The sequence below is a fragment of the Parabacteroides vesiculifaciens genome (assembly GCF_049860805.1).
GTDB lineage: Bacteria > Bacteroidota > Bacteroidia > Bacteroidales > Tannerellaceae > Parabacteroides.
In genome coordinates, this window is record NZ_CP187555.1 from 115,343 (window position 1) to 346,028 (window position 230,686).

Annotated in this window: 182 protein-coding genes, 3 tRNA genes and 1 pseudogene (2 of these 186 cut by a window edge); 111 read left to right on the forward strand and 75 right to left on the reverse strand. The window is 45.8% G+C overall.

Going from position 1 to position 230,686, the window contains the following annotated elements; all coding sequences use genetic code 11:
* From ACPYIV_RS00500 to ACPYIV_RS00510, 3 genes are all read right to left on the reverse strand, one after another.
* Positions 1–339, reverse strand: the start of a protein-coding gene (locus tag ACPYIV_RS00500; protein ID WP_425884992.1) for a DUF6371 domain-containing protein. 741 nt of this gene lie to the left of the window's left edge; only the first 339 of its 1,080 coding nucleotides appear in the window; the start codon lies at positions 337–339; the stop codon falls past the left edge of the window.
* A 78-nt stretch (positions 340–417) separates the two neighbouring features.
* Complete coding sequence (locus ACPYIV_RS00505; protein ID WP_425884994.1) at positions 418–1,794, reverse strand: DUF3987 domain-containing protein; 1,377 nt, start codon at positions 1,792–1,794, stop codon at positions 418–420.
* Between the two features lie 8 nt (positions 1,795–1,802).
* Complete coding sequence (locus ACPYIV_RS00510; protein ID WP_288086077.1) at positions 1,803–2,171, reverse strand: helix-turn-helix domain-containing protein; 369 nt, start codon at positions 2,169–2,171, stop codon at positions 1,803–1,805.
* A 184-nt stretch (positions 2,172–2,355) separates the two neighbouring features.
* Here ACPYIV_RS00510 and ACPYIV_RS00515 point away from each other — a divergent pair, with 184 nt between their 5' ends.
* Positions 2,356–3,285, forward strand: a complete 930-nt coding sequence (locus ACPYIV_RS00515; protein WP_425884997.1) for a restriction endonuclease — start codon at positions 2,356–2,358, stop codon at positions 3,283–3,285.
* An 11-nt stretch (positions 3,286–3,296) separates the two neighbouring features.
* Here ACPYIV_RS00515 and ACPYIV_RS00520 read toward each other — a convergent pair whose 3' ends face one another.
* The 6 genes from ACPYIV_RS00520 to ACPYIV_RS00545 all read right to left on the reverse strand — a co-directional run bounded on the left by ACPYIV_RS00520 (position 3,297) and on the right by ACPYIV_RS00545 (position 9,658).
* Complete coding sequence (locus tag ACPYIV_RS00520) at positions 3,297–4,145, reverse strand: mobilization protein (RefSeq protein ID WP_425884999.1); 849 nt, start codon at positions 4,143–4,145, stop codon at positions 3,297–3,299.
* Positions 4,146–4,327: 182 nt separating this feature from the next.
* The gene (locus ACPYIV_RS00525) at positions 4,328–4,690 is read right to left on the reverse strand and encodes a lipofamily protein (RefSeq protein ID WP_425885001.1); all 363 of its coding nucleotides are present in this window, start codon (positions 4,688–4,690) and stop codon (positions 4,328–4,330) included.
* Between the two features lie 8 nt (positions 4,691–4,698).
* Positions 4,699–5,805, reverse strand: a complete 1,107-nt coding sequence (locus ACPYIV_RS00530) for a tyrosine-type recombinase/integrase (protein WP_425885003.1) — start codon at positions 5,803–5,805, stop codon at positions 4,699–4,701.
* Positions 5,806–5,889: 84 nt separating this feature from the next.
* Positions 5,890–6,801, reverse strand: a complete 912-nt coding sequence (locus ACPYIV_RS00535) for a helix-turn-helix domain-containing protein (protein ID WP_425885005.1) — start codon at positions 6,799–6,801, stop codon at positions 5,890–5,892.
* 266 nt (positions 6,802–7,067) lie between these two features.
* Positions 7,068–8,489, reverse strand: coding sequence for a tRNA uridine-5-carboxymethylaminomethyl(34) synthesis GTPase MnmE (mnmE, locus tag ACPYIV_RS00540; RefSeq protein ID WP_425885007.1), 1,422 nt, complete (start codon positions 8,487–8,489; stop codon positions 7,068–7,070).
* A 47-nt stretch (positions 8,490–8,536) separates the two neighbouring features.
* The gene (locus ACPYIV_RS00545; protein ID WP_293732279.1) at positions 8,537–9,658 is read right to left on the reverse strand and encodes a DUF362 domain-containing protein; all 1,122 of its coding nucleotides are present in this window, start codon (positions 9,656–9,658) and stop codon (positions 8,537–8,539) included.
* 110 nt (positions 9,659–9,768) lie between these two features.
* On the opposite strand from ACPYIV_RS00545, the gene ACPYIV_RS00550 reads away from it, so the two are divergent.
* Together ACPYIV_RS00550 and ACPYIV_RS00555 are read left to right on the forward strand one after the other, a co-directional pair.
* Positions 9,769–10,959, forward strand: coding sequence for an ATP-binding protein (locus tag ACPYIV_RS00550; protein WP_425885009.1), 1,191 nt, complete (start codon positions 9,769–9,771; stop codon positions 10,957–10,959).
* A 31-nt stretch (positions 10,960–10,990) separates the two neighbouring features.
* Positions 10,991–11,737, forward strand: a complete 747-nt coding sequence (locus ACPYIV_RS00555) for a nitroreductase family protein (RefSeq protein ID WP_425885011.1) — start codon at positions 10,991–10,993, stop codon at positions 11,735–11,737.
* On the opposite strand, the gene rpiA is transcribed toward ACPYIV_RS00555, so the two are convergent.
* From rpiA to ACPYIV_RS00580, 5 genes are read right to left on the reverse strand one after another with little or no spacing between them, the layout of a single operon-like run.
* Positions 11,727–12,422, reverse strand: a complete 696-nt coding sequence (rpiA, locus tag ACPYIV_RS00560) for a ribose 5-phosphate isomerase A (protein ID WP_293739730.1) — start codon at positions 12,420–12,422, stop codon at positions 11,727–11,729. The two genes, ACPYIV_RS00555 and rpiA, sit on opposite strands and share 11 nt — an antisense overlap.
* A gap of 55 nt (positions 12,423–12,477) precedes the next feature.
* A complete protein-coding gene (locus ACPYIV_RS00565) occupies positions 12,478–13,341 on the reverse strand; it encodes a nucleoside phosphorylase (protein WP_293732283.1) in 864 nt (287 codons plus the stop codon).
* Positions 13,342–13,345: 4 nt separating this feature from the next.
* Positions 13,346–14,338, reverse strand: a complete 993-nt coding sequence (floA, locus tag ACPYIV_RS00570) for a flotillin-like protein FloA (RefSeq protein ID WP_293732284.1) — start codon at positions 14,336–14,338, stop codon at positions 13,346–13,348.
* A 36-nt stretch (positions 14,339–14,374) separates the two neighbouring features.
* Complete coding sequence (locus tag ACPYIV_RS00575; RefSeq protein WP_425885014.1) at positions 14,375–14,845, reverse strand: NfeD family protein; 471 nt, start codon at positions 14,843–14,845, stop codon at positions 14,375–14,377.
* A gap of 11 nt (positions 14,846–14,856) precedes the next feature.
* The gene (locus ACPYIV_RS00580) at positions 14,857–16,296 is read right to left on the reverse strand and encodes a tetratricopeptide repeat protein (RefSeq protein WP_301704439.1); all 1,440 of its coding nucleotides are present in this window, start codon (positions 16,294–16,296) and stop codon (positions 14,857–14,859) included.
* 171 nt (positions 16,297–16,467) lie between these two features.
* On the opposite strand from ACPYIV_RS00580, the gene ACPYIV_RS00585 reads away from it, so the two are divergent.
* On the forward strand, positions 16,468–17,214 hold the full coding sequence (locus ACPYIV_RS00585) for a tRNA 2-thiocytidine biosynthesis TtcA family protein (protein WP_301704438.1): 747 nt from the start codon (positions 16,468–16,470) through the stop codon (positions 17,212–17,214).
* Positions 17,215–17,217: 3 nt separating this feature from the next.
* Positions 17,218–17,589, forward strand: coding sequence for a DMT family protein (locus ACPYIV_RS00590; RefSeq protein ID WP_186930865.1), 372 nt, complete (start codon positions 17,218–17,220; stop codon positions 17,587–17,589).
* On the opposite strand, the gene miaA is transcribed toward ACPYIV_RS00590, so the two are convergent.
* From miaA to ACPYIV_RS00635, 9 genes are all read right to left on the reverse strand, one after another.
* Positions 17,579–18,487: a tRNA (adenosine(37)-N6)-dimethylallyltransferase MiaA gene (gene miaA, locus ACPYIV_RS00595; protein WP_425885017.1), complete on the reverse strand. Its 909-nt coding sequence runs from the start codon at positions 18,485–18,487 to the stop codon at positions 17,579–17,581. The genes ACPYIV_RS00590 and miaA overlap by 11 nt on opposite strands.
* A gap of 3 nt (positions 18,488–18,490) precedes the next feature.
* Positions 18,491–19,051 carry an IS1096 element passenger TnpR family protein gene (locus tag ACPYIV_RS00600; RefSeq protein WP_293732289.1) on the reverse strand — a complete coding sequence of 187 codons (561 nt, stop codon included), beginning with the start codon at positions 19,049–19,051 and terminating at the stop codon, positions 18,491–18,493.
* A 132-nt stretch (positions 19,052–19,183) separates the two neighbouring features.
* Positions 19,184–19,969: an acyl-ACP--UDP-N-acetylglucosamine O-acyltransferase gene (gene lpxA / locus ACPYIV_RS00605; protein WP_293732290.1), complete on the reverse strand. Its 786-nt coding sequence runs from the start codon at positions 19,967–19,969 to the stop codon at positions 19,184–19,186.
* A gap of 11 nt (positions 19,970–19,980) precedes the next feature.
* A complete protein-coding gene (locus ACPYIV_RS00610) occupies positions 19,981–21,366 on the reverse strand; it encodes a bifunctional UDP-3-O-[3-hydroxymyristoyl] N-acetylglucosamine deacetylase/3-hydroxyacyl-ACP dehydratase (RefSeq protein ID WP_293732291.1) in 1,386 nt (461 codons plus the stop codon).
* Between the two features lie 28 nt (positions 21,367–21,394).
* Positions 21,395–22,459, reverse strand: a complete 1,065-nt coding sequence (gene lpxD / locus ACPYIV_RS00615; RefSeq protein ID WP_293732292.1) for a UDP-3-O-(3-hydroxymyristoyl)glucosamine N-acyltransferase — start codon at positions 22,457–22,459, stop codon at positions 21,395–21,397.
* 89 nt (positions 22,460–22,548) lie between these two features.
* On the reverse strand, positions 22,549–23,391 hold the full coding sequence (pyrF, locus tag ACPYIV_RS00620) for an orotidine-5'-phosphate decarboxylase (RefSeq protein WP_293732293.1): 843 nt from the start codon (positions 23,389–23,391) through the stop codon (positions 22,549–22,551).
* A gap of 35 nt (positions 23,392–23,426) precedes the next feature.
* Positions 23,427–24,536 carry a peptide chain release factor 1 gene (prfA, locus tag ACPYIV_RS00625; protein WP_293739753.1) on the reverse strand — a complete coding sequence of 370 codons (1,110 nt, stop codon included), beginning with the start codon at positions 24,534–24,536 and terminating at the stop codon, positions 23,427–23,429.
* Positions 24,529–25,701 (reverse strand): AIR synthase-related protein, encoded by a 1,173-nt coding sequence (locus ACPYIV_RS00630; RefSeq protein ID WP_293732295.1) that lies wholly within the window; start codon positions 25,699–25,701, stop codon positions 24,529–24,531. The genes prfA and ACPYIV_RS00630 overlap by 8 nt, the downstream gene beginning before the upstream one ends.
* 44 nt (positions 25,702–25,745) lie before the next feature.
* The gene (locus ACPYIV_RS00635; RefSeq protein ID WP_293732296.1) at positions 25,746–26,648 is read right to left on the reverse strand and encodes a glucosaminidase domain-containing protein; all 903 of its coding nucleotides are present in this window, start codon (positions 26,646–26,648) and stop codon (positions 25,746–25,748) included.
* Between the two features lie 389 nt (positions 26,649–27,037).
* Between ACPYIV_RS00635 and ACPYIV_RS00640 the strand changes: the two genes are divergently transcribed.
* From ACPYIV_RS00640 to cdd, 6 genes are read left to right on the forward strand one after another with little or no spacing between them, the layout of a single operon-like run.
* Positions 27,038–28,087, forward strand: a complete 1,050-nt coding sequence (locus ACPYIV_RS00640; RefSeq protein WP_425885022.1) for an efflux RND transporter periplasmic adaptor subunit — start codon at positions 27,038–27,040, stop codon at positions 28,085–28,087.
* Positions 28,084–31,122: an efflux RND transporter permease subunit gene (locus ACPYIV_RS00645; RefSeq protein WP_293732298.1), complete on the forward strand. Its 3,039-nt coding sequence runs from the start codon at positions 28,084–28,086 to the stop codon at positions 31,120–31,122. The genes ACPYIV_RS00640 and ACPYIV_RS00645 overlap by 4 nt, the downstream gene beginning before the upstream one ends.
* A complete protein-coding gene (locus ACPYIV_RS00650; protein ID WP_425885024.1) occupies positions 31,119–32,408 on the forward strand; it encodes a TolC family protein in 1,290 nt (429 codons plus the stop codon). The genes ACPYIV_RS00645 and ACPYIV_RS00650 overlap by 4 nt, the downstream gene beginning before the upstream one ends.
* Before the next feature lie 6 nt (positions 32,409–32,414).
* Positions 32,415–33,437 (forward strand): sensor histidine kinase, encoded by a 1,023-nt coding sequence (locus ACPYIV_RS00655; RefSeq protein WP_293732300.1) that lies wholly within the window; start codon positions 32,415–32,417, stop codon positions 33,435–33,437.
* Complete coding sequence (locus ACPYIV_RS00660; RefSeq protein ID WP_293732301.1) at positions 33,434–34,207, forward strand: LytR/AlgR family response regulator transcription factor; 774 nt, start codon at positions 33,434–33,436, stop codon at positions 34,205–34,207. The genes ACPYIV_RS00655 and ACPYIV_RS00660 overlap by 4 nt, the downstream gene beginning before the upstream one ends.
* Before the next feature lie 33 nt (positions 34,208–34,240).
* Positions 34,241–34,726, forward strand: coding sequence for a cytidine deaminase (gene cdd / locus ACPYIV_RS00665; protein WP_293739720.1), 486 nt, complete (start codon positions 34,241–34,243; stop codon positions 34,724–34,726).
* A gap of 360 nt (positions 34,727–35,086) precedes the next feature.
* Here the strand turns inward: cdd and ACPYIV_RS00670 are convergent, their stop codons facing one another.
* The 5 genes from ACPYIV_RS00670 to ACPYIV_RS00690 form a co-directional block, all read right to left on the reverse strand.
* Positions 35,087–36,835: a phospho-sugar mutase gene (locus ACPYIV_RS00670; protein WP_301704433.1), complete on the reverse strand. Its 1,749-nt coding sequence runs from the start codon at positions 36,833–36,835 to the stop codon at positions 35,087–35,089.
* A gap of 95 nt (positions 36,836–36,930) precedes the next feature.
* Positions 36,931–38,601, reverse strand: a complete 1,671-nt coding sequence (locus tag ACPYIV_RS00675) for a peptidoglycan DD-metalloendopeptidase family protein (protein WP_425885028.1) — start codon at positions 38,599–38,601, stop codon at positions 36,931–36,933.
* A gap of 35 nt (positions 38,602–38,636) precedes the next feature.
* Complete coding sequence (locus tag ACPYIV_RS00680; protein ID WP_425885030.1) at positions 38,637–39,710, reverse strand: endonuclease/exonuclease/phosphatase family protein; 1,074 nt, start codon at positions 39,708–39,710, stop codon at positions 38,637–38,639.
* Positions 39,711–39,716: 6 nt separating this feature from the next.
* Positions 39,717–41,180: a hypothetical protein gene (locus tag ACPYIV_RS00685; RefSeq protein WP_425885032.1), complete on the reverse strand. Its 1,464-nt coding sequence runs from the start codon at positions 41,178–41,180 to the stop codon at positions 39,717–39,719.
* A 159-nt stretch (positions 41,181–41,339) separates the two neighbouring features.
* On the reverse strand, positions 41,340–42,797 hold the full coding sequence (locus tag ACPYIV_RS00690; protein ID WP_293732307.1) for an aminoacyl-histidine dipeptidase: 1,458 nt from the start codon (positions 42,795–42,797) through the stop codon (positions 41,340–41,342).
* A gap of 147 nt (positions 42,798–42,944) precedes the next feature.
* Here ACPYIV_RS00690 and ACPYIV_RS00695 point away from each other — a divergent pair, with 147 nt between their 5' ends.
* The 12 genes from ACPYIV_RS00695 (at position 42,945) to ACPYIV_RS00750 (ending at position 56,523) form a co-directional block, all read left to right on the forward strand.
* Positions 42,945–43,163: a hypothetical protein gene (locus tag ACPYIV_RS00695; protein ID WP_293732308.1), complete on the forward strand. Its 219-nt coding sequence runs from the start codon at positions 42,945–42,947 to the stop codon at positions 43,161–43,163.
* Between the two features lie 28 nt (positions 43,164–43,191).
* A complete protein-coding gene (locus tag ACPYIV_RS00700; protein WP_293732309.1) occupies positions 43,192–43,794 on the forward strand; it encodes an OmpH family outer membrane protein in 603 nt (200 codons plus the stop codon).
* A 278-nt stretch (positions 43,795–44,072) separates the two neighbouring features.
* On the forward strand, positions 44,073–44,828 hold the full coding sequence (locus ACPYIV_RS00705) for a hypothetical protein (protein ID WP_293732310.1): 756 nt from the start codon (positions 44,073–44,075) through the stop codon (positions 44,826–44,828).
* Between the two features lie 31 nt (positions 44,829–44,859).
* A complete protein-coding gene (locus ACPYIV_RS00710) occupies positions 44,860–45,426 on the forward strand; it encodes a YIP1 family protein (RefSeq protein WP_293732311.1) in 567 nt (188 codons plus the stop codon).
* Positions 45,427–45,438: 12 nt separating this feature from the next.
* Positions 45,439–45,900, forward strand: coding sequence for an SsrA-binding protein (smpB, locus tag ACPYIV_RS00715; protein ID WP_293732312.1), 462 nt, complete (start codon positions 45,439–45,441; stop codon positions 45,898–45,900).
* A gap of 9 nt (positions 45,901–45,909) precedes the next feature.
* Positions 45,910–49,602 carry a methionine synthase gene (gene metH / locus ACPYIV_RS00720; protein ID WP_293732313.1) on the forward strand — a complete coding sequence of 1,231 codons (3,693 nt, stop codon included), beginning with the start codon at positions 45,910–45,912 and terminating at the stop codon, positions 49,600–49,602.
* Between the two features lie 39 nt (positions 49,603–49,641).
* The gene (locus tag ACPYIV_RS00725) at positions 49,642–50,694 is read left to right on the forward strand and encodes a DUF3810 domain-containing protein (protein ID WP_425885037.1); all 1,053 of its coding nucleotides are present in this window, start codon (positions 49,642–49,644) and stop codon (positions 50,692–50,694) included.
* An 86-nt stretch (positions 50,695–50,780) separates the two neighbouring features.
* Positions 50,781–54,206, forward strand: a complete 3,426-nt coding sequence (gene ileS, locus ACPYIV_RS00730; RefSeq protein ID WP_425885039.1) for an isoleucine--tRNA ligase — start codon at positions 50,781–50,783, stop codon at positions 54,204–54,206.
* Positions 54,207–54,337: 131 nt separating this feature from the next.
* Positions 54,338–54,718 carry a TraR/DksA family transcriptional regulator gene (locus ACPYIV_RS00735; RefSeq protein ID WP_005641525.1) on the forward strand — a complete coding sequence of 127 codons (381 nt, stop codon included), beginning with the start codon at positions 54,338–54,340 and terminating at the stop codon, positions 54,716–54,718.
* The gene (locus ACPYIV_RS00740) at positions 54,719–55,333 is read left to right on the forward strand and encodes a lipoprotein signal peptidase (RefSeq protein ID WP_293732316.1); all 615 of its coding nucleotides are present in this window, start codon (positions 54,719–54,721) and stop codon (positions 55,331–55,333) included. It begins immediately after the preceding gene.
* Between the two features lie 8 nt (positions 55,334–55,341).
* Positions 55,342–56,145, forward strand: coding sequence for a DUF4296 domain-containing protein (locus ACPYIV_RS00745; RefSeq protein WP_293732317.1), 804 nt, complete (start codon positions 55,342–55,344; stop codon positions 56,143–56,145).
* Positions 56,146–56,154: 9 nt separating this feature from the next.
* The gene (locus tag ACPYIV_RS00750; RefSeq protein ID WP_293732318.1) at positions 56,155–56,523 is read left to right on the forward strand and encodes a hypothetical protein; all 369 of its coding nucleotides are present in this window, start codon (positions 56,155–56,157) and stop codon (positions 56,521–56,523) included.
* Here ACPYIV_RS00750 and ACPYIV_RS00755 read toward each other — a convergent pair.
* Positions 56,443–57,213: an RNA methyltransferase gene (locus ACPYIV_RS00755; RefSeq protein ID WP_293739710.1), complete on the reverse strand. Its 771-nt coding sequence runs from the start codon at positions 57,211–57,213 to the stop codon at positions 56,443–56,445. The two genes, ACPYIV_RS00750 and ACPYIV_RS00755, sit on opposite strands and share 81 nt — an antisense overlap.
* Positions 57,214–57,287: 74 nt before the next feature.
* Between ACPYIV_RS00755 and ACPYIV_RS00760 the strand changes: the two genes are divergently transcribed.
* From ACPYIV_RS00760 to ACPYIV_RS00785, 6 genes are all read left to right on the forward strand, one after another.
* Positions 57,288–59,636: a BamA/TamA family outer membrane protein gene (locus ACPYIV_RS00760; protein WP_293732320.1), complete on the forward strand. Its 2,349-nt coding sequence runs from the start codon at positions 57,288–57,290 to the stop codon at positions 59,634–59,636.
* 301 nt (positions 59,637–59,937) lie between these two features.
* On the forward strand, positions 59,938–60,555 hold the full coding sequence (locus tag ACPYIV_RS00765; RefSeq protein ID WP_425885044.1) for an HU family DNA-binding protein: 618 nt from the start codon (positions 59,938–59,940) through the stop codon (positions 60,553–60,555).
* Complete coding sequence (locus tag ACPYIV_RS00770; protein ID WP_293732322.1) at positions 60,552–60,695, forward strand: hypothetical protein; 144 nt, start codon at positions 60,552–60,554, stop codon at positions 60,693–60,695. Before ACPYIV_RS00765 ends, ACPYIV_RS00770 begins: the two co-directional genes overlap by 4 nt.
* Positions 60,696–61,091: 396 nt before the next feature.
* A tRNA-Arg gene (locus ACPYIV_RS00775) sits at positions 61,092–61,165 on the forward strand.
* 453 nt (positions 61,166–61,618) lie between these two features.
* Positions 61,619–63,511, forward strand: a complete 1,893-nt coding sequence (gene speA / locus ACPYIV_RS00780) for a biosynthetic arginine decarboxylase (RefSeq protein WP_293732323.1) — start codon at positions 61,619–61,621, stop codon at positions 63,509–63,511.
* 129 nt (positions 63,512–63,640) lie between these two features.
* Positions 63,641–64,999: an MATE family efflux transporter gene (locus ACPYIV_RS00785; RefSeq protein ID WP_293732324.1), complete on the forward strand. Its 1,359-nt coding sequence runs from the start codon at positions 63,641–63,643 to the stop codon at positions 64,997–64,999.
* 26 nt (positions 65,000–65,025) lie between these two features.
* Here the strand turns inward: ACPYIV_RS00785 and dinB are convergent, their stop codons facing one another.
* The 3 genes from dinB to ACPYIV_RS00800 are packed head-to-tail and all read right to left on the reverse strand — an operon-like array spanning position 65,026 to position 68,974.
* The gene (gene dinB / locus ACPYIV_RS00790; protein ID WP_301704965.1) at positions 65,026–66,120 is read right to left on the reverse strand and encodes a DNA polymerase IV; all 1,095 of its coding nucleotides are present in this window, start codon (positions 66,118–66,120) and stop codon (positions 65,026–65,028) included.
* Positions 66,120–67,703, reverse strand: coding sequence for a YfcC family protein (locus tag ACPYIV_RS00795; protein WP_425885048.1), 1,584 nt, complete (start codon positions 67,701–67,703; stop codon positions 66,120–66,122). The genes dinB and ACPYIV_RS00795 overlap by 1 nt, the downstream gene beginning before the upstream one ends.
* A complete protein-coding gene (locus tag ACPYIV_RS00800; RefSeq protein WP_293732327.1) occupies positions 67,700–68,974 on the reverse strand; it encodes a DNA recombination protein RmuC in 1,275 nt (424 codons plus the stop codon). Before ACPYIV_RS00800 ends, ACPYIV_RS00795 begins: the two co-directional genes overlap by 4 nt.
* Positions 68,975–69,134: 160 nt before the next feature.
* On the opposite strand from ACPYIV_RS00800, the gene tpx reads away from it, so the two are divergent.
* Positions 69,135–69,638: a thiol peroxidase gene (gene tpx / locus ACPYIV_RS00805; protein ID WP_425885051.1), complete on the forward strand. Its 504-nt coding sequence runs from the start codon at positions 69,135–69,137 to the stop codon at positions 69,636–69,638.
* Positions 69,639–69,772: 134 nt separating this feature from the next.
* Positions 69,773–70,990 carry an MFS transporter gene (locus ACPYIV_RS00810; protein ID WP_293732328.1) on the forward strand — a complete coding sequence of 406 codons (1,218 nt, stop codon included), beginning with the start codon at positions 69,773–69,775 and terminating at the stop codon, positions 70,988–70,990.
* Positions 70,991–71,015: 25 nt separating this feature from the next.
* Here the strand turns inward: ACPYIV_RS00810 and ACPYIV_RS00815 are convergent, their stop codons facing one another.
* Together ACPYIV_RS00815 and ACPYIV_RS00820 are read right to left on the reverse strand one after the other, a co-directional pair.
* Positions 71,016–71,708 carry a response regulator transcription factor gene (locus tag ACPYIV_RS00815; protein WP_425885054.1) on the reverse strand — a complete coding sequence of 231 codons (693 nt, stop codon included), beginning with the start codon at positions 71,706–71,708 and terminating at the stop codon, positions 71,016–71,018.
* Positions 71,698–72,801 (reverse strand): sensor histidine kinase, encoded by a 1,104-nt coding sequence (locus ACPYIV_RS00820; protein WP_293739708.1) that lies wholly within the window; start codon positions 72,799–72,801, stop codon positions 71,698–71,700. The genes ACPYIV_RS00815 and ACPYIV_RS00820 overlap by 11 nt, the downstream gene beginning before the upstream one ends.
* On the opposite strand from ACPYIV_RS00820, the gene ACPYIV_RS00825 reads away from it, so the two are divergent.
* Both ACPYIV_RS00825 and ACPYIV_RS00830 read left to right on the forward strand, forming a co-directional pair.
* On the forward strand, positions 72,787–74,799 hold the full coding sequence (locus ACPYIV_RS00825) for an outer membrane beta-barrel family protein (RefSeq protein WP_425885056.1): 2,013 nt from the start codon (positions 72,787–72,789) through the stop codon (positions 74,797–74,799). The two genes, ACPYIV_RS00820 and ACPYIV_RS00825, sit on opposite strands and share 15 nt — an antisense overlap.
* Positions 74,800–74,864: 65 nt before the next feature.
* Positions 74,865–76,172, forward strand: coding sequence for an MATE family efflux transporter (locus ACPYIV_RS00830; protein WP_293732332.1), 1,308 nt, complete (start codon positions 74,865–74,867; stop codon positions 76,170–76,172).
* Positions 76,173–76,192: 20 nt separating this feature from the next.
* On the opposite strand, the gene ACPYIV_RS00835 is transcribed toward ACPYIV_RS00830, so the two are convergent.
* The 4 genes from ACPYIV_RS00835 to ACPYIV_RS00850 all read right to left on the reverse strand — a co-directional run bounded on the left by ACPYIV_RS00835 (position 76,193) and on the right by ACPYIV_RS00850 (position 80,464).
* A complete protein-coding gene (locus ACPYIV_RS00835; protein WP_425885059.1) occupies positions 76,193–76,717 on the reverse strand; it encodes a transposase in 525 nt (174 codons plus the stop codon).
* A 106-nt stretch (positions 76,718–76,823) separates the two neighbouring features.
* Positions 76,824–78,530 (reverse strand): acyl-CoA dehydrogenase family protein, encoded by a 1,707-nt coding sequence (locus ACPYIV_RS00840; RefSeq protein ID WP_293739706.1) that lies wholly within the window; start codon positions 78,528–78,530, stop codon positions 76,824–76,826.
* A 4-nt stretch (positions 78,531–78,534) separates the two neighbouring features.
* Positions 78,535–79,554 (reverse strand): electron transfer flavoprotein subunit alpha/FixB family protein, encoded by a 1,020-nt coding sequence (locus ACPYIV_RS00845; protein ID WP_293732335.1) that lies wholly within the window; start codon positions 79,552–79,554, stop codon positions 78,535–78,537.
* A 4-nt stretch (positions 79,555–79,558) separates the two neighbouring features.
* Positions 79,559–80,464, reverse strand: coding sequence for an electron transfer flavoprotein subunit beta/FixA family protein (locus tag ACPYIV_RS00850; RefSeq protein WP_293732336.1), 906 nt, complete (start codon positions 80,462–80,464; stop codon positions 79,559–79,561).
* A 250-nt stretch (positions 80,465–80,714) separates the two neighbouring features.
* On the opposite strand from ACPYIV_RS00850, the gene ACPYIV_RS00855 reads away from it, so the two are divergent.
* From ACPYIV_RS00855 to ACPYIV_RS00885, 7 genes are all read left to right on the forward strand, one after another.
* Positions 80,715–81,908: a DUF4861 domain-containing protein gene (locus ACPYIV_RS00855; protein ID WP_293732337.1), complete on the forward strand. Its 1,194-nt coding sequence runs from the start codon at positions 80,715–80,717 to the stop codon at positions 81,906–81,908.
* A 526-nt stretch (positions 81,909–82,434) separates the two neighbouring features.
* Entirely contained in the window at positions 82,435–82,866 is a 432-nt protein-coding gene (locus ACPYIV_RS00860; protein WP_425884137.1) for a hypothetical protein, read from the forward strand.
* Complete coding sequence (gene tnpB, locus ACPYIV_RS00865) at positions 82,854–83,207, forward strand: IS66 family insertion sequence element accessory protein TnpB (protein ID WP_301425755.1); 354 nt, start codon at positions 82,854–82,856, stop codon at positions 83,205–83,207. Before ACPYIV_RS00860 ends, tnpB (ACPYIV_RS00865) begins: the two co-directional genes overlap by 13 nt.
* 101 nt (positions 83,208–83,308) lie before the next feature.
* Positions 83,309–84,889 (forward strand): IS66 family transposase, encoded by a 1,581-nt coding sequence (gene tnpC / locus ACPYIV_RS00870; RefSeq protein WP_425884139.1) that lies wholly within the window; start codon positions 83,309–83,311, stop codon positions 84,887–84,889.
* Between the two features lie 531 nt (positions 84,890–85,420).
* Positions 85,421–88,396, forward strand: coding sequence for a SusC/RagA family TonB-linked outer membrane protein (locus ACPYIV_RS00875; protein WP_308526283.1), 2,976 nt, complete (start codon positions 85,421–85,423; stop codon positions 88,394–88,396).
* 20 nt (positions 88,397–88,416) lie between these two features.
* A complete protein-coding gene (locus ACPYIV_RS00880; protein WP_293734079.1) occupies positions 88,417–89,844 on the forward strand; it encodes a RagB/SusD family nutrient uptake outer membrane protein in 1,428 nt (475 codons plus the stop codon).
* Between the two features lie 67 nt (positions 89,845–89,911).
* Positions 89,912–90,607 carry a hypothetical protein gene (locus ACPYIV_RS00885; protein ID WP_293734080.1) on the forward strand — a complete coding sequence of 232 codons (696 nt, stop codon included), beginning with the start codon at positions 89,912–89,914 and terminating at the stop codon, positions 90,605–90,607.
* Between the two features lie 226 nt (positions 90,608–90,833).
* Here ACPYIV_RS00885 and ACPYIV_RS00890 read toward each other — a convergent pair.
* The 5 genes and pseudogenes from ACPYIV_RS00890 to ACPYIV_RS00910 form a co-directional block, all read right to left on the reverse strand.
* Positions 90,834–91,409 (reverse strand): annotated as a pseudogene (locus ACPYIV_RS00890) (MFS transporter); the annotation flags it as partial.
* Between the two features lie 103 nt (positions 91,410–91,512).
* The gene (gcvP, locus tag ACPYIV_RS00895; RefSeq protein WP_425885064.1) at positions 91,513–94,365 is read right to left on the reverse strand and encodes an aminomethyl-transferring glycine dehydrogenase; all 2,853 of its coding nucleotides are present in this window, start codon (positions 94,363–94,365) and stop codon (positions 91,513–91,515) included.
* 13 nt (positions 94,366–94,378) lie between these two features.
* Positions 94,379–95,017, reverse strand: a complete 639-nt coding sequence (locus ACPYIV_RS00900) for an MBL fold metallo-hydrolase (protein WP_293734082.1) — start codon at positions 95,015–95,017, stop codon at positions 94,379–94,381.
* Positions 95,014–95,682 (reverse strand): 16S rRNA (guanine(527)-N(7))-methyltransferase RsmG, encoded by a 669-nt coding sequence (rsmG, locus tag ACPYIV_RS00905; RefSeq protein WP_293734083.1) that lies wholly within the window; start codon positions 95,680–95,682, stop codon positions 95,014–95,016. The genes ACPYIV_RS00900 and rsmG overlap by 4 nt, the downstream gene beginning before the upstream one ends.
* Positions 95,683–95,716: 34 nt before the next feature.
* On the reverse strand, positions 95,717–96,577 hold the full coding sequence (locus ACPYIV_RS00910) for a DUF3298 and DUF4163 domain-containing protein (protein ID WP_370648505.1): 861 nt from the start codon (positions 96,575–96,577) through the stop codon (positions 95,717–95,719).
* Between the two features lie 593 nt (positions 96,578–97,170).
* On the opposite strand from ACPYIV_RS00910, the gene ACPYIV_RS00915 reads away from it, so the two are divergent.
* From ACPYIV_RS00915 to ACPYIV_RS00940, 6 genes are all read left to right on the forward strand, one after another.
* Positions 97,171–98,169, forward strand: a complete 999-nt coding sequence (locus tag ACPYIV_RS00915; protein ID WP_290092606.1) for an IS110 family transposase — start codon at positions 97,171–97,173, stop codon at positions 98,167–98,169.
* 333 nt (positions 98,170–98,502) lie between these two features.
* Positions 98,503–99,309 (forward strand): FAD:protein FMN transferase, encoded by an 807-nt coding sequence (locus tag ACPYIV_RS00920; RefSeq protein WP_293740998.1) that lies wholly within the window; start codon positions 98,503–98,505, stop codon positions 99,307–99,309.
* On the forward strand, positions 99,306–100,628 hold the full coding sequence (locus ACPYIV_RS00925; protein ID WP_293734086.1) for a Gfo/Idh/MocA family protein: 1,323 nt from the start codon (positions 99,306–99,308) through the stop codon (positions 100,626–100,628). The genes ACPYIV_RS00920 and ACPYIV_RS00925 overlap by 4 nt, the downstream gene beginning before the upstream one ends.
* Positions 100,629–100,630: 2 nt before the next feature.
* Entirely contained in the window at positions 100,631–100,861 is a 231-nt protein-coding gene (locus ACPYIV_RS00930) for a hypothetical protein (RefSeq protein WP_293734087.1), read from the forward strand.
* Between the two features lie 157 nt (positions 100,862–101,018).
* Entirely contained in the window at positions 101,019–103,040 is a 2,022-nt protein-coding gene (locus ACPYIV_RS00935) for a beta-L-arabinofuranosidase domain-containing protein (protein ID WP_425885068.1), read from the forward strand.
* A gap of 72 nt (positions 103,041–103,112) precedes the next feature.
* Positions 103,113–103,331: a hypothetical protein gene (locus ACPYIV_RS00940; RefSeq protein WP_425885070.1), complete on the forward strand. Its 219-nt coding sequence runs from the start codon at positions 103,113–103,115 to the stop codon at positions 103,329–103,331.
* A 183-nt stretch (positions 103,332–103,514) separates the two neighbouring features.
* On the opposite strand, the gene ACPYIV_RS00945 is transcribed toward ACPYIV_RS00940, so the two are convergent.
* The 9 genes from ACPYIV_RS00945 to ACPYIV_RS00985 all read right to left on the reverse strand — a co-directional run bounded on the left by ACPYIV_RS00945 (position 103,515) and on the right by ACPYIV_RS00985 (position 121,467).
* Positions 103,515–107,474, reverse strand: a complete 3,960-nt coding sequence (locus tag ACPYIV_RS00945) for a two-component regulator propeller domain-containing protein (protein WP_425885072.1) — start codon at positions 107,472–107,474, stop codon at positions 103,515–103,517.
* Between the two features lie 112 nt (positions 107,475–107,586).
* On the reverse strand, positions 107,587–109,626 hold the full coding sequence (locus ACPYIV_RS00950) for a beta-L-arabinofuranosidase domain-containing protein (protein ID WP_425885074.1): 2,040 nt from the start codon (positions 109,624–109,626) through the stop codon (positions 107,587–107,589).
* A 20-nt stretch (positions 109,627–109,646) separates the two neighbouring features.
* Complete coding sequence (locus tag ACPYIV_RS00955) at positions 109,647–111,500, reverse strand: glycoside hydrolase family 127 protein (RefSeq protein ID WP_425885076.1); 1,854 nt, start codon at positions 111,498–111,500, stop codon at positions 109,647–109,649.
* A gap of 16 nt (positions 111,501–111,516) precedes the next feature.
* Entirely contained in the window at positions 111,517–113,073 is a 1,557-nt protein-coding gene (locus ACPYIV_RS00960; RefSeq protein WP_425885078.1) for an MGH1-like glycoside hydrolase domain-containing protein, read from the reverse strand.
* A gap of 76 nt (positions 113,074–113,149) precedes the next feature.
* Positions 113,150–114,763 (reverse strand): RagB/SusD family nutrient uptake outer membrane protein, encoded by a 1,614-nt coding sequence (locus ACPYIV_RS00965; RefSeq protein WP_425885080.1) that lies wholly within the window; start codon positions 114,761–114,763, stop codon positions 113,150–113,152.
* 16 nt (positions 114,764–114,779) lie between these two features.
* On the reverse strand, positions 114,780–118,007 hold the full coding sequence (locus ACPYIV_RS00970) for a SusC/RagA family TonB-linked outer membrane protein (protein WP_293733963.1): 3,228 nt from the start codon (positions 118,005–118,007) through the stop codon (positions 114,780–114,782).
* A gap of 142 nt (positions 118,008–118,149) precedes the next feature.
* Positions 118,150–119,121 (reverse strand): FecR family protein, encoded by a 972-nt coding sequence (locus ACPYIV_RS00975; RefSeq protein WP_293733964.1) that lies wholly within the window; start codon positions 119,119–119,121, stop codon positions 118,150–118,152.
* Between the two features lie 175 nt (positions 119,122–119,296).
* The gene (locus tag ACPYIV_RS00980; protein WP_290092606.1) at positions 119,297–120,295 is read right to left on the reverse strand and encodes an IS110 family transposase; all 999 of its coding nucleotides are present in this window, start codon (positions 120,293–120,295) and stop codon (positions 119,297–119,299) included.
* Between the two features lie 608 nt (positions 120,296–120,903).
* On the reverse strand, positions 120,904–121,467 hold the full coding sequence (locus tag ACPYIV_RS00985; protein WP_293733965.1) for an RNA polymerase sigma-70 factor: 564 nt from the start codon (positions 121,465–121,467) through the stop codon (positions 120,904–120,906).
* A 323-nt stretch (positions 121,468–121,790) separates the two neighbouring features.
* Here ACPYIV_RS00985 and ACPYIV_RS00990 point away from each other — a divergent pair, with 323 nt between their 5' ends.
* The 10 genes from ACPYIV_RS00990 to ACPYIV_RS01035 all read left to right on the forward strand — a co-directional run bounded on the left by ACPYIV_RS00990 (position 121,791) and on the right by ACPYIV_RS01035 (position 138,744).
* Positions 121,791–122,342: an RNA polymerase sigma-70 factor gene (locus ACPYIV_RS00990; protein ID WP_293733966.1), complete on the forward strand. Its 552-nt coding sequence runs from the start codon at positions 121,791–121,793 to the stop codon at positions 122,340–122,342.
* Positions 122,343–122,450: 108 nt separating this feature from the next.
* Entirely contained in the window at positions 122,451–124,193 is a 1,743-nt protein-coding gene (locus ACPYIV_RS00995; RefSeq protein WP_293733967.1) for a DUF6057 family protein, read from the forward strand.
* A gap of 10 nt (positions 124,194–124,203) precedes the next feature.
* Positions 124,204–125,658: a TolB family protein gene (locus tag ACPYIV_RS01000; RefSeq protein WP_425886484.1), complete on the forward strand. Its 1,455-nt coding sequence runs from the start codon at positions 124,204–124,206 to the stop codon at positions 125,656–125,658.
* Between the two features lie 126 nt (positions 125,659–125,784).
* Complete coding sequence (locus ACPYIV_RS01005; protein WP_293733969.1) at positions 125,785–126,780, forward strand: FecR family protein; 996 nt, start codon at positions 125,785–125,787, stop codon at positions 126,778–126,780.
* A 103-nt stretch (positions 126,781–126,883) separates the two neighbouring features.
* The gene (locus ACPYIV_RS01010; protein ID WP_425885084.1) at positions 126,884–130,312 is read left to right on the forward strand and encodes a TonB-dependent receptor; all 3,429 of its coding nucleotides are present in this window, start codon (positions 126,884–126,886) and stop codon (positions 130,310–130,312) included.
* Between the two features lie 6 nt (positions 130,313–130,318).
* Complete coding sequence (locus tag ACPYIV_RS01015) at positions 130,319–132,151, forward strand: RagB/SusD family nutrient uptake outer membrane protein (protein ID WP_425885086.1); 1,833 nt, start codon at positions 130,319–130,321, stop codon at positions 132,149–132,151.
* Positions 132,152–132,167: 16 nt separating this feature from the next.
* Entirely contained in the window at positions 132,168–132,842 is a 675-nt protein-coding gene (locus ACPYIV_RS01020) for a DUF3823 domain-containing protein (protein ID WP_425885088.1), read from the forward strand.
* A gap of 198 nt (positions 132,843–133,040) precedes the next feature.
* Positions 133,041–135,044 carry a glutaminase domain-containing protein gene (locus ACPYIV_RS01025; RefSeq protein ID WP_425885090.1) on the forward strand — a complete coding sequence of 668 codons (2,004 nt, stop codon included), beginning with the start codon at positions 133,041–133,043 and terminating at the stop codon, positions 135,042–135,044.
* Between the two features lie 30 nt (positions 135,045–135,074).
* Positions 135,075–136,886, forward strand: a complete 1,812-nt coding sequence (locus tag ACPYIV_RS01030; RefSeq protein ID WP_425885092.1) for a glycoside hydrolase family 2 protein — start codon at positions 135,075–135,077, stop codon at positions 136,884–136,886.
* Positions 136,887–136,890: 4 nt separating this feature from the next.
* Complete coding sequence (locus ACPYIV_RS01035) at positions 136,891–138,744, forward strand: glycoside hydrolase family 2 protein (RefSeq protein ID WP_425885094.1); 1,854 nt, start codon at positions 136,891–136,893, stop codon at positions 138,742–138,744.
* Positions 138,745–139,018: 274 nt separating this feature from the next.
* Here ACPYIV_RS01035 and ACPYIV_RS01040 read toward each other — a convergent pair whose 3' ends face one another.
* On the reverse strand, positions 139,019–139,330 hold the full coding sequence (locus ACPYIV_RS01040) for a hypothetical protein (protein WP_293733976.1): 312 nt from the start codon (positions 139,328–139,330) through the stop codon (positions 139,019–139,021).
* 1,094 nt (positions 139,331–140,424) lie between these two features.
* Here ACPYIV_RS01040 and ACPYIV_RS01045 point away from each other — a divergent pair.
* Complete coding sequence (locus ACPYIV_RS01045) at positions 140,425–140,664, forward strand: hypothetical protein (protein WP_299360679.1); 240 nt, start codon at positions 140,425–140,427, stop codon at positions 140,662–140,664.
* An 18-nt stretch (positions 140,665–140,682) separates the two neighbouring features.
* On the opposite strand, the gene ACPYIV_RS01050 is transcribed toward ACPYIV_RS01045, so the two are convergent.
* On the reverse strand, positions 140,683–141,723 hold the full coding sequence (locus tag ACPYIV_RS01050; RefSeq protein WP_425885097.1) for an acyltransferase family protein: 1,041 nt from the start codon (positions 141,721–141,723) through the stop codon (positions 140,683–140,685).
* Positions 141,724–142,045: 322 nt separating this feature from the next.
* Here ACPYIV_RS01050 and ACPYIV_RS01055 point away from each other — a divergent pair, with 322 nt between their 5' ends.
* The 9 genes from ACPYIV_RS01055 to tnpC (ACPYIV_RS01095) all read left to right on the forward strand — a co-directional run bounded on the left by ACPYIV_RS01055 (position 142,046) and on the right by tnpC (ACPYIV_RS01095) (position 150,663).
* The gene (locus ACPYIV_RS01055) at positions 142,046–142,648 is read left to right on the forward strand and encodes a DUF4290 domain-containing protein (protein ID WP_293733420.1); all 603 of its coding nucleotides are present in this window, start codon (positions 142,046–142,048) and stop codon (positions 142,646–142,648) included.
* Positions 142,645–143,949: a UDP-N-acetylglucosamine 1-carboxyvinyltransferase gene (murA, locus tag ACPYIV_RS01060; RefSeq protein ID WP_425885099.1), complete on the forward strand. Its 1,305-nt coding sequence runs from the start codon at positions 142,645–142,647 to the stop codon at positions 143,947–143,949. The genes ACPYIV_RS01055 and murA overlap by 4 nt, the downstream gene beginning before the upstream one ends.
* Positions 143,950–143,960: 11 nt before the next feature.
* Positions 143,961–144,482, forward strand: coding sequence for a ribosome maturation factor RimM (gene rimM / locus ACPYIV_RS01065; protein ID WP_293740816.1), 522 nt, complete (start codon positions 143,961–143,963; stop codon positions 144,480–144,482).
* Positions 144,483–144,497: 15 nt separating this feature from the next.
* On the forward strand, positions 144,498–145,370 hold the full coding sequence (locus tag ACPYIV_RS01070; protein ID WP_293733423.1) for a M23 family metallopeptidase: 873 nt from the start codon (positions 144,498–144,500) through the stop codon (positions 145,368–145,370).
* A 5-nt stretch (positions 145,371–145,375) separates the two neighbouring features.
* The gene (locus ACPYIV_RS01075) at positions 145,376–146,542 is read left to right on the forward strand and encodes a 1-deoxy-D-xylulose-5-phosphate reductoisomerase (RefSeq protein ID WP_293740817.1); all 1,167 of its coding nucleotides are present in this window, start codon (positions 145,376–145,378) and stop codon (positions 146,540–146,542) included.
* 157 nt (positions 146,543–146,699) lie between these two features.
* Entirely contained in the window at positions 146,700–148,034 is a 1,335-nt protein-coding gene (rseP, locus tag ACPYIV_RS01080) for an RIP metalloprotease RseP (RefSeq protein ID WP_293733425.1), read from the forward strand.
* A 174-nt stretch (positions 148,035–148,208) separates the two neighbouring features.
* On the forward strand, positions 148,209–148,640 hold the full coding sequence (locus ACPYIV_RS01085) for a hypothetical protein (RefSeq protein ID WP_425884137.1): 432 nt from the start codon (positions 148,209–148,211) through the stop codon (positions 148,638–148,640).
* The gene (gene tnpB / locus ACPYIV_RS01090; protein WP_301425755.1) at positions 148,628–148,981 is read left to right on the forward strand and encodes an IS66 family insertion sequence element accessory protein TnpB; all 354 of its coding nucleotides are present in this window, start codon (positions 148,628–148,630) and stop codon (positions 148,979–148,981) included. Before ACPYIV_RS01085 ends, tnpB (ACPYIV_RS01090) begins: the two co-directional genes overlap by 13 nt.
* A 101-nt stretch (positions 148,982–149,082) precedes the next feature.
* The gene (gene tnpC / locus ACPYIV_RS01095; protein ID WP_425884139.1) at positions 149,083–150,663 is read left to right on the forward strand and encodes an IS66 family transposase; all 1,581 of its coding nucleotides are present in this window, start codon (positions 149,083–149,085) and stop codon (positions 150,661–150,663) included.
* A 580-nt stretch (positions 150,664–151,243) separates the two neighbouring features.
* Here the strand turns inward: tnpC (ACPYIV_RS01095) and ACPYIV_RS01100 are convergent.
* The 6 genes from ACPYIV_RS01100 to ACPYIV_RS01125 form a co-directional block, all read right to left on the reverse strand.
* Positions 151,244–151,978, reverse strand: a complete 735-nt coding sequence (locus ACPYIV_RS01100) for a hypothetical protein (RefSeq protein WP_293733426.1) — start codon at positions 151,976–151,978, stop codon at positions 151,244–151,246.
* 762 nt (positions 151,979–152,740) lie between these two features.
* A complete protein-coding gene (gene ald / locus ACPYIV_RS01105) occupies positions 152,741–153,844 on the reverse strand; it encodes an alanine dehydrogenase (protein ID WP_301703739.1) in 1,104 nt (367 codons plus the stop codon).
* 140 nt (positions 153,845–153,984) lie between these two features.
* Positions 153,985–157,344 carry a preprotein translocase subunit SecA gene (gene secA / locus ACPYIV_RS01110; protein WP_299360671.1) on the reverse strand — a complete coding sequence of 1,120 codons (3,360 nt, stop codon included), beginning with the start codon at positions 157,342–157,344 and terminating at the stop codon, positions 153,985–153,987.
* A 142-nt stretch (positions 157,345–157,486) separates the two neighbouring features.
* Positions 157,487–159,088 carry an alkaline phosphatase family protein gene (locus ACPYIV_RS01115; protein WP_293740173.1) on the reverse strand — a complete coding sequence of 534 codons (1,602 nt, stop codon included), beginning with the start codon at positions 159,086–159,088 and terminating at the stop codon, positions 157,487–157,489.
* Positions 159,061–160,308 carry a DUF4105 domain-containing protein gene (locus tag ACPYIV_RS01120; RefSeq protein ID WP_425885104.1) on the reverse strand — a complete coding sequence of 416 codons (1,248 nt, stop codon included), beginning with the start codon at positions 160,306–160,308 and terminating at the stop codon, positions 159,061–159,063. Before ACPYIV_RS01120 ends, ACPYIV_RS01115 begins: the two co-directional genes overlap by 28 nt.
* A gap of 13 nt (positions 160,309–160,321) precedes the next feature.
* Positions 160,322–160,903: an HU family DNA-binding protein gene (locus tag ACPYIV_RS01125; RefSeq protein WP_293733706.1), complete on the reverse strand. Its 582-nt coding sequence runs from the start codon at positions 160,901–160,903 to the stop codon at positions 160,322–160,324.
* 660 nt (positions 160,904–161,563) lie between these two features.
* On the opposite strand from ACPYIV_RS01125, the gene ACPYIV_RS01130 reads away from it, so the two are divergent.
* The 29 genes from ACPYIV_RS01130 to ACPYIV_RS01270 all read left to right on the forward strand — a co-directional run bounded on the left by ACPYIV_RS01130 (position 161,564) and on the right by ACPYIV_RS01270 (position 199,385).
* Positions 161,564–162,793 carry a hypothetical protein gene (locus ACPYIV_RS01130; RefSeq protein WP_425885106.1) on the forward strand — a complete coding sequence of 410 codons (1,230 nt, stop codon included), beginning with the start codon at positions 161,564–161,566 and terminating at the stop codon, positions 162,791–162,793.
* Positions 162,794–162,859: 66 nt separating this feature from the next.
* Positions 162,860–163,843 carry a FimB/Mfa2 family fimbrial subunit gene (locus tag ACPYIV_RS01135; protein ID WP_425885108.1) on the forward strand — a complete coding sequence of 328 codons (984 nt, stop codon included), beginning with the start codon at positions 162,860–162,862 and terminating at the stop codon, positions 163,841–163,843.
* A gap of 8 nt (positions 163,844–163,851) precedes the next feature.
* Positions 163,852–166,353 (forward strand): DUF4906 domain-containing protein, encoded by a 2,502-nt coding sequence (locus ACPYIV_RS01140; protein ID WP_301703732.1) that lies wholly within the window; start codon positions 163,852–163,854, stop codon positions 166,351–166,353.
* 217 nt (positions 166,354–166,570) lie between these two features.
* Positions 166,571–167,125: an RNA polymerase sigma factor gene (locus ACPYIV_RS01145; protein ID WP_301703731.1), complete on the forward strand. Its 555-nt coding sequence runs from the start codon at positions 166,571–166,573 to the stop codon at positions 167,123–167,125.
* Positions 167,126–167,169: 44 nt separating this feature from the next.
* Positions 167,170–168,255: a FecR family protein gene (locus ACPYIV_RS01150; protein ID WP_425885110.1), complete on the forward strand. Its 1,086-nt coding sequence runs from the start codon at positions 167,170–167,172 to the stop codon at positions 168,253–168,255.
* A 118-nt stretch (positions 168,256–168,373) separates the two neighbouring features.
* Positions 168,374–171,829 carry a TonB-dependent receptor gene (locus ACPYIV_RS01155; protein ID WP_425885112.1) on the forward strand — a complete coding sequence of 1,152 codons (3,456 nt, stop codon included), beginning with the start codon at positions 168,374–168,376 and terminating at the stop codon, positions 171,827–171,829.
* A gap of 20 nt (positions 171,830–171,849) precedes the next feature.
* Positions 171,850–173,643 carry a RagB/SusD family nutrient uptake outer membrane protein gene (locus tag ACPYIV_RS01160; protein ID WP_301703727.1) on the forward strand — a complete coding sequence of 598 codons (1,794 nt, stop codon included), beginning with the start codon at positions 171,850–171,852 and terminating at the stop codon, positions 173,641–173,643.
* Positions 173,644–173,867: 224 nt separating this feature from the next.
* Positions 173,868–174,551, forward strand: a complete 684-nt coding sequence (locus ACPYIV_RS01165) for a porin family protein (RefSeq protein ID WP_425885115.1) — start codon at positions 173,868–173,870, stop codon at positions 174,549–174,551.
* Between the two features lie 33 nt (positions 174,552–174,584).
* Entirely contained in the window at positions 174,585–176,171 is a 1,587-nt protein-coding gene (locus ACPYIV_RS01170) for a PQQ-binding-like beta-propeller repeat protein (protein ID WP_425885117.1), read from the forward strand.
* A 116-nt stretch (positions 176,172–176,287) separates the two neighbouring features.
* A complete protein-coding gene (locus ACPYIV_RS01175; protein ID WP_425885119.1) occupies positions 176,288–180,310 on the forward strand; it encodes a glycoside hydrolase family 2 TIM barrel-domain containing protein in 4,023 nt (1,340 codons plus the stop codon).
* Between the two features lie 36 nt (positions 180,311–180,346).
* A complete protein-coding gene (locus ACPYIV_RS01180; protein WP_374042302.1) occupies positions 180,347–181,165 on the forward strand; it encodes a type III pantothenate kinase in 819 nt (272 codons plus the stop codon).
* Positions 181,152–182,441, forward strand: coding sequence for a hypothetical protein (locus ACPYIV_RS01185; protein WP_300428241.1), 1,290 nt, complete (start codon positions 181,152–181,154; stop codon positions 182,439–182,441). The genes ACPYIV_RS01180 and ACPYIV_RS01185 overlap by 14 nt, the downstream gene beginning before the upstream one ends.
* 29 nt (positions 182,442–182,470) lie before the next feature.
* Positions 182,471–183,835, forward strand: a complete 1,365-nt coding sequence (locus ACPYIV_RS01190; RefSeq protein ID WP_293733700.1) for a tetratricopeptide repeat protein — start codon at positions 182,471–182,473, stop codon at positions 183,833–183,835.
* 2 nt (positions 183,836–183,837) lie between these two features.
* Positions 183,838–184,572, forward strand: a complete 735-nt coding sequence (gene lptC, locus ACPYIV_RS01195; RefSeq protein ID WP_293733699.1) for an LPS export ABC transporter periplasmic protein LptC — start codon at positions 183,838–183,840, stop codon at positions 184,570–184,572.
* Positions 184,572–185,828: a hemolysin family protein gene (locus tag ACPYIV_RS01200; protein ID WP_293740178.1), complete on the forward strand. Its 1,257-nt coding sequence runs from the start codon at positions 184,572–184,574 to the stop codon at positions 185,826–185,828. The genes lptC and ACPYIV_RS01200 overlap by 1 nt, the downstream gene beginning before the upstream one ends.
* Positions 185,829–185,925: 97 nt before the next feature.
* Entirely contained in the window at positions 185,926–188,064 is a 2,139-nt protein-coding gene (locus ACPYIV_RS01205) for a peptidylprolyl isomerase (RefSeq protein ID WP_293733697.1), read from the forward strand.
* A gap of 111 nt (positions 188,065–188,175) precedes the next feature.
* Positions 188,176–189,207, forward strand: a complete 1,032-nt coding sequence (gene rlmN, locus ACPYIV_RS01210) for a 23S rRNA (adenine(2503)-C(2))-methyltransferase RlmN (protein WP_293733696.1) — start codon at positions 188,176–188,178, stop codon at positions 189,205–189,207.
* A gap of 59 nt (positions 189,208–189,266) precedes the next feature.
* Positions 189,267–190,298 carry a DUF4837 family protein gene (locus ACPYIV_RS01215; RefSeq protein WP_425885123.1) on the forward strand — a complete coding sequence of 344 codons (1,032 nt, stop codon included), beginning with the start codon at positions 189,267–189,269 and terminating at the stop codon, positions 190,296–190,298.
* Positions 190,299–190,396: 98 nt separating this feature from the next.
* Positions 190,397–191,497, forward strand: a complete 1,101-nt coding sequence (gene pdxA, locus ACPYIV_RS01220) for a 4-hydroxythreonine-4-phosphate dehydrogenase PdxA (protein ID WP_293733694.1) — start codon at positions 190,397–190,399, stop codon at positions 191,495–191,497.
* A 163-nt stretch (positions 191,498–191,660) separates the two neighbouring features.
* Positions 191,661–192,821, forward strand: coding sequence for a 6-bladed beta-propeller (locus tag ACPYIV_RS01225; RefSeq protein WP_425885125.1), 1,161 nt, complete (start codon positions 191,661–191,663; stop codon positions 192,819–192,821).
* A gap of 201 nt (positions 192,822–193,022) precedes the next feature.
* Positions 193,023–193,493, forward strand: a complete 471-nt coding sequence (locus tag ACPYIV_RS01230) for an adenylyltransferase/cytidyltransferase family protein (RefSeq protein WP_293733692.1) — start codon at positions 193,023–193,025, stop codon at positions 193,491–193,493.
* 8 nt (positions 193,494–193,501) lie between these two features.
* The gene (locus tag ACPYIV_RS01235) at positions 193,502–194,230 is read left to right on the forward strand and encodes an SDR family NAD(P)-dependent oxidoreductase (RefSeq protein WP_293733710.1); all 729 of its coding nucleotides are present in this window, start codon (positions 193,502–193,504) and stop codon (positions 194,228–194,230) included.
* Between the two features lie 7 nt (positions 194,231–194,237).
* Positions 194,238–195,125 carry a CDP-alcohol phosphatidyltransferase family protein gene (locus tag ACPYIV_RS01240; RefSeq protein WP_293733691.1) on the forward strand — a complete coding sequence of 296 codons (888 nt, stop codon included), beginning with the start codon at positions 194,238–194,240 and terminating at the stop codon, positions 195,123–195,125.
* A gap of 6 nt (positions 195,126–195,131) precedes the next feature.
* Complete coding sequence (locus tag ACPYIV_RS01245; protein WP_293740180.1) at positions 195,132–195,959, forward strand: lysophospholipid acyltransferase family protein; 828 nt, start codon at positions 195,132–195,134, stop codon at positions 195,957–195,959.
* A gap of 99 nt (positions 195,960–196,058) precedes the next feature.
* Positions 196,059–197,246 (forward strand): sigma-54 interaction domain-containing protein, encoded by a 1,188-nt coding sequence (locus tag ACPYIV_RS01250; RefSeq protein ID WP_293733689.1) that lies wholly within the window; start codon positions 196,059–196,061, stop codon positions 197,244–197,246.
* A 3-nt stretch (positions 197,247–197,249) separates the two neighbouring features.
* Entirely contained in the window at positions 197,250–197,762 is a 513-nt protein-coding gene (gene lptE, locus ACPYIV_RS01255) for an LptE family protein (RefSeq protein ID WP_293733688.1), read from the forward strand.
* A gap of 2 nt (positions 197,763–197,764) precedes the next feature.
* Positions 197,765–198,526 (forward strand): hypothetical protein, encoded by a 762-nt coding sequence (locus tag ACPYIV_RS01260; protein WP_293733687.1) that lies wholly within the window; start codon positions 197,765–197,767, stop codon positions 198,524–198,526.
* Positions 198,527–198,533: 7 nt separating this feature from the next.
* Positions 198,534–198,902 (forward strand): preprotein translocase subunit SecG, encoded by a 369-nt coding sequence (gene secG / locus ACPYIV_RS01265; protein ID WP_293733686.1) that lies wholly within the window; start codon positions 198,534–198,536, stop codon positions 198,900–198,902.
* A 171-nt stretch (positions 198,903–199,073) separates the two neighbouring features.
* Positions 199,074–199,385 carry a DUF4491 family protein gene (locus ACPYIV_RS01270; protein ID WP_008148836.1) on the forward strand — a complete coding sequence of 104 codons (312 nt, stop codon included), beginning with the start codon at positions 199,074–199,076 and terminating at the stop codon, positions 199,383–199,385.
* Between the two features lie 19 nt (positions 199,386–199,404).
* Here the strand turns inward: ACPYIV_RS01270 and ACPYIV_RS01275 are convergent, their stop codons facing one another.
* Positions 199,405–200,718 (reverse strand): 6-bladed beta-propeller, encoded by a 1,314-nt coding sequence (locus tag ACPYIV_RS01275; protein ID WP_425885130.1) that lies wholly within the window; start codon positions 200,716–200,718, stop codon positions 199,405–199,407.
* Between the two features lie 885 nt (positions 200,719–201,603).
* Between ACPYIV_RS01275 and ACPYIV_RS01280 the strand changes: the two genes are divergently transcribed.
* Complete coding sequence (locus ACPYIV_RS01280) at positions 201,604–201,825, forward strand: hypothetical protein (RefSeq protein WP_293733074.1); 222 nt, start codon at positions 201,604–201,606, stop codon at positions 201,823–201,825.
* Here ACPYIV_RS01280 and ACPYIV_RS01285 read toward each other — a convergent pair.
* From ACPYIV_RS01285 to ACPYIV_RS01310, 6 genes are all read right to left on the reverse strand, one after another.
* A complete protein-coding gene (locus ACPYIV_RS01285) occupies positions 201,800–202,645 on the reverse strand; it encodes an alpha/beta hydrolase (RefSeq protein WP_425885132.1) in 846 nt (281 codons plus the stop codon). The genes ACPYIV_RS01280 and ACPYIV_RS01285 overlap by 26 nt on opposite strands.
* Positions 202,646–202,693: 48 nt before the next feature.
* Positions 202,694–203,029 carry a hypothetical protein gene (locus tag ACPYIV_RS01290; RefSeq protein ID WP_293733076.1) on the reverse strand — a complete coding sequence of 112 codons (336 nt, stop codon included), beginning with the start codon at positions 203,027–203,029 and terminating at the stop codon, positions 202,694–202,696.
* Positions 203,030–203,143: 114 nt separating this feature from the next.
* Positions 203,144–203,216: transfer RNA gene (locus ACPYIV_RS01295), tRNA-Gly, on the reverse strand.
* Positions 203,217–203,231: 15 nt separating this feature from the next.
* Positions 203,232–203,314: transfer RNA gene (locus ACPYIV_RS01300), tRNA-Tyr, on the reverse strand.
* A gap of 55 nt (positions 203,315–203,369) precedes the next feature.
* Positions 203,370–203,852, reverse strand: coding sequence for a 6,7-dimethyl-8-ribityllumazine synthase (gene ribH / locus ACPYIV_RS01305; protein WP_293733077.1), 483 nt, complete (start codon positions 203,850–203,852; stop codon positions 203,370–203,372).
* Positions 203,853–203,927: 75 nt separating this feature from the next.
* A complete protein-coding gene (locus tag ACPYIV_RS01310) occupies positions 203,928–204,614 on the reverse strand; it encodes a tetratricopeptide repeat protein (protein WP_293733078.1) in 687 nt (228 codons plus the stop codon).
* A 135-nt stretch (positions 204,615–204,749) separates the two neighbouring features.
* On the opposite strand from ACPYIV_RS01310, the gene recF reads away from it, so the two are divergent.
* The 3 genes from recF to ACPYIV_RS01325 are packed head-to-tail and all read left to right on the forward strand — an operon-like array spanning position 204,750 to position 206,554.
* Positions 204,750–205,853 (forward strand): DNA replication/repair protein RecF, encoded by a 1,104-nt coding sequence (gene recF, locus ACPYIV_RS01315; RefSeq protein ID WP_425885136.1) that lies wholly within the window; start codon positions 204,750–204,752, stop codon positions 205,851–205,853.
* The gene (locus ACPYIV_RS01320; protein ID WP_293740183.1) at positions 205,850–206,143 is read left to right on the forward strand and encodes a DUF721 domain-containing protein; all 294 of its coding nucleotides are present in this window, start codon (positions 205,850–205,852) and stop codon (positions 206,141–206,143) included. The genes recF and ACPYIV_RS01320 overlap by 4 nt, the downstream gene beginning before the upstream one ends.
* 15 nt (positions 206,144–206,158) lie before the next feature.
* Positions 206,159–206,554 (forward strand): YkvA family protein, encoded by a 396-nt coding sequence (locus ACPYIV_RS01325; RefSeq protein WP_300760732.1) that lies wholly within the window; start codon positions 206,159–206,161, stop codon positions 206,552–206,554.
* Between the two features lies 1 nt (position 206,555).
* Here the strand turns inward: ACPYIV_RS01325 and ACPYIV_RS01330 are convergent, their stop codons facing one another.
* From ACPYIV_RS01330 to ACPYIV_RS01345, 4 genes are all read right to left on the reverse strand, one after another.
* Positions 206,556–207,071, reverse strand: coding sequence for a 5-formyltetrahydrofolate cyclo-ligase (locus ACPYIV_RS01330; RefSeq protein ID WP_425885139.1), 516 nt, complete (start codon positions 207,069–207,071; stop codon positions 206,556–206,558).
* A complete protein-coding gene (locus ACPYIV_RS01335) occupies positions 207,016–208,749 on the reverse strand; it encodes a S41 family peptidase (protein ID WP_293733082.1) in 1,734 nt (577 codons plus the stop codon). The genes ACPYIV_RS01330 and ACPYIV_RS01335 overlap by 56 nt, the downstream gene beginning before the upstream one ends.
* 11 nt (positions 208,750–208,760) lie before the next feature.
* Positions 208,761–209,195 carry a dCMP deaminase family protein gene (locus ACPYIV_RS01340; RefSeq protein WP_425885141.1) on the reverse strand — a complete coding sequence of 145 codons (435 nt, stop codon included), beginning with the start codon at positions 209,193–209,195 and terminating at the stop codon, positions 208,761–208,763.
* A 233-nt stretch (positions 209,196–209,428) separates the two neighbouring features.
* Positions 209,429–211,519, reverse strand: coding sequence for a M3 family metallopeptidase (locus ACPYIV_RS01345; RefSeq protein WP_293733084.1), 2,091 nt, complete (start codon positions 211,517–211,519; stop codon positions 209,429–209,431).
* A gap of 322 nt (positions 211,520–211,841) precedes the next feature.
* Here ACPYIV_RS01345 and ACPYIV_RS01350 point away from each other — a divergent pair, with 322 nt between their 5' ends.
* The 3 genes from ACPYIV_RS01350 to ACPYIV_RS01360 are packed head-to-tail and all read left to right on the forward strand — an operon-like array spanning position 211,842 to position 216,390.
* Entirely contained in the window at positions 211,842–213,782 is a 1,941-nt protein-coding gene (locus ACPYIV_RS01350) for a glycogen debranching enzyme N-terminal domain-containing protein (protein ID WP_293740759.1), read from the forward strand.
* A 14-nt stretch (positions 213,783–213,796) separates the two neighbouring features.
* Positions 213,797–215,065, forward strand: coding sequence for a glycosyltransferase (locus tag ACPYIV_RS01355; RefSeq protein WP_008148801.1), 1,269 nt, complete (start codon positions 213,797–213,799; stop codon positions 215,063–215,065).
* A 17-nt stretch (positions 215,066–215,082) separates the two neighbouring features.
* On the forward strand, positions 215,083–216,390 hold the full coding sequence (locus tag ACPYIV_RS01360) for a glycoside hydrolase family 57 protein (RefSeq protein WP_425885144.1): 1,308 nt from the start codon (positions 215,083–215,085) through the stop codon (positions 216,388–216,390).
* An 80-nt stretch (positions 216,391–216,470) separates the two neighbouring features.
* Here the strand turns inward: ACPYIV_RS01360 and ACPYIV_RS01365 are convergent, their stop codons facing one another.
* Entirely contained in the window at positions 216,471–217,847 is a 1,377-nt protein-coding gene (locus tag ACPYIV_RS01365) for a DUF4270 domain-containing protein (protein WP_293733087.1), read from the reverse strand.
* Positions 217,848–217,858: 11 nt separating this feature from the next.
* A complete protein-coding gene (locus tag ACPYIV_RS01370; RefSeq protein WP_293733088.1) occupies positions 217,859–218,677 on the reverse strand; it encodes a glycogen/starch synthase in 819 nt (272 codons plus the stop codon).
* 99 nt (positions 218,678–218,776) lie between these two features.
* On the opposite strand from ACPYIV_RS01370, the gene panC reads away from it, so the two are divergent.
* The 9 genes from panC to ACPYIV_RS01415 all read left to right on the forward strand — a co-directional run bounded on the left by panC (position 218,777) and on the right by ACPYIV_RS01415 (position 229,310).
* Entirely contained in the window at positions 218,777–219,616 is an 840-nt protein-coding gene (gene panC / locus ACPYIV_RS01375; RefSeq protein ID WP_293733089.1) for a pantoate--beta-alanine ligase, read from the forward strand.
* Between the two features lie 180 nt (positions 219,617–219,796).
* Positions 219,797–220,147: an aspartate 1-decarboxylase gene (gene panD / locus ACPYIV_RS01380; protein ID WP_293733090.1), complete on the forward strand. Its 351-nt coding sequence runs from the start codon at positions 219,797–219,799 to the stop codon at positions 220,145–220,147.
* Between the two features lie 104 nt (positions 220,148–220,251).
* Positions 220,252–221,574, forward strand: coding sequence for an MATE family efflux transporter (locus tag ACPYIV_RS01385; RefSeq protein WP_425885147.1), 1,323 nt, complete (start codon positions 220,252–220,254; stop codon positions 221,572–221,574).
* A 135-nt stretch (positions 221,575–221,709) separates the two neighbouring features.
* Positions 221,710–222,435: an FHA domain-containing protein gene (locus tag ACPYIV_RS01390; RefSeq protein WP_425885149.1), complete on the forward strand. Its 726-nt coding sequence runs from the start codon at positions 221,710–221,712 to the stop codon at positions 222,433–222,435.
* Positions 222,436–222,451: 16 nt separating this feature from the next.
* Positions 222,452–223,744 (forward strand): FHA domain-containing serine/threonine-protein kinase, encoded by a 1,293-nt coding sequence (locus tag ACPYIV_RS01395; RefSeq protein WP_293733093.1) that lies wholly within the window; start codon positions 222,452–222,454, stop codon positions 223,742–223,744.
* 35 nt (positions 223,745–223,779) lie between these two features.
* On the forward strand, positions 223,780–225,435 hold the full coding sequence (locus ACPYIV_RS01400; protein WP_293740762.1) for an FHA domain-containing protein: 1,656 nt from the start codon (positions 223,780–223,782) through the stop codon (positions 225,433–225,435).
* Between the two features lie 18 nt (positions 225,436–225,453).
* The gene (locus ACPYIV_RS01405) at positions 225,454–226,491 is read left to right on the forward strand and encodes a PP2C family protein-serine/threonine phosphatase (RefSeq protein WP_293733095.1); all 1,038 of its coding nucleotides are present in this window, start codon (positions 225,454–225,456) and stop codon (positions 226,489–226,491) included.
* Positions 226,492–226,494: 3 nt separating this feature from the next.
* Positions 226,495–228,156 carry a serine/threonine protein kinase gene (locus ACPYIV_RS01410; protein ID WP_301704830.1) on the forward strand — a complete coding sequence of 554 codons (1,662 nt, stop codon included), beginning with the start codon at positions 226,495–226,497 and terminating at the stop codon, positions 228,154–228,156.
* A gap of 5 nt (positions 228,157–228,161) precedes the next feature.
* Complete coding sequence (locus tag ACPYIV_RS01415; protein ID WP_425885153.1) at positions 228,162–229,310, forward strand: BACON domain-containing protein; 1,149 nt, start codon at positions 228,162–228,164, stop codon at positions 229,308–229,310.
* Between the two features lie 5 nt (positions 229,311–229,315).
* Here ACPYIV_RS01415 and ACPYIV_RS01420 read toward each other — a convergent pair whose 3' ends face one another.
* Together ACPYIV_RS01420 and ACPYIV_RS01425 are read right to left on the reverse strand one after the other, a co-directional pair.
* Complete coding sequence (locus ACPYIV_RS01420; protein ID WP_301704831.1) at positions 229,316–230,089, reverse strand: LytR/AlgR family response regulator transcription factor; 774 nt, start codon at positions 230,087–230,089, stop codon at positions 229,316–229,318.
* A 123-nt stretch (positions 230,090–230,212) separates the two neighbouring features.
* Positions 230,213–230,686, reverse strand: the 3' portion of a protein-coding gene (locus ACPYIV_RS01425; RefSeq protein WP_425885156.1) for a tetratricopeptide repeat-containing sensor histidine kinase. Its footprint extends 1,587 nt past the window's final position; only the last 474 of its 2,061 coding nucleotides appear in the window; its start codon lies beyond the right edge, outside the window; its stop codon occupies positions 230,213–230,215.

The window sequence follows — 230,686 nt, forward strand, 5'->3', positions numbered from 1 at the left end:
TAACTTGTTCGCAGGATAGCCACGCAATGATTGGTTGACTATATCCAAATCAATGTAGGATGTGGCTATTGGTTGTATCTCTTTTATTGGTGCATAGTTTCTAAAACTATTCTCTGTGAACTTATCTTTTTCTGACGGATTCTGTTCAAAGTAATCACGGGGCGTGAAGTGATAACCGCATTTCTGTTCATGGTCACAACGCCCCACGTACTCAGGGAACTGGATTTGCTTCTCCGTATCAATATACTTGGAAAAGCATCTTTGGCGGTGGCAGTTCGGGCAAGTGTGCCGAGTGCTGACACCTTTGTAGGGCTCTAATATGAATCTATGTGTACTCATTGTATGTTTCTTTTTTGGTGTGTCACTTTTGTCGTTATTGTCGTTTTCGCTTGGAAAGTGTCAAAACTGACAAAAATGTCACGGGTTAATCTTTGAATATTCTCCATGCTTCTCTTTGCGGAACAATGTTCCGATGTTATCATTGAGAAAGCGTTGAAATGTGCGTTCCTTCATTCCATTTTGCTCGGCTATCTGTATAGCTTGGGCAGTTGTAAAGGATGGAGGAAGTAGATTGACTATCGCCTGTTGTTGGCTGTTGAGCATGTTCTCATTGAGTATATTTTGAACGCTCAATGCGGATTCCTTGAAATACTCCGTCAGTTTAATGGCTCGTTCTACCGTCAACAGGTCGATATATGTTTTACCACACTCTCCGCAAGTCCATCGTGCTAATTGGATAATCAGGCAGAAACGGATGATGTATATCTCCAGCTTGCAATAGATACTCACAATGGTGTCATTTGTCTCTTGGTCGCACAACTCTGAGAAGTGGTGCTGCCATTCGTAAAGCCGTCTCTTGGCATCCTCCGTGAAAAGAAGAATCTGCGGTTCTATCTCTCCAAACTCATTGAGGGCATACTCTTGTTGTATCAGCTTGTCAATAATGGCATTCCACTCTTGTTCGATGTTCTCCGGCAGTTCCTTGTCATTCCAACGTGCTTTCTGTTGCAGATTGGGCATCACGAACAGAATGCGGTCAATGAATCCGTTACTGGAGCGTTCGCCTTTAGCCAACTCGCTAAGAATCTTCTTTTGGATAGTACCGATAACTGAGATATACGGTCGCTTGATGAAGATGGAACTCTTGGCATTCTTGCGGTCGGATATAGTGGTCTTGGCACTGAATACCGACAACCAGAACTGTTCTTCCGAACCGTTGTTATAGCGGTTGAAGTTCTTGAACCAAGCGGATAATTCGTCAGCCCACAAGCATAAACCACGTTTGTTCTGCGCATGAATGAGGCTCAATCCTTCAGGTGTTACATCCGAAATCAAGAAGCGTTTACGGACTGGTTCCTGTGGAAATTGCTCTTCACCATTGTCCGCACGTTCTTTACGGCTCATACTCATTAACTCATCATACTTGGCAAGAGCCTTTTCAAAGACTTGATTCTTCTGATAGTCGTAATCAAGAAACGGTTTCATCGCAAAGCTGAGCGGATGACTTTTGTTTGCTCCCGGTCTTCCTATCAGTGCCATATACAGGATAGGGCTTTCTATCCAGCCTTGCTTGATTTGGGCAAGATGCGTGTTACCGATGCCAACTGCAATCGCTGCAAAAATTGCAGAGGCAATGTAGTCGGTAGGGTAGTTATGGCATTCGTGTACCTCACTGATGATGCGTTGGATTTTTGTAGGGAATATGCTGACAGGAAAATCAGTGCCTGTTAGTCGCATACTTAAATCAACCGCTTCATCAATGATGGATGCTGGATTAATAGAATATGTATCCATAGCTACACTCATTTAAGTTTCACGGATGATTTGGGCTTATGACGGACACTGCCTTGCATATTTGCCAGCATCTCCTCATATGTTTGTTCGGAAGTCTTTTTCCGTCCGTTCTCAATCCAAGAAAGAAGTTCGTCCTCGTAGAAATAGAGCTTCTTACCTTTCTTATAGGCAGGAAGCAGTCCCTTGCGTACCAAGGTATAAATGGTTGGCTTGGCTTTTCTGATGATACGGCAAGCATCCTCAATTTCAACCAACACGTGTTTGTCTGATGTAGGAGGTTGAAGTTCCGACACCATTCTTTTCAACTCGATGACCTGTTCGGTCAGATAACCTACCGCTTCGGGCAGCTTATCAAATGTTACTGTTTCTTTTTGCATACGTCGCTCGTTTTTAATTGTTCGACGGCAAAGGAAACAGGTGTTTCAATGGTGGAATTATTCACCAAAACATAACTGATGAATAACTTTTTGATGGTGATTAGTCGTGATTACAAGGAATTTAAGTACCTTTGTAGTACGAAATACCAATGGTTATTGAAGCTATAATATTAATTTGTTGTTTATGATACCGCAATTTGAAGAAATAAGGATACAGGCATTGAAAGAATTAAGCTCAGGGGGTGTTATGAGAGCGAAAGAATTACGTATCCCTCTGGCTAAGCATTTTGGACTGACAGAGGAGGAAATGAATGCTTGGTATCCTTCTGGTAATGGCGAAATATTCTTAGATCGTATTTCGTGGGCATTATCGTATCTTTTTATTGCAGGTCTTGTAGAGAAGCCTCAAAGGGGAGATTATAAAATTAGCGAAAAAGGCTTGTCTATGCTTTCTTCATGTACGGAAGAACAAATCAATGAGTTTGTCAAAGTGACTGTAAATGCAAAAACTCCAAAGAAAGGTTCTAAAAACAAGGAGACTTGCAATATTGCTTCCCATGTGGAAAATGATGAACGTACACCAGAAGAAGAATTGGCTGATTCCTATGACAGAATAAAGCAGAATGTGCAGTCTCAAATTCTGACAACTATATTAAGCAAGCAGCCGAGAGAATTTGAAAGGTTAGTCGTGAAACTACTTCAAGCAATGGGGTATGGTGGCGAGATCAAAAACTCTGGTATAGTAACGAAACTTTCTAATGATGGTGGTATAGACGGTATTATCAAAGAAGATATTTTAGGCTTCAATCATATTTCTATACAGGCAAAGCGATATGCTTTAGATAATAATGTTCAGCGTCACGAAGTTCAAAGTTTTGTAGGAGCTGTTGCTGGAACACCATCCAAGAAAGGAGTGTTCATTACCACTTCTGATTACACCAAAGGAGCAATGGAGTATGTGGAAAGCCTTAACGGTTCACCAACCATTATTTTGATAAATGGGCAGCAATTAACAGAATACATATATGACTATGGCTTGGGATTGCAAACAGAGAAAGTCCTTAAAGTCATGAAAATGGATATGGACTATTGGGATGCAATGGATAATGCCTAATGGCATTGCAACTATGCAATTTTTCTATCCAGTTTAATCTTGCACTCTGATTCTGTGTGCGACATTTTGCGTTCAATGGTGGATATTTCCGAATCACGGAGGGTATGAGCAAATACTTTCTTGATAAATGTGGCAGTCTGTAGGCGTGGCTTGCCGAATGCCTTGCCGATATTCCAACCAAAGTGCATGATGTCAATGGTTTTTAATTGAGCATCAATCTTTATCTGTTCAACTTTGGGTAGAGAATCAGAGAAGTAGTATTCTGTGATATATCTACATAGACGATTAAGGTCAGTTTCACTAAGATAGAGAACCAAGTTTTGTTTCGTATATGAGAGAACCTTACCTAATTTTTCTTGCGATGCCCGTTCCTTTTCAGCCATAGCGTTGGCACGAAATATCTCGTATTCTGTTGGCTGATTGGATTCTTCGATGGGAAGTTCTGCCATGTCTTCGTTGAGTTCGGAACACGATGGATTAGAAACCTCTTCTGTTATGTCAGATGTAGTTTCGATTTCAATTTCGAGTTCAGGTTCAGAAATGATGGATTCTGAATTTATGGTACTTTCGGCAAGCATGGAGTGTACTATAGGAGTTTCAATTACCACAGCCTTATTGCTGTAGCACTCAAATTTCATAAAGCACTTCTCTATTGTAGGTGAAAGAAATTGGCTGAATACCATTTGCAGATTGAGATAGATTGCACCCATGACAATGGAGCATACCACCAAAATAAGGTAGCTGCTGAACTCATCCCAACCATAGTGCAATGCGGTCTGACGGGCTAAAACACCAATGATGACGATTGTTCCGAAAACAATCAAATTCAAAGTTATATGTTCTATCTTTTTCTGCTCCATAATGATATATGTTAATCGTTTGTGTGCAAATATATATCATTTGCAAGATGTGTAGATACATTTCCCGGGAAGTGGCAGCTTTTGGCACAGGTAGGTAGCATTTTTCTATGCCACCTGTGCCACAATAGCAAAGGAAAGTCCGACATGGGACTAGCCTACATCGGACTTTTAAGTTGTGGGTATTAGCAATTGTAAGTGTTAGCTGACCTTATTGGGATAAATAGTGATATGTCCTTCTGCTTGGAGGCAACTTTATTGATAAGCCATTTCCTGAATGCAGTGGAATGTCCCGTGTTTATTTGACAGGATAGGGCTATAATCATATTGAGATTATACACATCGGCATAATTCCCATTCTCTAACCTTATACATCGGCAGACTTCATACTTCTTTAAGATATTGGCTTTCAATATCGCTTTTATGCGGGAGTTGATTGCTCCAACTGTTGTATAGAACAAGTCGGCAATCTCCCAAGCGGTCATCCAGACTTCGCCATCAGAGATATGGATGCCTTGTTCGTTGTTTGTTATGATTCCTCGTTTCATAGCTGTGTCTATTTTAGTGAAATCTTATTGGCAGTCTCTCGTTTCTTCACATTTACCAAATCTGCGTAGATTTGAGTTGTGGAAACGTTCTTGTGGGTTAGCATCTTTGAAACCGTGTAAATATCTGTACCTAAAGAGATTTGTATGACTGCGTAGGAGTGTCTGAATCCGTGAAAGGTTATCGGTTTCGTTATCCCTGCCTTTTTGAGCCAGTTATTCAGCGGATAGTTAATCATGCTTCGTTTTAATCCTTTGAATACCTTACCAGTGCCGGGAGTGCCACATAGTTCGTAGGCTTCGTAACTGATGGGGAGTGTTGCTTCCGTTTGGGTTTTCTGTGTTCTGATACGCAAGCAATAGCCTTGGTCGGGAGCAATGGCAAAATCTTCCCATTGAAGATTGAGAATATCGCTGATGCGTAGTCCTGTCAGACAAGCAAATAAAGAGGCTGCTTTCAGAACAGGAATGTCGCAAGGAGTGGCGGCAAGTTGCTTCACCTCGTCCAGTGTCAGATACTCTTTCTTTACATCTTGTGGCTCAATCTTATCAAGGTAGTCATTGATATTCTCTCGAAGCCATTTGTCCCGATAGGCAATCTTCAACAATCCTCTGAAAGTGGAGTAGTAGCCAGATGCCGAATTGAGGGATATGGGGCGGTTGCCGTGTTTGAGTTGCTTGGCATTCAACAGGTACTCACGAAATTTCTTGCACAAATCCACATTCACCTCACCAAAGGTGCATTGTCCTTTGACGAAGTTGTAGAAATGTTGATAGACAAACGTCCATTTCTGGTCTTTGCTTCGGCACATCTTTTGGAAGTAGGCGAGGAAGTCGGCTTTCTGCTTACTCTTATCCAAGAAGCCGAACTCTTCATTAATGAGCGATTGCACTCTGATGCAGCGGATAGCCTCTGCTTTGTTCAACATATCATTGTTGAACTCCCTTTCCATTTCGTTTTTCGGGTGGGCATAGATGTAGATGCCGAGGTATTCTCGACGGCTCATCTGCATTGTCTCAGGGTTACGGACTGCCGGATAATAATCCAGATACAAGGAGATACGATTATTCCGAATCGCTCTCTGACGAACCGTTACTTTTGTACATGTGTGTGTCATACTGATTAATATTTAGAGTTTTACATTTGTTTGATGCAAAGGAATATGGTGATTCAATGGTGGCAACATTCACCGATAAATAACTTATTCAATCTTTGGGGCTTCAAGCAATTTATCCAATTCGGGTTTGGATATAAGCGTGTATTTGCCCTTCTTGACCTTTGGGATATTATGATACTTCGCATAATGATAGAGTTGATCACGGGTGAGATTGAACTTCTCTATTGCTTCGGTTACCGTATAATATTGCGGTTCTTCGGGTGCTGCCACACCTTTGGCTATATCCACGTGTTTCTTGGAATAGTACACCATGATACCTTCTTTCTTCTTCGGAATGGCATTCTTGGAAACAAAAGTGTAGATAGCGGATAAGGTCATGCCGAATTTCTCCTGCATTTCCAGTGTGCTGTACCATTCGGAAATGTCGGGATTCGGGGCTTTCTTGGCAAAGTAAGTGTCCATGTGCTTCTTGCTCCAGTAGGTCTTGCCACGATTGAAAGTCCGAGGTATGTTATTCTTCTTAGCCACCACAAATATCCATGATTCATTTACATGGTATTTCTCTTTGATTTCGGCTGTAGTGTAGAAATCGGTGATGGGAATTGTGTCCTTCGGCTGTTGTTGATCATAAGGGCGAGCTTCCAGCATTCGGTCAATATCCCCCTTGCGAATGAAGGACAATCTACTACTGATGCGGAATGCTTGTAGTTTCCCTGCATATACCATTTTATATATGGTTTGTTTACTCAGCCCTAATAAAGTTGCAACCTCTTTGAATGATAGATATTCTTTATCCTTGAAATCGGATATAGATTGTTCACTGATTACCGTTTGAACTTTGGTTTCTACTTCTTGTATTCTCTTCTGCCGAACTGCTTCTTTATATGCAAGATTATTACACCGATGAGAACAGAAGCGTGTTGTTAGCTTTTGGGCATAGAATGTTGTGCCACACCATTCACAAACCTTTTTGATTTTCATTTTACTTGTTGCCATATTCGTTACTTTTAGAGGTTTATTTCTCTTGTGATTTCTCCTATTTGTTCAACTATCGTAAATCATAGTCAACCATAGTCAACTTTCTCCACGACCTTTCCGACCTAAAATCGGAGAGTAACAAGCGAGCAACAAATACGGTACAAAAATGAGCTGAAAAAGCCCTATAAACGATAACCATCGCTTATAAGGCTAAAAAGAAAGACGCTCAAAATGAACGCCTTAATAATCGTTGATGATATATGCTAATCGTTGGTAATCACCACTTACTTTCCGACGCAAAACCTCTCAAATATATTCCCCAGCACCTGGTCCGTCGTGACCTCTCCGACAATGTCCGAGAGGTGGTAGATGCATTCTCGCAGGTCTTGGGAGACGAAGTCTCCGGAAAGGTTGGCGGATAAGCCTTCTTGGACACGGTGGATGGATTCGAGGGCGTGGGTCAGGGCTTCGTAGTGGCGGATGTTGGTGACGATGATGTCGTTTTGGGATAAAGAGGGGATGTGGGCGGCTTGGATCAGGAGATCCTGCAACTCGTCGATATGCTCTCTTTTCTTGGCCGAGATGAAGATGGATTGCACGTTTTCGGGAAGGCCGGCAGGGATGATACCGGATGTATCGGTGAGCAGGTCGGCTTTGTTGAAAACGAGGATTAGCTGCTTTCCTACCGAGCGCGGGAGTATCTTTTCGGATAATTGGGCGATTTGCAAAGATGCGTCGGAGGCGTCTATCATCCAGAGGACTATGTTTGCCTGGTCGAGCTTTTGGAAGGTACGTTCGATACCGATACTTTCGATCGCATCATGCGTTTCGCGGATGCCGGCGGTGTCGATGAAACGGAACGTGATCCCTCCGATGTTGATCGTGTCTTCGATGACGTCACGAGTCGTGCCGTGGATATCGCTGACAATCGCTTTTTCCTCATTCAACAAGGCATTGAGCAGAGTCGATTTCCCGGCATTCGTCTCACCTATGATTGCAACCGGAATACCGTTTTTGATCACGTTTCCGACACTGAAAGAATTGGCCAGACGCGATATGACCGTTTCGATATGGGCCGCTAAAGCACTCAGTTCGCTACGGTCGGCAAACTCCAGTTCCTCGTGGTCGCTGAAATCCAGCTCCAGTTCCATCAAAGAAGTGATATGCAAAAGTTGTTCGCGCAAGTTCCTTAATTCATGGCTGAAGCCGCCACGCATTTGGTTTAATGCCAGGTGGTGTTGACCTTCTGAGGTCGAGGCGATCAAGTCGGCAACCGCCTCGGCCTGGCTCAGGTCCATCTTGCCGTTCATGAAGGCACGTTGCGTATATTCACCGGGGAGGGCGGAGCGGCAACCGTTTTCAATCAAAAGTTGCATGATCTGTTGCTGGATGTAGACGGAACCGTGGCAGGTAATCTCTACCGTGTCTTCGCCGGTGAAAGAGTGAGGTGCGCGGAAAAGGGCGACCAGCACCTCGTCTATAAGGGCGGTTTGTAGAGACGCACGGCCATGCGTCTCTACACCACGCCAGATACTACCGTAACGTAGCGTATAGGCTTTCTGTGACAACAGGTCTTTCCCTGCCGTACGCGGTACGAATATCGTGTTGCAGATTACGATTGCTTTCGGTCCGGAAACGCGGATGACGGCAATGCCCCCGGCTCCGGGGGCAGTTGATACGGCGCAGATAGTATCTTGATTGAGCATTATGAATTATGGATTATGAATTATTTTTCAATTTTCAATTTTTAATTTTAAACGGTTATTAATTCATACTCCTGTGTCCCGAGGCCGATCTTTTCAGCATGTTCCAGCCCCGCCTGCCAGTTAGTCTCGGGGTGCATGAGATTGAATTTGTCGCAACCTTCCAGATGGTCGTGGTGAGGAGAGTCGGAAAGCCGGTTGCCTGTCTCTAAGATCGGAGCCTTGGTCACCATATCGGCACAAGCCTTGTCTAATGCGACCGGATCAAAAGAGGCAGCCATACCCAAATCAGGAATGATTGCCGCATCATTATGGTTCCAGCAATCGCATTCCGGCGAAACATTCATGATAAAACTGATGTGGAAATTCGGTTTGCCCAACAAGACTGCTTTGGAATACTCGGCAATCTTATAGTTCAAACGTTCAGATGTGTCGCCTTCACCCATGACGGCTCCGTCGTATTGGCAAAGGGCTACGCACTGGCCGCAACCGACACATTTGCCGTAGTCGATTTCCGCTTTATGCGAAGCGTCCAAATGGATGGCATCATGGCGGCAATGTTTAACGCATATATTACATCCTTTGCAATTTTCAATGTCGATTCTGGGTTGTGATGCCGAGTGAAGTTCAAGCTTTCCACCGACACTGGCGCATCCCATGCCGAGGTTCTTCAAAGCACCGCCGAATCCGGTCTGCTCGTGACCTTTGAAGTGGTTCATGGTGATGACGATGTCTGCATCAGCAATGGCAGAGCCTATTTTGGGAGCTTTGCAATATTCACCGTCAATTTCAATTTCGCGGTATTCAGTTCCCTTTAAGCCGTCGGCAATAATCACATCGCATTTGGCGGAAATAGGGTTGAAACCGTTTTCCATTGCACTCTCCAGATGATCTACGGCATTGGCGCGGCGGCCTGAATACAACGTGTTGCAATCCGTCAGGAAAGGCTTTGCCCCTAAGCTACGAAGCAAAGTCGCCATGCGGGCCGCATAGTTCGGACGGATAAAGGCTAAGTTACCCGGTTCGCCGAAATGGATCTTAATAGCTACAAACTGATTCTGGAAATCAATGTTGGCTATGCCCGCACGTCTGACAAGACGTTCCATCTTGTCCAGCAGATTGCTGGATGGGGTTGTGCGGAGATTGGTAAAGTAAACTTTAGACGTTTCCATTTTTTTATTGGTTTATGCGGACAAAGGTACGAAAAAACTATTCTTCCTGTGAGTTGTTGGTTTTGTAGATTGGCTTTTATATAGTATTTTTGTGTCAAATCAGTTAAATTATGGACATGTATCGGTTAAACCATGAGCAATTACTTAAAGGCGTAAATCTGAGTTTCCGACGTTACTTATCCCGGCAGGTCAAGTGGGACAGGGGGATAATCGGTATTTTTGGTGCAAAAGGTGTGGGGAAAACCACGCTTTTGTTGCAACATATCAAATCGACTTATGGTGATTCTAATGAAGCCCTGTATTTGCCACTCGATAATATATGGTTCCAGGAACGGCGTATGTTGTCCCGGGTGGTCAAGCAATTTTATGAAGAGGGGGGCAGGCATCTTTTCCTGGATAATGTCCATCGATATGGAAACTGGGCACAGGCGATAGAACGTTTGCATGAGAATTATCCCGATATGCAGATCGTGTTTGCCGCACCTTTGCTGGTCGAAGGTGAAAAAGAGGAACTGTCTTTTGGCGAAAAAAGTGATTGGTATACGTTGCATACCATGTCATTCCGTGAATATTTGTCCTATGAGGGGGCGCTGGATCTCAAACCGGTTCCGTTGGACGAGCTTCTGCTTAACCATGCCGAAGTTACCCAACAAGTGATGGACGAGATAAATATAGTCCCCATTTTCCGGAATTACCTGGAACACGGTTGCTATCCTTTTTATTGGGAAGATCCGGATGCTTTTAATTTCCGTTTACAGGATTTGGTGCGTGACTCGGTCGATGTGGACCTGCCTTCTATTCGTCCGATGAACAATGCCATGTCCCGAAAACTGAAACAACTACTCATCCAGCTTGCGAAGGAGGCGCCTGAATTTCCCCGTATGCAAGCCTTGACATCCAAGTATGAGATGGATAACACACAGACGCACAAGTTGCTTGATTATGTAAAAGAAATGGGAGCGCTCCGCTTTTTACAGGTCAGGAAAGAAGACGGCGGGCTGGCCCGTTCGTATCGCTCTTTTCTGGCGAACACCAATCTGATGGCAAGCCTCTTCCGGGAGATGGAGCGCATTTACTTGGGCGAAACATTCTTTGTCGATCAGATGTCGAATTGCGGAACGGTAGAACTTTTGCATAATGGAGACTATTGTGTGAATGGAAAATATATGTTCGTTATCGGCGACCCGTTGATGGACTACGAACGGATCAGGAATGTGGAAAATGCGTTTGCCGCTATACACGGACAACCTAAGAGCGTGGGAAACAAGATACCGATCTGGGCGCTTGGCCTTTGCTATTGATCGATTTTGTCATAAATTAAATAGATAAGTTATGCTGGAAAATATGAAAAACAGACGGACGATCCGTAAATATACGACTCAGGACATCCCGGATGCTTTGTTGAATGAATTGCTGGAAGTAGCCGCCCGTGCATCCAATACGGGAAATATGCAATTGTATAGCGTGGTCATTACCCGCGATAAGGCGAATAAGGAAAAGCTGGCCCCGGCCCATTTCAACCAACCGATGATCACGACGGCTCCGGTCGTGCTCACTTTTTGCGCCGATGCCAACCGTTTTGTGAAATGGGCGGAACAACGGAAGGCCGTGGCCGGTTTCGACAACTTCCAGACTTTTATCGCCTCGACTATCGATGCGATGCTGTTTGCCCAGAGTTTCTGTACGGCGGCAGAAGAAAAAGGGTTGGGAATCTGCTATTTGGGGACAACGGCCTATAATGCGGATAAGATTATCGACGCCTTGTCGCTTCCCCGCTTAGTTGTACCTGTCGTGACGGTTACGGTCGGTTATCCCGACGGAGCGCCAGTCTCCCAGGTGGAACGCCTGCCGCTCGGGGCGGTTATCCATCAGGAGGCATATACGGATTATACGCCTGCCTCTATCGATGCATTATATCTCGATAAAGAAGAACTGGAAGTAAACAAACAATTCGTACGGGAGAATAATAAGGAAACATTGGCCCAAGTATTTACGGATGTACGCTATACAAAGGCCAATAACGAATATTTTTCCGATGTATTATTGAAAGTCTTGAAAGATCAGGGTTTCATGAAATGATCTGCACGTTATAGTGGATAAACAGCCCGCTTTCGATAACCCCGGTGATCGATTTGATCGATTCTTCCAGGTTATTGGGGATATTATCGAACCGGGCATCGAGAATCAGGTTCCCGTTTTCCGTGATCACGGGACCGTCTTTCCCCTCGGCCATTCTTAGTTTGATTTCTTTAGGATTATAAGCCCGGAGCACTTCTTCAACATAGGTAAGTGCTTCGGGAAATATCTCTATGGGTATCGGGAAGCGTGAACCCAATTTGGTAACAATCTTGGATGGATCGGCGATAATGTAGGTGCGGGGACTGGAACTGATCAACAATTTTTCTTTGAACATCGCTCCTCCGCGCCCTTTAATCATATTGTGGTCCGTGTCTATTTCGTCGGCACCGTCGAATGTCCAATCCGGTTTGTGTTCCCAGAGACTGGTGACAGGAATGCCCAAACGGGCGCACGCCATACGGATTTCCTGTGAAGTCGGGATTGCGCGGATATGCAATTGTTCATTTTTTACCCGCCCGGCAATTTTCAACAAGGCCAGATAAGCGGTCGAGCCTGAACCCACCCCGATAATTTCCCCCTCTTTTACCATTGAGGAAATGATATCCGCCACTCTCTCTTTCTCTTCTCTGTTAGAGATGGTTTTTCCCCACTCTAAAGATGATAATATAGTCTTTCCCCATTCCATGATTCGTATACGTTATATATATATGTAAGGAACAACCGGGGAGTGTATTCGGTTCTCAGATCCGGTCTAATACCGTTTCGATCAGACCGGTTATGGAACCCTTATATTCGGTATTCATATCCTTGGTCACCCGCCCGGCAATGATGCAACATACGGTCATGGCACGGTGTCCCATCAAGGCGGATAGCCCGGCGAGGGACGAACTTTCCATTTCGAAGTTGGTAATCCGGCTACCGTTAAAGTCGAAGGCCTCTATCTTCCGGTTCAGCTCTGGGTCGGCAAGCGGCAGACGTAGTTGGCGGCCTTGCGGACCGTAGAAACCGTTGGCCGCAATCGTTACCCCCCGGATGATATCGCCCTGTGTGATCTGTTCGATCAGAGAAGGATCGGCAGAGACAACATAAGGCTGAATACCGCTTAGTTTCCATTCTAATTGTTTGAGCAGTTCCGATTCGAAAATCCCGTCGCGAACCTGCTCGGAGCCGGCATAGAAATATAGGACTCCGTCAAACCCGATCGATTTTTCGGCGGCCACATAGGTGCCGACAGGAACAAATGGTTGCAATCCTCCTGAAGTTCCGACACGTACCATTGTCAGTTGCCGGAATTCCGGTTTGATGGTGCGGGTGGCAAAGTCGATGTTTGCCAGTGCGTCCAGTTCATTCAGAACAATGTCGATATTATCGGTTCCGATACCGTGGGAAAGCGTCGTGATGCGCTTCCCTTTATAGGTCCCGGTGATGGTGTGGAACTCGCGGCTCGACACTTCGTATTCTTTCGTATCGAAGTAGGAAGCGACGATGTTCACACGATCGGGATCGCCGACCATGATAATCTTGCCGGCAAGCTGCTCCGGTTTCAGATGCAGGTGGAAACAACTACCATCGGGATTGATAATAAGTTCAGAAGGAGCAATCATTGTCTTAGTCTTTTAATGGTTTCGTAGGCGCACTTGCCGGCTTGGCGATGGCTTCGCGCATACCGGTGTCTGCCTCGATATTCTTCATTTTATAATAATCCATGATGCCTAAGTTTCCGCTCCGGAAGGCTTCGGCCATTGCTTTCGGCACTTCGGCTTCGGCTTCGATCACCTTCGCACGGGCTTCCTGTGCTTTGGCTTTCATCTCCTGTTCAACGGCAACGGCCATCGCACGGCGTTCTTCGGCTTTTGCCTGGGCGATGTTTTTGTCGGCCTGAGCCTGGTCCATCTGAAGGAATGCACCGATGTTCTTACCTATGTCGATATCGGCGATGTCGATAGACAAGATTTCAAACGCAGTACCGGCATCCAGCCCTTTGCGGAGCACCAACTTGGAGATTGAATCCGGATTCTCGAGTACGGTCTTATGGTTTTCGGACGAACCGATGGATGAAACGATCCCTTCACCGACACGGGCCAGAATTGTTTCTTCGCCGGCTCCCCCGACCAATTGCTTGATATTGGCACGAACCGTCACACGCGCTTTGGCGATCAGCTGGATGCCGTCTTTGGCAACGGCTGTAACGGGAGGCGTGTCGATTACCTTCGGGTTTACCGACATCTGGACGGCTTCGAACACGTCACGTCCTGCCAGGTCGATAGCAGTTGCCATCTGGAAAGGAAGGTCGATGTTTGCTTTCGATGCCGAAACTAAGGCATGGACAACCTTTTCAACATGTCCGCCTGCCAGATAGTGCGCTTCCAGTTCGTCACGGGTCAACGTTTTCAGACCGGCTTTATGGGCTTCGATCATGGCGCGGGTGATGATATAAGGCGGCACATTACGGATACGCATCAAGAAAAGCTGTATCAGCGAGATGTTGACACCCGAAACTTTTGCCGAGATCCACAGGAGGAACGGCACATAATAAAAGAAAATTACCAGCAGCAATATCGCTGCTCCCAAAAGGGCAATAGGCACGAAGGTCATTTCCATGAGTAGAATTATGAATTATGAATTATGAATTATTTTTCAATTTTTAATTTTCACGATTACATTGTAGCCGTCGACGCGCAACACCTCGACCGGCGTATTCTCGTCAATCAGCTCGTCCATCGACTTGGCCTCTACGGTAATCCCGTTTATGCGGGCTTTCCCGATAGGAGCGAGACGTGAGAGCGTCAGTCCTTCATCGCCCGGCACGATCCCCAGGTCACGGCTGGACACTAATTTGGAATCGATGTCGGTTTTCAAGGCTACCCGGCTGAATGATTTGGAACGCAATAGCCAGACGAAAGAGGCCGCGAACACAAGTAATGATACCGCCAACGTCACGTTTCCTATCGATGGGCTGACCGAGTAAGCATAGATCAAGCCGCCGGCCGCAAATAGGAATCCTCCGACACCGGCCACCGTAATTCCCGGCAACATGAATATCTCCAACAGGACGAGCACGATGGCTACGACCATGAGGAAAGCGATGATGAGCGTTTCGAATACCATAAACACTTGTTTTATCGTTTATTTTTCAAATAATTGATTTCCGCATTACGCGCTTTCTTTTCCAGTTCGCCGGGTTGTTCCAACAAGGCGTTCAGTTGTTCTTCCGCTTGCAGGATGGCCGGCTTCAACTGCTCTTTGCGGGCCTTATTGCCTTCGGCATAAGAGGTACGCAGGCCGTCGAGCTTTTCATTCATCTCTTTGATCTGCTTGTTCAGGGCAACCACCTTTTCGTAGTAGCTTTTTGCCTCCGGGCTATTGATCTCATCTAACTTGTAGTAGACAATATTGTTGCCGATGATGAATTCAAAATCTTTTTCGATCTTTTCCTCCCCGTAAGGTATTTCCGTATGGGACAGGCGGATCAGGTCGGCATAGTCGGAACCTTCCTTCCAGGAATCCCGGATGGAAGTGATTGCGGCACGTGCCCGTTTCACTTCGGTATCTTCGCTTTCCACCCGCTTGTGTTCCGGGTTCGGGATAAAGAGGTAGACGCAGACTTTGCCTTCCGGCTGGAAACGGTCGGAGACGAACCATCCCAATCCTTTCACTTCGTCGAAGACCATCATATAGTCGTTGTAAGGCGAGTTGAACGGCATACCTAATTGTTCCGGCGCCAGATACGTATCGGAATTGATGTTGTATCGGGTGACGAACAGGTCATAACCGCCAATCGAGCCGTTCCCTTTGGAGGAATAATAGATCGTGGCGCCATCGGAAAGCACGAACGGATAGTTATCGTCGTCGTTGCTATTGATATTCATCGGCAATTGTTTTTCATCCCCCCATTCATCCATAAGCATGGATTGGGTGAAAAGGCAATAACGGTCGCCGTCCGTCGAATGGGCGTAATAAATCTTATCGCCTTTCTGGTTCTTGTAAACGGTCGAAGCCACAGGTTCGTTCGTCTGGAAGAAGTCTTTGAAAGAATCGAGCGTGCCGCTTTCTTCACTCAAGGTATAGGCGGAAAGAAAGTCATCTTTGTCCACGACCAAGCTATCGATGATCTGCACGTCTTCCACCTTTTCCATCATGCGTTGTGCATTGTTTGCCAGGTCGAGCTTCGCTTCGAAAGGCCCGGGGTCCTGTTTCTTCTTTGCCAGCAAATCGATGTATTCTTCGAGCATTTCGCCGGCTTCGTCGAAACGATACGTCTTGTAGTAGACTTCGGACATATAGCGGTATGCTTCCTGCACTTTACGTTTGACGGCCACTTTCAGATGTTTTTCCGCACCGGCCAGATCACCGGTTTCGTAGCAACAAACGCCATACCAATGATTGTAGGAAGAGTTGCCCGGCGCTTGTTTGACTAACTTTTCGAAGGCGGGCTTTGCCTCCGCATACTTTCCTTCATTGTATAATTTCTTTGCTTCGGCCAGACTTTGTGCATTCAGTCCGCCGCAGAGTAATGTAATTCCTATTGTATAAAACAGTTTATTAGATAACCAATTCATCGATTTATGATTTATGAATTATGATCTATGACTCGGATTTATGGCTTATAATTCATAAATCTAAAATCATAAATCATTACTTTTGTGTCCGATTACAAAAATAGGAATTTAAATCAAGAATCAAAGCCCTTATTTTTTAATTCTTACTTTTTAATTTTTAATTAGTAGAGTATGGCGAAGTTGACAGAAGAAGAACTCCTGTTTCGTAAAATGGAAGAGAAAGTTAAGAAGGCGATATTCGAATACGGCTTGATCGTGGATGGCGACCGCATATTGGTCGGATTGTCGGGTGGGAAAGATTCGCTGGCGCTGGTGGACCTGCTCGGCCGGCGTTCCAAGATATTCCGGCCCAGGTTCGAAGTGGTCGTGACGCATATCGTGATGTCGAATATTCCCTATCGTTCGGATCTCGACTATCTGAAAAGCTGTGCCGACGAGCACGGTCTTCCTTTTTTCGTACACGAGACGAGCTTCGATGCTTCGACCGATACCCGCAAATCCCCTTGTTTCCTTTGCTCCTGGACCCGGCGGAAAGCCTTGTTCGATATTGCAAAGAAGCACGGTTGCAACAAGATTGCCCTCGGACATCATCAGGACGATATTCTCGAAACCCTTCTGATGAATATGATCCACCAGGGAGCGATCGGGACGATGCCGCCGCGCCTGAAGATGGATAAGTTCGATATGGAGATCATCCGGCCCATGTGCTTAGTGGAGGAGAAAGATCTGGTCCGGATTGCAGCGTGGAGAGGGTACCGGAAACAGATCAAGAATTGCCCGTACGAATCCGGTTCCAGCCGTTCGGACATGAAGGAGGTGTTGTCGCGTCTGGAGGCGATCAATCCTGAGGCGCGCTATAGCCTCTGGAACAGTATGTCGAATATTCAGGAGGATTACCTTCCTCATAAACTCAAATAAATTATGCAAGGTTTTTATACTATTCTGTTATTGGTCGTGTCCAATATCTTTATGACGTGTGCCTGGTACGGGCATCTGAAGATGAAGCAGCAGTTCAGCTGGTTCGAGCATCTGCCGTTGATCGGCGTTGTCCTGTTTAGTTGGTTTTTAGCCTTTTTCGAGTATTGTTTCCAGGTTCCGGCAAATCGGATGGGGTTCCGTGATAACGGCGGCCCGTTTAACCTGATCCAGTTGAAGGTGATCCAGGAGGTGATTACGCTGGTTGTCTTTGTCGGTTTCAGTTCGATTGCTTTTAAAGGTGAATCGTTCAAGTGGAATCATGCACTGGCTTTCCTGTTTCTGGTGGCGGCGGTTTATCTGGTGTTTAAGAAATAGTCCGAATTTGTTGATCCAGAAAAGCCAATATCGCTTCCTCTTCATCAGGATGGAACCAACGGATGTCGGTGTCCCGTTTGAACCAGGTCATTTGTTTGCGGGCGTATACGCGGGAGTTGCGTTTTATCTTTTCTATGGCGAAGTCTAACGTCCATTCGCCATCTAGATATTTGAACAGTTCTTTATAGCCTACCGTGTTGAGGGAGTTCAATTCGCGGAAGGGATAAACGCGGCGAGCTTCTTCCAACATACCGTCGGCCATCATCTGGTCTACGCGGCGGTTAATGCGGTCGTACAGTTCTTCACGATCGCGGGTTAACCCTATCCGGATGATCCGGAAAGGCCGTTCTTTGCGGGTGTTAGTACGGAAAGAAGAATAAGGTTTGCCAGTCATGCGGCAGATTTCTACGGCATGGATCACACGTTTGTAATTGTTGCGGTCCATCTCTTCGTAATGCAAAGGATCGGCTTCTTTCAACTCGGCAAGGATGGGGGCGAGGCCCTCTTCTTCATATTGTTTATAGATAGCCGTCCGGATTTCGGGGGTGACGGTGGGGATGTCGTCGATCCCTTTCGTAACGGCATCGATATACATCATACTGCCGCCTGTCATAACGACGGTCGGATGCGTCCGGTGAAGTTCCCTGAGCAGGGACATCACATCTTCTTCGAAATTACTTGCGCTGTAATAGTCGGTGAGTGACAAGGTGCCGACCATATAATGGCGTACACGTGCCATCTGTTCGGCAGTAGGAGCGGCCGTGCCTATCGGGAGCTCTTTATAAAGCTGACGGGAGTCGGAAGAAATGATCGGAGAACCGAAATGCTCCGCTATGCGGAGGCTCAGTTCCGTCTTGCCGACTCCTGTCGGCCCCAATAGTATGACAAGAGAGTTCATTAATCAAAAGCGCTCGTCGTCGTATGGATTGTCCATCGGTCCGTCGCCAAGCCCGTCGAAACCTTCTTTATCGAGTTCGTCGATATCGTATTCGGAATCGCCGTAGAAATCTTCACCTATTTCGGTGTTACCTGCTTTTGTATCTATTTCGTCGAACGACATGATCTGCACAGGTGCTTCGCCGATTGATTTGCTGCATACGGGTTTGTCCAGATCTTTGCCCGGGATGATTTCGCGGAGTTCCATGAAGAAAGCACGTTCGGTCATATAATCGAAGACGAAAAGCAACTTCTGGTGCTCGTCTTCCAAAAGTTCTTCCAGAGACGTATCTTCCATTATATAATTGTCTACTTCAGAAGTGGTATCCATTTCAACCAGTGTGATTTCCGTATTCTTGCTCCAGTCGTCATCGCAGATGAAGAAAGAACACATCTGATCTTTTGAATACCCAACAGAATCCATAATGGCATTGTACAAATCCAGGAATGTCGCTTCCGAGTCGATCTTAATCTCGCGTTTGAAGTCGTCAACTTCATCTGATAGAATTAGAAATCTAAATACCATAATCGTTATTAGTTTTTTGTTGGTTCAAAAGTAGTAAAAAAGAATAATGTGACAATAAAATAATGTGCCAATATGCCAATTAAATTCATTCTCCGATTGGCATATTGGCGCATTTTCAAATTGGCACATTATTTACTCATCGATCGAACCTCTTACGATACCGCGTTGGGATGATTTGATGAAGTTCAGGATCAGGTCCCGTTCTTCACTGGGCTCGTATTCGGTTTCGATGGCTTTCAGGGCTTCCGTGTTGTTGAGGCCGCGCGTATAAAGCGTGCGGTAGATGTCTTGGATCAAGAATACCTGGCTGTTGGTAAATCCGCGACGGCGCAACCCTACGATATTGATACCGCAGTACACGATCGGATCGCGTCCGATCAGTGTATAAGGAGGAATATCCTTGCCGATGCGGGAACCGCCTTGTACCATGACATGCTTGGAGATACGGGAGAACTGGTGAACTAAGCTGCCGCCGCTGACAATCGCAAAGTCGTCGATCTCGACTTCACCGGCAATCTGTGAAGCGTTGCCGATAATGATGTTGTCTTTCAGCAGGCAGTCATGAGCGATATGGGAATAAGCCATAATCAGGCAATTGTTTCCGACAACGGTTTTGCCTTTGGAGGCTGTTCCGCGGTTGACAGTCACGCATTCGCGCAGAATGGTGTTGTCTCCGATTTCAGCAGTTGTAATTTCTCCTTTAAACTTCAGGTCTTGGGGAATACCGGCTATAACGGCTCCGGGAAATACCTGGCAATTATTGCCGATCCGCGCACCGTCTAAGATAGTCGTATGCGAATGGATCCGGCAGTTGTCACCGATTACGACATCTTTTTCGATTACGGCAAAAGGATCGATCGTTGTATTCTGACCGATCTTGGCCTCGGGATGAACGACTGCTAAAGGGGATATGTTCATTATCTTAATTATTATTTGTTTTTTACAATCTGTGCCATAAATTCAGCTTCGCTAACCAGCTTGTCGCCTACGAATACATAGCCTTTCATGGTCGAGATACCGCGGCGTATGGGAGCCAGCAATTCCAGGCGCAGGATCAGCGTGTCGCCCGGAACGACTTTCTGGCGGAATTTAACACCGTCGATCTTCATGAAGTAAGTGGAATAGCGTTCCGGTTCGTCTACCGAGTTCAGAACGAGCAGGCCGCCGGTCTGTGCCATCGCTTCCACTTGCAGTACGCCCGGCATAACCGGTTCCTGGGGGAAGTGGCCCGTAAAGAACGGTTCGTTGCTCGTGATGTTCTTCACGCCCACGATATAGTTGCCGCCGATCTCGATGATCTTGTCAACCAGCAGGAACGGGTAGCGGTGCGGGAGCAATTCGCGGATACGGTTGATGTCCATGACCGGGACGCAGTTCGGATCGTAGACGGGAGCCTGAACTTCGTTCAGCTTGATGTCCTTGCGGATCATGCGTGCCAACTGGTTGTTGATCTTATGTCCCGGGCGGGTAGCGATTACGCGGCCGCGGATCGGTTTGCCGATCAGTGCCAGGTCGCCGATCACATCGATCAGCTTGTGGCGCGCCGGTTCGTTGTCGAATACCAACGGTTTATTGTTGATGTAGCCCAGCTCCTGCACATCCTTATGCGGGATAGACAGTTTGTCGGCCAGGTTGTCAAGCACTTCCTGTGATACTTTCTGATCGTAGATAACGATTGCATTGTCGAGGTCTCCGCCTTTGATCAGGTTGTTCTGCAACAACATTTCCACTTCGCGGACAAATACGAATGTTCGGGAAGCGGCCAGTTCTGTCGGGAATTCACTCAGGTCGTTCAGCGTGGCGAACTGGTTGGAAAGCACGGGCGAATTGAAAGAAATCAATGCATTGACGCTGAACTTGTCGTCCGGCAGGATGATGAGGGAAGAACCTGTTTCTTCATCCTTGACTTCGATTTTGTGCTTTACGATATAGTAATCTTTCGGTGCGCTCTGTTCTACGATACCGACTTTTTGAATCTCTTCACTGAAAAAACGGGAACTGCCGTCGAGAATCGGAAATTCGGGTGCATTCACTTCTATCAGGCAGTTATCTATTTCGTAGGCATATAAAGCTGCCATCGCATGTTCAATAGTACTTACCTGAATGCCGTTCTTTGAAAGCACAGTTCCTCTTTGGGTTCCGGCTACGTTTTCGGCAACGGCATCGATTACAGGTTCTCCTTCCAGGTCAACACGTTTGATTTTGTATCCATGATTTTCGGGTGCAGGATGGAATGTGATCTGAATATCCAGCCCTGTATGCAACCCTTTTCCTTGCATAGAGAAACTCGTGGCAAGCGTCTTCTGTTTCTGCATACGATCTATATGATTTATGATTTATAATTTATGATTTATTCATTGTCAATTGTGCATTGTCAATTGCCAATTTAAGTCGTTCTATCTCACGCTGCATTTGCCCCATCTGTCGGTACATATCCGGCAGACGGTTGAAGATTGCGCTGGAACGCATAAATGCTTTTGCGTTGATAGCCGGTGCACCTAACAAGGTTGTCGGTTCTTTTACATCGCTGATTACACCGCATTGTGCTCCGAATACTACATGGTCTGCCACATGGATATGGCCGGACAATCCGGCCTGTCCGCCGAACATACAATGGCTGCCGATCTTCACGGAGCCGGCAATACCGACCTGGGCGGCCATAACCGTATTTTCACCGACTTCCACGTTGTGCGCAATCTGTACCAGATTGTCCAGTTTGACGCCCCGGCGGATGATGGTCGAATCCATCACGGCACGGTCTATCGTGGTGTTGGCTCCGATTTCGACATCGTCTTCCAATATGACATTTCCCAGCTGCGGGATCTTTTTGTAGTTATCGCCTTCAGGAGCAAAACCGAAACCATCCGATCCGATCACGCTTCCGGCATGCAGAATACAGTTGTTGCCAATCACACAGCCGTTATAAATGGTTGCGTGCGGATAGACCGTACAGTTGTCTCCAACGGTCACATGGTCGCCGATATAAGCGTGCGGATAAATGCGGCTGTTCTTGCCGATCTTTACGTCTTCACCGATATAGGCAAAGTTGCCGACATAGCATCCTTCGCCGACCGTTGCCGAACCGGCGATAAATGCCGTGGCGTCTATGCCCGCTTTCTTGGTATTCGCCTGTTCCACCATGTTCAACAGTATGGCAAGCGAAGCATAAGCATTGGCCACTTTGACCAATGTGGCTTTTACCGGTTCGGCGGGAGTGAAATCATTGTTTACCAAAACAATGCTTGCTTCAGTATTGTAGATAAAATGTTCGTATTTAGGGTTTGCCAGGAAGGTCAATGTTCCCGGTTTTCCTTCTTCTATCTTTGAGAAGTTGTTGACTTTCACTTCAGGGTTGCCTTCGACGGTTCCACCTAAAACGCTCGCTATTTGTTGGGCTGAAAACTCCATTATTTAATCTTATTATATGTATTTCAAATGCAACTGCCCCGACTTGATTCAAGGCAGTTTGCAAAAATGGTGAAAATTATTGGGATAGCCTATGCTTTGCAGGGAATAATTCCTTTATCGTGCAGATATCCTGCCATTTCGCGCTGTACGGCCTGGGCTGCATCACGCGCAACGTCGGCAAAGTTCTCCGTTTTGTCTGCATAAATGATCGCACGGGAAGAGTTTACCAGCAACCCGCATTGGTCGTTCATGCCGTACAGGGCCACTTCGGCGAGGCTTCCGCCCTGTGCGCCTACGCCCGGAACCAGCAGGAAGTGGTTGGGAGCATACTTGCGGATGTCTAAGAACATCTTTCCCTGGGTAGCGCCTACCACATACATCATCTGTTCGTCGGTAGCCCAGTCCTGCGACTTTTTCAATACCTTTTCGAACAACCGTTCGCCGCTTGCATCTTCTGTCAACTGGAAATCGTGCGAACCTTTGTTGGAGGTCAACGCCAACAGGATCACCCAGGCTTCCGGATAGATTAGGAACGGCTTCACGCTGTCTTCGCCCATATATGGAGCCACCGTTACGGCATCCACCTTAATATGGTCGAAGAAAGAACGTGCATACATCTCGGAAGTGTTTCCGATGTCCCCGCGCTTAGCATCGGCAATGATAAACTGGTCGGGATAGTTTTCACGCAGGTAAGCGACTGTCTTTTCGAATGACAGCATGCCTTTTACGCCCAAACTTTCATAGAAGGCCAGGTTCGGTTTGTAAGCTACGCAGTAGTCGGCTGTCGCGTCGATAATCGCTTTGTTGAATGCGAAGATCGGATCTTCTTCAGACAGCAGGTGCTGCGGGATCTTCTTTATATCTGTATCGAGCCCCACGCAAAGGAAGGACTGCTTTTTCTTGATGTTTTCGAATAATTGCTGCTTGTTCATGTTGTTACGTGTAAAAAATTAGTCTAAAAATGATGTTATAGTTCAGACTCTTTCAGTCGTTCAGCGTTCTCGGCTACGATCAGTTGATCGAGGCATCCTTGTATATCCCCATCCATAAAGGCTGAAAGATTGTAAATCGTGTAATTGATACGATGGTCGGTGATACGTCCCTGCGGGTAATTGTAGGTACGGATCTTCGCCGAGCGGTCGCCGGTAGAAACCATCGTCTTACGTTTGTTAGCAATGTCATCCAGATATTTCTGGTGTTCCTTGTCATATATAAACGAACGCAGGCGCGTAAGAGCGCGCTCCTTGTTCTTCGGCTGGTCGCGTGTTTCGGTACATTCGATCAGGATTTCTTCGCTTTCGCCCGTGTTCGGGTTCTTCCAGACGTAGCGCAGGCGGACACCCGATTCGACCTTGTTTACGTTCTGTCCTCCGGCTCCACCCGAACGGAACGTGTCCCATTTGATCTCGCCTTCGTTGATTTCCACATCAAACTCGTCTGCTTCGGGGAGGACGGCAACGGTGGCTGCCGATGTGTGTACGCGCCCCTGTGTTTCGGTAGCCGGCACACGTTGTACGCGATGCACGCCCGATTCATATTTAAGAGTTCCGTACACCTTTTCTCCGCTTACGGTAAAGATGATTTCTTTGAAACCGCCGGCAGCTCCTTCGCTACAACTGGACAGGGCCACTTTCCAGCCTTTCATCTCGCAATACTTAACGTACATGCGATACAGGTCTCCGGCAAAGAGTGCCGCTTCATCGCCACCCGTTCCGCCACGTATTTCGACAATGGCGTTTTTGTCGTCCTGCGGGTCGGCCGGCACGAGGAGCAGCTTGATCTCCTCTTCCAGCTCCGGAATACGTGCTTCACAAGCAGCCGCTTCTTCACGCGCTATCTCTTTCATCTCCGGATCGGTTTCGGCCATCATCAAACGCGCCTCTTCCAAACCATTGAGGCATTGCATATATTCCTTGCGGGCTTTTATGATTTCGTTCAGTTCCTTATATTCTTTCGTGAGCTTGACGTATCTTTTCTGGTCAGCGATGACGTTAGGGTCTGTGATGAGCGTCGATACCTCTTCGAAGCGCGACACCAATCCATCCAGTTTCTCTAATAGCGTATTATTCTCAGCCATATATAAACTCACCGAACTCGCTTTTAATAATCAGTTCCTTTTTGTCGCTTTCTTCTATGCGGCCGACGATCTGTGCGTCGATATCGAATGATTTGCTGATGGCAATCACCTCTTCCGCATGTTCCGGGGAAAGATAGACTTCCAGACGGTGTCCCATGTTGAACACTTTGTACATCTCGTCCCAGGCCGTACCGCTCTGTTCCTTGATCGTCTTGAACAGCGGGGGAACAGGGAACATATTGTCCTTGATCACGCGGCAATTGTTTCCGATGAAATGCATGACTTTGGTCTGTGCCCCGCCTGAGCAGTGTACCATACCGTGGATATCCGGACGCAAAGCATCCAGTAGCTTTTTGACTACCGGAGCATAGGTTCGTGTGGGAGAAAGCACCAGTTTGCCTGCGTTCAGCGGCGATCCTTCTACGGGATCGGTCAGCTTTAAGCCTCCGCTGTAAACCAGTTCGTCGGGAACAGCCTTGTCAAAACTTTCCGGGTATTTTTCCGCCAGGTATTTGGCAAATACGTCATGGCGTGCACTGGTCAGCCCGTTGCTTCCCATACCGCCGTTATACTCTTTCTCGTAAGTGGCCTGTCCGAAAGAAGCCAGTCCGACGATCACGTCGCCCGGACGGATGTTCGCATTGTCGATCACGTCGGCACGTTTCATGCGGCAGGTAACCGTACTGTCGACAATGATGGTACGGACCAGATCGCCGACATCGGCCGTCTCACCGCCTGTCGCATAGCAACCGACTCCCATTTCGCGGAGTTCGGCCAGCAATTCGTCTGTCCCGTTGATGATGGCGGAGATCACTTCACCTGGAATCAACAACTTGTTGCGTCCGATGGTGGAGGATACTAATATGTTGTCTACGGCGCCCACGCACAGCAGGTCGTCGATATTCATTATCAAAGCGTCTTGCGCAATACCTTTCCAAACGGACAGGTCTCCGGTTTCTTTCCAGTACATATAAGCCAGAGATGACTTGGTTCCGGCTCCGTCGGCATGCATGATGTTGCAATATTCAGGATCGCCTCCCAGAATGTCGGGAATGATCTTACAGAATGCTTGGGGAAAGATTCCCTTGTCGATGTTCTTTATTGCGTTATGAACATCTTCTTTCGAAGCGGATACACCGCGTAGATTATAACGTTGGTCACTCATTGTTTTTGTGAATTTGTCTGCAAAGATACTATTTTTTGTCTTACTTATCTAAGTTTTAGCACATCTCCTTCTTCGGGGATATAATCTTTCTGCTTTTTATTCATCTTATATAAGCTCTTGATCTGTATTCCGTATTTCTGTGCGATACTGTGCATGGACTCGCCCACCTGTACGACGTGGTCATAATTCGGCTTGTCGGCTTTCTTCTTTTTCTTTTCCAGGTAAACGATATCATCTTTCTGCAACGGGAAGTCTTCCGGCACTTCGTTGTATTTCTTCAGATCTTTCGCCCGGAAGCCGAGGCTGGCGGCTATATCGTCGAAACTGTCTTTGCCGTTTGAATAGACATACAGCAGGCCGTTTGTCCGGTAGACCGTATACCGGGAGATGCGTGCCGGCTGTTTCCCTGATTTTTTACCGCTTTTGGCCGTATCGTACCTGTATAGGTCGTAATCTTCGATAATCTTGATCAGGCGGTTGGCATACGCACGGTCGGTTGCATACCCGCATTTCTGCAATCCTCTTGCCCAACCTTTATAGTCGGTTATTTTCAGCTTGAACAGGGAAGCATAGCGGGGACGGTCGACTAAGAAACGGGCATGGTCCTCGTAGGACTGTTCCGGATTCTTATATTTGCGGAAACATTCTCCGCGCAGATCGTCGTCGTGATAGACACGGCCACCCCGCCAGTCGGAATGACATTTGATGCCGAAATGGTTGTTCGATTTGCGTGCCAGTTCGCTTTGTCCGGCTCCCGATTCCAATACGCCTTGTGCAAGCGTGATACTTGCCGGGATGCGGAACTTCTTTTGATGCTGGATCGCTAAGCTGCTATATTGTTTGATATATTTTTCGTAAGCCGGCACTTTCCGTTGGCTGGCTCCAAGTGCCGGTCCGATGACGGATAACATCAGCAGCAGGGAAAAGATTCGTAATGTTAATCGCATGACTGGTTCATTATGTGTAATTATATTCAACGGCAAAGATAATTAATTTGTTTTTACATCTATGGTTAGCGGCATATATATAGGGAAACCGCATCAAAAATTTCATTTCGCCCAAAGGGGTTCCCTCTTATCAAAATGTCACTACCACCCCATGTAAATCGGATTAGTATAGCATGTATTTGAAATTACACTAGCGGGTAATATTTTTTAACGTTTCTATTTGCTACACAACAGACCTTTCCCCTGTCTAAATGACATCTGTCCCATTGGCATATATAGAATACTAACCGGATACCGTTTTCAGGAACGTTTTTTCCGGCTTCGGAAAATTATTCGCGGCAACAACGGGGCAGGTCTTTTACTTTTGGACGGAATTTAAAAGATGTGTTATGAAGATAAGATTAAATCCTGTTCTATTTGCTTGCGTAGCCTTGCTGTTGGCATCCTGTAAAGGGAAAGAGGCGGAACGAAAACCTGGTATCGAGGTGAATACTGCCCGGGTATCGTCCGTCTCCGCCGAAGGTGATACGGAGTTTGCCTTTATTGCCCAACCGTTCCGAACATCCGAACTATCTTTTCGCGTGAGCGGTCCGATCGACCAGTTTGATGTGTATGCCGGTAGCCGGTATGCACGTGGGAACATTATTGCCGGGATCGACCCGCGTGATTTCCGGATTCGCCGTAACCGTGCGGAAGCGGTCTATCTCCAGGCAAAAGCTGAATATGAGCGTATACGGATCCTGTTTGAGAAAGAGAATGTGGCGGCCAGTGTTTATGAGAAAGCCAAAGCGGATTATGTATCGGCGAAATCGGCTTTCGAAGCAGCCGTGAACGAGCTGGAAGATACGAAACTGCTGGCTCCCTTCGACGGGTATGTCGGGGAAGTTTATCTGGAAAAGTTCCAGGATGTAAAGGCTTCGCAACCTGTGATATCCTTTATCGATATCGACCGGCTTAAAATAGAAGTATATGTGACGCAGGAGATTGCCTGTTCCGTACAGCCCCGCGACACGATCCGCCTGCGTTTCGACACCCAACCCGAACGGCTCTATACCGCAAGCGTGGTCGAAATATCCAAAGGGACGACTCGCAATAACCTGTCATATCTGTTGACAGCCATATTGCCGAATAAAGACAACCGGTTGCTGTCCGGTATGTCCGGGAAGGCTTTGCTGAAATCCGCTCCAGCCGTTTCCGGAAATATAACCATCCCGCAGGCTGCTCTTTGCCATCGTCCTTCGGTGGGGGATTATGTCTGGGTGGTGAACTCCAAGACTAATCGTGTCGGCCGGCAATCCGTGGTGGCCGGCGAACTGTTGCCGGACGGAACTGTCCGGATAGAGGAAGGCTTGCAAGTGGGTGAAGTGGTGGCGACAAGCGGCCTTCGTTTCTTGTCGGATGGAATGGAAGTCTCAATTTCAGAAAAGGGAAAACGATGAAACTGATTAAGTATTTTCTGCAAAAGAAAGCCGTCACGGTATTGCTGTTAGTGTTGGTACTGGCAGGAGGTCTTTTCTCGTATGCCAAGATGGGGAAGTTAGAGGACGCGCCTTTCACGATCAAGCAGGCTTTGGTACTCACGCCTTATCCCGGCGCTTCTCCGATGGAAGTGCAGTCTCAGGTGACGGATGTGTTGGAAGAGGCGATCCAATCGCTTGGCGAACTCTATTACCTGAAGACGGAGAACCGGGCGGGGCTGTCCAAGATCACGGTCTATGTGAAGAAGGAAATTCGTGCCGACGCGATGCAACAGTTGTGGGACAAGTTGCGGCGGAAAGTGAACGATGTACAAGGTAAATTGCCGGCCGGCGCCGGTACATCCATCGTCAATGACGACTTCGGTGATGTCCTGGGCGTCTTTTATGGCTTGACGGGCGACTGCTATACATATCGTGAACTGGAAGACCGTGCCAAGTTGATCAAGAACGAGTTGCTGAAGGTCAAGGATGTCGCCAAAGTCGAAATATACGGTGTGCGGACACCGACTGTTGATGTCTCCGTAAGCCCTTCCGTGATGGCGCGTAGCGGCATTACGACAGCCGACATTGCCCGTGCTTTCGATGCCCAGAACCGGGTGGTGGATGCCGGTGGTATCGATGCCGGGCAGAACCGTATCCGGATCGAATCGACCGGTAACTTCTACTCGCTGGACGATATCCGGAACCTGACGATTGTCTCGCGTACCGGAGAACATTTCCGCCTGGCTGATGTTGCGACAGTTGAAGAAAGCTACCAGCAACCGGCATCCAACCTGATGCGGATAGACGGCAAACCGGCTGTCGGTATCGCCATCTCTACCGTCCCGACGGGAAATGTGGTCGACATGGCGGAAGCCGTGAAAGCTTGTATCGGCAAACTGACCGCAACTATGCCGGAAGGGTTCGAATTACAATCCATATACGATCAGGGCTATGAGTCGGATGTCGCCAATCAGGGATTTATCCTCAACCTGATCATATCGGTTATAACCGTTGTGGCGATCCTGCTGTTCTTTATCGGGTTTAAGAATGGAATCCTGGTCGGGAGCGGATTGGTCTTTTCCATCTTTGCAACCCTGATTGTTATGTTCGGATCAGGGATCGCGTTGCAGCGTATGTCCTTGGCGGCCATTATTATCGCGATGGGAATGCTGGTCGACAATGCGATTGTGGTGTCGGATTCGGCACTGGTCAATATGCAGCGCGGCATGCGTAAGCGGGTGGCAGTTATGCGGGCCTGTTCGGCTACAGCGCTTCCCCTGTTGGCGGCTACCGTGATTGCGGTCCTGACGTTTTTACCTATTTATTATTCGCCTCATATCACGGGCGAATTGTTGTCTTCGCTGGTGGTCGTTATCGGTGTTTCCCTGATGTTCAGTTGGATATTCGCTTTGACGCAGACTCCCTTTTTTATCCAAGAGTTCGTACGGCGTCCCCGTCCAGAGGAATTGCAGGATTCATTGTTTTCCGGTAAGTATTATGAGAAATTCCGTTCTTCCCTGCATTGGGTGATACGGCACCGGACGGTTGCGATCGGCAGCCTGGTCGTGATGCTGGTCTTTTCGGCCTGGAGCTTCAAATTTATCCCGAAAGTATTTGTCCCGGCATTGGACAAGCAGTATTTTACTTTGGATATGTGGCTGCCGGAAGGCGTGAAGATAGAGGAGACGGACCGCCTGGCAACGGAGATGGCCGGTTATATCCGGGAGCATGAACAGACGGAGATGGTTTCTACCTATGTGGGGCGCACTCCGCCGCGTTACTACCTGTCTAATGTCTCGTTCGGCCCGCAGTCCAATTATGCACAGGTCTTGGTCAAATGCAAGTCGTCCAAAGAGTCGCGCGAACTGCATGCTTTGTTGCAAGACTCGATCCGTACCCGTTTCCCTGGCCCGCTGATCAAAGTCAATAAGTTTGAATTGAGTCCGCTAACGGAGGCGGTGATCGAAGCCCGTTTCCTCGGACCTGATCCGCTTGTACTGGATTCGTTGGCGGGAGAGGCCATCGAGATCATGCGCCGTAACCCGAAGGTGGCCGATGCCCGCAATGAGTGGGGAAATATGTCTATGGTGATCCGTCCGGTCTATGACCCGGTCAAGGCCGGCGCGCTGGGTATAACCAAGGCTTCGATGATGGAATCCGTCAAGTCTGTTAACGACGGGACGGTGGTCGGTGTCTATCGCGATAACGAGAAAAAGGTGCCCGTCTTGTTGAAGTCGGATGGAGCGGAGGTGACGGATGCCCGTTCGTTAGGAAACTTTTCCGTATGGAATGGCGAGCGTTCGGCTCCCTTGTCACAGGTGACGGAGCGGATCGAGACAACCTGGGAGTTCCCGCAGGTGCGCACTTACAACCGGCAATTGTCCATGGCGGCTATGTGCGGCGTGAAGCCGGGGCATACGATGTCGGAAGTGCACGACGAGATCCGTCATGAGATCGAGCAGATGGAATTGCCCGAAGGATATACCTTTTTCTGGGATTCCCAATATAAAGATCAACGGGAAGGTTTGCAAGCCCTTGCCAAGTTTTTCCCACTGGCTTTCCTGATGCTGGTTGTGATCCTGGTGGCCCTGTTCGGTAATTTCCGGCAACCGGTTATCATTCTCTGCGTCTTGCCTTTGTCGCTGATCGGAGTGGCGGTCGGTATGTTGCTGACCGGTTTTGATTTCGGCTTTTTCCCCATTGCCGGTTGGTTAGGGTTGTTGGGGATGATTATAAAAAATGTGATTGTCCTGCTGGATGAAATCAACGTGCAGCGCAAGAACGGTGTCACCCCCTATACGGCGGTTGTCGAAGCAACCGTGTCCAGGACGCGTCCGGTATTGATGGCCGCAACCACCACTATCCTCGGGATGGTACCACTCCTTTTTGACGTGGCATTCGGCGGAATGGCGGCAACCATTATTTTCGGATTGACGTTTGCAACGCTGCTGACGTTGTTTGTAACCCCGGCATTGTACACGTTATTTTATAAGATTAAAAAAGAACAGATATGAGAAAAAAGCATCTATTGATAAGTGTGTTCCTGCTCTGTACCGGAGTTTCCTATTCGCAGCAGAGCCCGTTGCTCGAGAAATACCGGTCTATGGCTTTGGAGTACAGTCATGATCTTAAATCGGCGGATAAGAATATATCTGCCAGCATCGAACTCGAAAAGGCGGCGAAGGCGGATTGGAAACCCAAGCTGTCCGGGAATGCCAATTTCCAATATACCGGACAGCCGTTGCAATTGACATTGGACCTCCCTTCCTTAGAACAGCCGATGACGTTCGAAGGGCGTGACCTGAAATACGGAGCCTCCCTTTCCTTGCTCCAACCTATTTATACCGGAGGGCGGATTTTAGAATCGATCCGTATGGCTGGACACCGCCATTCGTTCGCCTCCAACCAGGAAGAACTGTTCCGCTCGGCCGTCTGTTACCAGACGGATATGCAATACTGGAATACGGTGGCGCGCAGGGAGATTGTCGATGTGGCCCTCGATTACCGCAATTCGATGTCTACCCTGGCACAGACAATTCGCGAGCGGGTAGAAGCGGGCCTGGTCGACCCCCAGGAACTGCTGATGGTCGAGGTCAAGCAGAACGAGGCGGAATACCAGCTTTTGCAGGCAAAAAGTAATTTCGAGACCGGACGTATGGCTCTCAACTCATTGATCGGAGTGAATTTGCAGGATACGACCGAAATAGACCGGAGCATTCCGGAAGTCAGTTACACAAACGATATCTGGATATCGGACTGGACCGGCCGGCCGGAGATACGCATGGCATACGACCAGCTGAAAATGGCGGAAAGCTCGCTGAAGCTGACGGATTCCCGGTACAAACCCCAGCTATACATCGGCCTGGACGGGAGCTACTCCTCTCCCGGTCATGATTTCCGAGCGGATTTGGACCCTAACTATGTGGTATATGCCAAATTGTCCGTACCTTTGTTCGAGTGGGGGAAACGCCGGAACGAGAAGCGGGCTTCGACAATGAAAATCGGTATGGCAAACGACCAGGTCAACAAAATCGAAGATCAGGTGAACCTCGAAGTGCAAACGGCCCGCACCTCCTTGTCACAGGCGCTCGAACGGGTGGACCTAGCCGGAAACTCGTTGGAGAAAGCGCGTGAGAACGAGCGGATGGCCTTGGAACGTTATGCGGAAGGTAAAATATCGGTAGTAGAAGTGATAGAGGCACAAGCGTACCGGCAAACTTCGCAGTTGAATTACGTACAGGCCAAAGCACTTGCTCAGGGCTATTATTCCGGTTTGATAAAAGCGTTAAATAAATATTGATTGTGTGTGAAGTGGTCTATTCTGTTATATGGTTTGTTGTTTTCCGGGTTAGGGGCTTTTTCCTATCTCTTACTCGTGAATTATACGGAACTTCCCGCCCATGTGGCGGATGTTCTGTATTCGAAGGGGGCGTTTGTGTTCTTTGTTGCCGCCTTTAATGTCTTGGGCTATTCAACGTTGCGGATCAGTTCGTGGATGAATAACCAGTACGCGCTGAATATCCGGAGAAGGTGGAAGATTGTCGTGATCTATACCGTCGTCATGTTGTTGTTCCTTTTGTTGAACTACAGTTTGCTGGTAGTAGCCAAGATGCTGGTCGGGATGAACGACCCGCTTATCTTCCCGAATGGGGGATGGCGCATTCTGCTGATTGTCTGGTTGGTCGAGTTGGTTATTTTGGGTTTATTGCTGGCGAACCGGTCTATCCAGAGCACCTTGAAGTTGCAACAGGAGGCCGCAGCATTGCAGAAAGAAAATAACACGGCGCGCTATACGGCTTTACAGAGCCAGTTGAATCCCCACTTTTTATTTAATAGTTTGAATACGTTGATTGCCGAGATCGAGTATAACCCCGATAATGCAGTCCGCTTCACCAAAAACTTATCCAGCGTGTACCGCTATGTCCTGCAAAGCCAGGATAAAACACTGGTTTCCCTTGCCGAAGAACTGGAATTCCTAGATTCCTATCTGTTCCTGCATAAGGTGAGATTGGGCGACTGCATCAGCTGTGTGTGTGATATCCCTGCAGACCTGGCCGAAGCCATGCTTCCCCCGCTCACCTTGCAGTTGTTGGTGGAAAATGTGATCAAGCATAATACGATCACGTCAGCCCGGCCAATGAAGATCGATATCTTCGTATTGGAAGCCCATCTTGTCGTCAGCAACCCTGTTCAGCCCCGCAAAAGCCATGAATCCACCGGTGTGGGGTTGAAGAACTTGTCGAACCGGTGCAAGCTGATGCTGGGGGAGGAGATCCGGATCATGAATGAAAAAGAAGTGTTTACAGTAAAAGTCCCGTTGTTGGTATGAATAAATTGAATGTAGTCATAATAGAAGATGAGGTGCCGGCGGCCCGTTTGTTGAATTCGATGGTGACACGCCTGCGTCCGGAGTGGAACGTGGCCGTCTTGCCGGGTAGTGTGGACGAAGCCGTTTCGTGGTTTCGCGAGCATCCGCACCCGGATATTATTTTTCTCGATATACAGCTGGCGGATGGCAACTCATTCGATTTCCTTTCGGCAGCAAACCCTTCTTCCGTCATTATTTTTACGACTGCCTACGACCAGTATGCCATCCGTGCCTTTTCGGTCAATAGCATCGACTATATCCTGAAACCGGTAGACGAAAAGCGGCTTTCGGATGCCATTCAGAAATACGAGACGATGATCGGGAACGGCTATGTCAAATCGCAGGATTATCTGGATATGCTTCTCGATACGTTGCAAAATAAGGAAAAGCGCTACCGTACCCGTTTCCTGATTTCGGGTGTCGACCGTTTCTGGACGTTGCGGGTGGAAGATATCGCTTATTTTTATTCGGAAAATAAGGTGACGTTTGCCGTTACCAAAAGCGGGCAGGAGCACGTTATCGATTTATCTCTTAATAAATTGACGGATCAGCTGGACCCCAGCCGTTTTTTCCGTGCCAACCGGCAGGTCATTGTTTGCATAGACGCCATCGACCATGCGGAACCCTATTTTAACGGAAAAATCGTGGTATCGGTCCGTCCCCCTTATAAAACCAAAGTAACAATCAGCGAAGAAAAACTCTCGGCATTCAAATTGTGGCTTAATTTTTAGTATTTTTGCCTGTATCACTTTAAAAGCTGCCTTATGAAAGAGATTAAGTTGGAAACAAGAATCCGGATATATCCTCTTGCCGAGTTGCCGGATGGAGAATTGCCGTTGATGGAAGCTGCCATAAAGGCGACGGAACAATCGTATGCCCCTTATTCGAAGTTTCATGTCGGCGCGGCGGCCCTGTTGGAGGACGGCACGATCGTGACCGGCAGCAACCAGGAGAATGCCGCTTATCCTTCCGGACTGTGTGCGGAACGGGTAGCTTTGTTTCATGCCGGCCATCAATACCCGGATATACCCGTTATCGCCCTTGCTATTGCAGCCTCCACAAACAGCCGCCAGGTCGAAAGTATCTCCCCCTGCGGAGCATGCCGCCAGGTTTTGCTGGAGACGGAACAGCGCTATGGCAAGCCGATGAAAATTTTATTGTGCGGCACGAAAGAAGTCGTTGTCGCTGAAAGCGCCGGATCGCTGTTGCCACTTTGCTTTGGGGCGAAAGATTTGAAATTTTGTCTTTGAGTTTATGTTCACGGTGTTACAAGTGCTTGGTAAGGAGTTGTTTGTTGTGAACCCCTTCGCCGTGTTACACCGATTGGCTGTTATTCATCGAATAAATCGTGCATTCACAGAAATTTACAGTCTGTTAGCTGATTATGTGAGGGTGAATGCAAATAAAAAACGGGACAGGAACTCTATTTTCCCGCTCCTGTCCCATATAATATAGCCTATGAAGTAAAATTTGCAGCCTATAGGCTGTTGACGGATAACCTATAGGATTTCTCCGAATAGGTGCTAACCTTTTCCGAAGAAGATGCCGGCCTTTTGGGTAATCGGCAAGCATCCCTTCTTAAAACCTATGGGGCCGTTGGCAAAATCAAATCAGATTCCCAACGATGCCTTGATCGCTTCGATCTTTTCTTCTCCTGCTTTCTCGGCAGCCGGCAGTTCGTCGAGGCTCTTCACTTTGGAATGTACTTCGCAATAGAACTTGATTTTCGGCTCCGTACCGGAAGGACGGATGGAGACTTTCGTTCCGTCTTCGGTGAAGTATTGCAGGACGTTGGATGTGGTCGGCATATCCAAAGACAAAATTTCGTTTTCTGCATAATCTTTGCCTTTCAGGGAAGCATAGTCGTAGAATAGAGTGACTTTGGAGCCGGCGATTTCCTGCAACGGATTTTCACGGAAGTGCTTCATCATCGCTTCGATCTCTTCGGCGCCGCTCTTTCCTTTCTTTACAACGGAAATGCCTTTTTCTTTCGAGAAACCGTACTGCACGTAGATGTTTTGCAATAACTGGTACATCGTGATGCCCTGGTCTTTTGCCCAGGCTGCGATCTCGGCCAGGATGGCACAAGCCGAAACGGCATCTTTGTCGCGGACGAAATCTTCGCAGAGGAAGCCGTAGCTCTCTTCACCGCCACCGATATAATTCTTCTTGCCTTCGTTCTTCTTCATGACGTCGGCGATCCATTTGAAACCGGTGTAAACGTCATACACTTCGACACCGTTCTTTTCGGCGATCGTGCGGATCAGTTCGGTTGTAACGATCGTCTTGACGATATATTCCTTGCCGTTGATCTTGCCTAATTCTTTCCAGCGGGTGATGAGGTAGTAGACGAACATCAAGGCAGTCTGGTTGCCGTTCAGCAATACCCATTCGCCTTCGTTGTTTTTGACGGCTGCGCCTACGCGGTCTGCGTCCGGGTCGGAAGCCAGCACCAGTTCGGCATCCGTTTCCTTAGCCTTCTCGACTGCCAGGGCCAATGCTGCCGGTTCTTCGGGGTTCGGAGAAACGACGGTGGGGAAGTCGCCGCTCACTACGTCCTGTTCGGGAACGTGGATGATGTTGGTGAAGCCGAATGCTTTCAATGTCGGCGGGATAACCGTCACACCCGTTCCGTGGATCGGCGTGTAGACGATCTTCATATCGTGGTGGCGTGCGATCGCTTCCGGTGACAGGGAGATCTTTGTCAGGTCGTTGATATATTGTTCGTCGATTTCTTTACCGATGATTTCGATCAGTTCCTTGTTGCCTTTGAATTTGATTTCGCTGGCATTGCGGATCTTGTTTACTTCGGCAATCGTATTCTTGTCATGCGGAGCGATCATCTGGGCACCATCGTCCCAATAAGCCTTGTATCCGTTGTATTCTTTCGGATTGTGCGAAGCGGTCAGGATAATGCCGCTCTGGCATCCCAACTTGCGGATGGTGTACGACATTTCGGGGGTCGGGCGGAGGTCTTCAAACAGATAGACCTTGATACCGTTTGCAGAGAAAATGTCAGCAGAGATTTCCGAGAACTTGCGGCTGTTGTTACGGCTGTCATGCCCGATGACAACTTTGATCTGGTCCAGATCGGCAAATTCCTTTTTCAGATAGTTGGATAAGCCTTGTGTGGCTGCTCCTACCGTGTAGATGTTCATGCGGTTTGAACCTACTCCCATGATGCCTCTTAAGCCACCTGTACCGAATTCCAGGTCTTTGTAGAATGATTCGATCAGTTCCGTCGGATCTTCGTTGTCTAACAGAGCCTGCACCTGTGCACGTGTTTCAGCGTCATAACTTTTAGTAAGCCAGCTTTGTGCCTTGCTTCTTACCATTTCTAACAGTTCCTTGTTTTCCATGACCTATATGTCTTGCTTTTAATTAAAGAAATCCTGATTTTGAAGTTAACAAAGGTACAAATAAATTGATAATCTCCAAGATTTAGGCTTTTTATTTACCAGATAAAAGGATGCTTGTATTCCGACTGGTTTCCGGCGGCATCCGTGACGGTCAGTTTGAGGGTGTGTTTCCCGCGTTCGAGCCGTCCTTTATCGAACTTGTAGGTGATGACCGATTTGTTGTTCATCTCGAACAGGACGTATTGGCCGTCTATCTCTCCGCGGTAGGTTTGCACGCCGCTTAGATTGTCGGACAGGCGGAAAACGAATGCCTGTTTGCTGATCCAGGTGTTGGGGGTGACCGGGGTGATCGTCGGCGCTTTGATATCTTGCCCGATCGTGTAGTGGCCCAGTTCCTTGACCGTGCCATCGATCCAGCCGTTCCGGTAGGAGCCGCCGATCCAGGATTGACGTCCTTTCAAAATGCGGACGATACCGTATTGACGCTTGTTTTCCAATGTGTCGGTCCGCAGGTGCAGGGACAACCGGGCCGAGTTGTGAAGTGCCACCGGGCGGTTATGCAGGATGTGCGTGTCTGCCAGTGCCGTGCTGTCTTCTTTTACCGAATAGCGGAAATAGAGATCGTCATAGAGGTTGCCTCTCGGAATGGTCATGCGGATGCCTTTCGCACCGAACCGGTTGTCTGCTGCCCAGTGAAACAGCTCTGTACCTTCGGTTTCAACCTTCGGGATCTCCTGCTCTTTCCCTTCTATCCAAACGGACAGTTTAGTGGTGTTGCCGAATGCATCGGCGAGCGTATATGTGAGGTGATATGTTTTCTCTTCCTCTATACGGATGATTCCCCGGTTGGCGCTTTCACTGAAACGTAGGCGGTTACCCGGTTCGACGAAGCTGCGCATATAGAAGGAACGGCGCTCTTTCCATTCTTCATAATCGACGTAGCTGTTCAGGTAGCGGGTTTCGTCGAAGGCAAAACGGTCCAGGTTGCTATGGTAGATGGTCTGGCTGTCGAGGCGGAGGGTAATGTCTTTCACGCCGTAGATGTTGGTCGTGTTATCCATATAATCGTAGGCTTTGACCGCCAGGCCGATCTCTCCCCAGGCTTCGATCTTGCCAGTGAGGGTTTGTTTGCCGTTTTTAGCCGTGACCGGTTTAAGCTCCAGCTTACGGCTGCTGCCGTTGACGACTCCTTTGCCTTGTTGCGGACAGATCAGTATTCCCTGTATTTTCGGTGCGCGGGTATCGGTTATCTTCTCTTTGAAATATTCGATCGGGTCGAGTACCTCTTCGCTTTCCGTATCGCGCACTTCAAAATGGAGATGCGGACCTCCCGAACTTCCGGTGTTTCCGCTGTAGGCGACAATTTCTCCTTTTTTGACCGGGAGTTGGTCCGGGGTGGGGAACAGGTTCACGTTGAAGCTTTCCTGTTCGTATTGCTGTGCCTTGAGGTACCGGGCGATGGACGGGGCGAATCGTTGCAAATGGCCGTAGACGGTCGTTGTCCCGTCAGGATGTGTCAGGTAGAGGCCGTTTCCGTACCCCCACGGGCTGACGGATATGCGCGACACATATCCGTCCTGCACGGCATGAACGGGCTTTCCTTCGGTTCCTTGTGTCTTAAAGTCTATCCCGGAATGAAAATGATTGTTGCGCAATTCCCCGAAGTTACCGCTCAACAAAATCGGGAAATCGAATGGCTGGCGGAGTTGTTGGGCGCTTATTGTCTGTATGCAAAAAAGCAGTAGGGTGATGTATAGTTTGTACATATTATATGTGTATTTAGAGAAACAAAAGTAATCATTTATTTTAATAGTAGAAAGTCGACGATCAAAGGGAGATGGTCGCTGTAACCGCCTTCGTATTTGAAACCGTAGTAGGTGCGGAAAGGGCGTTCACCACGCCAGGTTTTATCTTTTGTAAGCAGAAATGACGGAGAAAAGATACGGGCGCTTCCTGGGATGACCTGCATCCGTGAGGTGGTGTCGGTGAGGGAGGAAGAGAGGATAATTTGATCTAACTGGCTCCATTCTCCTTGATACTTATGGCTTCCAGGAAGAGTTGACCGGTTCTTGGCAAACAGATTGTATAGATGGAGAGACGGATAGGCATCCGTCCGAGGTTTCATAGGCATGGAGCCTGAAACGGACAGGCATGGAATTGGAAACGGATGGGCATTCAATATTTCCCGGATGCTCGCGTCGTTCGGCGTATCATTGAAATCTCCCATAATCAGGATGTGTGAGGCAGGGCGGAGGGTGTAGATCGAGTCGCATAATGTACGCAGGGTGTGTGCCGCGTCCAAGCGATCCGGTTCGCTTTCTTTTTCCCCTCCGTAACGGGAAGGAAAGTGGCAGACAAAAACATCGAGCCGGTCTCCGGTAATTACATCTCCCCATACATGCAGAATGTTGCGGGTATGTTTATGCCGGTTGTGGGTAAAGCGGACCGGGTGCTCTGTGTGGCCTTGGTAACGGAACTTGTCCCGTTGGAAGAGTAGTGCCACATTGATGCCGCGCGTGTCTTGTCCGTGCGTCATGCAATAACAGTAATGCTGCCGGCGGAGCGGGGTGAAGTTCAGGAGCTGGATAAGAGCGGAGTCGTTTTCGACTTCGCAAAGCCCGATCAAGGCCGGAGTGCTCCATTCTCCCGCTGCCGTAATGACTTTTGCCAGTTGCTGTAATTTATGGTAAAATCGGCCGTGCGTCCAGTGGTGGTTGCCGGAAGGGAGGAAATCGTTGTCCGCAGTAAGTGGATCGTCTTCCGTGTCGAACAGGTTCTCGACGTTGTAACTCATAACCCGGAAGTCTGTTTGTCCTTGTGAAGGCAAAGAAAACAATGTCAGTATAAAAAACGTCATAGTTAAGATTCTGGTCATATCGTTTTATTTTGTTTCATCTTCTTTCGGTACGAATTCGTAGGCTCCTATATCGGGACCGTCGTTCGTAAGGCGGTTCACGCCGTAGCGGTCTACCGGATATTGTTGCGTAATGAAGATATCGGCTTTTCCCACTCCTAAAGTCGTAGCCGAATCCGGACGGAAATCGAAGCGGTATTTATTCTTCTCACCTCCCTTTAACCTATAGGACGGGCTGGCGTTTGTGAACAATACTTCTTTGAAGTGGTCGTTGTTGCTGCCATTCGTTTTAATCACACAATGGTTGAACTGGTATTCGAATGATGCCGTACCGTCGATGGATAAATTCAGTTCTCCTTTATACTCTTCCTTACCGGCATCGAAACTACCGTCGATAATACAGTTGTCGAATGTCACTTCGAGCGGGTAGGCCTCTTTGTTCGCGTTGTTTGCCATCGTGAGGCAAGACGTATTCCGTTTTTCCAATGTCATGAAGTTTGCAAGTGTGCAATGGATGAAACGGTATTCGCCGCCAATCAGTACGACGACGCCTCCTCCGGCATTCGTCAGCTCCGTGTTGGTCACTTCTATATTGCAGTTGAGCGCGAAGAAGAGGTTTTCTCCCATATTCGTGATCTGGGAATTGCTTAACTTCAGTTTGGATTCGTCCGGAGACGACTTTTCGAATGTCAGCCCCGTTTTCCCATTCCGTACGATTATATTGTCCATTATATTATTGTAGCTTTCCGGACGGAAGAAAATACCTCCCCACTGCGAAGGTGTCCGGTCGTAGGGGAGGACGTCGTTCAGGATGAAATCCAGGCGGTCTCCGCGGAAGACGATCGGTTTTTCGCGCGTTCCTTTAGCCAGCAATGTCCCATATGTGATAATCTTAGCGGTGTCGTGCATATAGAATGTTACGCCCGGGTCGATGTTGAGCGTGATATTTGGAGAGATAACCAGGCTGTCATATATAAGGTAGGGACGCTCGGCTGTAAAATGCGTGTCCTGTGTCAGGATCAGCCCGTTTTTATACAGGTTTACATTCTGCCCGTATGCTTCGAGGCGGACGGACTGCTTGATACCGTTTGTCGTAAAGATCACGGAGTCGTCTACCAGTAACGGTTGGTTGGCTGCATTCGGATTGACCGTAACTTCCACAAATACATATAGACTGTCGTTTGCTTGTATTCTTACATCCTGGAAATGGTCGCCTTTACGTCCGTCCACGTTGATGCGGAAACCAGTCTCTTCACCGCTTGCCAGCATGATCTCGCTGATCAGCAGAGGCTGGTCGTTGCGGTTGTAGATCATGAACTCTTTGGTTGCGGAGCCTATTGTGGTGAATACCGTATCGAAAGAAAGGGTGTCGACCGAGAAGCTCAGCCGATGGTTGGGGTTACTCGAATAGTTCTCGTCCAGCCCGTCGCACGACAACAGGTTGAGCACTATAAAGAATAATATGAGTAACGGAGCGGCTAATTTTTTCATTTCATTAATTATTAATAGTCCAGGTAAATTGTTATTTACCATATAATGTCAATAAGAAAACAAATTTATTATAAATAAGTTTTCGGGCATTAACATAAAAAAAGAGGAAAAACATCCGTTGAATGTTAATCCTCTTTTTATAACGAGAAATGTATCGTTTTATTTTGCAGGGATGCTCTTTAATAGTTCGAGTAAGTGAGACCACCACAATCCAACGGTATCAATCTGTATGCGTTCGTTGGGAGAATGGACGTCCCGAAGCGTCGGTCCGAATGAAATCATATCCAGATTCGGATATTTCTCAAGGAACAAGCCGCATTCCAGTCCTGCATGGATCGCCATTATTTTGGCATCTTTGTTAAACAAACGTTTATAGGTTTCTTGTGCCACTTTCAGGATCTTTGAATCCGGGTTAGGCGCCCAACCGGGATAGCCGTCGCCGTGGGTTACCTGTGCACCGGCTAACTTGAAAACAGATGCGACCTGGTTGGCAATCATGTTCTTGCAGGACTCGATGGAGCTGCGCTGGCTTGTGCCGACAATGATTGTGTTGTCATCTCCCATCTTGACAGAAGCCAGGTTGGTAGAGGTTTCCACCAGTCCTTCGATGTCATGGCTCATGCCGATCACACCATGTGGGCAGGCATGTAAAGCCAAAATCAGTTTTTCTGCATCATAGTCGCTGATATATTTGTCCGGACGGTCGGTCGAAGCCATTGTGATCTGTACGTTCGGGTCTACATGTTTCAGTTCGTTTTCGATATCTGCCGTGAAATGGTTCAGCAGAATGCGGGCTGCTTCCTTTTCTTCCGGGTACAGGCCGATGGTCGCTTGCGCTTCACGGGCGATAGCGTTGCGGAGGTTGCCGCCGTGGATGAAGCAAAGGTTGAAATCTGCTTGGTTTTTCAGTAGGTACAGGTAGCGCACCAGGATTTTGTTGGCATTGCCCAGCCCTTTGTGTATTTCGCCACCGGAATGTCCGCCGTTCAAGCCTTTCACTTCGATTTTGAAGTATTGCATGTTCGGATTGGTATCACGTGATTCGTAATGGAACACCGCTTGCGTATCTTTACCACCTGCGCATCCCATAAAGATTTCACCTTCGTCTTCGCTATCGAGGTTTAGCAGGATATCGCCTGTCATGAATCCTTTTTCGAGTGCTTTGGCTCCGGTCAGTCCGGTTTCTTCGTCTACGGTGAAAAGGCATTCGATCGGTCCGTGCTCTATATCGTCGGAAGCGAGGATTGCCAGTTCGGCGGCAACACCGATGCCATTGTCGGCCCCCAGAGTCGTACCGTTGGCATGAAGCCAGTTGCCGTCGACGATTGTTTCGATCGGATCGTTGTCGAAATCATGTGCGGTTCCGTTATTCTTTTCGCACACCATATCCATGTGGGATTGCAGAATCACTGTCGGCAGGTTTTCTTTGCCGGGAGTAGCCGGTTTAGACATCAGAATGTTGCCTACGGCATCTTTTTTGATAGCTATTTTATACTGTTTAGCGAATGATTCAAGGAACTCGATCATTTTTCCTTCCTTCTTTGAAGGGCGGGGCACTTGTGTTACCTGGTGGAAGAACTTCCAAACGATTTCAGGTTTTAAATCAGTAATCTTCATAATGTTACAATATATTATAGATGTTACTCTATAGTTAATAATACCATTGCAAACAGGGGGTTGTATGAAAAAAAGTACAATTAAATATCAAAAACATACTTTCTAATCACTTAAACTCTTATATTTGCGTCCACAAATATAGAGAAAATGCTTACAACGTTATTGATTACCGTCATAATTCTTTTTATTTGTGTTGTGTTGCTCAGTGTAAAAGTTCTTTTTAAAAAGGGAGGGAAGTTTCCTAATACACACATTGAAGGCAATGCGGCACTAAGGGATAAAGGTATATGCTGTGCTAAAACTCAGGATAAGCGGGATGGCAAGCAGAAGAATCTGTATGATAAAATAAAGGAAATAGAAGAATAAAATAAAATAAAGATTTAATTTACACTTTATGAAGAACATTAACTACGTTATTAATGGTGTGCTCGCGGTGGCTGTCATAATCTTGTTTGTTATGCAGTTTTCCAGTAAAAAAGAATCCACGGTGGCTCCGGCTTTCACAACAGAAGGAGATTCTACTAATTTGCTTCCTGTAGCTTATGTGAATGTGGACTCTCTTTTATCGAATTACAATTATTCGAAAGATTTGAATGAACGTATCCTCAAGATGCAGGAAGATTATCGTTTAGATATGACCCAACGGTCAAATGCCTTACGGACAGAATTGAATGATTTCCAACGTAAATATGAAGCCAATGCTTTTCTTACCGCCGAAAGAGCGCAGCAGGAAGGAAACCGTTTGCAGAAAAAGCAGGAGGAACTTCAGAACTATGCCGCTAAGAAAGAACAAGAACTGGCTGCCAAGCAGATGGAACTGAACGGACAGCTTCGCGATACGATCGTTGCCCAGTTGACGACTTTTAACCAGGCAAAAGGTTATCAGATCATTTTCAGTAATACGATGGGCGACAATATCCTATTGTCAAATCCGGCATACGATATCACTGCCGAGTTTCTCGAAGTGTTGAATAAGAACTACTCTTCCAGCAAATAAAGAATTAAAATACAAAATGAAAAATAGGGGCTGCCCGGCTAAAGGTCGAGGGCAGCCTTTTTTTGTTTTTGAATGTTTTTGCTGACATGTCTGACATTGTGACAAATTGGAAAAATCGGATTAAAGGCCGGGATTGGCATATAAGAAATTTACAAAAGCATGAGGTTTTTAGCGCGCTTAACCTGGCAGAATTGTTTGAGTGAGAAAATAATACTACCTTTGTGCGTTTCTTTCATCTGTAGAGTGAGATAAATACGATTCCAAATTTGTATATGAAAATGAAAAAGACAGTATTATATGGCGTTTTGGCCTTTTGCTTGGTTGTGTTGAACTCTTGTTTGGGGGACCCTGCCACCCAGTTGACGATGGCAAACCAAGCGGGAGTTGTGGTGACCGGATACGGACCGGGTAAGGCTATTTATACTAAAGGTGACGTTGTGGTTTCTTCGGAAGAATTTCAAAATGCCAATGTGGAAGATGGGGAATGTATTTTATTTGATTATTCCATCGATTATGGGACTGCAAACAATATGGGAGCGGGAACGGATACCAGTTATATCGAAGCCATTATTTATGAAAATACGATATCGGAGGTCAATCGTTGGAAATTATTCAATACATTGACAGATACTTCCATCGTAGCAAAGGACGAATTGCTACTTTCTTCCCTCCAGGCACGTTCCGCTTATATCAGAGGCAATTTGTTCCTGTTCACGGAGATGAGCAATCACCCGACAAACCAAATAGATAGTTTCTCTTTATCTTATAATCCGGATAGATTATTGGGAGACGATAAGGTTTATAGCCTTTATCTCCGCACGATCAGGATAGAGTCGGATACGACGAAAGGTCAGTCGATGATTATTCCCTGTGCGTTCAACATAGAAGACTTGGTGAAAGATGCTGAAAAGAACAATTCTGATGAACTGAAGTTCCGGATCAATTATGCCTCTTCATTCGGGAAGGACTCTGCATCGATAAACTGGAAAAGTTCGGATGTGTTTACAATAGACTTGTCGGGAAAAGGGAAATAAACGATAAAATAGCAAACGAGCGTATTGAAAAATGTATAAAGAGATATTTAAATTGGTAGTAGCCATCATCTCCCAGCCGGGAAAGGCGTGGGATATTCTTACAAAAAAAGAAGAAAAAGACGATGAGTTTTTATCCCGGTTTGTGTATCCCCTGATCGGATTCGTAACGGTGGCTGCTTTTTTAGGTGTGCTGTTCACCAGGAAGGAGTTTGATGTCGAACTGGCGCTGAAATCGTCTATCCGGACACTGGTCGCTTCGTTTGGCGGTTTTTACTTGGCTTCTTATTTGTTGAACGAACTTTGGCAAGGATTGTTTAAACGGGAGAAGGATATGAAGTTGTGCCAACGCTTTGTCGGGTATTCGTCTTCGCTGATGTTTGCATTGAATATTGTGTTGATGCTGCTCCCCGAATTTTTCTTTTTGCGTATATTTGTTTTATATACGTTTTATATTGTATGGGAAGGGGCAGGCCCTTATATGCAGGTGGAAGAGAAGATCCGTTTGAAGTTTGTCGGTATCGCTACCGGATTGATTTTGTTGACGCCCTGGTTGATCGAGGTTATCCTTTCCATGCTGATGCCCGGTTTACGTTTTTGATAGAAGAATAAGATGAAAGAGAAGATTAGTAATAACATACAGATAAAGAATAAGCGGGCAACTTTCGATTATGAGTTGCTCGACACGTTTACGGCTGGTATTGTGCTGACCGGTACGGAGATCAAATCGATCCGTCTGGGAAAAGCGAGCTTGGTCGATACGTTCTGCATTGTGGAGAAAGGCGAATTGTGGGTGAAAAATATGTATGTGGCTGAATATTTCTATGGAACTTACAATAACCATACGGCCCGCCGTGACCGCAAGCTGCTGTTGACTAAAAAGGAATTACGGAAGATTGAAAGTGCTGCCCGCAATAATGGTTTTACAATTATTCCGACACGCCTTTTTATTAATGACAAGGGACTGGCTAAAATTGTTGTCGCTATCGCCAAAGGTAAAAAGGAATATGATAAACGTGACTCTATCAAGGAGCGGGATGACCGCCGGGAGATGGATCGTGCATTTAAACGGTAACGAACCTTTATGAATAAAGAGATATTTTTGAATGCCCTGAAAGAACGTATTTTGATTCTGGATGGAGGAATGGGTACGATGGTCCAGGGATTTAAACTGACCGAGAAGGACTATCGCGGGGAACAGTTTGTGGATTGGGCGGGCGACCTGAAAGGTAATAACGATCTGTTGTGTATCACCCGACCGGATGTGATTAAATCGATTCACCGCCAGTATCTGGATGCCGGTGCCGATATCTTTGCTACCAACACCTTCAATGCAAACGCCATCTCGATGGAAGATTATGGCATGCAGGGACAGGTGCGGAATATAAACCTGGCTGCCGGAAAGCTTGCACGCGAGGTTGCTGATGGCTTTATGGCGGAACATCCGGATCGTACGATCTTTGTTGCCGGTTCCATCGGCCCAACTAATAAGACGGCTTCCATGAGTCCCGACGTGAGTGATCCGGCTTACCGGGCTGTAACCTATATGGATTTGTATAACGCCTATAAAGAACAGGTGGACGCTTTGGTAGACGGAGGCGTGGATATCGTCTTATTTGAAACGACTTTCGACACGCTGAATGTGAAAGCCGGGTTGGAAGCTGCCGAGACTGTGTTGAAAGAAAAAGGCAAGGATTTGCCGATTATGCTTTCTCTGACGTTGTCAGCCCAGGGCGGACGTACGTTTTCGGGACAGACATTGCTTGCATTTTTGGCTTCCGTGCAACATACCAATATTGTCAGTGTCGGTTTGAACTGTTCTTTCGGTGCTGCCGATATGAAACCTTACTTGGCTGAATTGGCAAAACATGCTCCTTATTATATAAGTGCTTACCCGAATGCCGGTTTGCCGAACAGCTTCGGTTCGTATGATGAGACGCCGGAAAAGATGGCTGTCCATGTAAAACCCTTTATCGATGAAGGCTTGGTTAATATCCTCGGGGGATGTTGCGGTACGACGCCGGCCCATATTGCTAAATATCCCGAACTGGTAAAAGGAGCCAAGCTGCATGTTCCGGCTCAGAAGCCCGACTGCCTTTGGTTGTCCGGTTTGGAACTGCTCGAAGTAAAGCCGGAGAATAATTTTGTAAATGTCGGCGAACGATGTAATGTGGCTGGTTCACGCAAGTTTCTGCGCCTGATCAAGGAGGAGAATTATGAAGAGGCTTTGACGATTGCCCGCAAGCAGGTGGAAGACGGTGCACAGGTGATCGATATCAATATGGACGACGGAATGTTGGATGCCGTGAAGGAGATGACGACTTTTCTGAACCTGATTGCTTCCGAGCCTGATATTTGCCGTGTTCCCGTGATGATCGACTCTTCCAAATGGGAGGTGATCGAAAAAGGATTGATGTGCGTGCAGGGTAAAAGCATCGTGAATTCGATCTCTTTGAAAGAAGGTGAAGAAGTATTCCTGCAACACGCCGCCCGTATCAAACAGTTGGGGGCTGCCGCGGTCGTAATGGCTTTTGATGAAAAAGGACAGGCCGACACGTTCGAACGGAAGATCGAGGTTTGCGGACGCGCTTACCGTCTTCTGAGGGAGAAAGTGGATTTTGATCCGAACGGGATTATTTTCGATCCGAATGTGCTGGCTATCGCAACCGGCATGGAAGAGCATAACGGTTACGGCCTTGATTTTATCCGTGCCGTGGAATGGATCAAGAAGAACCTGCCGGGCGCGAAGGTGAGCGGCGGTGTCAGTAACCTTTCCTTCTCTTTTCGTGGAAATAATTATGTGCGGGAGGCTATGCATTCTGTATTCCTGTATCATGCGATTAATAAAGGTATGGATATGGGGATCGTGAACCCGTCGTCGTCTGTACTCTATGAAGATATTGAACCTGCTTTCCGTACGTTACTGGAAGACGTCATTCTGGCCCGTCGTCAGGAAGCTGCGGAAGAACTGATCACATACGCCCAGAACCTACATGTAAAAGCGCAGGAGGGGGGAGATGAAAAGCTGGAAGTCTGGCGTGAATATCCGTTGAAGGAACGCTTGGAATATGCTTTGATAAAAGGGGTTGGTGATCATCTGGAAGAAGATTTGAAGGAAGCCTTGAAGGAATATCCGCGTGCGGTGGATATTATCGACGGACCGCTGATGGGCGGAATGAATAAAGTCGGTGAATTGTTCGGCGCCGGAAAAATGTTTCTGCCGCAGGTTGTCAAGACTGCTCGTACGATGAAAAAGGCTGTTGCCATCCTGCAACCCGCAATCGAAGCAGAAAAAGCGACTTCCTGTTCGGCAAAGGCTGGAAAAGTCGTTTTTGCAACAGTAAAAGGCGATGTGCACGACATCGGAAAGAATATTGTTTCGATCGTTCTGGCTTGCAACAACTATGAGGTGATCGATTTAGGGGTGATGGTCCCGGCAGATGTGATCGTGAAAAAGGCGATTGAAGAAAAGCCCGATCTGGTTTGTCTTTCCGGTCTGATCACGCCTTCGCTCGAAGAGATGGTGCATGTGACGGACGAAATGCAGAAAGCCGGCTTGGATATACCTATAATGGTGGGCGGCGCTACGACTTCGAAGTTACATACGGCCATTAAGATTGCTCCTCGTTATGACTATCCGGTTATTCATGTGCTGGATGCCTCGCAGAACCCGTTGATTGCAGCTAAATTGTTGAACCCAGATACGCGGGATGCTTATATTGCCCAGTTGAACAGCGAATATGAAGCGTTACGTGCCTCCATGAACAAGAAAAAAGAGATATTGGTTTCATTGGCAGAAGCCCGGATGAATCATCCGAAGATCGATTGGACTTCTTATAGTCCGGTCATTCCGGCTCAGAGCGGGATACAGGTGATTCCTTATATCCCTTTGGAAGAAATAATCCCATATATACACTGGACTTTCTTTTTCAGCGCTTGGAAACTGAACGGGCGTTTTTCGGAAATTGCGCAAATCCACGGTTGTGACGCCTGTCGTGCCGCTTGGCTAGCCAAGTTCTCGGAAGCGGACCGGGCAAAGGCGTCGGAGGCTATGCAGTTATATAAAGATGCTGTTAAGTTGTTGGATTGTCTGGTTGAGATGAAAGCCGAATACTGCAAGGCGGTTTACGGCTTCTTCCCGGCAAACAGCGACGGAGATAATATCCGTATAGGTGAAATCCAGCTTCCTGTTTTGCGCCAACAGGCAAAGAAAGAGGAAAATGTCTACAAATCGCTGGCCGATTATGTGATGCCAGTATCGGAAGGACGTACGGATTATGCCGGCGCTTTCGTGGTGACGGCTGGTGTCGGTGCTGAAGCTCTGAAAGAACGGTTTGAGCAGGATGGCGATACCTATAATTCCATGTTGTTGCAAACCTTGACCGACCGTTTGGCTGAAGCTACAGCCGAATATCTCCATGAAAAAGTCCGAAAGGAATATTGGGGATATGTACCGGATGAATCGCTCTCCATTCCTGACCTGTACAAAGTGAAATATCAGGGTATACGTCCGGCTGTCGGCTATCCTTCATTGCCGGACCAGCTTTTAAATTATACGCTGGATAAGTTGTTGGATATGTCACAGATCGGTGTCCGGTTGACGGAAAATGGAGCGATGTACCCGACGGCGACGGTTAGCGGTATTTATATTGCACATCCGGATTCCCAATACTTCATGATCGGCAATATCGACGAGGAACAGATGACGGATTATGCTTGCCGCCGGAATCTGTCGGAAGCGGAAACGAAGAAATTATTGAATAAAAACATATTGTAAATATACCGTAGGGGCGAGGTCTGCTCGCCCCTCATTGCAATGTCGCATTTTAAATTGAAATACATACGCTGGATAGTCTTATCTCTCCTTCTGGCCGCTATCTGGCTCACGATGCGTTCGCCGGGAGCAGGAGAGGTGTATGCTCGGAATATCTATCCGTATGTATCGGCCGTTCTGTCCCGTTTCTCTTCCCTTTTTCCTTTTTCGGTGGGTGATTGCCTGATATATGGCAGCATTGTCGGTTTGCTTATCTACGTGGTTTATGCTATTGCCGGAAGACGTTCGTGGAAGACGGCAGTGGGGCGGATTGTCGAATACCTGTTGTGGGGATATGTCTGGTTTTATATGGCGTGGGGGCTGAATTATTTCCGGCAGGATTTCTTTAACCGGACACAGATTCCGTATGCTGCCTATTCGGCTGATGCATTTCGTTCTTTTCTGTCTGCCTATACGGATTCTTTGAATGCTTCTTTTGTTCCTATAGAGACAGTCGATAAAGTTGTTGTTGCGGAGGAATCCAAAAAAGGATACAGGGAAATAGCCGGAAGATTCGGGTTGGTTCTCCCTGCCGGATATCTGCATCCGAAGCCGATGTTGCTCCCTTCCCTGATGAGCAGTGTGGGCGTTTTAGGTTATATGGGGCCTTTTTTTACCGAGTATAACCTGAATCCGAAGCTGTTGCCTGTCCAGTATCCGTTTACTTATGCACACGAAATGGCGCATGTGTTAGGAATATCGAGCGAGGCGGAAGCGAATCTATACGGTTTCCTGGTTTGTTCACGCTCGGAAGTGCCGGAGATTCGTTTCTCCGCTTACTTTGCTTTGTTGCCTTATGTGCTGAGCAATGCATATCAACTCCTGCCCGAAGAAGAATTTAACCAATGGAAAGAAACGATCTTGCCGGAGATCAAAGAGGTCTATAACCGGAAAGCAGCCTATTGGCTGGATTTGTATAGCCCGCTTATCGGGAAAATCCAAAGTACCGCTTACAACTGGTTTCTGAAAGGAAACAACATTCCTTCCGGCCGGAAGAATTATTCGGAAGTGGTGGCATTATTGATGGCGCTGGATAATGCGCCGGAACAGATTTGACACCTTGCTCTTTCCGTATTGCCTAATTCGAATTAAATCACTACCTTTGCGGCAATTTTTGAGAAGATAGATAAATATAACGCAATATGAGTAAGAAATTTGCCGAATACTCCAAATTTGACTTGTCGAACGTCAATAAAGAGGTGCTGAAGAAATGGCAGGATGGCGACATCTTCCATAAGAGTCTTAAAATCCGCGAAGGACATCCCTCGTTTGTATTTTATGAAGGTCCTCCTTCTGCAAACGGTATGCCCGGTATTCACCATGTGATTGCCCGTTCGATTAAGGATATTTTCTGCCGTTATAAGACCATGAAAGGATATCTTGTCAACCGTAAGGCCGGATGGGATACGCACGGACTGCCGGTAGAGCTGGGAGTTGAGAAGACATTGGGTATAACCAAAGAAGATATCGGCAAAAAGATTTCTGTGGCCGAGTATAATGCTGCCTGCCGCCGTGACGTGATGAAATTCACGAAGGAGTGGACAGACCTGACACAGAAGATGGGATATTGGGTGGATCTTGAAAACCCCTATATCACTTACGATAACCGTTATATCGAAACATTGTGGTATCTGCTGAAGGAACTCTATAAGAAGGGCTTGCTGTATAAAGGCTACACGATCCAGCCGTATTCGCCGGCTGCCGGAACAGGGCTTAGCTCGCATGAGCTGAACCAGCCGGGATGTTATCGCGACGTGAAAGATACGACTTGTACGGCTCAGTTCCGTATTCTCGATCCGAAGCCTGAGATGGCGGAATTCGGCGAATCGTTTTTCCTGGCATGGACCACTACTCCGTGGACATTGCCTTCCAATACGGCTCTTTGCGTGGGCCCGAACTTTACTTATGTAGCTGTTCAGACTTATAATCCGTATACGGGCATGCCGATGACGGCAGTTTTGGCTAAGGACTTGTTGAATGTATATTTCAATCCGAAAGCTGCGGATCTGGCTTTGACCGACTATAAACCCGGTGACAAACTGGTGCCGTTCAAAGTGGTCGGCGAATGGAAAGGACCGGAACTGGCCGGTATGCATTACGAGCAGCTGATCCCGTGGGTAAATCCGGAAGAAGGCGCTTTCCGGGTAATCACCGGCGACTATGTGACGGTTGAAGATGGTACGGGTATCGTACATATCGCTCCGACTTTCGGTGCGGATGACGACCGTGTGGCAAAAGCAAGCGGCGTGCCTCCTTTGATGATGATCGACAAAGACGGGAATCGCCGTCCGATGGTCGATATGACAGGTAAGTTTTATCTCTTGGAAGACCTTGATCCCGAATACGTACAGGCGCACATGAATGCAGCCGATTATGATCCGTGGCAGGGTAAGTTCGTTAAGAATGCTTACGATGCATCAAAAGGCGAAAAAGACGAAACGCTGGATATCGAAATCTGCATGATGCTGAAAGCGCAGAACCGTGTATTCCGCATCGAAAAGCATGTGCACAACTATCCGCATTGTTGGCGTACTGACAAACCTGTGTTGTATTATCCGCTGGATAGCTGGTTTATCCGCACGACCGCTTGCCGCGAACGGATGATCGAACTCAACAATACGATCAATTGGAAACCGCAAAGCACCGGCACGGGACGTTTTGGCAAATGGCTGGAAAACCTCCAGGATTGGAACCTGAGCCGTAGCCGCTATTGGGGCACACCGTTGCCTATCTGGCGTACCGAAGACGGGGCGGAAGAAATCTGTATCGGTTCGGTTGAAGAACTGTACAATGAAATAGAGAAATCCGTAAAAGCCGGACTGATGGAATCCAATCCATACAAGGACTTGAAATTCCAGCCGGGCGAATATACAAAGGAAAACTACGAGAAGATCGACCTGCACCGTCCGTATGTGGACGATGTGATCCTGGTTTCCAAGAGCGGCAAGCCGATGAAACGCGAGACCGACCTGATCGACGTGTGGTTCGATTCGGGTGCGATGCCTTATGCACAGATTCATTATCCGTTTGAGAACAAGGAGATTTTCGACGACCGCAAGGTTTATCCGGCCGACTTTATCGCTGAAGGCGTAGACCAGACACGCGGATGGTTCTTCACTTTGCATGCGATCGCTGCGATGGTGTTCGACAGCGTGTCGTATAAAGCTGTCGTCTCCAATGGACTGGTACTGGATAAGAATGGCAACAAGATGTCCAAACGCTTGGGGAACGCTGTCGACCCGTTCGCAACGATCGAGCAGTACGGTTCCGATCCTTTGCGCTGGTACATGATCACGAATGCTTCTCCGTGGGATAACATCAAGTTTGATATAGACGGTATCGAAGAAGTTCGCCGCAAGTTCTTCGGTACATTATATAATACATATTCGTTCTTCGCTTTGTATGCGAACGTGGACGGTTTCGATTATTCTGAACCGGATGTAGACTGGAAAGAACGTCCCGAAATCGACCGTTGGATTCTGTCGTTGCTGAATTCGCTGGTGAAAAATGTGGATGGCTTCTTAGACACATATGAACCGACCCGTGCCGGACGTGCAATCTCCGATTTCGTAAACGACAATCTGAGTAACTGGTACGTGCGCTTGAACCGCCGGCGTTTCTGGGGTGGAGGTATGACGACCGATAAGTTGTCCGCTTACCAGACACTTTATACCTGTCTGGAAACGATCGCCAAATTGATGGCTCCGATCGCACCGTTCTATGCAGACCAGTTGTTTGGCGACCTGATTGCCGCTACCGGACGTGAGGAGGTTGAATCTGTTCACCTGTCTGAATTCCCGGTTTGCAACGAGGCATTGATCGACAAGAATCTGGAAGAACGTATGCAAATGGCGCAGGATGTGTCCTCTATAGTGTTGGCTTTGCGCCGTAAGGTGAATATCAAGGTGCGGCAACCGCTGCAGACCATCATGGTTCCGGTTATGGATGCCCATCAGCAGGAAAGCATTGAAGCTGTGAAAGCATTGATCCTGAACGAGGTCAATGTGAAAGAACTGAAATTTGTCGATAACGCTGCCGGTATTCTGGTGAAGAAGATCAAGCCGGACTTCAAAAAGTTAGGCCCGCGTTATGGCAAGATCATGAAAGCATTGGCTGCCGCTATCCAAACGATGAGCCAGGACGAAATCAATGCATTCGAAAAAGCCGGAACGTACACGCTGACCGTTGAAGGGCAGGAAGCGGTAATCGAACGTGCAGATGTTGAAATCATCTCCGAAGATATACCGGGTTGGCTGGTTGCTAACGATGGCCGCCTGACAGTAGCATTGGATATCACCGTGACAGAAAACCTCCGTAAGGAAGGACTGGCGCGTGAGTTGGTAAACCGTATCCAGAACCTGCGTAAGAGCAACGGTTTCGATATTACGGACAAGATCACGGTGACTGTTCTTTCGAGCGATGTGATGGATGAAGCGATCAAAGACTTTAATTCATATATCGCAAACCAGGTATTAGCTGTATCAGTGGAAATTACGGATGTGATCAGTGATGCGACCGAGTTGGATTTCGAAGACTTCAGGCTTTCGGTACGGATCGAAAAAGCGTAAATATTCAATGAATAATGTATAATGAATAATGAATAATGCAGGAATTGCTTATATTTGTGGGCAAGAGAAAGAGAAATCTTTCGCAGTATTCATTTTCATCCTTAATTGTTAATTATTAATTAAAATGAACCATGGCAGAAAAAACAAGATATTCGGATGCTGAACTCGAGGAGTTCCGCGCCATAATATTGGAAAAGCTGGAAAAAGCAAAGAAAGATTATGACCTGTTGAGATCCGGAGTCACTAATTCTGACGGTAATGATGTCGCCGATACATCTCCTACATTTAAAGTATTGGAGGAAGGTGCTGCGACTTTATCAAAAGAAGAAGCCGGCCGTTTGGCACAGCGTCAGATGAAGTTTATCCAGAACTTGCAGGCTGCATTGATCCGGATTGAGAATAAGACGTACGGTATTTGCCGCGAGACCGGTAAATTGATCCCGAAAGAAAGATTACGTGCAGTGCCTCATGCTACTTTGAGTATCGAAGCTAAACAGGGAGGTGCCAAGTAAATGAGATATTCCAAAGGTTGGGGAGCAGTGTTAATTGTGATGCTGCTCCTTATTCTTGACCAGGCTCTTAAAATATGGATTAAAACTCACATGCAGCTGCATGAGAGCATTGAAGTTACTCCGTGGTTTTATCTCTACTTTACCGAGAACCCGGGGATGGCTTTTGGGATAGAAGTGATCGGTAAACTGTTTTTGTCGGTATTCCGCATTGTGGCTGTCGGCTTTATCGGGTATTACCTGTATAAGCTGGTGAAACAAAATTATACCTTTGGCTTTATCGCTTGCATCTCGTTGATATTTGCGGGGGCTATCGGGAACATTATCGACTCTATATTTTATGGGGTGGTATTCGATCATAGCTTTGGACAGGTTGCTACGTTTATGCCGGAAGGAGGAGGTTATGCCAGCTGGTTGCACGGAAAGGTGGTCGATATGTTCTATTTTCCTTTGATACAGACGGTGTTGCCCGGCTGGGTGCCGGTGTGGGGAGGAGAAGAATTTGTCTTTTTCCGTCCGATCTTTAACCTGGCCGACTCGGCAATCTGCGTAGGCGTCTTTTTGTTGTTGCTGTTTTACCGTCACACCTTGTCGACAAGTCTCTCTAAAGAAAAATAAAAAAATTAATGCGGAACAGACTGCATAGATATAGTGTCGTTTTGCTGTTGGTCGCTTTACTGGTTGCCTGCAGTAAGGTACCGGATGGCATTCTTTCGGAAAAGAAAATGCAAGCTGTACAGGTGGATATGCAATTGGCCGAAGCCATGATCAATCTGGACAGCAAAGAGTTTCCCGATAATGCCCATAAGGAGGCTTTATATCAGTCTGTCTTCCGCAAATATGGTATTACGCAGGCCGAATACGACAGTTCGCTCGTTTGGTATGGCCGGCATCTGGATATTTATATGAAGGTGTACGACCGTGTGTTGGCCGATTTGAATAAGCGGCAGAAGGCGTTGGGCGACGTGCAGGCTTCAGCTGCTCCCGTTTCCAAGCAAGACTCGGTGGATATCTGGCCTCGCCGTACTTCTTTAAGGTTGGAACCCGGTGCTTTGTTTAACGGTGTGACGTTCGATATCAAGCCTGAAACGAATTACTCGTCTGGCAGCTCGTTCGTATTGGGTATGGATGTTTGGGGCATCAACAAGGGTATGGCTTATAAACCGGAAATACGTATCAGCGCTGACCAAGGCGATACGATTGTCACTATCAATGATCAGATTCTTCGCGATGGCTACCACGAAACCATATTGAAGACGGTTCCGACCAAGCAGATCAAACGCGTATATGGGTATATCTTTATGAATAATGCCGATTCTTCTTACTACAAGGTTTATCTGGATAGCTTGAATCTGATGAAATATAATTACGGCCGCCTGACCGATATGGTAAAAGATACGTCTGCCGTAAAAGTATCTGACGGGAAATAAACAGGTGTCGTGCGGCGGATCGCTTCTCATTATATCTATTGGAAACAGTTTTACCGGATGCACTATGTTGAATTGGACGACAGTGGCATCCTGATTGGCATTTTCCCTTTGGAAGGGGAGATTGCGGGTACGGAGTTTTATGACGGTATCCTGATTCCTGTTCTCGTTCCCGCGCTTGACGCGGAATCGCAGAAACAGATTGCCTTTGACATGTTGCCGGGAGAAATATTAGTTGATGCGCTTGAACGACAGGGTTTTACTGGTATTTCCGAAATGGGTTCACCTGTCTGTTTGCTGTTATTGAACGGGATTCCCCTGGCGACGGCGAAATTCGGCGCAGATGACAGCCGTAGCAATGGCTACATTCAGAGACTCTGATGTCTCTCTCTCGGGAGGAAAGCTCGGTATGTAAAGTTTTTGGTCGATCAACTCTTCTATTTGCGGGCGTATTCCGTTCCCCTCGTTCCCCATTACGATGATTCCGCTTGCCGACAGTTCTTTCGTGTACATATTTTCTCCGTCGAGGAATGTGCCGAACAGCGGGATCTGTTTTGCCACCTGGGCTTTCAGATAGTCTTCTAACTCCGTGTAATGGACTTTTACATGCGCCAATGCGCCCATTGTGGCCTGCACGGTTTTCGGGCTGAATACATCTGCGGTATCGAGGCTGCAAACGATATGCTCGATGCCGAACCAGTCGGCAAGCCGTATGATGGTTCCGAGATTTCCCGGATCCTGTATGCCGTCTAACGCCAAGACAAGTGAGGAGGAGGGATCGGCTTCGCTAAGCCGCCAGTCCGGACGTTTGAATACGGCCAATACATCCTGCGGATTTTTCAAGAAGCTGGCTTTGCGGATATCCTCGTCATCCGCTTCCAATAATTCTTTTGCCGGAATGTTCCCCTGCGTAGCCATCCAAGATGGTTTGGCAAGGATCAGTTCACATTCAAAGGCAAACATCATATCTGCAACCAGTTTATTTCCTTCGGCAACGAATGCATTCAGTTCGTTCCGATATTTCTTCATTTCTAACGAATGGATGTATTTAACTTTTCCCTTACTTAGCATCTTTACTCTTTTTATGCGGCAAATGTACGGGAATTTCTTTAAATTCAGTTACATTTGCGTCCGTAAAAGCTTGAATGATGAAGGGAATCCAAACACTATATTTCATTTGCTTCCTATTGCTCTTAGTCTCCTGTAGCTCGACAAAATATGTTGGCGAGGGAGAATACCTGTTGGACAAAGTGGAGATAGTGTCGGATAGCAAGACTTACAAAAACAGCGATCTGAAGCCTTATTTGCGCCAGCAACCTAACTTAAAAGCGTTCGGATTGATGAAATGGCAGTTGTTCGTGTACGACTGGTCGGGCCGTAACGAGAAGAAATGGATCAACAAACAGCTACGCCGAATGGGAGAGGCGCCGGTTATCCTCGATACGACACTGGTTACCCAGTCGGTCAGCGAGTTGGAGCGTTTCTTTATCAATAAAGGATATACGAACGCAGAAGTTTCTGCTTCTATCGACACATCAAAACGTAAAAAAGCGGTTGTGACGTATAAGATAGTCCCTAACACTCCCTATCGTATTCATGATTATTCGATGGAACTGAGCGATCCGAAGATCGACAGCATCGCCCGGCTCAAACCGCCCCACCGCTCCGTGCTAGCTTCGGCTTTCCGTACATATTCCGACGATTATACTTCTCTGATAAAAGACAGTGCCCTGTTTGACCGCGATGTCCTTGACAAAGAGCGGCAACGCCTCACGACTTTGTTGCGCCGGCGCGGTTATTATGCCTTCAACCGGGATTATCTCTCTTATATTGCCGATAGTTCTTTGAATCGGAATATCGTGGATCTGGATATGCTGCTTAAGCCGTATCGCTTGCAGAAGCCGGACGGGACGGTAGTCGATACGTTGCATCGCCAGTATTACATCAAAGATGTTTCGATCGTGACCGACTATGATCCGTTGACGCTGGAGGAAAACAATACAATCTTGTACGATACGGTTCGGATTCGCGGCATCAACATCTTGTATGGCAAGAATGGCAGAAGCATCCGTCCGGGAGTCTTGCGTAAAAGTAATTATATAATGCCGGGACGCTTGTATAACGAGCGGACGGTGGAGCAGACCTATTCTTCGTTTGCCACCTTGCGCGCATTGCGTAATGTGAATATCCGCTTTTCGGAGATTGAAGAGAACGATACGATGAAGCTCAACTGTACGATTCTGACCTCTCCCGCCAAACTGCAAGGTTTCGGAGTGGATGTGGAAGGGACGAACTCGGCCGGTGATTTTGGTTTTGCTTCGAGTTTGAACTACCAGCACCGGAATTTATTTAGAGGATCGGAGGTCTTTTCGACTAAAGTCCGCGGCGCTTATGAGGCGTTGTCCGGCAGCCAGTCGGAAGGAAATAACTTTTGGGAGTTTGGTGTTGAAACATCTGTCTTGTTCCCCCGTTTCCTCTTTCCTTTCCTGCATGAGAGTTTCCGGCGTAAGATTCGTGCAACGACAGAATTGAAGGTAAGCTACAGCATGCAGACGCGTCCGCAGTTTAAAAGGGCTATTGTCTCTGCCGGGTGGAATTACATCTGGCAGGACCGGAGCAATATGCAAGCGCGCCATGTGTTCAAGTTGTTGGATATCGACTATGTGCATTTGCCGAAGATCAGCCAGTCGTTTAAGGACTCGTTGCCCGAATCAACTTTGCTCTACAATTTCACCGACCAGTTTATTGTCGGTTCCGGTTATACCTATTCATTTAATAATTATGATCCGCAGAACCGCTTGAGGAATACGCATTCCGTTCGCTTCTCCTTCGAAATGGCGGGCAATTTGCTATACGGGCTTTCGAAACTGACCCGTGCGGATAAGGATGACGAAGGACGCTATAAATTGTTCGGGATCAATTATGCCCAGTTTGTGAAGGGGGATATTGATTTTAGTAAAAGCGTTGTGCTGGACAGCCGTAACAAGTTGGCTTTCCATGTCGGTGTCGGAGTCGGCTATCCGTATGGCAATTCAAAAATGCTGCCATTCGAGCGGAGCTATTTCTCCGGAGGTGCAAACAGTGTCCGCGGCTGGTCTGTCCGTTCGCTCGGCCCCGGTAGCATGCCGCTCGATTCGGTTAAGTCCTTTGCCCAACAGATCGGTGATATCCGCCTGGATCTGAATCTCGAATACCGCACTAAGCTGTTCTGGAAATTCGAGATGGCCGCCTTTATCGATGCTGGTAATATCTGGACTTTTCATAAGGATGAGAGCCGTCCGAACGGAAACTTTGACTTCTCACGTTTCTACAAAGAGATTGCAGCCTCTTACGGATTAGGCCTCCGCCTCGATTTCGATTTCTTCCTGGTCCGCTTCGATACCGGAATGAAAGCCTATAACCCGCAGGAAAGCGGCAAACGGAAATGGGCTATCCTGAATCCTAACTTTGGTAGCAACTTTGCTTGGCATTTTGCGGTGGGATATCCATTCTAACCGGGAAGATCGTATTTTATTCTCCACGTCGGCTTTTCTTTTAAATGCTGAATTACCTGTTACTTTTCTCTTGAAAATCTGAGGTTTTATCCAGTATATTTTATATCTTTACACACGTATGAATCGTCTTAGCCCCAATGTCACAAAGGATAGCGATATATGTCGCCATCCTTTTTCACCTATATCGAAAAGCTTTTCCATATAGGTAGAAAAGTGAATGGAACGTGAAGTTGATCTTAAATCAATATGAATGAACTTTTAATATCTTATGATAGAGAGAGTAAACTAATAACAACAAAGAATGACTGCAAAGTATCAGTTTTTTAAAAATCCCCCTTCTTCCTTGGTTGAAACAGATGCAAAACAGGTCTTGCACGTACGGATCGTGAACCGGGATATCCTGTCTTTCAAAGATTTGTGTGAGCGGATTGCCGGACGAAGCACCTTTAACGCCGGTGAAGTGGAAGGTATTATGTCCCTGTTCAAGGAAGAGATGGTCAGCGCGCTTTCCGACGGAGATCGTGTCGAACTGGAAGATATCGGGATATTCGAGGCTACGGCCTCTTGTCCCCCGGTGTCCGATCCGAAGAAAATACGGGCGGAAAGTATTCATTTCTCGCGGGTAGTATTCAGGGCAGCCAAGTCGTTGAGGCGTAAAATGAACCTGATGAGGTTCGAACGGGCTGCCGGTTTCCGGAAACAGGAGACATTTCCGGAGGAAGAACGGCGCGCGCGCATCTTACGGTATCTTCAACGGAATGGAGAAATCAGAAGCTCTACCTGCATGGGGCTGAATGCCTGTTCGCGTTATCAGGCACAGGCGGATTTGAGCGGTTTGAATGCCAGTGGAAATATTCTGCGGTTAGGTGGCCCGAAAATGGCGGTTTATGTATTGGCGAATAAGGAGGAGGCGAAATGAAAATTACGTGGATAGAAGGAAATGGTGGCGGCCACAAAATGATCGAGCCTCAGTCGGCTATGGAAATGCTGAAAGATGAGAAAAAGAAAAACAACGTGTTGTCTTTGCGGCAGTCGAGTTGCTTGATTATATATCCATAGCCTCGGGGCGCAAATTCTGCAACCGACCCTTATTGGCTTTTGCCCGCACCCTGAACGCTTCCGGCCTGCGTTGCGTGCATATCAGGAGCGGGTATTGCTACCGGCCGATCAAAATATAATGGTTCGATAAGGCGGATAATAGAAGATGTAATCGGGACAGGGTGTGAAGGTTGTGGATGATGTGAAGGAGGGAGTGTCTGAAAATCATAATTGTAACCTCTTGTTATTCATTTGGCTATGCCTTTGTGAATATTGTGAATGATAATTATGTTCAAACTTATGTGGAAGAAGTGCTTCTGATAGGAATAATCGCTTTATATCCTCCGAAGTGAAAAAATGGCATGAAGCCTTTGTATATTTAAATAATAATACTACCTTTGCACCGCAAATAAGGATGGTTCCGTAGCTCAGCTGGATAGAGCAACGCCCTTCTAAGGCGTGGGTCGAGCGTTCGAATCGCTCCGGAATCACATATTTAGATACTAATCCCCGGTAGATGAAATATTTACCGGGGATTAGTTTTGAATGATGTCATGGATGTAGAGTTGGATAATTACAAGGTATTACGTTAGGAAGCATTGGATGTTGAACTGGAAGTAGACAGTATTATACATTCCGAAACATATCCTTTGATTTTTAGTAAGTACATCAAGCTATTAGGATATAAGCCTCGCAAGGTGTGAGGCTTTTTTATGTTATGGGTATTCAATATTCCTGCCTTTTTCGAACGATAGTATTGGTATGCCTTTTTCACTATCCGGATATTTTCTTGATTAAATCTGCCATAATTATATATCTATTGCTTATATTTACAACCATTTTGATAGATAAGCTCGTCGATAACCATATTGACTTGTAATGTCTGAACAATATCTGTTTGTTTATTCCAAATACAAAAATGTTTTTTTTGCACTGAAGAAGAAATGAGAAAATGGCGTATTGAAGACTCAGAAGAACTCTACAACATCACAGGTTGGGGTACTTCGTACTTTGGTATCAATGACAAAGGTCATGTAGTGGTAACTCCTCGTAAAGACGGCGTCGGTGTAGACCTGAGAGAGCTGGTCGACGAACTGCAATTACGGGATGTGGAGGCTCCTGTACTGATCCGTTTTCCGGATATCTTGGATAACCGTATTGAAAAGATTGCGAATTGTTTTAAGCAGGCTTCCGATGAATATGGTTATAAAGCGCAGAATTTCATCATTTATCCTATTAAGGTAAATCAGATGCGTCCGGTTGTCGAAGAAATCATTGGCCACGGCAAAAAGTTTAATTTGGGGCTGGAGGCCGGTTCCAAACCGGAGCTTCATGCGGTGATTGCAGTCAATACGGATTCTGATTCTTTGATTATCTGCAACGGTTATAAGGATGAGAGCTATATCGAACTGGCCTTGTTGGCACAGAAAATGGGTAAACGCATCTTTTTGGTTGTAGAGAAGATTAACGAATTGGCTCTGATTGCCAAGATGGCCAAACAACTGAATGTCCGTCCGAATATCGGTATCCGAATCAAGTTGGCTTCTTCCGGTAGCGGCAAATGGGAAGAGAGCGGGGGAGATGCCAGTAAGTTTGGCCTGACGTCCAGCGAGTTGCTGGAAGCGCTTGATTTCCTCGAAAAGAAAGATATGGCAGATTGCCTGAAGCTGATCCATTTCCATATCGGCAGCCAGGTGACCAAGATACGCCGTATAAAAACGGCTTTGCGCGAAGCGTCCCAGTTCTATGTGCAGTTGCATGCGATGGGTTTCAATATCGAGTTTGTGGATATTGGCGGCGGACTGGGAGTCGATTACGACGGTACCCGTTCTTCCAATAGTGAGAGTAGCGTCAATTATTCCATTCAGGAATATGTGAACGACTCTATTTCGACTATGGTCGATGTCAGTGATAAAAACGGCATTCCGCATCCGAATATCATAACGGAGAGCGGACGTTCGTTGACTGCTCATCATTCCGTGTTGATATTTGAAGTGTTGGAAACAGCTACGCTTCCCGAGATGGATGAAGAGTTCGAAGTGAGCGACTCGGACCATGAGCTTGTACATGAACTTTATGAGATTTGGGATAAGCTGAACCAGAGCCGTATGCTGGAAGCCTGGCATGATGCGCAACAGATACGCGAAGAGGCGTTGGATTTGTTCAGTCATGGTATTGTCGATTTGAAAACCCGCGCTCAGATTGAACGGTTGTATTGGTCGGTGACGCGCGAAATCAGCCAGATCGCTTCCGGGCTGAAGCATGCGCCGGATGAGTTTCGTAAGCTGGACAAGCTGTTGGCCGATAAGTATTTCTGTAACTTCTCGCTTTTCCAGTCATTACCGGACTCTTGGGCGATCGATCAGATATTCCCTATTATGCCTATCCAGCGGTTGGATGAGCGGCCTGACCGGACGGCAACCTTGCAGGATATAACCTGCGACTCGGATGGTAAGATCGCTAATTTTATTTCAACGCGTAATGTTTCCCATGATTTACCCGTTCATTCGCTGAAAGCGAAAGATGCTTATTATATCGGTGTCTTTCTGGTAGGTGCCTATCAGGAGATTCTGGGAGATATGCACAATCTCTTCGGTGATACGAATGCTGTGCATGTAACCGTGGATGGAAAAGGGTATAACATCGAGCAGGTGATCGATGGGGAAACCGTCGCCGAAGTGCTGGATTATGTCCAGTATAATCCTAAAAAACTGGTGAGGACTTTGGAAACTTGGGTGACTAAGTCTGTTAAAGAAGGACGAATCTCTGTTAACGAAGGAAAAGAATTCTTGTCAAATTATCGTTCCGGTTTGTATGGGTACACCTATCTGGAGTGATTCTTTATAAGATCACATATTTTGTGATGGACTAAAAGTTGGTATTTGTCGGACGCTGGTAACCTGAATGCTGTTGTGTATTCAGTGTTATCCGCGTCCGGTTTATTATATTTCCTGTTAGAATTAGTGATGAAGAATAAGTATGAAGAACGATTGGGTACGGAACGTATGTTACCACTCGTTTTCAAAATGGCACTTCCTGCCGTAGCCGCCCAGTTTGTCAATTTGCTTTATAATATTGTAGACCGCGTTTATATCGGGCATATCCCGGGGATTGGAACGGATGCGCTGGCCGGGGTAGGTGTGACGACTTCTATCGTGATTCTGATTTCAGCTTTTTCTGCTATTGTGGGAGCTGGTGGTTCGCCGTTAGCTGCTATTGCTCTGGGACAGAATAACCGGGAGCGTGCCGGAAAGATTTTGGGGAATGGGTTTATCTTGTTGATCCTGTTCACGTTGTTAACATCTTCCGTTGCTTATACTTTTATGAAGCCTATCTTGCTTTTTACAGGGGCTTCGGAAAATACGCTGGGTTATGCTGTCGATTATCTTTCGATTTACCTGTTAGGTACGATCTTCGTTGAAATATCAACCGGATTGAATGCTTTTATCAATACGCAAGGTCGTCCGGCTGTTGCTATGTGTTCGGTCTTGATCGGGGCGTTCATAAACATTGTACTCGATCCGATTTTTATTTTCTGGTTTGACATGGGGGTGAAGGGGGCCGCTCTTGCAACTGTCATATCCCAGGCTTGCAGTGCTATTTGGGTATTGGGGTTCTTGTTCTCGAGACAGGCTTCGTTACCTTTGGAAAAGCGATATATGAAGTTGGACCGGCAGATTGTGTTTTCGATGTTGGCATTGGGGGTCTCTCCGTTTATCATGGCAAGTACGGAAAGTTTGGTGGGGTTTGTCTTGAATAGCAGTTTGAAAGGTTTTGGGGATATTTATGTCAGTGCATTGACAATCCTACAGAGTGCGATGCAGTTTGCCAGCGTGCCGCTGACCGGGTTTGCGCAAGGTTTTGTGCCGATCGTCAGTTATAATTACGGGCATGGAAACAAGCAGAGGGTAAAGGATAGTTTTTATATTGTGCTGGCAATCATGTTTTCGTTTAACCTGGTGCTTATGCTATTTATGATTTTCTTCCCTTCGACGGTGGCATCTGCCTTTACAAGCGATGAAAATCTGATCGATACGGTACGTTGGGTAATGCCAGTCTTTTTGGGCGGTATGACGATCTTTGGTTTACAGCGTACTTGCCAGAATATGTTTGTTGCGCTGGGACAGGCTAAGATCTCTATTTTTATCGCATTATTACGGAAGGTTATCTTATTGGTCCCGTTGGCATTGGTACTTCCGCATTTTGTAGGGGTAATCGGCGTTTATGCCGCCGAAGCGATATCTGATGCAACGGCGGCAATTGTCTGTACGTTGTTGTTTGCCTGGCAGTTTCCCAAAATTTTGGGAAGAATGAAGGAAATTTAAATCTGATCTTAAGTCTTGCCTGCTTGCTACTCCTGGTTATCCCAGTCGCTGAATTCAAAACAGAGTTGTTCCCAACGGGCTTTCTCTTCGTTTTTCTCGTACGGATTGGAGACGGAGAGGCCGATCAGACGAATCGGGTGGGTAGTATATTCGATATCCTTCAACAACTCTTTGGCTAAGGGTAATATTTCGGATAAAGTTGTCAGTTCATGGCTTTGGGTGATACTTCTTGTTTTCTGGTTGAAATCATGGAATTTAATCTTTAAAGTAAGAGTGTTCCCTTTGAAACCGGTTCGTTGCAACCGTTCAATCAGTTCGGTAGCTACGTGATATAATTCGATGATAACGGATGATTGACGGGAAATATCTTTTTCAAGCGTATGTTCGCAACCTACGGATTTACGGATGCGGACAGCTTCGACGGGGCGCAGGTCTATCCCTCTTGAAAACTCATAATATAAAACTCCAGCTTTTCCGAATTGGCGGGTGAGCATTTCTTGTGAGCAAGCTCTCAGCTGTTCTCCGTTATGAATGCCTAATAAGTGCATCTTCTGGGCGGTGACAGGTCCGATTCCCCAGAAGGATTCGATCGGAAGACGTTTGATGAACTCTTCCGCTTGGGACGGATGGATAGTACAGAGGCCATCCGGCTTGCGATAGTCCGAGGCGATTTTGGCTAAAAACTTATTATACGAAACTCCTGCTGATGCAATCAGGTGCAGTTCTTCCCGTATCTTTTGTTTGATCGCTTTGGCTATATCGATGGCAAGCGGAATATTCTGCTTATTTTCGGTTACGTCCAGGAATGCCTCGTCCAGTGAAAGCGGTTCGATAATGTCCGTATACTCATGAAAGATTTCGTGTATCTGGCGCGACACCGCTTTATAGACATCCATTCGTCCGGGAACAAAGGTGAGTTGCGGACATAATCGTTTTGCTTTCTGTGACGACATGGCGGAGCGTACGCCGAATTTCCGGGCTTCATAGCTTGCTGTCGCTACAACGCCACGTTCCTCCGCATGACCGACAGCAAGCGGAATTCCGCGAAGTTCCGGATTATCCCGCTGTTCTACAGAAGCGTAGAATGCGTCCATGTCGATATGTATGATCTTCCGTTCCATTAAAATCCGTTCATCGGAATCAACACTGTAGGTATTAATAACAGGAATCCTACGATTATCAAAAGTAATATGAATTTCCATGCCCAGCGGAACCATTTATCGTAAGGAATGCGACTTACACCCAGAACGGCGATCAGCACTCCGGAGGTCGGGGTAATCATATTGGTGAATCCGTCGCCGAACTGGAAAGCCATTACGGTTGCCTGTTTGGATAATCCGATCAGATCGGAGAAGGGAGCCATGATCGGCATGGTCAGGGCTGCTTTGGCACTTCCGGAGGGAATGATAAGATTGATCAAGGTCTGTATCACATACATCATGCCGACAGTTGCCACTTGCCCGAGTCCTTCCATCCCTTTTGCCAGGTGGTAGAGAATGGTATCGATGACAAGCCCGTCTTTTAATATTACGATAATACCGCCAGCAAGGCCGACTACCAGGGCTGCACTCATAATATCTTTGCAGCCGTCCAGAAATAGTTTGACCAGTTCGTTGGGTGTCCGGTCGTTGGCGATGCCTGCAGCCAGTCCCAGGGCAAAGAACAAGGTCGCAATTTCCATGATATACCAGCCATATCCCATCACACCCGTTATCAGATAAAAAATCGTGAAGAAGAGGAGGTTCAGGATATAAAAATGGACTGTTTTGCGCAGGACGAACAGGGAAGTCAAGATAAAAGCAGCCGTTAGAACGGGAAGGAGAGGCAATCCTTTGATTATGCTGTTCCCGATTTGTAAAGTTGTTGCAGGGTAATAAGCTGCGAAAATGATTTGTATGACTGCCAATATACCAAAACTGATCCAGGCGGCACGTGGCGTATGATAGCTTACATCTAATGAGTTATTATTGTGCAGGTCCCGCCAATACTGGTCCTCTTCGTAGACTAACGATGTTTTCGGATTTTTCTTTACTTTAGCGGCATAACGCAGTATCCAGGCGAAACCGATTATGTTGATGACGATCCAGCAAAATATCCGGTATTCGATTCCTGAAAAGAGCGGAATACCGGCCAGACCTTGTGCAATACCGATTGTAAACGGGTTCAGTATCGCTCCGGCAAATCCTAATCCGGCGGCGACAAAGACCATGCAGACACCTGTAATGGAGTCATACCCCATCGAGATCGCCATCGGGACAAGCACCAGGCAAAATGCAATGGTCTCTTCACTCATCCCGAAGATAGCCCCGAATATGCTGAATAGTAGCATGATGGATGTCAGCAGGAAATTCTCTACTCCGATCTTGCGCAAGAAGCGGTTGCTTTCCATTTTACGGGCGAGGTGCAGGAAACTGACGGTTCCGATGTCAAAAGCCTTACTGTCATTGACGATCCAAAACGCTCCTCCGATGATCAGGATGAAAACAATAATATCTGCCTTGTCGACAAATCCTTTGTAAAAAGCCGAGAACACCTGCCAGGTCTGTGGAACATGTTCTACCGCTTCGTAGACAACCGTTTTTTCTCCGGCTGCATTGATGCTTTCCTTGTATTGTCCACCTGGAATGATCCAGGTGAGGGCGGCACAGAAAAGGATTATATAAAATATGATGGCGTATGTGTGTGGAATCTGTCTCTTTTTCATAATCCGTTTTCTTCTTCTTCGTCCGTTAATGAACCTATTTCGGGGAGAATGGCGCGTGCTTCGCTGTCGCTGAGTGTGTCTACATCTTTCAGCTTGCGTTGTATTGCACGGGTGCGCGTCCCTAACACCTCTTCGATCTGTCCGCTGGCTGTCTGCAAGTTCTTTTGTGCTTTTTCCAGCATACCGCCTACCTTCTCGAATTCTTTCTTTACTGCTCCCAGGATGGTCCATACCTCACCGGAGTGTTTCTGGATAGCGAGCGTGCGGAATCCCATTTGCAGGCTGTTCAGAATGGCGGCAAGTGTTGTCGGGCCGGTGACGACAACTTTATAGTTACGCTGTAGTTCTTCCAATAGGGAAGAACGACGCACAACCTCTGCATAGATTCCTTCAAAAGGTAGGAACATAATACCGAAGTCTGTGGTTGCAGGGGGAGCGAGATACTTATCGGAAATATCTTTTGCCATTTTTTTGATGGTTGTTTCCAACAGCTTTCCGGCTACCTCTATTGCCTGGGCATTGGCACGATCGTATGCATCGAGTAGCTGTTCGTAGACATCTTTGGGGAATTTTGCGTCTATCGGCAGATATACGAATTCACGGACATCGTCACGCCCCGGAAGTTTGACGGCAAACTCCACGACGGCATCCGAGCCTTTGCGGGTATGCACGTTCGCTTCGTATTGTTCCGGTGCTAAGATTTGTTCGAGAAGCATACTTAACTGGATTTCCCCGATATTCCCCCGTGTCTTTACGTTGCTGAGGACACGTTTCAAACCGCCGACATCCTGAGCCAACGTCTGCATTTCTCCAAGTCCTTTCTGTACGCTTTCCAGTTGTTCCGTCACAAGCCGGAAGGATTGTCCGAGCCGGTCGTTAAGTGTCTTTTGTAATTTCTCATCTACGGTTAAGCGGATTTCTTCCAATCGTTTTTCCGTGTTGGCGACGAGCAGTCGTTGTTGTTCGTCCAGGTTGGCAAACTTTTCCCGCTGCAGGTTGTTGAATGAAGCAATACCCCGTTCGAAAGCGTCCCTGAATTCGTTCATGGAACGAGTCAACTCTTCCCGGTTATCCCGGGCAACGATACGGCTTTCTTCCCGGTTCAGGCGAAAGTCTTCCCGAAAGTTTTTCTCGATACGTTCAAAAGAACGTTGCATTTCGTCGAGTAACCGTTTCAACTCGCTTGCGATGTCCGAATGGTCTTTCCGGGGACGGAAAAAGACCTGTAAAGCAATGATAACGACAAGTAAACAAATAATCAACCAATCCATTTCTTCCTATTTTGGGTCAAAGATAGAAAAAGAGTTATCGTCAGTAGTAATTAAAAAGAGTTAAAATGAGAAACATTATTCAGATTCCTTTGTTTAAGTTATACAAAGCAGCTTATATTTGTAAGCCGCTTTTGATAAAGTACATAAAATACTACAAAAGATGGCAAAGATAACATTTAAAGGTAATGAAGTCAATACGAACGGTTCATTGCCCGCAGTTGGAGCAGAGGCTCCTGATTTTAAAGGTGTAAAGAGTGATTTATCCGAATTGCATCTGAAAGATCTAAAAGGTAAGAAAGTCGTGATTAATGTATTTCCGAGTTTGGACACAGCAGTATGTGCCGCATCGGTAAGACGTTTTAATAAAGAAGTAGCTTCTCTTCCTAACACTGTGGTGCTTGCCGTATCAAAAGACCTGCCTTTTGCACAAGGACGTTTCTGTACCACGGAAGGTATTGATAAGGTGATTCCACTTTCTGCATTCCGTTGTTCTTGTTTTGAAAATGGGTACGGGATGCTGATGGTCGATGGTCCGCTGAAGGGTTTGTTAGCCCGTGGCGTGATAGTTGTCGACGAAGCTGGTAAAGTTGTTTATGAGGAACTGGTTTCTGAAATAACAAACGAACCGAATTACGAAGCCGCAATCGCTTCGCTAAAAAACTAATTAAGTAGATTATTGTTTTTCATTGGTTAAAGTTAAGGGTTAGTGTAGGAGGCCGTCGGATGTGAATCCCGCGGCCTTCGTTTTTTTATTTCAAATTTGTTAATTCGGATTTTATTCGTATACTTGCATTGTTTATGAATAACTGGAAAAAAGTATTCGTTATTATATGGACCGGGCAGTTTTTCTCTATCCTGACCAGCTCGATCGTTAATTTTGCAATTGTCTTATGGCTTAGTTTTGAAACTAAATCGGCGGAGGTATTAGCTTTAGCGACTATCATGGGCATGCTTCCCCAATCCGTATTGGGTTTGTTTACCGGTATTTTTGTGGATCGGTGGAAAAGAAAGCGAGTGATGATCCTGGCCGACAGTTTTATTGCTTTCTGTACGCTGATCCTGGCGGTCTTGTTTTATCTGGATATAGCGAAGATAGGGCACATCTATCTTTTGCTGGCCCTGCGTTCGGTCGGTTCGGCTTTTCATATGCCGGCTATGCAGGCATCAGTACCTTTGCTGGCCCCTAAATCGGAATTGATCCGGATTGCCGGGATTAACCAGATTATACAGTCGATTTGTAATATTGCCGGGCCGGCGTTAGCGGCTCTTTTCATCTCTTTTATGAAGATGACAAATATTCTTATGCTGGATGTGATCGGAGCAGCATTGGCATGTACGTCATTATTGTTTGTGACGATCCCTGATCCGGATAATACGGAAAGAACTCAAAAGGTCCGGCTGTTGAAAGAGGCGAAGGAGGCTTTTACGGAAGTGCGGCGCCAAAACGGATTGTCATTCTTATTTTTGCTATCTATCCTGGGAACATTCTTTATCATGCCGGTGAGTGTACTTTATCCGCTAATGACACTCAATCATTATTCGGGAAACGCTTTTCAGATCAGTCTGGTAGAGGTCGCTTGGGGGATTGGGGCACTGCTGGGGGGAACTTTTCTCGGCATGAAGAAATTCCGGTTGAATGAAATATCGCTGATTAACTGGATGTATATCCTTTTGGGGTTTACATTCGTGCTTTCCGGAATCTTACCGGTTTCAGGATATCCTTTGTTTGTCCTGTTGACGGCTGTCGGCGGAATTTCCGGTTCCCTTTATATGGCGTCTTTCACGACTGTTGTCCAGACCCGTATCGATCCGGTGGTAATGGGACGGGTGTTCTCTTTCTATATGAGTGTCAATATGCTCCCTTCCATGATCGGGCTGTTGAGTACGGGTTTTCTGGCAGATACGATCGGGATCGGAAACACTTTTATGATCGGCGGCGTATTGGTCGGGCTGATTGGAGTTGTCTCGTTCTTTATTCCCTCAATCGAAGATTTAAGAAACAGCTTCCGGAAATAGAATATGCGGGCCTGGTTCAAAGAAATTAAGGCAGTTCGCAGATTAATTTGTAACCGATTCCTCTTACGTTCAAAATCTTGATACGAGGATCTTTATCTAATTTATGGCGCAGCTTGGTGATGAAAACATGCAAGCTACGTGCATTATAGAAGCTGTCATCTCCCCATAGATTCAGCAGAATGTCTTTGCTGTAGATCGGTCGGTTCTCATTTTCACATAGGCGTTTCAGTATTTCGGATTCTTTATAGGAAAGTTTGTCGCTTTTGCCTGCTATCAGTAAGGTCTGAGTTTTAGGATAGAAAGTGTAGAGTCCGATCTCGTAAAACTCTGTTCTTTCCTTTTCCTGCTTATTTTTGATAAGCAGAGCTTTGGCACGAACGACCAGTTCGCGCAGGCTGAAAGGTTTGCGGACATAGTCATTTGCACCTAATTCAAAACCGGAAACAATATCGTCTGTCGAGGAACGGGCGCTTAGAAAGAGTACCGGCACTTCTTTGTTTTCCTTCCGTATCCGTCGGATCATTTCGAATCCGTCTATTTCCGGCATCATGACATCTGCGATAATCAGGTCGGGATCATACTTGTAGAAACGATCGATCCCATGCAAGCCGTTTTCGGCTGTTATAACCTGGAATCCTTCTTCTTCCAGTGTATCTTTGATGATCATGGAAAGGCTCTCCTCGTCTTCAACTAATAATATCGATTTCTTATCTTTCATTTGTTTGCGGTAATGTGATTATGAAACAACTACCCTTGCCGGGTTGGCTTTCTACCCGGATCGTGCCATTGTGCTTTTGTATCATTGTCTTGACATAAAATAGCCCGATGCCGTACCCTTTGACGGGAGGCTGTTTGCTGTTGGAGATCCGGTAGAATTTATCGAAGATATGTGTCAGATGTTCTTCCTCTATTCCGATGCCGTTATCGGTAATACGGATGATGACCGAGCAGTCTCTTTCTTCTGCCTCTATCCGGATTTGCGGATTATCACCGGAATATTTGATGGCGTTGTCTAAGATGTTACTCAAAATGTTGTAAAGATGCGTTCTGTCGGCCTCCAATATAATCCCGTCCGGCATAAACTCCTGTCGGACATGAAAGGGTTTGGGTGATTTGATGGTCTGTTGCTCGATGATCTTATCAAGCAGTTCGTTCAGGTTTACTTTTTCGTATTTGAGTTTGAAATCCTTTTTGTGTTCCAGGCTGAGCGAGAGGATTTGCTCGACCATATTACCGAGGCGTTGCAATTCCTCATGGCAGATATACAGGTATTTGTTTGTCTTTTCCTTGTTGCCGGTTATGTTGTAATGGATCATAGCCTCGACTGCTGCATAGGTGATCGCTATCGGCGTTTTCAATTCATGTGTGACATTGTGTGTGAAATCATCTTTCAGTTGTTCAACTGTTTTTTGGTGGATCAGGAACCAGAACATATAAGCGAAAGAAAGGATCAGGATCAAAAGGATCAGGAAAGAAGAGAACAGGATGCCCGACATCATCCGGATTGTAGCCCACCGGGTAGGCTCGGTGTAAACGAAATAAGCCCTTTTATGATAGGTCGTATAATCCCATTTATGTAAGTTGCATTTTGTCCGGTTCAGATTTGCCGGGACGGATGAAGTGATAACAGTGCTGTCTTCCAGGTCCCATATTTCGGTATAATGGCGAATATCCAATCCTCCTTTTTGCAGATGGGAAGACAGAATGCTGTCAAACTTCGCAAGGTCGATCGGTTTGACCGAGTCGATCACTTTCTGGTAAACGACAGCATAACGGTCGATCTGCCGGAAGTATTTGTGAAGGCGGAACATCCGTTGGTAAAAGTGTCGGAAGGAAAATTGCAGTATGATATTCCCAACCTGGTCAAAGATAAGCCGGTCGCTACGGCTTTCGATGTGATGGGCGAGTTACCTGGTGTACAGAAGGAAGAGGATAAGATATCGATTATCGGAACCACGTCCACGGCTATTTTGATTAACGGACGCAAAAGTTCTATGACGGTGGAACAATTGATCGAATTGCTCAAATCGACCTCTTCGTCCAAAGTCAGGCAGATAGATGTGATGTACAGTACCCCTCCCCGGTTCGGCGTGAAAGGGGCTTCCATCAATATCGTAATCGAGAATGACAAATCCTTGAAAGATGTGTTGAAAGGGGAAATCTCTCTGACGGGTGAACAAAGGTACTTCTTTTCCCCTTCTGGGCAGGCGAGCTTGTCATATATCGGGAAGAATTATTCGGCGGATATTTCCTATTCCGCTTCCTGCAATCGCGGTCGCCAAGAGGAAGATATGTTTGCCCAGCCGACGGTAAACGGACAGTTATATGATATCAAACAGGATGACTGGTATAATTTTGTAAGCCTGTCGCATAATATAAGAGGTGCATTTGACTTTGACTTGAAAAATAAAGACCGTTTGTCTGTCTCTTATACCGGTCGCTTTTATGATCCTGACAAGATATCGCGTAGAGGGGCTTCTACCGATTTTGCCGGTATAAAACGGGTAGAAACAGAACTGAAATTGTCCGGTGCATCCGATATGCATAATGCCCGGATCGATTATGTCAGTCATAAAGGGTTTAATACCGGGATGGATTATACTTTTTATAAGAATAACGATATACAGCATTTGGTGAATGATTTTGAGAAGGAGGATGAACAGGAGATTTCCACCTTGTCTTTCCAGCGGGTGCAACGTGGAAACCTGTATATAAACGATAGTCGTAAGTTGGAGAGAGAATGGGTATTGAATTATGGAATGGAAGCCTCTTTATCCGATACGCATAACGAATCCAGTCAGTCGATCGATATGGAAGTGGCGGCTGAAGGAACGTTCCGGCTGAAACAAAAGGATTATTCGGTAGGAGGTTTTATCGGTTTTACCAAGCAGTTCGGAAAGAAGATTTCGTTGGATGCCTCTGTTTCCCTGCAATATTATAAGGCTTCTGTCGATTCTGCCGGTAAGAAGAAAACATTATGGAACCGGGTGAACTTCTTTCCCCAATTGAATTTTACTTACAAGGTGAATCCGTTCGGTATGCTGATGCTTTCGTTTTCCAGCGATAAATCGTACCCGTCTTATTGGATGACGACTCCTAATACTTATTATATGAATGTGTACAGCTCCATGATCGGCAATCCCGACCTGAAGCCGCAACTTTCCTATTCCATGCAATTGAATTATATCCTTAAAAGCAAATATGTATTCGGCCTGTTTACCAATATCCAGCCCGATAAAATACAACAGATGACGTACCAGCGTCACGATGAGTTGAGGTCCGTTTTCCAGACGGTGAATATGGATATCTACAATATGTACGGAGCGGTTGCCGTCATCCCTTTCAGGCCTTTTGATTTTATGAGTTCCAGGCTGACGTTGATGGGGTGTGCCATTCATAACAAAGGGGCGCTTTATGATATCTCTTTCGACCGTAAAAAACTGTTTGGCCGGGCCGAACTGAACAATACGTTCTACTTGACCAAAGACCGGAACTTATCGTTGGAGTTGTGGGGCTATTGTATCTCTCCGGTAATACAGGGACTGTATGATATCGATCTGATATATAATGTGTCGGCTGGCCTGGCCTGGACATTCGCGAAAAAGAAGATGCGCCTGACGGTTCGGGGTAATGATTTGTTCGAGGGAGCCAATCCCGTCACCCATGTGGATGAACAGGGACAGAAAAGCCGGATGAAACTGTGGCAGGATAGCAGGAATGTGACGTTAACGCTGCGGTATAGTTTCGGTGGCTACAAAGAGAAAAAGGCAAAAGAGGTGGACACTTCACGTTTGGGAACGGGAATCTGAAATCCTGACCGGTGATATAGGTTTTATGACTATCTTTGGACTCCGATTCAGAGAAATAGTCGATTATGAACAAAAAGATACTTCAGTTAGCGCTCCCTTCTATTGTTTCCAATATAACCGTTCCTTTGTTAGGGTTGGTCGATGTGGCGATTGTCGGGCATTTGGGTGCAGCTTCCTATATCGGAGCGATTGCGGTAGGGGGGATGCTGTTCAATATTATTTACTGGCTGTTTGGGTTTTTGCGGATGGGAACGAGCGGGATGACTTCGCAGGCTTTGGGAAGACGGGATCTTCAGGAGGTGACACGGGTTTTGTTCCGCTCGGTCGGTGTCGGGATTCTGATCTCTCTGGTTTTGCTCCTGCTTCAGTATCCGATACGCGAGATCGCTTTCTCCTTGTTAGATACGACGGATGAGGTGGAACGGTTGGCTACCTTATACTTTAATATCTGTATTTGGGGTGCACCGGCTGTGTTGGGTTTGTATGGCTTCTCCGGCTGGTTTATCGGAATGCAGAATTCCCGTTTCCCGATGTTTATTGCGATCACCCAAAATATCGTGAATATCGTGGCAAGTCTGATTTTCGTCTTTGTGTTCGGTATGAAGGTACAAGGAGTTGCGACGGGAACGCTGATTGCCCAATATGGAGGTTTCCTGATGGCTGTGTTCCTGTGGTTCGTATTCTATCGGAAACGGCTGAAAGCTCGTGTCTGCTGGCATGAGATCATGGATAAAGTTGCTATGCGCCGCTTCTTCCAGGTGAATAGCGATATATTCTTTCGTACTCTTTGCTTAGTGGCGGTTACTACCTTTTTTACCTCTACAGGAGCGAGACAGGGCGATATCGTTTTGGCTGTTAATACGTTGCTGATGCAGTTGTTCACACTTTTCTCTTATATCATGGATGGATTTGCCTATGCGGGTGAGGCATTGGCAGGACGTTATATCGGTGCCCGTAACAAAAGTGCTCTTGAACGGATGATCCATCTGTTATTTGGCTGGGGGATCGGCTTATCCCTTTTCTTTACCTTGCTTTATGGAGTAGGAGGAAAAGGTTTTCTGTCGCTTTTGACGAATGATCCTGCTGTCATACAGGAGGCTGGAATCTATTTCTATTGGGTGTTGGCTGTTCCGCTTGCCGGCTTCGCCGCCTTCCTTTGGGATGGCATCCTGATTGGTGCGACCGCTACCCGCCTGATGCTTTATTCCATGTTGGTTGCCTCCGGCACTTTCTTCCTGATCTATTACCTCTTTTCCGGGATTATGGGCAATCATGCATTATGGATGGCATTCCTGACCTATTTATCCTTACGCGGAATCATGCAATGGGGGTTATGGCATCATCAAAACCGACTTCGTAGGGGCGGGTTCTAAACCCGCCCAAAATTCTTCAATTATTTCCAATACAATTTATCATCTTCCCATTTCTGAGGATTGTTCATAATGTACCGATATATATTATTGTAAGATATCTCATTCCGTATGATATGTTCGTAATAATTACGTTGCCAGACGGGATGTCCTTGCTTGCAAGATAATTGGTTTATATGCCGACTTGAAAATGTCTTGAACTGTCGGACAATTTCTGATAAACTATGATTTGGAAATGGAATGTTTTGGGCAGGTTTGGAACCTGCCCCTACATGGGCTGTGATCTCAATGACGGCATGGATGTGGTTGGGCATGATGCAGAATATGTTTAGTTCTATATGGGGATTATGGTTGGGTAAATCCAGCCATGTTTTTTCTATTATTTTGCCATTATCGTTTAAGATCATTTCCCCATTGTTAATTTCACCGAATATACATTTCCTGTTTTGGACACACATTGTGATGAAATATAATCCTTCTTGTGAATAATCGTATCCTTGCAGGCGGATGCTGTGGCGGTGGTGGATGTCAGGATTGTACTGCTTCATAGTTAATTGTTTTGAATTTGGTTTAATATGGAGGTAAAGGTAAATAAAAAAGCCGGATATCCTCTAACAAGATACCCGGCCTTTTATGGGAAAACAATAATGAAAGTTATTGTCTGTAGCTCGCTAATTCGTCGGCATTGAAACTGTTGATGAAGCTGCTGTGTTTTTCAACTTCCGCTTCGGCATGGTTCAGATATACGACAGCTGATTTGGCGAACAATTCGGGAGCTTTTGTCGCATCCTGGATCAGCAGATGAGCCATGATGCAGTCGGCAGCCATCTCCATCAGGCGGCGGGCAACGAAGTCCAGCAATTCCTGATTCTGTGCATCCTTCACCTTGTTCATGCAAGCTTCGAGCTTATTGGCCATTTCAACCAGACGGGCTTTCAGCGGTTCCATTTCCGGAGAACACGGGATTGCTTCAAATTCGCGGATAGTAGCCAGATAAGAACCGTTTGTCACATAGCGGATAGCGGCAACCGTCTGCAACTGTGTCGTACCTTCATAGATGGAGGTGATACGTGCATCCCGATAGATACGCTGACAAGCATATTCCAGCATGAAGCCTGAACCGCCATGGATCTGGATGCAGTCGTATGCATTCTGGTTGGCATATTCGGAGTTCATACCTTTTGCCAGCGGAGTGAAAGAGTCGGCCAGTTTGGCATATTTCTTCTGTTCCTGGCGTTCTTCCGGAGTCAGTTTGCGCTCGCGTGCGATATCCTCCAACGCTTTGTAGATATCCACATAGCGGGAAGTCTGGTACAGCAATGCACGGCCGGCATCCAGTTTCGCTTTCATGATAGACAGCATGTCATAGACAGCCGGGAATTCGATAATAGCCTTGCCGAACTGTTTACGTTCCTTGGCATAAGCCAACCCTTCGTTGTAGGCAGCCTGGCTCAAACCGACAGATTGAGCGGCGATACCCAGACGGGCACCGTTCATCAAAGCCATCACATATTTGATCAAACCTAACTTACGGTCTCCGCAAAGTTCGGCTTTTGCATTCTTATAAACCAGCTCGCAAGTAGGAGAACCGTGGATACCCAACTTGTTTTCAATACGGCGGACATCCACACCGCCCTGTTTCTTGTCGTAGATGAACATAGACAAACCACGTCCGTCTTTCGTCCCTTCTTCCGAACGGGCCAGAACCAGATGAAGGTCGGCATCTCCGTTTGTGATGAAACGTTTCACACCGTTCAGCAGCCAGCAGTTTTCTTTCTCGTCGAAAGTCGCTTTCAGCATCACGGACTGCAAGTCTGAACCGGCATCCGGCTCCGTCAGGTCCATCGACATTGTCTCTCCGGCGCAGATACGCGGGATGAAACGGCTGTGCTGGTCTTCGTTTCCGAATTCATATAATGTTTCGATACAATCTTGCAATGACCAGATGTTTCCGAATCCTGCATCGGCGGCAGCTACGATTTCGGCACACATGGTGTACGGCGTGATCGGGAAGTTCAAACCACCGAAACGGCGCGGCATCGTCATACCGTTCAGGCCGGCTTTCACCATTGCGTCTAAGTTCTGCTTAGTCCCGGAAGCGTATTCCACACGTCCGTTTGCGCAGTGAGGGCCTTCTTCGTCGACACCTTCGGCATTGGGGGCAATGATCTCACCGGTGATTTCGCCCGTGATTTCAAGCACTTTGTCGAACGAGTCCATTGCATCGGCATAGTCCTGCGGTGCATAGTCGAACTCCTCTTTATCTCTGTAATTGCGTTCTTTCAGTTCGCAAATACGTTCCATCATCGGATTGTTCAAGTGATACTTGAGTTCCGGAATGTCTGTATAATAATTTGCCATCTCTTTACTTGCTGTTCTGTTTGTAATACTTAATCATCTTCGGGATCACTTCCTCAACGGTGCCGTTGATCACATAGTCGGCAATCGTGTTGATCGGAGCGTTCTCGTCGTTGTTGATAGAGATGATGATACCTGCATCCTGCATACCTGCGATGTGCTGGATCTGTCCGGAGATACCGCAAGCGATATACAATTTCGGACGAACCGTCACACCTGTCTGGCCGATCTGGCGGTCATGGTCGCAGAAACCGGCATCAACGGCTGCACGGCTGGCACCTACTTCGGCATGAAGTTCCTTAGCCAGTTCGAACAACATATCGAAACCTTCTTTGGACCCCATTCCGTAGCCACCGGCTACCACGATCGGAGCTCCCTTCAGGTTATGTTTGGCTTTTTCTACATGGCGGTCGATGACTTTTACTACGTAATCCGTTTCCGGCACATATTTGGCAACGTCGTGTCTTACCACTTCGCCTTTATAACCGGCATCCAGAATCTCTTTTTTCATCACCCCTTCGCGTACGGTCGCCATCTGAGGGCGGTGTTCCGGGTTGATGATCGTAGCCACGATGTTACCACCGAAAGCGGGACGAATCTGGTATAACAGGTTTTCGTATGTTTTACCTGCTCTTTTATCTTCGTGCGGACCGATCTCGAGCGAAGTACAGTCGGCAGTCAGACCGCTTGTCAGTGCAGAAGAAACACGTGGACCCAGGTCACGGCCGATAACCGTAGCACCCATCAGGCAGATCTGCGGTTTTTCTTCTTTGAACAGGTTGATCAAAACAGAAGAGTGCGGAAGAGAAGTGTAGGGGAACAGGCCCGGCGCATCGAAAACATGCACCTTGTCCACACCGTAAGGCATCACCTGCTTTTCAATTCCTTCCAGCCCGGAACCGGCCACGATGGCTTCGAGTTGGCAGTTTAACTGATTCGCTAACTTGCGACCTTTGGTCAGCAGTTCGAGACTTACATCGGCAACCGTCGTACCTTCAAGCTCACAATATACAAATACGTTATTCATAATCTTATCCGATAGTGTGGTTAGCTAACAGTTCAACAATCAAATCTTCCACATCCTTATCCGCGCCGGTCAGCGTCTTGCTTTCCTTTGCCTGGAACACGATGTTCTGGATGGCTTTTACCTTTGTCGGCGAACCGGACAAACCGCATTGTTCGAGATCTCCGTTTACATCTGCCACGCTCCATTCGGGGATGTTCAGATACGGACGTTTTTCATACAATTCGGGATATGACAGCGCCGACACGCCTTCCGGATGGCAGGCGGGAGCCGGAGCTTTTTCCTGTGCGCCTAATGCCCGTTTGTATTTCATCACTAATTTGGCGTTGCGCGGACGGCAGGGTGCAGCCGAACCATTGACCGTAATTACGATAGGCAGCGGCCCTTCTACAGTTTCGACACCGCCGTCGATATGCCGTTTCACCGTGATGCTGCGATTCTTTTCGTCCACATTCAGGATTTCTTCGGCATACGTGATCTGTGTCAATCCCAGCTTTTCAGCTACCTGGGGACCGACCTGTGCCGTATCGCCGTCGATAGCCTGGCGTCCTCCGATAATAATATCGTAGTCACCTATTTTCTTGATAGCAGTGGCAAGTGCATAGGACGTAGCCAACGTGTCGGCGCCGGCAAATGCACGGTCAGTCAGCAGATAACCACCGTCTGCTCCCCGATATAAACCTTCACGAATAATTTCTGCAGCACGCCCCGGGCCCATTGTCAACAGGGTTACCGTAGTTCCCGGATAGGCATCTTTCAAGCGGAGGGCTTGTTCTAATGCGTTCAGGTCTTCCGGGTTGAAGATTGCGGGAAGAGCGGCACGGTTGATTGTTCCGTCCTCTTTCATCGCATCCTTTCCCACATTGCGTGTGTCCGGAACCTGTTTCGCTAATACAATAATTTTTAAACTCATATTATAGGAATATTAGATTTCTATATTAGATATTTGTTCATATTAACCTTCTAAATACTGACCTGCAAAAGTAATCAAACATTCTTTATATCAAAGAACTTTCGTCCGGAATCTGCACACTTTAGATTTTTTTGAGCATATCCTTTCGAATATCTTTTGTATTTTTGCCTTTAGTTAGACCAATAAAAATATAATTAATAGTACCATGAATTTTAATCAGAGAACCACAAAGCCGTTAATCATGCTTTGTATGACCGGATTTCTTTTTGCAGGCTTTCAAAATAAAGTGCAGGCGGAAGAACTGATCCGCACCGTTGAAGTCTCGAATGAGTGGAAAACCGATAAGGCGGATGAGCCGGTAGTGCTCCGCCTGAAAGAGATGAATCCGTCTTTTCGTGTGCGTTCGGCAACCGTTTGGGACGGGACAAAGGAAATACCTTCCCAGTTGGACGATCTGGACGGTGATCGTAGAGCGGACGAACTGGCCTTCGTTTTAGACGTTCCCGCCCGGTCGGCGAAGAAACTGAAGGTTGTCCTCTCTTCCGAAAAAACAGACCGGACGTATCCTTCCCGCGTCTATGCCGAGATGCTGGTAAGCGACAAAAACGGCAAGCATGTCCCGATCTCTTCCCTCACCATTCCGGGAACCAGCAATATCTATAATCAGTTGCATCATCACGGCCCTGCTTTCGAATCCGACCAGGTGGCCTATCGTATTTATTTCGATAAGAAGCAGACTGTCGATATTTATGGAAAGTTCAATAAGGGATTCGAGATACAGGAATCCCGGTTTTACCCTACCGATGAGCAATTGGCGCGTGGTTTCGGAGACGACGTCCTGCTGGTAGGCAACAGTTGCGGTGTGGGAGCCCTGAAAGGATGGGACGGGAAGAAAGCAACTCATATCGAACCCGTTGCAAGCTTGACGGAGACTATACGGGCATATGGACCGGTGCGGACCGTTACGGATATTGTCTCGACCGACTGGCAATATCAAGGTTCGGAACTCCAGATGACGGTCCGTTATATCTTGTATGCCGGACATCGTGATTGCGAAGTCCGGGTGCACTTTGCCGAACCGTTGAAGAAAGAGGTGTTCAGTACAGGCGTTTTAAATATAAAAGGTTCTTCTTCTTTTTCCGATCACAAGGGCCTGGTGGCTTGTTGGGGAACGGACTGGCCTGTCAACGATACGGTCAAATATGCAAAGGAGACAGTCGGTGTCGCCACTTGCCTGCCTTCCGATCTGATAAAGGACGAGGCGCAGGATTCTGCCAATTATTTATATGTAATAGGAGCGGAGGGCCGGTCTTCCTTCACTTACCACATCACCTTTACATCGATGAAAGAAACTTTCGGTTATAAAACGAAAGAGGATTGGTTTGCCTTTGTGCAGAAATGGAAAAAGGAGTTGCAACAACCATATCAAGTCAAAATCAGGTAATCTGTTTTTTTATTTAAACGGGGTTCACATTTGTGTAAGTGTTTATGTATGAGAGGTATGGTGTGAACCCGGTGAACCCTGTGATAGATTGTGCTGCTGCCCGGATCGTTTTAATATGGTTAGATGCCTCTCCGGTTCTATTTTTATCTGAAAATAGCGATTGCTTTTTCTTATTATATAGATGAACTTTCTCATTTATAGAGGGAAACTCTCTTATAGGATATCTCTTACTTATCGGCTCACGGTTGTGAGCCTAATGAATCACACTAGTGAGCCGTACGAATCACACTTGTGAGCTGTACGGCTCACATCCGTGAGCCGATTAGGTTGTGCCGCTTTTTGCCTTAGTTCTTAGGGAAGAGGGGAAGAATGTATTAGAGACTATGATTTTTTTTCTTGCCGGGTTGGTAATCTCTTTTTTATTTTTATTCTGGGATTTAAGTTTTGGAGAGTTGGCTAAGAGTAAGCGTCTCCGCGATCCCCTCTTTTCCCCTTATAAAAGAGTCTCTACCTTTGTCTTAAAAAAATGGAAAGAAGAAGTATTCAAGAGTATGCAGAAGAGTATAAAAATCGTCTAAAAGCAGGCGAAGATTTAGACTTTGTAGCTTATTGTCGTAGCTATGGCTTGCGTGTGGATAGCGTTCGTCAATGGATGCGCCGCCATGGCATGGATCCCAAGGCCATTCAACTGGGAATAGTATTGGAACGCTACCATTGTAAGCAGTTGGAAGATCAGGCCGTCTGCCAGAGTGTAGCAGGAGAAATGATCCCGCTTCAATTCACAGGGCGTGAAAAAGTAAAAGAGACCCGCTTAGTGGATGCAGAGAAACTGCTTAAAGGGATTCATATCACATTCCCCGACGGGGGAATCATCCAGATAAAAGAATGCGTTGCCGAAACATTGTGCCATTTTATCCACCTCTATTACGGAAGAAAGGAGGACACATGTTCGCGCTGACCGAGTCGTTAAATTACTATTTATGTCCCCGCTATGTAAACATGTGTTCAGGGATCAATGCCTTGTCCGTGATTGTCCGGAACGATCTCAAGCGTAACCCCGTATCGGGTGAAGTATTCTTGTTCGTTAACAAATCCCGTACAATAATCAAGCTCCTGCACTGGGAAAAAGGCGGTTTTGTCCTTTATCAGAAACGTCTGGAAGAGGGGACGTTTGAAATACCTTGTTTTGACCCCGGCAGTGGCCGTTATCAGATGAGGTGGGAAAGTTTCTTTTTGATGATGGAGGGGGTGAGCCTGAAAAGCGCACGGTTCCGCAAACGCTTCAAGGGACCTGTCTAATGGCGTCCTTTATATCACATATATCTATGCCACAGTTATTTACAAGTAAAATAATTGTGGCATAATTATTTAATTCCATTCCCTTTTCATATCTTTGCGGCATGACAGGGAAACAGAGGACAAACATACTGCAGGATACCATTACTTTCCTCAGGGATCAACTTTTGGCTGCCGGCAGGCGGGAAGAAGAGTTACTTCGGCAAGTGGAGTCCCTGACATCCCGTGTGAGCGAACTTCAGGCAACCCTCCAGTCCTTAACCTCCTCTTTTCAGGAAAGCAAAGCAGACGCCAACAGGCTGAAAAACCAGAAACGCGCATTAGGCAAACTGCTGGAAAACAAGTCCGAAAAGATAAACCGCAAGCAAGAGGAAAAAGAGGAGGCAAAGAATATCCCGGAGGAACCGAAGTTCGATCCCAAAAGCCGCGGCAATAATGGGGTGAAACGTAAAGAGTATTTCAATGTGGAAACCCGTTTGCACGAGATCTATCCTTGCGATCCGGACTTCGACCCTCTTAAAGCCAGAATAATCAGTCACACTGATTCCATCCGTTACTCTTACCACCCGGGTTGGTTTGAGAAACATATCTATCGGCAGTACAACTGTGTGCAAGGCGATAACATATACAACGGCAAATCCCCCAAAGCTCCCCTGCAAAACTCTTCCTATGATGGCAGTTTCCTTAGCGGCATATTGCAATTGCGCTATATCTATTCCCTGCCGGTGGAAAGGATCGTCAAGTTGTTCAACGAGCAGGGCATAGCCCTTTGCAAACAAACGGCCCATGGGTTGATTGCGAAATCAGCCGGTTTGTTGGAGCGTATGTACGAAGTGCTGAAAAAGTCCATACTGGAAGATTCCTATCTGTCAATGGATGAGACTTATTACAAAGTGCTTGTCAATGAAAAGAATGAATCGGGCAAGAAAGTCCGTAAAGGATATCTCTGGGGCATGTATGCCAACCATACGGAATTAATCGCTTTTATTTATGAAAACGGCTCCCGCTCTAAAAGCATAGCCGAAAAGCTGCTTACTGATTATAAAGGGGCTTTACAGACAGACGGATATGCCGCTTACGCCGACTTTAGGAAAGAAGAATATCCTGACATCATCCCCCTGGCATGTTTCCAGCATTGTAAAAGGAAGTTCCTGGATATGAAGGAGGATAGGCAAGCGCAGGAAGTAGTCGATATTGTCAATGAATTATATCAGAATGAACATCTTATCCCGCCCGATTGGGAACCAAAACAGATACTGGCCTGGCGCAAAAAATACGCACCTCCTATCCTCGGACGCTTAAAGGCCAAATTGGAAAGTATACAATCCGATCCGCAAACTTTGCCCAAGTCGCTTATGGGGGAAGCGGTTCGCTATACCCTCAACCTGTATGATGTTTTATGCAATTATATAAAATCAGCGGACTACCAATTAGACAACAACCGCATTGAACGGATAAACCGTTACATCAGCCTGAGCCGCCGCAACTCACTTTTCGCCGGTAGCCATGCCGGGGCACAGAGAATGGCTCTTTTTTATTCTCTGGCTTGTTCGGCCAGACTTCACAATCTTAATACTTTTGATTATTTCACGGACTTGTTCAACAGGTTGGCCGATATACAGCCAACAGCACAGGATTCGGTCTTTAGAAATTTACTACCGGATAAATGGATCCCTTGTCATTGAATAACTAATATACAGGAGGGGATCGCGGAGACGCTTACGGCTAAGATCGTTCGGATTGTTTTTAGGGTTCACTGTAATGTTTTGATAGGTAGTTGTCTATGAGGTTTGTGAAGGGTGAATGCACTTCGTAAAAGTTTATGTATAAGAGGATTATGCGTGTCTTGGAGTTGTGGTTTTAACCATAGTCTTAGCAGAACTAAGTTATATTTTTACAGTATTATATTGATTTTATGTTTACAAAACACTTAATATATTTAACTATCACATTTAATATTTTAAACACTATACAAAAGGATCGTTATTTAATATTTATCGATTTTACGGCATACAATTCAGTATTTTGTCGTTTATACACTCAATATGGCATCATATATGTTTTTTTCTCAATAGGAGTAAAATTATTTACAATAAGAGTCATTTCGGATATTTTTTACTTATCTGCTTATATTTTTTATCAATATAAATTGCAATTAAAATATTTTTGTTTAAATTGCGCCTGTTTTGAATGTGTAACTAAATAAAAAAGTGTTTATGGAAAGGAAGCTAGTGTTGTTGTTGACCTACTTACTGGTAAGCATAGGTCTTTTGACGGCTCAGATTTCACGTGTTACAGGCATTGTAAAGTCTGCAGATGATGGTGAGCCTATTATTGGTGCTACTATATTAGTAGAAGGTACATCTATGGGAACAGTTACGGACATGGATGGCAAATTTGAAATTACAAATTTACCGAGTTCTGCTAAGACTCTGTTAATTTCGTTCGTCGGAATGGTGAGCCAGCAAGTGAAAATACAAGCCGGGCAAATGACAATAACATTAACGGGTGATAATAGGATATTGGATGAGGTGGTTGTAGTTGGTTATGGAACAACCCGGCGGGAAGCAAAAACTGGTTCTATTACTTCAGTATCGAGTGAGGAGCTTTCCGAATTGACAGCTTCTTCTTTTGATAAGATGTTAGCAGGAAAAATGGCTGGTGTTCAGATAACTTCCAATTCCGGTCAGCCAGGTGCTAATTCTGAAATCCGTATTCGTGGTATCAGTTCTATCAATGCGGGTAATGAACCTTTATATGTTATTGATGGTGTCGCCGTTATGTCAGGTGAACAAGGTACTTTTACAAATACATCAAATGCTTTGGCTATGATCAATCCGAATGATATTGAAAGCATTACTGTCTTGAAAGATGCCGCTGCCGCTTCTGTTTACGGTTCACGTGCGGCAAATGGTGTTATTTTGGTTACAACGAAGTCGGGAAAAGAAGGAAAAAGCCGTTTTACAGCTCGTGCAAAATATGGTGTTTCTTCTTTGGCAAATGATAATGATTATCGTGCGATGAATGGCCAGGAACTTTGGACATTCCGTCGCGATGCGCTTATCAATGCAGGCTATAATCCTGATGATTCGGAAATGGGATCTTATTATTATCCTCAGAGTATGTTACAGCAACCGATGACTGATTGGATAGATCATTTTACTCGTACTGGCCAGATGCAAGAATATGAAATTTCAGCAACGGGAGGAAGTAATAAAACATCTTACTTTAGTTCTGCTTCCTATCACAAAAATGAAGGTGTATTTTATGGTATTAAATTTGAGAGGATTCAAGCACGTGTAAATGTAGATCATGAATTGAATAAATATTTGAAAACCGGTGTCCGTGTGAATGTCGGTTATTCGAATAGTGAAGATGTCGCTATGCAAAGTTTGTATTATTCCAATCCTATTTTTGCGGGAATGACTATTCAGCCTTGGACAAAGCCTTATAATGAAGATGGTAGCCATACTTTGAATATTCCGGAGAATAGTAATACGAACCCAAGGGCGACAGCCGAGTATGACAAACAATATGCAAAGAAGTATAGTTTTAACGGAAACATGTATTTGCAGTGGACTCCGATAAAAGGTTTGGTTGTTAAAACGACTAACTCTGCTGAAATGAGTTTTGTACAAGGTATGCGTTATTGGAGCCCTGAAACAAATTATGGTGCGGCTACGACTCAGACTGATAATAATCAATACCGACTGTTGACGACGTCAAATACGGCTACTTATGAAAATACATTTTTGGGAAATCATAGTTATCGCGTCTTGGTCGGTCAGGAAGCATTACACCGGAGCTGGTATCAGGATTACATATATGCAGCGAACGTAGATGGCGGTATTCCTCATCCACAAACGTCGGCATCTCCAAAGGCAGAACATTGGGAAGAGGCGAGTACTATGATGTCTTTCTTCGGTATTTTAGATTACAATTATGCGAGTCGTTATTATTTGCAGGCTTCTGTTCGTTGGGATGGTAGTTCCCGCTTTGGAAAAGAAAATATTTGGGGAACTTTTTATTCGGTCGGTGCTTCCTGGAATATACATAATGAGCACTTTATGGAAGATGTAGACTATATCGATTTATTAAAACTTCGTGCCAGCTATGGTGTGAACGGTAATAATAATATTGACAATTATCAGCAATATGCAAAATATACTACAGCCCTTTATAATGGTGTGGCCGGATATTTATTAAATTCTCCGAATAATGATTATTTGTCATGGGAAAAGAATAAATCCTGGAATATTGGTATTGATTACAATTTCCTGAAACATTTTTCCGGTAGTATTGATTTTTACTCCCGTAAGACAACGGATATGTTACTTGACCGTCCATTGTCAAGAACTTCCGGTTTTACATCTCAAATGCAGAATGTGGGTTCATTACGGAATACAGGGGTTGAATTCCAGTTTGATGCTAATATAATTGAAACAAAGGATATACAATGGAATGCTGGTATTAATATCTCACATAATAAGAGTAAAATTTTGGATCTGGCAGGTGATGAAATGATTAGTGATGCTGATTATGGAGCATTGAAGTATATTAAAGGAGAAAAGTTGTTTACATTCTATTTGCGTGATTATCAAGGTGTAGACCCGGAGACTGGAAATGCTCTGTGGATGGATAAAAATGGAGAAGTGACAACTCGTATCAGTCAGGCTCGTTATATTAATGCTGGTAGTCCGGAGCCGACAGTAACAGGAGGATTCCATACGGATGTGACTTGGAAAGGGATTACATTGAATATACAGTTGGAAGGGAAATTTGGAAATAAGGTGTTAATAGCAGAAAATAGTTATTTACATTCGGATGGTCAGCAGATGTCCATGAACCAGGCTGCAAGTGCTATGAACTATTGGAAACAGCCGGGTGATACGAATTGTAATCCCAAACCGGTTGCTTGGAACTCAACAAGTTCGAATTCAAGTGCATCAACACGTTTCTTGGAAAATGGCAGCTATGTGAGAATAAAGGATGTTACATTGGCTTATACTTTACCGAAACAATGGTTATCAACGATCGGTGTTAATAATTTAAAGGTCTATGCAAGTGGAATGAACGTTTATACGTTTCATGATGTAGATTATTTTGATCCTGAACGTGGTGTGAAAGGTATGGGATATGGCATTTATCCAATGACTAAGTCATTTGTGTTTGGGTTGGATGTTACATTTTAATAATTAAAAAGGAAATGAATATGAAAAAGATAATGATATATGGGCTGTCGCTCTTGACATTGGGATTTTCTTCATGCAATGGATTCTTAACGGAAGAACCTGTTACGGAACTTGATACGGAAACAGTTTTGTCAACTTACGAATCATTAAACAAAGCGACACTTGGTGCGTATAGTGCCTTAAATGACGGGACTTGGTATGGGGCTGGTTTTGTGTTGAGCTGTGAATTGCGTTCCGGTAATGCAAAAAACCCGACTAATACGGATTTTACATCCGGAAGATATATAAATGAGTATAGTTGGGTTTATCTGGATTCTAATACATCGGGCTTATGGAACTATGCTTATTTCCTGATTGCCCAGGCTAATAATATTATAAACAATGTAGATGGCAAAGAAACGACGGATGTGACAACTCAGGATTTGAATAATATAAAGGCGGAAGCGATGTTCCTGCGTGCGTTATCTTATTTTGATCTGTTACGCACGTATGCACAACCTTATACCTATGCACCACAAAGTCTGGGGGTTCCGCTTACATTGGTTGTAGATAAAGATGCACGTCCAGCTCGTAATACTGTTGCAGAAGTTTTCGACCAGGTTGTAAAAGATTTATTAGAGGCCGAAAGTCTGATGGATGATGAATATACCCGTGATGATGCGGCCGATCCCTATTCTGTAGTCAGCAAACCTGCTATTTGGGGGTTGCTTTCGAGAGTGTATTTGTATATGGGGGAATGGCAAAAATGTGCAGATTATGCTACAAAGGTTATAGATAGCGGTTTGTTTAATATCTTTACGGAAAGTCAATTGCCAAATGTCTGGGGAAAAGATGCTTCGGATGGTGGAGAAGTTATTTATGAGATATATGGCAGTGATAAAAATTACTATAACGAGTATTGGGAAGATATTTCCTGGATGACGAATCCGGATGGATATGCTGACGTGGCATCTACTGCGGATTTACGTGATTTGTATGAAGCGAGTGATGTTCGCTCTAAATTATTTAAATCTCACAAAGAGGCTCCTGATCATTTCTGGACAACAAAATATGCCGCAAAGGATGCTTCATCAAGACCGTCATATGCGAATATTGTAGTACTTCGTCTTTCGGAAATGTATTTGAATCGTGCAGAAGCATTGGCTCATGGCGCGACTGTTGCGGGTGCAACTGCCGACAGCGATTTGTTGGCAATCACTTCGAATCGTGGCGCTTCTCCCGTTACGGCTACATTGGAAAATATCTTGTTAGAACGTCGTAAAGAACTTGCTTTTGAAGGGCATTTGGTTTATGATATGGCTCGTACCGGAACATCCTTGCATCGTGTCGATTACCAGGGAGCTGCAGATGCTAAAGATATTGAGTTTCCGAGTTATCGTTGGGCATTACCGATTCCAAAGAGTGAAATGGATGCTAATCCCAACATGGTTCAGAATGATGGTTATTAAGTAATGGATGTGTACCTGCCCTTTTTCGAAAGGGCAGGTATTTCCTATCCGATAATGTTTAATGAGCATGAATTGGTTTATCAGAATAATTGTATTGATTTGTTCCATGTCGTGGGGGATGAGTTCGTTTAATGCTGTTTCGGCATCTGACTATGTTCCTACGACAAAATGGCCGTATCTATATGAAGACTTTGTGGATGGAACCGTTTATTTTTCCAAAGAGCAAAAGACAAAGCAAATGAAGTTGAATGTGCATCTTCAAAATTGTACATTACATTATCTGGAGGGAGATAAAGTTATGCAAGCTGATCCACGCAATGTGGAAATGATTCAATTGGGGGATGTTTCTTTTATCTATATGAATGGAGAACTGGTCCGTTTGGTGAAAACAGAAAATGGCGTTGGTTTGGTTGAATTGGTAAAGGCTGATTTGGATGAATTGAATAAGAATACATCTGGTGCCTATGGCATGAGTACGACGTCTTCTTCTGTGAATCAAATAGTATCTATAGGTGCAATAGGTGTTTCTAATTTGATTTATACCCGGATGAGACTTGAAAGAAATGAGGGGAAAGAGCTTCCTTTGATCAAAAAGTTTTATTTTATCTTTGGCGATAAGATTGTTGAGGCTACCCGGAAAGAAGTCGGAAAATCCCTTGGCGAGAGCGGTAAAACGAAGTTGAAAGCATTTGTGAAACAAAATAAAATCAAATGGAAAGAAGAAGCCAGCTTGGTGAAGCTATTGGCCTTTTTCCAACAGTAAGATATATCCTGACGTATATACACATTTATCAAGTATTAGACACACATTGATAAAGACCAGGGTTTGTAGTGATACAAGCCCTGGTTAGTTTTCAATTAAAAGCCATCAGCTTTCTTTCTCATTTAGCCTCTTCGCAACTTGCCCGTAAATAATCAGGGCGAGAGCCGAAACCAAGGCGATTGCACCGAAATAATGCCAGATGTAATGAGCATGGGCGCTTGCGGCCACTTATAAGGCGTCCGTTGCAGCATACTTTTATTAATGCCTGCCAGATTTGGCTGAATGTTTTTCCTTCCCCGCTGTGCTGGCTGCTCTTGTAGAAAAACCAGATCGCAAGTAAAGCCAGAAATGTCATGGAAGCAGAAAAGTAGTTCAGCGTGATAAGCCCTTCGTTTCCGAGAGCTTCGCGGAGCGGTTTGACAATTGTCTTACCGGAGAAAGCCCCGATGTTGACCATTGCGTAAAAGATAGAGAACCCTTTGGCCCGGGTTTCGGGAGTCGTCTCTTTGGCTACTGTTCCGGAAATCACACTCTTGATGAAAGCGCCGCCGCATACGACTAGGATCATGATCGGGATGATCCCGTATTGCAGGTCGCTTTCCAACAGTCCGGTAAACGTGGTGGTCGTCCCGTATTGTACCAATCCGGCAGCCTAAATGTCATTGAATCCGAGAATCCGGCTAAGATAAAGGGTGATTACGATGAAAACGCCGTAGTATGCGGCACGTTCGAAGAGTTCAACGGTATTTGCTACCCAAAATGCTTTACTGAATTTGATTTTCTCTTTGGTTGTCGTGTTCATTGAATTTGTTGTTTGTTATTGAAAAAATAACGCAAACGGCGGGGAAAGCAGGTGAGAAAATAAGAGCTGCGTTTTCGTGCCGTTTGCGTTATATCGGTTTATATTAAATTTCGCATGCGCAAAGCGTCGGGATCAGGTTACGGTCGCCATACGCATTATCTACGCGGGCTACGTTGATCCAGAATTTACTGTCGTGCAACCATTCCAGCGGGAAGGCGGCCTTGCTGCGGGGATACTCGTGTTTCCATTCGTCGGCCGTCACTTCGTATTCGGGATGGGGAGCGTTTTTCAGAACGTTGTCTTCCTTCGAAGCCTTGCCTTCTTCCACTTCCTTGATTTCGTTCCAGATACATTCCAGCACTTCTACGAAACGATCCAGTTCGGCTTTGCTTTCGCTTTCGGTCGGTTCGACCATCAGCGTGCCGTGAACCGGGAAGGAAAGAGTAGGAGCGTGGTAGCCGAAGTCCATCAGGCGTTTGGCGATATCGCCTTCGTCGATGCCAGAACGTTCTTTTACCGTGCGGCATTCCAGGATCAGTTCATGACCGACGCGGCCTGTTGCGCCTGTGTAAACAATTCCGTAAGTGTCTTTCAACTTGGCAGCCAGATAGTTTGCATTCAGAATGGCAGTCTTGGTGACCGTTTCCAATCCTTCTGTTCCTAACATACGGATATAAGCGTATGTAATCGGCAGAATACCGGCGCTACCGTAAGGAGCTGCGGATACCGTATTCAGATCGCTACCCCACAGCACCGGATGCTGCGGCAGGAACGGAACGAGATGTTCGGCAACGCAGATCGGACCGACGCCGGGACCACCGCCACCGTGAGGAGATGAGAAGGTCTTATGCAGGTTCAGGTGGCAAACGTCTGCACCGATAGTACCCGGATTTGTCAAACCGACCTGTGCATTCATATTGGCGCCATCCATATACAACTGGCCGCCGCAAGCATGAACAATGTCGCACATTTCCTTGATATCTACTTCAAAGATACCATGAGTAGACGGATAAGTGATCATGCTGGCCGCCAAATTGTCCTTGTTGGCTTCGGCCTTCGCGCGGAAATCTTCCAGGTCGATATTGCCCTTGTCGTCGCATTTTACCGTAACAGTCGTGAAACCGCACTGGATTGCACTTGCCGGGTTTGTACCGTGGGCGGATGCGGGCAGGAGGACAATATTACGGTGTCCCTGTCCGATGCTTTCCAGATAAGCCCGGATCACACGCAGACCCGTATATTCGCCGGCGGCTCCGGAATTCGGTTGCAGCGTACAACCTTTGAACCCGGTGATCTCGCACAGGTAAGCCGATAAGTTTTCAATCAGTTCCGTGTAACCTTCAACCTGTTCTTCAGGAGCATACGGATGGATATTCATAAATTCCGGACGGCTGAGCGGAAGCATGGTCGATGCAGGATTCAGTTTCATCGTACAAGAACCTAAGGAAATCATGGACTGTGCCAATGAAACGTCCTTGCGTCCCAGACGGGTGATGTAGCGCATCAGTTCCGTTTCGGTATGATATTTCTTGAATACGTCTTCCTGCAGGAATTCGGAAGTACGGGCGAACTTCGGATCGAAGTAAGTCTTTTCGGGAACCGCTTCTTTCAGCATATAATCCTTTCCGGCTGCTCCGGCGAAGATATACAGCAATACGCCGATATCGGTCGGCTGTGTCGTTTCGTCTAAACTGATACCGACCTGTCCGGCTTCGAAGTAACGCAAGTTCACCTTGCATTCCAATGCGATCTCGCGGAGTGCGTTGATGGATACATGTTCCGGCAACTGGATTTTCAGCGTGTCGAAATAGTCTTTGTTCAGCTGCTTGTAGCCCAGCTTCTCCAATTCACCTGCCAGGAAACCGGCAGAAGCATGGATGCGGCCGGCGATATTTTTCAAACCTTCGGCACCGTGGTAAACGGCATAGAAACCAGCCATCGTGGCCAGTAAAGCCTGGGCGGTGCAGATATTGGAAGTTGCCTTTTCACGTTTGATGTGCTGTTCGCGTGTCTGCAAAGCCAAGCGGTAAGCCGCATGTCCGTAAGCATCTTTGGAAATACCGATGATACGTCCGGGGATGGAACGTTTGTATTCGTCTTTCGTTGCAAAGAATGCAGCGGACGGACCGCCGTAGAACATCGGAATACCGAAACGCTGGCTGCTTCCGAATACGACGTCTGCACCCCATTCTCCCGGAGGAGTCAGCAAGACAAGACTCATCAGGTCGGCTGCAACGGCGACACGTGCTCCGCCTGCGTTGGCACGTGCGATAAATTCCTTATAATCTTCAATCGAACCGTCGGCATTCGGATACTGGACAATCGCCCCGAATACATCCGGAGTGAATTCGAATGTTTTGTAATCGCCCACAATCACCTTGATGCCTTGCGGGATCATGCGGGTGTTGATAACGGCCAGTGTAGAGGCAAATACGTTTTCGTCGACAAACAACGTATTGGCTTCCGCTTTCACTTGCGCGCGGCTACGGCTTCCGTGGAACATGGTTGCCGCTTCGGCAGCCGCTGTCGCTTCGTCCAGCAGGGAGCAGTTTGTAAGAGGCAGACCGGTCAGTTCCGCGATAACAGTCTGGAAATTCAGCAAGGCTTCCAGACGTCCTTGTGAAACTTCTGCCTGGTACGGAGTGTAGGAAGTGTACCAAACCGGATTTTCAAATACGTTACGCTGGATAGGAGCCGGGCAAACCGTGTCGTACCAGCCCATTCCGATATAGGAAGTGAAGACTTCGTTCTTGGATGCCAGCTCCGAGATGTGTTCTGCGAACTCACGTTCCGTCATGGGTTCGGGAAGGTTAAGCGGCTCTTTCAAACGGATGTCGGACGGGATGGTCTGATCGATCAGTTCATCAACCGACTTGACGCCGATGGCTTGCAGCATGGAAGGAATATCTTCTGCCGAAATACCAACGTGGCGGTTTACAAATTTATTTGTGTCCATAATATTATGTAGTTTATAAATAGGGATTATTAAACTTTTCATCTATGACCCTTGTCTCCGGTCCGTGCCCCGGATAAATGACTGTCTCGTCGGGAAGCGAAAGCAGCTTGTCGCGGATGGCGGCAACCAATACCTCTTGGTTTCCGCCCCAAAGGTCGGTGCGGCCGATACTTCCGGCAAACAGCGCATCGCCGACGATTGCGAAACCGTTCTTCTTATTATAGAAAGCGACGCTGCCGGGCGAATGTCCGGGAACTGTCAGTACTTGAAGTTCGGATGTGCCGAACTTGATGGTTTCGCCTCCTACGATATATTTTTCAACCGGGACATTCTCGACGTGCTGACGGAGTCCGAACAATTTGGCCTGTTCGTCCGGAGAGGGCAGTTTCTCGACATCCTGCTTGTTCGCTTCGGGTTTCAAACCGTATGTCTTATATATAAAACCGTTTCCGAATACGTGATCCACGTGTAGATGAGTGCAGAGCAAATGTTTTAATGTCAACTTGTTTTCGAGAATGAAGTCGGTTAGCTCCTTTTCCTCTTCCTTACGGCAGCAACCCGGGTCGATCAGCACGGCTTCGCGTGTATCATCATACAGCAGGAACGTGTTTTCCTGGAAATAATTGAACTCGAACGATTTTATTGTAATCATAACGGTACGTAAACAACTTTTTTAGTTTGGAAAAATTCTTCTTTAAAATGGTCACTCAGGCTGAGACTGACAGCTTGTTTGCGGAATGGCAATATTTCATGCTGCAACTCTCCTCCCTTCAAACAAATCAAACCATTGGGAAGGGCATTTTGTTGTTCCTTTTTTATATTCTTACGAGCGATTTTTACCAGATCGGCCAGCGGCATGACGGCACGGCTCACGACAAAGTCGAATAATTGCTTTTCCTCTTCGGCGCGGCAATGGCGGAAAGTGACGTTTTTCAGACCGATCGCTTCGGCTACGGCTTGCCCGACTTTGATCTTTTTCCCGATGCTGTCTACCAAATGGAACTGAACTTCCGGAAGCAGGATTGCAAGTGGTATACCGGGAAAACCTCCTCCCGTACCGATATCCATAACTGCCGATCCGTCTTTGAATTTCAGCATTTTCAGAATGCCCAGCGAATGAAGCACGTGGTGCAGGTACAGATTCTCTATATCTTTGCGTGAAATTACATTGATTTTGGAATTCCAGTCTGAGTATAAGTCAAACAGGGCATCTATCTGTATCTTCTGCGCATCGGTCAGTTCCGGAAAATAACTCTTTAAAGTTGACAATTGACCGTTGACAATTGACAATGTTTCGTTTGTATGGGTTGGCTCCATTAATCTCGATATATGAAGTATTATATTTTTATTCTCAATTTTGAATTAGCTTGGAGATCGGACTGTCTTTCTTTAATAGATATTGGATTTCCGCGTAAGGTAAGAACACATTTGTTTCTCTCACCACGTAAGCGGCGATCTCATATTCATTAAAGGTATAGGTGATACCGTCACCGTCAATCAGGAAATTGCCGTTCGGGAAGATCTCTTCAACGCTGAAGAAACCTATGTTTTCCAGGTCTTTCGGATTCTCTACCTTGTTTTGTTTGGCAATATGATCGATTAATATCTGCGCGAGGCTATCCTGGAAGTTCTCGATGAAGATATCTTCTTCCGTGATTGCATTGCCTGTTTTCAGGTTGATCACATGGTTGTTATAGGCATGCGAACCGTGTGCGCCGCCTGTATAGTTCTCAAAACTTACGGTATAGCTCAGGATGTCATTCTGGTTGTAGACGATTTCATCCGACGACATTTCGAAATAAGAGAACCAGGCTCCGACCGGCAAATCGTCTTTCTTTTCCAACTCGGCCTTGAAATCGGCTTCCAGCTCTTTATAGTTGTTTAGATAATCTTCCGTGTACTTGGCGACCGCTTCTTCCGGAGACAGGTTCTCGTAATTCTCACCGAAATAGGAGAGGACGAAGTCATTCTGTATCTTTTTCAAAATCTCCTTATCGGAAAATTGGGCGGGATAGGTGAAGCTCAATTGCAGGTTACAATTGGGGTTATCAGGATTATCCAACAGATGGTAGGTCTTATCCACCCGGATAGAATCGAATTTGATATCATTATCGGCCGTTTGCTTTGTATTGGTATTGCAACCGGTTATGAACATCCCTAAAAAGAAAAGCGCTATCAGGCTTTTACCAATTTGTGTACTCATCGGAACCATAGATTTTAGATAATACTTTTAGATGCAAATGTAAGCTATTATCTTGTAATAAACGAATGGCAGGTTTCTTTTTTCAGCGTTGACCACATCAAAATGATGTCGGCAGTCAACTTTTTTGATACATGATAAAGCCTGTTTTTCAAGTAAAAAAATACAATATTCCCTTTTAAAAATCGATATGTGATTATATCGCTGATATTTAGGTTATTGCTGGATTATGTGTTTATTAAAAAATATTACCCGCAAGGGTAATTTAAAATAAACGGGGTAGAAAAGCAAAATATATGCTGTGCTGTTTCGATCTGGACCAATAGGTATTCATACGTTTATTACAATAAGGTCTAAAACGACTCTAAGTTTGCGTAAAGCAAGAAGCTGAGGTTAATTTATATCTTTGTTGTATGAAGAAACTAAATTAACCGACTAACGGAAGTACACTAATGGAAAACGATAGTCTTTAAAGACTAGTTATTGTAACAGACTTCCGTTAGTCAAGCAGGCAAAGACTAAATAGATTATTGATATATAATAGGATATCATTTAGAGTAGTAGCCCATTCCTGCTTTCGGTTAATCCAAAAACAATATAAAGGTATGAATAAATTATTTATCGGGATTGATTTCTCCAAGAAAAAAGTAGATGTAAGTGTGATAGAGAAAGAAAACATATCTTCAGGTGTCCACCGTGAGTTCAGTAATGATGTTGCCGGACATGAGAGTCTGTTGGCATGGCTTTGTGATAGCTATCCGCAGACAGGCAAAGATCAGATGCTCTTTTGCGGTGAGAACACGGGACTTTACAGCGTTTGTTTGAGTAACACTCTCGCGCACGAGGGTTATACACTGTGGCTGGAACATCCTTACAGGATCAAACACAGCAGCGGCATGCAACGCGGGAAAAACGATAAATTGGATTCATTGCTGATCGCACAATACGCTTGCCGTTTCGAGGATATGGCCAAGGTCTATACCCCCAATACGGAAACCATCCGGGCGCTGCACTCATTTTTCACATTCCGTGATTTATTGGTGAAAATGAAAAATGAAGCATTGGTACATGCCAAAGAACTCCATTCGGTCCTAAAAGGGAATCACGCAACAGATTACATATATCAACATAGCCTGACACAAGTGGATAACTTGAACCGTGAAATAAAAGATGTGGAAAAGGAAATAATGGATCTGATCAACAGTGAAGAGGAGATCAAAAACAATTATGAGCGTATTACATCCATCAAAGGCGTGGCTTTTGTCAACGCCCTTGCTTTGATCGTTTATACCGAAAACTTCACCTGTTTTGACGATCCGCGCAAGCTGGCCTGCTATGCGGGAGTGGTACCGTTCCAACGAACCTCCGGCTCCAGTGTCAAAAGCAATGCCAAGACAAGTGGATTTGCCAATAAAAAACTAAACACGCTACTCACCCAAGCGGCACGAACCGCTGCCATACATGATCCAATATTAAGAGAATATTACAGGCGCAAAAGAGAAGAGGGGAAGCATCATAATTTAGTTATAAACAATATTAGAAACAAACTGATACATCGAATCTGTGCATTGGTCAGGAACCAAACTTTCGACCAAACGGCTTAGATTTTTGCAATATTCTTAATTTGTTTTAAAATCTTTCCGTTTATTTGGTTGGGAACATAGATTACAATAAGCTCATACATGACCGTTTTGTTTGTCTCTTGTTCTCGGTCGGCGCATCGCCGGGTGGAAACGACGTTTATGTTATCGTCGTGGATCCGGAATTCTGCTTGGTGAAGGTTGAGTTGTAAATGTTTTAAACGAAAATAAACGCTAATTAGGCAACCTTTTGAGAAAAAGGTTGCCTAATTCTATTTGTAGAACGAACAAATCCCCTATATTTGCAAAGTGTGTACGCACACCTCTTTGAACCATGTAAAAAATAACAAATGGCTTATGTCTTATTCTAACTATTATGCGGCTTCCGGGCTTTTCCATGGATCTATGTCGTCGGTAATGGGAACGCAGCTCGACATTTTGATGGTCGGCAGTGATCCCCGTCTTCTTGGTACGGTCTGGGAAAAGGCCGAATCGGAAGTGAGGCGGTTGGATAAGATGCTGAACCGGTTCGATCCGGAGAGCGAGGTTTCGTTTGTCAACCGGGAAGCCGGGCATTATCCGGTGACGGTGGGGGAAGAGCTTTGGAATATATTGCAGAACTGCAAGCGGTATAATGAGTTGACGGAAGGATATTTTGATATTACTTTGCAAGGATTCGACCAGGTGTTGTTGACGGAGGAAGATAAAAGCATTTTTTTCTTTTCCGAATCTTTACATATCGATCTGGGCGGGTATGGGAAAGGATATGCGCTTGCAAAAATACGGGAGCTGCTGGAAGAAAACGGAGTTGGGAAGGCGCTTGTCAATTTCGGGAACAGTTCGGTTCTGGCGGTCGGTACGCACCCGTGCGGCGAATATTGGCCGGTTGGCCTTGATAATCCGTTTACGAAGGAGAGGGTTGCCGATTTGAAGTTGTGTGACAGTTCGCTTTCGACATCGGGAAATATGCCATCCCATCCGCGCCATATTGTGAACCCGCATACGGGAACATTTGTGGAAGATAAAAAGATGGTGTCGGTGGTGGCGAAAGATCCGGTGGTGGCGGAGATTCTGACAACCGCCTTCATGATTGCCGACGATGAACGTATTCCGGTAATCGCATCTCAATTTGATATTTATGAAAAACATGTATATAAGTTATGAAAAATGATGAGAATTCAGTCAATTTAAGCCGGCGGGACTTCTTCAAGGAGCTGGGAATGATTGGTGGAGGCGGTGCGCTTCTTTCTGCATTTCCCTGGTTGCAGTCCTGCAGTGCTGACGATAAGGTACAGATCGCAAAGGAGAAAGTGCGGATCGGATTTATCGGTACAGGTTCACGCGGACAGTATCACCTGAATAACCTGAAGACAATTCCGTATGCCGATGTGGTTGCCTTGTGTGATAATTATCCTCCCCATCTGAAAGAGGCTTCGGCTCTCTACCCGAAAGCAAAGACGTATGAAGACTACCGGAAGCTTTTGGAAGATAAAGATATACAGGCAGTCATGATCGCTACTCCGCTGTACGAACATGCACATATCACGATCGATGCGTTGCATGCCGGAAAGCATGTGTTCTGTGAGAAATCGATGGCGATGACGTGTTCGGACTGCTTGGATATGTACAATGTATTTAAAGAATCTGGCAAGGTGATGTTTATCGGTCAGCAGCGCTTATATGATCCTAAATATATAAAGGCGATGGAAATGGTCCATGCCGGTTTGTTGGGAGAAATAAACTCGATACGGGCGTATTGGTTCCGTAATAACGACTGGCGTCGTCCTGTTCCTTCTCCCGATTTGGAACGTAAGATCAACTGGCGTTTATATAAGGAATATTCATGTGGCCTGGTAACGGAGTTGGCAACCCATCAGTTGCAGGTCGGAAACTGGGCGCTCCGGATGCTTCCTGAAAAGGTGGCCGGCATGGGGGATATCGTCTATTGGAAGGATGGCCGCGAGGTGTATGACAGCATCAATTTGATTTACCATTATCCCAATGGTGTGAAGATGACATACGAGTCCATGATCGGCAACAAGTTCTATGGCCTTGAAGAGGAAATCATGGGCAGCAAGGGCACGATGGAACCGGAGAAGGGTAAATACTACTTCGAAGAGGTGGAACCGGCTCCCGGCATCATGCAGCTGATCAACCAGATCGAACATAAGATCTTCGACAATGTTTCATTTGCCGGCCCGAGCTGGGTGCCTGAAACGGCATCGGTAAACAAGGGGCATCTGATCATGGACAATGTCACGACGATCAGCGGACAGTCATCGGTAGGTGCTGCCGGCGACGGCTCTATCGAGTTGGTTACCGCTTTCTGTGAAGCGGCCATTACAGGAAAACCGGCTCCTAATCTGGTGGAAGAAGCTTACTATTCTTCTGTTTTGGGATTGTTGGGCTTGCAGGCGATTGATGAAGGACGGGTGATTACTTTCCCGGATGAATATAAAATACCGTATCTAAATTTTGCATGATTATGAAAGAAATCGTATTATCTGTAAAGAGACAAAAAACGGAAATCAAAATATTCTGTGTCTGTATCGCGCTCGCCTATCTGATGAACATTATCTCTATCATCGCATACGGTACGAGTTGGTCCGAGCTTTGGACACAATCGTTGTGGATGCTGCTTATCACGTGTGGCTTTTACGGGTTGTCGGTGGTACTCCGTCTGTTGTATTACGGAGTGTGTCAGTTAAGAAAGTGATTGTTGCTTTTCTCTTGAAAGAGAAGTAACCAAAGGATTTTATATCGTTCTATTGCTTTTTCATCAGGAGGAAGTGATAGAACGATTTTTATAAGTTTTTGATTGATTTCTTATCATGTTTATCTGCCGGATTCCTTTCCTTTGCTGAATAAATCTGATGAACATGAAAAAGACGATTTTACTTTTCTCAATTCTTTTGGCGTCGTGCGCAGGTAAGCAGACGCAAGAGATCCGGACGATGGAACGTTTGTCCACCGAATCTCGTAATGATTACTATGTAAGTAACCGTGCCCCGTTGCAATCCCAACAATTTATCAAACTACCAGCCGGAAGCATAGAGCCCGAAGGTTGGATCAGGAAGCAGATCGAGTTACAGAAAGACGGCCTTTGCGGTCATCTTGGGGAGATCAGCGCCTGGCTGCAAAAAGGAAACAACGCCTGGTTGAAGAACGGAGGCGAATGGGGCTGGGAAGAAGTACCCTACTGGCTGCGCGGGTATGGCAATATGGCCTATGCCTTGAAGGACGAGGCTTTGTTAAAGGAAACGAAGTTCTGGATAGATGCTATTCTGGCGAGCCAGCGGACAGATGGTAATTTCGGGCCGGTACATCTGAACAACGGCAAACAGGATTTCTGGCCGAATATGATCGTCCTTTGGATCATGCAATCCTATTATGAATATACGAACGATAAACAGGTGATCGATTTCATGACCAAGTATTGCCATTATCTGCAAACAGTTCCCGACGATGCTTTCCTGTCCAGTTACTGGGAGAATAGCCGCGGAGGAGATAACCTTTGGAGCGTAGTTTGGTTGTATAATCGCACGGGGGACGAGTCTCTTCTTCCGCTGGCCGAAAAGATTCACCGCAATACGGCAGACTGGACGAAGCCGACCCAGCTCCCGAACTGGCACAATGTGAATGTTGCCCAGTGTTTTCGCGAGCCAGCCACCTGGTATCTGTTTACAAAAGACTCGGCGATGTTGGCTGCCAGCTACAATGCGCAAAGCCTGGTACGCCGCGCTTTCGGCCAGGTCCCCGGCGGTATGTTCGGGGCGGACGAGAATGCCCGTATCGGTTTCTTCGATCCCCGTCAGGGAACAGAGACCTGTGGTTTTGTCGAGCAGATGGCGTCCGACGAGATCATGCTTCTGATCAGTGGCGATCCTTATTGGGCCGACCACCTCGAAGATGTTGCGTTCAACAGTTACCCGGCTTCTTTGATGCCGGATTACCGGGCGCTTCGTTATCTGACTTGTCCGAATATGGCGATCAGCGATTCACGCAATCACCATCCGGGGCTGGACAATTCCGGTCCGTTCTTGGCCATGAATCCGTTCAGCAGCCGTTGCTGCCAGCATAATCATGGTTTCGGCTGGCCCTATTATGTCGAACATTTGGTATTGGCAACGCCGGACAACGGGGTAGCCGCTGTTTTATACAATTCTTGTAAGGCAAATGTAAAGGTGGGCGACGGGACGGAAATCACCCTGCATGAACAGACGAATTATCCGTTTGAGGAAATGACACGATTTACGGTCGGAACATCCAAAGCCGTATCTTTCCCCTTCTATCTTCGCATCCCGTTCTGGTGTAAGAACGCTTCCGTCTTGGTTAACGGGAAACCGCAACAGGCGACACTCGCCCCCGGAACCTATGCTTGTATTGAACGGGAATGGCAAGACGGCGACGAGGTTGTGCTGAACCTTCCGATGGAATATGCTGTCCGTCAGTGGCAGGTAAATAAGAACAGTGTCAGTGTCGATTACGGTCCGCTTACCCTTTCCCTCAAAGTGGAAGAAGAATACAAGCAAATGCCCAGTACCGAGACCGCCGTCTGGGATTCCAAATGGCAGGAAGGAGCCGACGCCTCCGCCTGGCCGACATTCGAGATCCTGCCCGCAAGCCCCTGGAATTATGCCTTGAAAGTCCAGTCGCCCATTACGTTGCAACGCAAAGACTGGCCGTCCGACAACAATCCTTTCACCCTCTCTTCCGTCCCGATGGAATTTAAGGCGCAGGGGCGTTTGGTGCCGGAATGGAAAATCGACGAATACGGCTTATGCGGTGTCCTGCCATACGAAAACGCCCGCAAGTCCGACCGCTTAGACGAGATCACCCTGGTCCCGATGGGGGCGGCGCGGTTGAGGATCTCCGCTTTCCCGGTGGCTGAATGATCTTTGAAGGAATGATTTTGGACAAAGGAATAGAAAAAACGTACCTTTGTCCAAAATCATAAAGTAATCAATATGGCAGCATTAGATGTAGACTCCTTGCGCATCGAACTTATGCGCGAAATACTGGATACGGAAGACCTCGATGTGCTGAGAACCGTCAAGCGCTCTTTGACACGCGCTCTTTCCAAAGTGAAAGAACGCCAGGTTGTCGAAGAAGAGCTCCACGCCAACCTCCAAGCCGGCGTCAGCCTGGGTGGGGTGTGCGGAAGGTACGGATGCGATCGGCAGTAAGAACAAAGGCAAAAGCCACGGAGCACGTGTGATTCCTTTACCTACTCCATTGACGAAGAAACCGGAACTATCGTCCTCCTCTATATGTATGACAAAGAAGAGCGTAAAACGATTTCAGCAGATGAAATCACGGAACTTCTTGCTCAGGTAAAGAAAGATAATGGCTTATAATTTTATAGTATTTCAGCTTTTTGTCCCCGTTTGCCTCAGATACTCCGACGGTGTCTTCCCATACTGCTTCTGGAAGCAGGTGGAGAAATAAGCCGGGGAGGAGAAGCCTACCTGGAAAGCGATCTCGCCTATGCGGTTCTCTCCGTTCTGCATCAGCTGGATCGCTTTTTTTAAGCGGGCGATGCGGATGAAATCGTTGGGGGAAAGACCGGACAGGCCTTTGACCTTGCGGTAGAGGCTGGAGGTGCTCATGCCCATCGTGTCGGCGAGCATCTCGACGGAGAGGGCTTCGTTGCTGAGGTTCTCTTCCAAGTAATCGTTCAGTTTGCGGAGGAAAATATCATCCACCTGTGAAATGGCAAGGGAGGCGACCGGGGCGAGCGGCTTTTCTAAATAAGTCTTATTCAGCAACTCCCGGCTTTTCAAAAGATTGCTGACCTGTGCCGTCAGCAGTTCGATGGAGAAAGGTTTTTCCATATAAGCATCAGCTCCCGTGTTCAACCCTTTCAGGCGCGATTGCAGGTTATGCTGCGCCGTCAGCAGGATGAACGGGATATGGCTGACGTTGACATCGTTTTTTACTTCGTTGCAAAGCTCGAAACCATCCATAAGGGGCATCATGACATCGCTGATGATCAGGTTGACCGTGTTCTTACGGACCAGGTCGAGAGCGACTTTTCCGTTTTCCGCCTCCAATACCTGATACGTCTTCGCCAATTCACGGGCGATGAAGTGACGCATATCATCCTGGTCTTCGACGATCAGGATCACCGGTTTGCCTGTTTCGGCCAGTGTGACCATTTCCGCTTTCTCTTTCTCGTTTCCGGCTGCAATCCGGTAACTGTCTTCCTGCTGTTCGGGTAGCATCAGGACGAACTGGTTCAAGCCGTCAGGCGTTTGCCGGTAGAAAAGTTTGCCGCGGTGGAACTCTGTCAAAGAATGGGCCAGCGACAAGCCGATGCCGCTTCCCTGTTGGTTTTCCGTCTCCTTAAGCCGATAGAACGGATTGAATATGTTTTCGGCTTCGCTGTCGGGGACTAAGTGGCCGTCATTGGTGACGAGCAGGGTGAACATCCGCTCTTCGCCCGAAGGGGGAAGCAGCTCGAGCGATATCCGGCTGTCCGAATATTTCAGCGCGTTGCTGACTAAGTTGCTGACGATCTTGGCAAATGCCTCCCGGTCTAAACAAGCCTCGAAAGGCAGTTCCGGCAACTTGACCGTGAAATCCTTGTCCGCCTGTTCGAAAGCCGGACGGAACGGATGCAGGATCGTTTCCAGCCAGAGGACGACATCGGTCGTGACATAGTTCAGTTTGAACCCGCGGCTCTCCGTCTTGCGGAAGTCCAATAGCTGGTTGCTGAGGTCTAACAGCCGTCCGGTGTTTTTTTCGATGATCCGTAAGTTCTCCTGTGTGGCGGGCGTCCCGTCGCCCGAACGTAGGATCTTTTCCAACGGGGCCTTTATCAGGGTGAGCGGTGTCCGGATCTCATGCGTGATAAAGGTAAAGAACTGTATTTTTGCATTATAAAGCTCTTTCTCCTTTTTACTTTCGAATATCTCACGGTTGATGCGGTGCTTCTCTTCCAACTTGGCCTTTTTATAGTTATACCAAAGAACGATCAACAGGCACAGGATCAGGAAATAAATGAGCAAAGCCCATCCCGTTGCCCAGAATGGCGGTGTCACTGTGATCCGGAGAGTCGTTTCGTTGTCTTGCCAGATCCCGCTGCTGTTGGTCGATTTTACCCGGAAAACATAGTTGCCGGGTGACAGGTTCGCGAAAGTCACGTCTTTATTCTGTTTCATATAAATCCAGTCCTTGTCACTCCCTTCTAAGCGGTAGGCATACTGGATCGCATCCGGCGAAGTATAGCTCAGCGCGACATACGAAAGGGTAAAGGTGGATCGATTATGCGGGAGCTTTAATTCTCCGCTTTTCATAATCCGGTTGACATTATATTTAGGGGCGCCGATGCGGTCGTCCTGCACATCTATGCGGGTGATGCATACCGACGGTGAATAAACATCTTCTTTAAAATCACGTGGATTGAAAGCGATCATCCCGTTGATCGTCCCCATATACATGGTCCCGTCCGGCATCTTATAGGCGGAACAGTAGTTGAATTGCGCTTCGGGCAGGCCATCCGTGTATGAGTAAGTCTTCATCACGTATGTTTCCGGATTGAAACGAACCAGCCCGTTGGCCGTCGCAATCCAGAAAAGATGCTCGTCGTCTTCTAAGATACGGTGTACGATGTTGCTGGGCAGTCCGTTTTCCACCGTGATGCGGTTGAACGAATCGGATATCTCGTTGTAGAGGGAGAAACCATACACGGTAGCCACCCAAATCCGGTTTTTCGAGTCTTCGAATATGGAGGTCACGTTGTTGTCGCCGATGGTCTGCGACCGCTCGCGGTTGGAAGTATAATGTGCGAACTTTTTGTCTTTTTGAGAGTAACGGTAAGCACCGGAGGTAGTCGCAAGCCAGATGTCTCCTTTGCTGTCTTTATAGATTTGACGCACCATCGACTTGATCTCTGTCTCCCAGGGGGTGAAACATTCTTCTTTTTTATCGAAGAGGGCAAGCCCTTCGGAAGTCCCGATCAGGATTTCGTTTTCGGAGAGCTTGCAAAAGCAGAGTATGAAGTCGGCCGGTAGCCGGTTCTCGGTATTGGTCCGGGTATACCGCTTGATGATTTTCCCGGAAGGAATGTCCAACAGGTCGATTCCGGTATTGAATGTCCCTACCCACAACCGGTTGCCGTCGGCAAGCAGACCGTGGATATTGGTTGCCGAAAGCGGATGGGCGGGGTTGGTGCGGGAAAAGTTCGTGATCTCGCCGGTTGCCGGGCTATAGCGGTTGATCCCGTTATCTTCCGTTCCGAGCCAGAGGTTGCCGTACTGGTCCGGGCAGATTTCCCGTACGGCATTGCCCGGCATTCCCGGATGTGTTTTCCCTCCGATAAAGTATTTAAACGGGACATATTCTTTGGGAAGATAGTTGATCCCTCCGAAAAAGGTAGTGACCCATATCCCCCCTTCGCGGTCTTTTGTGATCGAATAGACCGCGTTGTCGGAGATGGTATATTCGTTTGTCAGTGATTTTTGCAGATGCGTGACGCTCCGGTCTGTCATATTCAGGATATAGACTCCTGATTCGGATGCGACCCAGTAGGTATTCTCGCTGCACTGCTTGATGTCCCGAACCTGTATGTCCGGGATGATTGTTTCAACTTTCCGGCTGTGTTTGTCGTAAAACTTGAGCCCTGCGCGGTCTGTCCCGGCCAGTATGCCCCAGTCCGGTACGAGACAGAGCTTAGAGAGGCTGATCGGATTTCCTTTTTCCATTTCGGTCAGGATCGGGATGCGGGTGAACTTGTCTGTTTCCGGTTTGTAGAAAAACAGGTCGGTACGTCCGGCGAGGATCGGATCACCCTCTTCGGTCATCGTGATGTCTATCAGGTTTATCTGTTCTCCTTCGGGATAGAAATGCGGACTGCTTTCACCTGAAAGGGCATAACGGGCAATCCGGTTATAGCTCATCAGCCAAAGATTCCCTTTTTTGTCTTCCCTAATTTGCTGAAAATACTCCGGGGTGTTGTTGCTGTCCGAAAAGGTGAGGGAATGAAAAGTTTCTGTTTGATAGTCGTAATAGCAGGTGTGTGAAAAGGTGCAAACCCATAACTTCCCTGTCGAATCTTCGAAAAGGCTGATGATCCTGTCGTTCGGCAGGCTTTCCGGGTCGTACGAGTTATAGCGGTAGATGCGGAACTGGTGCCCGTCGAAACGGTTCAGCCCGTCGTCCGTCCCGAACCACATGAAGCCTTTTTTATCCTGCAGGGCGCAATAGACCGTGTTGTGCGACAATCCCTGTTTATTGGTATAGTGGCGGAAATACAAATCGTGTGCCTTACCGGAACGGGGGAAGAGGAGCGACAGTATGCCCAATAGAATGATAAGGAATGTTCTCATGCCCTGCGAGTGTTTTTTTATCCGGTACAAAAGTAAGGATTTTTAGCAGAACATTCAATATATGCTTCGTCCCGCCCTGTCCCAGTGGACGTGGGGCAGGACGAAAGCCTGTTTATCGGACCGGAAACTCCGTAATTCGGAGGGTGGTGCATCCGTAAGGGATCAACTCGATCGTTTCCTCGTCGCCGAAGTCTTTGCCCTGTTGCGTGTAGTAGGGAACCGGGCCTGCTGAACCTCTGACTTGCGTCCAGCCGTTCAGCCGCATTGCTTTCGTTTTGATGCGTATGGGGGCGTTCTCGACGTTCCACGGATAGGAGCTGGTCCTATCTGATTTTTCAACCGTGAAAGCATCCTTGAGCCGGTCGGGCGAGAAGGAACGGGCCGGCAGGGCGTAGTTCCAGGGACTGTCAGACGTCACCTCGTAATACCATTTGCCGTACACGTCCGATTTATCGCCTTCGAACGTTTTCTTTTTCCATTTCTCATTCATCTTCAGGGCGTAGAGCAGCGGCCCGCGTTCGACGACGGCACTGTTTTCATACCAACGGCTGACATTTACCTCCATCGGCAGTTCGAGGGTCAGGATGTCACCTTCCTCCCATTCCCGGTTAATGCGTGTGACGGTTCCGGGGTAGGCATCGACCGTCAGCAGTTTGCCGTTGAGCTTGACGACTGGCTGCTTGCACCAGTCCGGTATACGCAGGTGGAAAGGGAAGAAGGCCTTTTTCACTTTCTTGTCCGTAAACGAAATATGATAGCGCACTGTCTCTTCGAAAGGATAGGCCGTCTCCTCTTTCATGTTCACTTCGATTCCTCCTGCCACCCGTGCCGTTACTTGCGAGGGGGCGAAGATTAGGGAGGCAAGCCCGTTGTCGGCTGTCGCATACCAGAGATTCTGTACGAATTTGGGCCAGCCTTGGTGAAGGTTGGACGTACAACAAGGATAACCGGTGAGTTCGCCGAAAAGCAGGTCGGTGTCGTCGTGCGGGGTGGAGAACTCCCTCCATTCGCGGGTGACGGCGATCTGGTTGGTCTGCTGGTAATACTGACGGGCGGAGTAGTCGTCGGTCACTTGTGTGGGCAGGGCGTTGTAGGCCACGCGTTCCAGGTGGTCGGCCCATTGCATATCGCCCGTGACCTCCAACATTGTCTCCAGGGAGTACATCATCTCTACGGCCGTGCAAAGCTCCGAGCCTGTCGTCGGTTGGCCGAAGCGCAGCAACTCGTCTCCTCCCCAAAGGCCGGTGGGCAACCCGATGGTGTGGCGGATGTCGTTGACCGCTTGACGGGTGGCTAGGATTTGCGTGGGATCTTTGCTTTGCTGGTAATAAACGATCGGTTCCTTGAAGCCTTGTGCGAGGTTCACGCAGTGCAGGCTGTGTTGGCGTCTGAGGTGGTTTTGATGTAGGAAGATATCAGTCCAGTCGAACGTCTGTTTATGGATCAACTCGCCTAATTCCAACAGGAATTTGTCGCCGGTGATGTTGTACAGCCAATAGACGGCCATCAGGTTATCCCCACCGCGTTGTTCTCCCCAAAAGGTCCATTTCCCTAACGGGTTTTTGGGTAGTTCGGCCAGTTGGTAACGGAAATACCGAGTCATGAAGTCGATCACGCGCCGGTCCTGCGTAGCTGTGTAGTATTGCTGCATGACTTTTAGCATGACCATCTTGGGCCACCAGTCTTGTGCGTTGTTGCGTTGAAGACCGGGCTCGTAGTCGCGGTCGGTGTCGGGGCCGAAGTAGCCGTTGGGTTTTTGTGATGCCAAGGTCCATTCGATCCAGGGTTGTACCTTTTCAATCAATGCTTTGTCGTTCAGTAGATAAGCCAGTGGTAGAAGGCCGTCGATCCAGTACGGACCCCGTTCCCACACATCGCCGTCTCCACCGAGCCATCCGTTCCGTGGCCCCATCACTTTCGTGTAGACCTCATCCAGGCGTCCGGTCATGCCGTCGCGCATACGGGTCAGTTGATCGTGCATCCACCCTTCGGCTCGGATAGTTCCGAGCGGCAGTTGAATGTAGTCTTTTTGCAAGAGCGGATGCCGGTTGTTTTGGTAATTGCCGTTTGCCGGTTCTTCGCCGGCGGTTGCGGCAGTCGCCACCGTGAGGGTGGCGACTGCTGTCAGGAATATGTTTTTCAATCTGTTCATGGTGATAGGATGATGTTATGTTATTCTTGATAATCGACCCAAACTTTCATCTTGCCTGCTTCGCGGTTATCCCAGGCATAGTAGGGGATGAAATGTAACGTTTGCCCGTCCGATGTCGCTTTGATCGAGCGGATGCCGCCCAGCTTGTCCGGTTCGTCTTTGACCTCGAAGGAGGAAGAGGCCGTCAGTGCGAGGTCGGCAAAGTCTTTCGTGTTGTCTGTCTCCTCGAGGCAATAGACCAACGGTCCGCGTTGCAGGGCTCGCTTGCCGGTATTTTGCCGTACGCGCGGGTCGGCCGACACTTTTTCGACCGGCATATCCATATCGAGCACGATCTGGTCGCCGCTCTTCCACTTCTTGATAACGGCATATCCCTTTTCGGTCGCGCTTTCAACCTTGCTCCCGTTGACTGACAGGATGTATGATTTGCACCATCCGGGTATGCGGATGCGCAACTCCTTGCCGAGCGGTTGTTCGGACGTGACGGTCAGCTTGACCTGCCCGTCCCAAGGGTAGTCCGTTTCCTGTTTCATGACAACCTTTTTTCCATCGATCTCGACTTCGGTGGTATTTCCGATGAAGAGGTTTACCCATAAGGCCTTGTCCGATGTTCCATAGATATAGTTCCCGATGGAAGGCAGGAAACGCGAGATCTGGCTCGGGCAGCAGGCGCACCCGTACCAGGCTTGGCGGTGATGGTCTCCGTTCGATTCCAGCGGATTGACGTAGAAGAAGCGGTCTCCAGCCAGTGAGACGCCTGCCAGTGCACCGTTGTACATCGAACGTTCCAGCACGTCTACGTATTTTGAATCGCCAGTGAACTGGTTCATGCGTTGGTTCCAGTAGACCATCCCGACAGAAGCGCAGGTTTCGCAGTAGGCATCGAGGTTTGGCAGGTCATAGTCTTCCGTGAAGCCTTCGTTGTGCCGTGAAGAGCCGATCCCGCCGGTCACGTACATATTACGCAGTACTACGTCATCCCAGAGACGGTTCATGGCTTCGATATAGGCGGTGTCCTTTTTCAAAGCCGCCACGTCTGCCATCCCGCAGTACAGGTACATACAGCGGACGGCATGGCCCGAAATGTCTGTCAATTCTCTTACCGGGATGAGGTCCTGGTAGTAGGCGGGATCCCATTTTCCTTCGTCGCCCTTGCTCCCGTACCCGTGTCCCCGTTCTTCGAGCAGCCAGTTGGCGAAGTCGAGATACTTTTGCTGGTCGGTCGTCCGGTACAGTTTCACCAAAGCCAACTCGATCTCTTCATGCCCCGGTACCCAATGGCGTTTGCCCGGGCCGAACAGCTCCATCATGTGGTCTGCCATACGGATGCTCACGTCAAGCAGTTTCCGTTTTCCGGTAGCTTGGTAGTAGGCGACGGCGGCTTCCATCATGTGGCCGGCGCAATACATCTCATGTTTGTCCATGTTGTTCCAGCGTCTGTCTTGTCCGGTCAGCGTGTAGAACGTATTGATGTATCCGTCCGGTTGCTGGGCTGCCGCGATCTTGTCGATCCATTCGTCCGCCTTCTTTTCCAGTTTGGGGTCGGGATTGTTGATCAGGCTGTAGGCGATCCCTTCCAGCGCTTTATATACGTCCGAGTCATCGAAGAAGATGCCGGAGTGTTTCCCTGTCCCTTTCGCTGCATTTTCGAAATTCTGCATTCTTCCCGTCTGGTTTTCTATCTGGTCGATGCAGACAGGAAGCGTGGCCGAGGTGTGTTTTGCGAGTCGTGGCGACCAAAAGTTGTCCTGGATATGCACATGCGAGAAGTCTATCTGGTCGATCATTTTCAAAGGGGGAGCGGTTACTTGGTCTTGTCCGCCACATCCCCATAATGCCATACAGGCAAACGGTAATAGGAAATACTGTTTCATGGTTTTAAAATTGATATTATAATTTGCAACTGATTTTTGTCAAAGTAGGAGAGGTTGCCGCCTTTTCCCCGTTGATGAAGATCGACAGCCCGGCTCCCTGTTTATATTTCTCGCCTGTCTTATCATAAAGCACGCATATTGTTTTGCCGCGATAAGTCAGATTGTCCAAGCAAAAATAGTCCCAATATCCTTCCGGTATCAGCGGGTTGATATTGAGTATATCCTCTTCACTTGGTCGGATTCCGATTAACCCGTTGATAACGAGGTCGCAGAATAAGGAATGATTGTAATCTTTTCCGCGCTCTTCGGGCTTCCGGTTGCGTTCCGACAACATCGTCCTGGATATCCAATCGCCTGTAAAAGGGTTCAAGTTTTCGTCAATCCACGGTATCAGTGTGCCGTGCGCATCCTTTTTATACTGACTTCGTGTGTAAATCGAGAATAAAGTTATGAAATCTCGTGAACTTACAAAAGATTGCGTCTGATTATTTAACAAATTAGCGAATCCTACCAATGTCATCGAGGTCGCGTATGGCCAGGATGGGCCGTTCCATTGACACTCATGTCCTTCGTATGCTACTTTGAATTGAGGGTGGCATTGTTCGGCAGTCGTTGGCCCGTAAGGAGCGAAAAAGTGTCGTGTGTCCATCAGGAATTTCCAGGCAACGGCATAGTTTACAGGTGCCAAGTCGAATGCCCAGGGCGTATATCCATGTAGTTCGCGTACGTTTTTTAAAGAGGCATCATCTTCAACAGGAAGTACTTTTAAAAATTCCGCTTGGGGATCCCATAAATAGTGGAACATGTTTTCTTTGACCCGGCAGGCTTCGGCTTCGAGTGCTTGTGCTTGGTTGTCGTTTTTCCAATGTGCGATTTTGGATAAGATCTCGGCTTCGGCTGCCATATAGGAGTTGATGGTTGCCCGGAAACCATGTCCGCCGATCGATACTTCCATACCGTCTTCTCCGTCTTTTTGCCAGAACAATCCTTTTTCGGCTATGAATTTTTCTTTTTTCCATTCTGAATAGTTTTGTGAGAGTTCCGGATATAACTCTTTCAGCAATTGATAATTCCCCGTAATCATGCAATATTGGTAGATTGCATGGGCAACGGGAAAACTATAGGAATGCGTGTCACCTCCTCCCCTTAGCCAATAGTAGGCATAGTCTTTGAGGAAACCGGAGTGTTTCAGCCACCTGCCTTCCCGAAAATGGAACCAAGCCGGGCAACAGATGCCATTGTGCTTTCCTGCCCATGGGACATCTGGAAGGAATTCAGTTACAATGAACCCGTCCGGCGTCTTTTTCAGATGTTTTCGGAAAGTCCACCAGCGGAAATAATAGATTTCCTCGATGTTCTTGTCCGGACATTCGAATAGCGGTATATTGCCGGATAAAAACTCTTTCGTTTGTCTGTTCGGAATATGTTGCACATACACTTCCTTGTCTTGCTCGTTGAACCGGTCGATATACAAGTCCATTATGTCAGGATCGAGAATCTGTCCTGTGGCTGTATATGGAAAAACCGTGACTGCGAGGAGGGGGTACAGGAAAAGGATTACGAATTTGTTCATAAGGACATTTTTTTATTTGCCGGGAAGCATGGCGAGAAGCTGCTTCCCGGCAAGGTCTGTAAATAGATTGCGCTTGTTATTTATAATTAGGGTTTTGTTCCAAGTTGGGATTGGATGTCAAAACCTTTTCCGGTATAGGAAAAACGGATCGGTAATCTCCTTGCGGCTTGTGTGAGAGCCAGCTTTTTTTCGTGTAGACGCCGAACCGGATGGCATCTCGTCTGCGATGCATCTCCCATGCGAATTCCCAACCCAGTTCATCGTACATCCGGCCGAACCGAACAGGATCTGTGCTTCCTTTGTCAGTAACCGTATAGTGTTCCACATATCCATATTGGTATGAACTGTTTTCTTGTAACTGCGCATCAGTTACTGTCGCCAATTCAGGGTTGTCTTTGAACGCCCGTTTGCGGACTTCCGTGACCAAGAGACCGGCCCCCGGTTTTCCCGAACGCAATAGGCATTCCGCTTTCATCAGCAGAACTTCTGCGTATCGGAACAGAGGCACATCCGTTTCGGATGAAGATTGCTCACCTTTTACGATTTCGAACTTGTTCATGCGGTAGCCTTCCATCTCGCTGGTGTAATTCCCGTCTGGAAGATCTTTCGTATAGACAAGGGGTTCTCCCATTTTATCGTATGTCCCGTATAGCGGGCTTCCGTCTGCCGCCAGTTGTTCACCCATCAGCCAACTGTCGGTCAGACGGGAATCTTCGGGGGCGTACGTGTCGATGAATTGAGTGACTCCCATAGCCGAACCACATCCCCAGGGAGTCGCTTCGGTTTCGTATTTCTTTTTCAGTTCCCCGTGCCAGGAAAACATGTGGATCGAATTGCCCCCGGCGATATTCGCATCGAACGGGATGGTGAAAATGACCTCTTTGGATGTTTCCACGCCTGTAGAGCGGAAGGAGGCTTTGTAGTTGTCTGACAATGCGAACTTGTTGCTGTTTATGATGTCGTCGCACTGCCGGATACAATCGTCCCAGTGTGCTTCGCCTGTATATACTTGGGCATTCAGGTATATGTTTGCTAACAGCGTCTTTGCCGCCCATTTGTTCATCCGCCCGTAAAAGTTCCCGCCTTGTTCTTCGCTTAAAGAAGGGATGATCTCTTGCAGCTCCTTTACGACAAAGTCGAAGATCTCTTTGCGGCTGCTTTTGGAGGGCAGTTCCATCGTGGTGGTCGTGACTAACGGGGCGTCTCCGAAGTTGTCGCAGATTTGCCAGTAATAGTAAGCTCTCATGGCCCGTAGTTCCGCCAATCCCATAGTCTTGTCTGTTTCGGAAGGTGCCGGTAAAACGCCGTTTTCTATTTGTTCTATCACTTTGTTGCATAATAGGGCGCCTTGATAGAAGTTGGACCATATTTCAGAGACGTGTCCCTGTTCGGAGTTCCACGTTTGGTAGTGCATACGTCGATAGATACCGCCGTCATCCCAACCGGAAGCATTGGGGGGCATGACAATGGCATCTGCACTGACTTCTTGTGCTACGAAATATCCTCCATGGCTGGGGAAACTCCTGAGTTGGCTATACACGCTGGCGACAGACGGTGAGAAATCATCGGTCGTGTAATGGTAGGTCTGTTCGGTTATTTTGGAATATACTTTTTCATCCAAGTCATTGCTACAGGAAACGATTGTTCCGGAGCAACATAACGCTAAAAACAATTTTATATAAGTATTCATGATAAGTACGTTACGATTAAAATTTGACAGATACTCCTAATGTGTAAGTCCGTGTAGACGGATAACGGTTCTTGTTGTCGACTCCTGGTGCCAAGCCGCTAATGCTTACTTCCGGATCGATACCGGAGTAGCCTGTGATAGTGGCAAGGTTGGAAATCGTGCCATAGATTCTCAGGCGTTTCATCCAGGAATTGAAGTGGAATGTATATCCTAAGGTCACATTGTCAATTTTCCAATAATTACCTTTTTCGATATAGTAGCTGACATATTGCAATTCCTGATCCGCCGCTAAAGGAACTTTCCCGTATTTGGTTTCGAACGCCGCACTCAGCACGTTTCCTCTTGACAGCATGACGGGCGCTTCATATTGCAGGCGCGGCATATTTAGAATGTCGAAACCGAAAGCACCGCGCATGGTCACGTTGAAATCGAAGTTCTTCCAGTTCAGCGTGTTGTTCCAGTTCAGGTAATGTTTGGGCAGGCCGTTCCCGATAACCTGTTTGTCTGTCGGTTGCAGTTCGGAGATCGGTTTCGGATTGCCATCGGCTCCTTCTATGATCCAATGCCCGTTCTCATCGATATCGATACTTTTGTATCCCCAGAAATTACCGATCGGTTGCCCTTCCTGGATGCGGTGGGTTGTTGTTTGCAAGGGTTCTCCCGTGGAGCCTTGATCCGAGTAGCCGCTGGAGACGAACTGGTCGTTGGAGAGTGACAGTAGTTCGTTTTTGTTTGTCGAGTAGTTCATGGATGTCGTCCATTGGAAATCATTTGTTTGGACAGGGACAACCGTGATACCGGCTTCTATCCCTTGGTTACGCATCGATCCGGCGTTTGCCACCATACGGGAGAACAGGTAAGGAGGAGAAGGCACGTCATAGTCCCATAACAAATCTTCTGTCTTGCGGTTGTAGTAATCGATATTACCAGTGATGCGATCTTCCCAAAAACCGAAGTCGAGACCGATGTTGACTTCTTTTTTCTTTTCCCATCTCAATTCGGGGTTCGCGTTTGAATCCGGTCGGATAGTTTTGATCCATTGATTGTTGTAATAGACATACGTTCCGAAGTTCAGCGTGTTCAGTGACATATACGGGTCACTCGGAACCGTTCCCGTGACACCATATCCGGCACGTAGTTTCAAGATGGACAAAACATCGGCATCTTCCAGGAACTGCTCCCCTTTGATGTTCCATGCAGCGGAAACGGATGGAAAGTTTCCCCATTTGTGGTCTGCCCCGAACTTGGTGGAGCCTTCGTGACGGAGGCTGGCTGCCAGCATATATTTCCCTTTATAGCTGTAGTTCAGACGGCCGAAATAACCGATCAACTTGCTTTCGTTTGCCGTCGAGTATTCCGTTCCGCGTCCGTCTTTCAGAGCCTGCCCTGTACCCATATTATTATAGGTATAGTCGTTGGAAGGAAAATTAAAGTTCTGCATATAAAAATTCTGGTAATGCGTCTTTTGCCAACTATATCCTCCCAATAAAGTAAACGAATGGTCTTCAAAGATGGTTTTCCTCCATTGCACGGTCAGTTCCGACAAATCATCATTAGAGCGCGTGGAACCGCGTGAAGCATAACCGTTTCTTCCGTCTTTCCAAGTGGATTTGTGTTGTTGGGTTTCGTAATATCCTCTGACTTGGTTGTAGGTATTGGAAGAAAACAGATATTTGATGTCCAACCCTTCGATAGGGGTGTAGGTGACATTGGCAAACATGCGCAGATTGGTTGCCTGGTTTTCTCCTTCCACTTCGTTCAGGAGGGATACAGGGTTGAAGTATTCGTTTTTCGTGCTTTCCGAATAGTTGCCATCTTTGTCGTATACAGGCGTGGTCGGATTGTATATCAAAGCGTTCCTATACACTTCGCTGTTGTAGCCTCCCCCATCGGAACCGGAGAAATAGGTCTGTTTGTAACCGCTCAGGCTAGCATTCAGTTTTAATTTGTTGTTGAACATACGGTGAGTGATTTCGACACGCGGATAGAACATCTGGTTGTTCGTGCGTTTGATCAGTCCGTTCAGGCCACGGTATTCGAAACTGGCCACATAATTGGTCGTACGACTACCACCGCGCAGGCTGATGTTGTAAATCTGTGTGAACGGTGTACGGGTCACTTCGTCCAGCCAGTCGGTAGACGCACCGTCGTCTTGTGCACCCGGCCATCCTTCCTGTACGCGCCGGCGATATTCGTCTGCTTTCATGAACGGCAAGGTCTTTGTGATTTGCTGGGTCGAAAGATAAGCATTGACGTCTACTTCCGTAGGCATTTCTCCATTGGCGTTCTTGGTCGTAATCAATATGACACCGTTTGTACCTCTGGTCCCGTAGATCGCGGCGGCAGAACCGTCTTTCAGGACGTCGATCTGTTCGATGTCATCGGGTGAGACGGAGTTCAGGTCGCCGGGTATCCCGTCAATGAGCACCAGAGGGCTGGAGCTGGCTTTCAAGGTGGTGATTCCACGCAGGGCGATCTGCGAGGTGGAAGTCGGATTGGCATCAGGTGTGATGATACTCAGGCCCGGAACTTTCCCTTTGATCAGTTGTGCGGCATCCGTAGTCGGCGTTTTGACGAAATCATCGGATTTGATCGTGGAAATGGAGCTGGCCACTTCCCCTTTCTTTTGCGTGCCGTATCCGACAACTACCACTTCGTCGAGGCTTTGCGTATCTTCGATCAACATGACATCAGCCGTTTGGTTGTTGCCGATCGTGATTTCCTTGGTCAGGTAACCGATGTAGGAAATTTGTAAGACAGCTTTTGGCGGGACTTCTAAAGTGTATTTCCCGTTTACGTCCGTGACTGTCCCGATGGAAGTGCCTTTTATGACCACGTTCGCACCGATGACGGGTTCCCCGTTGTTGTCGGTCACTGTTCCCGTGATGGTCCGGCTTTGTTGGCCGATAAGAGCAGTCTTGTCCGTGCCGTTCTTTTTCAGCAGGAGGATGTATCGGTTGTCGAATTCGTACGTGATATCAGTACCTTTGAATGCTTCTTCGAGATAGGATATCATTTTTCCGGATGTGTTTTGGACGGTAATGTAACGTTCCATGTCCACTTCGCGGCTTTTGAAAACAACCAGATAGTCGGTTTGATCTTCAATTTGAGCGATCAATTGTCCGACTGATATCGCGCTCTTTTCCAGTTTTATGATTGTGTTTTGCGTTTCCGAATTAACCGCTATCGTCTGGAAGGCACAGGCGAAAAGCATGAAGGACGGTAACAAAGTTTTAATTTTCATTTCTTTTTCTGAGTAATAAAGTGAATACTAAATGAATTTTGTAGATAAAGGCTTGTCTGTTGATGGCGGATCTTTCCGGTATCAACCATTGTTTTTACAGGTGTGTTTCCATAGGCATTCTTTTTAGATATTATACATTCGATTAACTGAGTGTGATGATATTGTTTTCTTCATCCTTTTGTATCTTGAATTTGTGTATTCTTTGTAACATCCTGAGTATATCGTCGATGCTGTCCCGTTGCCGGAATTTTCCAGTGTATTTCTCTTGGTAGATGGAAGGTCTTTTTATGATTATCCGGACATCATAATATAACTGCAACTTGTTCAGTATATCGACCAGTAACTCGTCTTTAAAGCTGTAGATCCCTTCTTTCCATAAAAAATAGTCATGATGGGAAATGGTACCCACCTTCATGGTCCCGTCTTTTATGCTTATTTGCTCGTTGGGTTTCAATAGGATGCTTTCATTTTCTTTGCCTGTAAAATAGACTTGGAGCGACCCTTCTATCAGGCTGGTTCTCATATCGTTGTTTTTGGGGTAGCTGCAAATATTGAATTGTGTGCCCAATACTTTCGTTTCTATGCCTTGTGATGAGACGATAAACGGTTTGTGTTTGTCTTTGGCTACGTCAAAGAAGGCTTCTCCATCCACACTGACTCTTCGTTCCTTTTTGTCAAAGATGGCAGGATAGGTGAGGGTCGTTTGGGAGTTCAGCCATACGGTAGTCCCGTCCTGAAGTGTCAGCCTGATGCGTTGTCCGGCTGGTACGTATAGTTTGTTTTCTATATTCTCTTGTGAAATTTCGGAATTCCGGTTCACTCCTGCCTGATAAGCGGATATGATAAGTAAAGTGATGATGGCTGCATATTTGAATAGGGAGAATGAGATCCGCCGTATGTGTTTTGCTCTCATTCTGCGCAAGAATCGAGTGTAGTTGTCTTGACCAGCCTTTTCCCCACAGGCAGCATCGGAGAATGACAATAGTGCGTATGTGTTTTTAAATAGGATGAATTGTTTTTTCAACTCGTCATCCGATTTAACCCGTTTTAAAAAATCCAGTCTTTCGTCTGCATCCAACTCCTCTTGGAAATATTTTTCGATTTGTTTTTCCATGCGAATGAAATATTATACTTTGTAAACACTTGGTGAGGGAAAACATACCAAAAGAAAAATCATTATTTTGCGTTGTTTTTTGGGGATTCATGTAGAAGCCGTGACTTATTGTAATCTATGTTCCCAACCAAATAAACGGAAAGATTTTAAAACAAATTAAGAATATTGCAAAAATCTAAGCCGTTTGGTCGAAAGTTTGGTTCCTGACCAATGCACAGATTCGATGTATCAGTTTGTTTCTAATATTGTTTATAACTAAATTATGATGCTTCCCCTCTTCTCTTTTGCGCCTGTAATATTCTCTTAATATTGGATCATGTATGGCAGCGGTTCGTGCCGCTTGGGTGAGTAGCGTGTTTAGTTTTTTATTGGCAAATCCACTTGTCTTGGCATTGCTTTTGACACTGGAGCCGGAGGTTCGTTGGAACGGTACCACTCCCGCATAGCAGGCCAGCTTGCGCGGATCGTCAAAACAGGTGAAGTTTTCGGTATAAACGATCAAAGCAAGGGCGTTGACAAAAGCCACGCCTTTGATGGATGTAATACGCTCATAATTGTTTTTGATCTCCTCTTCACTGTTGATCAGATCCATTATTTCCTTTTCCACATCTTTTATTTCACGGTTCAAGTTATCCACTTGTGTCAGGCTATGTTGATATATGTAATCTGTTGCGTGATTCCCTTTTAGGACCGAATGGAGTTCTTTGGCATGTACCAATGCTTCATTTTTCATTTTCACCAATAAATCACGGAATGTGAAAAATGAGTGCAGCGCCCGGATGGTTTCCGTATTGGGGGTATAGACCTTGGCCATATCCTCGAAACGGCAAGCGTATTGTGCGATCAGCAATGAATCCAATTTATCGTTTTTCCCGCGTTGCATGCCGCTGCTGTGTTTGATCCTGTAAGGATGTTCCAGCCACAGTGTATAACCCTCGTGCGCGAGAGTGTTACTCAAACAAACGCTGTAAAGTCCCGTGTTCTCACCGCAAAAGAGCATCTGATCTTTGCCTGTCTGCGGATAGCTATCACAAAGCCATGCCAACAGACTCTCATGTCCGGCAACATCATTACTGAACTCACGGTGGACACCTGAAGATATGTTTTCTTTCTCTATCACACTTACATCTACTTTTTTCTTGGAGAAATCAATCCCGATAAATAATTTATTCATACCTTTATATTGTTTTTGGATTAACCGAAAGCAGGAATGGGCTACTACTCTAAATGATATCCTATTATATATCAATAATCTATTTAGTCTTTGCCTGCTTGACTAACGGAAGTCTGTTACAATAACTAGTCTTTAAAGACTATCGTTTTCCATTAGTGTACTTCCGTTAGTCGGTTAATTTAGTTTCTTCATACAACAAAGATATAAATTAACCTCAGCTTCTTGCTTTACGCAAACTTAGAGTAATTTCGGACCTTATTGTATTATTTTCCAAAATACCCGTTAGTCTAAATCGAAACAGTAGCGCATAAAATTTGATTTTATACCCCGTCTATTTCAAATTTCCCGCAGTGGTAATATTTTTTAACAAATATGGATTTTACTTGTTTGCTGATAATCAATCAGATAGTATTTTGCTCGTTTTTTAGGGGGGATGTTGTATTTACGTATCATTTATAAAGACTGACAAAGGGGAAATTCCTATCGTTGGGGTTCTTAAGAATGGACAGTCAAATCATAAAGATATATATTTCCGAGTTTTCTACATGACAACATCATGGGAAGTAAGAAATTTTATAGCAGGAGAAAAATATTTCTACAGCCTGGTATCAATAAAAAAGGAAAAGACATAGAGGAAGATAGTCCTTTAGTTCGTTCCTGATCTTTTTATAGGCGATACCGATTTGGTTTCTGACTGTGTTGACCGATAGGTTCAGTTCGGTGGCGATTTGTTCTTGTTTTTTTCCCTCCAGTTTGTTCATGATGAAGATTTCCTTGCATTTGGCGGGCAGGCTGTCCAAGGCCCGGTTGATCAAATCTTCAATATCTTGGTCGGAGAAAATCTGCTGTTCGAAGGCCTCCAATGAATCCAAGTTCATGCGAAGGGTTATGTAATATTCCTCTTGTATTTTGTTTGAGGCTTCCTCGGTAATCGTTTTATGGCGCAGGTAGTTGAGGCATTTGTTCTTGATGATGGTGAACAGATAGGCGATCCGGATGGTTTGGTCAGCTAACATTTCCCGTTTTTCCCAAAGTTCCGCAAACATATCCTGTACGATGTTTTCCGCATCCTGTTCCGATATCACGTATTCTTGTGCGAAGCGTTTCATCTTCGGGAAATAGGAAAGGTAGATGTTTTCGAACAAACGGTCTTCTTTTTGCCGAGTTGACATATTATCATATATTTTGTGGCCTTCCATGCAGCCGGCAAAGGCTTAGTTGTTAAAAAGAAGTGGGCTGCTGTTCTTCATTCTGTTAGGTGTCGCCAAACCCCTGTACACGCACGAACAAGCAACCCACTTGGTATGGCAGGTCACTTGTGCCTTGCGTGTTGTTAAAAAATTGGCGACTTTAACAGAAAAAGGCACTTCTGAATATTCTACAAATAGTCTCTCCAGACATTGCAAATGTAGGCAAATTTTTTGTTTTGCGTAAAAAAGGATTAAATATGCTTCGTATATTTGCAACCGAATTAAAAAAAAATGTCGAAATCCGGATGAATACGAATAGTGATGACATATTATTGCTGAAATTGATTAAACAAGGAGATCAGATCGCTTTTCGGCATTTGTTTTATCAGTATGCGGATTCTTTGGAACGTTTTATTACCTATTATATCCATGATCGGGAAAAGTCGCAGGACTTGGTTTTGGATATTTTTACCTATATATGGGAAAACCGACAGACCTTCGAGATAAAACTGACCTTGAAGGCCTATTTGTTCCAGGCGGCACGCAATAAATCCTTCACCTATATCCGGGACAAGAAGATTCCGGTTTATCTGGAAGAAATGGAGGGGATGGAGGTTGTGCAGAACTATGATTCGGAATTGGAGTTGCGGGAACTCCATCATCTGATAGAGGAAGCGGTGTCGCTTTTGCCCGAGAAGTGCCGTGAGATATTCCGGAAAAGCCGTGAGGAGAACTTGACCAACAAGGAAATAGCCGGACAACTCCATATATCGGAGAAGACGGTGGAGGGGCAAATTACGATTGCGTTGAAGAAAATCAGAATCCATCTGGGCGATTCCTATTCTTATTTGTGGTAAAAACGGAGGCTCTTTTAGGGGGAAAAGCGTTTTTTCGAGTCTATATATATCTAAGGTGGCGGGGAAGATGGGTTCTTGGCTGCCGTATGATATATAATGTATAAGGCGATGAAGGCTAAATCATTCTTTTTTTGGGGGACTGTTTGCTGCTGTCTGTTTTGTTTCTTACAGGTGGGGTATCCGTTTTATTTTTATTATGCCGAGCAATTGCGGGTTTTTCCTCTCACTTGGGGCTGTTTTGAGGAAACGTGCCGGCAACCGGGCGGGTTGGCTTGCTGGCTGGGTGGTTTCCTTTTGCAGTTCTATCATCTTCCTTTTGGCGGGGCGTTGGTTTCGACCGGTTTGTTTTTGTCGGCAGGTGTGCTGATGCAACGGATCTGCCGACAGACGGTATCGTCTGTCTTTTGCTATTTGGCGGCTCTTTTGCCGATTTTGGCTTTGCTCCCCTTGCACATTGATGTGAATTACCGGTTGCAGGGGACGGTGGCCTATTGCTGTATGCTGGTGGCTTTCTTGTTCTATGTGCGTGTTGCCGTACCGTGGAAGCGAGTGTTGGCGGGTTGGTTGTCGACGGGTGTTTTGTTTGCTTTGGCAGGGCCGGTGGCGGCCTTGTTTGTTGCCGGAGTCGTGGTTCGGGAGGTGTTGTTGCGGGAAAAGGGGTGGCAAGGATGTTTGGCGCTTCCGCTGGGGATTGTCCTGATGCTTTGGTGGTCTTATCGTTTTTCTTGGCAACCCGAATACCGGATGGTTATTTTGCCGGATTTTTATTATGAACCTTTGTTGAAGACGAACAAGCTCTGTTGGGCTTGGCTGGCTTTTCTTTCGGGGCTTCTGGTGGCCTGTTTGCCAGTCGGGAAAGGTAGAGGCGTGTCGGGGAGGGTTGCTTGGTGGTGGGTCGTAGTCCAGCTTTTGCCTTTGTTTGTCTTTTTGGGGTGGATGAAAAAACGGGAGAATGGCATTTGGTTGAAAAACATGGAGTTGGATTATTACGTGAGGGGAGAGCAATGGGACAAGGTTGTGGACGGATATGAGGCGGCAGTATCGGATATGCGGACGTTGAGCCTGCTGAATTTGGCTTTGGCTTGCCGGGGCGAATTGGGAGACAAACTGTTCCATTATCCGCAGCAAGGCAAAGGCGGGTTGTTGCCCGAATGGGACAGTACGGTTTCGGGGGCGATCGTTTTGTCGGACATCTGCTACCAGATAGGGGATCTCTCTTCCGCTCAAAAGTTTGCTTTTGAAGGATATGTCTCTTCTGTAGATGGAAACCCGCGTCTTTTGCAACGCTTGGTGCAGACGAATATCCTGACCGGTGCTTATGTGGTAGCGGAAAAATACATCCGGATATTGGAGCAGACATTGTTCTATAAGGAATGGGCGGCTGGATGGCGGAAGTTTCTGTATCGGGATGACCTTGTGGAAAAGGAACCGTCGTTGGGCGGAAGAAGGCGGGCGTGGGGAAGAAACGGGCAATATGCTGTGTCTGCGGACTTGTTGGAGGTGTGGGAACGGTTGGCTGTGAACCATCCGGACAGGCCGGTCGCTTTCCAATATTTGTTGGGCTTTCATTTGTTGGGCAAGACTTTGAATCGTTTTGACGAGTTACACCGGAAATATTACCGGACGAAGGTGTGGCCTTCCCTTTCCGTTCACCAGCAGGAAGCCGTGGTGGCGTTTTATCAGAAGACTCCCCAGGTGTGGCCCGGCAAAGGGGTCGGGATGAAAGTCGAGTTGCGTTACGGTGCGTTTGACCAGGATATGAATACGAGGCATGGCTATGTCAATTTCCGGGATGTCATGGCCGGTCAGTATGGAGATACCTATTGGTTTTATTTAATGTTTAAGAAATAGAAGGAGCATGATGGAACGATTTTATTGCTTTTTAGTGGCGGCGATCTTGTTTTGTGCTTGTTCGGAGGACTGGGAAGATGGGAAACGGCTGAATGAAGCACCTGTTTTGTTCCCTGATTATGCAGGCACTACTATCCCGTACAATATAGCTCCGTTGAACTTTGCGGTCCGCTCGGATGGGTGCCGTGTGTCGGTCTTGTTTGAGGCGGGCACGGTAAAGTTCAAGGTGGAGGCTCCTGATGGGGAAGTTCGGATACCGGAAAGGAAATGGGGACGGCTTTTGCAGGAGGCGAAAGGCGATTCCGTCCGGCTCACGGTACCACGCAAGAAGGAGGGCCGGTGGGAGGTCTGGCAACCTGTGCCGTTGTATGTGGCGGCTGATCCGGTCGACTCCTATTTGGTGTATCGTTTGATAGAACCCGGCTATGCGTTGTGGAACAAAATGGGGATTTACCAACGTGAATTGGAGTCTTTCGAGGAGACGGCCGTTTTTGAGAACAAGATGACGGATTACAATTGTGTGAATTGCCATTCTTTCTGCGGGCATGATCCGGACAAGATGTTGTTCCATCTGCGTGCCAAGTTGGCCGGAACCGTGTTGGCCTATGGAGGCGAGGTCGAGTTGTTGGATACGAAAACGGATAAGACGATATCGGCTTTTACTTATCCCTATTGGCATCCTTCGGGGCGTTACATCGCCTTTTCCACCAATAAGACGACCCAGCAGTTGCATCCCACTTTGCGGACGGAGGTCTACGACACGGCATCTGATGTGGTCGTTTATGATGTGGAGCGGCATACGGTCTTGTCTGTACCCGGACTTGCTTCGAAAGCAAGTTTTGAGACGTTCCCTTCTTTTTCTCCAGATGGAAAGAGCTTGTATTATTGTACCGCTCCGGCTTGCCTGATGCCTGATTCCATCGGGAAGTTGGCTTATAGTTTGTGCCGTATCCCGTTCGATCCCGATTTGGGAACGTTCGGTACGCAGGTGGATACATTGTTCGATGCTCGTGTGAATGGGAAAAGTGTTTCTTTCCCAAGGGTTTCTCCGGATGGCCGGTTCTTGCTTTGTACTTTGTCAGGTTATGGCACTTTCCCGATTTGGCATAAGGATGCCGACCTGTATATGATCGACTTGGAGTCCGGATCGGGTTTCTGTCCTGAAACACTTAACAGCAGCGATACGGAAAGCTACCATTCGTGGTCGTCCAACGGAAGGTGGATCGTGTTTAGCAGCAGGCGTTTGGATGGGTTGTACACGCGTCCTTTCATTGCGTATGTCGGGAAAGACGGAAAAACCGGTAAACCGTTTTTGCTCCCTCAGAAGGAGGCGGACTATTATGACGGCTTGATGAGATCGTATAATATACCTGAGTTTGTCACCGGCAAAGTGGCCGATCGTGCCTATCAGATTCGCTGTTTAGCGGAACGAGGCGGAAGAGTTGTCTCTTGTTCCGGTTCTTGATTTTTTTTACAATAAGCCTTTATCCTTGTTGATTGGATATTATCACGGTTAGGAATCGCGAAATTTTGGAAAAAAACGATTTGTGTTTAGGGGATACCTTCCTTTTTCGAGTCTCACGTTTCATAAATGGAACGAAGAGACAAAAATATACCGTGGAAAGCGATTATCCGGAAATTCAAATATGAGATTTCGGAAAAGGAACAGGCTGACTTGGATGTATGGCTTGCCGATGAGGAAAACCATGCCCGGTTCCAGAGCTGGCAATCACTTTGGTTGTCTATCATGGAAGAAAATATGCGGTACATTTCCAATGTCGATGCTTTGTGGAAAAGGATGGAGAAACGTATGAAAAAGGCGGAGCCGCGAGTGGTCAAGTTGCCTTTGCGTTCTTTTCGTATGTGTACGGCTGTGGTTGCAGCTTTATTTATCCTGTTGTTCTCTTTTGCCGGTTATATGACGACCGAATGGTATAAGGCAAGCAATACAGTATTGGTTTATTCTTCCTTGAATGGAAAATCCCGGGTCTGTTTACCGGATAGTACCCTCGTTTGGTTGAATACCGGATCGACGTTGGAATATTTTGTTTCCCGTTGGAGTAAAGAACGGAATGTCCGTCTCAAAGGAGAGGCTTATTTCGATGTGTCGGAAGATCCGGAACGTCTTTTTGTGGTGGAGGGTGGTGGTGTGGTCGTGAAGGTACATGGGACGGTTTTTAACATGAAGGCACGGGAAAAACAGGAGTATGTGGATGTCAGCTTGTTGTCCGGATTGGTCGTTGTGGAGAATTCCGGCGTGTCAAGAAACCTGAATCCGGGCGAAACGGCCATATGCAAAAGAAATAGTCCCAGCATCGAAAAGAAAACCACAGATGCCTCTATCGCTTGCCTTTGGACAAAAGGGGCTTTGCGTTTTGAGAAAAAGACGATTTATGAACTGGTCGGATATCTGTCGGAATGGTATGGCATGGAGATCCGGCTGGACCCGTTGTTGCCGACCGACCAAGCTTATACCTTTTCGATTACACATGAACCGCTTGAGGAGGTGCTTAGCCTAATTGCCAAGATAACCCCGATTGAGTATGTTTTTGATGAAGATAATACAGTGAGAATAACAAGAAAGTAGTAACAATTAAATCAATATGCCTATGAAACACACATAAAAAGTAATTCCGAATTTGTAACAATTAAATCATTAATTAGTAATTTATTAAATCTTAAAAAGGGTTATGAAGAAACGAAAGCTCTTTGGTACCAGTGGCATTTTGAAATGGAAGATGCCGCTATTGATAAGCATTTTATTTTGGATGAGTTTGCCTGGAACGGCCGAAGCTGAAGTCCAGCTTCGTTCTATCTCGCTCCGGTTGGAAAATGTTTCGTTGAGTGAGGCGCTTTCCCGGATTGAGGAGGCAAGCGGTTATTCATTTTTCTATGATGAGAATAAAATCGATTTGTCTCGTCATGTAAGCGTGAATGCTAAAAACAAGGCAGTCAAGGATATTTTGAAAAATATCCTGTCTTCAACGGGAATGACGTTTGAGATATCGAACAATCAGATTGTCCTGATCCCGGAAAAGAAAGTTGCTGCAAAGGAAGCTTCTGTGGCTGTCGTGCAGCAACAGACACATACGGTGAAAGGTGTGGTAGTCGACAATTTGGGTGAACCGGTGCCGGGTGCCAATGTCGTGGAAAAAGGAACGACCAATGGTATCATTACGGATATGGATGGTGCCTTTTCATTGACGGTAGCTCCTGATGCTGTATTGGAAATTTCTTATATCGGTTATGTCACTCAGGCTGTTTCGGTCAAAGGGAAATCTACTTTGAACATTACTTTGCGTGAAGATTCGCAGGCGTTGGAAGAAGTGGTAGTGACAGGTTTTGGTCTGTCGCAGAAAAAGGCGACGCTGACGGGTGCTGTTACCGCTGTCGGATCAGAGGATATCAGTCGTTCGGTTGCTTCCACTGCGTCGGGGGCACTGGTCGGTAAGATTGCCGGTCTGAACACGCGCCAGACGGATGGACGTCCGGGAGCATCGACCAGCATTCAGATCCGTAACATGGGTGATCCGTTGTATGTGATCGATGGTGTACAGTCGGATGCGGGGCAATTCAACAATATCGACTTCAATGATATCGAAAGTATTTCGGTCTTGAAGGATGCTTCTGCAGCCATTTATGGTGTGCGTGCGGCGAATGGTGTTGTCGTTGTCAATACGAAAAAAGGTAAACGGAATACTAAGAACACGGTTTCTCTGAATGCTTACTACGGTTGGCAGAATCCGTCTACTTTCCCGAAACCTGCGGATGCGGCAACTTATATCACCAACTATATTCAGTCTGAAACGGTTCAGGGTAGAACCGACTATACATATAGTAAGGAAGACTATCAGAAATGGTTGGCGGGAAAAGAGAAAGGATATGTGCCGTTTGATTGGTATGACTTCATCTGGGAAACCAATCCGCAGTATTATCTGAATGCTAATATATCCGGTGGTTCGGATAAAACGAACTATTATGTATCTGTCGGTCACATGAGCCAAGACGCGATGATTGTAAATTATGGCGGGTTTAAACGTACCAATGTGCAGATGAACATTGATACACAAATCACTTCTCGTTTGAAAGTGGGAGCTTCTATGAATGGCCGTATAGAAGAAAGGAAGAACCCGGGTGTTCCGGAGGCAGACGATTATTGGATGCCTCGTTTTGGGACATATCGGAATTTGCCGACAAAACGTCCTTTTGCGAATGACAATCCTAAATATCCGACATTGACTTCTTCTAATGCCGCGACGAATTTCGGATGGTTGAATTATGAATTGTCCGGAGAATATAAGGAAACTTGGCGTGTAGCACAGTTGCAAGCTACGGCAGAGTATGATATTTTCGATGGTTTGAAAGCAAAGGCTTTAGTCGGGTATTATTTGGCATATCAACAGATGAATAACCAAGAATATACATATAAATTGTATGGTTATGATGAAGCAACAGATACTTATCCGGTGATTTTCGAGAATAATAATCCTTGGAGAGAAAGACGTGTTGGACATAATGAAGAATTGATGTCGAATATTCAACTTTCTTATAATAAAAAATTCGGAGATCATAATGTCGCTGCTATTGTTGGTTTTGAATCGATTAAACGGGATACACCGACGTCTTGGCTTCATGCTATCCCGACAGCCAATGCTTTGCATTTGATAGATTATGAAACAATGGATACATATAATGATGAGGGCAATGAGACTGAAGCTCGTTTAGGGTGGATGTTCCGTGGCAACTATGATTATGCCAATAAGTATCTGGTTGAGTTTTCGGCTCGTTATGACGGGTCTTGGAAATTCCCGCCCAATCATCGTTGGGGATTCTTCCCTTCTGCTTCTATCGGTTGGCGTATTTCGGAAGAAAATTTCTGGAAGGAATCCAAATTGTCGAATGTTTTCAGTGATTTGAAAATCCGCGGATCATACGGTATGGTAGGTGACGATAACGTTTCCGGATATGCAGCGTTCGATTATATGAGCGGTTATAACTATAAGAATGGCGGTTCGGTTATTGATGGAAAATATACAATCGGTTCGGTGCCACGTGGGCTTCCGGTGACGACGTTGTCTTGGATCAAGGCCAAGATCCTGGATGTGGGCTTTGATGTCGCTTTCTTGGATAATCGCTTGACTGGCCAGTTCGACTTCTTCCGCCGTCAGCGTGACGGGCTTCCTGCTTCCCGCTATGATGTCCTGTTGCCGTCGGAAGTCGGTTTCAGCCTGCCGCAAGAAAACTTGAATTCGGATGTACATATGGGGTATGATGCTGCTGTTCGCTGGACGGATAAAATCGAAGACTTTACGTATTCTGTCGGTGGTAATATCACGTATTCCCGTTTTTATGATTGGGACCAGTATAAACCGCGCTTCTCTAACTCCTGGGATGTTTATCGCAATTCCATCTCGCACCGTTTCGGTTACTTGAACTGGGGATTGGAGGCTATTGGTCAGTTCCAGAGCTGGGAAGAGATTGCCACTTATCCTATCGACAATGACCGCCAGGGGAATAAGACGCTTCGTCCGGGTGACATCAAATATAAGGATGTGAATGGTGACGGCGTGATCAATGGCCTGGATGAACGGCCGATCGGATATCGGGAAGATTCTACTCCGATTCTGAATTTCGGTTTGAATTTTTCATTCGCTTGGAAAGGATTTGATTTGGCGTTCGATTTTACTGGGGGTGCGATGGGATCATGGTATCAACAGTGGGAACAGCGTAACCCGTTCCACGATGGTGGCAATAACCCGCAATACTATATGGAAAACACATGGCGCTTGTCTGATATCTGGAATGCGGATAGTGAGCTGATACCGGGAAAATATCCGATGTTGCTGATCGGTAATAGTTCGCATAGTAACTACTGGAACAGTACGTTCTGGAAAAAGAATGTACGGTATGTCAAATTACGCAATTTAGAATTGGGATATACGCTTCCGAAGCATATTACGGAAAAGGCATTGGTTACGGATTTGCGCTTTTATGTGGCGGGAACCAACTTGCTGACATTTACCAATGCTCCGGGTATTGATCCTGAATCAACGGAAGGAAATGGTTTGGGATATCCGACTACGCGTATTATAAATATTGGTGTAAACCTTAAATTTTAGGTAGAAATGAAGAAAAGATATATAATGTCAGTCTTGGCTGCTTGTCTGTTCTCGGCAACGGCTTGTAGTGATTTTTTGGATCGTGAGCCTGATAAGATCATGACGGATGACCAGATTTTCGGTGATGCGGTAATGATTAAATCAGTTTTAGCTAATTATTATGGTCGTGTGACATGGGGGCAACACATTAACGATAGCTATTCTATGACTTATATTGATGATGCGGCTAAGATGGACGGAGGGCCTGACCAGCGTTCTACATTTGAAGATAACCTTTGGAGAGTCTACGATTATACCTTTATCCGGAATGTCAATCAGTTTTTGAAAGGATTGCGTGAAACGGAGGTTCTTAAGGATTCGGAAAAGGCTCCATTGGAAGGTGAGGCTCGTTTTTTGCGGGCTTGGTGTTATTTCAATATGTGCCGTGGTTTGGGCGGTATGCCTATTATTGGAGATGAAGTGTTTGATTATCAGCCTGGAATGGATGTAACTTCAATGCAGTTTCCTCGCTCGACGGAAGCCGAAATGTATGATTATATCATAAGTGAATGTCAGGCTATCTATAATATGTTACCGGCAGAGAAACAGATCAATTCAGCTCGTGCGAATAAGTGGACTGCCAAGATGTTGGAAGCCCGTGCTGCTATCTATGCTGCTTCTATAGCTAATTATAATAATAAAATGTCGACTCCGATTCGGACAGATGGAGGAGAAGTAGGAATTCCGGCAGATAAGGCTTCCGATTATTATAAGAAGGCTTTAGCCGCCGCTGAAGATGTGATGAAGAACAGTCCTTATCTTTTGCAGGATCGGCGTCCGGACAATAAAGGGTTAAACTTTTATGAGGCGACATCTGTAAAAGATAATAATACAGAGGTTATTTGGGCACGGGACTATAAATATCCGGGGCAGACTGTCGAGTTTACGAAATTTAATATTCCTAAATCTCATGCGGAGGATATTGATAATAGTTATGGCGGTCCTGTTTTGAATCTGGTTGAAGCTTATGAATTGCTTGACACGGATACTCCTGGGGCGGATAGTAAGGTCGTGACTACTGAAAATGGTATGTTTAAGTTTTATGATTCGTCTGATGCTCCATTCAAAGATCGTGATCCTCGTTTATGGGGAACTATCATTTATCCGGGAGCGGAATTGAGAAGTGTTCCAGTTGTATTGCAGGCTGGCCAATTGGTAAAGAATAATGGGGAATGGGAGTTGATAGCTGGCGATTTGGATTCTAAAGATGCAAATGGAAAAGCGTTGACTGCGCTAAACGGTCCGAAAGAATCGAATGAACAGTATGTTAATAAGACTGGTTTTTATTATCGCAAGTTTATTGATGAAACTCCCGGAGCTTCTACACGTGGTCGTAACTCCGAAATGTGGATGCCTCGTTTCCGTATGTCTGAAGCTTATATGATTGCGGCCGAAGCTTCTTTCGAATTGAACAACGGACGTGCAGCCGAATTTATCAATGCTGTACGTAATCGTGCAGGTGTGAAGCCGTTGGAAAAGGTGACGTTCGAGAATATCGTACATGAGTATCGCGTAGAGTTTGCATTCGAAGACCATCGCTATTGGGACATGAAGCGTTGGCGTCTGGCCGATAAGGTCTGGAACGGAAACAACAATGACCCGCAAGCTCGCCACCGTCGTCTCTGGCCCTACCGTGTGGTTGCTCCGGGTGATCCGAACGATGGCAAGTGGGTGTTTGTGGAAGACTTCTTGTTCATGTCTCCGAATGCACGTTATTTCCGGATGCAGAATTATTATAACTTCCTTGATTTGGGTTGGGTTAACAATAATCCGAAGTTGGTGAAGAACCCGTATCAATAATTAAAAAAATATGAATATGAAGATTGTATCTAATATTTTTTCGATAATTTTACTACTGGTATTGTTTTCCGGTTGTGGAAAAGATAATTTTGATGCGCCGGAATCCAAGCTGGTCGGTAGAGTTACCTATCAGGGACAGGCTTTGAACGTGCGTGGTACCGGCGAAGCTGTCCAGTTGCAATTATATCAGGACGGTTATGAAAAGAATGATCCGATTTCTGTCTTTGTGGGACAGGATGGCACTTTTTCCGCTCTTTTGTTTGATGGTGAATATCGTTTGACGACAAGAGACGGGAACGGACCGTGGGTAAATAGTCATGAGTCCGTAACCGTACATCTGAATGGACATACGGAAGTGAATTTGGAAGTCACTCCGTATTTTACGATTTCAAACGAACAATTGTCCGTTGCTGGATCGGTAATGAATGCTTCATTTACGATTAACCAGATCGTACCGGAAGCAAAGATCAGCCGGGTGATGTTATTGTTGAGCAAGACGCAGTTTGCGGATGATGTGAACAACCTGTTCCGTCAGGATTTCTCGGATGTCACTCCTGGTAGCATGAACTTGTCTGCCAATATTGGCGGTAATACCGAGATCGCAAAGGCGAAAGCCCTTTATGCCCGTGTCGGTGTTTTGGCTAATGGCGCGGATCAGGCGATCTACTCGCCGGTGGTTCGATTGAAGTGATAAGGTTGTAGCCGGGTAGGACGATTGAGATACGTTGTCCTATCCGGCTTTATGTATCAAGCTGATTTCATGCGGTTTTGATTGATATTTGAAGATAAATGATTGATAATTGAAAATGTGATAGAAGGCGAAAGAATATCTTTGCACATGATTTTTTATCAAGTCAGTTTGTGTTTAATTATATATATATTATTAGAGATGAAGAAGGCCTTTCTGATACTATTGATTTGTTGCCAAGGGATATTGCTGAACGTATCCTGCGGTTTTGGGAGTTTGTTTGAGCCGGATAAAAGGAACGCATTACGCGCTCCTTCTTATCCGCTTATTTCTGTCGATCCTTATACTAGTGTTTGGTCGTTTGCCGATGAATTGAATACAGATGCAACCCGCCATTGGACCGGCAAAGAGCAGGCCTTGTTGGGGGTAGTGGATGTGGATGGAGTTTCTTATCGTTTCATGGGAAAGGAAACACCGGAAGAGGGGACATCGGTTCGTTTTGCAACTGCCGCCCGGCAGTTGTCCGTAAATATCCTTCCTACGCAAACTTATTATACATTTGAGTGTGGTCCGGTTTTGCTCGATGTCGTTTTTACGGCTCCGTTATTGCTGGATGATTTGGACCGTATGTCCATGCCGGTCAATTATATATCGTGGCAGGTCCGTTCGGCGGATCAAAAGGAGCATGAGGTGCGGGTGAGTGTCGAGGCCTTTTCTTCTTTGGCAGTCAATACGGAGGACCAGGCGGTTGTGGTTGGCAGGGAGGTGGAAAACGGAATCTCTTATTTGAAGGTGGGAACGGAAGAACAAGCTGTTTTGCTACGCAAAGGAGATGATGTCCGCATCGACTGGGGTTACTTTTATTTGGCGGCACAAGTGGAAAAAGAGACGCTAATGGAGGTCGGCGATCGGAAACAACTTGTCTACAGCCATACGCTGGAGGTTGTGCCTTCTTCTCCGAAGGCCGGTTTCTTGATGGTGGGGTATGACGATTTGTATGCCATCCAGTATTTTAAGGATAACCGGATGGCGTATTGGAAACATAACGGGAAGAAAACTATCCGGCAGGCCTTTGAAGAGTCGGCCAAAGAATATCGCTCGCTTATGAAGCGTTGTCGGGATTTCGATAATCATTTGATGGAAGATGCAGAGCAGGCAGGTGGAAAAAAATATGCAGATTTGTGTGCTTTGGCTTATCGGCAGGCAGTGGCGGCACATAAGTTGGTGGAAGACAAAGAAGGAAATCTGTTGTTCCTTTCTAAGGAGAATTTCAGCAATGGTTCGATTGGTACGGTCGATGTGACGTATCCGTCCGCCCCTTTGTTCTTGCTTTATAATCCGGATTTGTTGAAAGGAATGTTGAATCCGATTTTTTATTACAGCGAAAGCGGACAGTGGAACAAGCCTTTTGCTGCCCATGATGTCGGGACTTATCCGCATGCCAACGGGCAGACTTATCCTTATGATATGCCGGTGGAAGAGTGTGGCAATATGTTGATTCTGACGACTGCGATTGCTTTACGTGAAGGAAATGCAGAGTATGCCCGCAAACACTGGGAAACATTGGGGATTTGGGCCGATTATCTGTTGAAAGAGGGGCTTGATCCGGACAATCAATTGTGTACGGATGATTTCGCCGGACATCTTGCCCGTAATGCCAACCTTTCGGTCAAGGCGATCATGGGGATTGCCGGGTATGGAAAACTTGCCGAGATGTTGGGAGACGATGAACAAGCCGTCCGATATCTCTCGGCTGCCCGCGAGATGGCGGAAACATGGGAACGGATGGCTGACGATGGAGATCATTTCCGGTTGACATTCGATAAAGAAGGGTCGTGGAGTCAGAAGTATAATCTGGTTTGGGACAAGGTTTGGGGAACAAAGGTCTTTCCGGAACGGATCGCCCGGAAGGAGGTGGCCTTTTATTTGACAAAACAGCAGCCGTTCGGACTTCCCCTTGACAGTCGGAAGACGTATACCAAGGTGGATTGGATTATGTGGACTGCTTGTTTGGCTGACACGCCGGAAGACTTCGGGCGTTTGGTTGAACCTGTGTGCAAGTATGTGAATGAAACGGAACCACGTGTACCTTTGACGGATTGGTATGAGGCGGTTGATGGTAAATCCATCAATATGCGTGCCCGTTCCGTTGTAGGCGGATTCTTTATGAAGATGCTGGAAAAGGAGATGGAAAAGAGTAATTAGTTTTATAAATTATTAATTTATTAAGTTATCATGAAGAAGACCTTATTAGTATGTTGTGCATTGGCACTGACCTTGGGCGCACAAGCTCAATGGAAACCGGTGGGAGATAAGATCAAGACACCGTGGGCGGAACAAGTGAACCCGGCGAATGTCCTTCCCGAATATCCCCGTCCTCAATTGGAACGCGGTGATTGGCAAAATCTGAACGGTGAATGGGAATATGCCATCAAACCGGTCGGTGATGTAGAGCCGGCTACATTCGATGGCAAGATTTTGGTTCCTTTTGCTGTCGAGTCCTCTCTTTCAGGCGTACAGAAAGAAGTAGGCGAAAACAACGAATTATGGTATAAGCGTACTTTCTCTATTCCTTCTGCATGGAAAAATAAAGATATCGTATTGAATTTCGGTGCGGTGGATTGGAAGGCGGATGTGTTTGTAAACGACATCCTGATCGGTTCCCATAAGGGCGGTTTCACTCCGTTCTCTTTCAATATCACTCCGTATCTGACAGGAAAGAGCAACCAGAAGCTGGTTGTCCGCGTATGGGACCCGAGCGATAAGGGATATCAACCGCGCGGTAAACAGACTTCCCGCCCGGAAGGTATCTGGTACACACCTGTGACCGGTATCTGGCAGACCGTATGGTTGGAACCGGTGGCTGCTGCCCATGTGACTTCCGTAAAGTCTATTTCCAATATCGACAATAATACATTGAGTGTGACAGTCGGAACATCCTGCAACTGCAATTCCGGTATCGTAACCGTGAAATTGTTGGACAAAGGACAGGTTGTGGCTTCCGCAAAAGGTGTTCAGGGAAAGGAATTGCGCCTGTCCGTACAGAACCCGACACTTTGGAGCCCGTCCAATCCGTATCTGTATGATATGACGGTTTCTTTGTCAAAAGACGGAAAGGTACTGGACGAAGTAAAATCCTATACGGCTTTCCGTAAGATCTCTTCCAAACGCGATGCCGACGGTATTATGCGTATGCAGTTGAACAATCAGGACTTATTCCAGTTCGGCCCGCTGGACCAGGGATGGTGGCCTGACGGACTTTACACGGCTCCGACGGATGAAGCATTGCTGTTCGACATCAAGAAAACGAAAGACTGGGGCTTCAACATGATCCGTAAGCACGTGAAAGTGGAACCGGCACGCTGGTACTACCATTGCGATAAGGAAGGTATCCTTGTATGGCAGGATATGCCGAGCGGCGATCACGGCTCTTACATCTGGGATCACCACGTGTATAACGGTGGAAAAGACAATGAACGTACCCCTGAATCCAAAGCCAACTATTACCGTGAATGGAAAGAGATCATGGACCTTTGCGTATCCAATCCTTCCGTAGTCGTTTGGGTTCCTTTCAATGAGGCTTGGGGACAGTTTGATACGGAAAAAACCGTTGAATGGACAAAGACTTACGATCCTTCCCGTTTGGTAAACCCGGCAAGTGGCGGTAACCATCGTCCTTGTGGTGATATCCTGGATTTGCATAATTATCCGGCTCCCGATATGTTCCTGTTCGACCCGAAACGTGTGAATGTGTTGGGTGAATACGGCGGCATCGGCCTTCCGGTGGAAAATCACTTGTGGTGGAACAAACGTAACTGGGGATATGTGCAGTTTAAGAACAGCGACGAAGTGACGGCTGAATATGTCAAATATGCCAATATCCTGAAAAATTATGTGAAACGTGGCTTCTCTGCCGCTGTCTATACGCAGACGACCGATGTGGAAGGTGAAGTAAACGGCTTGATGACATACGACCGCAAAGTGATCAAGATCAATGAAGCAGCCGTAAAGAAAGCCAATCAATCGGTTATTAACGAATTAAAGTAGAAGCATGAAACGGATTAGCATCGCTTTTATATCTCTTTTTCTGTGCATGGCCTCCGTTTGGTCCATGCCGCGTCCCGAATACCCCCGTCCGCAGTTCGAGCGGGCGGGTTGGGTCAACCTGAATGGAGAATGGACCTGCTCGTTTGATTTCGGCGGTTCGGGGATGGAGCGCGAGTTCTATAAATCGAACGGTTTTGACAAGAAAATCACTGTGCCTTTCTGTCCGGAAAGTAAATTGTCCGGCATAGGATATACGGACTTCATCAATCATTTCTGGTATCAGCGTCCGATCACGATCCCGCAGGAATGGAGCGGAAAGAACATTCTGCTTAATTTCGGTGCGGTCTACTATAAATCGGAAGTCTATATCGACGGCGTTCTGGCCAACCGTCATTTCGGCGGAACTTCCTCGTTTGCCGTGGATATCACTTCTTTGGTAAAGCCGGGCCAGACACACAGTCTGGTCGTTTATGTGGAAAGCGATGTGCGCGGAGCGACACAGCCGGCGGGGAAACAGAATCTGCAATTTGAGTCGTATGCATGTAATTATACTCGTACGACCGGTATCTGGCAGACGGTCTGGATGGAAGCCGTCCATCCGGAAGGATTGCAATCGGTACAGGTTTTGACGGATATCGACCAGCAGCAGTTGGTGGTCCGTCCCCGCTTCTATAAAGAAGCAGGAGGAAAATTGCAGGTGACGCTGAAAGACAACGGCAAGGTTGTTGCCAATCAGACGGTTTCGGCAAGTTCTCTGTCTTCCGTAGTTCTTCCGGTCAAGAAGATGAAGACCTGGAGCCCGGAAAGTCCTTTTCTGTACGATCTGGAGTACAAGGTTTTGGATAAGAATGGAAATATAGTTGATGAGGTCAATGGTTATGCCGGTATGCGTAAAGTGCATATCGAAGGCAATAAGATTTATCTGAACAATAAGCCTTACTACCAGCGTCTGGTGCTCGACCAGGGTTTTTATCCCGACGGTATCTGGACGGCTCCGAGTGACGAGGCGTTGAGACGGGATATCGAATTGTCCATGGAGGCCGGTTTCAATGGCGCCCGCTTGCATCAGAAGGTTTTCGAAGAACGTTTTTATTATTGGGCGGATAAGATGGGTTATCTGACTTGGGGGGAAGCTTCCAGCTGGGGGATGGATTGTAACGATACGGAGACGGCTCGTAATTTTATTACCGAATGGAGTGAAATCGTGCAGCGCGACCGTAACCATCCGTCACTCCTGATCTGGACGCCGACCAACGAGGAGTTTTGGCCGGATCGCGTACAGTATCCGCGCCTGATGCACGACCTTTATAACTTGACGAAGATGATCGACCCGACGCGTCCTTTCCACGGGACAAGCGGCGGTGTGCATGTGGCAACTGATATCTGGACTATTCATAATTATGAACAAAATCCGGCAGAGTTGAAGAAGCAGTTGTATAATGATGGCAAATTGTTCGTGACTCCGAAATGGGAGATTCAGTTGATGCCGAAGAATATCGGTTTCAACGGCCTGAAATATACAGACCAATACCGTTTTCCGGAATATAAGAAGGATATGCCTTACTTGGTGGATGAGTTCGGTGGTATCAAATGGAATCCGGCACAGCAGATGGAGAGTGCCCAGAATACCTCCTGGGGCTATGGCGAACCTCCCCGTTCGTTGGAAGAGTTTTACGCTCGTCTGGAAGGTCAGGTGGATGCGGTCTTGTCTCTTTCGAACGATATTTGGGGATATTGTTATACGCAGTTGACGGATGTGGAACAGGAGCAAAACGGTATTTATTATTATGACCGTACGCCTAAGTTCGACATGAAACGTATCCACGCTATTTTCAGTAAGACACCAGAATCAGAATAATAACGGACTAAAAATCGAGAAAGGGGGCAGGGAATATCTTTGCCCCCTATTTTGTTTGTGGCTCTTGTCTGTTTTTTTACCATCTGCTGAAGCAGATGGTAGATGATATTCTCCGGCAAAGCCGGTTCCTTTGTGGGGGTTAATCCCTTTAAAAACAATATATATTTAACCTTCTTCCAGTCCTTCAACTGAAGCTGACGGCAAAAGATGGGTGGTGAGATAGACTGTATTAAATGGCTATTTGATTGATGACTTATTGTAAAAAACAGGTTATTTAACAATCGGCAGACTTACTGATGAAAAGGTTCGGGCGTTTTGTTTTGGAAGGTAAAACGGACCATTTTGCATTTATTTGCCGGCTTTTTCTCACGACGACCGTCTTCATCGCTATGAGAACGGACTTTATCGCCATGAAGACGGTCGTCACTACCCATGACATCGGCACCTCACGGCAACGAAGACGGTCGTCGTGGGAAAGTTCTGCGCACCTCACGGCGGAAAGCCGGAAAAAGAGTTTTGACATAAACGGAAAGCGTCCCGGCTTTGTCCGCAAATATTCGATTCTCCGGAAGTTTAGCTTTATCATATTTTCTTGTTTTTTCCGGTCAGACTGACACAACGGAGCTGATAACGGGATAAGTTGCTTATCACATACTCTCTGTTGTCAAACAAAAACCGCCCGATGAGACAAAATGTAAGTTCAAAATGAACCGGAATTTCAGATGAAATAGAAAAAGGGCAAAATGGGGGTTATTGTCATATTCTTGTATTATCAAAGCAATCTGCCAACAGGTAAACCAAAATCAGCCGTCTCGTCGGGTTCCTTCTCCAACTTTTCCGTTACGATCATCGACTATCACTTCTTGTTGAATGACTTCATTGAGAAAACTGATGATAAGATCTATTATTTACATGGAATACGTCTTGAGGGATTTATTTCAAGATCTGCCAGAAATGAATCATAAATGATGATTTATGGGTGTGAAACATGGATGACATGGTCATGCAAAATGATTGTCGTTCCGTAGGGGCAGGTTCTAAACCTGCCCGATATCGACAAATATACATGTTGCAATCGGGCGGGTTTAGAACCCGCCCCTACAGCGACACCTTAAATATACCCATAAATCATCATTTAATTGGCTCATTATTTCCTCCATTGGCATATTGGCACATTATCTCATTATTTCTTAAACTGGATATGATTTTGATCTGGTATCTTGAATCGATCGTTATTAAACTTTGTTTTTGAAAAATAATGTTTACCTTTGTTACATGATTGCCTTACAAGAGTTGTAGCGACAACTCCGGGCAATGCTTGTTTGAGTAAAGTATTTTGCGATATTATTCCGCGGTAACGAAACCCCAATTTTAGCACATCGGGATAATAGCAACAAAATGCTCACGTCGATTGTATATACATGAAGAATGTATAACCATAATCTGGCGTGGGCTGTTGTCTATTATCTATGTGCGAGGCCTGGGGTGCCTGTTATCGGGATAATGGCGGCAGTCCCACGCCTTTTTTGTGTGCTGCCGTCTTTGTTTATAATTAATATATCATACATTTTTTGAAAAGAGGTGTGCCGGTGGCCTCACATCACCGGCAAGGTTTAATACAGCAACGCCCGTTCGTGAGAATAGGCGTTGTATTTTTTTATAACATAGAGAATAGACAATATGCAAGAGACGTTCAACATTGAAAACCTTAAAGGTAGATGCCGGGAGAATCTCCCGCTTTCTTCCCGCGACCAAATCGAATTGATGTGGAGCCTGCGGGAACCTTACCGTTGGCTTCATGGCATACGGGAGGTAGATGAACAAATCACGTTCGGCCGTTCAACGCCAAAATCCGGTTTTACCTTTGGCGGTTGGGAGAAAGGATCGCGTGTCTCCTGCAATGAAAGGTTTTACCGCTAAACCGGCATATCCTGCTGATTATTTGTTTAGCCATATTTTTATACGCTTATTCATAGGCTTTTCAAAATAGTAGTAGGAAAGCAGGCTAAGCAGGACGATAATGCCGAACAGAACCGGAACTGCAATATACCACGCTATATGGAAGCTGCTTCCTTTCTGCCATTCCGAATAGGTGAGCAGAACAAAAAGATGGATCAGATAAAAACTGAAACTGATCTCTCCTCCTATTATTAAAAAGCGATTGGACAGGAGACGCGAAACGTAGCCTTTTTGCAATGAGAAACTGATCAGGATCGCGGCTACCGGTAGCCAATAGTAACAGGAGTATCTATATACTTTAGGTATTTCTACCGCATAGAAATAAAAAGCGAAAAATAAGATAATGGAAGCTATTTCAATGAGAGTCCCTTGAGATAAGGTGATGTTTTTGTTTTTCAGTCGGTCGTATAGCTGGAATAGCAGCATACCGACGAGGAAGTCCGGGAGCCGGGTGATCGGATTCACATACCAATATCCTTTAATATCGCTTTCAGGAGTAAAATGCATACCGACAACGATCAGAATGGTTGCAATTACAAAAACATAAAGCAGATGCTTGTAATTCTTGGTTAACGGAATGAGGAAAGGAAAGCAGAAATAAAAAAGCTGCTCGCAACATAAACTCCAGGAAGGGCTGTTGAATGAGAAGAAATAATCGGCTTTGGGTATGTAGCTGTTTGTCAGTGTGAGCGAAGCTAAAAAGTGTTTGAGCCAATCCATTGCTCCCGACGCGATTACATAGTTGCCTAATACAACGGCAATCAATAACGTCAGCCAATGGAGCGGATAAATGCGGGCTATGCGTGCCACCCAAAAAGTTCGTTTGGTTATCTTGTTTTCGCTTAGTCGCTTTTGATAATTATAAGCTATGATAAAACCGCTCAATACAAAAAAGAAGCTGACACCGACAAACCCTTCTTTGAAAAAGTGGGTATTGAAAAAGCTGTCTATCACGTAGCAGTGTGCACTGAAAACCATTATGGCGAATATAAACCGTAGTGATGTTAATGTGTCGATCATGGCTTTGTTTTTTTGTCTGGTTGTAAAGATCGGAATTTAATTCGGATAAAAATTTATGGAGAGGTACTAAAAACTCTATAGGCAGGCGATAAAAATCTATTTCCTTCAAATAAATTCTGTAATCAGTGTCAGCGATTACATAATCATTGCCACTGATTATATAATCAGTGGCGGTGATTTTATAATTGGTGTCACTGATTACAGAATAAATGCAAGGGGAAACAAGATTTGTCCCCTGTCTGTTATCTTTTAGATTGCCGGCAGAGCTGTATTGTTTAAATGAATTATAATCTGTAACTTTGCCGAATAAACAGAATTTGTAATGAAATATAATACAGAAGAAAAGAAATTGGTTATGCCCGAATATGGACGCAATATACAGAATATGGTGGACTATTGCATTACCATTCAGGACAGGGAAGAACGTAAACGCTGCGCAGACACAATAATCAACATCATGGGAAATATGTTTCCCCACTTACGCGATGTAAACGACTTCAAACATATTCTTTGGGATCACCTGGCTATTATGGCCGACTTTAAGCTGGATATCGATTATCCGTACGAGATCGTGAAGAAAGAAGACCTTTACTCGCGTCCCCCGCGCATACCTTATAATAATTCACGTATCCGCTACCGTCATTACGGCAAGACGCTTGAGAAAATGATCCAGAAAGCAACCGAATTCGAACCGGGCATGGAAAAGGACCAGTTGATCAAATTGCTGGCTACGCAGATGAAGAAGTCGTTCCTGACCTGGAACAAGGAGTCTGTAGACGACCGGAAGATCTTCAAAGACCTCGACGAGCTGTCCGAAGGACGGATCATCCTGGATGAAGAAGTGCACAAGCTGGCGGAAAGCCGTGATATACTTGCTCGCAACAATACGACTAACAAGAAAAATTATTCACGTAAAGGCCGATGAGTTCATTTGTCATAGAAGGCGGTTACCGGTTGTCCGGTGAGATTGTCCCGCAGGGCGCAAAGAATGAGGCCCTGCAGGTCATTTGTGCAACTTTGCTTACGCCGGAAAAAGTGACAATCTATAATGTCCCGGATATCTTGGATGTGAATAACCTGATACAACTCCTGCGCGATATGCAGGTGAAGGTGGAACATCCGGCTGCCGATACCTATACTTTCCAGGCCGATGCCGTCGACTTGAATTATCTCGAGACAGACGAATTCTTGCGTAAAAGCGGTTCCCTGCGCGGCTCGGTGATGATTGTCGGTCCGCTGGTCGCCCGTTTTGGTAAAGCGTTGATCCCGAAACCGGGAGGCGATAAGATCGGGCGTCGTCGTCTGGATACCCATTTTGTCGGTATTCAGAAGTTGGGAGCCTGCTTCAGTTACGATTCCGACCGCCAGCTCTACGAGATAGAGGCGAAGAAGCTGGAAGGCGCTTATATGCTGCTCGACGAGGCTTCGGTGACCGGTACGGCCAATATCCTGATGGCGGCTGTGCTTGCGGAAGGGAAAACAACGATCTATAATGCCGCCTGCGAACCGTATCTGCAACAACTTTCTTCCATGCTGAACCGTATGGGAGCCCGTATTTCGGGTGTCGGCTCCAATTTGTTGACAATAGAAGGGGTTGAGGCGCTGGGAGGCACTTCGCATACGATCCTGCCGGATATGATCGAGGTCGGCAGTTTCATCGGAATGGCCGCTATGACCGGTTCCGATATCACGATCAAAAATACAGGCTATGATATGTTGGGGATTATTCCCGACTCATTCCGTCGCCTGGGGATTACGGTCGAACAGACCGGCGACGATATCCATATTCCGACGCATGATTCCTATCAGATCGATACCTTCATCGATGGTTCCATCATGACGATTGCCGATGCTCCCTGGCCGGGACTGACGCCGGACTTGCTGAGTGTCTTCTTAGTTGTGGCGACGCAGGCCGTCGGCAGCGTGCTGATCCATCAGAAGATGTTCGAAAGCCGCCTTTTCTTTGTCGACAAACTGATCGATATGGGGGCGCAGATCATCCTTTGCGATCCGCACAGGGCGACGGTGATCGGGTTGGGCAATCGTTTCAAACTGCGTGGTTCCAACATGGTATCTCCGGATATCCGTGCGGGTATAGCCTTGCTGATCGCGGCGATGAGCGCCGAAGGAACCAGCCATATCCACAATATCGACCAGATAGACCGCGGGTATCAGAATATTGACAAACGGTTGAACAGCATCGGGGCACGTATTACCCGACTTTAAACATTCTTGTCATGATTAAAAAAGAAGATGTTTTCAAGATAGGACAGTTTGCCAAACCTCATGGCATAAAAGGGGAGATCGCGCTGGTTACGAACAGCGACGTTTTCGATGATTCGGACGATCCGTATATCATATGCGAGATGGACGGGATCTTAGTCCCTTTTTTCATTGAGGAGTACCGCTATAAGACGGATACCGTCATTCTTCTGAAGTTGAAGAATGTGGACGACGAGAAAGCAGCCCGTGAATTTTCAAACCGCGAAGTCTTTTATTCGCTCGATGAAGTGGATGAGGACGACCTGGTGGGAGATATGACGTGGGACAGTTTTATCGGCTACCGCGTCATAGACGGGCATCATGGCGAAATCGGCGAGATTACTGATGTCGACGAGTCGACCATCAACGTCCTTTTGCAGATCGACCATAACGGCGAAGAGCTTTTGTTGCCTGCCGCCGAAGAGCTGATCCTGTCTGCCGATCATGAGAATAAGACGCTGACCGTTTCCATTCCGGAAGGTTTGCTGGATTTATGAAATTGACGAATACACATGGCACAAAAGCAAAGACGAACAAATAAGAAATCATTCTGGCACCGGATCCGGTTTAAATACAAACTGTCTTTCTTCAATGAAGGAACGTTGGAAGAAGTATGGTCTTTCCGGTTGTCGCAGCTTTCCGCATTTGCGATGTTAGGCTTGTTTGCTTTCCTGCTGATCGCCTTTACAGCCTTGATTATCATTAAGACGCCGATACGTAACTACCTGCCGGGCTATCTGGATGTGGAGGTCCGTAAGGAAATCATGCAAAATGCCCTGCGTGCCGATTCGCTGGAAAGGATGATACAGATACAATCTCTTTATCTGAATAATGTAGCCGGTATCCTGTCGGGAACGATGCCGATCGATTCGATTCGAGAGATCGATTCGTTGGCGCGGGTGAATCCTGACTATGAGATTCCGCAAACGAAGGAGGAGAAGAAATTCGTAAAAGACTTTGAAGAGGCGGAGAAATATAACTTAGCTGTCCTGGACCCGAACCCGGTTCCTACCGACGGTGTCTTTTTCTATAAACCTGTCAATGGAGTGGTTTCTTCGCATTATGATGCCAATATCCGGCATTATGGCGTGGACTTGGTTGCCGCCCCGAAAGAAAGCGTGCTGGCGACATTGGATGGTACGGTGGTCTTTGCCGGCTTCGATCCGAACTCCGGGAATGTGATACAGGTGCAGCATAAGAACGGTTTTTTATCGATCTATAAACATAATGAATTATTGCTGAAAGAGGTGGGCGACCGTGTCGTTGCGGGCGAGGCCATTGCTCTGGTAGGCAATACGGGCAAATTGTCGACCGGCCCGCATCTCCATTTCGAGTTGTGGTATAAAGGTGGTCCGGTCAACCCCGAAGAATATATAGCATTTTAATACGCATGAAAAGAAACTTGGCCATATTAGGCTCTACAGGTTCTATCGGAACGCAGGCTTTGGAAGTTGTCAGCGAACATCCCGACCTTTTTGAAGTGTATGCCCTCACTGCCAATAATCAGGTGGATCTGCTGATCAACCAGGCACGTAAATATATGCCCGAAGTGGTGGTAATCGCCAACGAGCAGAAATATCCCGAACTGAAGGAGGCGTTGGAAGACCTTCCCATCAAGGTGTGGGCGGGCTCGGATGCCATCGCCCAGGTCGTGCAGTCGGAACCGATCGACATGGTGCTGACGGCGATGGTGGGGTATGCCGGGCTGAAACCGACGATTGCCGCGATCAAAGCCGGTAAGGCGATCGCGCTGGCAAACAAGGAGACGTTGGTAGTGGCAGGCGAACTGATCACAGCCTTGGCTGTCGAACACAAAGTGCCTATCCTGCCAGTCGATTCTGAACATTCTGCCATTTTCCAGTGTTTAGCGGGAGAGTGGGAGAATCCGGTGGAAAAGATATTGCTGACGGCTTCAGGCGGCCCTTTCCGTACCAAGACAATGGAGGAACTGGCGGTCGTGACCAAGGCGCAGGCGTTGAAGCATCCGAACTGGAGCATGGGCGCGAAGATCACGATCGACTCGGCGTCGATGATGAACAAGGGGTTCGAGATGATCGAGGCGAAGTGGCTGTTCGGGGTTACGCCGGAACAGATACAGGTCGTGGTGCATCCGCAGTCGGTGATCCATTCGATGGTTCAGTTCGAAGATGGCGCGGTGATCGCCCAGCTGGGCATCCCCGACATGAAACTGCCGATCAGCTATGCTTTCTCTTATCCTAAACGATTGCACAGCAAGGCGCCCCGTCTGGATTTCACCCAATATGCAACGCTTACTTTCGAGGAGCCGGATATGGAACGTTTCCGTAACCTGGCGTTCGCTTTCGATGCGGTCCGGAAAGGCGGAAATATGCCTTGTATCCTGAATGCGGCCAACGAAGTGGTGGTTGCCGCTTTCCTGCGTGACGAGATCGGTTTCTTGCAGATGAGCGACGTGATCGAAAAAACGATGGCAAAAGCCACCTTTATCCCGACTCCCACCTACGAAGATTATGTGGCGACGGATGCGGAGGCGCGGAGGATGGCAATTGAAAATGGAAAATTGAAAGTTGAAAATTAACAATGGACAATTGACAAGGAGAATGAATGTTTAATAATTAAATAATTAGCAATAGACGATTGAGAATGAGTAAAGACCAATTAAAACACGGTATCAGCAGATAACGTATCCGTTTTAATTTTCAACTTCCCATTTTCAATTTTCAATTAAAAAGACGATGGAGACATTTTTAGTTAAGGCCCTTCAGCTCATTCTGAGCTTATCGATATTAGTGTTAGTCCACGAGTTCGGGCATTTTATCTTTGCCCGTATCTTTAAGGTCCGGGTAGAGAAGTTCTACCTTTTCTTTGACCCGTGGTTCTCGATTTTTAAATTCAAGCCTAAAAACAGTGAAACGGAATACGGTATCGGTTGGCTTCCCCTGGGAGGTTATTGCAAGATATCCGGTATGATCGACGAAAGTATGGACAAGGAGGCGATGGCACAGCCGCCGAAGCCTTACGAGTTCCGTTCCAAGCCTGCCGGACAGCGGTTGATGATTATGGTTGCCGGCGTGCTGTTTAACTTTCTGCTGGCGTTGTTTATTTATTCGATGGTGTTGTTCACCTGGGGCGATACTTTCCTGCCGCTGAAAAATGTGAAGGCCGGTATGGACTACAGTGAAACGTTCCACAGCGTAGGGTTCCGGGATGGAGATATCCTGCTGAAAGCGGACGATACGGAGTTGGAGCGTTTCGGTGAAGACTGTTTCCGCCATGTCCTCAATGCGCAGAACGTAACGGTTTTGCGTGACGGTGTGGAGACGGTTATTCCCATCCCTGAAGATATGGCACAGCGCGTTATGCGGGATAAGAAGGGGTTTGCCTCCTATCGTTTCCCGATGGTCGTGCGCGAACTGGGTGAAACGCTAAGTGGTGTATCGCCTGCCGCTGTTGCCGGTTTACAGCCGAAAGACAGTATCGTCTCTATCAACGGCATCGTAACCCCTTCTTTCTATGAAGTGGGAGAGGTGCTTGCACAAAATAAGGATAAGGATGTCACAGTCGGCTTCTATCGTGCCGGTGTCCCGCAAACGTTGACGTTGCATACGGATACGGCCGGGAAGATGGGTGTCTATCCTGTTTCCCCTTTTGATATGTACCAGACGGTGACTCGTAAATACGGTTTCTTCGAGTCTTTCCCTGCCGGTGTCATGCTGGGTGTGAATACACTGAAAGGTTATATCAGCGACATGAAATATGTCTTTACAAAAGAGGGTGCTTCCAGTTTGGGCGGCTTCGGAACGATCGGCAGCCTCTTCCCGGCTGAATGGGATTGGCAGGCGTTCTGGATGAAGACGGCTTTCCTCTCCATCATCCTTGCCTTTATGAATATCCTGCCGATTCCGGCTCTGGACGGCGGACACGTGATGTTCCTGCTCTACGAAGTGATTGCACGCCGCAAGCCGAGCGACAAGTTCCTCGAATATGCGCAGATCACCGGAATGTTCCTGTTGTTCGCATTGCTGATCTATGCAAACGGGAACGATATTTTCAGGTATTTCTTCAAATAAGCGATGGATTTGCAATTCATTTGTTTGGGGTTCACCTTCACAATGCCTGCAAGTTGTTGTAGCCCAGATAGAAATAGTGAACCCTGTGGAGGGACTATATAAAAGTAACTGTAAGCGTCTCCGCGATCCCCTCTTTTCCCCTTATAAAAGAGTCTCTACCTTTGTCTTAAAAAAATGGAAAGAAGAAGTATTCAAGAGTATGCAGAAGAGTATAAAAATCGTCTAAAAGCAGGCGAAGATTTAGACTTTGTAGCTTATTGTCGTAGCTATGGCTTGCGTGTGGATAGCGTTCGTCAATGGATGCGCCGCCATGGCATGGATCCCAAGGCCATTCAACTGGGAATAGTATTGGAACGCTACCATTGTAAGCAGTTGGAAGATCAGGCCGTCTGCCAGAGTGTAGCAGGAGAAATGATCCCGCTTCAATTCACAGGGCGTGAAAAAGTAAAAGAGACCCGCTTAGTGGATGCAGAGAAACTGCTTAAAGGGATTCATATCACATTCCCCGACGGGGGAATCATCCAGATAAAAGAATGCGTTGCCGAAACATTGTGCCATTTTATCCACCTCTATTACGGAAGAAAGGAGGACACATGTTCGCGCTGACCGAGTCGTTAAATTACTATTTATGTCCCCGCTATGTAAACATGTGTTCAGGGATCAATGCCTTGTCCGTGATTGTCCGGAACGATCTCAAGCGTAACCCCGTATCGGGTGAAGTATTCTTGTTCGTTAACAAATCCCGTACAATAATCAAGCTCCTGCACTGGGAAAAAGGCGGTTTTGTCCTTTATCAGAAACGTCTGGAAGAGGGGACGTTTGAAATACCTTGTTTTGACCCCGGCAGTGGCCGTTATCAGATGAGGTGGGAAAGTTTCTTTTTGATGATGGAGGGGGTGAGCCTGAAAAGCGCACGGTTCCGCAAACGCTTCAAGGGACCTGTCTAATGGCGTCCTTTATATCACATATATCTATGCCACAGTTATTTACAAGTAAAATAATTGTGGCATAATTATTTAATTCCATTCCCTTTTCATATCTTTGCGGCATGACAGGGAAACAGAGGACAAACATACTGCAGGATACCATTACTTTCCTCAGGGATCAACTTTTGGCTGCCGGCAGGCGGGAAGAAGAGTTACTTCGGCAAGTGGAGTCCCTGACATCCCGTGTGAGCGAACTTCAGGCAACCCTCCAGTCCTTAACCTCCTCTTTTCAGGAAAGCAAAGCAGACGCCAACAGGCTGAAAAACCAGAAACGCGCATTAGGCAAACTGCTGGAAAACAAGTCCGAAAAGATAAACCGCAAGCAAGAGGAAAAAGAGGAGGCAAAGAATATCCCGGAGGAACCGAAGTTCGATCCCAAAAGCCGCGGCAATAATGGGGTGAAACGTAAAGAGTATTTCAATGTGGAAACCCGTTTGCACGAGATCTATCCTTGCGATCCGGACTTCGACCCTCTTAAAGCCAGAATAATCAGTCACACTGATTCCATCCGTTACTCTTACCACCCGGGTTGGTTTGAGAAACATATCTATCGGCAGTACAACTGTGTGCAAGGCGATAACATATACAACGGCAAATCCCCCAAAGCTCCCCTGCAAAACTCTTCCTATGATGGCAGTTTCCTTAGCGGCATATTGCAATTGCGCTATATCTATTCCCTGCCGGTGGAAAGGATCGTCAAGTTGTTCAACGAGCAGGGCATAGCCCTTTGCAAACAAACGGCCCATGGGTTGATTGCGAAATCAGCCGGTTTGTTGGAGCGTATGTACGAAGTGCTGAAAAAGTCCATACTGGAAGATTCCTATCTGTCAATGGATGAGACTTATTACAAAGTGCTTGTCAATGAAAAGAATGAATCGGGCAAGAAAGTCCGTAAAGGATATCTCTGGGGCATGTATGCCAACCATACGGAATTAATCGCTTTTATTTATGAAAACGGCTCCCGCTCTAAAAGCATAGCCGAAAAGCTGCTTACTGATTATAAAGGGGCTTTACAGACAGACGGATATGCCGCTTACGCCGACTTTAGGAAAGAAGAATATCCTGACATCATCCCCCTGGCATGTTTCCAGCATTGTAAAAGGAAGTTCCTGGATATGAAGGAGGATAGGCAAGCGCAGGAAGTAGTCGATATTGTCAATGAATTATATCAGAATGAACATCTTATCCCGCCCGATTGGGAACCAAAACAGATACTGGCCTGGCGCAAAAAATACGCACCTCCTATCCTCGGACGCTTAAAGGCCAAATTGGAAAGTATACAATCCGATCCGCAAACTTTGCCCAAGTCGCTTATGGGGGAAGCGGTTCGCTATACCCTCAACCTGTATGATGTTTTATGCAATTATATAAAATCAGCGGACTACCAATTAGACAACAACCGCATTGAACGGATAAACCGTTACATCAGCCTGAGCCGCCGCAACTCACTTTTCGCCGGTAGCCATGCCGGGGCACAGAGAATGGCTCTTTTTTATTCTCTGGCTTGTTCGGCCAGACTTCACAATCTTAATACTTTTGATTATTTCACGGACTTGTTCAACAGGTTGGCCGATATACAGCCAACAGCACAGGATTCGGTCTTTAGAAATTTACTACCGGATAAATGGATCCCTTGTCATTGAATAACTAATATACAGGAGGGGATCGCGGAGACGCTTACAAGTAACTTTTTCATGGCGGGCTTGATCCGCCTCTTACCCTAAGCTAATGATCAACTTAGGATGCTATCCCAGGCCTGACGCGGGATGTCGGGATTGCGACTTCTTAGATAGTTTCTTCACTGTAACTCGTAGTCAGCTAACAGCTTACGGGAGATGTGAAGGGTGAAGGCACTTTGTGAAAGTCGAATAAAGAGGTGGTTTTTATGGCTTCCGTCCCATAAAACAGGGGGCGGGAATGAAAAAATATAGCCTATAGGCAATCTGTAAACGGGCTATAGGTTGTTTGCTGAAAGCCTATAGGGTGTTCGGAAAAAGGTGCAAGTCTTTTCATGGAGGCGTGCCTGTCTTTTCATGAGGCGACAGGCATCCCTTGCAAAACATATATGCTTTGCTTTTAAAGCATATATGTTTCGATTTCAAAGCACCTATGTTTCTTTTGGTAATGGAGGTGAAAATAAAAAAGGAATCCCCCGTATATCGGATAAGACGAACGTCTCTCGATATACGGGGGATTTCCCGTTATGAAGTTTTTAGATATTGTTTATTTCGCTGCGTTGATGGCGTCTAAGATCTTCTTGGAGTTGGCATCGGCTGCATTCAGGGCGACTGCCTGTTCCAGGTATCCTTTCGCTTTTGCCATTTGAGCATCTGCTTTTTTCTTTTCGGCAGCATATTTGTCAGGATCGGATGTTGCGATCGGATTGGCTTCAGTGAGGATCTTTGCACCTGCATTGTAGAACATGACGCCGAGGCTGTACAGGGCATTGCCTTTGTATTTGGTGTTGCCTACAACCAATACGTCTTTAAACAGTTCTTCCGCTTCGTCGGTCTTACCTGCTTTCTGGGCAGCCTGTCCTTTTTTCATGCAATAAGCATACAAAAGTTTTTCGAGGTTTGCGTTCTGGGCATTTACTTTCAGACCGGCTTCGACTGTAGCTGTAAAATCGGCAGCTTTGTCCTGGCTGCGTAAAGACATTGCTTTCCCAACATAGGCATCGTCTGCTTTATAGCCTTTTTGAATGGCCATGTCGTAGAACTTGATAGCATCGTCATACTTTTTAGCATTGTAAGCAGCAAATGCACAGTTAAAGATACGGCTTTCGTCTTCATAGTTCGTAAGTTTCAGGTATTCGCTGTACTTTGTTACAACTTCGGGATAGTTCTTTGCAGTCATAGCTGCGTCTCCTTCTTCTCGCAGTTTGTCCGCGTTCGCATCTTGTGCGAATAAATTGCCTACACTCAGGCAAAAAGCCAGTAATAAGATAATTTTCTTCATGGTGATTAAATGTAATTTTTAAAATTAGTTCGACTAAGGTAGTAAGTGTAGCGTAAGAGACAAAAGGATTTTATGTTTTTTTAGATTTATAAAGAATATGAAGGGGTGATTTCAAAACGAAGAAGTGACTGCCTGAAAAGTAACTTTGTCGTGGCGGACGTGAAATACTTTTTATTCGAAGCTGATTATCAATGCTTAGTATGTGATCTCGGGTAATATCAGTTACTTTTGGCTTGATCCAAAAGTAACCAAAAGATCAAGGCCGAACCTGCTTCGCTACTCCGTTCCCTCCGTTCGCTGCGCTTAACGCTCACCAGCTTAGGCCGGAATAGAGCCTGACGGCTCTGTTGAGGATGGTGCTACTGCCGGCTTTGCTGTTTTGTCGACAACTTTAGGTGCGGGAACAGGCTTGTCCCCGTGCTCCGCACGGGGACGGAAAGAACCTCCGGTATTGTAAAAGAACTGCCGATATCGCAAAAGAACTGTCGGTATCGGCCATCCCAAGAGAAAGCGCAGCTTTCTAAGAAAGGCCTAAGCGTACGGTCGTCAAGCGGAAGGTAAAGGTGTAGCGTCCGGAGCCTGCGCTGTTTGAGCGAAGCGAGTTTCGCAGGCGACAGCGGAACCTTTACCCGGAGTAGACCGGACGGTTAAGCCTTGATCTTTTGGTTACTTTTGGATCAAGCCAAAAGTAACAGATAAATCATCATTTATGGTTCGAAACTGACAAGAACCGGAATAATTTATTTGGGCGCGGTTGCCCTGTTACAAGGCAGGAAAGCAGGGCAACTCAAAAGCCTCTGCCACTGCCGGGTAAACGATGTTCCCCTCCACGATGTTGAGTCCGAGTGCCAGCGATTTGTCGGCTTCACAAGCTTGTCTCCATCCTTTGTCCGCCAATTTCAGGACGTACGGAAGCGTGGCGTTGGTAAGGGCGAGAGTCGAGGTCTGGGGCACGGCTCCCGGAATGTTGGCTACACAATAGTGTACGATACCATCTACTTCGAAGACCGGATCGGCATGAGTGGTCGGGTGGGAGGTTTCGAAACAACCGCCCTGGTCGATCGCGACATCTACCAGCACGCTGCCTTTCTTCATCAGCTTGAGCATATCGCGGGTAATCAGGTGGGGGGCTTTGGCTCCCGGTATCAGCACGGCGCCGATCACCAGGTCCGTTGCCGGCAGCTCCTGTTCGATGTTGTGGGTGGAAGAATATAAAGTCTTGACATTGGCAGGCATGATCTCGTCCAGATAACGCAGGCGGGGCAGCGAGATATCGGCTATCGTGACATCTGCGCCCATACCGGCGGCCATTAACGCGCTGCTGTGTCCGACTACGCCGCCGCCCAAGACGAGCACTTTAGCCGGTTTGACTCCCGGAACACCGCCCAGCAGGATTCCTTTTCCTCCCTGCGGCTTTTCCAGGAAACGGGCTCCTTCCTGTGTAGACATACGTCCGGCCACTTCGCTCATGGGTATCAAGAGGGGAAGCGTGCCGTCGGGATTCTCGACCGTCTCGTAGGCCAGGCAGATAGAGCCGCTTTTCATCATCGCTAATGTCAGCGTTTCGTCTGAGGCAAAATGAAAATAGGTGAAGAGTAATTGCCCCTTTCGCACGAGCGGGTACTCGACAGCGACCGGTTCTTTTACTTTTACGATCATCTCGGCTATCTTATATACATCTCCGATAGCGGGGAGGATTTGTGCACCTGCCGCCTCGTAGGCAGCATCCGGGAATCCGCTGTTTTCACCGGCTGTATGTTGTACATACACGGTGTGTCCTCGTTTTACCAACTCCTTAGCACCGGCGGGCGTAAGTGCCACGCGGTTCTCATTGTTCTTGATTTCTTTAGGAATTCCGATGATCATATTGTTAGGATTTAATGGATTATTGGTCCACAATATACAAATAATATGACAAAATGATATTCCGGAAATGTTATTTTTTGAAAAGACAAATAAAGGCGGCCTTTTCGGGGCCGCCTTTGCTTTCTTGTTACCGGATAGGACTATAAACCTTGTCCGTGGCAGTTCTTGTATTTCTTACCGCTTCCGCAAGGACAGGGATCGTTGCGGCCTACACGTTTTTCGGCGCGGACCGGTTCCTGGCGCGGCTGCTGCGGGGCACGTTCTTCCGGATCGTTGTTACCGGAGATATCGGTCTTTTCAGCACGATATTTACTCATGTCCTGACGGCGTTCGGCTTCGGCTTTCTGGATGGCGATGCGCTGGCGGGCAGCCTCTTCCATAGCAGCTTGGCGGGCAGCCATGGCCTGCTTTTCTTCTTCGGTCGGCTCTTCGCGGACAGGGATCTGGCCACGCATCAGGACGGCTGCCGTCTTGCGGTTCATCGTGTCCACCATGCTCTTGAACAGGTTGTAGGATTCCAGCTTGTAGATCAACAGAGGATCTTTGTTTTCGTAGCTGGCGTTCTGTACCGAGTGGCGCAGTTCGTCCATTTCACGCAGGTGTTCTTTCCAGGCTTCATCGATCGTGTGCAGGACGATTGATTTCTGGAATGCTTTCGTGATGGCCTTGCTTTCCGTTTCGTAAGCCTCTTTCAGGTTGCAGGAAACATTATACATGCGTTTGCCGTCCGTAATAGGAATCATGATGTTTTCATACATTGCACCCTGATGTTCGTAAACCTGTTTGATCACCGGATTGGCAACCTGCGTCATACGTTCCATACGGCGTTTGAACAGTTGCAGTGCTTCGTCGAACAGCTTATCGGCCAGTTTATCGGCTTTGCCGCTCTTGAATTCTTCTTCCGTGAACGGGCATTCCATCGCGAATGTCTTGAACAGTTCCAGCTTGAAACCTTCGTAGTCGCCATCGGCATGCTGGTCGACGATTGCAACGGAAGTGTCATAAATCGTATTCAATACGTCCAAACCGATACGTTCTCCCATCAGGGCGTGGCGGCGGCGGGTATAGATTACGTTACGTTGCGAGTTCATCACGTCGTCATATTCCAACAGACGTTTACGGATACCGAAATTGTTTTCTTCCACCTTCTTCTGTGCACGTTCAACAGATTTGCTAAGCATGCTGTGTTCCAATACTTCACCTTCCTTGAACCCTAATTTATCCATCAGTCCGGCGATCTTCTCGGATGCGAACAGACGCATCAAATCGTCTTCGAGGGAAACAAAGAATACAGAAGAACCCGGGTCGCCCTGACGTCCGGCGCGACCACGCAACTGGCGGTCTACACGGCGGCTTTCGTGACGTTCCGTACCGATGATGGCCAGACCGCCGGCAGCTTTTACTTCCTGCGACAGCTTGATGTCGGTACCACGACCGGCCATGTTGGTAGCGATCGTCACTTTACTGCTCTGTCCGGCTGTGGCAACGATCTCGGCTTCCTTCTGGTGCAACTTTGCGTTCAACACGCTATGGTTGATCTTACGCATGGTAAGCATACGGCTCAATAATTCGGAGATCTCGACGGATGTCGTACCCACTAAGACCGGACGTCCGGCTTCGGTCAGCTGGACGATCTCTTCGATTACGGCGTTGTATTTTTCACGCTTCGTCTTGTAGATGCGGTCGTTCATATCGTTACGGGCGATCGGGCGGTTTGTCGGGATTACGACAACATCTAATTTGTAGATGTCCCAGAATTCGCCGGCTTCCGTTTCAGCCGTACCGGTCATACCTGACAGCTTGTGATACATGCGGAAGTAGTTCTGCAAAGTGATGGTTGCAAATGTTTGTGTAGCGGCTTCCACCTTCACACGTTCTTTGGCTTCGATGGCCTGGTGCAGACCGTCGGAGTAGCGTCGTCCGTCCATGATACGACCCGTCTGTTCGTCGACGATCATGACCTTGTTGTCCATCACCACATATTCGTCGTCTTTCTCGAACAGGGTGTAAGCCTTCAACAACTGGTTGATCGTATGCACGCGTTCGCTCTTGACGGAATAGTTTGCTAACAACTCGTCTTTCTTGGCTTGTTTCTCTTCTTCGTTCTGGATATGTTCCAGTTCGGAAAGCTGGGAGGTGATATCCGGCAATACGAAGAACGTCGGGTCGTCGGTCTTGCCGGTCAGCAAGTCGATACCTTTATCGGTCAATTCGATGCTGTTATTTTTTTCGTCGATCACGAAGTACAGTTCGTCTGTCGCTTCGTGCATGTGGCGCATATTCTCGGACATGAAGTATTCTTCCGTCTTCAACATCTGGGCTTTTACGCCCTGCTCGCTCAGGAATTTGATCAGCGCCTTGTTACGCGGATATCCCTTGAAGGAACGGTACAGCTGGATAGAACCTTCTTCTACCTCTTTCTGATCGCTGCTTGCCATTTTCTTTTTGGCCTCGATCAGCATCTTGGAACAAAGGTCTTTCTGTGCGCTTACCACAACTTCCACATTCGGGCGGAACTGTTCGAACAGCTGTTCTTCGCCGCGGGGGATCGGGCCGGAAATGATCAACGGCGTACGGGCATCGTCGATCAACACGGAGTCGACCTCATCGACAATGGCATAGTTGTGTTTGCGCTGTACCAGGTCGTTCGGGCTGATCGCCATATTGTCACGCAGGTAGTCGAAACCGAATTCGTTGTTCGTACCGAATGTGATATCTGCATTGTAGGCGGCACGGCGGGCGTCGGAGTTCGGCTGGTGCTTGTCGATACAGTCTACCGACAGTCCGTGGAACATATACAACGGGCCCATCCATTCCGAGTCACGTTTTGACAGGTAGTCGTTCACGGTTACCACGTGCACACCGTTACGGGTCAAGGCGTTCAGGAATACCGGCAGGGTAGCCACCAATGTTTTACCTTCACCGGTCGCCATTTCGGCAATCTTACCTTTGTGCAGTACGACACCACCGAACAGCTGTACGTCGTAGTGGACCATATCCCAGGTGATTTCGTTACCACCGGCAACCCAATGGTTGTGGTAGAGGGCCTTGTCGCCGTCGATTTCCACAAAGTCGTATTTGGTAGCTAAGTTACGGTCGAAGTCATTTGCCGTAACCTCGATCGTTTCGTTTTCTGCAAAACGGCGTGCCGTATCTTTCATGATGGAGAATACTTCGGGAAGAGATTCTTCCAGTACTACTTCCATCTTTTCGGTGATATTCTTTTCGATCTTGTCTACTTCCGCCCAGATCGCTTCACGTTCTTCCAGTTCCTTGTCGTCGATGCCTTTGCGCAGTTCTTCCACTTGGGCGCGTTCGTCAGCTACATAATCCTGGATACGCTGTTTGATTTCGTCGGTTTTTGCACGAAGCTCGTCGTTCGAGAGCTTTTGGATTGACGGATATACGGCCTTGATCTTATCCACGTACGGGGTAATTTCTTTCAGGTCTCGCTGTGACTTATTGCCGAACAGCTTCGTCATAAATTCATTAAATCCCATGATATACTTTATTGAATTGAAAATTGAAAATTGAAAATTGAAAATTATGGATTCAATGGTTCAACCTCGATTTTCGGACGTTATTATTCTTTTTATTTAGTTTGTGAAATAGTATTGTTTTAAGCAGGGAAACTGACAATTATCATTTTTTAGTTGTCAATTCCCTCAGCGGGAGGCTGAGGGATGCATTAGGTGGCCTGATCCTCAGCACATGGGTTACCGTGGGGGCGACCTCTGTGGCTTTTACTTCCCGGTAGATATGTTCCGGCTTGATACCGTTGCCCATAAACACCAGCGGGGTTATAACTGCGTTATTCCGTATTACTTTTACTTTCGCTTTCGGATCGTCGTTGTTGATAGTCCATCCGGGCTGCAACTCGATGATCAGGTCGCCACGGCTTGAAATATGTGTGCCGTGCAGGTATTTGGAAGTCTTTTCGTTCCAGTTGCCCGTACGGAGGACGTTCTCGGTCGCAACGAATTGCACGCCGCTGAATTCGCGCAGGAATTCGGCCGCCTTTTCCTGTATGACGGTCAAATCCAGTTTTGCATCTTCTATCGCTTTGCGGTTCAGATAGATCTGGTTGTTATAGAATCCTTTTACCCAACTCGTGTGCTGGCCGTAAATGGCCATCAGATACATATTGAGCAGGGCGACGCAACGTTTCGGATGGAATTCGCCATTCGTCAGCAGCATGCCGTCTGGATATTCTTCTTCACTCTTATAATATCCCGAACCGGTAAAGACGATCAGCGTGTTGCTCAATCCGACCTTCTTGTCGATCTTGTCCAACAGTTGTTCCAGATCCTTATCCAGTTGATAATAGGTGTCTTGTATCTCGCGGGTATATTCCTTATGCATATTGCCGCGATAGTTGCCCGCATAATAAGTGATGGCAAGCATATCCGGGCAGGAACGTGTACCGAAAGCCCCGTATTCGAGGAACTGGAGTGCCAGACGGTTGATCTCCTTATTAATAAAAGGCGAGGTCTTCAGGTTGAAGAAACACTCGTTCGTATTTTCCTTGAATGTATATTTGAAAGGAATTTCATCCAGCACGTAAGGGAATGCGTTGAATTTGTCCGGCGACAGTGACGGCGTCCAGGTCATCTGTTCTAAGCGTGCCGACAAGGATTCCGGGCCGTTGTTATAGCGGTCCACGTACCAAGGAAGCCCTTTGTAATAGGTCGTCGTCGCCCATTTCCCGTTGTAGTCGTCCATCCAGAAAGCGCCGTTTGCCGCATGTCCGGCGGAGACGATTGCACTTTCGGGATTGGGAGCAATGGCATATACGTCGCTTCTGCCTTTGGAAGCGATTTTCAACTCGTCCCCGATTGTGGAGCTGATCAGCTTCCGGGGGGAATAATGCTCTTTCGTATAGTTGCCGAGATAGTCCGGGTCGTACAGGACTGAAACTTCCTTTTCCTTGTCAAAATCATAGATATTCTTTCCGGATATCCCATTGAAGTTCGGGTTGCTCCCAGTGAACAGGGTGGCAAAGGCACTGGCTTCGTCAATATCCGAGAATTCGAACCGGATGTTGTTATACACCAGTCCTTCATTCATCAACCGCTTGAAACCGCGCTCGCCGAATGTGTTGTAAAAATATTCTATATAATCGCCCCGCAACTGGTCGACCGTGATGCACACGACCAATTTGGGCGTGCTTTGTTGAGCCTCCAGATTGGTTGCTGCCAGGATTGCGATGAGCGATGTTAGTATTTTTCGTACCCGATGTTCCATATTTTTCTGTAAACGCCATATCCCGAACGTAGCCAAAGGCTCATTACCAGCGGGATAAATGCTGTATTTAAGTGCTGCGGAATGAAATGCCAGCCAGCCAGCATCAGCGTAAGCGCCGCAAAGTTAATAAAATGATAATAATATGCGGCCTTTCTTAACTTTTTTACTGCAAACAAAATAACAGCTACTAAGTCAAAAGGTTGTAACCAGATGATATTCCAATTCGGATAAACGCATGGATGCGTCGAAACGAAGCTTAGGAAAAACAGCACGACGCCTGCCACTCCCGCTATGAAAAACAAGATGCAGTCGACAATCCTGAAATAGGTTTTCCGGCGCCATTCCAACCAGGTAATTGCCAATATGATCAGGAAAAAGACTTTGCAGCAAACGGACGGAGTGAAAATGCCCGTACCTGTTTCCGCTTCGCCAGTCGCTCTTGCTATTAAAGTCCGGGTTGAAGAAACCAGTTTTTGAGGCTTCCCGTCTGCCTGAGTGATTGTTGCCGTAGCAAATGCTTCTTTCAGGTAGAGCGGGAGAAACATCATCTCGTGTGTTGTTGCGATACGGTCGGTCGGGCTGCCTAAAGCGAGGTCGCATCCGAATGTAAGCCAGGGCTTATTCCGTGTGCAATGATTGATCATGTCACGGAAGGAACGCGGTGTGAATGGGATGTTCATGCTATTGACCATATCTCCGAAAGTTTGCGGTTCAACCCGTGTATTATAATCGATTTTCCCTCCCGCCTGCTCTTCGATAATGGCGGCAGGTCGTGTCGCGCAATTGTCGAAAAAGAAATTATAGCGGTACACGCGGTTTTCCGGCCGGTTATTGATCATCAGGGCTTCCCATATCTGCGCTTTGCCGGCGGAATCGATGTCCAGGATTTGTTCGGTTACCTCACTTCCCCGCATCTCGTATTCGATCAGGAAATCACGCGTATATTGCGCCGCCAGCCTGTAATCGGTTTCTCCTTTCGCGAATCGGTAGATGAAGTTGGGCTTCGAAAAGTCGAATATCCCGTAATTAAATACGGTATCGAGCTTTTTCGATGCGTCCCTTACCCGTAAAGCCGTATGCCCGTAAACCGTATACACTTCGTCTTCCGATGGCGAAACGGTCAATAAACTGATCTCGGCATCTTTGCTGAGCAGCGGGTATTGCGCCCGAAGCGAGACGGAGGTGAGGAGTAGGAAAAGAAGGAGTATATTTTTTTTCATAAACAGAAAGTTGTTATTCGTTTTCCGCCAGCAAATAAGTTACATGCGTACTGCTACCTACGCGGTATAAGAGTCCCTCTTCGACATATTTTTTCAGGTCGGAAGTCGCCTGGTAGCGGGAACAGGCGTTCAGCTTGGTGTATGTGATCGTCGTGATGCTTTCATTGCGGTCCAGGTAGTCCAGCATTCTCGTTTTGCGTTCTTCCGGCATATAGCTGGGAGCGCTTTTTACCTTTTCCAGTTGGACGGTTTTCAGATCGTTTTTCAGCTTTTCCGAACAGCGGAAGTTCACATTGTCGAGTTTGACGACCGACCTGCCGTCCGGCAACTTCAGTGTCCGCAGGGAAGGGGAGAAGTGCCCCAGGCCTTCCAGCTCCACATTGTCACCATATTTAAGCGAATGCCCGATTACCCAGACGAAAGAGTCGAGCACGGCTTTGACGTCGGCCGACGAGATAGAGCCCCGTTCACAGACCAAAGCGCAGATATCATCCATTTTTTGTGTACTGCGTGCGATCGCCCGTGCATGTGTTTGTTGTTGCCCCTTCCTGTCGTTCGGTTGCGGAGTTTTGTGTACGCTGAATTGAATTGCCATTGTTTCTATTGTTTAATTACCCGGCTGATAATCGGAATTACCCTTCGGCTATTTTGTTTTTCCTTCCCATCTAATCGCTTGCCGACAATCGTCGGCAGGCCTGTTGACAACTGTCGGCAGACTTGTCGACAATTATCGGCAGGCCTGCTGACAATTGTCGACAGGCAGATCGTTGAGCTACAAATATACGACAGATTGGAGGAAATTATTCATTAGATGCAGTTTATTTAAGAAAATGCAGGTATCGAAGTGCTTGGTTTTACCTGTCATCGATAATACCTTAATGCAATTATAGTGAAAAAACGCCTGTTCTTTGTGTTAAATATTTATAATCGATTCTTCGTTTTGATGCTACTTGATGTCCTTTCCTGAAGAAAACATATGAAATTAACTAAATTGAGAAAAAGAACCATCTTTTCTTACTTTGCCTGCTCTATAAATGGGGTTTTGTTATGAGGTATTAATCAGTGTTTTATCTTTTTTTTGAGATGCTTATTTTTACTTGGGGAAAGCTTTTTTGGCTGATTTGGATATAGAAAATATTTAAATTGAAAAAATAAGATAAAAGTAACAACATTGTACGGTAGAAAGTGTTTTTACTGTATATATTTCTATTATTAATTATTAAAAAATGAAATTATGCTTAGAAAGGTGTTTTTTATGACTGTATCAGTCCTTCTTCTTTCCTCCTGTAACAAAGAAGAATTTGTGGAAAATGGGCTTTCTACTGAAAGTAAAAATGTTGTGCTAAGTGTGAAGCAGGAGGCATTTACAAAGGGTATTACCGATCAGAAAGGAACTACTGAATATGCTCTTTTAGAATCTGGAAAACTTTATTTTTTGGATGATGCTTATACCAGTATTTTTCAGCGGAGATTGACGGCAGCTGAAGTACAAACATTGGCGAATACGAAAACTACGGCTACAAGTGGTAATACGGTGACTATAACCGGTGTTCCGGCAACTGCCAAATATATGTATTTTATGGCTAATATCAAGACGGACGCTGGCCAGACACTGCCCGTTGTCGAAGGTTCCACAAGTACCGATGCCCGGTTGCGTATGGATAAGCTACAAGGTGATGCCGTAAATGTGCCGATGTCAGGGCTGAGTCCGGCTTTTACTCTGTCAAGTGGTAATACCTACAATGCATCGGTCGAATTGACCCCAATTGTGGCACGCCTTGAATTAGCGAGGGTCACTTGTCAGGATAAAACGGTTGGAAGCCCTATCAATACTGATATTACGGGATATAAACTGGCCGGTGTCTACGTGAATAATGTAAATGAATCTGTTCGTCTCGATGCTACACCTTACTTGAATGCGCCGGTAAACATTACGAGCCAGTCAGGATGGTCCGGTTCGTCTTGGACTAGTTATTTCGATAACAATGTGAATTTCCCTTACTATTCAGGCGGTTCGTTTACGCCTCCTGCCAGCTGGGTTGCTAGTACCTACGTGGATTATTGTACTCCGACAAGCTCAGGCCTCGTTTTCTATCCGGATGTGACGAATGGTTCCACAACGACTGTCCCAACTTCCGGCCTTAACAAATCATGGGCCTACCAGGTTTGCCCCAGTTCCGCTCTCCCATCAGGGCAGACTACTCCGGTGGCTGATATTCCGCATCTTATTTTGAAGTTGACGGATGTCACTTATCAGAATAATCCGGAAGGTGCCACGACGTTGTATGTTTTGGTTAGCAAATATAAGGATAAAGTAACCGGTAATAACATCTTAGAGTTTAAACGTGGTTATGTATATCGTATTGAAAATCTGATTTTTACTCAGAATCAAGCTGCTAATAAACCGTATGACAGCAATCTCTCGGTTGTATGTACCGTCACCGTTAAGCCTTGGGTGATAACGTCTATTGATCCGGTTTGGTAGTTTGAGGCGCGAGGGTCGTTTTAATGTTTATGTTGTTAAAATGGCCCTTTTGAAAAAAATGAATTTATGAAAAGTATATCTGTAAATATAATATTTGTTTTGACATTGCTTTGTGTGCAAAGCTGCATCAAAGAGGATATCGTTCCATGTAAAGATAATACTTTGCTGTTGAAGTTCGGATATACGCTTAATAATCGTTATACTAATTTGTTCGGTTCGGATGTGTCTGAAATCGCTGTGTATATCTTTGATGACAAGGGAAGGTATTTGGAGATGTCTTCCGAGGCCGGAGAGATTTTGACAAATGATTACATCATGTCCGTCCCTTTGCCTGAAGGAAGTTATCAAGTTGTGGCATACGGCTATGGCAGTGGATTGAATACCTTTTCGATAGGGACGCTCGATCGTTTGACAAACAAGTTTGATAGCAAGTTAGAAACAGGTATGACAGATATACAGGATCTGCGTATTATGCTTGAAAATAGAGAAACCCAGGAGGGATATTTGGAACCAGTGGCAGTTCCTCGTGATCTTTTTTTCGGTTATGCTGCCCATGCGGTTTCGAGCTCTGATGCCAACAGCTTGACTTATATCGATTTGATAAAAAACACAAAAAACGTAATGGTGAAAATAACCGGATTGAATGCTTTGGCGAATACTTCGGCTATTCCAGATATATATATAACATCAGTCAATGGCAGGTATAAATTTGATAATACCATAGATATGGCACATCGTATGTTTAAATACGTCCCAACTCATATTTCAACCGGAGACAATCAACTTGAAGCAAATTTCAAAATGATGCGGCTTGTATTGGATCATACTTCTATATTAACCATAGAGGAACCCGCGATATCCAGGGTTATATATAATCAGGATATGATAGAGAATATAAGACTTAATCCGAAGTATTCTTCACAAGAAAATATAGATAGAGAAGATACATTTGTCTTTGAAATAAATATCACTAAAAATGATCATGATATTGTGATATCATTATTAGTTAATGGGTGGAAAATTAAAGATGTTATTCCTGTAATAAATTAGATATTGATATGAAACGGATTCTGAATATATTATTTATAATTATGCTTTCTGCTTGTACGTTGGAGGAGGAAGAACGTGTGTTGAACGAGTCTGCTTCTGTCAATTATACTTTTACTCTTGCGACGGAAGGACATAGGGTTTCGACCCGGTCTTTAGTATCTGCTGTAAATGAAAATAATGTGAATGATTTGAATGCTTTTATCTTTGACGCTTTGACTGGCAAAATTGTTACGTTTAAATATTTTTCTTCGGCGGAGATGTCGAATATATCCCTTCCGATGTTGATTAGCGGGACATCTGGGAGCCGTATATTTGCTTTTATAGCCAATGCCGGATCGGCTATTGGCAGTACAGTCGCAAATTTAACGGATCTTAATGGATTAAAAAAAATCATTATGTCGGGTACAGGTTTTTTATCAGGCAATTATGTCCCCATGTCTGCCATTACGGATGTGAAAATAATCAATATGCCTGCCGGATCACTTTCGGGAATATACAATCTTGGCGAAATAACATTGGAGCGTCTGACGGCTAAAGTGACTGTAGTTGTTGATAAATCCGCTCTCGAATCCAGCACGATTGTTACTGTCCGTTCCATACAGCTTAAAAATGTGCCGAAAGTTTTTAGCTATATAGCTCCCAACTCGCCAACGACAGCGACGACGACATTTGTCGATGGTGATAATATAACGGTAAACGACGGAAACCTGGAACCGAAGGATCCTACGGGGAATAATCTTCCGCATAATTATGCGACCCCTCTTTATATGGTTGAAAATATGCAAGGGACACGGGCTTTGCCGACTAATGTTCCTGGAGAAGAATGTACTTCTTCGAAAACGCAGATTCCGCTAAAGCCGGGGCAGTGTTCCTATATAGAGGTCACGTGCGAATACCGTTCTACTCTGCCGGCCGGAGAACAGGACGGGCTGGTGACCTACAGGGTTTACCTGGGACTCGACCTTAAAGATAATCATTGGAATAATTTTGATGTGAAACGGAATGTCTGGTATCAGGCTACGCTGAAACTTACCGGGCGTGGAGGAGCCAATGAGGTGTCATGGCGCATCGTGACAGATCTGGTTCTTCATAAAGGCGAAGATTATCCGTGGGGGCAAGGAGGTTTCGCTTATACCATAGACCCGTCGGACTCGCGTTTTTGGAGTGTGGAAAGCCCTTATCAGAATACGGCTGTTCCGTTTGCATCAAGTAATGCCAATATACACCCTGAAAATGAATATTCCGAAGGGCGTGGTGTGACTTATCTTAATGGTAATTCTTCTAATTTAAAAGCCATTTACCAATGTTGGAGATTGAATGGAGATAAGGGGATTTCACTTACTGATGTCACGAAAACTATTTATTTTTTGCCTTCGCAAAATCATATCCAGATGATAAATATCTATTTTAATGCTCGTACGTATCCTGTCGGGTTATATTGGAGCTCAACCCAGTTGATTGATGGAACGAGCAATGCTAACCAGTATGCCAGAGCCATTTCTTACGCTAACTTCGGGGAGGCGCAGACGTATGCGAGTACCTCGACTATGGGATATTCGCGCTGTCTGATGGAACCCGACCGGACTTACCGGTTCGAGATAGCCGCATTGTCGACGCCCGGCAATCCGGTTTATTATCCGCTCCAGGCAGCTCCTAATATCAAAACGTATCCTTATTACCAAAGTGGTGTGTATCCTGTTATCGTGAATCAGGAGATGTGGAACTATGGAGGTTCGATCGGGCTTCAACCACGCGGAATCGTTTCTATCTCTTTGCGTACGGGTGCACCTTATGAAGCGTTAACAGCGAACTATCATACCGTGCGTAAGCCTTATATGATGATTAGGGTGGCAAAGAGTGATTGCGATAAGAATGGTAATCCGGTTGTTAACAGTGCCGTCACACGTTCTACGATGAATTGGTATGAGGCTGTCGGATATAATGTACCCGGCAGTACCGAGCCGGATCCGGCGACTCCGACGATAAATCCGGTTCGTACAGGGTGTAATGCTTATTACGAACGTAGCGATAAAAAGGATTTGGGTACATGGCGTGTCCCCACATCCTTGGAATTGATGCAGCTTTGGGTAATGGGGGCAGGGGTAAAAGGTACGACTTCGGTCGATCCGAATTATACATACGCAATAAGTGGGAGTGGGACAAATGTATCTATATCGACAGTACGTTTACTTCGTTTGTCTCTGATGTATCCGACGGTCAATCCTCTTTGGGGGGATGTCAGTACGGTGACAAGTAATATCTCAAATATAAATTACGTGTGGCCGGGTGGCTCGGCAACGACTCCTTATGCATTAAACAAATTATATTGGTCGTCCACTACTTCTCCGAATACAACGCCGGCCAACGCGTATGTGATGATGCTTGATTTCTATTCGGGAGATTCATATACCGGAATAGGTTCCCGTACGGCAGGATTTCCCAGGAAAAAAGGACAGGGGCTGTTGCGTTGTGTGAAAGATGTGACCGAGGCGACGCGATACCAACAGTAGGTAGTAGTGATAGAATGTTTGTTCTGATGTGAACTGGAGATATTTAGAGATCTTCTCCCTGAGTTGTCCTACCATTCGTTATAAAAACAGACTTATAGTAAAAATGCTACTTTAACTTGTAATATCTTTTTCATCTGAAAATAATATGGTTTTCTTTTTTTAATTGATAAATAAGGTTAATTTTGTCCCCCGCAGAAAAGATCTTGTATTTATAGATATGCATGATATATCGGAAGAAAATCTGTGGCAGTTATGTTTGGAAGGAAATAGAGAGGCGTTTAAGGAAGTATATTGCCGTTTTTATTCCCATCTTTATCATTATGGCTTGAAATTGGTTTCCGACAAAGAATTAGTAAAAGATTGCATCCAGGACATATTTATAAAGATCATTCAGAACCATTCCGCACTTTCGCCGACTTTAAACTTAAAAGGGTATTTGATTAAAACGTTACGTAATAAGATTATCGATACGATCGAAAAGGAAAGGAGTTCGGATGACCTTGATGACTATAAGGATATGTTTACCGTGGAAAATACTTTTGAAAATGAAGAGGATAAGGACTCTTATGCCGGCCTTATGCATGCCTTTTCCGAATTATCTTCGCACCAGCAGGAAATTATCTATCTTTATTATGTAAATGAGCTGAAACATGAAGATATTGCGGAGATATTAGGCATAAATTATCAGTCCAGTAAAAACCTATTGTTCCGGAGTCTGTCCAAATTAAAGAAAATATATTTAGAAAAAAAACATTTTTCCCGGAAAAAGTGAGTACCGAATCTGTTTCTGTCCGTAATAAGGGTAAAAAGCCATTCGTGAATAGAGAACAGAACATAAAGGATAGAAACTCTTTTTTCCAGGCAGGACGGGATTTGCTGGAAAAAGTGCATGAAACGGAATCAGTAGACCGTGACGATGTGCTTTTGTCTTGGAAAGAAGTCGAATCCCGGCTCGAGAGTGAACATTCGCATAAATTGCGGATTCGGTATGTGTTTTCGGCAGTAGCGGCTTCTGTCGCTATTTTATTGGCTGTTGGGATCGGATTCTGGAAATATGGAAATGATAAGCCGGGCGTTTCCCTGAGTTTGTTGGAACAGGAGATTCCTGATTTGCCGGATAATGAAGTGGTGTTGTTTGCCCAAAACGATAAGATGCAACTGAAAGATGAAGCTTCGGTCAAATACCGGGAAGACGGGCAGCCGGAACTGGATGAACAGGTCGTAAAGAAGATATCAGGACGGGAAAAAGAAGACGCTAGGAAGGCAATCAACCAGATTGTGGTGCCCAAAGGACGAAAAGCCGATATTATCTTTTCAGATGGGACGAAAATGTATGTCAATGCCGGTTCCCGTGTGATCTATCCTGCCGTATTCGAGAAAGGCAAACGTGAGATAATTGTCGAAGGGGAAGTTTATTTGGATGTAAAGAAAGATCCTGCGCGACCGTTCATTGTCAAAACGAAAGATTTTGAGGTGAAAGTGCTGGGTACTCAATTCAATATATGTGCTTATAAGGAAGATTTAGTTTCGTCGGTTGTTTTGGTGGAAGGCAAAGTCGAGGTGGAAACCACAAATAAAGAAAAGGCGGTATTAAGTCCTAATCAGTTGATTTCGATAGATGATGAAGGAACGGAAGTCAAAGAAGTGGATGTTTTTGAATATATCTGCTGGAAGAATAATATGATGCTATTGAATAATCGCACGGCTGGAGATGTTTTCGAACGACTGTCCCGGCATTATGGACGCCAGATAATGTATGACGGTGAAGTGAAAAATATCCCGGTTTCGGGAAAATTGGATTTAAGGGAAAAACCGGAAGAAGTTGTTAACATTTTGTGCCAATCTTTATATCTGACTTATGACGTGGATGAAAACAAAAACATAATCATATCTAAAAAATAAAAGCCTATGTAAACTCTTTTTTAATTAAAAAAGAGTCGAACGATGGATCAGATCGTTCGACTCAAAAGTCTTGTTTAATCTAAAAATTTATGTATCAAAGAAAAAACGTTACAAATGTATGAAAAAGAATGAAGAAATCGATCGAAAATCGACTCATTTTCTCAAAAGTGCTTGCTTAGCCTTATGTCTGGTCAGTTATGGAGGATCTGCCGTTTATGCGGAATCTTCTTATGCTGCGCAAACCATGCTAACGGTTCAGATGAACGGACGAAGCATTAAAGATGTATTTTCCTACATCGAGAAAAACAGTGAATTTATTTTTGTGTATCATGGTTCGAACATCAATGTGAACCGGAAGGTGAATGTAGATGTGACGAGCCGCAGTGTTGAAAACATTTTGCAGCAGATGTTCGAAGGAACGGATATTGAGTATATCATCAACGACCGCCAGATCATCGTGCGCAAAAAACAGGTCACTGAAAAGTCGGCATCGGTTCCTGCCGTGCAACAGGAAAAGAAAATCACCGTCACGGGAAATGTGAAGGATGCAAACGGGGAGCCGTTGATAGGGGTGAATGTCGTGATCAAAGGGACGACAATCGGAAGTGTTACGGATATCGATGGTAATTTTTCTTTGGCGGACGTGTCTCCGGGTGCTGTTATTTCGATTTCTTATATCGGTTATCAAGCACAGGATGTACCGGCGAATGCAACGATGCGCATTGTCTTGAAAGAGGACAGTGAGGCTTTGGACGAGGTTGTCGTTATCGGTTACGGCGTGCAGAAAAAAGTCGACCTTTCGGGTGCTGTGGCAACTGTTTCGACTAAAGTGTTGGAAAACCGTCCGGTTTTGACAGTGGGGCAGGCTTTGCAAGGATCGGTTGCCAATATGACCGTATCGATCGGTAGTGGCCAAGCAACGGATTCTCCTTCCTTTAATATACGTGGTACAACTTCCATCAACGGTGGTGATCCGCTGGTTGTTATCGATGGTGTCGTTTCTTCGTCGGAAGAACTGAACCGGATGAATCCTTCTGATATCGGTAGCATCTCTGTCTTGAAAGATGCAGCTTCGGCGGCTATTTACGGTTCACGTGCCGCGTTCGGTGTAATTTTGGTGACGACAAAGACGGCTGGACAGGAAAAACTGACCGTTAATTATAGTAATAACTTTGCAATGCGAAAGTTGAGTAGTGTGGCCGAAGTAATTACGGATCCCTATACGGTGGCGAAAGCTCGCAATGATTTCTATTATCCCTGGGGAGTTAACCACAACCAGGAAGAATTGGAATATGCAAAACGAGTATCGGCAGACCTTGGCTTATCTCCATATTACCTGAAACCGGATGGTACGTATGCCTATTTCGGTCAAACCGATTGGTTTGGAGAGGCTTATAAAAACTTGGCTTTCTCTACGAACCATAATGTCGATGTTTCCGGAAAGACGGATCGCCTGAACTATTTTTTCTCTGCCGGTTATAATTTTCAAGACGGTATGGTTACGCATGGTACGGATAAGTTCAACCGCTATAATCTGCGTTCTAAGTTAGATTTCAAACTGACTGACTGGTGGGCGCTCGGCAATAATACGAGCTTGGTGATCTCGGATTATGAATCCCCTAATTATCTGGATGAAAGTTATTACTGGGAGATTAACCGTAAAAGTTCGTTGTCTCCGGTTCTGAACCCGGATGGTTCTTATACAAGTACTGGTGCCGATGTCTTCGGTCGGATGGCAGACGGTGGACGGTGGTATCAAAATAAAACGACTTTGACCACACAGTTTACGACCAAGATAGATATCATAAAGGATGTTCTTTTTGTCAATGGCTCGTTTGCTTATGTCGCTAACCGAAACAATGAAGACGGGGCTACCTTGTCTGTTCCTTTCCGTAATGGTCCCGAAACTCCGGTGCTGTATAAGGACGCTACCTCGTCAGCTTATTTCAATAATACGGAAGCTTCGACGGTGACTTTCGATGCGTATGCCACTTTTCATAAAGTGTTCAACGACAAGCATGATTTTACGGCAATGGTCGGTTACAATCAAGAGAATTGGAGCGAGTCGTATGAGTATGCAAAACGTGCGGAGCTGATCACGGATGGTTTACCCACGCCTAATCTGGCAACAGGCGATATGACGATTATCCAGCGTCTACGGGAGTTGTCTTTCCGAAGCGTTTTTGGCCGTTTGAATTATACCTATGATAATCGTTATATTTTGGCAGTCAATGCACGTTATGACGGGACTTCACGTTTTCCGACCGATTCACGTTTCGTATTTAACCCATCCGCATCTGCTGCATGGGTCATTTCACAGGAAAACTTCTTTGAACCTTTGAGAGACGTAGTCAATTTCCTTAAGTTCCGTTTTTCTTACGGTAGTTTGGGTAACCAATATCTGAAAGATAATTATTATCCTTATCTAGCAACGATGAGTTCCGGTAAAACAAAACAAATTTTGGATGGTAAACAACCTGTTTACGTTTCTGCTCCGGGATTGGTGGCCGGTGATTTGACGTGGGAGACGGTGACGACTGCCGACTGGGGTATGGATGTAAACTTCTTTAATAACCGCCTGACGGCAACTGTTGATGGATATATACGCCGCACGAAAGATATGTTAAGGAGCGGGGCTCAATTGCCATCGGTCTTGGGTACGGCTGTTCCGTTAGAGAATGCAGCAGACTTGAAGACTACCGGCTGGGATTTGACGATAAACTGGCGCGACCAGTTCAAGCTGGCTGGTAAACCGTTTAACTATAGTGTCGGTTTCAATATTGGCGACAGCCGTTCATGGGTTACGAAGTTCGCCAATACGACAGGTATTTTAGAAGAGCATTATGTTGGCAAGGAATGGGGTGAAATCTGGGGACTGGTTAACGATGGTTTCTTCACTTCGCAGGAAGATATTAACAATAGTGCCGATCAGACGGAGATTGATCCGTATCCGGGTAATCCGCCGATGGCTGCAGGAGATACCAAGTATAAAGATTTGAACGGGGATAAAAAGATCAACAAGGGTGCCAATACGTTGGATGATCATGGCGATTATACGATTATAGGCAACGATCAGACTCGTTATGCATTCGGGTTTAATCTCAATGGCGACTGGAACGGATTCGATTTCAGCCTGTTTGTTCAAGGTGTCATGAAAAAAGATTATTATCCGGCAAAAGACCCGTATTTCTGGGGTATGTATTTTGATCCGTGGACTAATCTGACGAAAGGTAATTATTATGACCATTGGACTGAAGATAACACTAATGCTTATTTTCCGCGTGTCAAATCTTACCAGGCGTATGTGAAGGATAGGGGATTGTATGTCCCGCAGACGCGTTATCTGCAGAATGCGGCTTATGCCCGTTTGAAGAATCTGACGGTCGGTTACACATTACCCCGGCAATGGACGGACAAGTTGAATATCAGCCGTCTTCGTGTCTTCTTTTCCGGTGATAATTTGTGTGAGATCACAGGTCTTTACAAATATTATAAGATAGACCCGGAATGTCTGGGCGGACAAAAGTACCCATTGCAACGTTCCTATTCTTTCGGTTTAAATGTTACATTCTAACTTTCAGGGAGGTATAAATTATGATCAAAAATATTATTAAAATATGGATGTTCGGATGCATCGGTCTTTTGGGATTGAACGGATGCAACGACTCCTTTCTGGAAAAGTATCCGGAAACTTCGATTACGGAAGACGGATTTTTCAACAATGCGAGTGATTTGGAAGCCTATACAAACGGGCTGTATGAAAATATCGTTTCAGGCTATATGGATGTACCCTCCGATAATGTCGTTTCGTCGAAAGATGAAACAATTTACCGCATGATGCGAGGGGAAGTTAATCCGGATAATAGAGATGTTTGGGATTGGAAAGCTATCCGGAATGTCAATTTTATGTTGGCGAGGGCCGGTAAGGCTGTGGGAGACGAGGCCGAAATTAACCATTATATCGGATTGGCACGTATGTTCCGGGCAAAATTGTATTATGATCAGGTATTGGCATATTCCGATGTACCTTGGTACAGTCGCGATTTGCAGACGACGGACACAGAGCTACTTTATAAAACACAGGATCCCCGTTCATTAGTGGTCGATTCTATCATGGCTGATTTGGATTTTGCAGTGAACAATATGCAGGATGGAGCGGCAGCGGCTACTCGCTGGTACAAAAACGGAGCTTTGGCTATTCAAGCACGTATCGCCTTATCGGAAGGTTGTTGGCGTAAATACCATCCTGAATTGAACTTGGACGATTCTGAGCGGTTCTTGCAGATTGCGATAGATGCTTGCCGGAAGGTTATGGATTCGGGACTATATGATTTGACGACAGCCAAATCCGGGGAGATCGAAGCCTATGAAGCGTTGTTCTGCAGCCAGGATTTGAGTAATAATAAAGAGATGATTATCTATGAGGATTATGATTTGGCTTTGGGGCGTTTACATAATGCCGGGGGTGGTCTGTTTGACTTTGAGTTCGGTTTGTCACGTGATTTGATGGAGGACTATCTGGTTATCGAAGATGGGAAGACAAAACGTTTTCAGGATGTACCCGGCTATGCAACTAAAAAGTTTACTGAAATATTCGAGAATCGCGATCCCCGTATGCGGCAAACCTTCATGGTGCCCGGTTTTATTCGGGCAAACGTGAATGAACCGCACCGTCCAAAATTAACAATGGGTGGTTATACCCAGGTGAAGTTTTCGCCTCGTACAGCTGACCAAATTACTTATGGTAAGTCTTATACGGATCTGCCTCTGATTCGCTATGCCGAAATCCTGTTGATGTATGCCGAAGCAAAAGCCGAATTGGGAGAGTTGACGCAGGACGATGTGGATAGGACGATCAACTTGTTGCGTGATCGCGTAGGGATGCCGCGTGCTTCGTTGGCAGACTGGTTAAGCAATATCGATCCGGTCCAGGCGAATCGTTATTCGAATGTCTCTTCATTACAGAAAGGAGCAGTCTATGAGGTGCGCCGCGAACGTCGTATCGAGTTGGCGTGCGAAGGTTTCCGCAAAGATGATTTGAGGCGTTGGGGCTGCGGTAAATTGTTTGAGCATGTGCCGGAAGGAGTTTATCTGGAAACCGGCTATTTGGATGTGACCGGTGACGGACAACCTGATTATGCAATTGTGGCTACACAGGCGGACGCAGATGCTATTCCGCAGGCGGATAAGGATAAATACAATCTGCAGGTTGAAGTATTGGATGGCAATACCTATTCGCTTACCGATGGCAACAAAGGATATATACGCATGGTTTCGCAAATTGGCCGATGGACCTTTGTTGATCCGAAATATTATTATACCCCACTTGCGACAAAAGATTTGATTTATAATCCGAATCTGGTCCAGAATAAATATTGGGCTGAATGACAGGTTGTTTATGATATCTGCATCCGATAATTAGTGATTCGGATATAATCTTGAATAAAAGTGCACCAAAAAGATTTGTAGGATCTGTTGATGCACTTTTTATTTGGTATGCTGTCTATTCTTGATGTTTATCGTAGAAACGTAAAAAGATTGTAGTGTAAACAATATCTTTTTATAATATCTGTTTTAAATAGGAAATAGATAATTATTAAATGTATTGTGAAATGAAATATATCTTTTTTAGCGTATGTCTCTTTATAATGGCCTTAGGAAAGGAAGTCCGGGCGCAATCGCCTGTCTCTTTCCATGCAAAGGCAGGAGCAGGAATTTCCAGTTTCTGGGGAAAGAATACGGATGGAAAGGCTAAGTTTGCCTATAAGGTCGGAGTCGGAATGGATTATGCCTTTAATAAGGTTTGGTCTTTGCAGCCTTCTGTGAATTTTGTTTCGAAAGGTTATAAGGAAGAGGAGGCAGGCATTGGTAAAGCGTCGATGAACGAACTTTATCTGGAACTTCCGATTATGGTTGCGGCTCGTTTGGACCTTACGAAAAACTCAGGATTGGTTCTCTCGGCAGGATCTTATGTAGCTTATGGCGTAGGCGGTAAAACCTCTGTCGTCGTTGAAAAAAAGATACCGACAATGGTTGGTTATGAGACAGTGGAGGATAAGTATAAGTTAGATACGTTTGGTCATATAAACGATGGAAAAATGGGAAATAGGCGTTTTGATGCCGGGATCGGTTTGGGTATAACCTATGAGAATCGGAATATCATCTTAGGATTGGAAAGCCAGTTGGGTTTGGTCAATGTAAATGACAAACTTAAAGAGGTTGCAGAGCTTACAGGGCTGGACGACTTTGCTGCAAAGAATATATCTGCATTTGTTACGGTTGGCTATAAATTTTAGGGTGAATTGGTTACTAAAGAGAAAGAAATGGATATGAAATGTTTATGTTTGTTACTGCTGATGACGGTCTGGAATGTTGCCAAAGGAGATGCGCAAACCTTTTTGAAAGATACGATCGGAGTTCGAATGGATAGTGCCGCCATAATAGGAGAATGCATTGATTTCCCTTGTTGGATACAGTCTGTAAGTGCCGATTCTACTGGAACATTTTTGCTGGTACAGGGGCGTGACCTGAATAAGAAGGAGACTTCTGTGAAAAACTCCGGAGATATATGGATGATTTGCCTGCCTGAAAAAAAGGTCTTGTGGCAACGTCCGATCAATTATTTTGCACAGGAGGCTAAGCTCACCGATCAGGGCGTTTCTTTTACATCGAAAGATAAATACTTCTTGCTCGATTTGCGGACGGGCACGGAAATATGGGCCGGAAAGAAAATGGTCCCTTATTCGATGAATGTGGCGGAGAACCGGTTGTTGGCTTACAAAGGAAGTGTTATGAATGGGATTTCCAAACAGTTGCAGGGATATGATCTGCTTACCGGCAATATGTTGTGGAAACGGGAAATCAGCCATCGATACGGTTGGAACGAAAGTCTTATGTTGGACGATTCTACGAGGTTGATAGTTTCAGACGGACTTCATACCGTAAATTTGTCAGATGGTTCCGGCCAAAGTTTTCCGATGAAAACCGGTGTCGATGACTACCGGTCCGCTGCAGCAATAGGAGCTCTGGGACTTGTAGCCGGTGCTCTGACCGGTGTCGGCTTTTTTCCTTATGGCAATGATGTCGTGGTGGATCTTGTCTCTAATGTTTTACCGGACGATTCGCTTTTATATGTAGCCAATCAGGAGCAATTGCTTTGCCTGGACCGCCAACTGAATATGAAATGGGGATATCCGATACCGGAGAGTATAGGTTCCAATTCGACACTCTTTTTTTATGGAGATCGTTTGTACATGGTTAATCATGGGTTTGGATATCGTGATAATCTAAGAAATCATACCTATTCGTATGCAAAGAATAATTTACGGGCAAAGATCGGCAAACCTTTTATTGCCAGTTTTGGGAAAGAATCTGGGAGAAATATTGATTTCCATATTCTGTCTGAGAAGAAAGAGATGATCGAAGATTTCCGGATTGACAGAGGAAATGAATGTGCTGTTGTGTTGTTTGAAGACCGGATGATGGTAGCGCCGTTCGGTACCGATTCTGTTAAGGTATATCAATGGAATGTCGAAGAATACGGTAGGATAATAGGAATGTTGAAGCGCCCTTTCTATCTGAAAGATAAAATCGGTTCGGGTTTTAAAAAGTATAATGAGACATTGGGCGATCCTACCTATTATATATATACGGATAAAGGGAAAGTTTTTGATGTGGATTTGTCTTTGAATATTTTGAAGTCATTTCCTATTGCAGAAATCGGAATTTATGAGTCGTTAGAAAATGGTTCTGCGATAGTCGATTATGGAAAAAATGTTTTATTGCTGAATCCGGAAGGTGTCAAGAAGGCTGCATTGCATGTATCTTCCGATTGGTTTTCTGTCGGAGGAAAAATCTATGCTTTCGGTTCTGACCGGAAACGGATTGTAGAAGTGCTGGGCATCGAGGAATTATAGGTGTGTTTTGATTGTGTTTCTTTCATATTCTGTGTTAATTGCGTATATTTGTAAACGATTTGACACGTCTGATAATGAATACACAAATAAAATCTATTATTCCTAAAATGAACATCATGAAAAAAATCTCGTTAGCCTTAGCGCTTTGCTGTGCTTCTTTCTATAGCATGGCTGATCAATTGCCGCTTGGGGGATTTAGTTACGGACAGGTGGAAGCGCCGACCGGGAAAGAGTGGGAGTCTCCTGAGAACCTGGCTCTGAACAAGGAACAACCGCATGCCTATATTTTCCCTTTCCAGGATGTGGAAAGTGCTCGTAAGGTGTTGCCGGAAAACAGTAAATTCTGGCAGTCTCTGAATGGAGACTGGAAGTTCAATTGGGCGCCCGATCCCGATTCACGCCCGAAAGATTTCTATAAGATGGAATTCGATGTGTCCGGCTGGGATGATATCCCGGTTCCCTCCAGTTGGAATATCTATGGTATCCAGAAAGACGGTAGCCAGAAATACGGAGTGCCTATCTATGTGAACCAGCCGGTAATCTTCCAGCATAAAGTGGCCGTTGACGATTGGCGCGGGGGCGTGATGCGTACGCCGCCGGCAAACTGGACGACTTACAAGCACAGGAATGAAGTCGGTTCTTTCCGTCGTGATTTCGAGGTACCGCAGGATTGGGACGGACGCGAAGTCTTTATCAGCTTCGATGGGGTCGATTCTTTTTTCTACCTGTGGATTAACGGCCGCTATGTGGGTTTCTCCAAGAACTCCCGCAATACGGCTAATTTCAATATTACCCCTTATCTCCGTAAAGGGACGAATGTGGTAGCTGCCGAAGTGTATCGCAGTTCCGACGGTTCTTTCCTGGAAGCACAGGATATGTTCCGTCTGCCGGGAATCTTCCGGACGGTCGCTCTCTATTCGGCTCCGAAAGTACACGTCCGCGACCTGGTCGTAACTCCGGATCTGGATGTTGCCTATGCAGATGGTTCGCTGGCAATCTCAGCCGATGTACGGAACCTGGATAAGAAAGCAGCTAAAGGATATAAGTTGGAATATACATTGTATGCCAACAAGCTGTATTCGGATGAAAATACGAAAGTCGATAATGTGGCAGCTTCGGCAACGGTCGATGTCGTAAACCCAGGAAAGACACAAACTTCGCAGGCTTTATTAAATGTAAAGGCTCCTAACAAATGGTCGGCAGAATTCCCGTATCGTTATACGTTGGTGGCGGAGTTGAAAAATGCCAAAGGTAAAACGGTGGAGACGGTTTCGACTATTGTCGGTTTCCGTAAAGTGGAAATCAAAGAAACACCGGCTGAAGATGATGAATTCGGGCTGGCCGGTCGTTACTATTATATAAATGGTAAGACCGTTAAGTTGAAAGGCGTCAACCGACACGAATCGAATCCGGCGGTCGGACATGCCATCACGCGCGATATGATGGAAAAAGAGGTGATGCTGATGAAACGCGCCAATATCAACCATGTGCGTAATTCGCATTATCCGGATGATCCTTACTGGTATTTCTTATGCAATAAATATGGCCTTTATCTGGAAGACGAAGCCAATATCGAGTCGCACGAATATTATTACGGCGCCGCATCCCTTTCGCATCCGGTGGAATGGAAAAAGGCGCATATCGCACGTGTGATGGAGATGGTTCATGCCAATATAAACAATCCGTCTATCGTGATTTGGTCGTTGGGCAATGAAGCGGGACCGGGTGAAAACTTCATGGCTGCTTATGATGCGTTGAAGCAGGTGGATAAATCCCGGCCGGTACAGTACGAACGTAATAACGATATCGTCGATATGGGATCGAACCAGTATCCGTCTATCGGTTGGACACGCGGTGCGGTGAAAGGTGATTACGATATCAAATATCCGTTCCATATTTCCGAATATGCCCATTCTATGGGGAACGCTTGTGGTAATCTGGTGGATTATTGGGAAGCGATAGAATCGACAAATTTCTTCTGTGGCGGTGCTATCTGGGATTGGGTGGACCAGTCGATGTATAACTATGATAAGAAGACCGGTAAGCGTTACCTGGCGTATGGCGGGGATTTCGGTGACACTCCGAATGACGGTCAGTTCGTGATGAATGGCATTGTGTTCGGCGATCTGGAGCCGAAACCGCAGTATTACGAAGTCAAGAAAGTATATCAGCATATTGATGTGAAGGCGGTCGACGCCCGGAAAGGTCTTTTTGAGATATTCAATAAATACTACTTTAAGGATCTTTCGGATTATGATATGAGATGGTCGCTTTATGAAAACGGAAAGGAAATTCAATCCGGTTTGGTTACTTCCGGGACGATTCCCGCCCGTTCTAAAGCCCGGGTGTCGATTCCTGTGCCTTTTGACAAGTTGAAGAATGATTCCGAATATTTTGTAAAGGTGCAGTTCCTTCTTAAGGATAATATGCCGTGGGCTGAGAAAGGATTTGTGATGGCGGAAGAACAAATGTTGTTGCAGGAAGCAACAACGCGTCCTTCCATCAGCGCCGTGACGGCTTCTGCCGGAAAAGTAAAGTTGGATAATTCGGACGCTTCGGTTAAAACGGTGAGCGGTGATAATTTCGTTGCCAAGTTCGATATGGGGAAGGGTACGATCTATAGCCTGACATATGGAGGCAAGACGATTATAGCCGATGGAAACGGTCCGAAGCTCGATGCTTTGCGTGCCTTTACCAATAACGACAACTGGTTCTATTCACAGTGGTTTGAACATGGTTTGCATAACCTGCAACATCGGGCAACCAACAGTACGATCCTGGAAAGAAAGGATGGTACGGTTGTCCTGGCTTTCACCGTCGAATCGCAGGCGCCGAACGGGGCGAAGATCAAAGGCGGAACCAGCACGGGAAAGAATAATATTGAGGAACTGACGGATAAGAAATTCGGAGAGAATGATTTCAAGTTTACGACGAATCAGATATGGACCGTTTATCCTGACGGCTCCATCGAATTGCAGTCGAGCATCACTTCTAACCGTCCGAGCCTGGTATTGCCTCGCCTGGGATATGTGATGAAAGTCCCGCAGCAATATGCCGGCTTTACTTATTACGGACGTGGTCCGGTCGACAACTACGCCGACCGTAAGAGCGGACAATTTATCGAGCAGCATAAGAACACGGTAGCAGGTGAGTTTGTGAATTTCCCGAAACCGCAGGATATGGGTAATCATGAAGATGTACGCTGGTGTGCATTGACCAATCCGGCCGGCGAGGGAGCGGTGTTTGTTGCTACCGACCGTTTGTCCGTATCGGCTCTTCAATACTCTGCATTGGATTTGATTCTGGCACCGCATCCGTACCAGCTACCGGATGCAGGAGATACTTATCTGCACTTAGATGCGGCAGTGACCGGATTGGGTGGTAATAGTTGTGGACAAGGCGGACCGTTGGAACAGGATCGTGTCTTTGCCGGACATCAAGACATGGGCTTTATCATCCGTCCTGCCGGAAAAGATTTAACGGCTACAGCAAATGTTGCGCCCGCCGGAGAAATGCCGTTAACAATCATGCGTAATCGTGCAGGAGCTGTTGAGCTTTCTTCAGCCCGCAAAGATGCTGTGATTTGCTATACGATCGACGGGAAAGGAAAAGCGAAGGAATATACGGAAGCCATACCGTTCCGTAACGGTGGTACGATGAAAGCCTGGTTTAAAGACAATCCTAAAATCAATGCAACGGCTTCATTCAGCAAAATCGAGAGCATCCAGACGGAAGTGGTTTATACAAGCAGCGAAGAGTCCGGTTACGGAGACGCCAAGAATCTGACGGATGGCGATCCGAATACGATTTGGCACACAATGTTTTCTGTGACCGTTGCCAAATATCCGCATTGGGTAGACCTGGATGCAGGCGAAGTAAAACTGATCAAAGGCTTTTCATTCCTTCCCCGGCAGGATGGGGCGAGTGGAAATATCAAAGACTATTCGATCAGTGTCAGCCAGGACGGGAAAAACTGGGGTGAACCGATCCTGAAAGGTATTTTTGAAAATAACCTGAAGGAAAAGAAAGTGCTGTTCGATCAACCGGTTAAAGCACGCTATATCCGCTTTACCGCATTGAGCGAGCAGCGCGGACAGGATTTCGCATCGGGTGCCGAGCTGGTGATTTTGGCTGATTAATTGAACTTTATATAGTATGATGAAACAGGAGAGGAAATCATTCCTTTCCTGTTTTTTATACTTTGTGCCTTCGATATGTCTGTTATCTCATCATTTTTGTTTTTCTTTGCGGAAAAATTCAGACACGTGAATCTCATTATAGAACAAGGAAACACATCATCGAAGGTGGCTGTATACAATAAGAGGCATATGGAAGCTTCTTTTGTGTTTAAGAAATTCGACGTGGAAGTTATCTCTGCTATCTTTAAGAAATATCCGTTGACGAAAGGGATATTCTCGACAGTGATAGATAAAGATGACGAATTGGTTGCATATCTGGAAAGCAATCTTCGGGATTTTGTGTTTTTGGACGATACGGTGCCTCTTCCGATTAGGGTGCAATATAAAACACCAGAAACGTTGGGCAGAGACCGGCTGGCGGCCGCTGTCGGGGCTAATTACCTGCAACCTGGTAAGGATTTGTTGGTGATCGACGCTGGAACAGCCATTACGTATGAATTGATCGATGCTTCCGGTTCTTATCTGGGGGGGAATATTTCGCCCGGTATGACGACCCGGTTCAAAGCCTTGAATCAGTTTACAAAAAAATTGCCTTTGGTGGTCGAACAAGAGGATATTCCTCTGGTCGGAACGGATACGGAAACAGCCATTCAGGCTGGAGTAGTAAATGGAATCGTGTGCGAGATGAATGGGTATATCGAAATGCTTCGGCTAAAATATCCTAACCTTTTGGTTTTTTTAACAGGCGGTCATTCGTTTTATTTTGAAAGACGGCTAAAAAACTCCATCTTTGCAGACATTAATTTAGTGTTGACAGGATTAAACAGAATCTTAGAGTATAATGTTGAAGATTAATAAGGTACTAATAACAAGCGTTCTTATATTCATACTGTTGCCTTTGATGGCGCAAAACAATACTAACTCGCCCTATACCCGTTTCGGGTATGGTGATTTGGGGGAACGTTCGTTCGGCGCAGGTCGAGCTATGGGTGGTGTAGGTTACGGATTACGTTCGCCAAAGCAAATAAATCCGATGAATCCGGCATCATACAGTTGCATGGACTCCCTGACATTTCTCTTTGATTTTGGTGTAGCCGGCCAGTTGTCGTGGTTCGATGACGGAAATGCCCGCCAGAACGACATCAACGGAAATCTGGAATATATCGCGATGCAGTTTCCGATTCATCGCCGGATAGCTTTGAGTATTGGTTTATTGCCTTATTCTTATGTCGGTTATAAATTTGGCGCTTTGCGTAACGACCAGGGAGTGACATTTACGGAGACTTATAACGGTTCAGGCGGTTTGAGCGATTTATATGGTGGTATTTCTGTGGATATTTGGAAAAAACGTCTGGCAGTCGGCGCTAATTTCGGTTTCCTGTTTGGAAATATCAAGCATGAGCAGGTTGTTATCATGAGCAGCGAAGGTACCGGGGCTTATAATACGAATCGCAGCCAGGAATTGAGGGTTCGCGATCTGAAGATGGATTTCGGTTTGCAATATACGCATCCGTTAAGCAAGACGGAGAGTGTTACATTAGGTCTTGTCTTTTCTCCGAAAAAGAGCTTGCATGCTAAGTCTTATCAATTGACTCAGTCTTATACTTCTTCCGGATCGGATGGGGAAGTGCTTCAGTCTGACACGATTAGTGGTAAAGCTTTTGATCTGCCTAACTCATACGGAGTAGGTCTTTCATATGTGAAACAAAATAAATTAACGTTAGCAGCCGATTTTTCCTATGAAGATTGGGGAAAAATGCCTTACTTTGGGGAAAAAGGTAATTTCAAAAATCGTTACCGGGTAGCAGTAGGTGGTGAATATATACCGGACTATATGCGTAAATCCTATTTCAGCCGGGTTCGTTACCGTGTAGGTGTGCATTATGGTAATTCATATTTGCGCATGAACCGGACAGATGCAAACCCTTCCGGAGACGGCTATGACGAGATCGGTGCAAGTCTCGGTTTGGGATTACCGTTGATTGATAACCGTTCGCTGATTAACATATCATTTGAGTATGTGAAAAAGAAACCGGAAGTGAAGATGAACATGATTGATGAACAGTATTTCCGTTTTACTGTTAATTATACGTTCAACGAAGCGTGGTTTATGAAGTTTAAGGTCGATTAACTAAATAGTTAACTTTAATAGAAATAAATATGAAGATCAAAGTATTATTGTTGGCTCTCGGATGCTCGATGGTGTCGTTCGGAGCTTATGCACAAAAAGGAGTGGATACTGGTACCCCGTTCGGATCTGGTGAAGATAGCGTACGTTGTATTACCAATATCAGCTTGTTTGTCCCTTACGCCAAAGCAGGGAATTTCAAGGATGCTTATGAATTCTGGCATCAGGCTTATACCGAATGCCCGGGAGCCCATAAGGATATCTATCTGTATGGTGTAAGAATCATGGACTGGAAAATCAATACCGAGAAAGATCCGGCAAAAAAAGCCGCTCTTATCGATGAGTTGATGAAAGTCTATGATACGCGTGTGAAATATTTCGGTAATGACCGGAAATATGGTAAAGACTGGATTATTGCCCGTAAGGCTGCCGATTATATCCGCTTAATGGGTGATAATGCTGATCCGAAAGTCTATTATGCTTGGTTAGGTGATGTTATCAATGAATTCGGTGAAAATACTGAAGCAATGGGTCTCTCATTGTATATGATGGGTTCTCACCGTCAGTTGTTGGCTGATCCGAACTTCAAATCAACTTATCTGGAAGATTATCTGAAATGTTCTAAGTTTATTGCAACTCAGTTGGCTGCTGCACAGGCTGCAAACAATGAGAAAGAAGTAAAGAACCTGACTACTTATAAATCTGCTATTGACGGCGGTTTTGCAGGTAGTGGTGCGGCTGACTGCGAAACATTGCAGAATATGTATGCAAGCAAGGTGGAAGCTGCCAAAGGTAATTTGGAAGCTTTAAAGGAAATCGTTTCGATGTTGAGACGTGTGCGTTGCCAGGAAATCGATGCATTCTATACGGCTGCTGCTTATGCTTATGAATTGGAACCGAGTGCAGATGCTGCTTTAGGTATTGCCAAACAGGCTGTAAAAGTAAAAGATTACGATAAGGCTATCAAGTATTTTGAAGAAGCTGCCAATATGGAAACGGATGCTGTTTCAAAAGCTGAAGATTATTATCTGATCGGTGTGCTGTTGTTCGAACAGAATAACCTGTCTAAAGCAAGACAGTATTGCCAGAAAGCCATTGAAACGAATCCGGATTACGGTGCACCGTATATTCTGATTGGTAATATGTATGCTAAATCTGCTAGATCTATTTATCCGAATGATGCTGTATTGGCAAAAGTTGTTTATTATGCAGCTATCGATAAATTTGAAAAAGCAAGACAGGTGGATCAGAATGTAGCAGAAGATGCTGGAAAATTGGCTAATTCTTATCGTGCTCACCTTCCTTCAACAGAAGAAGTTTTCATGCACCCGGATCTGGAAAAAGGAAAAACTTTCAGAATCGGAGGCTGGATTGGTGAGACTGTCACAATCAGATAATCATGGTTAAGAACCGTTTTCTTTGTAAAACGAATGGACAAGGCATAACAACTATCTTTGCGGTAGTTGTTATGCTTCTTTTATTTACCGCCTCTTGCAACGGTGATAAAAAGGAGGTGGTTGTGGTTGCTTTCGATCCGGAGACAACCTATACTTTAAGGACTACTGATTATACCACTCAGTTTTCCGATTCGGGAATAACCCGCTATCGTGCTACAGCCAAAGAATTCCTGAAGTTCGATAAAGCCAAAGAACCGTTTTCGTATTTTCCAGAAGGTATTTATGTGGAGAAATTCGACACGTTGTTTCGTACCGAAGCAAGTCTCAGGGCTGATACTGCCTATAACTATGAGAAGCAAGGCCTGTGGAAATGGGTCGGGAATGTGAAGGTGGAAAGCCTGGAAGGAAAAACGTTTGAAACGTCCCTTCTTTTCTTTAATCAGAAAGAAGAAAAAATCTATACGGATAAATACATTCGGATACAAGAAGAAGATAAGATCATAACAGGTATCGGATTCGAATCGAATCAGGATATGACTCAATATAAGATATTTAATTCCCAGGGCGTATTCCCTGTTAATGAATCGGCAGCGACCGATTCAACCCAAAATGTAGTTCCGGCAGATTCCCTTGCCGTTAACCCTGCTACGGCAACTACTCCGGAGGAGAAACCTGTACAAATGAGAAAAACGGCTCCGAAGGAATTGGTGCCGCGTGAGATGGATAAAAAGAAGTAATGGGTGCACTTACATACATATTAATATCATTGGCTTTATCTGCATTCTTTTCGGGGATGGAGATTGCCTTTATCTCTTCCAATAAGCTACGCTTTGAACTGGATAAGAAGGAAAAGAGCTTGACAAGTAAAATTTTGGATATATTTTACCGGAATCCGCATCAGTTTATTTCAACGATGCTGGTCGGAAATAATATAGCGCTGGTCGTCTACGGTTTGCAGATGGCTATTATTCTGGAACCGTTTATTGCACGTGTGGTGAATAATGAGGCGCTGATTGTCTTGATTCAGTCTATTATTTCAACTATCCTGATATTGTTTACCGGAGAGTTTATTCCGAAGACTGTTTTTAAGCTGAATCCGAATTTTTCACTTACTTTGTTTTCTGTGCCTTTGTTGATCATATACATTGTGTTGTATCCGATTTCTAAGTTCTCATCTTTGCTCTCTTTCATGATTTTGAAAATTGTAGGGGTAAAGAATGTGACCGGTTCGACACAACGGACGCTGGGCAAGGTGGATCTCGACTATTTTATCCAGCAGAGTATTGAAGATGCGCCTCAAAATTCGGATATGGACACGGAGGTGAAGATCTTTCAGAATGCACTCGATTTCTCGAATGTGCGTCTGCGTGATTGCATCGTTCCCCGTACCGAAATTGTGGCATGCGATAAGACGGCGACTCTCGAGGAATTGCGTTCCCGCTTCATCGAAACCGGTCTTTCCAAGATACTTGTTTACAATGAAAATATAGATGATATTATCGGGTATATCCATTCATCGGAGATGTTTAAAAATCCGGAGGATTGGACACAGAGTATCCGGAGTGTTTCGATCGTTCCCGAAACGATGGCTGCCAATAAGTTGATGAAAGTCCTGATGCAGGATAAGAAAAGCTTGGCTGTCGTGGTGGATGAATTCGGAGGAACTTCGGGGATCGTAACCCTGGAGGATCTGGTGGAAGAAATTTTCGGCGAAATTGAAGACGAGCACGATATCAAATCGTATGTAGCCAAAAAGGTGGGAGATGACGAATATCTGCTTTCCGGTCGAATGGAGATCGATACGTTGAACGAGAAGTTTGACCTCGAATTGCCGGAGTCGGACGATTATGTGACGATCGCAGGTTTTATTTTGCACTTTTATCAGAAATTCCCGAAATTGAATGAAACGGTTGTAATCGATAAATATTCTTTTAAAATCATAAAAGTGACAGCTACGAAAATCGAGTTAGTTCGTATGAAAGTAGTGAGTTAATTAAAAAAAGAGCATAAAAAGATGCGGCAATCTCTTTTTTTCGTATCTTCGTGCCCTTAAAATGTAGAATAATAAACTTTAAAATAGATAAAGATAAATGGCTACGCTGGAAAAAATCAGAAGCAAAGCAGGACTGCTGGTACTCGTTGTGGGAGTGGCATTGTTCGCTTTTATCATCGGTGACTTTTTGAACTCCGGTTCTACTTATTTCAGACAATCGCAGGAGAAGGTTGCGGAAGTAGACGGAGAAGTTATTAAAATTCAAGACTTTCAGGATCGTGTTGACGAAATGACTGAAATGTATAAAATGCAGACAGGTTCCACCAGTCTGCCCGAAGAATACCAGACTCAAATCCGTCAGTCTGTATTCGATGGTATGGTACAGGATGTTGTTTTGAACGAAGCAACTTCTCAATTGGGAATGGGAGTAGGTCCGGAAGAACTGTTTGATATGGTTCAGGGTGAAAACATTTCTCCGATGATCCAACAGATGCAGATGTTTGTAAATCCGCAGACAGGCGCATTCGACAAAACCGCATTATTAAACTTCTTAAAGACTATCGATGACGATAACATCGCCAACTATCCTGCCGATCAGCAGGCACAGTTGTTGCAGGCTCGCCAGTTCTGGATGTTCTGGGAAAAGAATATCAAACGTCAGCGTTTGGAGCAGAAATATACGACTTTGTTGAGCAAAGCGGTTTCTGCCAACAAGTTGGATGCAAAAGATGCTTTCGATGGGTCGGCTGTAAGTTCCGATATCGTGTATGCAATGCAGTCTTATGCCTCTATTCCTGATTCAACGATACAGGTAAGCAAGGGCGATATCGAAAAACTGTACAATCAGCGTAAAGATCTGTTCAAGCAGAAAGAAGGAAAAGTAATCAAATATATCGCAGTCGATATCCGTCCGAGCAAAGAAGACTACGACAAAGCAAGTGCTGAAATCGAATCTTTGAAGAGCGAACTGGCTTCTTCCGAAAAAGTAGCCGACCTGGTAACGGAAAATTCCGAAATACCTTATATGGACGCTTTCTTTACGGAAAATGCGCTGGATCCTGAAATGAAACAGTTTGTAAAGACAGCAAGTGTAGGTGACGTATACGGTCCTGTTTTCGAAAACGACAAATACAGAATGTTCAAGTTGGTCGACAAAACCGTCGCTCCTGACTCTGTAAAGGTTAGTCATATCATGTTGGCAAACACAGGTGATGAAGCCGCTATCAAAGCTAAAGCCGATAGCTTGCTGAACGTATTGAAGAAAGGTGGCGACTTTGCTGCCCTGGCAAAAGAATTTTCGGCTGATCAGGCCGCTGAAAAAGGTGGTGAACTGGGTTGGTTTACCGAAGCAACAGCTTTGAGAGGCGTTAACGATGATTTCAAAAATGCTGTTTTCTCAACTCCGGTTAATGATTATTCAATTGTAAAATCATTATATGGTACACATATCATCAAGGTTACTGATAAGACTGCAAATGTAGACAAATATAAGGTGGCTGATATCGATATGACCGTATCGCCGAGCACAAAGACGTATGGTAACATCTATAATGAATTGAATCAGTTCATTTCTAAGAACCAAAACATGGATAAGCTTGACGATGCCGCCAAAGAAGCCGGCTACAACCTGTTGTCTAATGTGACAGTTACTGCAAACGACCAGGTTCTTGGTTCTATCAAGAATTCCCGTCCGGTGATCCGTTGGGCGTTCCAGGGCAGCAAGGGCGATATTTCTGAAATCTTCGAATGCGACGACAAATTTGTAATCGCAGCTGTTCAGGGTACGTTGCCGGAAGGCTACCGTTCTTTGGAATCTGTTACTCCGATGTTGAAATCAGAGTTGATCGCTCAGAAGAAAGGTGAAAAGATTGCACAAGACTTGTCTGCCAAGAATTTGAGTTCCGTTGATGCTTATGCACAGGCAATGAATTCTTCTGTGGATTCAGTTAAGTTCGTTAGCTTTGCAACACGCCGTATCGCAGGTATCGGTGTTGAACCGAAACTTAACGCAATGGTTTCTCTGGCTCAGAAAGACCAGTTGAGCGCTCCGGTTGCCGGTAATAACGGTGTATACGTATTCAAAGTATACGAACAGAACAAGGATGCCAAGAATTATGACGAAGCTGCCGAAATCAAAGCATTAGACGCTTCTAACGCTTACCGTTTCGGCTTCCAGGCTATCCAGTCGTTGGTTAACAAAGCTGATGTGGAAGATAACCGTATCCGCTTCTATTAATAGTTGACTATTGCGGCAGGAGACTGCCGGCCTATTAATTATAGGAAACCGCCAATCGGCTACGATTGGCGGTTTTTTTATATCTTTGCATGAAAGAAACGAAGAAAGATCATGAGTGAGAAAAGACGTTTATTGGGTATGACTCTGGATGAACTGAAAGGAGTAGTCTCCGAAGTCGGACTTCCGGGTTATGCAGCCAAGCAGATGGCTGACTGGTTGTATAAAAAGAAAGTGACTTCGATTGCTGCCATGACAAACATCGCTACGGCAAAACGTACTTTATTGGAGGAAAATTTCGAAGTGGGAGCCATACCGCCTTCCGATTTGATGAAGTCGGTAGACGGTACGATTAAATATTTATATCCTGCCGGTCCCGGTAATTTTGTCGAATCTGTGTATATTCCGACGGAAGACAGAGCGACATTATGCGTATCTTCTCAGGTAGGGTGTAAAATGAATTGTCTTTTCTGTATGACCGGTAAGCAAGGTTTTACTAAAAATCTGTCGGCTAATGAGATTCTGAACCAGATACAATCCCTGCCGGAAACGGACGAACTGACCAATATCGTTTTTATGGGAATGGGGGAACCGCTGGACAATGTGGACGAACTGTTCAAGGTATTGGAAATCCTGACCGCCCCTTACGGATATGCCTGGAGCCCGAAACGGATCACGGTTTCGACTATCGGGGTCGCCAAAGGCTTAAAACGGTTTCTTGAAGAGAGCGAGTGCCATTTGGCTGTCAGTCTGCATTCGCCCTATCCGGACGAACGTCTTTCCCTGATGCCGGTTGAAAAGGCGTTTCCGGCACGTGACATTATCGAGACAATCAAGCAGTATGATTTTACGCATCAACGCCGTGTTTCATTTGAATACATTGTTTTTAAAAAATTGAACGATGATCTTCAACATGCGAAGGCTTTGATTTGTTTATTAGATAAAGTCCCTTGCAGAGTCAATCTGATCCGTTTTCATGCAATCCCCAATGTCCCCTTGGAAAGTTCGGATTTGGCAAGAATGGAGGCGTTCCGGGATACATTGAATGCAGCCGGTATTGTTTGTACGATCCGGGCATCACGGGGTGAAGATATATTTGCCGCATGCGGGATGCTTTCTACGGCGAAGAAACAACAAAAAGAATAGAAATGGTGTCTTTTGAGGGAAAAGAAACTATATTTGTATAACAAAAAAATTAAACGGGTATGAAAACACATTCTTTATTGATTAGCTTTTTTATGCTTCTTGCCATTATGGGAGCATGTAGTTCGGGCCCGATAATGAGAAATGCTACCGGTTTTGCTTATGAAATTGTAGTGACAATGGATAAAGCCGACTGGGATGCCCCTGCCGGAAAGGCTATCAAAGCCGAACTGACTTCCGATATTCCGGGACTGCCGCAAGCAGAGCCTGCTTTTAAGATCACATATGTGACTCCGGATCAGTTTAACGGTCTGTTGACGTATGTGCGCAATATTTTGATTGTTAAAATTGACAAGTCTCAGTATACGAAAGTTTCGCTGAAATATGAAAACAATCGCTGGGCAAAAGGCCAGGTTGTGATGACGCTGACGGCGCCTGACGATGAAGCCATTCTGGAATACGTAAAGGCTCATCCGCGGAACATTGTGGATTTTTTTACCAAGTGTGAAAGAAACCGTACAATCGGGCAGTTGGAGAAAGAATTCAGTCCGGTGGTTATGGATCACGTAAAGGATCGCTTCAACGTCATGTTGAATGCTCCGGGGAATATGTCTTATTTCCGTGACACGACCGACTTTTTCTGGGCTTCCAATAATGCCAATACAGGCCGTACGGATATTGTCGTATACGATTTCCCGTATAAGGATGCCGATACGTTCACGGCCGAATATCTGATTGCAAAACGTGATTCGGTCATGAAGCAGAATATGCCGGGCACATTCCCGGGATCCTATATGGCCACGGATACAGCTTGGGTGACTTATACCCCGACAACGGTAAATGGTAAATATTGCGGTGTACTGCGTGGTTTGTGGCACATAAAAGGCGATATGATGGGCGGTCCGTTCGTCAGCCATGCACGTCTGGATGAAAAGAACAACCGGGTGGTAGTCGTTGAAGGCTTCGTATTCGCTCCCGAAACAGATAAACGCAATTTTATCCGCCGTATCGAATCCGCCTTGTATACCTTGCGCCTGCCAGGTGAATTTGAAGAAACAGCGATAGAGAAGCTGGATGTTCCTGAAGAGAAGTAACAAACATAAATGAAAAGATTTGTGATTTATAATTTTTGATTTATTTCCTCAATGCCATGAATCATAAATTATAAATCACAAATCATAAATCGAAATATATGGAAGAACGATTGATTAAGGTGGGCATTACCCACGGAGATATAAACGGTATCGGTTACGAGGTGATACTGAAAACATTGTCGGATACTCGCATTGCCGAACTTTGCACGCCGGTCATTTACGGCTCGTCAAAGATCGCCGCCTATCACCGGAAAGCATTGGAGCTGCCTGCCGTGAATTTGAGTATCATTGCACAGGCCGAAGATGCCGGAATAAACCGGGTGAACATCATTAACTGTGTGGATGACGAGACTAAAGTTGAGTTATGCCAATCTACAACTGCTGCCGGCGAGGCCGCTTATCTGGCTCTGGAGGCTGCTGTAACCGACTTGAAACGCGGTGTAGTGGATGTCTTGGTAACAGCTCCGATCAACAAACATAATATACAGAATGAGCAATTCCATTTTCCCGGCCACACGGAATACCTGGAACAATGTTTTGGCGGTTTGGGAAAAAAGGCGTTGATGATTCTGATGAATGACAATCTCCGCGTTGCGTTGGTGACAGGACATATTCCATTGGCACAGGTCGCATCGAAGATTACCGTTGAAGATATTGTGTCGAAATTGCGTATCTTTAATCAGTCGCTTAAACAGGATTTCGGAATCGTACGCCCCCGTATAGCTGTCCTCTCGTTGAATCCGCATGCCGGAGACGCCGGATTGTTGGGTAAGGAAGAGGAAGAAATCATAATTCCGGCTATCCAGGAAGCCGAGAAGAGAGGCGTGATGTCTTTCGGACCGTATGCAGCCGACGGTTTCTTCGGCTCGCAGATGTACGATAAGTTCGACGGTGTATTGGCTATGTACCATGATCAGGGATTGGCTCCATTCAAAACGCTGGCCATGGATGATGGCGTTAATTATACGGCGGGTTTGTCGATCGTACGTACTTCTCCGGCTCATGGAACAGCTTATGATATAGCCGGCCAGAATGTGGCTTCTGAAGAGTCTTTCCGTCAGGCCTTATATGCTGCCTTGGATATTTACCGGAATCGTACCCGTTACCGGGAGGCGACAGCCAGTCCTTTGCGTAAGCAATATTTCGATAAGGGAGGTGATAATGAGAAGCTCGACTTGACGAAAGAGGAAGATGAATAACCGGGAACTTGGAAATATTTTAACCTGAATAATCCAGGTCAAATATAAAATAGCCATTGTTTATTTTGTTTGCAAAGCAAGTAATGGCTATTTTTGTCTGTTAAGGGGCCTATTATGAAATAATTGTTGGTCGAACTGATTTATTACCTGAAAAATAATTGTGATGAAACAAATAAATGCAATTTTGGCAATCATTCTGTTGGTGGTATTGGCGGGGTGTGAAGAAAGCAAACAATCAAACGATGAATTAATCATCGTTGACGTTTCGAAAAGCTATCCTAAAAAAGAACTGGTTCTTCAGGATTTTATGGATGTGGAATATCTTGCGCTGGAAACCTCCGACGAGTTTCTTACACAAGGTTTGGTACAAGATGTTGGGAAAGAATACCTGTTAGTGAAAAACAGGAACAGGGACGGGGATATTTTTATTTTTGACCGGAAAACCGGTAAAGGATTAAGGAAGATAAACCGGCAAGGGCAAGGGGCCGAAGAATATGCCGGAATTAACGGGATTATTCTTGATGAAAGTAATGATGAAATATTTGTGATGTCGCCGGGAAATAAGATATTGGTGTACGATCTTTACGGAGAATTCAAACGGTGTTTGAATCTTGATCGGGAAGTTTCATCTGTTTTTGATTATGACAAATCTAATTTAATTGGCTATGATATGTCGGATTATCATAATAAAGGAAAGGATAGAGGCAAATCGTACCATGTCATTATATCAAAGCTGGATGGAAGCATCACCCGGGAAATTCTTATTCCTTTTAAAACGATTAACACACCGATCGTGACGGGTGACGGTGGATTTGTAGCAAATTATTCTTACCAAATACGCCTAAGCCACGGTAAATGCACACTTATTGACACATCGGCCGACACATTGTATAACTATGCACCGGATGGCTCATTAACCCCCTTTATTGTAAGAACCCCCTCCGCGTATACGATGCAGCCTGAAGTCTTTCTCTATACGGGTATTTATACCGACCGTTATTATTTTATGGAAACCGTTAAAAATGTATTTAACTTTGAAAAGGGCAACGGATTCTATGCGGATGTATTGATGTACGACAAGGAAGAAAAAGCCATATATCAAGTGACCGTACACAATGGTGACTATGCAGAAAAAAGGTCTGTCGCTATGACCGCGAAATCCATTAATCATGATATCGAAGGAGCCACGACCTTAAATGCACCCCGGCTTGTCGAGATCTACAAGAAAGGCCAACTGAAAGACGGCCCGCTGAAAGAAATCGCTTCGAAGTTGGATGAAGAAGACAATCCGGTAATTATGCTGGTAAAGCAAAAGTCGCTTTAAGTTTCGTAACTCTATGCTTTAACGGTCGTAACCCTATGCTTTAGTAGTCGTAACCCTATGCTTTTTTGCAGGTGAAGCGATGGCCTTCCCGATCATACTCTGGTGCACGGGAAATGAATACAATCTGTCCTTTTTGCTGTCATTTTTTTTTTGATAGGAAAAGTTTGCGTAAGTTTGCGGTTTCAAAAGGATATAAGTATTATGTTTAAGGATAAAACGATTGTATATACATCAGGAACGTTCGATATGTTCCATTACAATCATCTTCGGATGATAAATTATGCCCGTAGCCTTGCGGATATTTTGATCGTGGGGGTGAGTACGGATGAATTGGTGTCTTCTTATAAAGCGAAACCGATTATTCCTTTTACGGAACGCTTGCAGATTATCGAAGCGCTGAAAACTCCCGATATTGTAATTCCGCAACATACATTGGACCATTCCGAAATAGTCAAGAAGCTGAATATCGACGCTTTTGTCGTGGGAGACGATTGGTTCGGCAAGTATGATTATTTGAAAGACCTGGGCGTCCAGGTGTTTTATTTCCCCTATGGGACAGGAGTTTCCTCTTCCAACCTGAAGAAAACGATTCATGATTCATATGAAGCGAATTTGAAGTCTCAACGTCAGTCCAAACCTGAATCCGTTAAAGGCTTCGGTGAAAAAGAATAAGGGCGATGATGGAAAAATGGGTATTGATTACCGGAGGGACGAAGGGGATTGGCAAAGCGGTTGCCGAATGCCTGGCAAAAGCCGGTTACAGTCTGGTTCTAACCTATGCCTCGGATGAAGAGGGGGCTCTTCGGGTTGCAAATGGTTTGTTGCGGCAATACAAAGTCGATGCTTGTGCACTTCAAGCCGATATTTCCGACCCGAAATCGATCGAAAAGATAAAATCGTTTCTTACAGACCGTGATATGCGTCTGGATGCGGTGATCTTTAATGCCGGCCTGACCTGCCGTGATCCGTTTGAAGAGTTGGATATGGCAGAGTGGGAACGGGTATTTTTTGCCAATGTGCATTTCCCCGTCTTCCTGTTGCAACGTATTGTCGGGTTGATCAATAGGGGAGGGAGCATTGTCTTTACCGGTTCTTTGATGGGAATACAACCTCATTCGGTTTCGCTGGCATACGGTGTGACAAAGAGTGCCGTGCATGCGTTAGTGAAAAATATGGTGAAGTTCCTGGTTCCGTACGAATTGCGTGTGAACGCCGTGGCTCCCGGCTTTGTAGATACCGAATGGCAGAAAACAAAACCCGCCGAAATACGCCGTAATATAGAGAATAAGGTTTCATTGGGGCGTTTCTGTGATCCGGGAGAACTGGCGGAAGTATATAAAATGTTAGTAGAAAATAGTTATTTTAATGGCGAAGTGATCGTCGTCGATGGCGGTTATTCGTATAAATAAAAGATAAATGAGCGACTTGGATAAAGAGTACGAGGCTTCGTTGAAGTCGATAGAAACAGAAAATAAGATTGACCGGATTTTTTACCGTCCCATCGGCTTTCGTATCGCCCGTATGTTAAAGGGTACAGGTATTACTCCTAATATGGTGACTGTTGTGTCTATTTTTGTAGGGGCGGCAGTCGGTTTCTTTTTTTACCATGATGATCTGATTTATAATATTTGCGGTATCTTGTTACTGGTGTTTGCAAATATTCTGGATTGTGTGGATGGGCAGTTAGCGCGTCTGACCGGGATCAAATCGGCGATCGGCCGTATTTTGGATGGTTTTGCCGGGGATATCTGGTTTACTTGTATTTATGTTGCTTTTGCCCTTCGTCTGTCTCACGACTACGGAACGGACTGGTTCTTTGCCTTGGCGGTTCTTTCCGGTTTGTCCCATCTGGTACAGGCAAATATTACGGACTATTATAAGACGCTTCATTTATATTTCATCAGTAAGGATAAAGGTGCGGAGTTCCAGTCGTTGGAACAGGTACGTGCCCGTCATAAGGAGATGAAATACGGTATCAATAAATTCTTCTATTTCCTCTATCGTGGCTATACCCTTTTGCAGGTGAAGGCTACTCCGTCTTTGCAGGGAATGCTTCGCAGCCTGCATGCAAAATACGGGGATGATATACCGGAAGATATCCGTATCCGTTTCCGTAAACAGAGCAAGGAGCTGATGCACATGATCGACCTGTTGACTTTTAACGGACGTACGATCGTGATGTTTATCGTGGTTCTGATCGGTGAGGTCTGGGTTTATTTCTTGTATGAGATAATCGTATTGAACATCGTTTTGCTGCTTGCTATGAGGAAGCACGAAAAGATGTGTGCAACATTCTATAAATAAGAATTTATGAAAGAGAGCGTAGTAGACATACATGATTTACAGGAAGCTGCCCCGTTCTTTAAAAGTCGTTTCGGCACTTTTTTAGGAAAAGTGCTGATCAAATGGTTAAGTATCGATAAGGTAAACAGGGTACATGCCAATAACTGCCATTTGCGGGGGGCGGATTTTACAACAGCCTTGTTGGGTGATCCGCTGATCGATATCAATTATAACCTGCATAATGCCGAAGTGTTGGATCGTTTGCCTGAAGGCGCTTTTGCTACTGTCTCGAACCATCCGATCGGATCGATAGACGGGATTATGCTGATCGATATATTCGCTTCACGCCGCCCGGATTTCAAAGTGATGGTAAACGGCGTGTTAACCAAGATCGGGGCTATGGGGGATAATTTCGTATCTGTCAAGCCTGATTCAAATAAACAGGGAGCCAATCTGAAGAATATAAACGGGGTACGTATTTCCCTACAACAACTGAAAGAAGGACATCCGATGGGCTTTTTCCCGGCCGGAGGGATCTCGATGTACAATAAGAAGACGAAGAGCATACAGGATTTGCCCTGGACGCATAGCGTGATTCGTCTGATCCGGAAAGCGAAAGTACCTGTATATCCTGTTTATTTCGATTTCCTGAATTCCGGCTTTTTCTATTGGCTGGGGCGGATCGACTGGCGTATCCGTACGTTGCGAATACCGGCTGAAGCCTTTAACAAGCGCGGGCGTACGGTCGACGTTTACATCGGCGAGCCTGTTTCGCCTGAAGAAATCCAAAATATTGCAGACGATAAAGACCTGGCCGAGTTCTTATATCAACGGACGTACGGTGCTAAAAAATAACAAAGCTGCATAGAATCCGTTTGTGGATTCGGTTAATTGGATTAAGATTTGTAATTTTGGCAGATAAAACTGAAATAATTACAGATAGTAGAAGAAAATATGATAAAGGTCGATGTGCAGCAGATAAAACAACGTTTTGGAATTATCGGCAATAATGCCGGGCTGAACCGGGCTATCGATGTTGCCTTACAGGTCGCTCCAACGGATTTGTCTGTGCTGATTACCGGAGAAAGTGGTGTCGGTAAAGAAACTTTTCCTCAGATTATACATCAGAATAGCCCACGTAAACACGGGCAATATATAGCCGTGAACTGTGGCGCCATTCCCGAAGGCACGATCGACTCGGAATTGTTCGGGCACGAAAAGGGCTCTTTTACGGGGGCTTTGTCCGACCGTAAAGGCTATTTCGAGGTTGCGGATGGCGGAACGATATTCTTAGATGAAGTGGGAGAACTGCCTACTCCTACGCAGGCGCGTTTGCTGCGTGTACTGGAAACGGGGGAATTTATCCGTGTCGGTTCATCCAAAGTCCAGAAAACGAATGTCCGTATCGTAGCTGCTACGAATGTTAATCTGATGCAAGCCGTAGCGGAGGGCAAATTCCGCGAAGATTTGTTTTACCGTTTGAGTACGGTTCCCATCCAGGTGCCTCCTTTACGCGAGCGCGGGGAGGATATCATCTTGCTTTTCCGGAAATTTGCCAGTGATTGTGCGGAGAAATACCGGATGCCGTCGATCCGTTTGGATGAGGAAGCCCGCCAGTTGATGCTTTCCTATCGTTGGCCGGGGAATGTCCGGGAACTGAAAAACATAACGGAACGTATTTCCGTTATCGAGGAAAACCGGGATATAACCGCTTCCGTGCTCCGGATGTATTTGCCCGACCTGAATATCGAGAAATATCCGGTCCTCGTCAAACAGGATTCCGAACAGAAGATTTTCAACAGCGAGCGTGAGATTCTGTACCAGGTGCTGTTCGACATGAAGAAGGATGTCAACGAGTTGAAAAAGCTGGTGCACGACATCATGGGAGGTAAGATGCCGATCGATGTGCCGGAAGAGCCGGCGGCTTATCCCCATCCGATCCATGCCGTTCACCCGGTTCCCTCCATCCAGGAGGCCGAAGCGGTGGAAGAGGAGGAAAACCTGTCGTTGGAAGAGGTCGAGAAAGAGATGATCCGCAAGGCGTTGGAGAAACATAACGGTCGCCGTAAGAATGCCGCTGCCGATCTGAAAATATCGGAACGGACGCTTTACAGAAAAATTAAAGAATATAATCTGGAATAAAAGATGTTGAAAAATAATAAGATATGGCTTTTCTGCCTGATCGGGCTGATTGTAACGGCTTGTTCCATCTCCTATAAGTTTAATGGTGCCTCTATTGATTATACGAAGGTCAAGACGATTACGATAAAGGATTTCCCGAACCAGGCTCCGTTAGTCTATCCACCGCTGTCACAAAAGTTTACGGAAGCGCTGAAGGATATTTATATCCGCCAGACCCGCTTGCAGTTGGTAAATAGCAATGGTGACTTGGATCTGGAAGGTGAAATTACCGGTTATGACCTGACTCCTATGGCAGTAAAGGAAGATGCTTATGCGTCGCAGACCAAATTGACGATTACGGTGCGGGTTCGTTATGCCAACCGGGTGAATCCGGACGAGGATTTCGAGCAGAGCTTCTCGGCTTACCGTGAATTCGATGCGACCCAAATGTTGCAACAGGTACAGGACCAGTTGTCGGAAGAGATTATTGACGAACTTGTCGATCAAATATATAATGCAACGGTTGCCAACTGGTAAAAATGAAAGCTGCTGATTTATATCGACTGATGGAGAACCCGGCCCTGCTGACTGAGGAAACACTTCCGCAGTTGAAGCAGATTGTCGATGAATTCCCATATTTCCAGATTGCCCGGATGCTTTATCTAAAGAATCTGGCAGTCTTGAATGATATACGTTTTAGCGCAGAATTAAAGAAAATGGCTATCTATGTTCCTGACCGCAGGAAATTGTTCACCCTGATCGAAGGAGAACGGTTCGGTTTGCAATCCCAGCCGGTAAAAGAGGAAACTCCTGATCAGGAAGATGCTTTTTCGCTGATCGACGCTTTCCTGTCCAATCGCGAGGAAGAAGAACCGAAAGCGGATGCGTCCTTATTGTTCCAACCATCCGCTTCGTCTGATTATATTTATTGGTCGTTGACAAAAGAGAGCGAGCAGGCAGAGGAAAAAGAAGAAGAAGTCCGTTTGCAACATCACGATCTTATCGACTCTTTTATCAAAAACGAAGAACAGCGAGCTCCCGGCAGTGGCTTGAACCTGGATATGGAAACTACCGGAGCATCCGCTCCCGGCAACCTGGCAGAGTTGGAAGACGGACAGCATAAATCGCTGGATGACTCCTATTTTACGGAGACGTTAGCCCATATTTATGTAAAACAGAAGCGATATGAGAAGGCATTGCAAATAATTAAAAACTTAAACTTGAAATATCCAGAAAAAAATGTTTACTTTGCAGACCAAATCAGATTTCTGGAAAAGTTGATTATTAACACTAAAAAATAAAACAAAGATGTACGTATTTATTTCTATCTTAATCCTGATCGCATCTATACTATTGATCTTGATTGTATTGATTCAGAACTCGAAAGGTGGAGGTCTGGCTTCAGGATTCTCTTCTTCTAACCAAATTATGGGGGTACGCAAAACCACAGACTTTCTTGAAAAAGCAACTTGGACTCTTGCCGGCACTGTTGTTGTTTTAAGTATTGTGATTACTGCTTTTATTCCGAGAGCTCAGCACACAACTCAGTCTGAAATCAAAGAACAGATAAATAATGCTGTAACAATCGATCCGAATACAGTTGCTCCTGACTTTGGCACTGCCCAGCAGCCTGCAACAGCTCCTGTTTCTTCCGATGAAGAGACTCCGGCTAACTAATCGGAAACGGATTTTCGATATAATGGAGAGGCGTCCTGCAACCAGGATGCCTCTTTTTTGTTTTATTGAATTATCAATAAGTGGATAGAAATAATTTATCATGGACGATACATATTTCTTCGTATCTTTGTCACTACAGGCGGACATGCCTGTCTTAAATCATAAATAGATATGGACATGATTAACTTTGATGGACTGTTGATAGGTATTGCAACCTTTCTGATTATCGGACTCTTTCATCCGGTTGTGGTAAAAGCGGAATATTATTGGGGGACAAAATGCTGGTGGATCTTCCTTGTTTTAGGAATAGTGGGAACAGTTGCTTCCCTGCTGATTGAAAGCGTCTTCGTGTCAGCTATCTGCGGCGTCTTTGCCTTTTCCTCTTTCTGGACGATAAAGGAAGTTTTCGAGCAGGAAGAACGTGTCTTGAAAGGCTGGTTCCCCAAGAATCCTAAACGTACTTATCCGGAGCATAAGCCTTAATCGGGCTTTTTATGCTTAATCAGTATTTGAGCGTTGCCACCATGATAACCGGATTGTCATCCTCTTTCAGGTTTTCCAGTATCTTGACTAATCGGTCCCGCTTTTCAGGCAGAAGGACTTCAGATTGCTTCAGTTCATCTATATCGACCTGTTCCAGCAGGTCGAATGCGTTGTATGCGCAGAGCCATTGCCGGTCTGTCGTGCTGGTAGGGTAGAAGGGAAGGCCGCCGCACAGGTCGTTGGTAAAGTGGGGAGCGTCGACTTTCCGGTATTTAGTCATAGCTCCTTCTACTAATTCTCCCTCCAGTTCGAGTGATTGGATGTTGCCGTCTTGTTTGTCTACACGTAGCAGGAATGCCGACAAGTCTTTTTCCACATCTATATAAAGATAATCTTTTGTTTCCAACAAGTCGAATGCAAAGATATATTTGAAATAATCGGAGTTTTTCCCCATTTTGTAAATGGATTCGGCATCCGGGCGTTTGCCGCAATCCATGATGTACCGGGGTTTCAGGGTGTTATTCTTTTCGTTATAGCGATAGATGGTGTCGTTGGCTTCAAACATAAAGTTTATGTGGCTGAAGTAGCGGTTCTGAACCGGACTGCTTGTTCCCCAGGCATACCGGATTTTGTCGATAGAATGTCCGCTGTTGTTAGTATCGATCTCTTTTTGATAACGCAGGATATTCGGATCATAAAAGTGTGCCAAGACTTTTCCGGAAGCATCCAGTATGCCGATTTGCCAGTTGTCTTTAGAACCGTCCTGTAAGGGAAGGAAACGGCGGATAACGTGTTTGCCGTTAAAATAATTGTAGCCACGCTGGTCCCAGTTGAAGGTTCCGAAGAGGGCTTCTCCGGGACGGGCAGCTTTGATGGTATTGACCCAAGAACCGTCGTAACGGTAAGTCTTGATTTCGTTTATGAAGCCAAATCCATTTCCTACATGGACAAGCCGGTTCTTTTCATCTATGCCGAAACCGTCGATAGACATGATATCCATTGGTCCGTCACCCTCCCGGCTTACTATATTTTTGAACTTGCCGCTTTTATCAAACCTGAATAGCCTGCTGTAAGCGGTAGAGACGTTATTGATAAACAGGTCGCTCTCGCCGATATCCATCTTGCGGATTTTTTGGATGAAGCAACTGTCGTTCGTTTCAAGCTGAATAATATCGATATCCATAGCCGCATCGCTCAGCAGCAATTTGTCTACTTTGTTCTTGATGCCTTCTTCGACATTGATTTCGAACATGATCTGTTTGTCTTTTTTACTCTCTTGGTTGCAAGAGGCTAAAAGAAGTATGCTTAGGATGGGGAGCAGGTATTTATTCATAATACATAAGGTTATAAGATGAATATTATATTTTTGGCTAATGTAATATTAAAAATTAAGAATACAAACGAATTGCCTGGAAATATTACGATTGTTACGTAATTGGATGTTTATTAGTTTGTTGTTGTTAAAATGCTATCCGTGGAATTCGTGTAAACATCCATCACACTCTATCTATGTTTTGGTGATATATATAGTCTTTTCTTGTACAGTAGGCAATTTAATTACAACACATTAGCATGAAATGATTCTGTACATCCGGGTGTAGCCGTTCCGTACATCCGGATGTACAGAGCGGCAAGACCCGGGTGTAGAAAGCCGGAAGATGGGCGTGTTTTTGAACATTTCTGCTTGTTTTCCGCTCTTTTCCTGCTTGCTTTCTGCAAAAAAACACCTTATGTTGACAAAATAATCTTCGCGCAAATGCATATCGGTATGTTTTTTTTCGCTTTTGAGACAATACCGGCTACCCGTTTCAATGTCAAATGGTGATACAGGTGTGACAGAGGTGTGATACATGAATCCGGCATCTATCACACCTTATATGTTATGTTTATCAACGCTTGTAAGGCGAAGTGTGATAGAGTGATAGAGAATTCCGGAAAACAAAGGAAGGAGATCAGCCGTTTTTTAATGAAATTTTAATAAATAAGACAGGCTCGTAGGGGTGGGGTTCTACTCCACCCAGAGGATAACAGGATAATATTTAATGTGTTGTGGGCAGAGCAGAGCCCTGCCCCTACGGAATGACAATCATTTTGTATAACTCTGTCATTCATGTTTCATGCCGGTAAATCATCATTTATGATTCAATTCTGCCAAAATATGAATCTATGTTCATATTCAAATATTATCCGTACCTTTGTCACGTTAAACATTATCAGTATGAAAACAAAAAAGAAAGATTCGTTTATGGATTACATCAAAGCGAACCGAAGAGGAAGTAGGGAGGCGGAGATTGAAAATCACGGCCATCCGGTCAGTTTTAACCGGGTGCATGTATCGAAAAAGGTTTATAACCGTAAAAGAGATAAGGCAGATGCCCGGAGGCATCTGCCTTATTCGTTTATTCCGGACGGAGCTATTTTTGTTGTTCAGTTGACTTGATGACCGATGCCATTTTAAGGAGCCCTCTGTAGTAGCCTTCAAATATTGTGGCACTATGCTTGTCTATATTCAAAGAATCATACTGCAACTCGATCTTGTTATTTTTCCCGATGATGGAACACGCTTCTTTTATCATAGGTTTGAATTTCTCTTCTGTCTTATCTTTGTGCCCATTTGCCAGATAAACATATAACTCTTTTTCTCCCCGATAAGTATCTGTAAAATGCCTCAACTTATCGATCATCATATTTTTACTGTAATTATAATTGGGCGATATGGCTATAATATGAGGAAATAAAGCAGGGTATTCCATCATGGCATAACTGACAAATGTCCCTCCCAGCGAATGGCCGGCCAACACCCTGTCATGGCTTGTATGATATTTCTTTTCGATAAAAGGAATTATTTCATTCGTTAAAGATAAAAGCATTTCCTTTCCATGCCCTGGATTACTGTACCCTTTCACCGATATGGAGTCGGTAAAAGGAGGAGTCAGCTCGCTTTGCCTGTCTGAATTGGATATTCCCACAATCACACAAGGGGTATTCGGATAGATCAATTCGAATGTTGAACAAAACAGATTATAAGTAGGGGGATATTGCGCGTCAAACACATAGATGGCAAGCAGCGAATCGTTTTTAAGACTCCCGTCCACACCGCTTAGATAGACTTGCAACTCACGGGGTTCATCAAAATAGTCGGAATTATAGATATATCTATGCCCCAATGCCTGTATTGAATAAAAATCGGCTTGTGCCTGCATCCGGTATATTCCCGCAAACAATAGAACTATACACAGAAGGAATTCTTTTGTTCTCATAATAATAGTCCCCTTTAATTCGTAATATCTATTTGTCAACTCGCGTCGTCAATGTCTCGGAGGTTCCTGGCGGGGATGGTTGTGAGGGCGGTTCGAATCGGCATCCTTGAACCATTCAACCAATGTATCATCTTTGAAATTCAATAAATAGTAATCTGCATTATCGCCCAGGACGGATGTCGAAAAGTAACGGATCGTTTCGATTGTTCCGTCCGGAGTAACTCGCGCACCCATCGGCTCGTAATTTCTTCCTAATATCGAAACGACTTTCTTCTTGGACATTCCTAATTGAATATCCTGCATTCTGCTTTCCGTTTTATAAGCCGCACAACTCATCAATAGACATGCCGTTAATAGCATATACATCCATTTCATCCTTTTCATATACTTTCTTTTTTTAGTTTGTAAACACACGGCTAAGGTAGTATTATTATTTTATTCATCCTTCCCGGTAAGGACAAAAAAAGAGGAAAACCTTTCGATTTTCCTCTTCTTGAGAGCGGAAGACGGGGCTCAAACCCGCGACCCTCAGCTTGGAAGGCTAATGCTCTATCAACTGAGCTACTTCCGCATGAAAATTGTAAAGTGGGCAGTGATGGATTCGAACCACCGAAGTCGAAAGACAGCTGAGTTACAGTCAGCCCCATTTGGCCACTCTGGTAACTGCCCCCGTTATTTTCAATTGCAGTGCAAAGGTACGATTATTTTTGAAACCCGCAAGCGTTTAGACAGAAAAATTTACCATTTTAAGAGCGGTTACTGCTGCTTCATCGCCTTTGTTTCCGTACTTGCCGCCTGCACGGTCTTCGGATTGCTGCATAGTGTCTGTTGTTAACAAGCCGAAAATGAACGGAATATCGTACATCAAGTTCAATTCTGTAATGCCTTGCGTAACGCCTGAACATACATAATCGAAATGAGGAGTATCACCTCTAACAACGCAACCTAAAACGATAACAGCATCCACTTCTTTTGTTTCAGCCATTCTTTTTGCGCCAAAAGTCAGTTCGAAACTGCCCGGTACTCGTTTTACATATATGTTTTCGGCTTTGACGCCATGCTTTTCCAATGTGTTGCAAGCACCTTCCAATAGCTTTTCGGTGATGTGCTTGTTCCATTCCGCTACGACGATCCCGACAGTCACCTCTGATCCGTCAGGAACACTGTTGAAGTCGTATTCCGATAAATTTTGATAAGCTGTTGCCATATTTTTGTTCTTAAAAGAAGAGGATGCCTTGTTTGACGAGACATCCTCTTATATGATTATAATAATGTATACGCGTTACTTGTTCAATGCTGAAGCACGGGTGATATATTTGTCGATATCGGAAGCTTCCATTGAATTGAAATATTTTTCCTTGATCGTAGTGTATGCTTTAACTGCATCGCCATACTGTTTCAGGCTTTCGTAAGCGATACCGGCTTTCTTCAGGTAAGTCGGGCTGATCACTTCGTTGCTTGCCTGCTTGGCTGCTTTTTCGAAATAGCTGATACCTTCTTTCACATTGCCCATGTTTACGTAGCAGTCACCGATCAGGCCTGTGATAGCCGGAGAGATCATATCGTCGCTACCGCTGAAAGATTTCAACATATCCAATGCTTTTTCGTTTTCTCCCATCTTGAAATAGCAGATACCGGCGTAGGCTTTTGCCAGATTACCGGCTGATGTGCTTCCGTATTGGTCGATGATAGCTTCGAATCCTTCATAGTCTGCACCGTTTCCGTTCAATGCCAGGTTGAAAGAATCTTTGGCAAAGTATTGTTCGCCTTTGAACATAGCTGCTGCGGCTTTTTTCTCCTGCGGAATCAAATATCCGTGCTTGATACCCAAAACAGCTCCAACAACGAGAGCGAGTGCTATAATACCATAAATGATTTTCTTTGAATTGTTTTCAATGAACTGTTCCGATTTCGAAACAATTTCTTCGACCTCTAACTCCTTGTTGGTGTCTTTTTCCTTAGTAGCCATAATGTTTTATAGTTGTTATTATTTTATCACTGTTTTATGCCTGTGGCAATTCAAGTCGCAAAAGTAGTTTTTTTTACTGAGAAAATCTATACTTAGAAGTATATTTTTTAATTTTGTGCGACTAATATAGTGCGGATGATACTTAAAAAGCTTTCTATACTCAATTATAAAAACATTCTCCAGGCAGAAGTTTCTTTCTCTCCCGAAATAAATTGTTTTTTCGGGAATAACGGAATGGGCAAGACTAATCTGCTGGATGCCGTTCATTATCTCTCTTTTTGTAAGAGCCATATCAACACGCCCGACTCGCAGCTGATCAACAACGGCCAGGATATGTGCGTGTTGCAGGGCAATTATGACTATGAGGGACGTGAAGAGGATATCTTTTGTGCCATCCGACGCCGGCAGCGGAAACAGTTCAAGCGGAATCAAAAAGAGTACGACAAGCTGTCGGAGCATATCGGCCTCTTGCCGTTGGTGATGGTATCGCCCGCCGATTCGGAACTGATACAGGGCGGGAGCGAAGAGCGCCGCCGCTTTCTCGATGTGATTATTTCGCAGCAGGACAAGCCGTATCTGCATGCGCTGATACAATATAATAAAGCCTTGCTTCAGCGGAACTCGTTGCTGAAGGAGCAGTGCACGGACACTTCCCTCTATGAAGTGCTGGAAATGCAATTGGATATGTACGGGCGGGCGGTGTACGAGAAGCGCCAGATGCTGGTCAACGATTTCACCCCGATCTTCAACGAATATTACCAGACGATCTGCCGTTCGACCGAGCAGGTCGGCCTGCGGTATATCTCCCAACTCGGCAGGGGGAGCCTGGCCGATATGTTGGCTGCCAACCGGGAGCGCGACCGCATACTCGGTTATACCTCGACCGGTATTCATAAGGACGAACTGGAAATGACGCTGAACGACTTCCTGATCCGCCGCGTCGGTTCGCAGGGGCAGAACAAAACGTATCTTATCGCCCTTAAACTGGCACAGTTTGTTTTCCTTTCCCGCAGGGGACAGACTTGTCCGATCCTGTTGTTGGATGATATTTTTGATAAGTTGGATGCCGATCGGGTGGAGCAAATCGTCAAGTTAGTAAGCGGTGACCAGTTCGGGCAGATCTTCATCACCGATACGAACCGGAAATACCTGGATGCCATCCTGCAATCGATCGATCACGGCTACGCTTTGTTCAGAGTCGAACAGGGCGAAGTGCAACCGATGGAGGAAGCGGAATGATACGCCGGAATGCACAAACATTGGGCGACGCGATCCGGGAGTTTTTCGAAGACAATGCCGAGCTGCGTGGGAAGATCCTGGAAATCCGTGTCCAGCGGGCCTGGGGCGAGATACTGGGGCCGATGGTTGCACAGTACACACATAATATATATGTAAAAGATAAAGTGCTGCATGTTTCCCTCACGTCTTCTGTCCTGAGAAGTGAACTGGTGTTGTGCCGGGAGCGTCTGGTGAAGAGCCTGAACGATTATGCCGGCTCGACAGTTATACAAGATATAATAATCAGATAAAAGAAATGAATCGCTATGGATGCAAGAAAGATAGAAGAAGTTCCTTTTGAAGAGGTTTATGAAGTGGAAAAGTATGGTACATACTATTCCGAGAATAAATTTTGGCAGAAAGTGCAACGGATTGCAAAAAAAGCCGGTGCGACCGTGATACGTCCTGTCTTCCAGCTTTATTATCTGTTGCACGATAAAGATGTACCTTTACAACATAAAGCATATATCATAGGTGCTTTAGGCTATTTCATCCTGCCGTTCGACTTGATTCCGGAAAGCATTCTTCCGGTGATTGGCTTTACAGACGATGTTGCCGTAATGGGTCTTGTCCTGAAAATCGTAAAGGATAGCATCACGCCGGAGATAAAAGCCAAGGCGGATGCCAAAGTTATGGAGTTGTTACAAACGGATAAGATCTGAATCATACGATCTCCTTCTCTGTTACGATCAAATCCATTTTATGGTCGAATGGCTCGACCGGTATCCGGTCTTTCAATTGGAAATCGTAACAGATTCCGATTTTGGGGACGTCCAAAGTCGAGAGCAGGCGGTCATAAAATCCTTTTCCCCGTCCGAGGCGGTTGTGTTGCCGGTCGAAAGCTACGCCCGGAACAATGATCAGGTCTATTTCGCTTTCCGGTACGGCCATGCAATCTTCGGTAGGTTCCAGAATGCCGAAAGCGCCGGCTTTGAGTGAATCTTTTCCTGCGTACAAAAGCAGTCGGAGGTCGTTCCCTTTTATAAGAGGCAGCAATAATTTCTTTTCCCGATACCATTTTTCGATCAGGGCGGCTGTTTGCACTTCGCCCGGGATGGCGTGGTAAAGTGCTATGCATGAAGCTTGCCGGAAGAGGTCTGTCTCTTCCAGCCGTTCCATTATCTTAGCAGAGAGATCCTGCAATGTAGTCTTCGTATATGATCTCTTTAACGAGGCCATATCCTCTCGAAGCGTTTGTTTGGCTTTGTGCAATTCCATCTTGAGGTGTTTTTTTGTTTTCCGGTGTCGGGAATGATTTACCTTCATTCAGAACTTTGATGGCACGTTTCAGCGTGATATCGTCATTCTGGAAAATAGGATAGAAGCCGTCTTCGTCGAAGAAGTTGCGGACGATGTAAGCCTGAAGTTGTTTCTCGATCAACTTGCCCGATATGCTGATCAGGTGCGGACGTTTCTTAATCCCCTTTGCAGCTGCATAGTTGGTGAAATCGGAAAGCAGAGGCTGCTGTTGCAGGTATTTGTATAAATCCTGATAGGTTTTGAAAGAAGACAGTTTGTCGTAGTTGCGATCCGAATAATCGAGTGCATATAGGTTCAGCGTACCGGAATTGACCACGTTCGAGAAGTAGGAAGTCACGCCGCTTGTATCACGCGGGATGAAGATATCCGGCATGATACCGCCGCCGCCGTAAACAGGTCGTCCCATTACGGTCTCGTATTTCTCGCTGTTGTTCAGCTTGATGCTGTCGGCCGAATCGAATTCGCCGTGCATAAAACGCTGGTAGATGTCCTGTTCGTATTCGCTGTCTTTCCCTAATTCATATTTTTTCTGGATACAACGTCCCGACGGAGTGTAATAGCGTGCGATCGTCAGACGAATTTCCGAACCATCGCTCAACTGGATCGGAGACTGTACCAATCCTTTGCCGAAGGTACGGCGGCCGATGATCAGCCCGCGGTCATTATCCTGGATGGCTCCGGAGAAGATTTCACTGGCAGAAGCCGAGAATTCGTCTGTCAGGACTACGATCGGAGCATCCTGGCAAGTGCCTGTTCCGTTCGTATAGACGTCGTTGCGCGGGAATGCCTTTCCTTCCGTATATACGATCAGACGGCCTTCCGGCATAAATTCATTTACCATATTGATGGCGGCATCCATATAACCGCCTGTGTTGCCGCGAAGGTCGATCACGAATGAGGTGCAGCCAGCCTGTTTCAGTTTGGCGATTGCCGTGATAAATTCGTTATAAGTAGTACGTCCGAATTTGCTGACCTTGATGTACCCGATTCCTTTACTAACTTCGTAAGACACATCGACCGAGTTGACAGGGACGTCGCCGCGCGTCACGTCGAAATACAGCAGTTCCGGTTCGTTCTTGCGTTTGACCCCTAACTTGACCGTACTGTTTTTTGCCCCGCGCAGGGTTTTCATGATAACATCCTGGTCGCTCTTGTTGCCGGCATACAGGGAGTCGTTGATCGTGATGATACGGTCGAATGGCTTTAATCCGGCCTTTTCAGACGGACCGCCCGGAATGACGTTGATAACCAGAATGGTGTCGGTCTGCATATTGAAGGAAACGCCGATACCGCTGAACGATCCTTCCAGGTCTTCATTCACCCGTTGGGCATCTTTAGCCGGTATGTATACGGAGTGCGGGTCCAGCTCGCTGAAAACTTTAGGAATGGCATCTTCCACCAATTGTTTCATATTGACCGTGTCGACATACTGTTCGTCGATAATGTCGAGGATGGCATTGATCTTATTTCCACTGGAATAAATATGTCTTTTCCCCTGCGTCAGTCTAATGTAATGATTTCCTACAAAGATCCCGAGAGCAACACTTAATGCTATAATCACAGGCAACCATACGGCCAGCCTTTTGTTCTTGTCCATAAAACGTATCTTTATTCGTTTATTTCTATATAATCTATAATAACACCTGCGCGACGTAATAGGTTGCAACCATCTTCCATCCTGTATTTTTCAGAGTATACCACCCGTTTGATCCCGGACTGGATGATGAGTTTGGCACATTCGATGCAGGGGGCGGAGGTGACGTAGATCGTTGCGCCTTTACTGCTGTTGGATGACGCGGCCACTTTTGTGATGGCATTGGCTTCCGCATGCAGAACATAAGGTTTGGTGACATTGTTTTCGTCTTCGCAAACATTCTCGAAACCGGACGGTGTACCGTTATATCCGTCAGAGATAATCATTTGGTCTTTTACTATCAGTGCCCCAACCTGGCGTCTTTTGCAATACGAATTTTCTGCCCATACGGTCGCCATCCTGAGATAACGTTTATCCAATTCGAGTTGCTTTTCCTTCTTATCGCACATCGTCTTCTGATTTTATATACCTTATTATAATAGCAGGCAAAGGTACATATATTTGGGATATATGGAATAGCTTCTGTGTGTTTTTGTTCAGGCGGATATCATAAAATTCTATATCGGTCAATCACTGCTCGAAGCGCATGTAATTTGTTTCCGACATCGTCGAATACATTTTCGGCGATGTCGTGTATATTTTCGACGACGCCGAATATATATCCGACGTCGCCAAAAACAAATTACATCGGTATAAAATTAGAGCCGGATGCTGATACTTCTACCGTTTTTATCCCATTCCTTTTCAGTAACGCGTCAATTTCCGCGTCTTTTCCCCGGAAACGCCTATACAAGATTTCCGGATCTTCAGTACCGCCTTTCGATAATACGTTTTCACGGAAAGAACGGGCTGTTTCCTGGTTGAAGATCCCCGTCTCTTTGAAAAGGGAGAAAGCATCGGCATCCAAGACTTCCGCCCATTTATAGCCGTAATAGCCGGCTGAATATCCACCGGAGAAGATGTGTCCGAAGCTGCTGCTCATCAAGGTTCCGGGAACTTCCGGGACGATAACGGTCTGTTTCCAGGCCTCTTTTTCAAAAGCGGTCACATTCCCATCGAATGGCTCTGTCCGTGTATGCCAGGCCATATCCAGAAAACCGAAGCTCAGTTGCCGGCAGCAGGCGTATCCTGCATTGAAATTGGAGGCGTCGATCAACTTTTGTACTAATTCTTGCGGGATTTTTTCTCCGGTCTGGTAATGGATGGCGATCTGGTCCAGGAAATCTTTCTCCGTCAGCCAGTTCTCCATCAGTTGGGAAGGAAGCTCCACAAAATCGCGATAGACATTTGTACCGGAAAGACTTGCGTATGATCCTTTGGCGAACATACCGTGCAAGGCATGTCCGAATTCATGCAACAAAGTGTTGACCTCGTCGAAAGTTAGTAAAGAAGGCTTCGTTTCGGTCGGACGTGTGAAGTTCATCACGATAATGATTTGAGGCCGGCTGTCTTTGCCGTCTTTATCCCGATATTGTTCCTTTATGCTATTCATCCAGGCTCCCGACTGTTTTCTATCGCGTGGATGGAAGTCTGTATATAATACGGAAAGGAATGTACCGTCAGTATCGTAAACTTCGTATGCCTGTACTTCGGGATGATAAACCGGAATTTCTTTATTTTCTTTAAATGTAATGCCATATAATTGGGTAGCCAGGCCGAACACGCCTTTTTTCACATGGTCCAGTTCGAAATAGGGGCGCGTCATTTCATCGTTTACATTGAAACGGGTATCTTTCAGCTTTTCGGAATAATAGCTCCAGTCCCAGGGCATGACGGTTATACTTTCTTTTTCTGCTCCTGAAGCAAATCTTTGTACGGCCTCGTATTCGTCCCTGGCAACGGGTTTGTATGCATCCAATAGTTCATTCAGCAGTTTATAGACGCGAGCCGGAGTTTTGGCCATCGTATGCTTTAACTTATAATCGGCATAATTGGTATATCCCATCAGCTTTGCTATTTCCAGACGGATATTGACGATTTTCCGTATGATTTCTTTATTATCGTATTCATCGCCTTTGTTTGCGACGCTCATATATTCCCGGTACATCTTTTCCCGTAATTGGCGTAGAGCCGAATAACGCATGAAGGGCACGTAGCTGGGAGCTGAAAGGTTAAATAACCATCCGGTTTTCCCTTTTTCTTTTGCCCTGAGTGCGGCTGCTTCGCGTATGCTTTCCGGTAATCCTTCCAGTTCGTGTTCTTTTGTCAGCAACAGTTCAAAGCGGTTTTTGTCTTTCAATGCATTCTGATCGAATGTAAGCGAAAGCAAGCTTAACTCTGAACTGAGTCTGCGGTATTTTTCTTTATCTTCGGGGTTGAGGGAGGCACCGCGTACCGAAAAAGCTTCGAATGTTTCTTCCAACAGGCGGCTGTCTTCTGTTGAGAGGTGCAAATTTTCTTTCCGGTCGTATACGTTTCTTACCCGCGTAAATAGTTTTTCATTCAAATAAATATTGTTGGAACTTTCCGACAGTTTAGGCGATACCCGCTGTGAGATGTCCATCATCTCGTCATCCGCTTCCGCATTCAATACATTAAAGAAAGCGGAACTGACCTTATCCAGTAGTTTGCCGCTACGTTCGAGTGCTACGATTGTATTTTCGAATGTGGGAAGTTCCGTATTGTCGGCTATTGTATGGATTTCCTCGTCTAATTGCCGGATTCCTTCGTCAAAAGCTGGTTCGTAGTGCTCTGTTTTGATCTGATCGAACGGAGGAGTTCCGAACGGAGTCTGATAAATCCCCCAAAAGGGATTTTCGCTATTTTGTTTCATATCTTTTAGTGTTGATTTATTATATAACAAAGGTACGGAATAATCGGTAAATAAAAATACATTGATTTTCGGGAGATGCTAAACATCTGGAATTGGATGTTTTTAACAGCTGGCCATGTGTTTGACAACACATATATAGACTTTTGCATATTTGTAACGAGTTATCAATCAAACTGTTTTTGAATCGTAAAAAATGAAATTTCTAAATAAATATGAAAGCAAATTTGTTTTTTTATTTTTTAAGTGATACTTTTGGTCAGGATACAAAAGCAATTTATTTGTTTTCACGTTAAAGCATAAACTTAAAACCAAATATAAAAATATGAGTTATCTTAAATTTGACAAGACTCTTATGACGAACCTGGAAGAAGCGCTACCAAGAGAGATTCTTCGTACTAATCGTTCGGGAGCCTATCATTGTACAACTATCGTTGATTGCAACACAAGAAAATATCACGGATTACTTGTGATTCCTGTTCCTGGACTGGATGATGAGAATCATGTATTGTTGTCGTCATTGGATGAAACTGTCATACAGCATGGAGCCGAATTTAATTTAGGGCTTCATAAGTATCAGGGAGATAATTACAGTCCGAGAGGTCATAAGTACATTCGTGAGTTCGAGTGCGAGAAAGTTCCTACGACGATCTATCGTGTAGGTGGTGTTGTTCTGAAAAAAGAGAAGTTGTTTGTCCATCATGAGAATCGAATCTTAATTCGTTATACGTTGTTGGATGCTCACTCGGCGACAACATTGCGTTTACGTCCGTTCTTGGCGTTTCGCAGTGTCCGCGAATATACACACGAGAATGCTCAGGCCAGTCGCGAATATCAGGTTGTGACGAATGGTATCAAAACATGCATGTATCCGGGCTATCCCGAATTGTATATGCAATTGAACAAAAAGAATGAGTTTCATTACCAGCCTGACTGGTATCGGGGAATCGAATATCCGAAAGAGCAGGAGAGAGGCTATGATTTTAACGAGGATCTGTATGTCCCCGGATATTTTGAAGTCGAGATAAAGAAAGGTGAAAGCATCGTCTTTTCCGGCGGGGTTTCTGAAATCGGAACTCGCACATTGAAAAAAACATTCGAGGACGAGGTGGAAGAACGTACGCCCCGCGATACTTTTCAGCATTGTTTGATCAACGCTGCACACCAGTTTCTGAATAAACAGGAAAACGAATCTTATATTTTGGCCGGTTATCCGTGGTTCAAGTGCAGGGCGCGCGATTTGTTTATTTCTTTGCCCGGGTTGACCCTTGCTATCAATGAGGTCTCCAAGTTTGAAATGGTAATGGAAACGGCCCGTAAGGCCATTTATGATTTTATCCGCAATGAACCGAGCCGGATCAAAATTTATGAAATGGAGCATCCTGATATCTTGCTTTGGGCCGTCTGGTGTATTCAACAATATGCTAAAATGGTTTCACGTGAGGCATGTCGCGAAAAATATGGTTCGCTGCTGGAAGAGATTATGAAGTTCCTCTGCCAGGATAAACATCCGAATCTGGTTTTGCATGATAACGGATTGCTTTATACGTATGGATCGAATAAAGCTGTTACATGGATGAACTCGACGGTTAACGGACGTCCCGTTATCCCACGTACAGGATATATCGTTGAAATCAATACGTTATGGTATAACGCTTTGCGGTTTGTCGGAGAATTGTCGGGCGAGGCTGGAAATAACGCCTTCGCCGAATCATTGGGTGCTTTGGCAGAAAAAAGCGGGAAGTCGTTTGTCAATGTCTTCTTGAATGAATATGGCTATTTGCTCGATTATGTTGATGGCAATATGATGGAGTGGAGCGTACGTCCGAATATGATATTTGCTGTGGCATTTGATTATTCGCCTTTGAACTCCAGCCAGAAAAAAGGTGTGCTCGATATTGTGACAAAAGAATTGCTTACTCCTAAGGGACTTCGTTCCTTGAGCCCGAAAAGCGGCGGCTACAATCCTAATTATGTCGGTCCCCAGATTCAGCGTGATTATGCTTATCATCAAGGAACGGCTTGGCCTTGGCTGGCAGGTTTCTATTTTGAGGCATATCTCCGTATCTATAAGATGAGCGGTATAGGGTTTATCGAACGTTATCTGATCGGGTATGAAGATGAAATGTCGTCCCATTGTATCGGGTCCATTCCTGAACTGTTTGATGGTAATCCTCCGTTCAAGGGGCGTGGAGCCGTATCGTTTGCAATGAATGTTGCAGAAATATTGAGAATATTATACTTATTAAGCAAATATAATTATTGAAAGGAGGAGCCTGTATGAAAGTGTTAATGTTTGGATGGGAATTTCCTCCCAAAATATATGGTGGTCTTGCGGTTGCATCCTATGGTATTACTAAAGGTCTGAGTCTGCAGAATGATGTGGAGACGACTTTTTGTTTACCGAAGCCTACCGGTGAAGAAGAAGGTTTCCTGAATATCATAGGTATGAACCAAGTACCTGTCGTATGGAGGGATGTTAATTATGATTATTTGAAGTCCAGGCTTCCCAATTATATGACGCCGGAACAATATTATGCTTTCCGTGACCATATCTATGCCGATTTCTCATATATGAATGTAAATGATTTGGGCTGTATGGAGTTTGCCGGAGGGTATCCGTCTAATTTACATGACGAGATCAACAACTTTTCGATCATCGCGGGAGTCGTTGCCCGTCAGCAGCAGTTTGACATCATCCATGCCCACGACTGGCTGACTTATCCGGCCGGTGTGCATGCAAAGATGGTGAGTGGAAAGCCTCTTTGCATTCATGTCCATGCAACCGATTTCGACCGCTCACGCGGAAAGGTTAATCCGACCGTATATGCAATGGAAAAGAACGGTATGGATTATGCGGATTGTATTATGTGCGTATCTGAATTGACACGGCAGACAGTTATACGGGAATACCATCAGGACCCGCGGAAATGTTTTGCCATGCATAATGCGGTTTATCCGTTGTCACAAGAACTTTTGGACATTCCTCGTCCGGAGCATAAAAAGGAAAAGGTCGTGACTTTCCTGGGACGTATCACTATGCAAAAAGGACCGGAATATTTTGTCGAAGCAGCAGCGCTTGTTTTGAAACGTACACGTAATATCCGGTTCGTCATGGCGGGTTCGGGCGATATGCTGGACGCCATGATCAATCTGGCTGCCGAGCGTGGAATTGCCGACCGTTTCCATTTCCCCGGATTTCAGCGTGGAAGGCAGGTATATGAAGCCTATAAGAACAGTGATGTCTTTGTGATGCCTTCGGTTTCCGAACCTTTTGGGATTGCCCCGTTGGAAGCTATGCAATGCGGAACGCCTTCCATTATTTCCAAACAGTCCGGTTGTGGAGAAATTCTCGACAAGGTGATTAAGACGGACTATTGGGATATTTATGCAATGGCTGACGCTATCTATTCGATCTGTACGAATCCCTCTTTGTTCGAATATCTTCAGGTGGAAGGGAAGAAAGAGGTCGATAGTATCACATGGGAAAAAGTCGGCTTGCGGATTCGCGCTCTTTATGAGAATGTCTTAAAGAATTACGGTAAATAATCAAACAACAATTAGATATGAAAACAATCTGTCTTTATTTTGAAATACATCAAATTATACATTTGAAACGCTATCGTTGCTTCGATATCGGTACGGATCATTACTATTATGATGATTATGAAAATGAACGCAGTATCACGGAGATTGCAGAGCGTTCTTATATTCCGGCATTGACAGCTTTGCTTGAAATGGCAAAGGGCAACGGAAGAGCTTTTAAAGTCGCTTTTTCTATTTCGGGTGTGGCTTTGGAACAGTTGGAGATCTATTCTCCTGCCGTGATCGACTTGTTGCATCAATTGAATGATACGGGCTGTTGTGAATTTTTGTGCGAACCTTATTCTCATGGGCTTTCTTCTTTGGCTAATGAAGAATGTTTCCGGGAAGAAGTTTCCAGAATGAGTGCGAAGATCAAACAAGTTTTTGGACAAACTCCCAAGGTCTTCCGTAATTCCAGTTTGATTTATTCGAATGAGATCGGATCGGTTGTCGCAAGTATGGGATTTAAAGGGATTTTGACCGAAGGTGCCAAACATGTGTTGGGATGGAAGAGTCCGCATTATGTGTATCATTGTGCGTATAATCCTAAATTGAAGGTTTTGCTTCGTGATTTCAAATTGTCGGATGACATTAGTTTGCGTTTCTCGAACTCGGATTGGAGCGAGTATCCGTTGTTTGCCGACAAATATATCGATTGGATTGCCGGAATGCCGGAAGAAGAACAGGTAATCAATATTTTCATGGAACTTTCTGCTTTGGGCATTGCGCAACCGTTGTCTTCGAATATTCTGCAATTCATCAAGGCGTTGCCGGTTTGTGCGAAAGAGAAAGGTATTTCTTTCTCGACTCCATCTGAAGTTGTGGCAAAGTTCAAGTCTGTTGATCAGGTGGATGTCCCTTATCCGATGTCGTGGATTGATGAGGAAAGAGACACGAGCTGCTGGCTGGGTAACGTGATGCAGCGTGAAGCGTTTAATAAGTTGTATAGTGTGGCTGGTCGTGTTCATTTGTGCAATGATCGCCGTATCAAGCAAGACTGGGATTATTTGCAGGCAAGTAATAACTTCCGTTTTATGACAACCAAGAAAACGGGGCTTTGGCTGAATCGTGGTATTTATGATTCTCCGTATGATGCATTTACCAATTATATGAATATATTGGGTGATTTTATCAGCCGTGTAGATGCTTTATATCCAGTCGAGATAGAGAACGAAGAATTGAATTCTCTCCTTACGACAATAAAGAACCAAGGGGAAGAAATTGAAAAGTTACAGAAAGAACTTGACAAGTATAAGAAAAAAGCTGCGAAAAAAGCGGCTACTGAATAGAGGTAAAGTAATAAAATGAAAATCGGGGCTTCCTTCAATGGGAGCCCCGATTTTTTATATCAGATAATAAATTAGTCTGTTTATCTATATTCGATTGTTACGATACGCATTTCCATCGCGTCTTTATCGATACGCAGTTTTACACCGGAAGGTTTCAAATAGTTTTCAATGGCAACAGTGTAATCGCTTTGCTGTCCGTAGTAGTTTGTAGTCTTTCCTACTCTTCGCTGTACGGGAATAACGTTGATAACCAAATCTTCATCCGGAGAGTTTTCGATATGGGTTTTAAGCAGTTTGGCTATGTTTCCGAATGAGTAGGTTCGGGTAGAAGCCACATATTCTCCTCTGAAAGAAGTGATGTTATTTTCTACACTATTGTTTTTAAAGAATGTATCCATAGAATCTTTCGGGAGTATCAGAACATTAGCCGGAGCTTCAAATGCAAATTTCCAGTTTTCTTGCGGAAGAGCCTTAAGGGAAAGGTCTACGTTGCTGACAATACGTCCTTTAATAATCGGAGCAATGTCTTGTGCCGGAATTGTCAACTGAGTGTATACACCTGCCGGGCTCTTCAAATAAGCGATGCTGTCATTTTCTTTCAACAGCTCTTCCATGTCTGTGTTTTTGAGCCGGTTCAGTTGGATAACCTCGGAAGTCGCACTAAAAGTTTCGTTCCATTTTCCGATTGAATCTTGTCCCAAATATCCTTTTGTCATATACTTATAGTAGATGATCATTTGGGAACTTTCAATATTCAGAATGTTTCCTGTCCCGTATGTATTTGTGACATAAATGCCGGGGAAGAATTGGTTGAACGTATTCTGATCGTTAAATACTTCCGGTGTTTTGATTGTCGCGTCATAGAAGCGCTGTCCTACTTCTTGAGGCATACGGATGGTTATCCTCGGCTGATACGTCAGTACGCTGTTTGAATTTTTATCATTCCAAAGTGAATCCGAAACACTTAAATCACGTGCCGTATACGTCTGCATACCTAACGATTTCTGCATATTGCAGTACTGTTTCGGATCGATATTCGTATAAAAATCTCTTGTTAGCGGAGTCGTTACTTCGTAAAGTTGTGCACGCATCGGAGTTAGAGAATCTCCCGTCCAGCTTCGGCTGTAGTATATTTTAAATTCGACCGAATCAATTTTTCCATCGATCGGAGTCTTATTGAACCTGTAATTATCCGGACAGTAGAACTGGCACATAAAATCAGACTTCAGGTTTCCATACAAAGGATCGTATATTTCCCCCAATGAACCGTAAATTGTCCGGGCATAGACAGAATCTGTTTGCAATGTTTTTGCTTTCATGTAGAATGTGTCCGCGTATACCAACGGTCTGTCATTCTCCGGTTGAATACCTGTTCCTACCTGCGTCAAATCATCATTACACCCGCTCAGGATCGAGATCCCGAGACTCAGGCCAAGTATAAAAAGCTTGATTTTCATTTCTCTAAAAATTATTTAGTGCCTAATACGACATCGTAGAATTCGTTGATTTTATCCATATAAACGTCTGGCGACTGGTAAGGCAGGAATGGAGTGTGCTTTTTAGTAGCAATATAATCCAACGCATCTTGATTGATCGTTTCACTACCTTGTATCACACCGTCGGCGAAATCGATAGCGAGTTTTGTCAGTCCTGTGAAGCTTGTATCTGCTTTGATACCTTTCAGGTCGCTGTCTTTGGCTCCATCCATCTTTAGCTTGCCTGCAAATCCTTTTCTGAACGGTGTTTTGAAGTCATCGTTATAAATAGAGTATACGACCTTTGCGTCTTTGAGGCAAGGATCGTCTGCATACATACGTTTGATGTACAGAGCTGTTAGCGCTGACATCCAACCATGACAGTGAATGACATCCGGTATCCAACGGAGCTTTTTCACTGTTTCCAATACACCACGAACATAGAAGATCGAACGGTCGTCGTTATCTTCGTATTCGTTTCCATCATCATCGCTAATCGTATGCTTTCTTTGGAAGAAATCTTCATTATCAATGAAGTAAACCTGCATGCGGGCTGCTTGAATGGACGCTACCTTAATGATCAGCGGGTGATCGGTGTCATCAATGATGAGGTTCATACCCGAAAGCCGGATTACTTCGTGCAACTGGTTGCGGCGTTCGTTAATGCTACCGAACTTAGGCATGAAAGTTCTAATTTCACGACCGCGTTCCTGTATGCCTTGTGGCAGGTTTCTGCATATCGTTGCAATCTCTGATTCGGGAAGGTAGGGTGTTATTTCTTGAGCTATAAACAAGATTTTTTTTGCATCCATTCTGTAAACTAGTTTTATAAAGACGCTACAAAGATACAAAATTTCTTTCATTTACCGCAATTATTTATTTGCTTTGCACCGTCAATAAGCATCTAAAGGATGAAAATAGTAAACAGCATTAAAGAATTGAAGAGTTATCTCGCTGAAGAAAAGCGTAATAACAAACAAATTGGCTTTGTTCCCACCATGGGGGCATTACACAACGGACACCTGAGCCTGGTTAAGCGTTGTGTGGAAGAAAACGACGTGTGTGTAGTCAGTGTATTTGTTAATCCGACCCAGTTTAACGACAAACATGACCTTGAAACATATCCTCGCACGTTGGATAAGGACTGTGCTTTGTTGGAGCCGGCCGGTTGTGATTATGTTTTTGCTCCGTCGGCAGAAGAAATGTATCCGGAGCCTGATACCCGTACATTCGATTTCGGTACTGTTTCGGCTGTTATGGAAGGGGCACGCCGTCCCGGGCATTTCAATGGGGTTGCTCAGATCGTGAGTAAACTTTTTTATGCCGTCGAACCGGATAATGCCTATTTCGGCGAAAAAGATTTCCAGCAAATAGCTGTGATACGGGCTATGGTGAAGCAATTAGACATACCGGTGAAGATCAACGCTTGCCCGATTTTGCGCGAGGCAGACGGTTTGGCTTTGAGTAGCCGTAATGTGCGTTTGACCCCCGAACAACGTCAAAAAGCTCCGTTAATAGCTCGTACGTTAAAAGAAAGTACTAACTTTGTGCCCGGAAAGAGTGTGCAGGAGGTGATTGATTACGTAATCGATACGATAAACGCCGATCCTGTCATGCGTGTGGAATACTATGAGATTGTTGATGGCAATACGATGGAGTCCATCGAGAACTGGTCCGATACGACTTATCCGGTAGGATGCATTACGGTCTATTGCGGAGAGGTTCGTCTGATAGATAATATTAAGTACTAAATATAGATTTGTGATTTATGAATTATAATTTGTTTCCCATGTAAAAAGAGTTTCATGCAGGAGAAACAAAAGTTTCATGCTGGTGAAACAAAAGTTTCCCGCAAGTGAAACAGAAGTTTCATGCAGGAGAAACAAGTGGAACTAAATAATTCATCAATCACCAATCCTAAATCAGATCGTATGTTTATAGAAGTAGTTAAATCAAAGATTCACCGGGTGACGGTAACGGAAGCCAATCTGAATTATATCGGGAGTATCACTATCGACGAGGATTTGCTGGATGCCGCCAACCTGATTGCCAACGAAAAGGTCGCTATTGTGAATAACAATAACGGTGAACGTTTTGAGACGTATATTATTAAAGGTGAACGTGGTTCGGGAGTGGTTTGCTTGAACGGTGCTGCTGCACGAAAGGCGCAACCTGGCGATATCATCATTATTATGTCGTATGCCATGATGGATTTTGAGGAGGCGAAAACATTTAAACCGTCGGTTGTGTTCCCTGATACGGCAACCAATAAACTGATATGAAGCATCGGTAGCTGAAAAAATAAATGCGATAGCGCATATAAAGAAGAAGCTCGCCTGATGTGGCGGGCTTTTTTTATGAGTATGGATTCCCCTAATAATATTATATGTATACAAACAAGCAAATTTGGAATGTTAGTTATCCAATCTTTTTGAGTCTTCTGGCACAGAACGTTATTAATGTGACGGACACTGCGTTTTTGGGCAGGGTAGGTGAAGTCGAGCTGGGGGCTTCGGCAATGGGAGGCTTGTATTATATATGTGCCTTTACGATCGCTTTTGGTTTTAGTACGGGGTCGCAGATTATCATGGCTCGCCGTAACGGGGAGCGGAATTATAAGGAAGTTGGGCCGGTGATGATTCAGGGGGTCTTTTTCCTGTTTATGTTGGCTGCCGTCATGTTCACTTTTTCCCGTTTGTTTGCCGGAGATATTATGCGGGTCCTGATTTCTTCCGATACGATTCTGAAAGGGACGGAGGAATTCTTAGATTGGCGTGTGTTCGGATTCTTTTTCTCTTTTGTGAATGTGATGTTCCGGGCTTTGTTTATCGGTATTACGCGTACGAAGGTGTTGACGTTGAATGCGATTGTGATGGCGTTGACAAACGTGTTGCTGGACTATCTGCTGATATTCGGTAACTGGGGTTTCCCGGAATTGGGAATAAAAGGAGCGGCGATTGCTTCGGTGATGGCGGAGGCGGTGTCTATCGTGTTTTATATGGTCTATACCCGGATGACGGTAGATATCAAGAAGTATGCACTGAACCAGTTCCGTTCGTTCGATGTCAAATTGTTGAAGCGTGTCCTGGACATCTCGATATTTACGATGTTGCAATATTTTATTTCGCTCAGTACTTATTTTATGCTCTTTGTGGCCGTGGAACATTTAGGACAGCGGGAACTGGCGATTGCGAATATTGTCAGGAGTGTTTATATCGTCTTGTTGATTCCCGTCAATTCTTTATCGACGGCAACGAATACGTTTGTAAGTAATAGTATCGGGGCGGGACATAAGGACCAGGTTATCCCGATCATCCGTCATATCACCTGGGTCTCGTTGGGGATCATGGCTCTATTTGTGTCTGTCACTTGTCTGATCCCTTCTACCATATTATCGGTTTATACCAATGACGTGACATTGATACAAGCCTCTATTCCTTCCCTTTATGTGATTTCCGGCGCCTTGCTGATCGGAGCGGTTGCCAACATCGTGTTCAACGGGGTGACAGGCACGGGGAATACCCGTTCGGCCTTTGTGATGGAACTGGTCACCCTCGTTTTCTATACCTTATTTATATATGTGGCCGGAATGCGTCTGCACATGCCGGTTGCTATCTGTTTTATGACTGAAGTGGTGTATTATACCGGTTTGCTGGTTGCAAGCATCATTTATTTGAAGAAAGCGTCTTGGCAAAATAAAAAAATCTGACTTTGTTTTGCCTGGATAGTGCTTTGTTTTGACCTGATAGAATGGTTAAATGACCGGATAGTCCTGTTTGTGATTGTTGCTGTTTTTGCATAATGCCTTGAATTTGTTTTTTTGTATATATAAAAAAGGCGAATTATGAGGTGTACTAATTGCGGTTGGGAGAATTCCGGTGACAGGTCAAATTGTGAGAAGTGTAATTCTCCGTTATCAAATTATGCCATGCGTGAACATGCAGTTACGGATGTTTACGCACGGCGTACAGTAAATGAGAATATAGGGGTAAATGCCGGTAGGCCGACAGTTTGCGAACAAGGGGATAGTGGGAATTGTCCTCAATGCGGTTATCCTCTTTTGCCGGGTATGTCGGAATGTCCGAATTGTAGCTGTTCCCGCCAAGCCTCGGTAGGTGCAGCATCCGATCCTTTGAATTGTCCCAAGTGTAACCATGAAAATCGAAAAGATGCATTCTATTGTTCGCATTGCGGGTATGAACTACAGAAGAAAGAATCGGTAAGCCAATCCCGTTCGGGCTATGGGAGGAAAACGATTACGCCCTGGGAAATGCAGGCTCCGGTGTGTACATGCCGTCTTTCCATGATACCTAACGCGAATGGGGAAGCTGTGCCCTCTCCGCTTGTATTTTCGGGCGAGGAGATCATTTTGAACCGTGACAATACGGATGAAGGCAATATGACAATAACTTCTAAAGAACAGGCAGTCTTGACCTACGAGAACAAGAAATGGTATCTTCAGGACAGGAGTGAACAAAAAACTACATTCGTATATACAACCGAAAAAATAGAGTTAAAACCCGGAGACATTATTGTGTTGGGGAACAGGAGATTTGAGTTTGACGAATGACCTCAAATGAATAGCCATGTCCGGAGTTGTCGTTAACAGGTGTGATTTTACGGTTGGCCAATATATCGGCGGACTCTATCGGGTGGACCTTGTTTTAGGGGAAGGTTCTTTCGGAAAAGTGTTCAAAGTGACGGGAACCGGTTCGCAGGTGTATGCTTTGAAGTTATTGAAATTGTGGGAAATAGTTCCTGAACTTCGTGAACCTTTGATGGACCGTTTCGTCATGGAATTTGAGACGGGATTGATAAAGAGCCGGTTCTTGGTTCACTCTGTTGCTCATGGGCTGGAGTGTGGAAATCCTTTTATCGTTATGGACTATTGCCCGAAAGGGAATCTTACTCAATATATGGAACGCTATTCTGTCGACTTGGTCAAAATCGGACGGGAGATCCTTTGCGGATTGAACGATTTGCACAAAAGCGGCAAGGTGCATCGGGACCTTAAACCTGAAAACGTGTTGATCAAGGAGGATGGAACTGCCGCTTTGACAGATTTTGGGATCAGTGGCGATCGGAACAAGCGAATGACGGAACGCAATATATTGGGGCGTCCCCAACAGATTTTCGGGACCTATGCTTATATGCCCCCGGAGCAGGTTAACCGTTTGCGGGGAGACGCGACTGTACTTCCGACAACTGATATTTTTTCTTTCGGCGTGATGATGTATCAATTGTTGACGGGCAAGCTGCCTTTCGGTGAACTGAATGACCATAACGATTTGGTCGTCTATCAGCGGAACGGGAAAAGCGGCAATTGGGACAGGCGATTATTGGAACGGACTGAAAATGGCGTGGTCTGGCAGAAGGTGATCGAAGGCTGCTTAATACCGGATTTCAAACAGCGTATGCAATCGGCTACCGCTGTCCTTGAGCAGATGCCTCAGGGACAGTCTGTTTCATATATTCAGCAACGGGTCGGGTGGAAGCCGGAACCCGGAAAAAAAGGATTGTCCATGCGTGTAATGCAGGGACTGGAACATGGGAAGGTCTACGATCTGAGCCGTTTGTTCAGAGACCGGAAAAGGCTGATCACGATAGGAAGGGAAGATTCGAATGTCGTGTGTATTCCGGAGAGTGAGAGCCCTTATATCTCACGCCGGCATTGTACGATCGAAACGGATGTCAGGACAGGACGCTGGTTTATCCGTGACGGGCAATGGATCGCAGAGAAGGGACGGATAGGATATTGGAAAGAATCGGTGAATGGAACTTATATAAACTCTACTCCGGTTACACCGGAAGGAAGCGAACTTCATCCGGGAGATATTATTACGATTGGCGATGTCACCTTTCGGATTGAAGATTATTAATTCTAATTTATTAATGAAAAATAGAATATAGACCTATGGTACAAAGACAAACAGAGCCATACAGACGGTCCTTTTCCGGATCGGTTGGCGCAGGAATGGGGGCACTGATGGGAGGTGCGCATAAGCAGTATTATGTATTGGAGCATCGCATGTCTTCTAAATATCATCGTGCCGGTGAAACACAAAAGATCATTGTCGATCAAGTGGAGATGGGGCGTGACCCGCGTTGCCAAGTACGTTTTGACGATTCGTTTACTTCGGTAAGCCGTCGTCATGCGGCTATCGTCCGTGATGGGGCCGGTTGGAAACTGGTTCATTTGTCTAAGGTCAATACGACTCTTTTAAATGGCCGTCCGGTCACGGATGAATGGTATTTGCAAAATGGGGACGAGATACAGCTTTCTTCCAATGGACCTCGCATCGGATTTATCGTTCCCCAGGGTGATAGGAGCATGATCAAAAATATAAACTTTACGGAACGGTTCAGTCTGTTCCGCCAGCAGGCATTGAAACCCTATAAGCAGATGATGGTTTGGATGTCTGTCGTTTTCCTGCTGGTGATCGGTGGCTTTATTGCCTGGAGTATCCTGAACCAACAGCAAAACCGGAAAACGAATGAAATGCTGGCAGGAAGTATTGCATCCGTAAGTGCTCGCCAGGATAGCGCCGGCATGGAAGCTCAAAAACAGATAGCTGCCGTTTCAAGCCAAGCGCAAGATGCAGCTCAGGCTGCCATACAAGCCAACCAAGCCAGTCAAGCCGCAACTTCGCAGGGAATAAGCCAGCTTCGTAACGAACTGGTAGGCCTGAAAAGTGATTTAAAGACGGCTCGTGAAGAGAAAGCGGAAAGCGAATCTGCAAAACAAACAGTTGCCATTACCGAATCGGTTGCCCCTTCTGCCTCTGATCCGGTGGTTCCGGCTGCGACAGGCATGACTTCATACGAGAGCTGCTTTCCTTACATTTATTATATCCAGTTGGACAAAGTAGAGCATACGAATAAAAAAGGTAAGACGGAGGTTATCAATATTATCCATCGTTGGGCGGGAACCGGCTTCCTGTTGAGTGACGGGCGTTTTGTTACATCCCGTCGCATCATCGAAAGATGGTATTTCCAGGTAAACGGCAACTTGATGGACGAAGATATGCGTCCGCTGAACAAGGCTGTCTGCAATCTGGAAAAGGTAGTAGCCTATTTTACCGCCTATTCTTCCAGCGGAGATGCGCTGACCTTCACCAGCGACCAGTTCACTTGCGACCGAAGCGCCGATAATTACACGGTTCTTCGAGGACCGTTGGGAGGACTTGTCAAAGGAGCACGCTTACGTATAGCACCGTCTAACGGTGGAAAAGACTGGGCCTATTTCCAGACTGCTAAAAAAGGCGGTTTGAAATTCGATCCCTCGAAATCGGCATCATTGGGTCGGGGTATTCCCCTTACCATCTTAGGATTTCCGGCAGAAGTCGGCATCAATTCGGCTTCCGGCCCGGTTTACGGCAGTGGCGTAACGGCTAACAGCGGGTTGGACCGTGGTGATATCATGACGACAAATACAAGTTTTGAAATAGGTGGTTCGGGTGCTCCTGTTTTTGCCGTTTCGGAAACAGGAGAATACGAAGTGATCGGCCTGATTTCTGCTATGGCCGAGGGACAGCGGGGAGTGGTCGTGCCAATTGCAGCCGTCCGATAATGAAAAATGAAAGCATCTATGGGAGAAACGAATTATAATCCTCTAAAGTTTAAGCTTGGAGCACAAACGAATGTCGGGTGTGTTCGTACGAATAATGAAGATAATTTTGTTGTGAGTGCGGATCTTTCCGCGGGGGAGTGGTTGCTTCCCCGCGATTGCCATACCCTTTTTACGTTAGGCGATAAAGGGGCGATGCTTGTTGTCGCAGACGGTATGGGAGGATTGGATGCCGGTGAAATAGCTTCCAGGATAGCCGTCGATACGATGAAAGAGTTTTTCTCGGCGGATAAGATAACGGACGAGATTGTGAAAGACGATTCTACCATCCACAAATATATGCATGAAGCGGTGGTTGCTGCCGACAATGCCATAAAAATAAGAAGCAAGGAAGAAAGAGGAGTCAAGTCAATGGGTACAACTCTTGTCGCCGCTTGGTTGTTCGACGGCTATGCCAACGTCGTTTGGTGTGGTGACAGCCGGGGGTATCTGTTTAATCCCGTCTCTGGGCTTACACAGGTGACAAAAGACCATTCTTATGTACAGGAACTGGTCGACAGCGGTCGCCTTCTTCCGGAGTATGCCTTTGACCATCCTGATAGTAACATTATCACCCGTAGTCTCGGAAATCCTCAGAAAGCGGCAAATCCCGATTTTATCCGTTTCCCCTTGCAGGAAGGAGAGGTACTTTTGCTTTGTACGGACGGGCTTAATTCGATGCTTCGGGATGAGGAGATCGAAGCTGTTATGCAAGAGACTTCGAATGAAATCGATACCTGTACGAAGGCATTGATTCAAGGTGCATTGGATTTGGGTGGCCACGATAACGTCACGGTCGTCCTTTGCCAGCTTGTTTCGGAAGAAAACAAGCCGCCGGTGCAGGAGATGCAGCAAACCGTCTCGACATTCACGGAGAAAGAACAGAAGAAGCCGCTTCGGAAATTTGTTTTCTGGACCGTCGGTCTCGTCTTTGTTCTTCTTCTGGCGTGCCTGGCTTGGTCGTTTTCGACAGTATGGCATAACAAGATTATCCAATGGTATGAACAAACAGTAAAATAAACTATGCAGTTAGAAGAAAATATACTATTTGCAAATCGCTATAGACTGGAACGGCTTTTGGGGCGTGGCGGCTTTTCCGAAGTGTGGTTGGCGGACGATACACTGACTTCCCTGAAAGTCGCATTAAAAGTCTATGCTCCGGGAGGCGGTATGGATGAACATGGCGTGCAACTGTTCTCGACCGAGTTCTCCCTCGTTTTTAATCTGAACCATAGCAATTTGCTTAAGCCGACTTATTACGACACCTTCGAGCGGATGCCTTATCTGGTTTTGCCTTATTGTCGGCAAGGTTCCGCCGCAAGTTTAATAGGACGGATGAACGAAAGGGAGGCGTGGCTTTTCTTGCGTGACATTTCGAGCGGGCTGGAATATTTGCATGAACAGGAGCCACCGGTCATTCATCAGGACATTAAGCCAGACAATATTCTGATCGATACGACGGGGCGTTACCTGCTGACTGATTTCGGTATCAGCATAAAGGCAAGGAATACGTTGCGAAAGAGCATCATGAAGACGGAAGGTTCTGTCGGCACATTGGCCTATATGGGACCGGAACGCTTCAGCAAATACCCTTTGCCGATCAAAGCAAGTGATGTTTTCTCCTTGGGGGCGACGCTCTACGAACTACTCACAGGCATGGTCCCTTTCGGCGAACATGGCGGATTGCTGCTACAGCATGGCGCTGAAATTCCGGTCTTGGAGGGAGAATGGTCCGGTGAATTGAAGGCTATAATCGATTTGTGTCTGCGAAAAGACACTTGGGAGCGCCCTTCGGCAACGGAAATACGGATATATTGTGAACAATATTTGAATGGTGAAGCCCCGGTTTTACCAGGAAAGCAAGTGGAGAACTCTTCATTTCCCAAAAAAGAAAAAAATCAGGAAGCTCTGGTGGAATCCGTTCCGGAAAGGGGAATGTCTGAAAGCCAGGAGTCTTTTCCGGAGGTACAGCCGGAAAAATCGCAGAAACCGGAAGAAGAACAAGAACCGGTAGGCGGGAAGGAGCCCGAAGAGCTTCAGAAACCGGAAAAACCGGATGTGCCGGTTGTGGGACAAGGCAATAATGAGAATGAGGTGTCGGAGATACCAAAGATAGAAACACTTGGTGCAGAGATTGGCCACACTGCGGACAATGTATCTCTTTTATTCCCCAAGATATTGAAGTGGGGACTACCAGTTGTTTTTCTTATCGGAATTATCTTTTTCGTTTTTCATAGCTTGGAACAGAAACAAAAAGAGGAGGAAGCCGAGGCAAAAGCTATGGAGATAGAAGCCCGCTACAACGAATACCTCCAGTATCTCCATGCCGGCGACAGCCTGGTCGATCTTGGCAATAATAGTCAGGGAGGAGATTACGAGCAGTTCTATCTGGGGGCTGTCGGGCGTTATGACGCTGCTTTAAGGCTGGAGGATGAATATCGGACCGAGTTTCCTGATGTGGCAGACGTTTCAGTACGGAAAGACAGTGTGCAGAAAAAAATTGAAGAGATTTATAACTTATTCGTATCTATGGCGGCAGAGGCGGAACAAACCCAGGACTACGATATGGCGGAAATTTTTTATCAACGGGCATCCGGCGTTAAACCGGAATCGGCCATACTGAGAGATTTCCGTGCCCGCAGGGAGGCCGTTCAAGACTCTATTGCCAGTCAAACTAATAATTGAAGAAGATGAAAACAACGATAAACAAGTTTTATATGAAAGGTTTTTGTAGCCTTCTATCCCTGTTCCTTTTTGCAACGTCTGCCTTTTCACAGGATTGCAACGGGACGTATGAGGGTGGTCTGGCCTTATTGAAAAAGCGGACGGAGGCGTCTGTCAAGGAAGCGGTCCGTAAGTTCGAATCGGCCAAGAGATGCTACAAAGTAAACCGCGACCTGCAAGGCGTGCAGAATTGTGACGAGCAGATCGCCGCTTGTAAGCAGATACTGAACTATTTCACGCAACAGACCGCCAAGGTAATTGCCGAAGAAAGCTATGAGTTTCCGGAGGCAGGAGGCGAGCAAATCATCCCGGTAAAAACAAAACGAAGTTGGAGTTTCTCTGATGTCCATGACTGGTGCACGGCCACAAAGGAGAAAGATGGATTGAAAATCGTCGTCAATCCGAATCGGACGACAGTACGCCGTTCGCAAACCATCACCTTGAAATGGTCAGGTAGAAAACAACTTGTCAAGATCGTGCAGGAAGGGGCGGTAGAAAAATTGACGTTGAGTGAATCCGATCTCTTTTTCCTGGCTGACGATACGGAGAAAGTGATCGAAATAACTTCGAACTGCGATTGGGCGGTTGAAAGCAATGATGCTCCTTGGTGTTCCTGGCGTAAAGACAGTCTGCACCTGTATGTTGAACCTTCCATCAATGAAGGGGCGGCAAGGCGTACGGGGACGATCCGTATCGGCGCCGGTTCGCGTCATGCCGAAATTCATTTGATGCAGGAAATGGATAATTTCAGGATATTCACTCCGGATGAGAACGATACCCTTGTCTTTATTCCGAAGGGAGGAACAATAGATCTACCTGTTGAATATACAGTCAGTCAAAATGAGACGCCTTGGGAAATCTACTCCTATCCGAACTGGTGCACGGCAACCCGCGAAGGAAACGCTTCTTTGGCCTTAAAATGTCTGTCTAATAAAATGAAAGAAGATCGTGATGGCACGATCTTCGTGAAAAAAGGACGCAGGCTTATTCCCATAACGGTCATCCAGCTGGGCAAAAGTTCGAAATACACGACCTTCCAACCTGTTTTTGGCAAAAAGAAAAAAGCGAAGTCTCTGTACCAGCGGGCCGTTTTGTTCACTCCCGAAGAAGATTGACATTTTTACAACATCAAAAACTTCTCCTGCAGCTTTTTCAGATACAGTTTGGAAATCTGCAGGTCGCGGACATTGTCGAACGGCGGATAGAAGACGCACTTTTTATCCTTGATCATGATCAGATAATTGATGTTGATGATATAGGATTGGTGAATCTGAATGAACGAGGGAGAACTTGCCAGTATCTGATCTGCCGCTATATTTTTACGGATGGCAATGGGGGCCACCGCATTGTTCAGGTACGCTTCCCATTGCTTCCTGTCTGAATTGTATTTGAAAAAGCCTACGTTTTCGGGCCTGAGGAACTGCAGGTCGTTTGTCGGTGACGGGATGATGATCATCTGCTCCAACGGTGAAAGGCTCCTTAGCAGGATATGAAAGGGAACTGTCTGCAATTGCTGTTCCTCTACCTTTTCGATGAAACGTTTCATCATATTGGACAATTCGCTTTTGTCAATCGGTTTCAGCAAGTAGTCGAAGGCCGATTCGCGGATCGCATCGAGCATATATTTATTGTAAGCCGTGTAAAAGACGACTTGCATGTTCCACGTGATCTCGTTGCGGATCAGGTTCAGCAGTTCGGGTCCCTGCATATCGGGAAGCTCGACATCGAGAAATACCAGATCCGGCATCGTTTTGAAAATCAGTTTTTTCCCCATTGCCCCGTTCTTAGCGATTCCTTCCACATTAAATTGCTGATAGGACTTCAATTCGAAAGTCAAGTTGTCCACTGCCAGTTCGTCGTCGTCAATGATTACTATCTTATAGTTATTCTTCATGTGCACTCTCTTTTTTTACAAATTTAATAGTTGTCACCAAAGTGTTTCGTCCCTTTTTAGGCAAAATCATGGATATTCTCCCTTTTGGGGCGGTTATTCGGTTACAAAAAGGAGCTAAACGGATTACTTTCCTTCCGGCAAAGCGTACGAATAACCCTCCGGCAAAGTGAATTGTACGAGGCAGCCCGGGTTTTCATCCGTTCCCTGGCTGCTTTTTTTGATCAGGATCGTGATAGGAACACTGTTTCCTGCATTCAGTAGCTCGATGGTCTGGTTCAGTACTTTCAGGCCTGTTCCCGTACTTTGCATGTCCGGACGGCCGGTTTGCAGACGGAACCCGGCACCGTTGTCTTCTATGCTAATAATGATATTCCCGTCTTGACGGAAGACGGTGACGGATAGCCGTTTTTCGCCCTTTTTCCCCCGAAGGCCGTGCTTGATGGCATTCTCGACCGGAATCTGGATCATCATGGAGGGGAGTTCGAACCGGTCGGCATCGATTTGAGGGTCTATCCGTATCTCGGTTTGAAGGGATGGGCCGAAACGTTCTTGTTCGAGGTCGAGATAGGTGCGGACGAAATCTATTTCCTCGGCAAG

What these genes read in the sequence shown, in the direction of transcription:
- ACPYIV_RS00650 (WP_425885024.1), top strand. Translation starts at nt 31,119, where the DNA reads ATGAGAAAAAAGCATCTATTGATAAGTGTGTTCCTGCTCTGTACCGGA.
- ACPYIV_RS01155 (WP_425885112.1), top strand. Translation starts at nt 168,374, where the DNA reads ATGAAAAAGAATGAAGAAATCGATCGAAAATCGACTCATTTTCTCAAA.
- ACPYIV_RS01055 (WP_293733420.1), top strand. Translation starts at nt 142,046, where the DNA reads ATGAAATATAATACAGAAGAAAAGAAATTGGTTATGCCCGAATATGGA.
- ACPYIV_RS01345 (WP_293733084.1), bottom strand. Translation starts at nt 211,519, where the DNA reads ATGAAACAAAATAGCGAAAATCCCTTTTGGGGGATTTATCAGACTCCG.
- ACPYIV_RS01035 (WP_425885094.1), top strand. Translation starts at nt 136,891, where the DNA reads ATGAAACGGATTAGCATCGCTTTTATATCTCTTTTTCTGTGCATGGCC.
- ACPYIV_RS00575 (WP_425885014.1), bottom strand. Translation starts at nt 14,845, where the DNA reads ATGGTATTCGAAACGCTCATCATCGCTTTCCTCATGGTCGTAGCCATC.
- rsmG (WP_293734083.1), bottom strand. Translation starts at nt 95,682, where the DNA reads ATGGAGCCAACCCATACAAACGAAACATTGTCAATTGTCAACGGTCAA.
- ACPYIV_RS00930 (WP_293734087.1), top strand. Translation starts at nt 100,631, where the DNA reads ATGAAAGAAATCGTATTATCTGTAAAGAGACAAAAAACGGAAATCAAA.
- ACPYIV_RS01130 (WP_425885106.1), top strand. Translation starts at nt 161,564, where the DNA reads ATGACTGTATCAGTCCTTCTTCTTTCCTCCTGTAACAAAGAAGAATTT.
- ACPYIV_RS01185 (WP_300428241.1), top strand. Translation starts at nt 181,152, where the DNA reads ATGTTGAAGATTAATAAGGTACTAATAACAAGCGTTCTTATATTCATA.
- ACPYIV_RS00740 (WP_293732316.1), top strand. Translation starts at nt 54,719, where the DNA reads ATGAGATATTCCAAAGGTTGGGGAGCAGTGTTAATTGTGATGCTGCTC.
- ACPYIV_RS01400 (WP_293740762.1), top strand. Translation starts at nt 223,780, where the DNA reads ATGGTACAAAGACAAACAGAGCCATACAGACGGTCCTTTTCCGGATCG.
- ACPYIV_RS01270 (WP_008148836.1), top strand. Translation starts at nt 199,074, where the DNA reads ATGGACATGATTAACTTTGATGGACTGTTGATAGGTATTGCAACCTTT.
- panD (WP_293733090.1), top strand. Translation starts at nt 219,797, where the DNA reads ATGTTTATAGAAGTAGTTAAATCAAAGATTCACCGGGTGACGGTAACG.
- ACPYIV_RS01070 (WP_293733423.1), top strand. Translation starts at nt 144,498, where the DNA reads ATGGCACAAAAGCAAAGACGAACAAATAAGAAATCATTCTGGCACCGG.
- murA (WP_425885099.1), top strand. Translation starts at nt 142,645, where the DNA reads ATGAGTTCATTTGTCATAGAAGGCGGTTACCGGTTGTCCGGTGAGATT.
- ACPYIV_RS00735 (WP_005641525.1), top strand. Translation starts at nt 54,338, where the DNA reads ATGGCAGAAAAAACAAGATATTCGGATGCTGAACTCGAGGAGTTCCGC.
- ACPYIV_RS01360 (WP_425885144.1), top strand. Translation starts at nt 215,083, where the DNA reads ATGAAAACAATCTGTCTTTATTTTGAAATACATCAAATTATACATTTG.
- ACPYIV_RS00745 (WP_293732317.1), top strand. Translation starts at nt 55,342, where the DNA reads ATGCGGAACAGACTGCATAGATATAGTGTCGTTTTGCTGTTGGTCGCT.
- ACPYIV_RS00945 (WP_425885072.1), bottom strand. Translation starts at nt 107,474, where the DNA reads ATGAGAACATTCCTTATCATTCTATTGGGCATACTGTCGCTCCTCTTC.
- ACPYIV_RS01290 (WP_293733076.1), bottom strand. Translation starts at nt 203,029, where the DNA reads ATGAAAAGGATGAAATGGATGTATATGCTATTAACGGCATGTCTATTG.
- ACPYIV_RS00550 (WP_425885009.1), top strand. Translation starts at nt 9,769, where the DNA reads ATGGACATGTATCGGTTAAACCATGAGCAATTACTTAAAGGCGTAAAT.
- ACPYIV_RS01115 (WP_293740173.1), bottom strand. Translation starts at nt 159,088, where the DNA reads ATGGAACATCGGGTACGAAAAATACTAACATCGCTCATCGCAATCCTG.
- ald (WP_301703739.1), bottom strand. Translation starts at nt 153,844, where the DNA reads ATGATCATCGGAATTCCTAAAGAAATCAAGAACAATGAGAACCGCGTG.
- ACPYIV_RS01365 (WP_293733087.1), bottom strand. Translation starts at nt 217,847, where the DNA reads ATGAAAATCAAGCTTTTTATACTTGGCCTGAGTCTCGGGATCTCGATC.
- mnmE (WP_425885007.1), bottom strand. Translation starts at nt 8,489, where the DNA reads ATGCTCAATCAAGATACTATCTGCGCCGTATCAACTGCCCCCGGAGCC.
- ACPYIV_RS01410 (WP_301704830.1), top strand. Translation starts at nt 226,495, where the DNA reads ATGCAGTTAGAAGAAAATATACTATTTGCAAATCGCTATAGACTGGAA.
- secG (WP_293733686.1), top strand. Translation starts at nt 198,534, where the DNA reads ATGTACGTATTTATTTCTATCTTAATCCTGATCGCATCTATACTATTG.
- lpxD (WP_293732292.1), bottom strand. Translation starts at nt 22,459, where the DNA reads ATGGAGTTTTCAGCCCAACAAATAGCGAGCGTTTTAGGTGGAACCGTC.
- ACPYIV_RS01160 (WP_301703727.1), top strand. Translation starts at nt 171,850, where the DNA reads ATGATCAAAAATATTATTAAAATATGGATGTTCGGATGCATCGGTCTT.
- prfA (WP_293739753.1), bottom strand. Translation starts at nt 24,536, where the DNA reads ATGGCTGAGAATAATACGCTATTAGAGAAACTGGATGGATTGGTGTCG.
- ACPYIV_RS01005 (WP_293733969.1), top strand. Translation starts at nt 125,785, where the DNA reads ATGGAACGAAGAGACAAAAATATACCGTGGAAAGCGATTATCCGGAAA.
- ACPYIV_RS00545 (WP_293732279.1), bottom strand. Translation starts at nt 9,658, where the DNA reads ATGGAAACGTCTAAAGTTTACTTTACCAATCTCCGCACAACCCCATCC.
- ACPYIV_RS01140 (WP_301703732.1), top strand. Translation starts at nt 163,852, where the DNA reads ATGAAACGGATTCTGAATATATTATTTATAATTATGCTTTCTGCTTGT.
- ACPYIV_RS00505 (WP_425884994.1), bottom strand. Translation starts at nt 1,794, where the DNA reads ATGGATACATATTCTATTAATCCAGCATCCATCATTGATGAAGCGGTT.
- ACPYIV_RS00635 (WP_293732296.1), bottom strand. Translation starts at nt 26,648, where the DNA reads ATGCGATTAACATTACGAATCTTTTCCCTGCTGCTGATGTTATCCGTC.
- panC (WP_293733089.1), top strand. Translation starts at nt 218,777, where the DNA reads ATGAAAATAGTAAACAGCATTAAAGAATTGAAGAGTTATCTCGCTGAA.
- ACPYIV_RS00820 (WP_293739708.1), bottom strand. Translation starts at nt 72,801, where the DNA reads ATGTTCCGCCTTCACAAATACTTCCGGCAGATCGACCGTTATGCTGTC.
- ACPYIV_RS00580 (WP_301704439.1), bottom strand. Translation starts at nt 16,296, where the DNA reads ATGAATTGGTTATCTAATAAACTGTTTTATACAATAGGAATTACATTA.
- ACPYIV_RS01280 (WP_293733074.1), top strand. Translation starts at nt 201,604, where the DNA reads ATGAAAACAAAAAAGAAAGATTCGTTTATGGATTACATCAAAGCGAAC.
- ACPYIV_RS00940 (WP_425885070.1), top strand. Translation starts at nt 103,113, where the DNA reads ATGGCAGCATTAGATGTAGACTCCTTGCGCATCGAACTTATGCGCGAA.
- ACPYIV_RS00510 (WP_288086077.1), bottom strand. Translation starts at nt 2,171, where the DNA reads ATGCAAAAAGAAACAGTAACATTTGATAAGCTGCCCGAAGCGGTAGGT.
- ACPYIV_RS00670 (WP_301704433.1), bottom strand. Translation starts at nt 36,835, where the DNA reads ATGGAAAACAAGGAACTGTTAGAAATGGTAAGAAGCAAGGCACAAAGC.
- ACPYIV_RS00660 (WP_293732301.1), top strand. Translation starts at nt 33,434, where the DNA reads ATGAATAAATTGAATGTAGTCATAATAGAAGATGAGGTGCCGGCGGCC.
- ACPYIV_RS00700 (WP_293732309.1), top strand. Translation starts at nt 43,192, where the DNA reads ATGAAGAACATTAACTACGTTATTAATGGTGTGCTCGCGGTGGCTGTC.
- ACPYIV_RS01275 (WP_425885130.1), bottom strand. Translation starts at nt 200,718, where the DNA reads ATGAATAAATACCTGCTCCCCATCCTAAGCATACTTCTTTTAGCCTCT.
- ACPYIV_RS00810 (WP_293732328.1), top strand. Translation starts at nt 69,773, where the DNA reads ATGAATAACTGGAAAAAAGTATTCGTTATTATATGGACCGGGCAGTTT.
- ACPYIV_RS00955 (WP_425885076.1), bottom strand. Translation starts at nt 111,500, where the DNA reads ATGAAACAGTATTTCCTATTACCGTTTGCCTGTATGGCATTATGGGGA.
- ACPYIV_RS01100 (WP_293733426.1), bottom strand. Translation starts at nt 151,978, where the DNA reads ATGAAGAAAATTATCTTATTACTGGCTTTTTGCCTGAGTGTAGGCAAT.
- ribH (WP_293733077.1), bottom strand. Translation starts at nt 203,852, where the DNA reads ATGGCAACAGCTTATCAAAATTTATCGGAATACGACTTCAACAGTGTT.
- ACPYIV_RS00525 (WP_425885001.1), bottom strand. Translation starts at nt 4,690, where the DNA reads ATGAAACGAGGAATCATAACAAACAACGAACAAGGCATCCATATCTCT.
- ACPYIV_RS00770 (WP_293732322.1), top strand. Translation starts at nt 60,552, where the DNA reads ATGAAAATTACGTGGATAGAAGGAAATGGTGGCGGCCACAAAATGATC.
- ACPYIV_RS00530 (WP_425885003.1), bottom strand. Translation starts at nt 5,805, where the DNA reads ATGACACACACATGTACAAAAGTAACGGTTCGTCAGAGAGCGATTCGG.
- ACPYIV_RS00875 (WP_308526283.1), top strand. Translation starts at nt 85,421, where the DNA reads ATGGAAAGGAAGCTAGTGTTGTTGTTGACCTACTTACTGGTAAGCATA.
- ACPYIV_RS01020 (WP_425885088.1), top strand. Translation starts at nt 132,168, where the DNA reads ATGAAGATTGTATCTAATATTTTTTCGATAATTTTACTACTGGTATTG.
- ACPYIV_RS01205 (WP_293733697.1), top strand. Translation starts at nt 185,926, where the DNA reads ATGGCTACGCTGGAAAAAATCAGAAGCAAAGCAGGACTGCTGGTACTC.
- ACPYIV_RS00850 (WP_293732336.1), bottom strand. Translation starts at nt 80,464, where the DNA reads ATGAGTTTAAAAATTATTGTATTAGCGAAACAGGTTCCGGACACACGC.
- tnpC (WP_425884139.1), top strand. Translation starts at nt 149,083, where the DNA reads ATGACAGGGAAACAGAGGACAAACATACTGCAGGATACCATTACTTTC.
- rpiA (WP_293739730.1), bottom strand. Translation starts at nt 12,422, where the DNA reads ATGGAATGGGGAAAGACTATATTATCATCTTTAGAGTGGGGAAAAACC.
- pdxA (WP_293733694.1), top strand. Translation starts at nt 190,397, where the DNA reads ATGGAAGAACGATTGATTAAGGTGGGCATTACCCACGGAGATATAAAC.
- ACPYIV_RS01355 (WP_008148801.1), top strand. Translation starts at nt 213,797, where the DNA reads ATGAAAGTGTTAATGTTTGGATGGGAATTTCCTCCCAAAATATATGGT.
- ACPYIV_RS00590 (WP_186930865.1), top strand. Translation starts at nt 17,218, where the DNA reads ATGCAAGGTTTTTATACTATTCTGTTATTGGTCGTGTCCAATATCTTT.
- ACPYIV_RS00690 (WP_293732307.1), bottom strand. Translation starts at nt 42,797, where the DNA reads ATGAAGATTACTGATTTAAAACCTGAAATCGTTTGGAAGTTCTTCCAC.
- ACPYIV_RS00705 (WP_293732310.1), top strand. Translation starts at nt 44,073, where the DNA reads ATGAAAAAGACAGTATTATATGGCGTTTTGGCCTTTTGCTTGGTTGTG.
- ACPYIV_RS00860 (WP_425884137.1), top strand. Translation starts at nt 82,435, where the DNA reads ATGGAAAGAAGAAGTATTCAAGAGTATGCAGAAGAGTATAAAAATCGT.
- ACPYIV_RS01330 (WP_425885139.1), bottom strand. Translation starts at nt 207,071, where the DNA reads ATGGCCTCGTTAAAGAGATCATATACGAAGACTACATTGCAGGATCTC.
- dinB (WP_301704965.1), bottom strand. Translation starts at nt 66,120, where the DNA reads ATGGAACGGAAGATCATACATATCGACATGGACGCATTCTACGCTTCT.
- ACPYIV_RS01165 (WP_425885115.1), top strand. Translation starts at nt 173,868, where the DNA reads ATGAAATATATCTTTTTTAGCGTATGTCTCTTTATAATGGCCTTAGGA.
- ACPYIV_RS00900 (WP_293734082.1), bottom strand. Translation starts at nt 95,017, where the DNA reads ATGATTACAATAAAATCGTTCGAGTTCAATTATTTCCAGGAAAACACG.
- ACPYIV_RS00640 (WP_425885022.1), top strand. Translation starts at nt 27,038, where the DNA reads ATGAAGATAAGATTAAATCCTGTTCTATTTGCTTGCGTAGCCTTGCTG.
- ACPYIV_RS01030 (WP_425885092.1), top strand. Translation starts at nt 135,075, where the DNA reads ATGAAGAAGACCTTATTAGTATGTTGTGCATTGGCACTGACCTTGGGC.
- pyrF (WP_293732293.1), bottom strand. Translation starts at nt 23,391, where the DNA reads ATGAACAAGCAGCAATTATTCGAAAACATCAAGAAAAAGCAGTCCTTC.
- ACPYIV_RS01200 (WP_293740178.1), top strand. Translation starts at nt 184,572, where the DNA reads ATGGGTGCACTTACATACATATTAATATCATTGGCTTTATCTGCATTC.
- ACPYIV_RS00885 (WP_293734080.1), top strand. Translation starts at nt 89,912, where the DNA reads ATGAATTGGTTTATCAGAATAATTGTATTGATTTGTTCCATGTCGTGG.
- lpxA (WP_293732290.1), bottom strand. Translation starts at nt 19,969, where the DNA reads ATGAACATATCCCCTTTAGCAGTCGTTCATCCCGAGGCCAAGATCGGT.
- ACPYIV_RS01135 (WP_425885108.1), top strand. Translation starts at nt 162,860, where the DNA reads ATGAAAAGTATATCTGTAAATATAATATTTGTTTTGACATTGCTTTGT.
- ACPYIV_RS00985 (WP_293733965.1), bottom strand. Translation starts at nt 121,467, where the DNA reads ATGTCAACTCGGCAAAAAGAAGACCGTTTGTTCGAAAACATCTACCTT.
- ACPYIV_RS01145 (WP_301703731.1), top strand. Translation starts at nt 166,571, where the DNA reads ATGCATGATATATCGGAAGAAAATCTGTGGCAGTTATGTTTGGAAGGA.
- ACPYIV_RS00815 (WP_425885054.1), bottom strand. Translation starts at nt 71,708, where the DNA reads ATGAAAGATAAGAAATCGATATTATTAGTTGAAGACGAGGAGAGCCTT.
- ACPYIV_RS00950 (WP_425885074.1), bottom strand. Translation starts at nt 109,626, where the DNA reads ATGAACAGATTGAAAAACATATTCCTGACAGCAGTCGCCACCCTCACG.
- ACPYIV_RS00585 (WP_301704438.1), top strand. Translation starts at nt 16,468, where the DNA reads ATGGCGAAGTTGACAGAAGAAGAACTCCTGTTTCGTAAAATGGAAGAG.
- ACPYIV_RS00555 (WP_425885011.1), top strand. Translation starts at nt 10,991, where the DNA reads ATGCTGGAAAATATGAAAAACAGACGGACGATCCGTAAATATACGACT.
- rimM (WP_293740816.1), top strand. Translation starts at nt 143,961, where the DNA reads ATGATTAAAAAAGAAGATGTTTTCAAGATAGGACAGTTTGCCAAACCT.
- secA (WP_299360671.1), bottom strand. Translation starts at nt 157,344, where the DNA reads ATGGGATTTAATGAATTTATGACGAAGCTGTTCGGCAATAAGTCACAG.
- gcvP (WP_425885064.1), bottom strand. Translation starts at nt 94,365, where the DNA reads ATGGACACAAATAAATTTGTAAACCGCCACGTTGGTATTTCGGCAGAA.
- ACPYIV_RS01050 (WP_425885097.1), bottom strand. Translation starts at nt 141,723, where the DNA reads ATGATCGACACATTAACATCACTACGGTTTATATTCGCCATAATGGTT.
- ACPYIV_RS01320 (WP_293740183.1), top strand. Translation starts at nt 205,850, where the DNA reads ATGATACGCCGGAATGCACAAACATTGGGCGACGCGATCCGGGAGTTT.
- ACPYIV_RS00610 (WP_293732291.1), bottom strand. Translation starts at nt 21,366, where the DNA reads ATGCAGAAACAGAAGACGCTTGCCACGAGTTTCTCTATGCAAGGAAAA.
- ACPYIV_RS00685 (WP_425885032.1), bottom strand. Translation starts at nt 41,180, where the DNA reads ATGAAAAAATTAGCCGCTCCGTTACTCATATTATTCTTTATAGTGCTC.
- ACPYIV_RS01175 (WP_425885119.1), top strand. Translation starts at nt 176,288, where the DNA reads ATGAAAAAAATCTCGTTAGCCTTAGCGCTTTGCTGTGCTTCTTTCTAT.
- ACPYIV_RS00965 (WP_425885080.1), bottom strand. Translation starts at nt 114,763, where the DNA reads ATGAATACTTATATAAAATTGTTTTTAGCGTTATGTTGCTCCGGAACA.
- ACPYIV_RS01260 (WP_293733687.1), top strand. Translation starts at nt 197,765, where the DNA reads ATGAAAGCTGCTGATTTATATCGACTGATGGAGAACCCGGCCCTGCTG.
- ACPYIV_RS00845 (WP_293732335.1), bottom strand. Translation starts at nt 79,554, where the DNA reads ATGAATAACGTATTTGTATATTGTGAGCTTGAAGGTACGACGGTTGCC.
- ACPYIV_RS00990 (WP_293733966.1), top strand. Translation starts at nt 121,791, where the DNA reads ATGAATACGAATAGTGATGACATATTATTGCTGAAATTGATTAAACAA.
- ACPYIV_RS00765 (WP_425885044.1), top strand. Translation starts at nt 59,938, where the DNA reads ATGACTGCAAAGTATCAGTTTTTTAAAAATCCCCCTTCTTCCTTGGTT.
- ACPYIV_RS01040 (WP_293733976.1), bottom strand. Translation starts at nt 139,330, where the DNA reads ATGATAAAGCTAAACTTCCGGAGAATCGAATATTTGCGGACAAAGCCG.
- ACPYIV_RS01085 (WP_425884137.1), top strand. Translation starts at nt 148,209, where the DNA reads ATGGAAAGAAGAAGTATTCAAGAGTATGCAGAAGAGTATAAAAATCGT.
- ACPYIV_RS01215 (WP_425885123.1), top strand. Translation starts at nt 189,267, where the DNA reads ATGAAAACACATTCTTTATTGATTAGCTTTTTTATGCTTCTTGCCATT.
- ACPYIV_RS00675 (WP_425885028.1), bottom strand. Translation starts at nt 38,601, where the DNA reads ATGTACAAACTATACATCACCCTACTGCTTTTTTGCATACAGACAATA.
- rseP (WP_293733425.1), top strand. Translation starts at nt 146,700, where the DNA reads ATGGAGACATTTTTAGTTAAGGCCCTTCAGCTCATTCTGAGCTTATCG.
- ACPYIV_RS01390 (WP_425885149.1), top strand. Translation starts at nt 221,710, where the DNA reads ATGAGGTGTACTAATTGCGGTTGGGAGAATTCCGGTGACAGGTCAAAT.
- ACPYIV_RS01170 (WP_425885117.1), top strand. Translation starts at nt 174,585, where the DNA reads ATGAAATGTTTATGTTTGTTACTGCTGATGACGGTCTGGAATGTTGCC.
- ACPYIV_RS01125 (WP_293733706.1), bottom strand. Translation starts at nt 160,903, where the DNA reads ATGGCAATTCAATTCAGCGTACACAAAACTCCGCAACCGAACGACAGG.
- rlmN (WP_293733696.1), top strand. Translation starts at nt 188,176, where the DNA reads ATGAGTGAGAAAAGACGTTTATTGGGTATGACTCTGGATGAACTGAAA.
- ACPYIV_RS00910 (WP_370648505.1), bottom strand. Translation starts at nt 96,577, where the DNA reads ATGGTTCCGATGAGTACACAAATTGGTAAAAGCCTGATAGCGCTTTTC.
- ACPYIV_RS01370 (WP_293733088.1), bottom strand. Translation starts at nt 218,677, where the DNA reads ATGGATGCAAAAAAAATCTTGTTTATAGCTCAAGAAATAACACCCTAC.
- ACPYIV_RS01350 (WP_293740759.1), top strand. Translation starts at nt 211,842, where the DNA reads ATGAGTTATCTTAAATTTGACAAGACTCTTATGACGAACCTGGAAGAA.
- ileS (WP_425885039.1), top strand. Translation starts at nt 50,781, where the DNA reads ATGAGTAAGAAATTTGCCGAATACTCCAAATTTGACTTGTCGAACGTC.
- lptE (WP_293733688.1), top strand. Translation starts at nt 197,250, where the DNA reads ATGTTGAAAAATAATAAGATATGGCTTTTCTGCCTGATCGGGCTGATT.
- ACPYIV_RS01190 (WP_293733700.1), top strand. Translation starts at nt 182,471, where the DNA reads ATGAAGATCAAAGTATTATTGTTGGCTCTCGGATGCTCGATGGTGTCG.
- ACPYIV_RS00645 (WP_293732298.1), top strand. Translation starts at nt 28,084, where the DNA reads ATGAAACTGATTAAGTATTTTCTGCAAAAGAAAGCCGTCACGGTATTG.
- ACPYIV_RS00880 (WP_293734079.1), top strand. Translation starts at nt 88,417, where the DNA reads ATGAAAAAGATAATGATATATGGGCTGTCGCTCTTGACATTGGGATTT.
- cdd (WP_293739720.1), top strand. Translation starts at nt 34,241, where the DNA reads ATGAAAGAGATTAAGTTGGAAACAAGAATCCGGATATATCCTCTTGCC.
- ACPYIV_RS00630 (WP_293732295.1), bottom strand. Translation starts at nt 25,701, where the DNA reads ATGAGTGACCAACGTTATAATCTACGCGGTGTATCCGCTTCGAAAGAA.
- ACPYIV_RS00915 (WP_290092606.1), top strand. Translation starts at nt 97,171, where the DNA reads ATGAATAAATTATTTATCGGGATTGATTTCTCCAAGAAAAAAGTAGAT.
- ACPYIV_RS01000 (WP_425886484.1), top strand. Translation starts at nt 124,204, where the DNA reads ATGGAACGATTTTATTGCTTTTTAGTGGCGGCGATCTTGTTTTGTGCT.
- ACPYIV_RS00785 (WP_293732324.1), top strand. Translation starts at nt 63,641, where the DNA reads ATGAAGAATAAGTATGAAGAACGATTGGGTACGGAACGTATGTTACCA.
- ACPYIV_RS01120 (WP_425885104.1), bottom strand. Translation starts at nt 160,308, where the DNA reads ATGAAAAAAAATATACTCCTTCTTTTCCTACTCCTCACCTCCGTCTCG.
- ACPYIV_RS01285 (WP_425885132.1), bottom strand. Translation starts at nt 202,645, where the DNA reads ATGAGAACAAAAGAATTCCTTCTGTGTATAGTTCTATTGTTTGCGGGA.
- ACPYIV_RS00755 (WP_293739710.1), bottom strand. Translation starts at nt 57,213, where the DNA reads ATGCTAAGTAAGGGAAAAGTTAAATACATCCATTCGTTAGAAATGAAG.
- tnpC (WP_425884139.1), top strand. Translation starts at nt 83,309, where the DNA reads ATGACAGGGAAACAGAGGACAAACATACTGCAGGATACCATTACTTTC.
- ACPYIV_RS00710 (WP_293732311.1), top strand. Translation starts at nt 44,860, where the DNA reads ATGTATAAAGAGATATTTAAATTGGTAGTAGCCATCATCTCCCAGCCG.
- tnpB (WP_301425755.1), top strand. Translation starts at nt 148,628, where the DNA reads ATGTTCGCGCTGACCGAGTCGTTAAATTACTATTTATGTCCCCGCTAT.
- recF (WP_425885136.1), top strand. Translation starts at nt 204,750, where the DNA reads ATGATACTTAAAAAGCTTTCTATACTCAATTATAAAAACATTCTCCAG.
- ACPYIV_RS01385 (WP_425885147.1), top strand. Translation starts at nt 220,252, where the DNA reads ATGTATACAAACAAGCAAATTTGGAATGTTAGTTATCCAATCTTTTTG.
- tnpB (WP_301425755.1), top strand. Translation starts at nt 82,854, where the DNA reads ATGTTCGCGCTGACCGAGTCGTTAAATTACTATTTATGTCCCCGCTAT.
- ACPYIV_RS00695 (WP_293732308.1), top strand. Translation starts at nt 42,945, where the DNA reads ATGCTTACAACGTTATTGATTACCGTCATAATTCTTTTTATTTGTGTT.
- metH (WP_293732313.1), top strand. Translation starts at nt 45,910, where the DNA reads ATGAATAAAGAGATATTTTTGAATGCCCTGAAAGAACGTATTTTGATT.
- speA (WP_293732323.1), top strand. Translation starts at nt 61,619, where the DNA reads ATGAGAAAATGGCGTATTGAAGACTCAGAAGAACTCTACAACATCACA.
- ACPYIV_RS00565 (WP_293732283.1), bottom strand. Translation starts at nt 13,341, where the DNA reads ATGATTGCTCCTTCTGAACTTATTATCAATCCCGATGGTAGTTGTTTC.
- ACPYIV_RS00980 (WP_290092606.1), bottom strand. Translation starts at nt 120,295, where the DNA reads ATGAATAAATTATTTATCGGGATTGATTTCTCCAAGAAAAAAGTAGAT.
- ACPYIV_RS00995 (WP_293733967.1), top strand. Translation starts at nt 122,451, where the DNA reads ATGAAGGCTAAATCATTCTTTTTTTGGGGGACTGTTTGCTGCTGTCTG.
- ACPYIV_RS01325 (WP_300760732.1), top strand. Translation starts at nt 206,159, where the DNA reads ATGGATGCAAGAAAGATAGAAGAAGTTCCTTTTGAAGAGGTTTATGAA.
- ACPYIV_RS01230 (WP_293733692.1), top strand. Translation starts at nt 193,023, where the DNA reads ATGTTTAAGGATAAAACGATTGTATATACATCAGGAACGTTCGATATG.
- ACPYIV_RS01015 (WP_425885086.1), top strand. Translation starts at nt 130,319, where the DNA reads ATGAAGAAAAGATATATAATGTCAGTCTTGGCTGCTTGTCTGTTCTCG.
- ACPYIV_RS00970 (WP_293733963.1), bottom strand. Translation starts at nt 118,007, where the DNA reads ATGAAAATTAAAACTTTGTTACCGTCCTTCATGCTTTTCGCCTGTGCC.
- ACPYIV_RS00520 (WP_425884999.1), bottom strand. Translation starts at nt 4,145, where the DNA reads ATGGAGCAGAAAAAGATAGAACATATAACTTTGAATTTGATTGTTTTC.
- ACPYIV_RS00935 (WP_425885068.1), top strand. Translation starts at nt 101,019, where the DNA reads ATGAACATGAAAAAGACGATTTTACTTTTCTCAATTCTTTTGGCGTCG.
- ACPYIV_RS00835 (WP_425885059.1), bottom strand. Translation starts at nt 76,717, where the DNA reads ATGAAGCAGTACAATCCTGACATCCACCACCGCCACAGCATCCGCCTG.
- ACPYIV_RS01405 (WP_293733095.1), top strand. Translation starts at nt 225,454, where the DNA reads ATGGGAGAAACGAATTATAATCCTCTAAAGTTTAAGCTTGGAGCACAA.
- ACPYIV_RS01420 (WP_301704831.1), bottom strand. Translation starts at nt 230,089, where the DNA reads ATGAAGAATAACTATAAGATAGTAATCATTGACGACGACGAACTGGCA.
- ACPYIV_RS00830 (WP_293732332.1), top strand. Translation starts at nt 74,865, where the DNA reads ATGAACAAAAAGATACTTCAGTTAGCGCTCCCTTCTATTGTTTCCAAT.
- ACPYIV_RS01245 (WP_293740180.1), top strand. Translation starts at nt 195,132, where the DNA reads ATGAAAGAGAGCGTAGTAGACATACATGATTTACAGGAAGCTGCCCCG.
- ACPYIV_RS00535 (WP_425885005.1), bottom strand. Translation starts at nt 6,801, where the DNA reads ATGGCAACAAGTAAAATGAAAATCAAAAAGGTTTGTGAATGGTGTGGC.
- floA (WP_293732284.1), bottom strand. Translation starts at nt 14,338, where the DNA reads ATGGAAATGACCTTCGTGCCTATTGCCCTTTTGGGAGCAGCGATATTG.
- ACPYIV_RS01240 (WP_293733691.1), top strand. Translation starts at nt 194,238, where the DNA reads ATGAGCGACTTGGATAAAGAGTACGAGGCTTCGTTGAAGTCGATAGAA.
- ACPYIV_RS01395 (WP_293733093.1), top strand. Translation starts at nt 222,452, where the DNA reads ATGTCCGGAGTTGTCGTTAACAGGTGTGATTTTACGGTTGGCCAATAT.
- ACPYIV_RS00600 (WP_293732289.1), bottom strand. Translation starts at nt 19,051, where the DNA reads ATGGTATTTAGATTTCTAATTCTATCAGATGAAGTTGACGACTTCAAA.
- lptC (WP_293733699.1), top strand. Translation starts at nt 183,838, where the DNA reads ATGGTTAAGAACCGTTTTCTTTGTAAAACGAATGGACAAGGCATAACA.
- ACPYIV_RS00725 (WP_425885037.1), top strand. Translation starts at nt 49,642, where the DNA reads ATGTCGCATTTTAAATTGAAATACATACGCTGGATAGTCTTATCTCTC.
- tpx (WP_425885051.1), top strand. Translation starts at nt 69,135, where the DNA reads ATGGCAAAGATAACATTTAAAGGTAATGAAGTCAATACGAACGGTTCA.
- ACPYIV_RS01310 (WP_293733078.1), bottom strand. Translation starts at nt 204,614, where the DNA reads ATGGCTACTAAGGAAAAAGACACCAACAAGGAGTTAGAGGTCGAAGAA.
- ACPYIV_RS00975 (WP_293733964.1), bottom strand. Translation starts at nt 119,121, where the DNA reads ATGGAAAAACAAATCGAAAAATATTTCCAAGAGGAGTTGGATGCAGAC.
- ACPYIV_RS01075 (WP_293740817.1), top strand. Translation starts at nt 145,376, where the DNA reads ATGAAAAGAAACTTGGCCATATTAGGCTCTACAGGTTCTATCGGAACG.
- ACPYIV_RS01235 (WP_293733710.1), top strand. Translation starts at nt 193,502, where the DNA reads ATGGAAAAATGGGTATTGATTACCGGAGGGACGAAGGGGATTGGCAAA.
- ACPYIV_RS00795 (WP_425885048.1), bottom strand. Translation starts at nt 67,703, where the DNA reads ATGAAAAAGAGACAGATTCCACACACATACGCCATCATATTTTATATA.
- ACPYIV_RS01045 (WP_299360679.1), top strand. Translation starts at nt 140,425, where the DNA reads ATGCAAGAGACGTTCAACATTGAAAACCTTAAAGGTAGATGCCGGGAG.
- ACPYIV_RS00925 (WP_293734086.1), top strand. Translation starts at nt 99,306, where the DNA reads ATGAAAAATGATGAGAATTCAGTCAATTTAAGCCGGCGGGACTTCTTC.
- ACPYIV_RS00960 (WP_425885078.1), bottom strand. Translation starts at nt 113,073, where the DNA reads ATGAACAAATTCGTAATCCTTTTCCTGTACCCCCTCCTCGCAGTCACG.
- ACPYIV_RS01335 (WP_293733082.1), bottom strand. Translation starts at nt 208,749, where the DNA reads ATGGACAAGAACAAAAGGCTGGCCGTATGGTTGCCTGTGATTATAGCA.
- ACPYIV_RS00840 (WP_293739706.1), bottom strand. Translation starts at nt 78,530, where the DNA reads ATGGCAAATTATTATACAGACATTCCGGAACTCAAGTATCACTTGAAC.
- ACPYIV_RS01225 (WP_425885125.1), top strand. Translation starts at nt 191,661, where the DNA reads ATGAAACAAATAAATGCAATTTTGGCAATCATTCTGTTGGTGGTATTG.
- ACPYIV_RS00855 (WP_293732337.1), top strand. Translation starts at nt 80,715, where the DNA reads ATGACCGGATTTCTTTTTGCAGGCTTTCAAAATAAAGTGCAGGCGGAA.
- ACPYIV_RS00920 (WP_293740998.1), top strand. Translation starts at nt 98,503, where the DNA reads ATGTCTTATTCTAACTATTATGCGGCTTCCGGGCTTTTCCATGGATCT.
- ACPYIV_RS00680 (WP_425885030.1), bottom strand. Translation starts at nt 39,710, where the DNA reads ATGACCAGAATCTTAACTATGACGTTTTTTATACTGACATTGTTTTCT.
- ACPYIV_RS01415 (WP_425885153.1), top strand. Translation starts at nt 228,162, where the DNA reads ATGAAAACAACGATAAACAAGTTTTATATGAAAGGTTTTTGTAGCCTT.
- ACPYIV_RS00515 (WP_425884997.1), top strand. Translation starts at nt 2,356, where the DNA reads ATGATACCGCAATTTGAAGAAATAAGGATACAGGCATTGAAAGAATTA.
- ACPYIV_RS00760 (WP_293732320.1), top strand. Translation starts at nt 57,288, where the DNA reads ATGATGAAGGGAATCCAAACACTATATTTCATTTGCTTCCTATTGCTC.
- smpB (WP_293732312.1), top strand. Translation starts at nt 45,439, where the DNA reads ATGAAAGAGAAGATTAGTAATAACATACAGATAAAGAATAAGCGGGCA.
- miaA (WP_425885017.1), bottom strand. Translation starts at nt 18,487, where the DNA reads ATGAACTCTCTTGTCATACTATTGGGGCCGACAGGAGTCGGCAAGACG.
- ACPYIV_RS01250 (WP_293733689.1), top strand. Translation starts at nt 196,059, where the DNA reads ATGATAAAGGTCGATGTGCAGCAGATAAAACAACGTTTTGGAATTATC.
- ACPYIV_RS00800 (WP_293732327.1), bottom strand. Translation starts at nt 68,974, where the DNA reads ATGGATTGGTTGATTATTTGTTTACTTGTCGTTATCATTGCTTTACAG.
- ACPYIV_RS01025 (WP_425885090.1), top strand. Translation starts at nt 133,041, where the DNA reads ATGAAGAAGGCCTTTCTGATACTATTGATTTGTTGCCAAGGGATATTG.
- ACPYIV_RS01010 (WP_425885084.1), top strand. Translation starts at nt 126,884, where the DNA reads ATGAAGAAACGAAAGCTCTTTGGTACCAGTGGCATTTTGAAATGGAAG.
- ACPYIV_RS01340 (WP_425885141.1), bottom strand. Translation starts at nt 209,195, where the DNA reads ATGTGCGATAAGAAGGAAAAGCAACTCGAATTGGATAAACGTTATCTC.